General features: G+C 70.8%; 218 protein-coding genes and 3 pseudogenes (2 of these 221 running past the window's edge). 135 read left to right on the top strand and 86 right to left on the bottom strand.

Going from position 1 to position 224,823, the window contains the following annotated elements:
• The 3 genes from RPQ07_RS14595 to RPQ07_RS14585 form a co-directional block, all read left to right on the top strand.
• Positions 1-90, top strand: the end of a protein-coding gene (locus tag RPQ07_RS14595; RefSeq protein WP_313944578.1) for a glycine betaine/L-proline ABC transporter ATP-binding protein. Its footprint begins 954 nt before the window's first position; only the last 90 of its 1,044 coding nucleotides appear in the window; its start codon lies off the left edge, out of view; its stop codon occupies positions 88-90.
• A 229-nt stretch (positions 91-319) separates the two neighbouring features.
• A complete protein-coding gene (locus RPQ07_RS14590; RefSeq protein ID WP_313948899.1) occupies positions 320-2,197 on the top strand; it encodes an ABC transporter permease subunit in 1,878 nt (625 codons plus the stop codon).
• Position 2,198: 1 nt separating this feature from the next.
• Positions 2,199-3,167 (top strand): ABC transporter substrate-binding protein, encoded by a 969-nt coding sequence (locus RPQ07_RS14585; RefSeq protein ID WP_313944577.1) that lies wholly within the window; start codon positions 2,199-2,201, stop codon positions 3,165-3,167.
• Positions 3,168-3,287: 120 nt separating this feature from the next.
• On the opposite strand, the gene RPQ07_RS14580 is transcribed toward RPQ07_RS14585, so the two are convergent.
• Both RPQ07_RS14580 and RPQ07_RS14575 read right to left on the bottom strand, forming a co-directional pair.
• Entirely contained in the window at positions 3,288-4,007 is a 720-nt protein-coding gene (locus RPQ07_RS14580) for an isocitrate lyase/phosphoenolpyruvate mutase family protein (protein ID WP_313944576.1), read from the bottom strand.
• 12 nt (positions 4,008-4,019) lie between these two features.
• Complete coding sequence (locus tag RPQ07_RS14575; RefSeq protein WP_313944575.1) at positions 4,020-4,520, bottom strand: carboxymuconolactone decarboxylase family protein; 501 nt, start codon at positions 4,518-4,520, stop codon at positions 4,020-4,022.
• 47 nt (positions 4,521-4,567) lie between these two features.
• On the opposite strand from RPQ07_RS14575, the gene RPQ07_RS14570 reads away from it, so the two are divergent.
• On the top strand, positions 4,568-5,965 hold the full coding sequence (locus tag RPQ07_RS14570; RefSeq protein ID WP_313944574.1) for a PLP-dependent aminotransferase family protein: 1,398 nt from the start codon (positions 4,568-4,570) through the stop codon (positions 5,963-5,965).
• 243 nt (positions 5,966-6,208) lie between these two features.
• Here RPQ07_RS14570 and RPQ07_RS14565 read toward each other — a convergent pair whose 3' ends face one another.
• Positions 6,209-7,078 carry a hypothetical protein gene (locus RPQ07_RS14565; RefSeq protein ID WP_313948898.1) on the bottom strand — a complete coding sequence of 290 codons (870 nt, stop codon included), beginning with the start codon at positions 7,076-7,078 and terminating at the stop codon, positions 6,209-6,211.
• A gap of 154 nt (positions 7,079-7,232) precedes the next feature.
• On the opposite strand from RPQ07_RS14565, the gene RPQ07_RS14560 reads away from it, so the two are divergent.
• Complete coding sequence (locus RPQ07_RS14560; RefSeq protein WP_313944573.1) at positions 7,233-7,508, top strand: hypothetical protein; 276 nt, start codon at positions 7,233-7,235, stop codon at positions 7,506-7,508.
• A gap of 171 nt (positions 7,509-7,679) precedes the next feature.
• On the top strand, positions 7,680-8,861 hold the full coding sequence (locus tag RPQ07_RS14555; protein ID WP_313944572.1) for a glutathionylspermidine synthase family protein: 1,182 nt from the start codon (positions 7,680-7,682) through the stop codon (positions 8,859-8,861).
• A 9-nt stretch (positions 8,862-8,870) separates the two neighbouring features.
• Here RPQ07_RS14555 and rocD read toward each other — a convergent pair whose 3' ends face one another.
• Positions 8,871-10,064, bottom strand: coding sequence for an ornithine--oxo-acid transaminase (gene rocD / locus RPQ07_RS14550; RefSeq protein ID WP_413777835.1), 1,194 nt, complete (start codon positions 10,062-10,064; stop codon positions 8,871-8,873).
• Between the two features lie 393 nt (positions 10,065-10,457).
• Here rocD and glyA point away from each other — a divergent pair, with 393 nt between their 5' ends.
• Positions 10,458-11,720, top strand: coding sequence for a serine hydroxymethyltransferase (gene glyA, locus RPQ07_RS14545; protein WP_313944570.1), 1,263 nt, complete (start codon positions 10,458-10,460; stop codon positions 11,718-11,720).
• Between the two features lie 40 nt (positions 11,721-11,760).
• Here the strand turns inward: glyA and RPQ07_RS14540 are convergent, their stop codons facing one another.
• The 3 genes from RPQ07_RS14540 to RPQ07_RS14530 form a co-directional block, all read right to left on the bottom strand.
• Positions 11,761-12,498: a hypothetical protein gene (locus tag RPQ07_RS14540; protein ID WP_313944569.1), complete on the bottom strand. Its 738-nt coding sequence runs from the start codon at positions 12,496-12,498 to the stop codon at positions 11,761-11,763.
• A 257-nt stretch (positions 12,499-12,755) separates the two neighbouring features.
• Entirely contained in the window at positions 12,756-13,616 is an 861-nt protein-coding gene (locus RPQ07_RS14535) for a hypothetical protein (RefSeq protein WP_313944568.1), read from the bottom strand.
• Positions 13,609-14,223, bottom strand: coding sequence for a sigma-70 family RNA polymerase sigma factor (locus RPQ07_RS14530; RefSeq protein ID WP_313944567.1), 615 nt, complete (start codon positions 14,221-14,223; stop codon positions 13,609-13,611). The genes RPQ07_RS14535 and RPQ07_RS14530 overlap by 8 nt, the downstream gene beginning before the upstream one ends.
• Positions 14,224-14,269: 46 nt before the next feature.
• On the opposite strand from RPQ07_RS14530, the gene trpS reads away from it, so the two are divergent.
• Both trpS and RPQ07_RS14520 read left to right on the top strand, forming a co-directional pair.
• A complete protein-coding gene (gene trpS, locus RPQ07_RS14525; protein ID WP_313944566.1) occupies positions 14,270-15,283 on the top strand; it encodes a tryptophan--tRNA ligase in 1,014 nt (337 codons plus the stop codon).
• A gap of 149 nt (positions 15,284-15,432) precedes the next feature.
• Positions 15,433-16,029, top strand: a complete 597-nt coding sequence (locus tag RPQ07_RS14520) for a 2'-5' RNA ligase family protein (RefSeq protein WP_313944565.1) — start codon at positions 15,433-15,435, stop codon at positions 16,027-16,029.
• A 49-nt stretch (positions 16,030-16,078) separates the two neighbouring features.
• Here RPQ07_RS14520 and RPQ07_RS14515 read toward each other — a convergent pair whose 3' ends face one another.
• Together RPQ07_RS14515 and RPQ07_RS14510 are read right to left on the bottom strand one after the other, a co-directional pair.
• Positions 16,079-16,834 (bottom strand): decaprenylphospho-beta-D-erythro-pentofuranosid-2-ulose 2-reductase, encoded by a 756-nt coding sequence (locus tag RPQ07_RS14515; RefSeq protein WP_313944564.1) that lies wholly within the window; start codon positions 16,832-16,834, stop codon positions 16,079-16,081.
• Between the two features lie 97 nt (positions 16,835-16,931).
• Positions 16,932-18,314, bottom strand: coding sequence for an FAD-binding oxidoreductase (locus RPQ07_RS14510; protein ID WP_313944563.1), 1,383 nt, complete (start codon positions 18,312-18,314; stop codon positions 16,932-16,934).
• 151 nt (positions 18,315-18,465) lie between these two features.
• On the opposite strand from RPQ07_RS14510, the gene RPQ07_RS14505 reads away from it, so the two are divergent.
• The 4 genes from RPQ07_RS14505 to RPQ07_RS14490 are packed head-to-tail and all read left to right on the top strand — an operon-like array spanning position 18,466 to position 21,323.
• Positions 18,466-19,047, top strand: coding sequence for a phosphatase PAP2 family protein (locus RPQ07_RS14505; protein WP_313944562.1), 582 nt, complete (start codon positions 18,466-18,468; stop codon positions 19,045-19,047).
• On the top strand, positions 19,040-19,981 hold the full coding sequence (locus RPQ07_RS14500) for a decaprenyl-phosphate phosphoribosyltransferase (RefSeq protein WP_313944561.1): 942 nt from the start codon (positions 19,040-19,042) through the stop codon (positions 19,979-19,981). The genes RPQ07_RS14505 and RPQ07_RS14500 overlap by 8 nt, the downstream gene beginning before the upstream one ends.
• Positions 19,978-20,403, top strand: a complete 426-nt coding sequence (locus tag RPQ07_RS14495; RefSeq protein WP_313944560.1) for a GtrA family protein — start codon at positions 19,978-19,980, stop codon at positions 20,401-20,403. The genes RPQ07_RS14500 and RPQ07_RS14495 overlap by 4 nt, the downstream gene beginning before the upstream one ends.
• Complete coding sequence (locus RPQ07_RS14490; protein ID WP_313944559.1) at positions 20,391-21,323, top strand: YihY/virulence factor BrkB family protein; 933 nt, start codon at positions 20,391-20,393, stop codon at positions 21,321-21,323. The genes RPQ07_RS14495 and RPQ07_RS14490 overlap by 13 nt, the downstream gene beginning before the upstream one ends.
• Here the strand turns inward: RPQ07_RS14490 and RPQ07_RS14485 are convergent.
• Entirely contained in the window at positions 21,292-22,500 is a 1,209-nt protein-coding gene (locus tag RPQ07_RS14485; RefSeq protein WP_328861533.1) for a D-alanyl-D-alanine carboxypeptidase, read from the bottom strand. The two genes, RPQ07_RS14490 and RPQ07_RS14485, sit on opposite strands and share 32 nt — an antisense overlap.
• 121 nt (positions 22,501-22,621) lie before the next feature.
• On the opposite strand from RPQ07_RS14485, the gene RPQ07_RS14480 reads away from it, so the two are divergent.
• Together RPQ07_RS14480 and RPQ07_RS14475 are read left to right on the top strand one after the other, a co-directional pair.
• Positions 22,622-22,873, top strand: a complete 252-nt coding sequence (locus RPQ07_RS14480) for an SCO4848 family membrane protein (protein WP_313944557.1) — start codon at positions 22,622-22,624, stop codon at positions 22,871-22,873.
• A gap of 11 nt (positions 22,874-22,884) precedes the next feature.
• The gene (locus tag RPQ07_RS14475; RefSeq protein WP_313944556.1) at positions 22,885-24,207 is read left to right on the top strand and encodes a metallophosphoesterase; all 1,323 of its coding nucleotides are present in this window, start codon (positions 22,885-22,887) and stop codon (positions 24,205-24,207) included.
• A gap of 8 nt (positions 24,208-24,215) precedes the next feature.
• Here the strand turns inward: RPQ07_RS14475 and RPQ07_RS14470 are convergent, their stop codons facing one another.
• Positions 24,216-25,850, bottom strand: a complete 1,635-nt coding sequence (locus tag RPQ07_RS14470) for a HAMP domain-containing sensor histidine kinase (RefSeq protein ID WP_313944555.1) — start codon at positions 25,848-25,850, stop codon at positions 24,216-24,218.
• Positions 25,847-26,533: a response regulator transcription factor gene (locus tag RPQ07_RS14465; RefSeq protein WP_313944554.1), complete on the bottom strand. Its 687-nt coding sequence runs from the start codon at positions 26,531-26,533 to the stop codon at positions 25,847-25,849. Before RPQ07_RS14465 ends, RPQ07_RS14470 begins: the two co-directional genes overlap by 4 nt.
• A 159-nt stretch (positions 26,534-26,692) precedes the next feature.
• On the opposite strand from RPQ07_RS14465, the gene RPQ07_RS14460 reads away from it, so the two are divergent.
• Positions 26,693-29,164 (top strand): MMPL family transporter, encoded by a 2,472-nt coding sequence (locus RPQ07_RS14460; RefSeq protein ID WP_313948897.1) that lies wholly within the window; start codon positions 26,693-26,695, stop codon positions 29,162-29,164.
• A 71-nt stretch (positions 29,165-29,235) separates the two neighbouring features.
• Here RPQ07_RS14460 and RPQ07_RS14455 read toward each other — a convergent pair whose 3' ends face one another.
• The 3 genes from RPQ07_RS14455 to RPQ07_RS14445 are packed head-to-tail and all read right to left on the bottom strand — an operon-like array spanning position 29,236 to position 30,808.
• Positions 29,236-29,937: a TetR/AcrR family transcriptional regulator gene (locus RPQ07_RS14455; protein ID WP_313944553.1), complete on the bottom strand. Its 702-nt coding sequence runs from the start codon at positions 29,935-29,937 to the stop codon at positions 29,236-29,238.
• 11 nt (positions 29,938-29,948) lie between these two features.
• On the bottom strand, positions 29,949-30,359 hold the full coding sequence (locus RPQ07_RS14450) for a thiol-disulfide oxidoreductase DCC family protein (RefSeq protein WP_313944552.1): 411 nt from the start codon (positions 30,357-30,359) through the stop codon (positions 29,949-29,951).
• A 5-nt stretch (positions 30,360-30,364) separates the two neighbouring features.
• Positions 30,365-30,808, bottom strand: a complete 444-nt coding sequence (locus RPQ07_RS14445) for a hypothetical protein (RefSeq protein WP_313944551.1) — start codon at positions 30,806-30,808, stop codon at positions 30,365-30,367.
• Positions 30,809-30,959: 151 nt separating this feature from the next.
• Between RPQ07_RS14445 and RPQ07_RS14440 the strand changes: the two genes are divergently transcribed.
• Positions 30,960-32,405, top strand: a complete 1,446-nt coding sequence (locus RPQ07_RS14440) for a VWA domain-containing protein (RefSeq protein WP_313944550.1) — start codon at positions 30,960-30,962, stop codon at positions 32,403-32,405.
• On the top strand, positions 32,405-32,977 hold the full coding sequence (locus RPQ07_RS14435) for a GNAT family N-acetyltransferase (RefSeq protein WP_313944549.1): 573 nt from the start codon (positions 32,405-32,407) through the stop codon (positions 32,975-32,977). Before RPQ07_RS14440 ends, RPQ07_RS14435 begins: the two co-directional genes overlap by 1 nt.
• A gap of 66 nt (positions 32,978-33,043) precedes the next feature.
• Here the strand turns inward: RPQ07_RS14435 and RPQ07_RS14430 are convergent, their stop codons facing one another.
• The 6 genes from RPQ07_RS14430 to RPQ07_RS14405 form a co-directional block, all read right to left on the bottom strand.
• A complete protein-coding gene (locus tag RPQ07_RS14430) occupies positions 33,044-33,589 on the bottom strand; it encodes a hypothetical protein (protein WP_313944548.1) in 546 nt (181 codons plus the stop codon).
• Between the two features lie 165 nt (positions 33,590-33,754).
• A complete protein-coding gene (locus tag RPQ07_RS14425) occupies positions 33,755-34,522 on the bottom strand; it encodes a succinate dehydrogenase iron-sulfur subunit (protein ID WP_313944547.1) in 768 nt (255 codons plus the stop codon).
• Positions 34,522-36,282: a succinate dehydrogenase flavoprotein subunit gene (sdhA, locus tag RPQ07_RS14420; protein ID WP_313944546.1), complete on the bottom strand. Its 1,761-nt coding sequence runs from the start codon at positions 36,280-36,282 to the stop codon at positions 34,522-34,524. Before sdhA ends, RPQ07_RS14425 begins: the two co-directional genes overlap by 1 nt.
• A 20-nt stretch (positions 36,283-36,302) precedes the next feature.
• Positions 36,303-36,779, bottom strand: coding sequence for a succinate dehydrogenase hydrophobic membrane anchor subunit (locus tag RPQ07_RS14415; protein ID WP_313944545.1), 477 nt, complete (start codon positions 36,777-36,779; stop codon positions 36,303-36,305).
• An 8-nt stretch (positions 36,780-36,787) separates the two neighbouring features.
• Complete coding sequence (gene sdhC, locus RPQ07_RS14410; protein WP_313944544.1) at positions 36,788-37,168, bottom strand: succinate dehydrogenase, cytochrome b556 subunit; 381 nt, start codon at positions 37,166-37,168, stop codon at positions 36,788-36,790.
• 168 nt (positions 37,169-37,336) lie between these two features.
• Positions 37,337-37,942, bottom strand: a complete 606-nt coding sequence (locus RPQ07_RS14405; protein ID WP_391840807.1) for a 2-oxo-4-hydroxy-4-carboxy-5-ureidoimidazoline decarboxylase — start codon at positions 37,940-37,942, stop codon at positions 37,337-37,339.
• A gap of 176 nt (positions 37,943-38,118) precedes the next feature.
• On the opposite strand from RPQ07_RS14405, the gene RPQ07_RS14400 reads away from it, so the two are divergent.
• The 4 genes from RPQ07_RS14400 to RPQ07_RS14385 all read left to right on the top strand — a co-directional run bounded on the left by RPQ07_RS14400 (position 38,119) and on the right by RPQ07_RS14385 (position 42,817).
• The gene (locus RPQ07_RS14400) at positions 38,119-39,732 is read left to right on the top strand and encodes a beta-N-acetylhexosaminidase (protein ID WP_413777737.1); all 1,614 of its coding nucleotides are present in this window, start codon (positions 38,119-38,121) and stop codon (positions 39,730-39,732) included.
• A gap of 424 nt (positions 39,733-40,156) precedes the next feature.
• The gene (locus tag RPQ07_RS14395; protein WP_313944543.1) at positions 40,157-40,741 is read left to right on the top strand and encodes a hypothetical protein; all 585 of its coding nucleotides are present in this window, start codon (positions 40,157-40,159) and stop codon (positions 40,739-40,741) included.
• Positions 40,742-41,030: 289 nt separating this feature from the next.
• On the top strand, positions 41,031-41,807 hold the full coding sequence (locus RPQ07_RS14390; RefSeq protein ID WP_313944542.1) for an RNA polymerase sigma factor: 777 nt from the start codon (positions 41,031-41,033) through the stop codon (positions 41,805-41,807).
• Positions 41,807-42,817, top strand: coding sequence for a hypothetical protein (locus RPQ07_RS14385; protein WP_313944541.1), 1,011 nt, complete (start codon positions 41,807-41,809; stop codon positions 42,815-42,817). The genes RPQ07_RS14390 and RPQ07_RS14385 overlap by 1 nt, the downstream gene beginning before the upstream one ends.
• A gap of 197 nt (positions 42,818-43,014) precedes the next feature.
• Here RPQ07_RS14385 and RPQ07_RS14380 read toward each other — a convergent pair whose 3' ends face one another.
• The gene (locus tag RPQ07_RS14380; RefSeq protein ID WP_313944540.1) at positions 43,015-43,884 is read right to left on the bottom strand and encodes a L,D-transpeptidase family protein; all 870 of its coding nucleotides are present in this window, start codon (positions 43,882-43,884) and stop codon (positions 43,015-43,017) included.
• Positions 43,885-44,073: 189 nt separating this feature from the next.
• Here RPQ07_RS14380 and RPQ07_RS14375 point away from each other — a divergent pair, with 189 nt between their 5' ends.
• Both RPQ07_RS14375 and leuE read left to right on the top strand, forming a co-directional pair.
• Positions 44,074-45,654: a methylmalonyl-CoA mutase gene (locus RPQ07_RS14375; RefSeq protein ID WP_313944539.1), complete on the top strand. Its 1,581-nt coding sequence runs from the start codon at positions 44,074-44,076 to the stop codon at positions 45,652-45,654.
• A 57-nt stretch (positions 45,655-45,711) separates the two neighbouring features.
• On the top strand, positions 45,712-46,371 hold the full coding sequence (leuE, locus tag RPQ07_RS14370; protein WP_313944538.1) for a leucine efflux protein LeuE: 660 nt from the start codon (positions 45,712-45,714) through the stop codon (positions 46,369-46,371).
• A 16-nt stretch (positions 46,372-46,387) separates the two neighbouring features.
• Here the strand turns inward: leuE and RPQ07_RS14365 are convergent, their stop codons facing one another.
• Positions 46,388-46,846, bottom strand: a complete 459-nt coding sequence (locus tag RPQ07_RS14365; RefSeq protein ID WP_313944537.1) for a MarR family winged helix-turn-helix transcriptional regulator — start codon at positions 46,844-46,846, stop codon at positions 46,388-46,390.
• A 17-nt stretch (positions 46,847-46,863) separates the two neighbouring features.
• Positions 46,864-48,312 carry an FAD-dependent monooxygenase gene (locus RPQ07_RS14360; protein WP_313944536.1) on the bottom strand — a complete coding sequence of 483 codons (1,449 nt, stop codon included), beginning with the start codon at positions 48,310-48,312 and terminating at the stop codon, positions 46,864-46,866.
• A 58-nt stretch (positions 48,313-48,370) separates the two neighbouring features.
• On the opposite strand from RPQ07_RS14360, the gene RPQ07_RS14355 reads away from it, so the two are divergent.
• Positions 48,371-48,994 (top strand): TetR/AcrR family transcriptional regulator C-terminal domain-containing protein, encoded by a 624-nt coding sequence (locus RPQ07_RS14355; protein WP_313944535.1) that lies wholly within the window; start codon positions 48,371-48,373, stop codon positions 48,992-48,994.
• Positions 48,995-49,168: 174 nt separating this feature from the next.
• Here the strand turns inward: RPQ07_RS14355 and RPQ07_RS14350 are convergent, their stop codons facing one another.
• A complete protein-coding gene (locus RPQ07_RS14350; RefSeq protein ID WP_313944534.1) occupies positions 49,169-50,494 on the bottom strand; it encodes an alpha-2,8-polysialyltransferase family protein in 1,326 nt (441 codons plus the stop codon).
• Positions 50,494-51,477 (bottom strand): glycosyltransferase family 2 protein, encoded by a 984-nt coding sequence (locus RPQ07_RS14345; RefSeq protein WP_313944533.1) that lies wholly within the window; start codon positions 51,475-51,477, stop codon positions 50,494-50,496. The genes RPQ07_RS14350 and RPQ07_RS14345 overlap by 1 nt, the downstream gene beginning before the upstream one ends.
• A gap of 188 nt (positions 51,478-51,665) precedes the next feature.
• Here RPQ07_RS14345 and RPQ07_RS14340 point away from each other — a divergent pair, with 188 nt between their 5' ends.
• The 12 genes from RPQ07_RS14340 (at position 51,666) to RPQ07_RS14285 (ending at position 65,981) form a co-directional block, all read left to right on the top strand.
• Positions 51,666-52,991, top strand: a complete 1,326-nt coding sequence (locus RPQ07_RS14340; RefSeq protein ID WP_313944532.1) for a DUF6716 putative glycosyltransferase — start codon at positions 51,666-51,668, stop codon at positions 52,989-52,991.
• 50 nt (positions 52,992-53,041) lie between these two features.
• Positions 53,042-54,382 carry an acylneuraminate cytidylyltransferase gene (locus RPQ07_RS14335; RefSeq protein WP_313944531.1) on the top strand — a complete coding sequence of 447 codons (1,341 nt, stop codon included), beginning with the start codon at positions 53,042-53,044 and terminating at the stop codon, positions 54,380-54,382.
• Positions 54,383-54,395: 13 nt separating this feature from the next.
• Positions 54,396-55,319 (top strand): N-acetylneuraminate synthase family protein, encoded by a 924-nt coding sequence (locus RPQ07_RS14330; protein WP_313944530.1) that lies wholly within the window; start codon positions 54,396-54,398, stop codon positions 55,317-55,319.
• 414 nt (positions 55,320-55,733) lie between these two features.
• Positions 55,734-56,804, top strand: a complete 1,071-nt coding sequence (locus RPQ07_RS14325) for a hypothetical protein (protein WP_313944529.1) — start codon at positions 55,734-55,736, stop codon at positions 56,802-56,804.
• Between the two features lie 195 nt (positions 56,805-56,999).
• Complete coding sequence (locus RPQ07_RS14320) at positions 57,000-58,223, top strand: amidohydrolase (protein WP_313948894.1); 1,224 nt, start codon at positions 57,000-57,002, stop codon at positions 58,221-58,223.
• Between the two features lie 225 nt (positions 58,224-58,448).
• A complete protein-coding gene (locus tag RPQ07_RS14315; RefSeq protein ID WP_313944528.1) occupies positions 58,449-59,492 on the top strand; it encodes a BMP family ABC transporter substrate-binding protein in 1,044 nt (347 codons plus the stop codon).
• Positions 59,493-59,731: 239 nt separating this feature from the next.
• The gene (locus RPQ07_RS14310) at positions 59,732-61,270 is read left to right on the top strand and encodes an ABC transporter ATP-binding protein (protein ID WP_313948893.1); all 1,539 of its coding nucleotides are present in this window, start codon (positions 59,732-59,734) and stop codon (positions 61,268-61,270) included.
• Entirely contained in the window at positions 61,267-62,379 is a 1,113-nt protein-coding gene (locus RPQ07_RS14305; RefSeq protein ID WP_313944527.1) for an ABC transporter permease, read from the top strand. Before RPQ07_RS14310 ends, RPQ07_RS14305 begins: the two co-directional genes overlap by 4 nt.
• A 112-nt stretch (positions 62,380-62,491) precedes the next feature.
• Positions 62,492-63,736, top strand: coding sequence for an ABC transporter permease (locus tag RPQ07_RS14300; RefSeq protein WP_313948892.1), 1,245 nt, complete (start codon positions 62,492-62,494; stop codon positions 63,734-63,736).
• Complete coding sequence (locus tag RPQ07_RS14295; RefSeq protein WP_313944526.1) at positions 63,733-64,137, top strand: cytidine deaminase; 405 nt, start codon at positions 63,733-63,735, stop codon at positions 64,135-64,137. Before RPQ07_RS14300 ends, RPQ07_RS14295 begins: the two co-directional genes overlap by 4 nt.
• Positions 64,138-64,224: 87 nt before the next feature.
• Entirely contained in the window at positions 64,225-65,502 is a 1,278-nt protein-coding gene (locus RPQ07_RS14290) for a thymidine phosphorylase (RefSeq protein ID WP_313944525.1), read from the top strand.
• A gap of 197 nt (positions 65,503-65,699) precedes the next feature.
• Positions 65,700-65,981, top strand: coding sequence for an STAS domain-containing protein (locus tag RPQ07_RS14285; protein ID WP_313944524.1), 282 nt, complete (start codon positions 65,700-65,702; stop codon positions 65,979-65,981).
• 53 nt (positions 65,982-66,034) lie between these two features.
• Here RPQ07_RS14285 and RPQ07_RS14280 read toward each other — a convergent pair whose 3' ends face one another.
• From RPQ07_RS14280 to RPQ07_RS14270, 3 genes are all read right to left on the bottom strand, one after another.
• Positions 66,035-67,102: a sigma-70 family RNA polymerase sigma factor gene (locus tag RPQ07_RS14280; RefSeq protein WP_313944523.1), complete on the bottom strand. Its 1,068-nt coding sequence runs from the start codon at positions 67,100-67,102 to the stop codon at positions 66,035-66,037.
• A 69-nt stretch (positions 67,103-67,171) separates the two neighbouring features.
• Positions 67,172-67,894 (bottom strand): L,D-transpeptidase family protein, encoded by a 723-nt coding sequence (locus tag RPQ07_RS14275; RefSeq protein ID WP_313944522.1) that lies wholly within the window; start codon positions 67,892-67,894, stop codon positions 67,172-67,174.
• Positions 67,895-68,003: 109 nt separating this feature from the next.
• Entirely contained in the window at positions 68,004-69,275 is a 1,272-nt protein-coding gene (locus RPQ07_RS14270) for an MFS transporter (protein WP_313944521.1), read from the bottom strand.
• A 62-nt stretch (positions 69,276-69,337) separates the two neighbouring features.
• Here RPQ07_RS14270 and RPQ07_RS14265 point away from each other — a divergent pair, with 62 nt between their 5' ends.
• Positions 69,338-70,291, top strand: coding sequence for a LysR family transcriptional regulator (locus RPQ07_RS14265; protein ID WP_313944520.1), 954 nt, complete (start codon positions 69,338-69,340; stop codon positions 70,289-70,291).
• A gap of 51 nt (positions 70,292-70,342) precedes the next feature.
• Here RPQ07_RS14265 and RPQ07_RS14260 read toward each other — a convergent pair whose 3' ends face one another.
• Positions 70,343-71,203, bottom strand: a complete 861-nt coding sequence (locus RPQ07_RS14260) for an alpha/beta hydrolase (RefSeq protein ID WP_313944519.1) — start codon at positions 71,201-71,203, stop codon at positions 70,343-70,345.
• Positions 71,204-71,306: 103 nt separating this feature from the next.
• Here RPQ07_RS14260 and RPQ07_RS14255 point away from each other — a divergent pair, with 103 nt between their 5' ends.
• The 3 genes from RPQ07_RS14255 to RPQ07_RS14245 all read left to right on the top strand — a co-directional run bounded on the left by RPQ07_RS14255 (position 71,307) and on the right by RPQ07_RS14245 (position 73,935).
• Positions 71,307-72,461: an adenosine deaminase gene (locus RPQ07_RS14255; RefSeq protein ID WP_313944518.1), complete on the top strand. Its 1,155-nt coding sequence runs from the start codon at positions 71,307-71,309 to the stop codon at positions 72,459-72,461.
• A 122-nt stretch (positions 72,462-72,583) separates the two neighbouring features.
• A complete protein-coding gene (locus RPQ07_RS14250; RefSeq protein ID WP_313944517.1) occupies positions 72,584-72,976 on the top strand; it encodes an ATP-binding protein in 393 nt (130 codons plus the stop codon).
• Positions 72,977-73,095: 119 nt separating this feature from the next.
• Positions 73,096-73,935 carry a hypothetical protein gene (locus RPQ07_RS14245; protein WP_313944516.1) on the top strand — a complete coding sequence of 280 codons (840 nt, stop codon included), beginning with the start codon at positions 73,096-73,098 and terminating at the stop codon, positions 73,933-73,935.
• Between the two features lie 13 nt (positions 73,936-73,948).
• On the opposite strand, the gene RPQ07_RS14240 is transcribed toward RPQ07_RS14245, so the two are convergent.
• From RPQ07_RS14240 to afsQ1, 5 genes are all read right to left on the bottom strand, one after another.
• Positions 73,949-74,149 carry a PspC domain-containing protein gene (locus tag RPQ07_RS14240; RefSeq protein ID WP_313944515.1) on the bottom strand — a complete coding sequence of 67 codons (201 nt, stop codon included), beginning with the start codon at positions 74,147-74,149 and terminating at the stop codon, positions 73,949-73,951.
• Positions 74,150-74,251: 102 nt separating this feature from the next.
• The gene (locus RPQ07_RS14235; protein WP_313944514.1) at positions 74,252-74,821 is read right to left on the bottom strand and encodes a VanZ family protein; all 570 of its coding nucleotides are present in this window, start codon (positions 74,819-74,821) and stop codon (positions 74,252-74,254) included.
• 151 nt (positions 74,822-74,972) lie between these two features.
• A complete protein-coding gene (locus tag RPQ07_RS14230) occupies positions 74,973-75,608 on the bottom strand; it encodes a hypothetical protein (RefSeq protein WP_313944513.1) in 636 nt (211 codons plus the stop codon).
• Positions 75,605-77,182 (bottom strand): HAMP domain-containing sensor histidine kinase, encoded by a 1,578-nt coding sequence (locus RPQ07_RS14225; protein WP_328861556.1) that lies wholly within the window; start codon positions 77,180-77,182, stop codon positions 75,605-75,607. Before RPQ07_RS14225 ends, RPQ07_RS14230 begins: the two co-directional genes overlap by 4 nt.
• Before the next feature lie 40 nt (positions 77,183-77,222).
• Positions 77,223-77,900: a two-component system response regulator AfsQ1 gene (afsQ1, locus tag RPQ07_RS14220; RefSeq protein ID WP_175257369.1), complete on the bottom strand. Its 678-nt coding sequence runs from the start codon at positions 77,898-77,900 to the stop codon at positions 77,223-77,225.
• Between the two features lie 236 nt (positions 77,901-78,136).
• Between afsQ1 and RPQ07_RS14215 the strand changes: the two genes are divergently transcribed.
• Complete coding sequence (locus RPQ07_RS14215) at positions 78,137-78,871, top strand: SigE family RNA polymerase sigma factor (protein ID WP_313944512.1); 735 nt, start codon at positions 78,137-78,139, stop codon at positions 78,869-78,871.
• A gap of 207 nt (positions 78,872-79,078) precedes the next feature.
• Here RPQ07_RS14215 and RPQ07_RS14210 read toward each other — a convergent pair whose 3' ends face one another.
• Entirely contained in the window at positions 79,079-79,786 is a 708-nt protein-coding gene (locus RPQ07_RS14210; RefSeq protein ID WP_313944511.1) for a uridine kinase, read from the bottom strand.
• 60 nt (positions 79,787-79,846) lie between these two features.
• Here RPQ07_RS14210 and RPQ07_RS14205 point away from each other — a divergent pair, with 60 nt between their 5' ends.
• Positions 79,847-80,257, top strand: coding sequence for a hypothetical protein (locus RPQ07_RS14205; RefSeq protein WP_313944510.1), 411 nt, complete (start codon positions 79,847-79,849; stop codon positions 80,255-80,257).
• 120 nt (positions 80,258-80,377) lie between these two features.
• Here RPQ07_RS14205 and RPQ07_RS14200 read toward each other — a convergent pair whose 3' ends face one another.
• The 3 genes from RPQ07_RS14200 to deoC are packed head-to-tail and all read right to left on the bottom strand — an operon-like array spanning position 80,378 to position 83,678.
• A complete protein-coding gene (locus RPQ07_RS14200) occupies positions 80,378-81,292 on the bottom strand; it encodes an aldehyde dehydrogenase family protein (protein ID WP_313944509.1) in 915 nt (304 codons plus the stop codon).
• Positions 81,285-82,724 (bottom strand): aldehyde dehydrogenase family protein, encoded by a 1,440-nt coding sequence (locus RPQ07_RS14195; RefSeq protein ID WP_313944508.1) that lies wholly within the window; start codon positions 82,722-82,724, stop codon positions 81,285-81,287. Before RPQ07_RS14195 ends, RPQ07_RS14200 begins: the two co-directional genes overlap by 8 nt.
• 6 nt (positions 82,725-82,730) lie before the next feature.
• The gene (deoC, locus tag RPQ07_RS14190; protein WP_313948890.1) at positions 82,731-83,678 is read right to left on the bottom strand and encodes a deoxyribose-phosphate aldolase; all 948 of its coding nucleotides are present in this window, start codon (positions 83,676-83,678) and stop codon (positions 82,731-82,733) included.
• A 457-nt stretch (positions 83,679-84,135) separates the two neighbouring features.
• Here deoC and RPQ07_RS14185 point away from each other — a divergent pair, with 457 nt between their 5' ends.
• Positions 84,136-84,765, top strand: a complete 630-nt coding sequence (locus RPQ07_RS14185; protein WP_313944507.1) for a PH domain-containing protein — start codon at positions 84,136-84,138, stop codon at positions 84,763-84,765.
• Between the two features lie 137 nt (positions 84,766-84,902).
• Positions 84,903-85,283, top strand: a complete 381-nt coding sequence (locus tag RPQ07_RS14180) for a hypothetical protein (RefSeq protein WP_313944506.1) — start codon at positions 84,903-84,905, stop codon at positions 85,281-85,283.
• 4 nt (positions 85,284-85,287) lie between these two features.
• Here the strand turns inward: RPQ07_RS14180 and RPQ07_RS14175 are convergent, their stop codons facing one another.
• From RPQ07_RS14175 to RPQ07_RS14160, 4 genes are all read right to left on the bottom strand, one after another.
• Positions 85,288-86,493, bottom strand: a complete 1,206-nt coding sequence (locus tag RPQ07_RS14175; RefSeq protein WP_313944505.1) for a hypothetical protein — start codon at positions 86,491-86,493, stop codon at positions 85,288-85,290.
• 156 nt (positions 86,494-86,649) lie between these two features.
• On the bottom strand, positions 86,650-88,299 hold the full coding sequence (locus RPQ07_RS14170) for a phospho-sugar mutase (RefSeq protein ID WP_313944504.1): 1,650 nt from the start codon (positions 88,297-88,299) through the stop codon (positions 86,650-86,652).
• 107 nt (positions 88,300-88,406) lie between these two features.
• Positions 88,407-89,237 carry a purine-nucleoside phosphorylase gene (locus RPQ07_RS14165; RefSeq protein ID WP_313944503.1) on the bottom strand — a complete coding sequence of 277 codons (831 nt, stop codon included), beginning with the start codon at positions 89,235-89,237 and terminating at the stop codon, positions 88,407-88,409.
• A 122-nt stretch (positions 89,238-89,359) separates the two neighbouring features.
• Positions 89,360-89,797, bottom strand: a complete 438-nt coding sequence (locus tag RPQ07_RS14160) for a gamma-glutamylcyclotransferase (protein ID WP_313944502.1) — start codon at positions 89,795-89,797, stop codon at positions 89,360-89,362.
• 717 nt (positions 89,798-90,514) lie between these two features.
• Between RPQ07_RS14160 and RPQ07_RS14155 the strand changes: the two genes are divergently transcribed.
• Positions 90,515-91,954 carry an NAD(P)H-quinone dehydrogenase gene (locus tag RPQ07_RS14155; RefSeq protein ID WP_313944501.1) on the top strand — a complete coding sequence of 480 codons (1,440 nt, stop codon included), beginning with the start codon at positions 90,515-90,517 and terminating at the stop codon, positions 91,952-91,954.
• Between the two features lie 143 nt (positions 91,955-92,097).
• Positions 92,098-93,051, top strand: coding sequence for a DeoR/GlpR family DNA-binding transcription regulator (locus RPQ07_RS14150; protein WP_313944500.1), 954 nt, complete (start codon positions 92,098-92,100; stop codon positions 93,049-93,051).
• A gap of 43 nt (positions 93,052-93,094) precedes the next feature.
• Here RPQ07_RS14150 and RPQ07_RS14145 read toward each other — a convergent pair whose 3' ends face one another.
• Positions 93,095-93,685: a helix-turn-helix domain-containing protein gene (locus RPQ07_RS14145; RefSeq protein WP_313944499.1), complete on the bottom strand. Its 591-nt coding sequence runs from the start codon at positions 93,683-93,685 to the stop codon at positions 93,095-93,097.
• Positions 93,686-93,822: 137 nt separating this feature from the next.
• A complete protein-coding gene (locus RPQ07_RS14140; protein ID WP_313944498.1) occupies positions 93,823-95,577 on the bottom strand; it encodes a biotin carboxylase N-terminal domain-containing protein in 1,755 nt (584 codons plus the stop codon).
• Between the two features lie 359 nt (positions 95,578-95,936).
• Here RPQ07_RS14140 and RPQ07_RS14135 point away from each other — a divergent pair, with 359 nt between their 5' ends.
• Entirely contained in the window at positions 95,937-96,395 is a 459-nt protein-coding gene (locus RPQ07_RS14135; protein ID WP_313944497.1) for a hypothetical protein, read from the top strand.
• Between the two features lie 168 nt (positions 96,396-96,563).
• Here RPQ07_RS14135 and RPQ07_RS14130 read toward each other — a convergent pair whose 3' ends face one another.
• Positions 96,564-97,169, bottom strand: a complete 606-nt coding sequence (locus RPQ07_RS14130) for a nucleoside triphosphate pyrophosphatase (RefSeq protein ID WP_313944496.1) — start codon at positions 97,167-97,169, stop codon at positions 96,564-96,566.
• Positions 97,170-97,189: 20 nt separating this feature from the next.
• Positions 97,190-97,318 (bottom strand): morphogenic membrane protein MmpB, encoded by a 129-nt coding sequence (gene mmpB / locus RPQ07_RS14125; RefSeq protein ID WP_313944495.1) that lies wholly within the window; start codon positions 97,316-97,318, stop codon positions 97,190-97,192.
• A 214-nt stretch (positions 97,319-97,532) separates the two neighbouring features.
• Here mmpB and RPQ07_RS14120 point away from each other — a divergent pair, with 214 nt between their 5' ends.
• Positions 97,533-98,807, top strand: a complete 1,275-nt coding sequence (locus RPQ07_RS14120) for an SGNH/GDSL hydrolase family protein (protein WP_313944494.1) — start codon at positions 97,533-97,535, stop codon at positions 98,805-98,807.
• A gap of 13 nt (positions 98,808-98,820) precedes the next feature.
• On the opposite strand, the gene RPQ07_RS14115 is transcribed toward RPQ07_RS14120, so the two are convergent.
• Both RPQ07_RS14115 and RPQ07_RS14110 read right to left on the bottom strand, forming a co-directional pair.
• Positions 98,821-99,027 (bottom strand): acyl-CoA carboxylase epsilon subunit, encoded by a 207-nt coding sequence (locus RPQ07_RS14115; RefSeq protein ID WP_313944493.1) that lies wholly within the window; start codon positions 99,025-99,027, stop codon positions 98,821-98,823.
• A gap of 14 nt (positions 99,028-99,041) precedes the next feature.
• Positions 99,042-100,652, bottom strand: coding sequence for an acyl-CoA carboxylase subunit beta (locus RPQ07_RS14110; RefSeq protein WP_313944492.1), 1,611 nt, complete (start codon positions 100,650-100,652; stop codon positions 99,042-99,044).
• 109 nt (positions 100,653-100,761) lie between these two features.
• Between RPQ07_RS14110 and RPQ07_RS14105 the strand changes: the two genes are divergently transcribed.
• From RPQ07_RS14105 to hutH, 5 genes are all read left to right on the top strand, one after another.
• The gene (locus tag RPQ07_RS14105; protein WP_313944491.1) at positions 100,762-101,619 is read left to right on the top strand and encodes a biotin--[acetyl-CoA-carboxylase] ligase; all 858 of its coding nucleotides are present in this window, start codon (positions 100,762-100,764) and stop codon (positions 101,617-101,619) included.
• Positions 101,620-101,892: 273 nt separating this feature from the next.
• Positions 101,893-102,987: an adenylate/guanylate cyclase domain-containing protein gene (locus tag RPQ07_RS14100; RefSeq protein ID WP_313944490.1), complete on the top strand. Its 1,095-nt coding sequence runs from the start codon at positions 101,893-101,895 to the stop codon at positions 102,985-102,987.
• A 90-nt stretch (positions 102,988-103,077) separates the two neighbouring features.
• Positions 103,078-103,872, top strand: coding sequence for an enoyl-CoA hydratase/isomerase family protein (locus RPQ07_RS14095; RefSeq protein WP_313944489.1), 795 nt, complete (start codon positions 103,078-103,080; stop codon positions 103,870-103,872).
• A gap of 62 nt (positions 103,873-103,934) precedes the next feature.
• Positions 103,935-105,098, top strand: a complete 1,164-nt coding sequence (locus RPQ07_RS14090) for a diguanylate cyclase domain-containing protein (RefSeq protein ID WP_313944488.1) — start codon at positions 103,935-103,937, stop codon at positions 105,096-105,098.
• Positions 105,099-105,227: 129 nt separating this feature from the next.
• Positions 105,228-106,769, top strand: a complete 1,542-nt coding sequence (gene hutH, locus RPQ07_RS14085) for a histidine ammonia-lyase (protein ID WP_313948889.1) — start codon at positions 105,228-105,230, stop codon at positions 106,767-106,769.
• Between the two features lie 59 nt (positions 106,770-106,828).
• On the opposite strand, the gene RPQ07_RS14080 is transcribed toward hutH, so the two are convergent.
• Positions 106,829-107,119: a hypothetical protein gene (locus RPQ07_RS14080; protein ID WP_313944487.1), complete on the bottom strand. Its 291-nt coding sequence runs from the start codon at positions 107,117-107,119 to the stop codon at positions 106,829-106,831.
• A gap of 107 nt (positions 107,120-107,226) precedes the next feature.
• Between RPQ07_RS14080 and RPQ07_RS14075 the strand changes: the two genes are divergently transcribed.
• Both RPQ07_RS14075 and RPQ07_RS14070 read left to right on the top strand, forming a co-directional pair.
• Positions 107,227-107,613, top strand: a complete 387-nt coding sequence (locus RPQ07_RS14075) for a hypothetical protein (protein ID WP_313944486.1) — start codon at positions 107,227-107,229, stop codon at positions 107,611-107,613.
• A 207-nt stretch (positions 107,614-107,820) separates the two neighbouring features.
• Positions 107,821-109,086: a L,D-transpeptidase gene (locus RPQ07_RS14070; protein ID WP_313944485.1), complete on the top strand. Its 1,266-nt coding sequence runs from the start codon at positions 107,821-107,823 to the stop codon at positions 109,084-109,086.
• A 145-nt stretch (positions 109,087-109,231) separates the two neighbouring features.
• On the opposite strand, the gene RPQ07_RS14065 is transcribed toward RPQ07_RS14070, so the two are convergent.
• Positions 109,232-110,116, bottom strand: coding sequence for a helix-turn-helix transcriptional regulator (locus RPQ07_RS14065; protein WP_313944484.1), 885 nt, complete (start codon positions 110,114-110,116; stop codon positions 109,232-109,234).
• 118 nt (positions 110,117-110,234) lie between these two features.
• Here RPQ07_RS14065 and RPQ07_RS14060 point away from each other — a divergent pair, with 118 nt between their 5' ends.
• Together RPQ07_RS14060 and RPQ07_RS14055 are read left to right on the top strand one after the other, a co-directional pair.
• Positions 110,235-111,278: an NAD(P)-dependent alcohol dehydrogenase gene (locus tag RPQ07_RS14060; RefSeq protein ID WP_313944483.1), complete on the top strand. Its 1,044-nt coding sequence runs from the start codon at positions 110,235-110,237 to the stop codon at positions 111,276-111,278.
• Between the two features lie 151 nt (positions 111,279-111,429).
• On the top strand, positions 111,430-112,017 hold the full coding sequence (locus RPQ07_RS14055; protein WP_313944482.1) for a TetR family transcriptional regulator: 588 nt from the start codon (positions 111,430-111,432) through the stop codon (positions 112,015-112,017).
• A 10-nt stretch (positions 112,018-112,027) separates the two neighbouring features.
• On the opposite strand, the gene RPQ07_RS14050 is transcribed toward RPQ07_RS14055, so the two are convergent.
• The 3 genes from RPQ07_RS14050 to abc-f all read right to left on the bottom strand — a co-directional run bounded on the left by RPQ07_RS14050 (position 112,028) and on the right by abc-f (position 115,865).
• Positions 112,028-112,396 carry a VOC family protein gene (locus RPQ07_RS14050; protein WP_313944481.1) on the bottom strand — a complete coding sequence of 123 codons (369 nt, stop codon included), beginning with the start codon at positions 112,394-112,396 and terminating at the stop codon, positions 112,028-112,030.
• A gap of 80 nt (positions 112,397-112,476) precedes the next feature.
• Positions 112,477-114,105: a hypothetical protein gene (locus tag RPQ07_RS14045; RefSeq protein ID WP_313948888.1), complete on the bottom strand. Its 1,629-nt coding sequence runs from the start codon at positions 114,103-114,105 to the stop codon at positions 112,477-112,479.
• Positions 114,106-114,239: 134 nt separating this feature from the next.
• Positions 114,240-115,865 carry a ribosomal protection-like ABC-F family protein gene (gene abc-f / locus RPQ07_RS14040; RefSeq protein ID WP_313944480.1) on the bottom strand — a complete coding sequence of 542 codons (1,626 nt, stop codon included), beginning with the start codon at positions 115,863-115,865 and terminating at the stop codon, positions 114,240-114,242.
• 353 nt (positions 115,866-116,218) lie between these two features.
• Here abc-f and RPQ07_RS14035 point away from each other — a divergent pair.
• Positions 116,219-116,548, top strand: a pseudogene (locus tag RPQ07_RS14035) (helix-turn-helix domain-containing protein); the annotation flags it as partial.
• A 311-nt stretch (positions 116,549-116,859) separates the two neighbouring features.
• On the opposite strand, the gene RPQ07_RS14030 reads toward RPQ07_RS14035, so the two are convergent.
• The 8 genes from RPQ07_RS14030 to RPQ07_RS13995 form a co-directional block, all read right to left on the bottom strand.
• Entirely contained in the window at positions 116,860-117,462 is a 603-nt protein-coding gene (locus RPQ07_RS14030; RefSeq protein ID WP_313944479.1) for an ATP-dependent Clp protease proteolytic subunit, read from the bottom strand.
• A gap of 1 nt (position 117,463) precedes the next feature.
• Complete coding sequence (locus tag RPQ07_RS14025; RefSeq protein ID WP_313944478.1) at positions 117,464-118,117, bottom strand: ATP-dependent Clp protease proteolytic subunit; 654 nt, start codon at positions 118,115-118,117, stop codon at positions 117,464-117,466.
• A gap of 143 nt (positions 118,118-118,260) precedes the next feature.
• Complete coding sequence (locus tag RPQ07_RS14020) at positions 118,261-118,485, bottom strand: hypothetical protein (protein WP_313944477.1); 225 nt, start codon at positions 118,483-118,485, stop codon at positions 118,261-118,263.
• Between the two features lie 26 nt (positions 118,486-118,511).
• On the bottom strand, positions 118,512-118,838 hold the full coding sequence (locus RPQ07_RS14015) for a DUF6233 domain-containing protein (protein WP_313944476.1): 327 nt from the start codon (positions 118,836-118,838) through the stop codon (positions 118,512-118,514).
• A 95-nt stretch (positions 118,839-118,933) separates the two neighbouring features.
• A complete protein-coding gene (locus RPQ07_RS14010; protein ID WP_313944475.1) occupies positions 118,934-119,530 on the bottom strand; it encodes a hypothetical protein in 597 nt (198 codons plus the stop codon).
• Positions 119,527-120,192, bottom strand: coding sequence for a peptide-methionine (S)-S-oxide reductase MsrA (gene msrA / locus RPQ07_RS14005; RefSeq protein WP_313944474.1), 666 nt, complete (start codon positions 120,190-120,192; stop codon positions 119,527-119,529). The genes RPQ07_RS14010 and msrA overlap by 4 nt, the downstream gene beginning before the upstream one ends.
• A gap of 204 nt (positions 120,193-120,396) precedes the next feature.
• On the bottom strand, positions 120,397-120,549 hold the full coding sequence (locus RPQ07_RS14000) for a hypothetical protein (protein ID WP_313944473.1): 153 nt from the start codon (positions 120,547-120,549) through the stop codon (positions 120,397-120,399).
• Between the two features lie 26 nt (positions 120,550-120,575).
• Positions 120,576-121,679 (bottom strand): hypothetical protein, encoded by a 1,104-nt coding sequence (locus RPQ07_RS13995; RefSeq protein WP_313944472.1) that lies wholly within the window; start codon positions 121,677-121,679, stop codon positions 120,576-120,578.
• A 71-nt stretch (positions 121,680-121,750) separates the two neighbouring features.
• Here RPQ07_RS13995 and RPQ07_RS13990 point away from each other — a divergent pair, with 71 nt between their 5' ends.
• Entirely contained in the window at positions 121,751-122,905 is a 1,155-nt protein-coding gene (locus tag RPQ07_RS13990) for a cystathionine gamma-synthase (protein ID WP_313944471.1), read from the top strand.
• 217 nt (positions 122,906-123,122) lie between these two features.
• Here the strand turns inward: RPQ07_RS13990 and RPQ07_RS13985 are convergent, their stop codons facing one another.
• From RPQ07_RS13985 to RPQ07_RS13970, 4 genes are all read right to left on the bottom strand, one after another.
• The gene (locus RPQ07_RS13985; RefSeq protein WP_313944470.1) at positions 123,123-123,314 is read right to left on the bottom strand and encodes a DUF1059 domain-containing protein; all 192 of its coding nucleotides are present in this window, start codon (positions 123,312-123,314) and stop codon (positions 123,123-123,125) included.
• 98 nt (positions 123,315-123,412) lie between these two features.
• The gene (locus RPQ07_RS13980) at positions 123,413-123,664 is read right to left on the bottom strand and encodes a hypothetical protein (RefSeq protein WP_313944469.1); all 252 of its coding nucleotides are present in this window, start codon (positions 123,662-123,664) and stop codon (positions 123,413-123,415) included.
• Positions 123,661-124,134, bottom strand: a complete 474-nt coding sequence (locus tag RPQ07_RS13975; RefSeq protein ID WP_313944468.1) for a sigma factor-like helix-turn-helix DNA-binding protein — start codon at positions 124,132-124,134, stop codon at positions 123,661-123,663. The genes RPQ07_RS13980 and RPQ07_RS13975 overlap by 4 nt, the downstream gene beginning before the upstream one ends.
• A gap of 32 nt (positions 124,135-124,166) precedes the next feature.
• Positions 124,167-124,679, bottom strand: coding sequence for a MarR family transcriptional regulator (locus RPQ07_RS13970; protein WP_313944467.1), 513 nt, complete (start codon positions 124,677-124,679; stop codon positions 124,167-124,169).
• A gap of 145 nt (positions 124,680-124,824) precedes the next feature.
• Between RPQ07_RS13970 and ilvA the strand changes: the two genes are divergently transcribed.
• From ilvA to RPQ07_RS13955, 3 genes are all read left to right on the top strand, one after another.
• On the top strand, positions 124,825-126,054 hold the full coding sequence (gene ilvA / locus RPQ07_RS13965; protein ID WP_313944466.1) for a threonine ammonia-lyase: 1,230 nt from the start codon (positions 124,825-124,827) through the stop codon (positions 126,052-126,054).
• 256 nt (positions 126,055-126,310) lie between these two features.
• Positions 126,311-127,330 carry an ATP-binding cassette domain-containing protein gene (locus RPQ07_RS13960; protein ID WP_313944465.1) on the top strand — a complete coding sequence of 340 codons (1,020 nt, stop codon included), beginning with the start codon at positions 126,311-126,313 and terminating at the stop codon, positions 127,328-127,330.
• Positions 127,327-128,184: an ABC transporter permease gene (locus RPQ07_RS13955; RefSeq protein WP_313944464.1), complete on the top strand. Its 858-nt coding sequence runs from the start codon at positions 127,327-127,329 to the stop codon at positions 128,182-128,184. The genes RPQ07_RS13960 and RPQ07_RS13955 overlap by 4 nt, the downstream gene beginning before the upstream one ends.
• Positions 128,185-128,280: 96 nt before the next feature.
• Here RPQ07_RS13955 and greA read toward each other — a convergent pair whose 3' ends face one another.
• A complete protein-coding gene (greA, locus tag RPQ07_RS13950) occupies positions 128,281-128,778 on the bottom strand; it encodes a transcription elongation factor GreA (RefSeq protein ID WP_313944463.1) in 498 nt (165 codons plus the stop codon).
• Between the two features lie 186 nt (positions 128,779-128,964).
• Entirely contained in the window at positions 128,965-129,366 is a 402-nt protein-coding gene (locus RPQ07_RS13945) for a DUF4307 domain-containing protein (RefSeq protein WP_313944462.1), read from the bottom strand.
• A 97-nt stretch (positions 129,367-129,463) separates the two neighbouring features.
• Between RPQ07_RS13945 and mca the strand changes: the two genes are divergently transcribed.
• Entirely contained in the window at positions 129,464-130,345 is an 882-nt protein-coding gene (gene mca, locus RPQ07_RS13940) for a mycothiol conjugate amidase Mca (protein WP_313944461.1), read from the top strand.
• Positions 130,338-130,586, top strand: coding sequence for a hypothetical protein (locus RPQ07_RS13935; RefSeq protein WP_313944460.1), 249 nt, complete (start codon positions 130,338-130,340; stop codon positions 130,584-130,586). The genes mca and RPQ07_RS13935 overlap by 8 nt, the downstream gene beginning before the upstream one ends.
• A 241-nt stretch (positions 130,587-130,827) precedes the next feature.
• On the opposite strand, the gene RPQ07_RS13930 is transcribed toward RPQ07_RS13935, so the two are convergent.
• Entirely contained in the window at positions 130,828-134,034 is a 3,207-nt protein-coding gene (locus RPQ07_RS13930) for a tetratricopeptide repeat protein (RefSeq protein WP_313944459.1), read from the bottom strand.
• Between the two features lie 1,263 nt (positions 134,035-135,297).
• Here RPQ07_RS13930 and RPQ07_RS13925 point away from each other — a divergent pair.
• From RPQ07_RS13925 to RPQ07_RS13790, 28 genes are all read left to right on the top strand, one after another.
• Complete coding sequence (locus RPQ07_RS13925; RefSeq protein WP_313944458.1) at positions 135,298-136,647, top strand: TrpB-like pyridoxal phosphate-dependent enzyme; 1,350 nt, start codon at positions 135,298-135,300, stop codon at positions 136,645-136,647.
• Between the two features lie 26 nt (positions 136,648-136,673).
• A complete protein-coding gene (locus RPQ07_RS13920) occupies positions 136,674-137,711 on the top strand; it encodes a BtrH N-terminal domain-containing protein (protein WP_313944457.1) in 1,038 nt (345 codons plus the stop codon).
• Positions 137,708-139,849 carry a molybdopterin-dependent oxidoreductase gene (locus RPQ07_RS13915; protein WP_313944456.1) on the top strand — a complete coding sequence of 714 codons (2,142 nt, stop codon included), beginning with the start codon at positions 137,708-137,710 and terminating at the stop codon, positions 139,847-139,849. Before RPQ07_RS13920 ends, RPQ07_RS13915 begins: the two co-directional genes overlap by 4 nt.
• A complete protein-coding gene (locus RPQ07_RS13910; protein ID WP_313944455.1) occupies positions 139,827-140,513 on the top strand; it encodes a class I SAM-dependent methyltransferase in 687 nt (228 codons plus the stop codon). The genes RPQ07_RS13915 and RPQ07_RS13910 overlap by 23 nt, the downstream gene beginning before the upstream one ends.
• Positions 140,510-141,190: a hypothetical protein gene (locus RPQ07_RS13905; RefSeq protein ID WP_313944454.1), complete on the top strand. Its 681-nt coding sequence runs from the start codon at positions 140,510-140,512 to the stop codon at positions 141,188-141,190. The genes RPQ07_RS13910 and RPQ07_RS13905 overlap by 4 nt, the downstream gene beginning before the upstream one ends.
• A complete protein-coding gene (locus RPQ07_RS13900; protein WP_313944453.1) occupies positions 141,187-142,158 on the top strand; it encodes a BtrH N-terminal domain-containing protein in 972 nt (323 codons plus the stop codon). Before RPQ07_RS13905 ends, RPQ07_RS13900 begins: the two co-directional genes overlap by 4 nt.
• The gene (locus RPQ07_RS13895) at positions 142,155-143,528 is read left to right on the top strand and encodes a phenylacetate--CoA ligase family protein (protein ID WP_313944452.1); all 1,374 of its coding nucleotides are present in this window, start codon (positions 142,155-142,157) and stop codon (positions 143,526-143,528) included. Before RPQ07_RS13900 ends, RPQ07_RS13895 begins: the two co-directional genes overlap by 4 nt.
• Positions 143,525-143,770: a ferredoxin gene (locus RPQ07_RS13890; protein WP_313944451.1), complete on the top strand. Its 246-nt coding sequence runs from the start codon at positions 143,525-143,527 to the stop codon at positions 143,768-143,770. The genes RPQ07_RS13895 and RPQ07_RS13890 overlap by 4 nt, the downstream gene beginning before the upstream one ends.
• Positions 143,771-143,775: 5 nt before the next feature.
• The gene (locus RPQ07_RS13885) at positions 143,776-145,281 is read left to right on the top strand and encodes a hypothetical protein (RefSeq protein ID WP_313944450.1); all 1,506 of its coding nucleotides are present in this window, start codon (positions 143,776-143,778) and stop codon (positions 145,279-145,281) included.
• Positions 145,282-145,292: 11 nt separating this feature from the next.
• Positions 145,293-146,789, top strand: a complete 1,497-nt coding sequence (locus tag RPQ07_RS13880; protein WP_313944449.1) for a 4-hydroxyphenylacetate 3-hydroxylase N-terminal domain-containing protein — start codon at positions 145,293-145,295, stop codon at positions 146,787-146,789.
• Positions 146,786-149,797, top strand: coding sequence for a flavin reductase (locus tag RPQ07_RS13875; protein ID WP_313944448.1), 3,012 nt, complete (start codon positions 146,786-146,788; stop codon positions 149,795-149,797). Before RPQ07_RS13880 ends, RPQ07_RS13875 begins: the two co-directional genes overlap by 4 nt.
• On the top strand, positions 149,794-150,924 hold the full coding sequence (locus RPQ07_RS13870; RefSeq protein WP_313944447.1) for a hypothetical protein: 1,131 nt from the start codon (positions 149,794-149,796) through the stop codon (positions 150,922-150,924). Before RPQ07_RS13875 ends, RPQ07_RS13870 begins: the two co-directional genes overlap by 4 nt.
• Entirely contained in the window at positions 150,921-151,853 is a 933-nt protein-coding gene (locus RPQ07_RS13865) for a carbon-nitrogen hydrolase family protein (RefSeq protein WP_313944446.1), read from the top strand. Before RPQ07_RS13870 ends, RPQ07_RS13865 begins: the two co-directional genes overlap by 4 nt.
• Positions 151,854-151,855: 2 nt before the next feature.
• Positions 151,856-152,677, top strand: a complete 822-nt coding sequence (locus RPQ07_RS13860) for a carbon-nitrogen hydrolase family protein (protein WP_313944445.1) — start codon at positions 151,856-151,858, stop codon at positions 152,675-152,677.
• A 1-nt stretch (position 152,678) separates the two neighbouring features.
• The gene (gene mfnA, locus RPQ07_RS13855) at positions 152,679-153,848 is read left to right on the top strand and encodes a tyrosine decarboxylase MfnA (RefSeq protein WP_313944444.1); all 1,170 of its coding nucleotides are present in this window, start codon (positions 152,679-152,681) and stop codon (positions 153,846-153,848) included.
• Positions 153,849-153,897: 49 nt separating this feature from the next.
• Positions 153,898-154,749 (top strand): carbon-nitrogen hydrolase family protein, encoded by an 852-nt coding sequence (locus RPQ07_RS13850; protein ID WP_313944443.1) that lies wholly within the window; start codon positions 153,898-153,900, stop codon positions 154,747-154,749.
• Positions 154,746-155,564: an ABC transporter permease gene (locus tag RPQ07_RS13845; protein ID WP_313944442.1), complete on the top strand. Its 819-nt coding sequence runs from the start codon at positions 154,746-154,748 to the stop codon at positions 155,562-155,564. The genes RPQ07_RS13850 and RPQ07_RS13845 overlap by 4 nt, the downstream gene beginning before the upstream one ends.
• A complete protein-coding gene (locus RPQ07_RS13840; protein WP_313944441.1) occupies positions 155,557-156,528 on the top strand; it encodes an ABC transporter ATP-binding protein in 972 nt (323 codons plus the stop codon). The genes RPQ07_RS13845 and RPQ07_RS13840 overlap by 8 nt, the downstream gene beginning before the upstream one ends.
• A complete protein-coding gene (locus RPQ07_RS13835) occupies positions 156,528-157,901 on the top strand; it encodes a coproporphyrinogen-III oxidase family protein (RefSeq protein ID WP_313944440.1) in 1,374 nt (457 codons plus the stop codon). The genes RPQ07_RS13840 and RPQ07_RS13835 overlap by 1 nt, the downstream gene beginning before the upstream one ends.
• Complete coding sequence (locus RPQ07_RS13830) at positions 157,891-158,595, top strand: class I SAM-dependent methyltransferase (RefSeq protein WP_313944439.1); 705 nt, start codon at positions 157,891-157,893, stop codon at positions 158,593-158,595. The genes RPQ07_RS13835 and RPQ07_RS13830 overlap by 11 nt, the downstream gene beginning before the upstream one ends.
• Positions 158,595-159,479: a carbon-nitrogen hydrolase family protein gene (locus RPQ07_RS13825; RefSeq protein ID WP_313944438.1), complete on the top strand. Its 885-nt coding sequence runs from the start codon at positions 158,595-158,597 to the stop codon at positions 159,477-159,479. Before RPQ07_RS13830 ends, RPQ07_RS13825 begins: the two co-directional genes overlap by 1 nt.
• Before the next feature lie 9 nt (positions 159,480-159,488).
• On the top strand, positions 159,489-160,985 hold the full coding sequence (locus tag RPQ07_RS13820) for a B12-binding domain-containing radical SAM protein (RefSeq protein WP_313944437.1): 1,497 nt from the start codon (positions 159,489-159,491) through the stop codon (positions 160,983-160,985).
• Entirely contained in the window at positions 160,982-161,737 is a 756-nt protein-coding gene (locus RPQ07_RS13815) for a DNA alkylation repair protein (RefSeq protein ID WP_313944436.1), read from the top strand. Before RPQ07_RS13820 ends, RPQ07_RS13815 begins: the two co-directional genes overlap by 4 nt.
• Entirely contained in the window at positions 161,734-162,771 is a 1,038-nt protein-coding gene (locus RPQ07_RS13810; RefSeq protein ID WP_313944435.1) for a BtrH N-terminal domain-containing protein, read from the top strand. The genes RPQ07_RS13815 and RPQ07_RS13810 overlap by 4 nt, the downstream gene beginning before the upstream one ends.
• Positions 162,772-162,778: 7 nt before the next feature.
• Positions 162,779-163,171: a pentapeptide repeat-containing protein gene (locus RPQ07_RS13805; RefSeq protein WP_313944434.1), complete on the top strand. Its 393-nt coding sequence runs from the start codon at positions 162,779-162,781 to the stop codon at positions 163,169-163,171.
• A 49-nt stretch (positions 163,172-163,220) separates the two neighbouring features.
• Complete coding sequence (locus RPQ07_RS13800; protein ID WP_313944433.1) at positions 163,221-165,008, top strand: carbamoyltransferase; 1,788 nt, start codon at positions 163,221-163,223, stop codon at positions 165,006-165,008.
• 212 nt (positions 165,009-165,220) lie between these two features.
• Entirely contained in the window at positions 165,221-165,844 is a 624-nt protein-coding gene (locus tag RPQ07_RS13795; RefSeq protein ID WP_313944432.1) for a GyrI-like domain-containing protein, read from the top strand.
• 152 nt (positions 165,845-165,996) lie between these two features.
• Positions 165,997-168,012, top strand: coding sequence for a thioredoxin domain-containing protein (locus RPQ07_RS13790; RefSeq protein ID WP_313944431.1), 2,016 nt, complete (start codon positions 165,997-165,999; stop codon positions 168,010-168,012).
• A gap of 82 nt (positions 168,013-168,094) precedes the next feature.
• Here the strand turns inward: RPQ07_RS13790 and RPQ07_RS13785 are convergent, their stop codons facing one another.
• Positions 168,095-168,733, bottom strand: a complete 639-nt coding sequence (locus RPQ07_RS13785; protein ID WP_313944430.1) for a TetR/AcrR family transcriptional regulator — start codon at positions 168,731-168,733, stop codon at positions 168,095-168,097.
• Between the two features lie 95 nt (positions 168,734-168,828).
• The gene (gene trhA / locus RPQ07_RS13780; protein ID WP_313944429.1) at positions 168,829-169,503 is read right to left on the bottom strand and encodes a PAQR family membrane homeostasis protein TrhA; all 675 of its coding nucleotides are present in this window, start codon (positions 169,501-169,503) and stop codon (positions 168,829-168,831) included.
• Positions 169,504-169,748: 245 nt separating this feature from the next.
• Between trhA and RPQ07_RS13775 the strand changes: the two genes are divergently transcribed.
• Positions 169,749-171,572 (top strand): phosphoenolpyruvate carboxykinase (GTP), encoded by a 1,824-nt coding sequence (locus RPQ07_RS13775; RefSeq protein ID WP_313944428.1) that lies wholly within the window; start codon positions 169,749-169,751, stop codon positions 171,570-171,572.
• A gap of 95 nt (positions 171,573-171,667) precedes the next feature.
• On the opposite strand, the pseudogene RPQ07_RS13770 reads toward RPQ07_RS13775, so the two are convergent.
• Positions 171,668-171,907: pseudogene (locus RPQ07_RS13770) on the bottom strand (hypothetical protein); the annotation flags it as partial.
• Between the two features lie 127 nt (positions 171,908-172,034).
• Between RPQ07_RS13770 and RPQ07_RS13765 the strand changes: the two are divergent.
• Complete coding sequence (locus tag RPQ07_RS13765; protein ID WP_313949144.1) at positions 172,035-172,241, top strand: hypothetical protein; 207 nt, start codon at positions 172,035-172,037, stop codon at positions 172,239-172,241.
• Between the two features lie 120 nt (positions 172,242-172,361).
• On the opposite strand, the gene RPQ07_RS13760 is transcribed toward RPQ07_RS13765, so the two are convergent.
• The 6 genes from RPQ07_RS13760 to RPQ07_RS13735 form a co-directional block, all read right to left on the bottom strand.
• The gene (locus RPQ07_RS13760) at positions 172,362-172,751 is read right to left on the bottom strand and encodes a hypothetical protein (RefSeq protein WP_313944427.1); all 390 of its coding nucleotides are present in this window, start codon (positions 172,749-172,751) and stop codon (positions 172,362-172,364) included.
• A gap of 91 nt (positions 172,752-172,842) precedes the next feature.
• Positions 172,843-174,054, bottom strand: a complete 1,212-nt coding sequence (locus RPQ07_RS13755) for a pyridoxal phosphate-dependent aminotransferase (protein ID WP_313944426.1) — start codon at positions 174,052-174,054, stop codon at positions 172,843-172,845.
• Between the two features lie 298 nt (positions 174,055-174,352).
• A complete protein-coding gene (locus tag RPQ07_RS13750; RefSeq protein ID WP_313944425.1) occupies positions 174,353-174,997 on the bottom strand; it encodes a DUF4360 domain-containing protein in 645 nt (214 codons plus the stop codon).
• Between the two features lie 256 nt (positions 174,998-175,253).
• Positions 175,254-175,487, bottom strand: a complete 234-nt coding sequence (locus RPQ07_RS13745) for a chaplin (RefSeq protein ID WP_384443863.1) — start codon at positions 175,485-175,487, stop codon at positions 175,254-175,256.
• A gap of 236 nt (positions 175,488-175,723) precedes the next feature.
• Positions 175,724-176,128 carry a rodlin gene (locus RPQ07_RS13740; RefSeq protein WP_313944424.1) on the bottom strand — a complete coding sequence of 135 codons (405 nt, stop codon included), beginning with the start codon at positions 176,126-176,128 and terminating at the stop codon, positions 175,724-175,726.
• A 661-nt stretch (positions 176,129-176,789) separates the two neighbouring features.
• Positions 176,790-177,194: a rodlin gene (locus RPQ07_RS13735; RefSeq protein ID WP_313944423.1), complete on the bottom strand. Its 405-nt coding sequence runs from the start codon at positions 177,192-177,194 to the stop codon at positions 176,790-176,792.
• A 260-nt stretch (positions 177,195-177,454) separates the two neighbouring features.
• Between RPQ07_RS13735 and RPQ07_RS13730 the strand changes: the two genes are divergently transcribed.
• Entirely contained in the window at positions 177,455-177,694 is a 240-nt protein-coding gene (locus RPQ07_RS13730; RefSeq protein ID WP_313944422.1) for a chaplin, read from the top strand.
• A gap of 187 nt (positions 177,695-177,881) precedes the next feature.
• Here RPQ07_RS13730 and RPQ07_RS13725 read toward each other — a convergent pair whose 3' ends face one another.
• Positions 177,882-178,175, bottom strand: coding sequence for a hypothetical protein (locus tag RPQ07_RS13725; protein WP_313944421.1), 294 nt, complete (start codon positions 178,173-178,175; stop codon positions 177,882-177,884).
• Positions 178,176-178,196: 21 nt separating this feature from the next.
• On the opposite strand from RPQ07_RS13725, the gene RPQ07_RS13720 reads away from it, so the two are divergent.
• The 10 genes from RPQ07_RS13720 (at position 178,197) to RPQ07_RS13675 (ending at position 188,962) form a co-directional block, all read left to right on the top strand.
• Positions 178,197-178,352 (top strand): hypothetical protein, encoded by a 156-nt coding sequence (locus RPQ07_RS13720; protein WP_313944420.1) that lies wholly within the window; start codon positions 178,197-178,199, stop codon positions 178,350-178,352.
• Positions 178,353-178,419: 67 nt separating this feature from the next.
• On the top strand, positions 178,420-179,508 hold the full coding sequence (locus tag RPQ07_RS13715) for a DUF3344 domain-containing protein (RefSeq protein ID WP_313944419.1): 1,089 nt from the start codon (positions 178,420-178,422) through the stop codon (positions 179,506-179,508).
• A gap of 63 nt (positions 179,509-179,571) precedes the next feature.
• On the top strand, positions 179,572-180,774 hold the full coding sequence (locus RPQ07_RS13710; RefSeq protein ID WP_313944418.1) for a glycosyltransferase family 4 protein: 1,203 nt from the start codon (positions 179,572-179,574) through the stop codon (positions 180,772-180,774).
• The gene (locus RPQ07_RS13705) at positions 180,771-182,249 is read left to right on the top strand and encodes an exopolysaccharide biosynthesis polyprenyl glycosylphosphotransferase (RefSeq protein ID WP_313944417.1); all 1,479 of its coding nucleotides are present in this window, start codon (positions 180,771-180,773) and stop codon (positions 182,247-182,249) included. Before RPQ07_RS13710 ends, RPQ07_RS13705 begins: the two co-directional genes overlap by 4 nt.
• A gap of 2 nt (positions 182,250-182,251) precedes the next feature.
• Positions 182,252-183,637 carry an O-antigen ligase family protein gene (locus tag RPQ07_RS13700; RefSeq protein WP_313944416.1) on the top strand — a complete coding sequence of 462 codons (1,386 nt, stop codon included), beginning with the start codon at positions 182,252-182,254 and terminating at the stop codon, positions 183,635-183,637.
• The gene (murJ, locus tag RPQ07_RS13695; protein ID WP_313944415.1) at positions 183,634-185,259 is read left to right on the top strand and encodes a murein biosynthesis integral membrane protein MurJ; all 1,626 of its coding nucleotides are present in this window, start codon (positions 183,634-183,636) and stop codon (positions 185,257-185,259) included. Before RPQ07_RS13700 ends, murJ begins: the two co-directional genes overlap by 4 nt.
• Positions 185,249-185,995, top strand: coding sequence for a polysaccharide deacetylase family protein (locus RPQ07_RS13690; protein ID WP_313944414.1), 747 nt, complete (start codon positions 185,249-185,251; stop codon positions 185,993-185,995). Before murJ ends, RPQ07_RS13690 begins: the two co-directional genes overlap by 11 nt.
• A gap of 5 nt (positions 185,996-186,000) precedes the next feature.
• Positions 186,001-187,155, top strand: coding sequence for a glycosyltransferase (locus RPQ07_RS13685; RefSeq protein WP_313948886.1), 1,155 nt, complete (start codon positions 186,001-186,003; stop codon positions 187,153-187,155).
• On the top strand, positions 187,152-187,814 hold the full coding sequence (locus RPQ07_RS13680) for a lipopolysaccharide biosynthesis protein (protein WP_313944413.1): 663 nt from the start codon (positions 187,152-187,154) through the stop codon (positions 187,812-187,814). The genes RPQ07_RS13685 and RPQ07_RS13680 overlap by 4 nt, the downstream gene beginning before the upstream one ends.
• On the top strand, positions 187,814-188,962 hold the full coding sequence (locus tag RPQ07_RS13675; RefSeq protein ID WP_313944412.1) for a GNAT family N-acetyltransferase: 1,149 nt from the start codon (positions 187,814-187,816) through the stop codon (positions 188,960-188,962). The genes RPQ07_RS13680 and RPQ07_RS13675 overlap by 1 nt, the downstream gene beginning before the upstream one ends.
• Positions 188,963-188,972: 10 nt before the next feature.
• Here the strand turns inward: RPQ07_RS13675 and RPQ07_RS13670 are convergent, their stop codons facing one another.
• Positions 188,973-190,448 (bottom strand): glycoside hydrolase family 26 protein, encoded by a 1,476-nt coding sequence (locus RPQ07_RS13670; RefSeq protein WP_313944411.1) that lies wholly within the window; start codon positions 190,446-190,448, stop codon positions 188,973-188,975.
• 173 nt (positions 190,449-190,621) lie between these two features.
• Here RPQ07_RS13670 and RPQ07_RS13665 point away from each other — a divergent pair, with 173 nt between their 5' ends.
• The 4 genes from RPQ07_RS13665 to RPQ07_RS13650 all read left to right on the top strand — a co-directional run bounded on the left by RPQ07_RS13665 (position 190,622) and on the right by RPQ07_RS13650 (position 194,936).
• Positions 190,622-191,941, top strand: coding sequence for an ATP-grasp domain-containing protein (locus RPQ07_RS13665; protein WP_313948885.1), 1,320 nt, complete (start codon positions 190,622-190,624; stop codon positions 191,939-191,941).
• Positions 191,942-192,029: 88 nt separating this feature from the next.
• A complete protein-coding gene (locus RPQ07_RS13660) occupies positions 192,030-193,343 on the top strand; it encodes an FAD-dependent oxidoreductase (RefSeq protein ID WP_313944410.1) in 1,314 nt (437 codons plus the stop codon).
• Between the two features lie 447 nt (positions 193,344-193,790).
• On the top strand, positions 193,791-194,387 hold the full coding sequence (locus RPQ07_RS13655; RefSeq protein WP_313944409.1) for a DUF4352 domain-containing protein: 597 nt from the start codon (positions 193,791-193,793) through the stop codon (positions 194,385-194,387).
• Between the two features lie 45 nt (positions 194,388-194,432).
• A complete protein-coding gene (locus tag RPQ07_RS13650) occupies positions 194,433-194,936 on the top strand; it encodes a DUF5949 family protein (protein ID WP_313944408.1) in 504 nt (167 codons plus the stop codon).
• A gap of 5 nt (positions 194,937-194,941) precedes the next feature.
• Here RPQ07_RS13650 and RPQ07_RS13645 read toward each other — a convergent pair whose 3' ends face one another.
• Positions 194,942-196,189 (bottom strand): cytochrome P450, encoded by a 1,248-nt coding sequence (locus RPQ07_RS13645; RefSeq protein WP_313944407.1) that lies wholly within the window; start codon positions 196,187-196,189, stop codon positions 194,942-194,944.
• A 264-nt stretch (positions 196,190-196,453) separates the two neighbouring features.
• Here RPQ07_RS13645 and RPQ07_RS13640 point away from each other — a divergent pair, with 264 nt between their 5' ends.
• The 3 genes from RPQ07_RS13640 to RPQ07_RS13630 all read left to right on the top strand — a co-directional run bounded on the left by RPQ07_RS13640 (position 196,454) and on the right by RPQ07_RS13630 (position 198,379).
• On the top strand, positions 196,454-196,912 hold the full coding sequence (locus RPQ07_RS13640) for a hypothetical protein (RefSeq protein WP_313944406.1): 459 nt from the start codon (positions 196,454-196,456) through the stop codon (positions 196,910-196,912).
• A gap of 138 nt (positions 196,913-197,050) precedes the next feature.
• On the top strand, positions 197,051-197,500 hold the full coding sequence (locus RPQ07_RS13635) for a tyrosinase family oxidase copper chaperone (protein ID WP_313944405.1): 450 nt from the start codon (positions 197,051-197,053) through the stop codon (positions 197,498-197,500).
• Between the two features lie 18 nt (positions 197,501-197,518).
• Positions 197,519-198,379, top strand: a complete 861-nt coding sequence (locus RPQ07_RS13630) for a tyrosinase family protein (protein ID WP_313944404.1) — start codon at positions 197,519-197,521, stop codon at positions 198,377-198,379.
• Between the two features lie 114 nt (positions 198,380-198,493).
• Here RPQ07_RS13630 and RPQ07_RS13625 read toward each other — a convergent pair whose 3' ends face one another.
• On the bottom strand, positions 198,494-198,766 hold the full coding sequence (locus tag RPQ07_RS13625; protein ID WP_313944403.1) for a chaplin: 273 nt from the start codon (positions 198,764-198,766) through the stop codon (positions 198,494-198,496).
• 214 nt (positions 198,767-198,980) lie between these two features.
• On the opposite strand from RPQ07_RS13625, the gene RPQ07_RS13620 reads away from it, so the two are divergent.
• The 3 genes from RPQ07_RS13620 (at position 198,981) to RPQ07_RS13610 (ending at position 200,831) form a co-directional block, all read left to right on the top strand.
• Positions 198,981-199,856, top strand: a complete 876-nt coding sequence (locus RPQ07_RS13620; protein ID WP_313944402.1) for a serine protease — start codon at positions 198,981-198,983, stop codon at positions 199,854-199,856.
• Between the two features lie 91 nt (positions 199,857-199,947).
• The gene (locus tag RPQ07_RS13615; protein ID WP_313944401.1) at positions 199,948-200,154 is read left to right on the top strand and encodes a hypothetical protein; all 207 of its coding nucleotides are present in this window, start codon (positions 199,948-199,950) and stop codon (positions 200,152-200,154) included.
• 47 nt (positions 200,155-200,201) lie between these two features.
• Complete coding sequence (locus RPQ07_RS13610; protein ID WP_313944400.1) at positions 200,202-200,831, top strand: alpha-ketoglutarate-dependent dioxygenase AlkB; 630 nt, start codon at positions 200,202-200,204, stop codon at positions 200,829-200,831.
• Positions 200,832-200,888: 57 nt separating this feature from the next.
• On the opposite strand, the gene RPQ07_RS13605 is transcribed toward RPQ07_RS13610, so the two are convergent.
• Both RPQ07_RS13605 and RPQ07_RS13600 read right to left on the bottom strand, forming a co-directional pair.
• On the bottom strand, positions 200,889-202,499 hold the full coding sequence (locus tag RPQ07_RS13605; RefSeq protein ID WP_313944399.1) for a D-aminoacylase: 1,611 nt from the start codon (positions 202,497-202,499) through the stop codon (positions 200,889-200,891).
• 14 nt (positions 202,500-202,513) lie between these two features.
• Positions 202,514-203,818 (bottom strand): alanine racemase, encoded by a 1,305-nt coding sequence (locus RPQ07_RS13600; protein WP_313944398.1) that lies wholly within the window; start codon positions 203,816-203,818, stop codon positions 202,514-202,516.
• Between the two features lie 143 nt (positions 203,819-203,961).
• On the opposite strand from RPQ07_RS13600, the gene RPQ07_RS13595 reads away from it, so the two are divergent.
• The 4 genes from RPQ07_RS13595 to RPQ07_RS13580 all read left to right on the top strand — a co-directional run bounded on the left by RPQ07_RS13595 (position 203,962) and on the right by RPQ07_RS13580 (position 207,906).
• Positions 203,962-205,026, top strand: coding sequence for a sugar kinase (locus tag RPQ07_RS13595; RefSeq protein WP_313948884.1), 1,065 nt, complete (start codon positions 203,962-203,964; stop codon positions 205,024-205,026).
• The gene (locus RPQ07_RS13590) at positions 205,023-205,775 is read left to right on the top strand and encodes an IclR family transcriptional regulator (protein ID WP_313944397.1); all 753 of its coding nucleotides are present in this window, start codon (positions 205,023-205,025) and stop codon (positions 205,773-205,775) included. The genes RPQ07_RS13595 and RPQ07_RS13590 overlap by 4 nt, the downstream gene beginning before the upstream one ends.
• 123 nt (positions 205,776-205,898) lie before the next feature.
• Positions 205,899-206,309 carry a RidA family protein gene (locus RPQ07_RS13585; RefSeq protein WP_313944396.1) on the top strand — a complete coding sequence of 137 codons (411 nt, stop codon included), beginning with the start codon at positions 205,899-205,901 and terminating at the stop codon, positions 206,307-206,309.
• Between the two features lie 121 nt (positions 206,310-206,430).
• Positions 206,431-207,906, top strand: a complete 1,476-nt coding sequence (locus RPQ07_RS13580) for a gluconate:H+ symporter (protein ID WP_313944395.1) — start codon at positions 206,431-206,433, stop codon at positions 207,904-207,906.
• Positions 207,907-208,001: 95 nt separating this feature from the next.
• Here the strand turns inward: RPQ07_RS13580 and RPQ07_RS13575 are convergent, their stop codons facing one another.
• Positions 208,002-209,354 carry a M14 family metallopeptidase gene (locus tag RPQ07_RS13575; protein ID WP_313944394.1) on the bottom strand — a complete coding sequence of 451 codons (1,353 nt, stop codon included), beginning with the start codon at positions 209,352-209,354 and terminating at the stop codon, positions 208,002-208,004.
• 211 nt (positions 209,355-209,565) lie between these two features.
• Between RPQ07_RS13575 and RPQ07_RS13570 the strand changes: the two genes are divergently transcribed.
• Positions 209,566-210,885, top strand: coding sequence for an Nramp family divalent metal transporter (locus RPQ07_RS13570; protein WP_313944393.1), 1,320 nt, complete (start codon positions 209,566-209,568; stop codon positions 210,883-210,885).
• Between the two features lie 91 nt (positions 210,886-210,976).
• Here RPQ07_RS13570 and RPQ07_RS13565 read toward each other — a convergent pair whose 3' ends face one another.
• Entirely contained in the window at positions 210,977-212,677 is a 1,701-nt protein-coding gene (locus RPQ07_RS13565; protein WP_313944392.1) for a chitinase, read from the bottom strand.
• Positions 212,678-213,164: 487 nt separating this feature from the next.
• Between RPQ07_RS13565 and RPQ07_RS13560 the strand changes: the two genes are divergently transcribed.
• The 14 genes and pseudogenes from RPQ07_RS13560 to RPQ07_RS13495 form a co-directional block, all read left to right on the top strand.
• Positions 213,165-213,995, top strand: coding sequence for a hypothetical protein (locus RPQ07_RS13560; RefSeq protein ID WP_313948883.1), 831 nt, complete (start codon positions 213,165-213,167; stop codon positions 213,993-213,995).
• Between the two features lie 112 nt (positions 213,996-214,107).
• A complete protein-coding gene (gene cpaB, locus RPQ07_RS13555; RefSeq protein WP_313944391.1) occupies positions 214,108-214,821 on the top strand; it encodes a Flp pilus assembly protein CpaB in 714 nt (237 codons plus the stop codon).
• A gap of 7 nt (positions 214,822-214,828) precedes the next feature.
• Positions 214,829-216,076 carry an AAA family ATPase gene (locus RPQ07_RS13550; protein WP_313944390.1) on the top strand — a complete coding sequence of 416 codons (1,248 nt, stop codon included), beginning with the start codon at positions 214,829-214,831 and terminating at the stop codon, positions 216,074-216,076.
• A gap of 151 nt (positions 216,077-216,227) precedes the next feature.
• Positions 216,228-216,581 carry a TadE/TadG family type IV pilus assembly protein gene (locus RPQ07_RS13545; protein WP_313944389.1) on the top strand — a complete coding sequence of 118 codons (354 nt, stop codon included), beginning with the start codon at positions 216,228-216,230 and terminating at the stop codon, positions 216,579-216,581.
• A complete protein-coding gene (locus RPQ07_RS13540) occupies positions 216,578-217,063 on the top strand; it encodes a TadE/TadG family type IV pilus assembly protein (RefSeq protein ID WP_313944388.1) in 486 nt (161 codons plus the stop codon). Before RPQ07_RS13545 ends, RPQ07_RS13540 begins: the two co-directional genes overlap by 4 nt.
• Positions 217,064-217,103: 40 nt before the next feature.
• Positions 217,104-218,444 carry a CpaF family protein gene (locus tag RPQ07_RS13535; RefSeq protein WP_313944387.1) on the top strand — a complete coding sequence of 447 codons (1,341 nt, stop codon included), beginning with the start codon at positions 217,104-217,106 and terminating at the stop codon, positions 218,442-218,444.
• A gap of 117 nt (positions 218,445-218,561) precedes the next feature.
• The gene (locus RPQ07_RS13530; protein WP_313944386.1) at positions 218,562-219,503 is read left to right on the top strand and encodes a type II secretion system F family protein; all 942 of its coding nucleotides are present in this window, start codon (positions 218,562-218,564) and stop codon (positions 219,501-219,503) included.
• A gap of 17 nt (positions 219,504-219,520) precedes the next feature.
• Positions 219,521-220,408 (top strand): DUF5936 domain-containing protein, encoded by an 888-nt coding sequence (locus RPQ07_RS13525; RefSeq protein ID WP_313944385.1) that lies wholly within the window; start codon positions 219,521-219,523, stop codon positions 220,406-220,408.
• Positions 220,409-220,469: 61 nt separating this feature from the next.
• On the top strand, positions 220,470-221,852 hold the full coding sequence (locus RPQ07_RS13520) for a sensor histidine kinase (protein ID WP_313944384.1): 1,383 nt from the start codon (positions 220,470-220,472) through the stop codon (positions 221,850-221,852).
• 44 nt (positions 221,853-221,896) lie between these two features.
• Positions 221,897-222,733: a response regulator transcription factor gene (locus RPQ07_RS13515; RefSeq protein WP_313944383.1), complete on the top strand. Its 837-nt coding sequence runs from the start codon at positions 221,897-221,899 to the stop codon at positions 222,731-222,733.
• 123 nt (positions 222,734-222,856) lie between these two features.
• Entirely contained in the window at positions 222,857-223,102 is a 246-nt protein-coding gene (locus tag RPQ07_RS13510) for a hypothetical protein (RefSeq protein ID WP_313944382.1), read from the top strand.
• A gap of 44 nt (positions 223,103-223,146) precedes the next feature.
• Positions 223,147-223,761: pseudogene (locus RPQ07_RS13505) on the top strand (pilus assembly protein TadG-related protein); the annotation flags it as partial.
• Positions 223,762-223,790: 29 nt separating this feature from the next.
• Positions 223,791-224,384, top strand: coding sequence for a hypothetical protein (locus RPQ07_RS13500; RefSeq protein ID WP_313944381.1), 594 nt, complete (start codon positions 223,791-223,793; stop codon positions 224,382-224,384).
• Positions 224,384-224,823 carry the 5' portion of an OmpA family protein gene (locus RPQ07_RS13495; protein ID WP_313944380.1) on the top strand. 190 nt of this gene lie beyond the right edge of the window, so 440 of the gene's 630 nt are visible here — the first part of the coding sequence; its start codon is at positions 224,384-224,386; its stop codon lies off the right edge, out of view. The genes RPQ07_RS13500 and RPQ07_RS13495 overlap by 1 nt, the downstream gene beginning before the upstream one ends.

Raw genomic sequence — 224,823 nt, 5'->3', positions numbered from 1 at the left:
ATGCAGGACGGCCGCTGTCTGGGTGTTGTGGACCACGCGGCACTGCTCAATGTGGTGGCCGGTGTGCCCGCGGCGAAGGCGGCGGCGTGATGAGTCCCTGCGCTTTCGACGGGCGCACCCTGTCCTGCTCCTCGGCTTCCGGGGTCTTCCGGGCCTCGGTGGCCTGCCGGAACTCCCGGGCCTCCCGGTCCTCGGCGGTCTGCCGTAGCGCCGGCGGCCGTGGGCGGTGGTCGGCATGACCGCCGTCACCACCGGACAGGACGTCACCGCCGTCGCCGGCGGGCGCCGCTTGCTCGAAGGCCGCGGACGCCACCTGGCCATGGCAGCCGGCGTCGTCGTCCTGCTGATCGCCGGAGCCCTTCTGCTCGGCGGCGGCAGCTGGCCCGCGTCCCTCGCCGTCGACCTGTCCGGCCCGCTCGGCCGGGCCAGCGACTGGATCGTCGACAACCGCGACAGCCACCCGGTCTTCCTGTACTTCTTCGGGCACATCAGCAACGCCGTCGTCCTTTCCGTGCGCGCGGTCTATCTGCTGCTGCTCGCCGCCGGATGGGCGGGCGTCACCGCGGCGGCCGGCCTGATCGCCTGGCGGGTGGCCGGTCTGCGGCTCGCGCTGACCGCCGTCGCCGGCTTCGCTGTCTGCGGACTGCTCGGCATGTGGGTGCCGACCATGCAGACCCTCGCCCTGATGGTGGTCGCGGTCCTCGCGTCCGTCGTCGTCGGCGGGCTCATCGGCCTCGCCACCGGGCTGTCGGACCGGACGCACCGGGCGATGCGGCCGGTGCTCGACACCATGCAGGTGCTGCCGGCGTTCGCGTATCTGCTGCCGGTCGTGCTGGTCTTCGGTATCGGCGTGCCCGCGGCCGTCCTGGCGACCGTGGTCTACGCCGCTCCGCCGATGGCGCGTCTCACCGCGCTCGGGCTGCGCGGCGCCGACGCCGGCGTGCTGGAGGCGTCCGCCTCGATGGGCGCGACCGGACGGCAGCGGCTGCTGACCGCCCGGCTGCCGCTGGCCCGCAAGGAACTCCTCCTCGGCGTCAACCAGTCGATCATGATGGCGCTGTCGATGGCGGTCATCGCGTCCGTCATCGGCGCCGGCGGCCTAGGTGACCGCGTCTACCAGGCGCTGGCCTCCGTCGACGTCGGTGCCGCGCTCGCTGCCGGCATCCCGATCGTCCTGCTGGCCGTCGTGCTGGACCGTACGACCGCTGCCGCCGGTGCCCGGGTGGGCGCCGCTCCCGACACCTCGGCGCTGCGCGGATGGCGCGGCTGGACGGTGGCCGGCGTTCTGCTGCTCGCCGTCGCCGTGGCCGGGCGGCTTGTGGACCGGCTGTCCTGGCCGGAGAGCTGGGTCGTCGGTATCGCCGAGCCCGTCAACCGCGCGGTCGACTGGATGACCGCCCATCTGTACTCGGGCGTCCCCGTCGTCGGCGGCACCGCCGACTGGGCCGCGCGCTTCACCGGCTGGGTGCTCGACCCCCTGCGGGACGGTCTCCAGGCGCTGCCCTGGTGGTCCGTACTCCTGCTGGTCGGTGCGCTCGCGCTGCTGATCGGCACCTGGCGCACCGCGCTGACGGCGGTCCTCGCCATGGCCGCCATCGGCGTCCTCGGCGTGTGGGAGCCCTCCCTCGATACGCTCTCGCAGGTGCTCGCGGCCGTCGCCGTGACCCTGGTGCTGGGCTTCGCCGTCGCGATCGGCGCGGCACGCAGCGCACGGGTGGAGAGGCTGCTGCGGCCGGTGCTGGACGTGTTCCAGACCATGCCGCAGTTCGTCTATCTGATCCCGGTGGTCGCGCTGTTCGGTGTCGGCCGCGCCCCCGCGGCCGCGGCAGCCGTCGTATACGCCCTGCCGGCCGTCGTCCGCATCACCACGCAGGGGCTGCGGGGTGTCGACCCCGTGGCCATGGAATCCGCCCGCTCGCTGGGCGCGACCGGCTGGCAGCAGCTGCGGCAGGTCCAACTGCCGCTCGCCCGCCCGGCCCTGCTGCTCGCCGTCAACCAGGGCGTCGTGCTGGTCCTCGCCGTCGTCATCATCGGCGGCCTGGTCGGCGGTGGCGCACTCGGCTACGACGTGGTGTTCGGCCTCGCCCAGGGCGACCTGGCGACCGGTCTGGTCGCGGGCGCCGCGATCGTCTGCCTGGGCCTGATGCTCGACCGGGTCACGCAGCCGACCGCCCGCCGCGCCGGAAAGGGGGCCTGACATGGCCACTCGTCTACGCATCACCGCACTGGCCGCGGCGATCGGCCTGGTGGGCATCACCGGCTGCGGCGCGGCCGACATGACCAAGCAGGCGTCGCCGTACGCCGCCGCCCAGGGCGCGAAGACCGTCACGCTCTCCGTCCAGTCGTGGGTGGGCGCCCAGGCCAATGTGGCCGTGGCGTCGTATCTGCTCGAACACGAGCTGGGCTACCGCGTGGACACCGTCCAGGTGGACGAGGTGCCGGCCTGGGACGCGCTCAGCCAGGGCCGGGTCGACGCCATCCTGGAGGACTGGGGCCACCCGGAGCAGGAGGACCGGTACGTCAAGGACAAGAAGACGATCGAGCCGGGCGGCGGCCTCGGCGTCACCGGTCACATCGGCTGGTTCGTCCCGACGTACTTCGCGAAGGCGCACCCCGATGTCACCGACTGGCGGAACCTCGACAAGTACGCCGACCAGCTCCGCACGGCGGAGAGCGGCGGCAAGGGCCAGCTGCTGGACGGATCGCCGTCGTACGTCACCAACGACAAGGCCCTGGTGGAGAACCTGAAGCTGGACTACCAGGTCGTCTTCGCCGGGTCCGAGGCCGCGCAGATCACCCAGATCAAGCAGTTCGCGAAGCAGAAGAAGCCCTTCCTCAGCTACTGGTACAAGCCGCAGTGGCTGTTCGAGAAGGTGCCGATGACCGAGGTGAAGCTGCCCGCGTACAAGGAGGGGTGTGACGCCGACCCGAAGAAGGTGGCCTGCGCCTATCCGCACACGCCGTTGCAGAAGTTCCTCAACAGCACGTTCTCGAAGAAGGGCGGCGAGGCGGCGGACTTCCTGAAGAAGTTCAACTGGACCACCGATCAGCAGAACGATGTGGCGCTGATGATCGCGGAACAGAAGCTGTCGCCGGAGGAAGCGGCCAGGAAGTGGGTCGAGAAGAACGAGACGACCTGGCGGAAGTGGCTGCCGAAGAAGAAGTAGTGATGTGACGGCAGGACGGGCCCGCTCCGGCGGGCCCGTCCTGTTGTGTGTCGTGTCGTGGGGCCTGTCTTGGTGCTGCCGCGCCGCCCGTGCCGCCTGCGTGCCGTCGTCGCGTCCGTGTCAGCCCAGGAGCCGGTCGGCGATCTCCCTCACCTTCCGCATCGCCTCCTGCTGAAGCTGCGGGCCGAAGGTGATCCGGGTCGCGCCCAGGCGGCCCAGTTCCGCGATCGCGGGGCCACCCGGGATCGGCGAGGAATTGATGGGGAGCGCGGTCTCGGCCCGCAGCAGCGGAAGGTGCTCCGGCGGGACGCCCAGCGGATACACGCAGTCCGCGCCGGCCTCCTCGTAGAGCCGGATCCGGCCGATCGCCTCGTCCGGGTCGGCGACGCCCCGCAGGAACGTGTCCATCCGGGCGTTGATGAACAGCGCGCCCCCGGCTGCCGCGCGGACTTCGGCCAGCCAGTCGGCATGCGGCCGCGGGTCCTTCAGCGCCCCGGTGACCGGGTCGGAGTCCTCCAGGTTGCAGCCGACCGCGCCCGTGTCGAGCACCCGGGCGACGAGTTCCTTCGGCGGCAGGCCGTACCCGCCTTCGACGTCGACGGAGACCGGAACGCTCACCGAGCGGGCGATACGGGTGACGGCGGCGAACATCTCATCGGCCGGTGTGTGCCCGTCCTCGTAGCCGAGCGAGGCGGCGACGCCCGCGCTCGGGGTGGCGAGCGCGGGGAAGCCGGCGTCCGCGAAGACGCGGGCGGCGGCCGCGTCCCACGGGCCGGGGAGGACGAGCGGGTCGTCCGCCGCCCGGCCGTGGTGGAGTGCGCGGAAGGCCTCGACGGTCATCTCGGCAGCTCCTCAGTGCTGGTACTGGCCGGGTGTGTAGTGGCCCGGCACGAGCCGGCAGGTCACGCCGAAGCGGTTCCAGGCGTTGATGACGGTGATCGCCGCGATCAGCTGGGCCAGTTCGGTCTCGTCGAACTCCTTCGCCGCCTTCGCGAACACCTCGTCCGGCACGAAACCGTCGGTGATGACCGTCACCGCCTCGGTGAGCTCGATCGCCGCGATCTCCTTCGCCGTGTAGAAGTGCTGCGACTCCTCCCAGGCGCCGAGCTGGATGATCCGCTCCGGCGACTCGCCCGCGGCGAGCGCGTCCTTGGAGTGCATGTCCAGGCAGAAGGCACAGTGGTTGAGCTGCGAGGCACGGATCTTGACGAGCTCCAGGACCACCGGGTCGACGCCCCGACGGGCCGCCGCGTCCAGCGAGACCATCGCCTTGTAGACCTCGGGAGCGAGCTTCGCGAGATCGAGGCGGGGAGCGTGTTCGGGCAGACGCGTGGTGGTCGTTTCACTGTTCATGCCGTCGAATCTAGTCCGGCTGTGGCGCAGGAGTATGGTCCATTTACATGACGGATTCCTGGTCCACTTTCGGCGCCGACCTGCATCTGGAGCTGCGCGGTACGGGCCTGCGCGCGGGCCTGATGGACGCCCTGCGGGAGGCCGTCCGCAGCGGGCGGCTCACCCCCGGGACCCGGCTGCCGTCCTCGCGATCGCTCGCCGCCGATCTGGGCATCGCCCGGAACACGGTCGCCGACGCCTACGTCGAGCTGGTCGCCGAAGGCTGGCTCACCGCCCAGCAGGGCTCGGGGACACGGGTCGCACGGCGGGCGGCGCCCCGGCGGCCCGCCGGCGTGGCGAGAACGCGCCCGGCCAGGCCCACGGCCCGCTACTCCCTGCGGGCCGGCAGCCCCGACCTCGCGTCGTTCCCGCGTGCGGAGTGGCTCAAGGCGGCACGCCGTGCGATCACCGCCGCACCCCACGAGGCGTTCGGCTACGGCGATCCGCGAGGCCGGATCGAACTGCGGACCGTGCTCGCCGACTACCTGGCCCGGGCGCGTGGAGTCCGCGCCGATCCCGAACGGATCGTCATCTGCTCCGGTTTCGTGCACGGGCTGATGCTGATGGGGAAGGTGCTGCGCGCGCGGCGCGTACGCGAGGTCGCCGTCGAGTCCTACGGCCTCGACCTGCACTGGAACGTGCTGCGCGAGGCGGGGATGCGGACGCCCGCGCTGCCCTGCGACGAACTCGGCGCAGCCACCCCGCAGTTGGAGCGGATGCGGGGAGCGGGCGCGGTGCTGCTGACACCGGCGCACCAGTTCCCGCTCGGGGTACCGCTGCATCCCGACCGGCGCGCGGCCGTCGTCGACTGGGCCCGCGCGTCCGGCGGGGTGGTCCTCGAGGACGACTACGACGGTGAGTTCCGCTACGACCGCCAGCCGGTGGGTGCGCTCCAAGGGCTGGATCCCGACCGGGTGGTCTACATGGGCACGGCGAGCAAGTCCCTGGTGCCGGGACTGCGACTGGGCTGGATGGTGCTGCCCGAGGAACTGGTGGGGGAGGTGGCCGAGGGGAAGGGGGCGACCGACTGGATGTGCGGCGTGCTCGACCAGCTGACGCTCGCCGAGTTCATCGCCTCCGGCGCCTACGACCGGCATGTGCGCGGGATGCGGCTGCGCTACCGCAGACGGCGGGACCAGCTGGTGGCCGCGCTGGCCGAGCGTGCTCCGGACATCAGCGTCAGCGGGATCGCGGCGGGACTGCACGCGGTGCTCGAACTCCCGGACGGCACCGAGCCGTCGGTCGTCCCGGCGGCCGGCTGGCAGGGCCTCTCGGTGTCGGGGCTGTCCTCCTTCCGGCACGCGGAGGTGACGTCGGGCAGGGACGCCCTGGTGGTGGGCTACGCGACGCCGCCGGACAGCGCGTGGGCGAACTCGCTGGACGCGCTGTGCAGGGTGCTTCCTTAGGGCTGGGTTCCGGGCAGGGGGCGCCGTACGGGCGCGGGCGGGGTACGGATGCGGTGCGCACGACTGGTTCGGGCTCCCGGGTCGCGTGGACGGGACAGGACCGACGTACCGGGGCGGGGCGCACGACTGGTTCGGGCTCCCGGGCCGGGTGGACGGGACAGGACCGACGTAACGGCGCGGGGCGCACGGCTGGTTCGGGCTCTCGGACCGGTCGCCGTACAGGGCGCGGGGTGCGCCGCGCGTTCAGGCTCCGCGCCCGGGCGGTGACGCCGGCTGTTCCGCCTTCTCGTCGGTTTCCGCCGGGGGCTCGCCGAACCTCGCCAGGGCCAGCGCACCCGCCACCGCCACCGCGAAGCCCAGGATCGCCAGCCATGCGAGCCCTTCCCGCGTGCGGTCGCCCAGCCACACCACACCCACCAGCGCCGGACCGATCGTCTCCCCGATCACCATGCCCGCGGTCGCCGTCGTCACCGAGCCGCGCTGGAGGGCCGATGTCAGCAACAGGAACGCCGTGCCGCCGCCGACCAGCAGGGCGTAGAGGGCGGGATTGGTCAGCACCTCGGGCAGGGCGACGGTGTCGATCAGCCGGACCGAGACCTCGACGACGCCGAAGCCCGACCCGGCACCGAGTCCGAGCACCAGCGCGCGGGAGCGGTCCGGCAGCCGGCCGGCCAGCGCGCCGACGAGCAGGATGAGGACCGCGATGCCCAGCATCGCCCACTTCAGGGTCGTCGATCCGGTGCTCTCGCCCTCCGGACCGGAGGAGAGTCCCAGCATGGCGAGGCCCGCGACGACCACGCCCACCGCGGCCCATTCGGTGCCGCTCAGCCGGACGTGGAGCATCCGGGCCGCGACCACGGCGGTGACCGCGAGGCTCGCGGCGAGCGCCGCCCCCACCGCGTAGATGGGGAGGGAACGCAGGGCCAGGATCTGCAGGACGAAGCCGAGGCCGTCGAGCGCGAGACCGACGACGTACCGCCACTGCCGCAGGGCACGCAGCAGCAGCGCCGGGTCGACACCGGAGCCGGTTCCCGGCTCCGCCGCGCGGGCGGCGACTGCCTGGAAAACGGAGGCCGTGCCGAAGCAGACCGCTGAGGCGAGAGCGCAGATCATCCCAAAGAGCACAAAGTGACTGTAGATGAGGAGGGTTGGTGGACCGGTCGTGGCGACCCGCGAGGCGGCCACTAGTCTGTCCGCGGCCCCCTCCGTGGGGCCGGTGGTACGAGGGTTTTCCAGTGGTACGAGGGTGAACGGGGGCGAGCGTCCGATGGCGCGACGCAGGCTGAGGTCGAGCACGGTGGTGCTCGGTGGCATGGGAGTGCTCGCGGCGACGATCACGTCCTGCGGCTCGGACCCGGACAAGCGGTGTGTCGACCCGGTGACCCAGGAGAAGCTCCCCAGCTACGAGTGCGACGACAGCAACGGCACCGGTCGCTACTACTACGGCGGCAGCTACTCGTCCGGCAAGGCCGAGGGCGGCAGCTTCGACAAGGCGGCGGTCGACCGCGGCGGGTTCGGCTGCTCCGGCTCCGGCGGCGGCTGAACCCCGCCCGTAGCCGCCTCGGCTGCGGCGGCTGAGTCCCGCCCGAAGCTGCCCGCCGGCGGCTGAGTCCCGTCCGAGGTTGCTTTGCTCCGGCGGTTGCCGAACCCCGCCCGCAGCCGCCTCGGCTGCGGTGGCCGAGCCCCGCCCCCCGTACTCCAGGAAGGCCGCGGAATGCAGCGCCACACGATCGAACCCCGGCCCGGCTGGCAGGAGATCGTCGAGGAACAGGGTCTCGTCTACCCCCTCACCCGCTACCCCGACGGCTCGCTGCGCCCGTACTGGGACGAGAGCGCCTACTACGCGTTCTCCCTCCCCGAGGTCGAGGCGCTGGAGGAGGTCGTCGAGGAACTCCACACCATGTGCCTGGCGGCGGCCGCGCACATCGTCGAGCGTGACCGGTTCGCCGACCTCGGGATCACCGACGCCCGGCTGGCCTCCCTGATAGCCGAGTCCTGGCACAGGCGCGACGAACTCCCCTCCGTCTACGGCCGGTTCGATCTGCGCTACGACGGCACGGGCCCGGCGAAGATGCTGGAGTACAACGCCGATACGCCCACCTCACTGGTGGAGGCCGCGAGCCCGCAGTGGTTCTGGATGGAGGACCGCTTCCCCGGGGCCGACCAGTGGAACTCCCTCCACGAGCGCCTCGTCGACGCCTGGAAGCGTCAGGCCCCGCTTCTGCCGCCCGGCCCGCTGCACTTCGTCCACTCCGACGGGGACGAGCTCGGCGAGGACCTCATGACCGTGGCGTATCTGCGCGAGACGGCCGAGCAGGCGGGGCTCGCCACCGATGCGCTGTCCGTCGAACAGATCGGCTGGGACCGGCTGTCCGGCCGCTTCGTGGACGACCGGCTGCGCTTCATCCGCTCCTGCTTCAAGCTCTATCCCTGGGAGTGGCTGACCACCGACCGCTTCGGGCCCCAGGTCCTCGCGACCCTCGACAACGGTGGCGGCACCGGCACCACATGCTGGATAGAGCCCGCCTGGAAGATGCTTCTGTCGAACAAGGCGCTGCTCGCGATCCTCTGGGAGCTGTATCCCGGCCACCCGAACCTGCTGGCCGCCCATCTCGACGGCCCGCGCGAACTCGCGGACGGCCGCGGCTATGTCGCCAAGCCGCTGCTCGGCCGCGAGGGCGCGGGCGTCACGATCCACGAATCCGGCCTGGCTCCCGTCGTGCGGGACGAGCCGTGCTGCTACCAGGAGTTGGCCCCGCTGCCCGCCTTCGACGGCAACCGAGTGGTGCTCGGTGCCTGGGTCGTCGAGGGCGAGGCGGCGGGGCTCGGGATCCGGGAGTCCGCGGGGCTGGTCACGGACGAATACGCCCGCTTCCTGCCCCATGTGATCCTCTGACCCGGCGGGTCAGGCGCTCAGCACGGCCCGCAGCTGGTCGAGGCCCCAGTCCAGGTCCTCCTTGCTGATCACCAGGGGCGGGGCGATGCGGATGGTGGAGCCGTGGGTGTCCTTGACCAGCACCCCGCGGTCCATCAGCTTCTCGGAGATCTCCCGGCCGGTGCCGTGGGCGGGGACGATGTCGACGCCCGCCCACAGTCCGCGTCCACGGACGGCCTCCACCGCTCCGGAGCCCGTCAACAGGCCCAGCTCGTGGTGGAGATGATCGCCCAGCTCGGTGGCGCGCTGCTGGTACTCGCCGGTGCGCAGCATCGCGATCACCTCCAGGGCCACCGCGCACGCCAGCGGGTTGCCGCCGAACGTGGAGCCGTGCTCCCCGGGCCGGTACACGCCGAGGACGTCACGGGACGAGACGACCGCGGACACCGGCACCACACCGCCGCCCAGCGCCTTGCCGAGGACGTACATGTCCGGCACGACGCCCTCGTGCTCACAGGCGAAGGTCTTGCCGGTGCGGCCCAAGCCGGACTGGATCTCGTCGGCGATGAACAGGACGTTCCGCTCGGTGGTGAGCCGGCGGACACCGGCGAGGTAGCCGGGCGGCGGCACGAGCACGCCCGCCTCGCCCTGGATCGGCTCGAGCAGCACGGCCACGGTGTTGTCGGTGAGCGCCGCTTCCATCGCGGCGAGGTCGCCGTAGGGAACGATCTCGAAGCCGGGGGTGTACGGACCGAAGTCGGCCCGTGCCTCCGGGTCGGTCGAGAAACTGATCACCGTCGTCGTACGGCCGTGGAAGTTGTCGGCCGCGACGACGATCTTCGCCGTGTTGTCCGGCACGCCCTTGACCCGGTAGCCCCACTTGCGGGCGGTCTTCACGGCGGTCTCCACCGCCTCGGCGCCGGTGTTCATCGGCAGCACCATCTCCATGCCGCACAGCTCAGTGAGCTGCGTGCAGAAGTCGGCGAACCGGTCGTGGTGGAAGGCACGCGAGGTGAGGGTGACCCTCTCCAGCTGCGCCTTGGCCGCGTCGATCAGACGTCGGTTTCCGTGGCCGAAATTGAGCGCCGAATACCCGGCGAGCATGTCGAGATAACGGCGTCCCTCGACATCGGTCATCCACGCGCCGTCCGCCGAGGCGACGACGAGGGGAAGCGGGTGGTAGTTGTGCGCGCTGTGCGCCTCGGCGGAGGCAATGGCACTCATCGATACAGACACGGGATCTCCGTTCGGGTAGAGACAAGGCGTCCGGCCGGCGCGGGGTGCGGGCTGGCGGCCGGAGGGGCCGGGGGACCGACAGCGGTTGTTGTCCAGTGGTTGTTTTTCCGTGGGCGTCCGCGTGATGCCCCTGTTTCTATCGTCGCTCGCATCATGGACGAAGAAACCTTGCTGTGGCGAGCGAGCATTAAGGTTGGTGGTACGCACGGCGACTGGCGAGCGGGGAACCGACCCCGAGGGAGTCGTGCGCGCAGGAGCAGACGAGGTGCCGCCCGCCTGGGTACCCCGGCGACCCATTCCCCAGTGGGTGCCGCCCGCCCCTGCCTCCGGTGGGGGAGCCCGAGTCGCACCCCGGGACACCCAGTGACCCCGGAGGAAACCATGACCCTGCCCCACCCCGCACTCTCCGCCACCGACCCGGAACTCGCCGCGCTCGTCGGAGCGGAGGAGCAGCTCCAGGCCGAAACCCTGCGCCTCATCCCCAGTGAGAACTACGTCTCCGCCGCCGTGCTGGAGGCCTCGGGCACGGTGCTCCAGAACAAGTACAGCGAGGGCTACGCCGGCCGCCGCTACTACGAGGGCCAGCAGGTCATCGACCAGGTCGAGCGCCTCGCCGTCGCCCGCGCCAAGGCCCTCTTCGGCGTCGAACACGCCAACGTCCAGCCCTACTCCGGCTCCCCGGCCAACCTCGCGGTCTACCTCGCCTTCGCGGAGCCCGGGGACACCGTGATGGGCATGGCCCTGCCGATGGGCGGCCACCTCACCCACGGCTGGGGTGTCTCCGCGACCGGGAAGTGGTTCCGCGGTGTGCAGTACGGCGTACGCCAGGACACCGGCCTCATCGACTTCGACGAGGTGCGCGAACTCGCCCTGAAGGAACGCCCGAAGATCATCTTCTGTGGTGGCACCGCCCTGCCCCGCACGATCGACTTCCCGGCGTTCGCGGAGATCGCCCGCGAGTGCGGCGCCGTCCTGGTGGCCGATGTCGCCCATATCGCCGGCCTCATCGCGGGCGGCGCGCACCCCTCACCCGTGCCGCACGCCGACGTGATCTCCACGACCACCCACAAGACCCTGCGCGGGCCCCGCGGCGCCATGCTGATGTCCCGCGAGGAGCACGCCAAGGCCCTGGACAAGGCGGTCTTCCCCGGTCTCCAGGGCGGCCCGCACAACCAGACCACCGCCGCCATCGCGGTCGCCCTCCACGAGGCGTCCCAGCCCTCCTTCCGCACCTACGCGCAGTCCGTCGTCGCCAACGCCCGGGCACTCGCCGAAGCCCTGCTCGACCGCGGCTTCGACCTGGTCTCCGGCGGCACCGACAACCATCTGATCCTGATGGACCTCACGCCCAAGGAGGTGCCCGGCAAGGTGGCCGCCAAGGCCCTCGACCGGGCCGGGATCGTCGTCAACTACAACACCGTGCCGTACGACCCGAGGAAGCCGTTCGACCCCTCCGGCATCCGCATCGGCACCCCGTCCCTCACCTCGCGCGGTCTCGGCACCGAGCACATGGCGGCCGTCGCCGACTGGATCGACCGGGGCGTGACCGCGGCCGGCAAGGAGGACGAGCAAGCGCTGGCCACGATCCGCTCCGAGGTCGCCGAGCTGATGTCCGCCCACCCCGCACCCGGTCTGGCGGGCTGAGTCCGGCCCCGTGCCGGTCCCTTCGGCCGCGATGATCCCGTCAGCCGTCCAGTAGTTGCTGCCGCGGTCCGGTCTCCCGCGTCCCGTCGCCCCGCCCGAACGGCGGGCGCGGGAGGCGGGAGATCACCGGCCGCAGGACCAGCGCCAGCACCGCCCCGCCCACGAGCCCCGGTATCGCCCACCACCAGCCTTCGGTGCCGTCCGAGGTGCGCGCGGCGGCGGCCGGCGCCGCCGCCGACCCGGCGCCTGCCGCTTCCGCCGGCTCCTCCGCGGGCTCCGGCGCCGGCTGCTGTTCCCCGTCCCGGGCCGGCGGGAACTGGGCCACTCCCGCCCCGCTGGTCTTCTCGCCCATCAGGCCCAGCTTCGTGAACAGGGCGGTCAGTTCGGCCGGTTGCCGTGCCTGGTGCCAGTACCCCTGGCGCGTCTCCAGGTTCGTCGCCGTATGGATCCAGACCAGGCCCGCCCGGTCGCCCGGATAGACCTGGTCCACCCGCCACGGCTGCACGTCGTGGATCATCCAGGTCACAGTGATCTGCCGGGTCCCGAGCGCCATGTCCAGCGACGGCGGCCGGTCCGTCTGCCCCTTGGTCGGCCCCTCGCCCAGCAGCTTCAGCAGGCTGCCGTACTCCGCGTCGCTGTTGTAGAGCGAGGCGGTCTCGCCGCTCTCGGGCGAGGTGACCAGCACGCTCGTCGGGCCGCCCGCCACCGCGCTCGGAGCGAAGACCCAGCTCAGCGCCAGCACCGTCGCCAGCGCGGCAAGTCGTCGTAGCAGTCGCATACTTCCCCCAGCCGACACCGGATACGGCCCCTCCGCACCGTGTCACCTCTGGTACACCGCCCGGCCCCGCCAGGTTCCCGTTCGTGACCGGCCACTTTTCCCGGACCCCCGGACCCGCGGACCCAGGGGCCTCCGGACCCCCGGACCCGCGGACCCCCGGACCAGGGGGCCCCGGACACCCGGAACCCCGCGCCCCCGCAGCGCATGGCCCGGCCCGCCCAGGGCGCACCGGCCCCAACCCGCCCCGACTCTGACCGCTACCCCGACCCGGAAGGCTCCCGCGGCTCCGCCGACTCCCACGCCCCGGCCACCGACTCCGCGATCTCCTTCGCCCGTGCCAGTGCCGCCACGCCCTCCAGCCGCAGCGTCGTCCGCCCGCCCGCGGTCGTCCACAGCAGCGTCGGCCCCGCCGTCCGCTCGGCCTGTGTCCACTGCTCGCCGCGTGCGTCGGTCATCCCGAACCGCAGCAGATGCGGCTCCTCGAACCACAGCCCCGTGCCGTCGGCCAGCGTCACCCACTCGGGCATCAGCCGCGCCTGCTTGGCATAACCGAGGTCCAGCGCCGCCGGGAACTGATCCAGCCGGACCGTCCGCCCCCGCTCCCTCCAGCACATCGAGATCACCGAGCGGCCCGCCGGTCCCGCCACGACCGAGACGGCGTCCGGTGTGCCCAGCCCGGGCGGCACCAGCGCCCGGACACCCGCCCGCCGCTCGGCCTCGGCCTGCGGCACGGCCTCGGCGCACCAGGGCGGCTGCGCGTCCCCCAGCGGCGGTGCCGACGGGTCGTACCGCACGTCCACCCCGCCGAAGCCGAACCAGTCCGCGACCGCCGCCCGCACCGGTGGCGTGAGCACCAGGACCACCAGCACCCCGGAGAGCACCACGGTCAGCGCCCGCCACCGGCGGTGTGTCCAGCCGCGCAGCCGCGTCCCGAGGCCGGCGGGGGCGGGCGTCGGCACCGCCTCGGCGAGGAGCTGCGCCAGCACCCGCTCCGCCATCGTCTCGCCGGACACGTCAGGGACCCGGATCCCGCGACCGGCCTCGCGCAGCTCCTCCGCCAGGGACTCCCGCTCCGCCTCCCGGCCGCCGCCCGCTCTCCCGCGCCCGTCCTCACTCATGCTCCTCACCTCCCTTCCCGCCGATGAGCTTCCCGAGCCTGGCCAGCGCCCGGTTCAGCCGGGACTTCACCGTCCCCCGCGGCCAGCCCAGTGCCTGAGCCGTCTCCGCCTCGTCCATCTCCAGCAGATAGCGGCAGACCACGACCTGGCGCTGCTGTTCGCCCAGCTCGTCCAGCGCCGCCAGCAGCAGCGAGCGCCGCTCGTCCGCCACGGCCGCCAGCGCCGGGTCGGCCGACTCCGGTATCAGCGGTTCGGAACCCAGCAGCAGCGCCTCGCGCCCGGCGAGCGCCCGCAGCCGGACCGCCGTGCGCACGGTGTTCCTGGTCTCATTGACCACGATCCGCAGCAGCCACGGCCGGAACGCGGCGCCGTCCCGGAACCGCCCCAGCGCCTGGTACGCCTTGAGGAAGGCGCTCTGCACCACGTCCTCGGCGTCCGCGCCCGCGCCGAAGGCCACGGCGGCCCGGAGCGCGACCGCCGTGTGGGCGCGCACCAGCTCCGCGTACGCCTCCGGCTCTCCGGCGCGCACCCGCGCGATCACGGCCCCCTCGTCAACGACGATGCGGCCCCCCTCCAGGGTCCCCTCCCGCGTCCTCACACCTTTCATACACCGGCGGGCGGAGTTCGGTTCCGCACCTGAGAGAATGATGAACATGGCCTCACCCCGACCTCGCGCGCTCTCCGGCATTCAGCCGACCGCCGGTTCGTTCCACCTCGGGAACTACCTGGGAGCGATCCGCCAGTACGTGGCGCTGCAAGAGACCCACGACGCGTTCTACATGGTCGTCGACCTGCACGCGATCACCGTGCCGCAGGACCCGGCCGAGCTGCGGGCGAACACCCGCCTCGCCGCGGCCCAGCTGCTCGCCGCCGGTCTCGACCCCGAGCGCTGCACCCTGTTCATCCAGAGCCACGTGCCCGAGCACGCCCAGCTCGGCTGGATCATGAACTGCCTGACCGGCTTCGGTGAGGCCTCCCGGATGACGCAGTTCAAGGACAAGTCCGCCAAGCAGGGCGCCGACCGCGCCACCGTCGGCCTGTTCACGTACCCGATCCTCCAGGTCGCGGACATCCTGCTGTACCAGGCGGACGCCGTCCCGGTCGGCGAGGACCAGCGCCAGCACATCGAGCTCACCCGTGACCTCGCCGAGCGCTTCAACGGCCGCTTCGGCCAGACGTTCACCGTTCCGGCTCCGCACATCGTCAAGGAGGTCGCGAAGATCTACGACCTCCAGGACCCGACGATCAAGATGAGCAAGTCGGCGTCCACGCCCAAGGGCCTGATCAACCTGCTCGACGAGCCGAAGGCGACCGCCAAGAAGGTCCGCAGCGCGGTCACGGACACCGACACGGTGATCCGTTTCGACAGCGTGGAGAAGCCCGGCGTCAGCAATCTCCTCACCATCTACTCCACGCTCACCGGCACGACGGTGAGCGAGCTGGAGCGGAAGTACGAGGGCAAGGGGTACGGAGCGCTCAAGACCGACCTCGCCGACGTGATGGTGGAGTTCGTCACTCCGTTCCGCACCCGGACCCAGGAATATCTGGACGACCCCGAGACGCTGGACTCGATCCTGGCCAAGGGTGCGGAGAAGGCGCGGGCCGTGGCAGCAGAGACGCTGGCCGCGGCATTCGACCGGGTGGGCTTCCTGCCCGCGAAGCACTGAGACCGCCTCCCGCCACCGGCCGTCCGGTGGCGGGACCTCGTGCCCGTGGCCGAGTGTGTCCAAGGCCTCTGGCCACACATGCGGTGGAGCCGCCACACTGGCGAGTGCGGACACAAACGACAACTGAGACGACATGTGAGGAGAACGACGTGGGGACCGTAACGCTCGGCGTTTCGATCGCGGTCCCGGAGCCTTACGGCAGCCTGCTCCAGGAGCTGCGCGCGGGCTTCGGGGATCCCGCCGCGCACGGCATTCCCACGCACGTCACCCTGCTGCCGCCCACCGAGGCCGACCCGGCGACCCTGCCGGCGATCGAGGCGCACCTCACCGAGGTCGCGACGGCGAGCAGGCCGTTCCCGATGCGGCTGTCGGGCACGGGCACGTTCCGGCCGCTCTCGCCCGTCGTCTTCGTCCAGATCGCCGAGGGCGCCGCGGCCTGCTCCTGGCTCCAGAAGCGGGTGCGGGACGCCTCCGGTCCGCTGGTGCGCGAGCTCCAGTTCCCGTACCACCCGCACGTCACCGTCGCGCACGGCATCGCGGAAGAGGCGATGGACCGGGCGTACGCGGAGCTGGCCGACTTCGAGGCCGCCTGGACCTGTGCCTCCTTCGCGCTGTACGAGCAGGGCGAGGACGGCGTGTGGCGCAAGCTCCACGAGTACGCCTTCGGGGGCGGCATCGCCTCCGTGCCCGCCCAGTGCACTCCGGTGGACGAGCCGGCGACGGCTCCCTCGGCCGCCACGTCCTGACCCGGCCGACCCGCCGTCCCGCCCTGACGAAGCCCCGCAGGCGCTCCGCTCACAGCGGCAGTCGGCGGAACAGCGGGCGCGGCACATGCCGCAGCGCCGACATCACCAGCCGCAGCGCTCCGGGCACCCACACCGTCTCCGCCCTGCGCCGCAGCCCCTGCTCGACGGCCAGCGCGACGGCCTCGGGCGTGGTGGCCAGCGGCGCCTCGGGCAGCCCGGCCGTCATCCTCGTCCTGACGAAGCCGGGGCGGACGACCATCACATGGACCCCCGTCCCGTACATCGCGTCGCCCAGTCCCTGGGTGAAGACGTCCAGGCCGGCCTTGCTGGAGCCGTAGATGAAGTTGGCGCGCCGGGCGCGCTCGCCGGCCACCGAGGAGAGGACCACCAGGGAGCCGTGCCCCTGGTTCTGCAGGGCGGCCGCGCACACGAGGCCGGCCGAGACGGCGCCCGTGTAGTTGGTCTGCGCGACCCGGACCGCCGCCGGCGGGTCGGCCTCGTCGTTCGCCTGGTCGCCGAGGACGCCGAAGGCGAGCAGCACCATGTCGATGTCGCCCTCCGCGAAGACCTTGCCCAGCACCTGTTCGTGCAGGGCGGGGTCGAGGGCGTCGAAGGCGACGGTGCGGACGTCGGCGCCGAGCCGGCGCAGTCCGTCCGCGGCGGCTTCGAGGTCGGGGGAGGGGCGGCCCGCCAGCCAGACCGTACGGGTGCGCCGGGCGATCAGCCGGCGGGCCACGGCCTGGCCGATCTCCGAGGTGCCGCCGAGGACGAGCAGGGACTGCGGTGCGCCGAAGGCGTCCTTCATGAGCGGTGCTCCTTACGAGCGGTGGAGAGCCCCGGCTGGTGGACCGGGGGCGGGAGTCGGGGGGCGAGGCGGAGCCGGGCCGGGGGTGGGGGCAGGGTCAGAGCGTGAGGCGGCGTGAGAGGTCGGAGGCGAACACGCCGTGGGGGTCCAGCTGTGCGCGCAGCGCGCGGAAGTCGGCCAGCCGCGGGTACATGCCGGCCAGCAGCTCCGGCCGCAGCCGGGAGTCCTTGGCGAGATAGACCCGTCCGCCCGCCCCGGCGACCTCGTCGTCGAGTTCGTCCAGGAAGGCGCCGAGGCCGGGCAGATCCGCGGGGATGTCGAGCGCGAGCGTCCAGCCGGCCATCGGGAAGGACAGCCACCCGGCGTCCCCCTCGCCGAACCGTTTGAGCACCGCGAGGAACGAGGGGCAGCCGCGCCGTGCGATCCGCCGCACGATCCGGCGCAGCGTCTCCTCCTGCCCGTGCCCGACCACGAACTGGTACTGCACGAATCCGCCGCGGCCGTAGATCCGGTTCCAGTGCGGTACGCCGTCCAGCGGGTGGAAGAAGGAGGAGAGCTTCTGCAGCTCACCGAGGCGGAGCCGGGGCGCCCTGCGGTACCAGAGCTCGTTGAAGAGGCCGACCGTGGCGCGGGTGAGCAGGCCGGGCGGTACGAAGCGGGGCGGGCCGGGCAGCCGTCCGGGGCGGAACGCGAGCGGTGCGTGGCGGGCGCGCGCCGGCAGTGCGTCCAGCGGGGTGTGCTCGCCGCGGGTGAGCACGGAGCGTCCCAGTGCCCGGCCGCGGGCGAGCAGGTCGATCCAGGCGACCGAGTAGCGGTAGCGGTGGTCGGTGGCGGTGAGCCGGGCCATCAAGTCGTCCAGATCGGCGGCCCGTTCGGTGTCGACGGACATCAGCGACGTCTCGACGCGGTGCAGCCGGAGGGTCGCCGAGAGGATCACCCCCGTCAGGCCCATACCGCCCGCGGTCGCGTCGAAGAGTTCGGTGCCGGGCCGCACCGTGTGGACCGCGCCGTCCGCGGTGAGCAGGTCCGCCGCGTCGACATGGCGGGCGAAGGAGCCGCTGACGTGGTGGTTCTTGCCGTGGATATCGGCGCCGATCGCTCCGCCGACGGTGACCTGCCGGGTCCCCGGCGTCACCGGTACGAACCAGCCGAGCGGCAGCAGCACCTCCATCAGCCGGTGCAGGCTCACCCCCGCGTCGCACACCACGACACCCGTGTCGGCGTCGACGGAGCGGATGCGGTCCAGGGCGGTCATGTCGAGGACCGAGCCGCCCGCGTTCTGCGCCGCGTCGCCGTACGCCCTGCCGAGCCCGCGGGCGATCCCGCCGCGGGTGCCCCAGTCCCGTACGGCCGCGGCGGCCTCGTCGGCGGTGCGTGGCCGCAGCACGAACGCGGTCGTCGGGGCCGTACGCCCCCAGCCGGTGACGGACACGAAGGTGCCACCGGGACCGGCGGCGGAAGGACGGGTGTCGGCAGCCATACCCCGGACCGTATAGCCGTAAATGCCCTGTTTTCCGCAGACCTAACGGACGCGCCGAAATGGGTGATTAAACGAGTGTCATCAAAGATGAGCGTGAAACTCGGCCGGTCGCCAAGAAGAGTCCCCCCTGGCTCAGGAGAAGGGGTGGCGAATGAGATACGTCGACTGCGCGGCCGCCGACCGAAGGCTGTTGGCAGCGATGCGCGCGTACGGGGGACGACCGGGCGTCGCGGTCGCCGTACGCGCGCTCTCCCTAGCCGGGGAGCACGCCGCGCTGTGGCTCGCCGCCGGTCTCACCGGCGCGGCGGCCGACCCGGAACGGCGCGGGCGCTGGCTGCGCGCCACGGCCGTGGTCGGCGGGGCCCACCTGGCGAGCATGGGCGTCAAACACGTCGTCCGCAGGCCCCGCCCCGAACTCCCCTCGCACCGCCCCCTCGTGCACACCCTGGGCCGGCACTCCTTCCCCAGCTCGCACGCCGCGTCGGCCGCGGCCGCCGCCGTGGCCTTCGGCGCACTGCTCCCCGCGGCCCGCCGGCTGGCGCCACCGCTGGCCGCCGCGATGTGCGTCTCGCGCCTGGTCGCCGGCGTCCACTACCCGACGGACATCGCGGCGGGCGCGGTACTCGGCGGGCTGGCCGCGCGCGCCGGGGCCCGGTGGGCGGGCGGCGCCGCGTCGCCCGGCTTCACGGGGGCCCGCGCCGCCGGACGTCCGAGGGGCCGGTGCCATGTCTGAGCCCGGTACCGCGCTGCTGGAGCGGCCCCGGAAACCGTCGCCGCCGCGGGCCGTGAGCCTGCCGGTCGGACTGCTCAGGACCGCCCGGCCCCGGCAGTGGATCAAGAACGTGCTCGTGGTGGCCGCGCCCGCCGCCGCCGGCCAACTGGACTCCCCGCACGCGGCCGGACAACTGGCCGTCGTCTTCGTCCTGTTCACCGCCGCCGCGGCAGCTGTCTATCTGATCAACGACGCCCGGGACGCGGACGCCGACCGTGCCCATCCGGTGAAGTGCCGCCGCCCCGTCGCGGCGGGCGAGGTCCCGGTGCCCGTCGCGTACACCGTGGGCGCCGTGCTCGCCGGCACCGCCGTCGGCGGAGCCGCCGCCCTGTGCACCCCCATGACCGGCGCCCTGCTGACCGCGTATCTCTCGATGCAACTCGCCTACTGCATCTGGCTCAAGCACGTGCTCGTCGTCGACCTGGCCGTCGTCACCACCGGGTTCCTGATGCGCGCGATGATCGGCGGGGTCGCGCTCGGCATCCCGCTCTCGCGCTGGTTCCTGATCACCACCGGCTTCGGCGCCCTGTTCATGGTCGCGGCGAAGCGCTACTCCGAAGCCGTGCAGCTGGCCGACAGCAAGGGCGCGACCCGGGCGCTGCTCACCGAGTACACGACCGGCTATCTGCGCTTCGTCTGGCAGCTCGCCGCCGGTGTCGCCGTCCTCGCCTACTGCCTGTGGGCCCTGGAGAGCGGCGGTGTGGCCGCGTCGGCGCTGCTGCCCTGGCGGCAGCTGTCGATGATCGCCTTCATCATGGCGGTGCTGCGGTACGCGGTCTTCGCCGACCGCGGCACGGCCGGCGCACCCGAGGACGTGGTGCTGCGGGACCGGCCGCTGGCCGTCATCGGCCTGGTGTGGGCCGCGATGTACGGACTGGCGGTCGCCGACCTGTGAAACGCGTCCCCTGGCCGGAGGCGGCCTCGTTCATCCTCGTCGGAGGGGGTGCGTACGCGGCCGACGTGGCGCTCTTCACCCTGCTGCGCGGCCCCGGCGACTGGGGACCCCTGACCGCGAAGTCGGTCTCGTTCCTCGCCGGCTGCACGATCGCCTACCTCGGCAACGCCTTCGGGACCTACCGGCGCCGGAGCCTGCGCCTGCGGGAGTACGCCGCGTTCTTCGGCGTCAATGTCGCCGGCGCGGTCGTCCAACTGCTCTGCCTCGCGGTCTCGCACCACGGCCTAGGGCTGACCTCGGCGCGCGCGGACCTCGTCTCCGGGCTCGGTGTCGGGATGGTCCTGGCCACCTGCCTGCGATTCTGGGGGGCCCGGACGCTGGTGTTCCGCGTGGAGGGTAGGCGTACGCCATGGACTGGCTGACCAAGCTCCCCGTCATCGGGCCCCTGATGGCCCGGCTGATGCAGACCCACGCCTGGCGCTCGTACGAGACGCTCGACCGGGTGCACTGGGCCCGGCTGGCCGCCGCGATCACCTTCATCAGCTTTCTGGCCCTCTTCCCGCTGATCACCGTGGCCGCGGCGATCGGTGCCGCCCTGCTCAGCAAGGAGCAGCTGGGCAAGCTGGAGGACAAGATCGGTGACCAGGTCCCCGGCATCTCCGACCAGCTCGACATCAACGCGCTGGTCGACAACGCGGGCACGGTCGGACTGGTCGCGGGCGCGCTGCTGCTGCTCACCGGTATCGGCTGGGTCGGCTCGCTGCGGGACTGTCTGCGGGCCGTGTGGGAGGTGGACGACGAGGACGACGACAACCCCGTCGTCCGCAAGGTCAAGGACGGCGTCGTGCTCCTCGGCCTCGGCGCGACCGCCCTCGCCTCCTTCGCCGCGTCGGCGCTCGGTTCCACGACCGTCGGCTGGACGGCGAAGCAGATCGGTATCGAGGACGGCGGCGCCGAGGGCGTGCTGCTTCAGGTCGCCGCCATCGCCATCGCCGGCGTCGCCAACTTCCTGCTGCTGCTCTACCTGCTGACGCTGCTTCCGGGAGTGCACCCTCCGCGCCGTCGCCTGGTGGTCGCCGGGCTCATCGGCGCGATCGGCTTCGAACTGCTGAAGCTGCTGCTCAGCGGCTACATCCAGGGTGTCGCGTCGAGGAGTATGTACGGCGCCTTCGGCGTCCCCATCGCCCTGCTGCTGTGGATCAACTTCTCGGCGAAGCTGCTCCTGTTCTGCGCCGCGTGGACCGCGACGCCGAGCAAGGAGCAGTCACCTGCCGCCGAGTCGTCCTCCTCAGAGGGTCCCGGCGGCGCCGCTACCGACGGCGCAGCGGCCACTGGCGGTTGACCAGGAAGACCCCCGCCGCCAGCACCACGAGCAGACCGCCGACCACGGCGAGCGCCGTACCGACGCCGCCGGAGCCCTCGTCCGCAGCGGCGGACGCCTTCGCGGGTGCGCCGTTGCTCGCGGGCTCGACCTGGGGGGAGTCCTCGGGGGCGGCGGACCTCGGCGGGACCAGTTCACCGACGGGCCGGACCTTCCCGGCCGCCGCGAAGCCCCAGTCGAGCAGCCGTCCGGCCTCCTTGTAGACGGCCTGGCTCTCCTCGGAGTCCGGGTTCATGACGGTGACGAGCAGCACCTTGCCGTTGCGCTCGGCGACACCGGTGAACGTGGCGCCGGCGTGCGTGGTGTTGCCGTTCTTGACCCCCGCCATGCCCTGGTACGGGGAGACCCCGGACTCACCGGTGAGCAGCCGGTTGGTGTTCTGGATCTCGAAGTAGTCGCGCTTGCCCGCCGTGACCCCGCCGGGGAACTTGGCGCGTGCCGTGGAGCAGTACTCGCGGAAGTCCTTCTTCTGCATCCCGCTGCGGGCGATGAGCGTGAGGTCGTACGCGGACGAGACCTGGCCCTCGGCGTCGTAGCCGTCGGGCGAGACGACGTGGGTGTCGAGCGCCTGGAGCTCGTCGGCGTGCGCCTGCATGTCCTCGACGGTCTTGGGGACACCGCCGTTCATCGCGGACAGGACGTGCACCGCGTCGTTGCCGGAGCGCAGGAAGACGCCGAGCCACAGGTCGTGCACCGTGTACGCGTGCTCCTCCTTGACCCCGACGAGGCTGCTGCCCTCGCCGACGTCCGCGAGCTCGGCCTGGGTGACCTTGTGCGCCTCGGTCTTGGGGAGCTTCGGCAGCACGGTGTCGGCGAAGAGCATCTTGAGCGTGGACGCCGGGGGCAGCCGCCAGTGCGCGTTGTGCGAGGCGAGGACGTCGCCGCTCTCCGCGTCCGCGACGATCCAGGACCGGCCGGTGACCTCGTTCGGCAGCACGGGTGCGCCCGGTCCGAGGCTGACCTGGGTGCCCGCCCTGCCGAGCTGCGGGCCGCCGACGGTCGACATGGAGGCCGGCGGATTCGGCTGCTTCCTGGTGGCCTTGCCGTCGGTGGTGCCGGCCGAGGCGGGCACGGCGAGGAGCACGGGCAGCAACGAGGCGGCGGTGACCGTCAGCGCGGTCTTCTTCAGAGCGGACACAGACGAGAACGTACAGGGAGCTACAGAAAATATGCTTATCGTCCCGGAGGCGCGCCGGGAAGACCGCCAGGACAGCCCACCCCGGAGAACCCGGCCGGACCACGCCCGCGATACTGGGTGCATGAAGCTCAGCCGCCCCGTCTCCTGGTTCCTGCTCGCTTTCGGGGTGTGGAGCTGGTTCATCTGGGTCACCTTCGTCAAAAACCTGTGGGCGGACGGCAGCGGTCTCGCCTTCGACGACGCGGGTGACCCGACGGCTTACTTCTGGGTGCATCTGCTGCTCGCCTTGACGTCCTTGCTTCTGGGGACGGTCGTCGGAGTGATCGGGTTGCGTGCTGTCCGCGCTTTGCGGCGCGAGGCACACAAGGGATAGAGGAGCAGTCCGTGGTCGTGGTCTTCGTGCTGGTGGCGATCGCGGTGATCGCCCTGCTCGCGGGCGTGCACCGCTATGTGTGGAGCAGGCTCGTGCGCGACACGACCGCGGGCCGGGGCCGTGCACGCCGCATCGGCACCGTCGTGATGTGGGTGCTCCCGCTGCTGTCCCTGGGCGCGCTGATGTCCGGGCGCGCCGGGGCGCCGCTGTGGCTGGAGAGCGTCCTCGCGTGGCCGGGCTATCTGTGGCTGGCGGTGCTGCTGTACCTGGTGCTGGCGCTGCTGGTGGGTGAGGTCGTACGGGCCGTGTGGCTGCGCCGGGGCTCGCCGTCGCCGGCGGAGCCGGCCGTGGCCGCGCCCGAGCCGTCGCTGCACACCGTTCCCGCGGGAGCCGCCGACGCGCCGGCACCGGAGTCCGGAACCGCCGCGCCGAACGGCCCAGCGGCCGAGACGCCCGCAGCGCAGTCCACGAGCTCCGCGGACGAGCCCGCCGCGCCCGCGCAACGACAGGTGTCCCGGCGACTGTTCGTCTCGCGGGTCGTGGGCGGTGGAGCCGCCGCGGCCGCTCTCGGGACCGTCGGTTACGGGACGTACGGAGTGCTGCGCGGCCCGCGGGTCACCCGGGTGACCGTGCCGCTGGCCAAGCTGCCCCGCGGTGTCCACGGCTTCAGGATCGCCGTCGTCAGCGACATCCACCTCGGACCCGTCCTCGGACGGGCCCACACGCAGCGCATCGTCGACACCATCAACCGCACGTCACCCGATCTGGTCGCCGTCGTCGGCGACCTGGTGGACGGCAGCGTGGCCGACCTCGGCCCCGCCGCCGAACCGCTCGCGCAGCTCAAGGCCCGGCACGGCTCCTTCTTCGTGACCGGCAACCACGAGTACTTCTCCGGCGCCGGCGAATGGGTCGACCACGTCCGCGAACTCGGGCTGCGCCCCCTGGAGAACCAGCGCGTCGAGATCGCGGGCTTCGACCTCGCCGGGGTCAACGACGTCGCGGGCGAGAGCGAGGGCGACGGGCCGGACTTCGGCAAGGCGCTCGGCGACCGGGACCGCAGCCGCGCGTCCGTCCTCCTCGCGCACCAGCCGGTGGTCATCCACGACGCCGTCGAGCACGGCGTCGACCTCCAGCTCTCCGGCCACACCCACGGCGGTCAGCTCTGGCCCGGCAACTACCTGGCCGAGCTCGCCAATCCGACCGTCGCCGGGCTGGAGCGCTACGGCGACACGCAGCTGTACGTGACCCGGGGCGCGGGTGCCTGGGGCCCGCCGGTGCGGGTCGGGGCGCCCTCCGACATCACGGTCGTCCAGCTCGCGTCCCGGCAGGCGTAGCCTCCGGCTCAGCCGGCCCCGGCGCCCTGACCGGGTGCGCTGTCCCGGCCCGCTCCCGTCTTCTTCACACCGACGTCCTTCGTCTCCGCCCCGGTGTACGGCTCCACCGCCGAGCGGGGCGCGGGCGTGGCCGCCCCTGTCGCCGCCGCCGGGAGTTCGACGTTCACCGTCAGCCCCTCGCCCGGCGCGGTCAGCACCGTCACCGCGCCGCCGTGCGCGGTGACCACCGCCTGCACGATCGCCATGCCGAGACCGCTGCCCGGCGGCCGCCGCGACGACGCGTCGGCCTCGCCCGCGGCCCGGAAGAAGCGGTCGAAGACACGGTCCGCGTCCGCGGCCGCCATGCCCGGTCCCTCGTCCTCGACCCTCAGCCGCACGGCGCCCGGGCCGCGTCCGTCGTCCTCCTCCCGCCTCAGCTCCACCGTGACCGGCGCATCGTCCGGCGTATGGGCGCGCACATTGGCCAGCAGATTGCCGATGACCTGGCGCAGTCCCGCCTCGTCGCCCCGTACGGTCACCGACCCCTCGGCCCGCACGGTGAGCGGACGTTCCGGCTGCTGTGCCCGCAGGTCGTCCGCCGCGTCGCGCACCAGCCGGCTCATGTCGACCGTGCACATCCGCGGCCGCGGCTGCTGATCCAGCCGGGCCAGGGTGAGCAGCTCCTCGACGAGCCGGCCCATCCGGTCCGCCTCGGCCGTCATCCGGGCGAGCGCCCGGGTCCGGTCGGCGGGTTCGCGCAGCATCCCCTTGTCGTAGAGCTGGAGATAGCCGCGGATCGCGGCGAGCGGGGTCCGCAGCTCGTGCGAGGCGTCGGCGACGAACCGGCGCAGCTGGGCGGCGCTGTGCTCGCGGGTCTCGAAGGCCGATTCCACCTGGTGGAGCATGGAGTTGAGGGCGACCCGCAGCTGTTCCGTCTCGGTGACGGGATCGCGGCCCGCGGGCACCCGACGGGTCAGATCGCCCTCCGCGATCGCCGAGGCCGTCTCCACCATGTCCTCCAGCGGCCGCAGCCGGTGCTGCGCGCCGAGCATGGTCAGCAGCGCGAGCAGCACCAACAGGAAGGTGCCGAAGGCGAGATCGAGCTTCAGCGCCTTCTTGACGCCGGAGTGCACGGCGCCCGTGTCGGTGGCCATCAGGACGATGGTGCCGTCGGCGAGGCGGGACCCGACCGCGCGGTGCGGATCGCCGCCCACCCGCACGTCGTGCACCGCGGCGGAGTCGGCGTAGGCGACCGGATCGCGGACGGCATCGGCGAGTTCGACCTGCCGACGGGTCGGCGGGATCTTCGCCAGGGCGATGGGCCGGTGCTGTGCGTCGAGGGCGACGAAGACCGTCTCCGAGCCCGGGAGCGGGCTCCGCTCGCCGTTCCCCGGCGCGAACTCCTCCATGAGGGCGCTGATCGCGCTGAGCGAGTCGACCTCCTTCTGGGTGAATCCGGTGCGCTGGATGGCATTGCGGCTGCCGAGCAGTTCGTTGTCCACCCGGTCGAGCAGATAGTGCCGCATGCCCATGAGACTGACGGCGGTGGCGGCCGCTATGCCGAGGGCGAGCAGGGCGACGTTGACGATCGTGAGCTTGGCGCGCAGCGAGTGGATGCCGTGGCGCCGGGTGTGCCGGGCCCCCGCCCGCAGCAGGCGCCTCATGCGAGTCCGTATCCGATGCCTCGGCGGGTGGTGATCAGTGGCGGACCGAGCGGGTCGAGCTTGCGGCGCAGATAGCTGATGTACGTCTCCACCACCGTCGATTCCGCCTGGTGCTCGTACTGCCAGACGTGGCGCAGCAGTTGGTCCTTGGGGACGATGCGGCCCCCGTTGCGGACGAGGAAGCGCAGCAGCGCGTACTCGGTGGGGGTGAGCTGCACCGAGCGGCCGGCCCGGCGTACGGCGCAGGTCGCGTCGTCCAGTTCCAGGTCCCCGTAGCGCAGCGGCGGCCGTACCGGCAGCACGTCGGCGGGCCGGGTGCGGCGCAGGACGGCGCTGATCCGGGCCACCACCTCGTCGACGTTGAAGGGCTTGGTGATGTAGTCGTCGCCGTAGCCGAGGGCGCCCACGATCTCCGCCGGGGCGTCCCGCGCGGTGACGAAGACGACGGCCGTCTCGGGGTACCGCTCGCGCAACTCGCGTGCCAGCACCCGGCCGTCGCCGTCCGGAAGCATCACATCGAGCAGCGCCACATCGGGGCGCGTCTGTCCGGCCGACTGCCGCGCCTGCCGTACGCTTCCCGCCGTAATCACCTCAAAACGGTGGTAACGCAGTGCGATGGCGAGGACGTCGGCGATGCTCGGCTCGTCCTCGACGACCAGCACGGTCGCTCCCTCGTGGTCCATGACCTCAGTATCGGCGCGAACCCCGTGCGGGGGGCGGGCCGCTGTCTTGGAGTTCCTTGAGAGTCATGGCCGCGCCGCACCACGGACCGGGTCCGCGGTCGATTCTGAAGTCCGGCCCGGGGGAGACGGATCGACGAAGGGGCAGAGATCGTGGCGGCATTGGCGCGGTGGTGCTACCGGCACCGGCTGGTGGTCGTGGTGCTGTGGGTGGGGTTGCTGTTCGGCCTGGGGGCGGCCGGCAGCACGGCGGGCACCGACTACTCCGACAACTTCAGCCTCCCGGACACCGACTCCAAGCAGGCACTCGACCTGATGGTCGAGGCCTTCCCGCAGCGCTCAGGCGACCCCAACACCGTGGTGTGGCGGGTCTCCGAGGGTTCGGTGCGCGATGCGGCGGTACGGGAGCGGCTCGACCCCGCGCTCAAGGAGATCGCGGGTATGAAGGGGGTCGGCGAGGTCGCGAGCCCGTACACCGGGGCGGGCGCGGCTCAGATCAGCGAGGACGGGCGCACGGCCTACGCGCAGGTCACCTTCGCCGAACAGGCCAACGCCGTACCGAAGGAGCTGGTCCAGGACGTCGTCGACACCGCGGGCGAGGCCCGCCGGGACGGCCTCCAGGTCGAACTCGGCGGGCAGGCGATCACCCGGATCCAGGAACCGCCGACCGGCACGGCCGAACTCGTCGGCCTCGGCGCCGCGGCGATCGTCCTGTTCCTCGCTTTCGGCTCGCTGTTCGCGATGTCCCTCCCGCTGGTCGTGGCCGTGTTCGGCGTCGGCACCGGAATGCTGTCGACGACGCTGCTCAGCCATGTCACGGACGTACCCGAAGTGGCGCCGCTGCTCGGCTCGTTGATCGGCCTCGGGGTCGGCATCGACTACGCCCTGTTCATCGTCACGCGCCACCGCAAGGGTGTGCTGCGGGGTATGGACCCCGAGGAAGCGGCGGTCACCGCCCTCAATACCTCGGGCCGCGCGGTGCTGTTCGCGGGCGGCACGGTCTGCATCGCGCTCGCCGGCATGCTCGTGATGAACATGCGCTTCCTCGACGGTGTCGTGATCGCCACCTCGCTCACGGTCGTCCTCAGCGTGCTGGCGGCAGTGACGCTGCTGCCGGCCCTGCTCGGCGTGCTGGGCGAGCGGGTGCTGAGCCGGCGGCAGCGCCGGCGGCTCGCGGCCGAGGGTCCCGAGCCGGTCGAGGCCCGCGGCGCGGCCGCCCGCTGGTCCATGTCCGTGCAGAAGCGCCCGAAGTCCATCGCGCTGGTCGCGGTCGTCGTGATGGCCGCGCTCGCCGTTCCGGTGCTGTCGCTCCGCCTCGGCGCGACCGACCAGGGCAACCACCAGGAGGACACCACCACGCGCGAGGCGTACGACCTGCTGGCCGAGGGCTTCGGCCCCGGCTTCAACGGGCCGCTCCAACTGGTGGCCGAGGACGCCGGACCGGCCGCGGTCCAGGCGCTCGTGGAACGGGTGCGCGCCACGGAGGGGGTCGCCCAGGTGGCCGCGATGCCCTCGCCGCCCGGCTCCGACGTGACGGTGATCAACGTCGTACCGACGACCTCACCGCAGTCCGAGGCGACGGACCGGCTGATCGACACCTTGCGCGACGAGGTCGTCCCGCAGTCCGGCGAGACGGTCCATGTCGGCGGAGTCACCGCGGTCTTCAAGGACTTCGCGGCCGTGACCGGCGACCGGCTGCCCTACTTCATCGGGGCGATCATCGCGCTGGGCTTCCTGCTGCTGCTCATCGCTTTCCGCTCCCTGGTCGTCCCGCTCACCGCCGCCGTGATGAACCTGATCGCGGCCGCCGCGTCCTTCGGCGTCCTGGTCGCCGTCTTCCAGTGGGGCTGGGGAGCGGAGGCTCTCGGCGTCGGCAAGGAGGGCCCGATCACCGCGTTCCTGCCGGTCATCATGCTGTCCCTGCTCTTCGGCCTCTCGATGGACTACCAGGTGTTCCTGGTCAGCCGGATGCACGAGGAATGGGTGCACACGAAGGACAACGCACGGGCCGTCCGGGTCGGTCTCGCCGAGACCAGCCGGGTCATCAACTGCGCCGCCCTGATCATGATCTGCGTCTTCAGCGCCTTCGTCCTCAGCGGCGACATGGAGGGCGCCATGGCCGGCATCGGGCTGGCGGCGGCCGTGGCCCTGGACGCGTTCATCCTGCGCACCGCGCTGGTACCGGCCGCGATGCATCTGCTCGGGCGCTCCAACTGGTGGCTGCCCACGGGCCTGGAGAAGCGGCTGCCCCATCTCGCGGTGGAACCCAAGGAAGAGGCTCAGGAGCCCGGCCCGGTCCACGCGGACGGCCGGGAGACGGAATCCGCCGTGCCCGGTCCCCGAGTCGGGGCGCCGGTCGAGGAGTCCGGGTCGGTCGTGTACGGATTCGTCCGTGCACCGGACGGCGAAGCCGTCGCGGACGTGGTGCTCACCCTCGTCTCGACGGGAGGACGCCAGGTCGACCGGGTCACGTCCCTGGCCGACGGCTCGTACATCCTGTCCGCGCCGTCGGGCGGCGCGTATCTGCTGGCCGTGACCGCGGGTGCGCACGAACCCTGGGCGCGCCACATCATGATCGGCGGCGATGCGCTGGTCCACGACGTGGTGCTGACAGAGGTGGGCGCGAGCCGCTGAGGCGGGCCCCGGCTCCTCGCCCGGCGGTCGGGCGAACACCCCGGCTCCGGCCGGGGTGTTCGCCGTTCGCGCTACCGCTTGCGGGCGGCGACCGTCTCCGCCATCCCCGGCAGGAAGTCCGTGAACAGCTCGTGCACCTCCCGTACCAGGGGCCGCAGCACCCGGAAGCGGGCGAGCGCGACACCACGGGTGGTGAGCCGGGCCCCGCGCTCGGCCAGCCGTCTGCTGCGCTCGCGGCCCTCGGAACGGTCGAAGACCCAGTACAGGACCAGGCCCATCTGCGACAGCCACATCAACTCGGGCAGGATGTCGACCAGGTCGTCGGCCACCTTCGCCTTCGACCCGGCGAGCACCTCGCGGTGGACCGCGATGGCCGACTCCCGCGCATGCTCCGACTCGGGGGAGAAGGGGCTCAGCGGGCTCTCCGGGTCGGCGGCGTTCTTGAAGAACTGCGCGGCGAACTCGTGGTACGGCGCCGCGATGTCCAGCCAGGCGGTGAGCACCCCCGCGAGCCGGGCCTCCAGATCGGTCTCGTTGTCCAGCACGGGCCGGACCGCCGCCTGGTGCTCGGCCGCGATCCGGTCGTAGAACCCCTGGACGAGGTGCTCCTTGGAGGAGAAGTAGTAGTACGCGTTCCCCACGGAGACCCCGGCCTCCTTGGCGATGGCCCGCATGGTCGTCTTGTCGTAACCGCGCTCCTGGAAGAGCCGGAGCGCGGTTTCGAGGATGAGCGTGCGGGTCTGCTCGCTCTTGGGGGCCTTCACTTCAGTCACGGTGTCCGAGCCTAACCGGGGACGGAGCACCGGTCGTCGCAGGCCTGCGTACCGGCGGGTGTGCCCGAGGCGGTGGCCTCGCGGTACTTGGCCGCGGCGAGCATTGTGACGCGGACGAAGGGGGCGCCGGCCGGAGTGGCCAGCCAGTGGGCCTTCGGCCGGTGCTCGGCCAGTGCCCACAGGCACACGATCCAGGCCCCGGCCCCCGTGAAGACCTGCCCCCGGTCTCCCAGGACGGTGATCTCCCGGCGGGTGCGCTCGTGGTCGAGCCGCGGGTACCGGCGCCGGGCCTCGTGCGACCCGGCGGGCACCAGGTCCAGCGGTACGAGCTGGCGCTGGCGCTGGAGCCAGTGCCGCAGATGGACGCAGAGGGAGCACTGGGCGTCATACAGGACGGTCAGTCTCCGGACCGGGACCCCCATGGCACTCACGCTCCGGCGGGACCGGCGGCGGGTGCGGCCCACGGCCCCTTGTCGGCGGGACCGGTCCAGCCCTGCGGCGGCACCGGCGGCACCTGCTCGCGCTCCATGATCCCGCGCCGGCGGATCTTGTTGAGGACGTAGACGTTCCCGAGGTGCATCACGCCGAGGACGAGGAGGACGACGCCGATCTTCACCGAGAGCGCCTCGAAGAGTCCGCGGGCGTCGGCCACCGCGTCGGCGGCCTTGAGGTAGAGGGCGACGAAGCCCAGGTTCACCAGGTAGAAGCCGACCACCAGCAGGTGGTTCACGGCATCGGCGAGCTTCTCGTTCCCGTGCAGTACGTCGGCCAGGAAGATCCGTCCGTTCCGGCTCAGTGTGCGGGCCACCCAGACCGTGAGCGCGACGCTGATCAGCAGATAGACGATGTACGCGACAACAGTGAGGTCCATCCCCACCCCTCCTTGAACGTGTTCAAAAGGCTGGACAGGAAGGACTGTAGACCTGTTTTTGAACATGTTCAAGCGAGTTCGCGGTGCCGTCGGGGACGTACCTCCGGCGTAGGTGTCGCCCAGGCGCGGTCCGACCCGCCACACTGTCCGGATGGCATCCGTACCTCTCAGCAAGGGCGCCAACATCCCGGTCGCCGCTGCCGCTGTCCGCGCCGTGCTCAGCTGGACCCCGGGGGCCGGGACACCCGACGCAGACGCCTCCGCGCTGCTCCTCACCGAGGGCGGACGGGTGCGCGACGACGGGGACTTCGTCTTCTACAACCAGCCGCGGCACTCCTCCGGCGCCGTGCGGCACCAGGGCAAGCGGGACGGGACCGACACCGTCGAGGTCGATCTCTCGTCGCTCGAAGCCTGTGTCGACCGCGTCGTGCTCAGTGCGTCCGCCGACGGCGGCACCTTCGGCCAGTTGCGCGGACTGCGGCTGCTGCTGCTCGACGCGGCGAGCGGCACCGAGCTGGCGCGGTTCGACATCACGGCCGGGGCGGAGACCGCCCTGGTCGCCGGGGAGCTCTACCGGCGGGCGGGAGCGTGGAAGTTCCGGGCGGTGGGCCAGGGTTACGCGGCCGGACTGGCGGGTCTGGCCACCGACTACGGCATCACCGTGGACGACGCACCCTCGCCGGTCCCGCCCGCGCCGGTCCCGCAGCCGCCTGCGCGTATGCCGCACGCGCCCGTCCCGCAGGCTCCCGCCCCGCAGGCTCCCGCCCCGCAGGCGCCCGTCCCGCCCCCGCCTGTCGCCCCACCGGCCACCCTCGCCCAGACCGCCCGGTCGGACAGGGGCGAGGAGCAACTCCCCGTCGACATGCGCAAGCGGCTGTCCCTGCGCAAGCAGCAGGTCGCCGTCAGCCTGAGCAAGCACGGCGCCGCCGGCGCCACCGCGCGGGTGATCCTGGTGCTGGACGCCTCCGGCTCCATGGCGATGCTGTACTCCCGGGGCGTCGTCGCCGACGTGGTGGAGCGGATGGCCGCCGTCGCGGCTCAGCTCGACGACGACGGCGAGATGCAGGCATGGACCTTCGCCACCCACCCGGCCCGGCTCCCCGACCTGACCGTCGCCGGTCTGCCTCAGTGGCTCCAACTGCATGTCCGAGGCGGCGAGATGAGCCTGTTCGGCCGCCCGAAGAAGCCGAAGAAGGGCATGCGGCCGGGCCAGGTCGACATGCGGCTGGTCGGCATCCAGAACGAGGAGCAGAAGGTCATCGCCGAGGTCCGGGACTACGTGCGGGCCAATCCCGCCCAGGCTCCGACCCTCGTGCTGTTCTTCTCGGACGGCGGTGTCTACCGCAACGCCGAGATCGAGCGTGAGCTGCGGGCGGCCGTCGAGGAGCCCGTCTTCTGGCAGTTCGTCGGCCTCGGAAAATCCGACTACGGGGTCCTGGAACGGTTCGACACCCTCCCCGGCCGCCGCGTGGACAACGTCGGCTTCTTCGCCGTCGACGACATCGCGGTCGTCTCGGACCCCGAGCTGTACGACAGGCTGCTCACCGAGTTCCCCTCCTGGCTCGCGGCGGCCCGCCGGGCGGGCATCATCGGCTGATGAACCACACGATCACCGTCCGGCCCGTGACCATCGCCGAGTGGCCCGACGTGGAAGAACTCCTGAGCGCACGCGGCTCGGTCAAGGGCTGCTGGTGCATGTTCTTCCGGCAGACCCCGCAGGAGCGCCGTGAGACCGAGTGGGGCGAGGGCAACCGCCGTGCGCTGCGCGCCCTCGTCGACGACGGAGCCCGTCCGGGCCTGGTCGCCCGCCGGGACGGCACCCCCGTCGGCTGGGTCTCCGTCGCACCGCGTACGGAGTACTCCCGCCTCGACCGCTCCCAGGTCAGCAAACCGGTCGACGACGTCCCGGTGTGGGCGCTGGTCTGTCTGTACGTCGGCAGGGAGCACCGCGGTACGGGCGTGGCGCGCGAACTGGTCCGCGGGGCCGTCTCGTTCGCCCGCGACAACGGTGCACGGACGGTGGAGGCCTATCCCGTGGACGACACGATGGGCCCGGTGGGAGCCGACGAGGCGTTCCACGGCCTGGTCTCGCTGCTGACCGCCGAGGGATTCACCGAGGTGGCCCGGCGCGCCCCGAAGCGCCCGGTGATGCGGCGTCAACTGGCGTGACCCGCTCCGTCAAAGACCCGCCCGGTGGTCACCGGCCCCCGCCGATGACCACCCCGGTGCGGAGCACTACATGCTGCTCAGCGACCGCGCGTAGTTGATCTGGCCCATCACCTGCTGGAACGTGCCCGGGTGCTGCGCCGGGATCATCGTCGAGTGGTGCTTGCCCGCGCTCGTCACCGTGACCTGGATGAAGCCCGTCGTCGTCTTCTCCTTCATCAGGAGGAAGAGCAGACCCAGCAGACAGAAGATGAAGAACACGATCGCCAGCACGATCGCGTGCGTCGGCATCTTCTCCTCGGTGCGGGACATGTCCGTCGCGTTCCACACCGCACCCCGCAGCGGCAGCGTGCCCGCCGGGGTGACGATCGAGTCGCCCATCACCGTGATGTCACCGATCGAGACCAGCGGCGTGCCGCCCATCGGCACCGGGTTGACCGGCACCGGGACACCCGCGGGCTGCGTCTGCGAGTAGGCAGGGGTGTCGTTCGGGCCCGGATAGCCGTACCCGGGTGCGGCGTTGGGGTAGCCGTAGGCCGGCGTCCCCGGCGGCTGCGTCGGGCCCCACTTGTACTCGGGCTCTCCGTCCGCTGCGTACGGATTGGGCTCGGTCATAATTCTCGTCCCCGCTTTCGAGCTTCATGTCAGACGTCCCACGATCCTGCCAGGTATCGCCGCGCTCGGTGAAGCCCGTACGGCGAAGGGCCCCGCGTCCCGGGCGGGATGCGGGGCCCTTCGTACCGAATCGGTGCAACCGGCGTGACCGGTGCGACCCGTGGGTCAGAAGCGGCGCGTGATGAGCGCCCGCTTCACCTCCTGGATCGCCTTGGTGACCTCGATACCGCGCGGGCAGGCGTCCGTGCAGTTGAACGTGGTGCGGCAACGCCACACGCCGTCCTTGTCGTTGAGGATCTCCAGACGCTGCTCCCCGGCCTCGTCACGCGAGTCGAAGATGAAGCGGTGCGCGTTGACGATCGCCGCCGGGCCGAAGTACTGGCCGTCGTTCCAGAACACCGGGCACGAGGACGTGCACGCGGCGCACAGGATGCACTTGGTGGTGTCGTCGAAGCGCTCGCGGTCCTCGGCGGTCTGCAGACGCTCGCGCGTCGGCTCGTTGCCGCTGGTGATCAGGAACGGCATCACGTCGCGGTACGCCTGGAAGAACGGCTCCATGTCCACGACCAGGTCCTTGAGGACCGTCAGGCCCTTTATGGCCTCGACCGTGATGGGCTTCTCCGGGTTGATGTCCTTGATCAGCGTCTTGCAGGCGAGCCTGTTCTTGCCGTTGATCCGCATCGCGTCGGAGCCGCAGATACCGTGCGCGCAGGAGCGGCGGAAGGTCAGCGAACCGTCGACGTCCCACTTGATCTTGTGCAGCGCGTCGAGGACACGCTCCTTGGGATCGATGTCGATCCGGAAGTCCTGCCACTCCGCGTCCGCCGCCACCTCGGGGTTGAAGCGGCGGATCCGGAACGTGACGGAGATGAGGTGCGACGAGGCGGAGTCCGCCTCGAACGCCTCCAGCTTGTCCAATGTGGGGGTAGCCATCAGTACTTACGCTCCATCGGCTGGTAGCGGGTCTGGACGACCGGCTTGTAGTCGAGACGGACGGTCTCGGAGCCGTCGTCGCCGACCTCGCGGTACGCCATGGTGTGGCGCATGAAGTTGACGTCGTCGCGGTTCGGGTAGTCCTCGCGGTAGTGACCGCCGCGGGACTCCTTGCGGGCCAGCGCCGAGACGGCCATGACCTCGGCCAGGTCGAGCAGGTTGCCCAGCTCGACGGCTTCCAGCAGGTCCGTGTTGAAGCGCCGGCCCTTGTCCTGGATGGACACGTTCCGGTAGCGGGCCTGCAGCTCGCCGATCTTCTCGACCGCGGTCTTGATCGTCTGCTCGGTGCGGAACACCATGACGTTGGCGTCCATGGTCTCCTGCAGCTCGCGGCGGATGTCCGCCACCCGCTCGTTGCCGGTGGAGTTGCGCAGCCGCTCGACCTGGGCCTCGACGAGCGAGGCGGGGTTCTCCGGGAGCTCGACGAAGTCGTGCTTGGCGGAGTACTCCGCGGCGGCGATGCCCGAGCGCTTGCCGAAGACGTTGATGTCGAGCAGCGAGTTGGTGCCGAGGCGGTTGGCGCCGTGCACGGAGACGCAGGCCACCTCGCCGGCGGCGTACAGACCCGGCACGACCGTGGTGTTGTCCGCGAGGACCTCACCCTGGACGTTGGTCGGGATGCCGCCCATGGCGTAGTGCGCGGTCGGCTGGATCGGGATCGGGTCCGTGTAGGGCTCGATACCGAGGTAGGTCCGCGCGAACTCGGTGATGTCCGGGAGCTTGGCGTCCAGCTGCTCCGGCGGCAGGTGGGTCAGGTCCAGGTAGACGTGGTCGCCCTCGGGACCGCACCCGCGCCCTTCCCGGATCTCGGTGTAGATCGAGCGCGAGACGACGTCACGCGAGGCGAGGTCCTTCATGACGGGCGCGTACTTCTCCATGAAGCGCTCGCCGTCCTTGTTGCGGAGGATGCCGCCCTCACCACGGGCGCCCTCCGTCAGCAGGATGCCCATGCGCCAGATGCCCGTCGGGTGGAACTGGAAGAACTCCATGTCCTCCAGCGGCAGACCGCGCCGGTAGCAGGCCGCCTGGCCGTCACCGGTGAGGGTGTGCGCGTTGGAGGTCACCTTGAAGAACTTGCCGGTGCCGCCCGAGGCGTAGATCACGGCCTTCGCCTGGAAGATGTGGATCTCGCCGGTGGCCAGTTCGTAGGCGACCACACCGGCCGACTTCTTGAGACCGGTCTCAGGGTCCTCGGTGATCAGCTGGTCCAGGACGTAGAACTCGTTGAAGAACTCCACGCCCTCCTTGACGCAGTTCTGGTACAGCGTCTGGAGGATCATGTGACCGGTGCGGTCCGCGGCGTAGCAGGACCGGCGGACCGGGGCCTCGCCGTGGTTGCGCGAGTGGCCGCCGAAGCGCCGCTGGTCGATGGTGCCGTTCGGGGTCCGGTTGAACGGCAGGCCCATCTTCTCCAGGTCGAGGACCGCGTCGATGGCCTCCTTCGCCAGGATCTCGGCGGCGTCCTGGTCGACCAGGTAGTCACCACCCTTGACCGTGTCGAAGGTGTGCCACTCCCAGTTGTCCTCTTCCACGTTGGCGAGCGCGGCGGCCATGCCGCCCTGCGCGGCGCCCGTGTGGGAGCGGGTCGGGTAGAGCTTGGTCAGCACGGCGGTGCGGCTGCGCTTGGTCGACTCGATGGCCGCGCGCATTCCGGCGCCGCCGGCGCCGACGATGACGGTGTCGTACTTGTGGATCTTCATTGGTCTCGTCAGCCCCGGCTTTAGCGGATGTTCGGGTCGAAGGTGAAGATCACCAGCGTGCCCAGAAGGATGGTGAACACCGTGGCGGTGTACAGCAGGCCCTTGAGCCACAGACGCGTGTTCGGGCGTTCGGCGTAGTCATTGATGACAGTACGCAGACCGTTTGCGCCGTGCAGCATGGCGAGCCACAGCATCAGCAGATCCCAGACCTGCCAGAACGGGGACGCCCAGCGGCCGGCCACGAAGGCGAAGCCGATCTTGGAGACGCCGCCGTCCAGCACCAGCTGGATCAGGAGGTGGCCGATGACCAGGACGACCAGCACGACGCCGGACAGACGCATGAAGAGCCAGGCGGCCATCTCGAAGTTGCCGCGGGTGGAGCTGGGGGTGCGGCCCGTGCGCCGGCGCGGCGCCTCGATGTACGGCGCCGGGTTGTCGGCGCTGTAGAGGCTCTCGCCCTCGACGGGGCCGATCGTGGAAGAGGTGTCAGCGGACATGTCTGGCGTCAGCTCCCGAAGACTTCACGAACGGCGTGGCCGAGCACCGGGTACAGGGCACCCACCATCAGCACGAACCAGATGGCCATCACGCTCCAGAGCATCTGCTTCTGGTAGCGCGGGCCCTTGGACCAGAAGTCCACGGCGATGACACGCAGCCCGTTCAGCGCATGGAAGAGAATCGCGGCCACGAGGCCGTATTCGAGCAGCGCGACGATAGGCGTCTTGTACGTGGCAACCACGTCGTCGTACGCCTCGGGCGAGACGCGGACGAGAGCGGTGTCCAGCACGTGTACGAACAGGAAGAAGAAGATGAGGACGCCGGTGACTCGATGAGCCACCCATGACCACATTCCTTCCCGGCCGCGGTACAGCGTTCCAGCCGGCACGGAAGAACCCTCCGGGAGCGGGGATTGGGGCCTGCCGGCTTGGGGTTGTCGGTCTGGCCCGGCCGGGTACGGTCCACCGGCCCCGGCCATCGTAGCGACGACTTGTCGGTTCGTTCGCCCGGGGTCGGCCGGTGTGATCAAACAGGCAATCAAACAGCCTCGTACGGGCTACCGGGAAGCCCCTGCGACGTCTGATTCAGGATGGTTGGCCACTACATGTGTCAGTCGGGAGCGCGCGAGGCCGCGCAGCTCCTCGGCGGCGACGGCCCGCTCCTCGTCCGGTTCGTGCGTCAGACGGGTGCGGATCCCGGCCAGCAGGTGGTCCAGGTACTCGTCGGGACCGTAGGCGTCGAGACAGATCACGAAGGCGTGGCCGAAACGGCTCTCGTACGCGGCGTGGCCCGCGGCCAGCGCGGTGTGCGCGGCCTGGGGCGCCCCCGGGTGCAGCCCGGCGGAGCACTCGTCGGCGAGAGCTTCGGTGACGTCGGAGGGCCGCAGGTCGTAGCCGGCCTCGTCGGCCGCGGCGAGCAGGGACGCCAGGTCGGGGTAGGGGCGGTGGGCGGCCATCCGCTGGGCCCAGCGCCGACTGGCGCAGCAGGCGAGCAGGGTGGCGACGGCGGCGCTCTCGGGCGCGGTGTTGAAGTGCTCCAGGCCGGGTGTGCCGCTCCGCTGGCCGGGCAGCGGGGACCGTATGGCAGAAGGGGCGAGCGCGCCAAGAGTGTGGTGGAGTGTCGGCGGTCGCTTCGGGAGGCCGGCGTGGGATTCGCTGGACAGCGTGGGCTCCTCGAACAGAACAGCGGGACCGCTGGGAAGGGAGGGGTGGATGAGTCGTAACGCTATCGACGCGTGCGAGGAGCTGTCCGACGGATGCGCGATTTTCACCCGGACGGGAGAGTTTCAGCTCATGTGATGGACGATGCAGGGGGTGCTTCGCCGTGGTTACGCTGCATATGGGAGGTATCCGAGTGATAGTGCACCCTGGGCGCGCCCGGACCGCCGGCGTCATGGTCGCCGTGGCCGCGGCCCTGTCGATGACCGTGACCGGCTGTTCCAGTGACGACTCCGCCGATACGGGCGGTGACGGTGGTCCCCGGGCGAAACCCGCCGCGCCCACTCCCTCGCCGACCCGGTCGTACCCCCTCTCCACGGCGCCCGCGACCATCCCCTCCGTACGGCAGCACGACGCCGCCCGTGGTCCGGGCTGGAAGCCCGGACCCGCCGCCGGGATCGTCGTCGCGAAGGGCAGCGAGGCACTGGCCGACGAGGCCAGGCTGCTGGCCGGCGAGCTGAAGATCGCCTACCGGGGAGCCGTCGCCGCAGGTCCGGGCGATGTCGAACTGGTACTGGCCCCCTCGCAGACGGGCGGAGCGGAGTCGTACACCGTCCGGACCGGCGGCGGAAAGGTGCGCATATCCGGGCCGGACCAGTCCGGCGTCTTCTACGGCACCCGCACCCTCAAGCAGGCGGTGCGCTCCGGCGGCGTGATGCCGGAAGGGCTCGTCCAGGACCGCCCCGACCGGCCGCAGCGCGGACTGATGGTGGACATCGCCCGCAAGAGCTTCACCGCGGACTGGATCGAGGACCGGCTGCGGGAGATGGCCGACCTCAAGCTCAACCAGCTGGGCCTGCACTTCTCGGACGACCAGGGATTCCGTATCGAGTCGGACACCCACCCCGAGATCGTCTCGCAGGAGCACCTCACGAAGGACCAGGTCAGGAAGATCCTCGCGCTGGCGTCCTCGCTGCACATCCAGGTCGTGCCCGAGATCGACTCACCGGGGCATCTGGGCGCGGTGCTGGCGGCGTATCCCCAGCTCCAGCTGAGGGACGTGGGCGGCCGGACGGTGCGCGGAGCGATCGACATCGGGAACCCGGAGTCGGCGCGGCTCGTGGACGAGCTGCTGCGCGAGTACGCCGATCTCTTCGGCGGCAGGTTCTGGCATCTGGGCGGTGACGAGTACCAGGCCCTCGTGCGCGAGAACCCGGAGACGTCCTTCCCGCAGCTCGCGGCACTCGCCCGGGAGCAGTACGGCCCCGAGGGCCGGGTCCAGGACCTGGCGACGGACTGGGTGAACGACCGCGCGGCGGTCGTGCGGCCGCTCGGCCTCCGGCCCAAGGCCTGGAACGACGGCTTCTTCCGGGGCGGGTCCGTCTCCGTGGACAAGGATGTCGAGGTCGCGTACTGGACCGGCAAGGAGATCGGCGCGCGGCCGCCGGAGGAGTATCTGGCCGAGGGCCGCAAGCTCCTGAACCTCAACGACGAGTACATGTACTACGTGCTCGGCGAGCCCAATGACTTCACCTACCCGACGGGCAAGCGGATCTACGAGCAATGGACGCCGTTCGTGCTCCGCGGCACCGAGCCGGTGCCGGAGAAGTACTCGAAGCAGATCGTCGGCGGCCAGTTCGCCGTCTGGTGCGATCTCGCACAGGCGCAGACGCAGGCCCAGGTCGCGAGCGGTATCCGGATGCCCCTGCGGGCGACGGCCCAGAAGCTGTGGGTGCCGGGCGCTCCGACGGCGAGCTGGGCCGACTTCCAGAACCTGGCGAACCGGCTCGGCTGAGCCGGGCGGCGGCGCCGCGGGTCGCTTGCCGCGCTGTCCGTCGCGCTGTCCGTGATGGGGTCCGTCGCGGTGTGGGCCCGCCCGGGGTGTGCGGGCCCACACCACGGTCCCCGGCCTCCCCGCGGGCCCAACCGGGCGCCCTGCAAGCCGAGTTCCGGGTGCGCAGAATGTAACAGAGGTGTGGCGCAAATGTGTGCGAGTGGCGCGGAATTGATGGTGGGTCCGTCAGAGCCGCTCATGACCGCACAACCGTGGCGGCGGGACCACCGGACGGAGTACTTTGCGCCAAGCGGCCCGAACACGGCTTCGGGAGACTTCTCCTCCGATCCCTGGAAGGACGGGGTTTCCCGCTTCGTCGCAGTGACGCAATTGAGCCACGGGGCGCAGTAAGAGGAAGTACTGCGTCCGCGATGGGAGGCGTCCGGTGGCGTCGAAGTGCCTGAGAGAGCTGATCGCACAGGCCGATGAGAGAGGCCTGGCCGCGAGCGGGCTCGCATGCCTGGACCGCTGTCTGCCGCTGCTCGCGTCCGAGAGCGATGTACTGCGTCCTCTGTGGGCGGGTCTGGTGGACGGCGCGGAGGACTGGTCCGTACGGCTGGGCGCCGCCAGGGAAGCGATGGAGAGCGAGACCGTCAGCGACGAAGCGGCCGTTCTCGTACGCCAGATGCTCGGTGCCGCGCCGTCCGAGTGGGAGCGGGAGCCGCTGCGCGAATGGGCGGACGACTGTTCCGTCGCCGCGCTGGAGCTCCATCACCGCTTCGACGCATCGCCGGCCGAGGGGGAACCGGAGGCGGCCGATGTCGTCGAGGTGCTCAAGAGCTGCCGCGAAGGTGAGCCGACGAGCGCCGGGCCCCTGGTGGCCGGGGAAGTGCGCCGGCAGATCCAGATCCTGGAGATTCTCGCCGAGGGCGAGGGCGGCGTCGGACTGCGGCAGGCGCTGGACGTGTCGACCGAGGGGCAGCGGATCCTGCGTGCGGTCGTCTCCCGCCGTGCCCGTGTGCAGCGGTGAGAGCCGGGAACCAGCTGCTCTGAGCGTGGGCGGGACGGGTGCGGTGGAAGGACGACCGGGGCCGCCACCCCCCACAGGAGAGGCCCCGGTCGTCGTCCGCCGGGGTTGCATAGCCACCCCGTACTTCTCTCAGCGCCGGGCGGGCGTTTTCTGTCACACGGCGCCGGTCGGCAATTGTTGCAAGTTGTACAAGGCATGGACGCGACCCCCCGGAACGACGTAGCGTGCTGATTCGCGCACGGGGGCGCGGCAGTGATGACCAGCTGCGATTCGGAACAAGGTTGAGGTAGTGCTGGGGGACGACGCGGAGCTGACCGCCGCGGTGCTCGCGGCACAGGACGGGGACGAAGGCGCCTTCCGGACTGTGTACCGCGCCGTGCACCCGCGGCTGCTCGGCTATGTACGGACGCTCGTCGGCGAACCCGAGGCCGAGGACGTCGCATCCGAGGCGTGGCTCCAGATCGCCCGCGACCTGGACCGGTTCAGCGGCGACGCGGACCGGTTCCGTGGATGGGCCGCCCGAATAGCCCGCAACCGCGCGCTCGACCACATCCGGATGCGGGGCAGGCGCCCGGCCGTCGGCGGCGACGAGAGCGAACTGACCGGCAGGCCGGCGGAGTCGGACACCGCCGACGAGGCCATGGAAGCCCTGGCCACCGGGTCCACCATGGCCCTCATCGCGCAACTGCCCCAGGATCAGGCCGAGGCCGTCGTCCTGCGGGTGGTCGTCGGGCTGGACGCCAAGAGCGCCGCCAAGACGCTGGGCAAACGGCCCGGAGCCGTCCGCACCGCGGCGCACCGTGGGCTCAAGCGGCTGGCCGAGCTGCTCGGCGCGGAGAGCCTGGAGGGTCTGGGGGCAGCGGATTACGAGGACCCCGAGAGCGTGGGCGCCGTTGCGAACGCGTACGGTGCTGTCGCCGACGCGGACGCCGTGAACACGGTCGCGGGCCCCGCCGAACGCGCCGCGGATCTGAACGGCGTACCTCCGCAGCGCAGTCTCCGGCCCGGTGCCACGGCACCCGCCGGTGTGACGCATTCGCGGCCGCGGACGCAGAAGGACATGTGATGGCCGACGAGCGGTACGAGTGGCTTGACAGGAAAGCGGCGGAACAGCTGTTGCGCGGCGAGCCGGTCAGGACGTCGGACGAGCACGCCCGTGAACAGGCCGCGCAACTGTCCCGGGCCCTCTTCGCAGCGGGCAGGCCGGAGGTCCCCGTCCATCCCGAGGACGGTGAAATGCCGGGTGAGGCCGCCGCGCTGGCGGCCTTTCGCAAGAGCAGGGCGGACGCCGAGGCAGGCGACGCGCTCGGGACGGTACGCCTCGCCCCCTCGCCGTGCGCCGCGCTCGGCGTGCGGCTGCGCCGGCCCGTGCGGTTCGGTATCGCGGCGCTCGTCGCGGGCTGCGCGCTCGGCGGTGTCGCGGTCGCGGCCGGCACCGGTCTGCTGCCGACTCCCTTCGGCGGCGGGACCCCTCTCCCCGCGTCCTCCGTCTCGGCGGCGGAGACACCCGGACCGGTACTGAGCGAGTCGCCCGACGGCGCGGTGGGCTCGCCCATGCAGTCGCCCGATCCGGTGACCTCGCCCTCGGCCCCTCCGGCGGAGAGCGGCGGGCCCGTGAAGGACCCCGACCCGACGGGCACCACCACCGGACCGGGCGGCGAGACGTCCGGCCGGCCGGAGGACGGCAAGGAAGACGCCAAGAGCAAGCGGCGGGCCGAGCTGTACCGCAGGACGGTCGCGGCCTGCCTCGACTACCGCAAGGGCACGCTCCCGGCCGAGCACCGCAAGAAGCTGGAGATCGCGGCCAAGGGGCCGGGCGGGGTCGAGCGGTTCTGCGCCGAACTGCTGAACCGTGACGCGAAGAGCGGCGGCAGCGACCACGGCGGCAGCGACGGCGGCGGCGGGGACAACGACGACGACAAGGGCGACGGCGGCGGTGACGGCTCGGACTCCGACGGCCGGCCGCACGGATCCAAGCCGCCCGTCTCCTGGACACCGCCGCAGCAGGGCACCCCGCGCACCGCGTCCGAAAATGGCCCCCTGCCGTCCGTGGACACGCTCGGCTCTCTCTTCTGAACAGGCGTTTTCCGCCCGCGCCCACGCGGTGTGACATTTTTTGAGCCGTTGACGCAGTAGAGAGTGAGCCGACTGGTCATCGGCCGCGCCCGAGCCGGGGTTCCCCCCGTACCTACGGCTGGGCGCACATGGCGCGGGCGGGACACGTTCCCCGGTCCCGCCCGCGCCACTCACTCCTCCTGACGGCCCCGGCCGTCTCACCAGTGGATGACGACCTTGTCGCCGATGCGGACCTGCGCGAACAGCGAGGCGATCGCTCCCTTGTCCCGGACGTTGGCGCAGCCGTGGGACGCGCCGTTGTAGCCGCGGGCCGCGAAGTCCGCCGAGTAGTGCACCGCCTGGCCCCCGCTGAAGAACATCGCGTACGGCATCGGCGTGTGGTAGATCGTCGAGACGTGGTCCCTCGACTTGGCGAAGACACCGAAGGTGCCCTCGCGGGTCGGTGTGTACTGGGACCCGAAGCGCACGTCCATCGTGGACCGCACCGTGCCGTCGACCACCCAGGACAGCGTGCGGCTCGTCTTGCTGATGCACATCACGCGGCCGGTCAGACAGCGCGGGTCGAGCTTGGCCGAGGGCTTGTTGACCTTCCGGCCCGCCAACTCGTCGCTCGTCGGCTTCTTCGTCATCCCGAGCATCTTCTGCCAGGTCACGGTGTCCGTGTCACCGGTGACCGGCAGTCCGCGCTTGGTCTGGAAGCCCTTCACCGCATCGGCGGTGACCGAGCCGTACGTGCCGGTCGGGGTGTCGTCGAACCAGCCGATCTGGGCGAGCCTGGCCTGGAGCTCGCGCACCTTGGCGCCCTTGGAGCCGCGGGCCATCAGCACCTCGGCGGGCTCGGCGCTCGCGCTCGGAGAGGCGGGCTTCTGCGTCTGCTTCGGCTTCCCGGACGGCGTGGCCGGTGACGGGCGTGTCGGTGCGGGTGTCGCCTCCGGCGCGGGCGCCGAGCTGCCCGGCTTGCCGTCCGACCCGGGCCGGTCGGGCACGGCGGCCTGGGCGGTGCAGCCGACGGTCACCGCGAGTACGGCGGCCGCGGCGATGGTTCTGCCGATGGTGTTCCGAAGCATGTCGCCCCCCTGTGTCATCTGTGCATGCTGAGATGGATTCCCGCTCTGCTCGGTTGCGCAATCACACGCATCATGGGGAGAAGGCTGTGAGCAAGGTCCCACCGGACGGCTCTCGAACCGTCGCGGACCCGCCGCTACAGTCCGTCGCGAGTACGGTTACCGGCGAGTAGCTCCAGCGGAGGCACAGACATGGCGCGCGAGTCCGAGTCGGGACTGCCCATCGAACCGGTCTACGGACCGGCCGATCTGGAGGGGTTCGACCCGGCCGAGCAGCTGGGGGAGCCCGGGGCGTTCCCCTACACCCGCGGTGTCTATCCCTCGATGTACACCGGACGGCCCTGGACGATGCGTCAGTACGCGGGCTTCGGCACGGCCGTGGAGTCCAACGCCCGCTACCAGCAGCTCATCGCCAACGGCACGACGGGCCTCTCGGTCGCCTTCGACCTGCCCACCCAGATGGGCCACGACTCCGACGCCCCCATCGCGCACGGCGAGGTCGGCAAGGTCGGGGTCGCCATCGACTCGATCGACGACATGAGGGTGCTGCTCGGCGGAATTCCGCTGGACCAGGTCTCCACCTCGATGACCATCAACGCGCCGGCGGCCCTGCTGCTCCTGCTCTACCAGCTCGTCGGCGAGGAGCAGGGCGTCCCGGCCGACCGGCTCACCGGCACGATCCAGAACGACGTGCTCAAGGAGTACATCGCCCGCGGCACCTACATCTTCCCGCCCAAGCCGTCGCTGCGGCTGATCGCCGACATCTTCCGGTACTGCCGGGCCGAGATCCCGAAGTGGAACACCATTTCGATCTCCGGCTACCACATGGCCGAGGCGGGGGCCTCGCCCGCGCAGGAGATCGCATTCACCCTTGCGGACGGTATCGAGTACGTCCGAACGGCCGTAGCCGCCGGCATGGACGTCGACGACTTCGCGCCGCGCCTGTCGTTCTTCTTCGTCGCGCGGACGACGATCCTGGAGGAGGTCGCCAAGTTCCGTGCCGCGCGCCGGATCTGGGCGCGGCTGATGCGCGACGAGTTCGGGGCGAAGAACCCGAAGTCCCTCATGCTGCGCTTCCACACGCAGACCGCGGGGGTGCAGCTGACGGCGCAGCAGCCCGAGGTGAACCTGGTGCGGGTCGCCGTGCAGGGGCTCGCGGCCGTCCTCGGCGGCACCCAGTCGCTGCACACCAACTCCTTCGACGAGGCGATCGCGCTGCCGACGGACAAGTCCGCCCGGCTTGCGCTGCGGACCCAGCAGGTCCTGGCCTATGAGACGGACGTCACCGCCACCGTCGACCCGTTCGCCGGCTCCTACGTCGTGGAGAAGATGACGGACGACGTGGAGGCGGCGGCCCTGGCGCTGATGCAGCGGGTGGAGGACATGGGCGGCGCCGTCGCCGCCATCGAGCGCGGGTTCCAGAAGAACGAGATCGAGCGCAGCGCGTACCGCATCGCCCAGGAGACGGACAGCGGGGAGCGCGTGGTCGTCGGCCTCAACCGGTACACGCTCGACGCGGAGGAGCCGTACGAACCCCTGCGGGTGGATCCGGCGATCGAGGCGCAGCAGGCGGAGCGGCTGGCGAGACTGCGCGCCGAACGCGACCAGCCGGCGGTGGACGCCGCGCTCGCCGCGCTGCGGAAGGCCGCGGAGGGTACGGAGAACGTGCTCTACCCGATGAAGGACGCGCTCAAGGCGCGGGCCACGGTGGGTGAGGTGTGCGACGCGCTGCGCGCGGTCTGGGGCACCTATGTGCCGGCTGACGCCTTCTGATTCCGTGATGCGAAACGCCGAGGCGGAGTGTCGTACCCGTGTGCGAGACTCCGCCTCATGTTGGGTGTCACCGATCTGCCGACCTACCTCGCCGGCCTTGTCCTGATCATTCTGCTGCCGGGACCGAACTCGCTGTACGTGCTCTCCGTCGCCGCGCGCCGTGGTGTGCGGACGGGATACCGTGCCGCCGCCGGTGTGTGGTGCGGCGACACCGTACTGATGGTGCTGTCGGCAGCGGGCGTGGCCTCGCTGCTCCAGGCCAACGCCGTGCTGTTCGGCATCGTGAAGTTCGCCGGCGCCGGCTATCTGACGTGGCTCGCGATCGGAATGCTGCGCGCGGCCTGGTCGATGTGGCGTACGCGCCGTGAGCGGGCGGTGGAGCGCGAGGCGGCTTCCCCGGACGCGGCGGCCGACTCCGAGCGGCCCTTCCGCAGGGCGCTGGTGATCAGCCTGTTCAACCCGAAGGCGATCCTCTTCTTCATCGCCTTCTTCGTCCAGTTCGTCGACCCCGCGTACGCCTACCCCGCGCTGTCCTTCGTGGTCCTCGGCGCGCTCGCGCAGGTGGCGAGCTTCCTCTATCTGACCCTGCTGATCTTCACCGGCACCCATCTCGCGGAGGCCTTCCGCCGCCGCAAGCGGCTCTCCGCGGGAGCCACCTCGGCGGCGGGCGCCCTGTTCCTCGGCTTCGCGGTGAAGCTCTCGCTCAGCAGCAGCTGACAGCGGTACCGGGCGGTCAGTGGTGCCAGGCCTTTCCGTCCACGTTGTGGATCATCCGCTGGAGCACCTTGAGGGTGCGGACGTACTCCTCGTCCGTGATGCCGTCGTGGATCTTCGCCCGTACGCCCTGCTGACGCACGGCCGCCTTGGCCCGCAGCGCCTCGCCCTCGGGGGTGTTGTGCAGCAGCCCGTCCTCGCCGAGGGCGACGAGGCGGCGACTGATCAAGGCCTCGACCTCGTCGTCCATGCGGACGGTCCCCACCGCGAGATAGCCCTGGAGGAACGCGACCAGCTCGGTGCGGTCCCGTCCGGCGGGCGAATCGGCGAGCTGGTTGAGGACCCACCACTGGGGCTGAGTGAGCCCGAGCTCGCCGAGAACGCCGCGGATATGGCCCACCACCGCCTCGTGGGCGGCCCAGCTCCAGTAGCCGATCGGCTGGCGTACAAGTCCGGTGTCATCGTGTGAATAGCGCATACGGCGACCGTAGAAACTCAAGCGTGCTTGAGGTCAAGGCCTCCGTGGGCACCGGCCCGGCGCAGCCATGCGGCCAGTCCCGCCGTGTCCTCGCCGGCCCAGCCGATGTAGCCGTCGGGCCGGACCAGGAAGAGGCCCTTGCCGTACGGCTCGTACGCGTCGATCCGGTGGCAGCGCACCACATCGCCGTCCCCTGACGGGAGTCCGGCGTCCGTGCCGACGGCGAGCAGGGTGAAGTGCGGGCCGCGGAACAGGTCGAAGATCCGGCGGCCGTCCGGCAGCGGGCCGTCCGGCGCCCGGTCGCCCGCCTCCAGCGCGCCCGCGGACCCCGCGGCGAGCGGCCCGCCGCGATAGCCGAGCCCCAGTTGCATGGTGGCCTCACCGCGCCGGGCCTCGCCGCGGTGAATACGCGTCGACAGGCCGAGCATCTGCGCGGCCACGGGCAGTCGCTCCTCCTCGTAGCTGTCGAGCAGCTCCTCGGGTGCGCCGTGGAGCAGTACCTGGCCGAGCTTCCAGCCGAGGTTGTACGCGTCCTGGACGCTGGTGTTGAGGCCCTGCCCGCCGGCCGGTGAGTGCACATGGGCGGCGTCGCCCGCCAGGAAGACCCGCCCTTCGCGGAAGCGCTCCGCCAGGGCGGCGCGCGGCCGGAAGTCCGACGACCAGCGCACGTCGGTGACGTCGTCCGTGGTCAGATGGGTGCGGGCGGCGATCAACTCCCGTACGCCCGCGGGGGAGATGTCGGGCTCCGACTCCGAGAACCGGCCCGTGACCTGGAAGTCATCCGTCCCCGGCAGAGGGCAGACGGCGAGGAACGCGGCCCCGTCGCCCGGGAAGACATGCCAGTTGAGGCGGTCGAGCGCGGGGATGCGGACGTCAGCGACGAGCATCGGGGCGGGGTCGACGCTCTCGCCGGTCATCGGGATGCCGAGGATGCGGCGGACGAGACTGCGGCCCCCGTCGGCGGCGACCGCGTAGTCCGCCCGGACGGTGCCCGTCGTCAGCTCGGCCGTCACGCCGTCCTCGTCCTGGGTGAGGGCGGTGAGGGCTGCGCCGAAGGTGACCGTGCCGCCGAGTTCCGTGAGCCGGCTGTGCAGGATCTGCTGGGTGCGCCACTGGGGGAGCAGCCAGGGTTCGCCGTAGGGCGCGGCCTCCGTGGGCCCCGGACGCTCGAACATGTCGTGCTCGCCGCGCCGTTCACCGTTCTCCCAGAGCATTCCGACCGGCGCCCTGCCGCCCGCGTCGAGGACCGCGTCCACGACCCCGAGGTCGTCGAGGACCTCCAGGGTGCGGGGCTGGAGGCCCTTGCCGCGGGAGCCGGGGAAGAGGGTGTCGGACTGCTCCACGACGAGCGTGCGGACGCCGCGGCGTGCGAGGTCACAGGCGAGGGCGAGCCCGGTGGGGCCGGCGCCGACGACGAGCACCTGGGCGTCCGCGATTCCGCCGTCCTTAACGTTGTTAAGTTCCATGCATGCAGAGTGAACTTAACAGCGTTAAGTTGTCAAGGGGGTGTGGGAGGGTGGGCGCGTGGCTACGGAACGACTCGACCGGATCCGGGTGGCGCGCACCGCTCTGCGCCTGCTCAACGAGGTGGGCCTCGAAGGGCTGACCCTGCGCGGGATCGCCAAGGAGCTCGACGTCAAGGCCCCGGCGCTGTACTGGCACTTCAAGGACAAGCAGGCGCTGCTCGACGAGATGGCCACGGAGATGCTCCGCCGCATGACGGCCGACCTCGCCCAGGCGCCCTCGCCGGCGGACTGGCGCGAGGCGTACGCGGCGGCGATGCGGGGGCTGCGGTCACACCTCCTGCGCTACCGCGACGGCGCGCGCGTCTACAGCGGCACGCACTTCACGGACCTGAGCTACGCGGCTCCGATGGAGGCCCAGCTGCGGACGCTCACCGAGGCGGGATTCACGCCGGGGGCGGCGGCACGGGCGTGGCAGACCGGGTACAGCTACACGATCGGTTACGTGATCGAGGAACAGGCGACGGGGGAGGGGTACGACCTGGGCGCGCGGGAGGAGCGCCTGTCGGAGTACCCGCTGGCAGCGCAGGCGGGTGAGGAACTGTTCGGGTCCCGGGACGAGGGCTTCGAAAGCGGCCTGGCGGCGCTGGTGTCGGGGGTGGGCGCGGTGCTGGGCCCGGGGTGAACGGGCGCGGTCGAGCGGGCGTGGCATCGCGCGATGGTGGTGCCCGCCGGCAGCGGGCGGCCGGGCCGGCGGGTTTCGCCACCCGCGCGAGTCCGCGTGTCGGCGATGCTCACCCGCAGGGCGGCGGGCCGTGGACCCGGCCCGCCGGGTGACCGCGGGCTCCGCCCGCCCCCGTCACCCCAGCGCCAGCTTCTTCAGGCGGCGTGCCTTGCGCGCCACCCTCCGCACCGCCGCGTGCCGCGGCACCGGGATACCTCCCGGCAGGCCCAGCACCGTCAGGCGGCGGCGCTTGAAGTAGCGCCACGTCCGTCCGTTCAGGCTGCCGCCGAGGTACCGCTCCGCCGCCGGGCGCAGGTCGGACCTGATCTGCGGCTGCATCGCGAAACCGACCGCGCTCAGCAGCCCGGTCACCTCCTCATCCGCGGCCTTCGGTGTACCGGCCTCGCCCTCCGCCAGGTCCGGCACCAGCGCGTCGACGACCGTCAGCGGGATCCGGTTGCTGTTCTGGTACGGCGTGAGACGGTCCAGCAGCGGCTCCGTACCGACCCGGGCCACCGGAATGCCGTAGAACGTGCTCGCCGTGAACAGAGCAGTCGAGAAACAGCCCGCCACCAGCGCGGGGCGCAGCTGCCGGTAGAGCACCTCCGCCAGCACCGGCCGGTCCAGCACGGTGAGTTCCGCGTCCAGCGCCACCGCCTCCCGCTCCAGCGTCCGGGTCCAGGACGCCGGTGCCGTGGGGTGCGGTTTGAAGACGATCCGGCGGTGGCCGAGCGCGACCGCCCCCTGCACCATCCGCACGTGCAGGGCCTCTTCCTCCGCCGGTGTGATGATGCCGAGCGCCGCGAGGTACTGGCCGAGCAGCAGCGCCGCGCCCTCGCCGACCGCTGCCTGCGCCGGTGACTCCTCGACGCCGTCGGACAGTTCGGCGATGACCTTGACGAACGCCTCGGTCGCGACGACCAGCGGCTTCACCCCGAACTCCGAGAGCAGCAACGGCTTCAGACCCGGCACCAGGTCCAGGTGGAACAGGGTGCGCACCCGCTCGCCCACCAGCGGGTCGATCTTGCTGCGGGTGGGGCCGTAGCTCATCAGCCCGTCCGCGTAGACGTCCAGCGCCGCGTCGGGGAAGAGCTGGGCGATCGCGAGGGCCGGCGTGACCTGGATCGACTCGACCGCGAGCTCGATCCGGTCGTCGCCGAGGTCCCACAGCATGCGCAGATACCGCTCCCACAGCGGCCCGTCGTCCGGGCGCGGCGACCAGCCGCCGGGGTGGAAGGGCGAGATCGCCTCGTTCCAGGAGATCACCCCGTCGAAGCGCCCGCGCAGCCGCTCGAAGCCCGGCATGGTGTCGAGCGAGGGCGAAGTCTCCGGCGTCGTGGCGTTGTTGGCGACCAGCAGCAGCCGCCGGTCCGCGGCCGGGAAGCAGCCGCTGTCGATCGCCGCGCACAGCGTCGCCGCACCGTACAGCGAGGAGGCGTAGAAGATCTGGGTCGTGGGCATCAGGCCGCGGCCTCCGAGGAGAGGGGGGAGGGACGGCGACGGAGCCTGCGCAGACGCGAGGCGCGTTCGGTGTCCATCGAGTCGAGCGCTTCCTTCAAAATGTCCTGCGGCATCCGTTTCAGTGCGGCCGCGCTCATCGCACGCAATTTCCGTGCCACCGCGGGTTCGAACCTCTCCACCGATCCCAGGTGATGGGAAATGACCGCACAGTATGTCCGCACTGCTTTGGGAAGAAGTCGCGCGGAATCCGGATCCTGCGCCGTTTCTTCGAGTACCTGGTCGAATGCCCGGATGAAATCCAGCTGCCGAATGTCACCGATTTGTGTCAGGGACGATGCGACGCCGCGTCGGTAGAAGATGCCCAGGTGGCTGATCACCGCGAACGTCTCCGCCTCGCGGTGCAGCCGCCAGATCCACGGCCGGTCCTCTGCGGTGCGCAGACCGTGGGTGAAGTGCAGCAGCCCGCGGTCGGCCAGCCGGCGGTGGTACATCCCGGCCCACGCGAAGGGGTAGTCCACGCCGGTCGAGCGGTCGGCGGGCAGGATCGCGTCGCGCGGCCGCAGCATCTCGCCCCGCCGGCCGACGGGGACGCGGTGGACCGTACGGGCCCTGGCCGTGCACTGCACATGGTCGGTGCGCACGAAGTCGCAGCCCAGGTCCTCCATGGCGGTGAGCAGATGCTCGAAGTGGCCCGGGGCGAGCCAGTCGTCGCCGTCCAGGAAGGCCAGATACTCCCCGCGCGCCGCGTCGAGACCGGTGTTGCGGGCGGTGGCGAGACCGCCGTTCTGTTCGTGTCTGATCAGCCGCGCCCCGGGCACCTCCCGCTCCGCGCGCTCGAGGATCTCCGGAGTCCCGTCCTTCGAACAGTCGTCGACGAGGAGGAATTCGAAGTCCTCGCGGGCGTTCGCCTGCAGGCTTCTGAGGGTGTCGGGCGCGTATGTCTGCACGTTGTAGAACGGCACGATGACGGAGAGCTTGACCACCCCCGTGAGGCTAGGGGCGGAAACCGGCATTCGTTCTGTCCCCGGCAAGGATGAAAGGTGAACAGAAGGCGACGGTGCGGTTGATCCGCCTGTTTCCCGGGCGCTTTCGCCAACCGTAGACGCGCTGTTAACCATCTGTTGTGGTCGAGTTGGGCCGTCAAACGGAATGCCTTTCTAACGTCCTCGGCGTGCCATCAAGTACCAGTGAGGCCGTACGGGTCGCCGTACTCGCCGATTCCGACACCCGGTGGAAATGGGGCGCGCTCACCGCGCGCCGTACAACCCCGAACGACACCCCCGACTCCGTCGAGCTGAGCGGCTTTCTGCTGCGCGGCCGGGCCACTCCCACGGCCCGCCAGCTCGCCGAGGTCGGTGTGCAGGTGGACGAGTTGCGCGAGGTCACGGCGAACGAGTTCCTGCACGCCGTCGAGGACGACTCGTACGACGTGATCGTGCTCGCCCTCGTCGGCGGTGCCGTCCAGGCCCTGCTGCACGGGCTGGCCGCGCTGAAGATGCCGCTGCGCCCGGTCGTCGTCACCGGGTACGTGGGCGTCGTCTACGAGAAGCTCGCCGACGGACTGCTGCTGCGGCACGGCGCCGACGTCGTCCTCGCCAACTCCCGTCACGACGTGGACCGTTTCCGCGCGGTGTACGAGGGCGTGGGCGCCGACGCCTCGTCCGTCACCGAGGCCGCGCTGCCCTTCCTCGGCGGGACGCCCTACCGGCCCGAGGCGGGCCGCGACACGGTCGTCTTCGCCGCCCAGCCCTCCGTCCCGGAGTCCCGCGCCCATCGCACCCACCTGCTGCGACGGCTCGTCGAGCACGCCCGTCTCCACCCCGGCCGCGAAGTGCTGCTGAAGCTGCGCTCCCGTCCGGGCGAGCACACGACGCACCTCGAAGAGCTTCCGTACCAGAAGCTCGCCGAGAAGCTGCCCGGCGGTCTCCCGCCCAACTTCCGTCTGGTGTACGGGAACATGGGCGAGGTCCTGGACCGCACCGACCTGCTGGTGACCGTCTCCTCGACGGCCGCGCTGGAGTCGCTGCACCGCGGGATACCGACGGCGATCCTCACCGACCTCGGTGTGCGCGAAGCCCTCGGCAACCACCACTTCCTCGGCTCCGGCCTGCTCACCTCGTGGGACCGCCTCGACGGCGGCCACCGCCCCGTGCCCGATCCGGACTGGCTGTCCCGGCAGGGCGTCGCCGCCGACGGGACGTACGACTCCGCCTTCGACGCGGCCCGTGAACGCGTCGCCCTGCTGCTGGCGAAGCCCGAACTCCCGCCGATCACGCCGTACTACACCCCCGCGACGGCACCCGGATATCTGCCCGGCATCCTCGCCCGCCACCACCTCGGCGCCGACGGCACCCCGCTCCAGGGCGCGGCGAGGACCACCGAGATCAGCGGCGTCCGGCGTGTGGTGCGCGACGCCGTACGGGGGGTGGCGCGCGGCGCGTACCGCCACGGCGTGCAGCGCGTCGCCCCCGTACTCCGCCGGATGGGCCGGCTGTGACCCACGAGAGCAGCGGCGCACACCCGCAACCGACGTACCCGGGAGCCCAGATGACCGTTCTCGCCGTGATCCCCGCCCGAGGCGGCTCGAAGGGCGTACCGGCCAAGAATCTGGCGCCGGTGGGCGGAGTGCCGCTGGTGGCGCGGGCCGTGCGGGAGAGCCTCGCCGCCCGGCTGGTGACCGATGTCGTGGTCTCCACGGACGACCCGGACATCGCGGCGGCGGCCCGGAGCGCGGGCGCCGAGGTGGTGCTGCGGCCGGCCGCGATCGCCGGCGACACCGCCACCAGCGAGGGCGCCGTCCTGCACGCCATGGACGCCTTCGAGGCGATGAACGGTGTCCAGGTCGACGTGGTCCTGCTCGTCCAGTGCACCAGCCCCTTCCTGAGCCGCGAGGACGTCGAGGGCGTGGCCGCCGCGGTCGCCGAGCGCGGCGCGGACAGCGCGGTCACCGTGGCCCCCTTCCACGGCTTCGTCTGGCGCGAGGACGCCGAGGAGCCCGTCGGCACCACGGGTGAACAGGCCGGGAACGCGGGCGAGTACGGGGCCGTGCGCCCCGCCGTCGGCGCACAGCCCACCGGCGCCGCCACCGCACTGCTCGCCGGCACCGCCCCCGGCGGCCGCGGCGTCAACCACGACTCGTCCTTCCGCCCGCGCCGCCAGGACCGGCCTCAGGACTTCCTGGAGACGGGCGCCGCGTACGCCATGGCCGCCCCCGCCTTCCGCGAGGCCGGTCACCGCTTCTTCGGCCGCACCGCCCTCGTCCGCACCGACCCCGCCCGGGTCCTCGAAGTGGACGACCCCCACGATCTCGAGCGGGCCCGTGCGCTCGCCCCGCTCCTCGACACCCCCGCGCTGCCCACGCGCGAGGACGTCGACGCCGTCGTCCTCGACTTCGACGGCACCCAGACCGACGACCGGGTCCACATCGACGCGGAGGGCCGGGAGATCGTCTCGGTGCACCGCGGCGACGGCCTCGGCATCGCGCATCTGCGCAACGCCGGTCTGCCCCTGCTCATCCTGTCCACCGAGCAGAACCCGGTGGTCGCGGCGCGCGCCCGCAAGCTCAGGATCCCCGTCCTGCACGGCGTCGACCGCAAGGATCTCGCCCTCAAGCAGTGGTGCGAGGACCAGGGGATCGCGCCCGAGCGCGTGCTCTACGTCGGCAACGACGTCAACGATCTTCCGTGCTTCGACCTCGCCGGCTGGCCCGTTGCCGTCGCGAGCGCTCACGGATCCGTACGCGCCGCCGCGCGTGCCGTCACTACCACCCGCGGCGGTGAGGGGGCGATCCGTGAGATCGCCGCCTGGCTTCTCGGCCCGACCCTTCTCCACACCCCAGCAGGCAGTCCCCCAGCCCCTGCCACGTCCCACAACACCCCCGAGAGTTAAGGATCTACCCCCCATGAGCACGTCCCGTCTGCGTACCCTCGGCACCAGGACCGCCGGGCCGGGCCACCCCGTCTACGTCACGGGTGAGATCGGCATCAACCACAACGGCGACCTCGACAACGCGTTCGCGCTCATCGACGCCGCGGCAGACGCCGGCTGCGACGCGGTCAAGTTCCAGAAGCGCACGCCGGAGATCTGCACGCCGCGCGACCAGTGGGACATCGAGCGCGACACCCCCTGGGGCCGGATGACGTACATCGACTACCGCCACCGCGTGGAGTTCGGCGAGGACGAGTACCGCCGGATCGACGAGCACTGCAAGAAGCGCGGCATCGACTGGTTCGCCTCCCCGTGGGACACCGAGGCCGTCGCCTTCCTGGAGAAGTTCGACGTCCCGGCGCACAAGGTGGCCTCCGCGTCCCTCACCGACGACGAGCTGCTGCGCGCCCTGCGCGGCACCGGCAAGACGGTCATCCTCTCCACCGGCATGTCGACGCCGCGGCAGATCCGCCACGCGGTGGAGGTGCTCGGCAGCGACAACATCCTGCTCTGCCACGCCACGTCGACGTACCCGGCGAAGGCCGAGGAGCTCAACCTGCGCGTGATCAACACGCTCCAGGCGGAGTACCCGAACGTCCCGATCGGCTACTCCGGCCACGAGACGGGTCTTCAGACCACGCTCGCGGCGGTCGCGCTCGGCGCCGCGTTCGTCGAGCGCCACATCACGCTCGACCGCGCCATGTGGGGCTCCGACCAGGCGGCCTCCGTCGAGCCGGGCGGCCTCCAGCGCCTGGTCCGCGACATCCGCACGATCGAGACCGCGCTGGGCGACGGCGTCAAGAAGGTCTACGACTCCGAGCTCGCCCCGATGAAGAAGCTGCGCCGGGTCGCGGGCGTCGTCGCCGAGGGGGGCGACCGCGAGCCCGCGGCGGTCTGACGCCCGACCGCCGTCGCCCCGGGGGGCGCACGCGCCGCTCCTATCACCCGCACGACGGGGTGACCCGTGGTGCAGCCGACCCCGGGGGGCGCAGGCCCTTCGGCCGTGGGCCGGCGGCCGGGGCGCCCGGTCGCGGGGCCGGGCGCTCCTGGCCGTGACCCGCTGCACGGCCCGCCCGGGCCGCGGCCGTGACCCGCTCGACGGCCACCCCGGACCTGCGGTCGTGGCCGGCGGGCACCGGCCCGCCCGCCCGCCCCGCACTCCGTCCGACCCGCGCCCCCGGGAACTCCCGTCCGCCCCGCACTCCGCCCCCGGAAGCTCCCGCCCCGCACTCCGCCCACCCGGAACTTCCGTCCACCAGGTATCGCCGTCCGCCCGGAACTCCCGACCACCCGGATCACGAGGTGACCCACAGTGAATCTCGCCTTCGTCGAGAGTCCGGTCCAGCTCCTGAACGTCCTGGAGTGGGCCCACGCCCGGCCCGGTGCGCCGCCGGACGTGGTGCCGGAGGCCCTGGGGCGGCGGGGTGACCGCGGGGCCGAGCTGACCGTGGTCGTCCTCTCGCCCACCGATCCCATGTCGCGGGGCCAGCTGCGCCGGATGGCGGAGCTGGCCCGCGACGAGGGATTCACGGTGCGCTGGCAGGAGGCCCGCGGCGGGACCGGTGCGCCGCTGAAGACCGTGCGCCGGCTCGCCCCGATGCTGCACCGCGCGGAACGCATCGTCATAGGCGACCCCTTCTCGCGCTATGTGCAGCTGCTGCTCACCCTGGTCGGGGGCAAGGATCTGACCGTCGTCGACGACGGCACCGCCACGATGGAGTTCGTGGCCCAGCTCGCCAGCGGCGAGAAGCTCGTGCGCTGGCACCGTCGCGGCAGGCGCGGTCCGCGCGAGATGGTCCTCGCGCCCGTGACGTTCCTGGCCCGCCGCCGGCTCACCCCGTCCCGGTCCCGCCGGGTCGAGGTGTTCACCTCGATGCCGGTCGAGCCGCCGCCGGGGATCACCGTCACGCCCAACCTCTTCGGCTGGACCCGCGCCCGATTCGGCCCGCCGAAGATCACCCGCGGCGCCGACCTCGTCGGAACGTCGCTGGTGGAGACGGGGGTGGTCGACCCCGACCAGTACGTGGAGGCCGTCACCGCGCTGGCCCGCACCCACGGCGCCACGCGCTACTTCGCGCACCGGCGGGAGAGCTCCGACAAGCTGCACCGGCTCGCGGTGGAGACCGGCCTGGAGATCGTCCGGCCCGATCTGCCGCTGGAGCTGATCGCCCGCAGGGGCCCGATCGGCGCCACGGTCCTCAGTTTTCCCTCGACCGTGGTGCACACCCTTCCGCTGGCCCTCGCGGGCACCGGCATCCGGGTGGCGGTCTGCGACATCTCCCCGGAATGGCTCAGGGACAGCGCCTCGCCCCGCGCACAGGGATTCCTCGCCGGGGTCACGGGCACCGCACGGGATGTCCAGCGGCTGCCCGCACCGGCCTGACACCATGATCCTCCGCCGGAGGATCGCTTCAGGTCCGGTTGAGGTACGGTCGAAAAGGGTGCGTGAGCTTACCCACACACGTGGGCAACCATGCACCTCGGGGCCACCTTTCCTTCCCCTATCGGGTTGAACTTTTGTTGATCAGTGGTCAGTTGGCCCCCGCCTGGGCATACCCTTCAACAGGTGAACCAACTGATGTCCCGTGAGTCCGAAGCAGACCTGCCCGGGGGAGACGCACTGCCCGGCACGCTGTCCGAAGCGCTGCGTGCCGAGCTGATCGCCTTCCGCCGGGACATGCACATGCACCCGGAGCTCGGCAACCAGGAGTTCCGTACGACCGCCGCCATCAAGGCACGCCTGGAGAAGGCGGGCCTGAAGCCGCGCGTACTGGCCGTCGGCACCGGACTCATCTGTGACATCGGCACCGGGGACGAGACACGGCCGCTGCTGGGCATCCGCGCGGACATCGACGCTCTTCCCATCCCCGACACCAAGATCGGCGTGCCCTACCGCTCCACCGTCCCCGACCGCGCACACGCCTGCGGTCACGATGTGCACACCACCGCCGTTCTCGGCGCCGGCCTGGTGCTGGCCGACCTGGACCGGCAGGGGCTGCTGCCGCAGCCGGTGCGGCTGATCTTCCAGCCCGCCGAGGAAGTGCTGCCGGGCGGTGCGCCGGACGCCATCGAGTCGGGTGTCCTGGACGGCGTCGGGAAGATCATCGGCGTGCACTGCGACCCCAAGGTCGACGCGGGAGTCATCGGGCTGCGGCCCGGACCCATCACCTCCGCCTGCGACCGGCTGGAGGTCACGCTCGACGGCCCCGGCGGCCACACCGCCCGTCCGCATCTGACCACCGATCTCGTCACCGCGGCCGCGAAGGTCGTCACCGAGGTCCCGGCCCTGCTCGCCCGCAGGGTCGACGCGCGCTCCGGCCTCGCGGTCACCTGGGGCCGTATCGAGGCGGGCCACGCCTGCAACGTCATCCCGCAGCACGCCGAACTGTCCGGCACCGTCCGCTGCCTGGACCTGCCGGGCTGGCGCGCGGCCCCCGACCTGGTGCACGCGGCCATCGACGAGATCGCCACGCTCCACCGGGCCAAGTCCGAGATCAACTACATCCGCGGTGTGCCGCCGGTGGTCAACGACCCGGCGGTGACCGAACTGCTGCGGGACGCGCAGACCGCGCGCCGCGGATCGTATGCGATCGAGGACACCGAACAGAGCCTGGGCGGCGAGGACTTCTCCTGGTACCTGGAGCACGTCCCCGGCGCGATGGCCCGGCTCGGCGTGCGGACGCCCGGTGACACCACCCGGCGCGACCTGCACCGCGGTGACTTCGACGCCGACGAGTTGGCGATCGACGTCGGCGTCGAGCTGTTCACGGCGGCGGCTCTGCTCGACGTCGGACGGGAGTAGCGCCCGCCCGACGTCGCCGCCCGGCCGTGTGCGACGGCCGGGCGTACGCTGCACTGGAGTACGTCGCGTGTCGATCAATGCGGCGCGCACCAAGCCGATGGCCGGTTCGCGACGATCCGATAACGACTGATGAACAGGTCTTTAACTGACATCTACGCGCGTTACGATCGCCGCGAAACCAGCGCCGGAAGTGGCGCTTTCGGTCAGGTTTTAAGGAGCCCCCCAGTGCGCCGGATCACCAGGATCGCCACCGTGGGCCTTGCGTCCACGGCTCTCGCACTGTCCGTCACCGCATGTGGCGGCAAATCGTCCTCGGACGCTGCCGAGGACAGCAGCAGCGCCGCCATCGCGTACGACATCGGTGGCCGCGGCGACCAGTCGTTCAACGACGCCGCGTACGCCGGCCTCGCGAAGGCCGAGAAGGACCTCGACATCAAGGGGACCGAGGCCGAGCCGAGCGAGGGAGAGGGCGACCCGGACAAGGTCCAGCGCCTCACCGAGCTGGCCCGCGCCGGCAACAACCCCGTGATCGGTGTCGGCTTCGCGTACGCCCCGGCCATCGCCGAGGTCGCGCCGAAGTTCCCGAAGACCACCTTCGGCCTCATCGACGACACCTCGAAGACCGGCAAGAACATCGCCAACCTGGTCTTCAACGAGGAGCAGGGCTCCTACCTGGCCGGCGTCGCCGCCGCCAAGGTGACGAAGACCAACACCGTCGGCTTCATCGGTGGTGTCGAGACCCCGCTGATCAAGAAGTTCGAGGCGGGCTTCGTCCAGGGCGTCAAGGACACCAACAAGGGCGTCAACGTCAAGGTCCAGTACCTGACCCAGCCGCCGGACTTCGGTGGCTTCTCCAAGCCCGACCTCGGCAAGGCCGCCGCGCAGGGCCAGCTCGACGCGGGCGCCGACGTGATCTACGCCGCCGCCGGTCTCGCCGGCTCGGGCTCGATCGAGGCCACCGCCAAGGCGAAGAAGTGGGCCATCGGCGTCGACTCGGACCAGTACAACCAGAAGGGTCTCGCGCCCTACAAGAACTACATCCTCACCTCGGTGACCAAGGATGTCGCGGGCTCCGTCTACAACCTGATCAAGTCGGTCAAGGACGGCAAGCCGCAGTCCGGTGAGATCCGCTACGGCCTCGACAAGGACGGCGTCGGCCTGGCGAAGTCCAACCCGGCCTACACCAAGCTGACCGACGTGACGGCCGCGGTCGACAAGGCCCGCGCCGACATCATCGCCGGCACGGTCAAGGTCAAGACCGCGCCGTAATCGCCGGTCGGAAACCTTTCCGTCCGCGGGCCCGGAGGGGCGGTGCACACCGCCCCCCGGGCCCCGGGCCGGGTTCCGGCCACGGGTTTTCATCATTCGGCAGCGCTACGCGCGTAGAGCCCTCTCCGGCGCGATAACTTCGCCCCTGCCCCCGAACCCCCCTCCGCCCTGCCTCCCTGCTCCTTTCCCGCCAAGGAGAGTGCGTCATCAACGCGTCCAGCCCTCCTGCCGCCGTAGAACTGCGCGGCATCACCAAGCGCTTCCCGGGTGTCGTCGCCAACCACGACATCGACATCACCGTCCACAAGGGCACCGTGCACGCCCTTGTCGGTGAGAACGGCGCCGGTAAGTCGACCCTGATGAAGATCCTTTACGGCATGCAGAAGCCGGACGAGGGCACCATCACCATCGACGGCTCCCAGGCCACCTTCTCCAGCCCCGCCGACGCCATCGCGCGCGGAATCGGCATGGTGCACCAGCACTTCATGCTGGCCGACAACCTCACCGTGCTGGAGAACGTCGTTCTCGGGGGCGAGAAGCTCTACGGCATCGGCGCCAAGGCGCGCAAGAAGATCAAGGAGCTGTCGCAGGCGTACGGGCTCAACGTCCGCCCCGACGTCCTGGTCGAACAGCTCGGCGTCGCCGACCGGCAGCGCGTGGAGATCCTCAAGGTCCTCTACCGCGGGGCGCACACCCTCATCCTCGACGAGCCGACCGCCGTGCTCGTGCCGCAGGAGGTCGACGCGCTCTTCGCGAACCTGCGCGAGCTCAAGGCCGAGGGCCTGACCGTCATCTTCATCTCCCACAAGCTCGGCGAAGTCCTCTCCGTGGCCGACGAGATCACGGTCATCCGCCGCGGCACCACGGTCGGCACCGCCGACCCGAGGACCACCACGACCAAGCAGCTCGCCGAGCTGATGGTCGGCAGCGAACTTCCGTCGCCGGAGACCCGTGAGTCCACGGTGACCGATGTCCCGATGCTGACCGTGGACAGTCTGCGGCTCACCGCGACCGACCCCGACGGCGTCGTGCGCGAGGTCCTCGACGGCATCAACTTCACCATCCACCAAGGTGAGGTGATGGGCATCGCCGGCGTCGAGGGCAACGGGCAGACCGAGCTCATCGAGGCCCTGATGGGTATGCGCGACCCCGACGGCGGTGTGATCACGCTCGGCAAGAACGACATCTCGCACGCGCCCACGCGCAAGCGCCGCGAGGACGGCATCGGTTACATCCCCGAGGACCGCCACCGGCACGGGCTGCTGCTGGAGTCCCCGCTGTGGGAGAACCGCATCCTCGGCCATGTCACCGAGCGCCCCAACAGCAAGCGCGGCCTGCTCGACCTCAAGGCGGCCCGCAAGGACACCGAGCGGATCGTGCGCGAGTACGACGTGCGCACCCCCGGCATCGAGGTCACCGCGGCCTCCCTCTCCGGCGGCAACCAGCAGAAGCTGATCGTCGGCCGCGAGATGAGCCACGCGCCGAAGCTGCTCATCGCCGCCCACCCCACCCGTGGTGTGGACGTCGGCGCCCAGGCGGCGATCTGGGACCAGATCCGGGAGGCGCGCCGCGAGGGTCTCGCGGTGCTGCTGATCTCCGCGGACCTGGACGAGCTCATCGGGCTCTCCGACACCCTGCGGGTGATGTACCGGGGCCGGCTGGTCGCGGACGCCGACCCCGCCACCATCACCCCGGAGGAACTGGGCTCGGCCATGACCGGCGCCGCCACCGGCCACCTGGAAGCACCCGAGCAGCCCGAGAACGGTGAGGCCCGATGAAGAAGTTCGACAAGGACCGGCTGATCCTGGGCCTCGCCGGCCCGGCGCTCGCCCTGGTCGTGGCCTTCCTGCTCACCTCGGTGGTGCTGCTCGTCTCGGACCGTGATCCGATCGAGCCGTACACCCTGATGATCCAGAACGCCGAGTACACCGACGTCCAGGTGCTGATCGTCAACCAGGCCGGTACGTACTACCTCGCCGCCCTGGCCGTCGCCATCGGCTTCCGGATGAACCTGTTCAACATCGGTGTGGACGGCCAGTACCGCCTCGCGGCGATGCTGGCGGCGGTCGTCGGCGCCTCCGTGGAACTGCCCGGCCCGCTCCACGTCCTGCTGATCGTGCTCGTCGCCATGTTCGTCGGTGCCTTCTGGGCCGGCATCGCGGGCATCCTGAAGACCACCCGCGGCGTCAGCGAGGTCGTCTCGACGATCATGCTGAACGCGATCGCGACCAGCCTGATCGCCTGGATGATCCTGCCCAAGAACCTCGGTGTGCAGCCGGAGGGTTCCAACGACCTGACGACCGGCGAGATCGCCGAGTCCGGCTGGTTCCCCGGCCTGGACACCGGTGAGGGCGGAGTCGTCTACGGCTTCACCTTCATCGCGTTCGGACTGGGCATCGTCTACTGGTTCATCCTCAACCGCACCCGCTTCGGCTTCGACCTGCGCGCCACCGGCGCCAGCCAGTCCGCGGCCCAGGCGAGCGGCGTGGACGCCAAGAAGATGGTCCTCACCGCCATGCTGATCTCCGGTGCGGTCGCGGGCCTGTCCGGTCTGCCGCTGCTGCTGGGCCAGACCCACACGTACAGCCTGAGCTTCCCGGTCGGCGTCGGCTTCACCGGCATCACGATCGCCCTGCTCGGCCGCAACAACCCGATCGGCATCTTCTTCGCCGCACTGCTGATCGCCTTCCTGGAGAAGACCTCGGCCTCGCTGGACCAGCACGGCTACGAGAAGGAGATCGCCACGATCATGCAGGGCCTGATCGTGATCTCGGTCGTCGTGTCCTACGAACTCGTCCGCCAGTACGGGCTGCGCCGCCAGCAGCAGAAGGTCGGCGAGGAACTCGCCGCCCAGGCCCGTAAGTCCCGTGAGGAGGCTGTCCTGTGAGCGACGCACACGAGGCCGTCGGGCTTCGGACGACGAGGATGGCCGCGCCCCTGCGCCGAGTGGGCGGAGAAGCGAGTGAAGGCAGGACAGCGTGAGCACCAGCACCGTCTCGATGACGTCGACCGCACCCAAGAAGGGCGGCGGCCGCCGCAAGCTGTCCCTGCCGGTGATCATGCTGATCATCGCGGCGGGCCTCCTGCTGTTCTCCCTGGTCCGGGTGATCAGCGGCGCCAATGACCTCACCTCGGTGGGCCAGGTCGCCGGCGCACTCCAGCTGGCCGTGCCGATCGGCCTGGCCGGACTCGGCGGTCTGTGGGCCGAGCGGGCCGGTGTGGTCAACATCGGCCTCGAAGGCATGATGATCCTCGGCACCTGGTTCGGTGCCTGGGCCGGCTACCAGTGGGGTCCGTGGACCGGTGTCCTGCTGGGCATCGTCGGCGGCGCGCTCGGCGGTCTGCTGCACGCCGTGATCACCGTGACGTTCAACGTCAACCACATCGTCTCCGGTGTGGCCATCAACATCCTGGCCGTCGGTGTCACCCGCTACCTGTCGAACTTCACGTTCGCCGAGGCGGACGGCGGCTCCTCCAAGCAGTCCCCGCGCATCGACCAGATCACCGAGTTCACCATTCCGGGACTCTCCGACTGGATGATCGATCTCCAGGCCAAACACTGGTTCTTCATCTCCGACCTGGCCGGTGTGATCGGCGGGCTGGTGACCAACCTGTCCCTGCTGACCATCGTCGCCATCCTGCTGATCCCCGGCACCTGGTGGATCCTGTGGCGCACCGCCTTCGGTCTGCGGCTGCGCTCCTGCGGTGAGAACCCCGTCGCCGCCGAGTCCCTGGGCGTCAACGTCTACAAGTACAAGTACATCGCGGTCACCGTCTCCGGCGGTCTGGCCGGTCTCGGCGGCGCGTTCCTCGCCATCGTCGCGACCGGGATCTACCAGGAGGGCCAGACCGGCGGGCGCGGCTACATCGGTCTCGCGGCCATGATCTTCGGCAACTGGATGCCGGGCGGCATGGCGCTGGGCGCCGGGCTCTTCGGCTTCACCGACGGTCTGAAGCTGCGCGGCGGCGCGGAGAACGTCCACGCGATGCTGCTCCTGCTGGCGATCCTGCTCCTGCTCCTCGTGGGCTGGCAGCTCTACAAGCGCAAGCATCTGCAGGCCGCGATCGCCGCTGTCGTCTCCGCCGGACTGTTCGCCTGGTACGCGATGACGGACGCCCTGCCGAGCCAGTTCGTGGACGCGGCGCCGTACGTCACCACGCTGCTGGTCCTCGCCCTGTCCGCACAGCGCCTGCGGCCGCCGAAGGCCGACGGCCTGCCGTACCGCAAGGGCGAGGGCAAGTGACGACCCCGTCCGTCATCGACGTCGACTGGGAGCTCCTGCGGGAGCGGGCGCGTGAGGCGATGTCGCACGCGTACGCCCCCTACTCGGGCTACCCGGTCGGCGTGGCGGCGCTCGTCGACGACGGCCGCATCATCGTCGGCTGCAACGTCGAGAACGCCTCGTACGGTCTGTCGCTGTGCGCGGAGTGCGGCCTGGTGTCGCAGCTCCATGCCACCGGCGGTGGCCGGCTCACGCACTTCGCGTGCGTGGACGGCCGGGGCGAGGTGCTGGTGCCCTGCGGGCGGTGCCGGCAGCTGCTGTACGAATTCGGCGGCCCCGAGCTGCTGCTGGACACCCCGGAAGGGATCCTGACCCTGGACGAGATGCTCCCGCAGGCGTTCGGGCCGCAGCATCTCCCGTAGGAGTACGGCCGCGGCCCTTCCGCTCCGGCGGAGGGGCCGCGGTCCTACCCTCTTTCTATGCGCGTAGAGCAACTCTGGAGGAATCCCATGGACGTCATCTCCGTCATCCGCACCAAGCGGGACCGGGGTGAGCTGAGCCCCGAGCAGATCGACTGGGTCATCGACGCCTACACCCGGGGTGAGGTCGCCGACGAGCAGATGTCGGCGCTGGCGATGGCGATCCTGCTGAACGGCATGAACCGCACCGAGATCGCCCGCTGGACGGCGGCGATGATCGCCTCCGGCGAGCGCATGAACTTCGACGCACTCTCCCGCCCCACCGCCGACAAGCACTCCACGGGCGGCGTCGGCGACAAGATCACGCTGCCGCTCGCCCCGCTGGTCGCCGCGTGCGGCGCCGCCGTCCCGCAGCTCTCCGGCCGCGGTCTCGGCCACACCGGCGGCACGCTCGACAAGCTGGAGTCCATCCCCGGCTGGCGCGCGCTGCTGTCCAACGAGGAGATGCTGAACGTCCTCGACACCACCGGCGCGGTGATCTGCGCGGCCGGTGACGGGCTCGCCCCCGCCGACAAGAAGCTCTACGCGCTCCGCGATGTCACCGGCACGGTCGAGGCCATCCCGCTCATCGCCTCCTCGATCATGTCCAAGAAGATCGCCGAGGGCACCGGCTCGCTGGTCCTGGACGTCAAGGTCGGCACCGGCGCGTTCATGAAGACCATCGAGGACGCCCGCGAACTGGCCTCCACCATGGTCGCGTTGGGCACCGACAGCGGAGTGCGGACCGTCGCACTGCTCACCGACATGTCCACCCCGCTCGGCCTCACCGCGGGCAACGCGCTCGAGGTCCGCGAGTCCGTCGAGGTCCTCGCCGGCGGCGGTCCCTCCGATGTCGTCGAGCTGACCCTGGCGCTGGCCCGCGAAATGCTCGACGCGGCCGGCATCAAGGACGCCGACCCGGAGAAGGCGCTGGCCGACGGCTCGGCGATGGACGTCTGGAAGCGCATGATCGCTGCCCAGGGCGGCGACCCGGACGCGACGCTCCCGGTGGCCCGCGAGCAGCACGTCGTCACCGCCTCCGCCTCCGGCGTCCTGACCCGCCTGGACGCGTACGACGTCGGCATCGCCGCCTGGCGCCTCGGAGCGGGCCGGGCTCGCAAGGAGGACCCGGTGCAGGCGGGTGCGGGCGTCGAACTGCACGCCAAGCCCGGCGAGACGGTGACGGCGGGCCAGCCGCTGATGACCCTGCACACGGACACCCCGGAGAAGTTCGACTACGCGCTCCGGTCCCTGGGTTCGGCGTACGACATCGCCCCGGCGGGCACGGAGTTCACCCCGAACCCGATCGTGCTGGACCGCATCGCCTGACCGGCACACATCCGACGGACAGCGGGACCGGTGGATCTCCACCGGTCCCGCTCTCCGTCGTGGCACCGATGAGATCGGGCGCCCGCACCGGTCCCCAGAACAGGACGTATCCGTACGACGACGGGACGGGATCGTGAGCCATGCGCCGAAGTCTTCTGACAGCGATGAGTTACGGCCGCAGGGGCAGTCTGATACGTGTGGACGCCACACAGCCCGTCGTCATGCGCATTTCCGGGAGGCTGACCCCGGACGATGTGCCGCGCCTGTGCGAGGAGTTGCACGCGCGGCTCTCCGGCACAGGCGCCACCGAGGCGATCTGTGACGTCGGAGGGCTGACACACGCCAGTCTGACCGCCGTCAACGCCCTTGCGCGGATGCAGCTCACGGCCCGGCGGCTGGGGTGCCGGGTCCGGATGCGGGATGCGGGGCCGGAGCTGCGCGCACTGCTGGAACTGGTGGGCCTGGGCGAAGTCGCCTGACAGGGATGGCTCAGGACGCCGCCGGTGAGGCAGGCCGCCCGCAAGGGACGGTCCTAGCCGGCCGTCTTCGGGGCCCCCGCTCCCGCGTCCGTACCCTCACCCGCGGCGGCCTCCGGGGCCACCCCGGCGACCGGGGCGCCGTCCTTGTCGAGGGCCGGTGGCAGGTCGAACAGGGGGAACCACCTCTTGGTGTCCAGGAAGAAGTCCATCCCGCCGATCTTGCCGTCCGAGAGCTCCAGGACGATGAGCGCCCACGGCTCGAACCCCTCGCCGGACGGGCTCGGGTGGTAGTGCGCGAACGCCGGCGAGCCGTTCGCCACGGTCGGGACCAGCTTCGATCCCCGGCACACGTCGCCCACGCCGAGCATCCAGCCGACGATGTTGTCGTGGCCGCGCAGCCACAGGTCGTAAGGCGGCATGGACATCGTCGCGTCCTCGTGGAGGAGGGCGGTCAGCGCCTGCATGTCGTATCCCTCGAAGGCCGCCACATAGCGGGCGAGGAGCTTCTGCTGTTCTTCGTCGAGAGGGTCCGCGCCGTCCGAGGAGGCCGGCTCCGACTCGGCGAGGGTCGCCCGCGCCCGCTGGAGCGCGCTGTTCACCGAGGCGACCGTGGTGCCCAGCAGCTCGGCGACCTCGCTCGCCTTCCAGGCCAGCACCTCGCGCAGGATCAGGACGGCACGCTGCTTGGGCGGCAGATGCTGGAGCGCGGCGACGAACGCCAGCCTGATCGTCTCGCGCTCCACCGCGGTCTCCGCAGGGTCGGCCACCGAGGGCAGCACCCGCCCGTCGGGCACCGGCTCGAGCCAGGTGACCTCCGGGCGGCTGGTCAGCTGGGCCTGGGCGACGGGGGTCGCGGCCGTGAGGTCCATGGGGCGGGCGCGGCGGTTGCCTGCGTTCAGCATGTCGAGACAGACGTTCGTCGCGATGCGGTACAGCCACGACCGCAGCGACGAACGCCCTTCGAACTTCTCGAAATTCCGCCAGGCCCGGACCATGGTGTCCTGCACCGCGTCCTCCGCCTCGAAAGCGGAGCCGAGCATGCGATAGCAGTAACCGGTCAGCTCTCGCCGGTACTGCTCCAGTCTCGAATCCAGGTCCTGCGTCGTTGCCAGATCACTCATCGGGTCCACCCCTGTCGCCCATTCGGCACCAGCCCTTCGGAACCTACAGGAGGGGACTGACAGTGGGGGTCAGGTTCCCGGCTTGCGCCCGTATACGTGCACGTCGTCGCCGTTCTTCAACAGATTCCAGTATGCCTTTGCCTCCGCGGGCCGCATATTGACGCAGCCCCCCGAGCCCGGCGGGTTGTACATCGACTTCGTGACCGAGTGGAAGGCCTGGCCGCCGTCGAAGAACTGCGAATACGGCATCCGGACCTTGTAGATGGTGGAGAAGTGGTTGATGCTCCGCCAGTAGATCTTCTTGGCGCCGGTACGGGTCTCCGTGCCGTTCTTGCCGGTACGCACCGCGACCGGGCCGTAGACGAGCTTCTTGCCGTCCTGGATCCAGCTCAGCTGACGGGTCAGGTCGACACAGGCGATGCGGCCCTTGTTGGTCGGACACTTCCCGGCCGCGTTCGGGTTCTTCCCCGCCGCGCGCTGCGCCAGGATCGTGTTCATCGTCTGCCAGGTCAGCGGGCCGGCGTAACCGATGGTCGGCGTGATCCCGTGCCATCCCTGGAAGGTCCGGATCGCCTTGCAGTCGGCCGCCGACTGCTTGCCGTCCACCGGACGCCCCATGAACTTCTCGACCTGCTTCTGGTACGGCCCCGTCGCCGTCGTGCACGAGGCCGCGGCAGCAGGCGCGCTGCCTATCGCCATCGTGAGCGGGACCACCAGCCCGGTCAGGCCGAGCACCACTCCCGCCCGTCTCCGTATGCCCTGCGTCCCCCGTGTCCCCCCGGTGCGACCCATCGCCACCAACTCCCCTCCGTGGACCGCGCCGACGCGCGGGTCTGCCAGCTTTGACGCTCACGGAGGAGCCGCGGTTGTACGGGAGAGGGACCAATTTCGCGCGGGTTCGTCAGCGCTGTGCGCCGGCGAGCAGCATCCGGTGCTCGGCGCGGGCCACCCGGGTCCCGTACAGCGTGATCGACACGACGCCGAGCACGGCCAGCAGGCCCAGCAGGACCGTGCCCGCCCAGCCGCCGGAGTGGTAGGCGAGGGCGCCGAGCGCACCGCCCGCGCTGCTGCCGAGGTAGTACGCGGACTGGTACAGCGCGGACGCCTGGGCGCGGCCCGTCTTCGCCGTACGGCTCACCGAGGACGAGGCGACCGCGTGCCCGGCGAAGAACCCGGCGGTGATCAGCACCAGGCCCAGCAGCACCGCGGGCAGCGTGTCCGCCAGTGACAGCAGCAGGCCGGCGGCGGTCGTGGTGACCGCGAGGTACAGGGCTCCGCGACGGCCGAGACGGCCGACCAGCTTCCCGGCGGCGGCGGAGGAGACCGTACCGACGAGGTACACCAGGAAGATCGAGCCGACGATGCCCTGCGGCAGGCTGAAGGGGGCCTCGACCAGCCGGTAGCCGATCACCGTGTAGACCGCGCCGAACACCGTCATGAACAGGGCGCCGATCGCGTACAGCCGCAGCAGCAGCGGGTCGGCGAGATGACCGCGGACCGTCGCGACGAGGGCGCGCGGGTTCACCGAACCGGGCCTGAAGTGACGGGCCCTGGGGAGCATCGCGCGGAAGACCAGCGCGCACACCAGGGCCATCAGGCCGACCGCGGCGAGCGCCGCGCGCCAGCCCCAGAGCTGGGCCACCCAGCCGGTGACGATCCGCCCGCTCATCCCGCCGATGCTGTTGCCCGCCACGAACAGGCCGATCGCGGCCACCAGCGCCTTCGGCCGCACCTCCTCCGCGAGATACGCCATCGCCGAGGCCGGCAGCCCGGCCAGCGCCGCGCCCTGCACGGCGCGCAGCGCCACCAGCCACTCCAGGCTCGGCGCGAACGGCACCAGCAGTCCCACCGCCACGGCGACGGCCAGCGACGCCGTCATCACGGTGCGCCGACCGAAGCGCTCGGAGAGCGAGCTCATCGGCAGGACGAACAGGGCCAGCGCGGCGGTCGCCGCGGAGACGGTCCAGCTGGCGGCGGACGCGCTCACGCCGAAATCGGCGGAGACGGCGGGCAGCAGCGCCTGCGTGGAGTAGAGGAGGGCGAACGTGGCCATACCGGCGGCGAAGAGCGCGAAGCTCATGCGGCGGTAGCCGGGCTGCCCGGGGGAGAGGAGTTCGGGTGACGACGGGCCGGCGCCCACGGGAGTGGACGCCTTGGTACTGGCGGGAGACATGCTTCGAACGTAGGCGCCGGAACTTCATGCGTCCAATGCATGGATTGGCCATAATCGTTCCCATGGTGCATGACCACAGCTCACAGCCTCGGCTGTCACCGAGTAGTTACGAAGAAGACATTGCGCTGCTGCTCGCGCCGCGCCTCGCGTACTTCGCCGGAGTCGCCCGCCACGAGCATGTGACGCGCGCCGCACAGGAGATGGGGGTGCCGCAGTCGACCCTGTCACGGGCGATGGTGCGCCTGGAGAACGACCTCGGTCTGGCCCTGTTCGCGCGCAAGGGCCGCACCGTCTCGCTCACTCCGGCGGGGCGGACCTTCCTGGCCTCCGTGGAGCGGGCGCTGGGCGAGGTCGAGCGGGCGGCGGACTCGGTACGGGCGGACGCCGATCCCAGCGCGGGAAAGGTGGCGTTCGGCTTTCTGCACACCATGGGGTCGGAGACCGTGCCGGGGCTGTTGCGGGCCTTCCGCGCCGACCATCCGCGCGTCCGCTTCACCCTCGTGCAGAACTACGGCGAGGCGATGCTGGAGCGGCTGCGCGCGGGAGAGCTCGATCTGTGCCTGACATCACCGGTGCCGGACGCGCCGGACCTCGTCGCCCGGCGCCTGGACGAGCAGCGGCTGCGCCTGGTGGTGCCGGACGACCACCGGCTCGCCGGCCGCCGGCGCATCCGGCTGGCGGAAGCGGCCGACGAGGTCTTCGTGACCCTCGAACCCGGCTACGGTCTGCGCCGGATCACCGACGACCTGTGCGCGGAGGCCGGCTTCACCCCGCGGGTCGCCTTCGAGGGCGAGGAGGCGGAGACCCTGCGCGGGCTGGTGGCCGCGGGCCTGGGCGTGGCCCTCCTGCCGCCGCCGGCCGTCGCGCGGCCCGGCGTGGTCGAGCTGACGGTGACCGCCCCGCGCGCGGTCCGCGAGATCGGTCTCGCCTGGCTCGACGGACACCCGGACACCGCCCCCGTGGCCGCGTTCAAGAAGTTCCTGCTCTCCCGCCGGGGCAACCTGCTCCCGGACTGAGAAACCGGTCCGGGAGGCGTCCGGGCACGTGACTGCGTGGGCCGCCCGGCCCTACCGTCGCAGCGATCTGCCGAAGCCGGCCGCCAGCGGCATCCGCAGGCCGAGCGGGGGAGGGGCCGCGAGCGCGTCGGCCACCGGGCGGGCGTAGGGCCGGGTGAAGAGGGCGCCCAGGACGAAGTCGGCTGCCAGCGCCTGGACTTCACCGTGGTGCTGACGCAGCGCGTTGCCGTCCGTGTGGACCTCGAAGCGGCAGGTGTCGCGGTTCGTCTTCTTCGCCCGCTCGGCCAGCCGGTAGGACAACTCCGGGTCCGTACGGGCGTCGTTCGTGCCGTGCACGATCAGCACCTGCCGGCCGACGAGCTGCTTCACCGGTTCGGGTGTGGCCGCCATGTCGTCCTCGGGCAGCCACGGGGCGAGCGCCAGCACCGAGTTGACCGCCGTGTGGCCCGCGGCGTGCAGGGCCGCGCGGCCGCCGATGCCGTGGCCGACGAGACAGACGGGCACGTCCCCGTACCGCTGGAGCACGTCGTCCGCCGCCCGGGCCGCGTCCACGGCAGGCAGTGCGTCCGTCCCGTTCCAGCCCCGGTAGCGGTAGTGCACCGCGTGCACCACCAGTCCGTGCTCGCGCCCCGCGCGTGCCAGCGACCGGCCCATCGGCAGTGCCGCCGCGTACGACAGCGGTGAGGGTCTGCGGACGGACTCGGGCTCCCCGTCGGGCAGGAGCAGGACCACTCCGCCGACCGCCGGACCGGCTCCCGCCGCCCGGCCGCCCACCGCCCGGCCGAGCCGGGCCTCCCGCCCGCGCCCGTTCCCTCGCTCTCCCCTCGCCACGGTCGCCTCACGGCGGGTTCCCGTACCTCTGGCCTGGTCGCCCGGACGCCCCCACCACAGGGGCGATGCGTGGTGTGCCATGACAGAACAGTCTCAGAAGGGCGGGTGTACTCCACCCGTACGCACGGTCACTGTTACGTATCGACGCGGCTCCCTCTACGCGCGTAGGGGCTAGAGTGCGCAGATGACGAGCCAGACCCTCAACACGCCCACCGCGGACCAGATCCGCCGTGCTCCGAAGGTGCTCCTGCACGACCACCTCGACGGCGGGCTGCGTCCGGGCACGATCATCGAACTCGCCCAGGCACACGGCTACGAACAGCTCCCCGAGTCCGAGCCGGACAAGCTGGGCATCTGGTTCCGCGAGGCCGCCGACTCCGGCTCGCTGGAGCGCTATCTGGAGACCTTCGCGCACACCTGCGCCGTCATGCAGACCCGCGACGCCCTCTTCCGGGTCGCCGCCGAGTGCGCCGAGGACCTCGCCGAGGACGGTGTGGTCTACGCGGAGGTGCGGTACGCCCCCGAGCAGCACCTGGAGGCCGGCCTCACGCTCGAAGAGGTCGTCGAGGCCGTCAACGAGGGCTTCCGCGAGGGCGAGCGGCGTGCCCGGGAGAGCGGTCACCGCATCCGCGTCGGCGCGCTGCTCACCGCCATGCGGCACGCGGCCCGCGCCCTGGAGATCGCCGAACTGGCCAACCGCTACCGCGATCTGGGCGTCGTCGGCTTCGACATCGCCGGCGCCGAGGCGGGCTTCCCGCCCACCCGGCACCTGGACGCCTTCGAGTACCTGAAGCGCGAGAACAACCACTTCACCATCCACGCCGGTGAGGCCTTCGGTCTGCCGTCGATCTGGCAGGCGCTCCAGTGGTGCGGCGCCGACCGCCTCGGGCACGGCGTGCGCATCATCGACGACATCGAGGTGGCGGACGACGGCACGGTGCGGCTCGGCCGCCTCGCCGCGTACGTACGGGACAAGCGCATCCCGCTGGAGCTCTGCCCGACGTCGAACCTGCAGACCGGCGCCGCCGACTCGTACGCCGACCACCCCATCGGGCTGCTGCGGAAACTGCACTTCAGGGCCACCGTCAACACCGACAACCGGCTCATGAGCGGCACCAGCATGACCCGTGAATTCGAGTTGCTGACCGATACCTTCGGATACACGCTCGACGACATGCAGTGGTTCACCGTCAATGCGATGAAGTCGGCGTTCATTCCTTTCGATGAACGACTGGCGATGATCAATGACGTGATCAAGCCCGGATACGCCGAGTTGAAATCCGAATGGCTGTTCCGCCAGACCGCCGCGACCAGCGATTCTTCCTCCGGCGGAAAGTGATCGTACTTATCGGGAAGCGGCCGGGAACGTCAACACTCGGCCGCTTCGCGGTGTTTGCCACTCCTGTGGGGCGGGGCTAGCTTGCAGAGCCGCTCATATTCCCGTCCCAAGGAAAACCCCTGATGAAGCAGTCTGCTGTCAAGACTCTCGGTGCCGCCGCTCTCGGTGCCGCCTTCGCCGCTGCCGCCGCGGGCTCCGCCGCCGCTGCCCCGGCGACGCTCCCCGACACCGCCACCCCGCTCGACAGCGTCACGAGCGTGGCGCCCGTGCAGAACGCCGTCACCAAGCTCCCGGCGGGTGCACCCGAGTCGCTGGTCGGTGGCCGGCAGGCCCTGACCGAGGCCGTCAGCCCGGTGGCGGCCACGCTGGAGGGCGTCACGAACAAGGCGCTGCCCACCGACGGTGCTGCCGACCCGGTCGCGGGTCTGCTCGGCGGCCTCCCGATCGCCGGGGGCCTTCCGCTGAACGGTCTGCCGCTGAACGGCCTTCCGCTCGGCGGCCTCCCCCTCGGCTGAGACACGGACGGACGGCGATCTTCCGACGGGCGCAACCGACATCCGCCGGACGCCACTGAAGTGGGGCGCACATCCCGAATCGGATGTGGGCCCCACGTCTGTGTGCCAGGATCGCCGCCATGCGCCCGAAGACCGCCGGGACACGTGCCCGACCGACCCTGCTGACAGCCCTCTCCGCCTTCTCCGCCCTCCTGCTGGCCACGGCCTGCACGAGTGACGACGGCAAGGAGCCCGCAAAGGGCTCGGACACGCCCGCGAGTTCGGGCGCGACCACCGGTGCCGGACCGGCCGACGGGGGAAAGAGCGACGGCGGCAACGGCGACGGCGGTGACAGCGGCCAGGGGAACGGCGGCACCGCCGGCGGCGACACCTCGAAGCCGTTCACCGGCCCCCAGTTGGAGCGCTCCGCGCTGGCCACCGGAGATCTGCCCGGCTTCCAGGTGTCCAGCGGCAAGAGCGCCCTCGCCCCCGCGGGGCAGCCCACCGCCGACACCCCGACGTGCCAGCCGCTCGCCGATGCGATGGGTGACGCACCGAGCCCCCGGGCGAAGAGCACGGTCAACCGCGGGCTGGGCTCGGTCGAGAACGTCGGGCTCGCGGTGTCCGCCTCGGTCAGTGCCTACAGCGAGGCGGACGCGGTGAAGCTCATGGACGGCCTTCAGAAGGCTGTCGGCGCGTGCGGCAAGGGATTCACCGCCACCCTCCAGGGCCGCAGCGGCTCCTACCGTGAGGTGAAGGAGAGCCCCTTCACCGCCAAGGGCGCCGACGAGACCGTCAGCTGGACGGCGGTCGGGACCAACGAGGGCGTGGCCGCCCCGGTCCATCTGGTCGTGGTGCGCCAAGGCGCCACGGTGGCGCGGTTCATGGCGCTCGATCTCGCGCGGCGGGTACCGCCGCGCGTCCCCCAGGAGGTTGCCGACAAGCAGCTGGCGAAGGTCGGCCAGGTGCGGGCCGGCTGAGCCGGCAGGTGTACTACCAGGCCGTCGTGGCGGTCTTCTCGGCCGGCAGGAACAGCCACAGCGCCAGGTAGACCAGGAACTGCGGGCCGGGCAGCAGGCACGAGACGGCGAAGATGACCCGCATGGTGCCGGCGGATGTGCCGAAGCGCTGTGCCAGCGCGGCGCACACTCCACCGATCATGCGTCCCTCACGCGGGCGGACAAGTGCGGCCATGATGGGCTCCTTTACGAGAACCGTCTGCGGATGTTCAGGAGCGGTTCCCGGTAGCTCCTGATGTATCCATGGTGGCTCTCGACAGGGGTGCAAAGCGTCGCTCTACGGTGCGATCCCGACCCTGGGAATCGTCGGGGTCGCCCCCTGAGAGGGCTCCTCCCGAAGGACGGCACCGCGCGGACGCGAGGAGGACCCGGCATCCGCGCCCCGCTGCCTGCGGCGCAGCCGGGCCCGGCCGGCGGGGACGACCAGCAGATGGGCGATCGTCACCCCGGCGGTGTTCAGCAGCAGCGAGTCGACGTCGAGCACCCGTCCCGGTACGCCGGTCTGGAGCAGCTCTATGGCGATCGAGAGGAACGCGCCGGCCGCGACGGTGCGGGCCAGTGAGGCCAGCGGCGAGACCATGAGTCTGCCGCCGGCCATGGGCAGCAGGACGCCGAGCGGCGCGAGCAGCAGCAGTCCCTCACCTATCCGGCGGGCGGCCTCCACGGGGCCCAGCGCGAGGTCGGCCTTGATACCGGCGAAGGGCTCGAGATTCGCGGCCGTCACCCACAGCACGTCCAGCGGGCGCAGGGTCAGCCATGCCACGAGCAGCAGATGCGCGAGGAGGAGGGTGACCCCCGCCGCGCGGAAGCGGATGACGGCACTGCCGCCCTGACCTTGACGCTGCACGCCCCCCAAGACGCACGCTGCGCGCGAATCGGTTCCGGAAGCTTTCAAGTGGAAGCCGGACGGGTCGCGCCGCGCGGACCCTTCGGGGCCGTCACCGCACCCCACAGGGCCGTCGGCGCGACGCACGTGACGTACGTCCCAGGCCGTGGCGCTACTGAGACGCGGACGGGGACGGCAGCGCTCCGAGCGTCGGCACCGTCTCGTCCGGCCGCTCCTTGGCCGTCTGGGAGCACGAGTAGCTCCGGGGCGCGTACGCGCCCGGACCGCCGAGCACCACGGCGCCTCCCGGGGCCGCCGCCCGGCTCTCCGCGAACGTGCACACGATCTGAGTGAGAGCCGGCGCGGGCAGGTCCTCGGGCTGGCGGTTCAGCCGCAGCGTGCCCGCCGGGTCCCCCTTGCGCGGCCCCGCGGCCACGATCGGCCCGCGGACGTACGTGGCGAAGCCCGCCTCGCGCTCCGAGGACGACGGCTCCTTCTGCAACTCGTCGATCAGCGCCTGGGCCACCTGCACCCGGTCGGTCAGCGCCTTCTTCTCCGGCACTCCGGCCGTACGGTCCACGGACTCCAGCTGGGAGGCGCAGACGAGATAGACGCGCACCGGGACACCGCTCTCCGGCTGCGCCTGGGTGAGGTTGCCGCCCGACACCTCGCAGGGCACCCGCGACGGCGCCGCCCCGGCGTCGACGGGGACCTGGGTGGACCTGATGCCGCACCCGCCGATGGCGAGGGCGCCCAGGAGGGCGGCGAACGCCACCACGGCCCGCCTGCCCGCTGCGTTCGGCGTCACCGTGTGCCTTCCTCTCCCCGGTCACGGCTCTGTGCGTCCGTGCCCTCGTCCGGCCCCGCGTCCGCGTCGGTGTCGCCGTGCCCGTCGCAGTCCTTCGCGTCGGAGCTGTCGCGCGGCAGCCGCAGCACGAACACCGCGCCGTCGCCGTCCGGCGAGTTCGCCGCGGTGATGGTGCCGCCGTGGATGTGCGCGTTCTCCATCGCGATCGACAGGCCCAGACCGCTGCCCTCCGAACGCGGCCGTGACGCGCTCGCCTTGTAGAACCGGTCGAAGACATGCGGCAGGACGTCCTCGGGGATGCCGGGGCCGTGGTCCCGTACCTCGATCAGCAGTTCGCCGTCGACCGGGCGCACCGACACGCGAACCGGCGAGCCGCCGTGCTTGAGCGCGTTGCCGATCAGGTTCGCGAGGATCACGTCGAGCCGGCGCGGGTCGAGCCGCGCCATGATGCCGCGTTCGGCGTCCAGGTCCACGGCGTCCAGCCACGCACGGGCGTCGATGCACGCGGTGACCTGGTCGGCGACGTCGACGTTGTCCACGACGAGCTTCGCCGTGCCCGCGTCGAAGCGGGTGACCTCCATGAGGTTCTCCACCAGATCGCCGAGCCGCCGGGTCTCGCTCACCACCAGGTTCACCGCGGGCGCGATCATCGGGTCGAGGGTGTCGACCTCGTCCTCCAGCACTTCGGTGACGGCGGTCAGCGCGGTGAGCGGGGTGCGCAGTTCGTGCGACATGTCGGCGACGAAACGGCGGCTGGACTCCTCCCGCGCGCTCATGTCGTCGACCTTCTTCTCCAGCGACTCGGCCGTCTTGTTGAACGTCCGCGCCAGCTCGGCCAGTTCATCGGTTCCCGACACCCGCAGCCGGGTGTCGAGCTTGCCCTCGCCGAGCCGCCGGGCCGCCTCGCCGAGCCGGTGCACCGGCTTCAGCACGGTCGTGGCCGCGGCCTGGGCGAGCAGCGCCGAGCCGACGAGCGCCAGCGCGGTCGCGATCCCCAGCGACCAGGCCAGCGAATTGAGGTCCTGCCGTTCCTGGTCCAGCGACTTGAAGACGTAGCCCGTCGGGCCGCCGCCGACGATCCGGGTGCCGCCGACGAGGAAGGGCTCGCCGTTGCGCTCGGTGCGCAGCCAGTACAGGTGGTACGGGACCTGGTTGCCCGCACCTATGTCCTGACGCTTGTCCACCGCCTCGCGCAGCCGCCCGGGCACGTCGTCCAGCGTGAAGGTGTCCGGGTCGGAGGTGACGACCACCGGCTTGCCCTCGTCGCGCTGACCGATCAGGAGCACGCTGTAGTCGGCGTTGCCGTCGGCCATCTGCTCGGCGGCCTCCTGGAGTTCGGCCTGCGTCGGCTCCAGCGGGAGCGCCGCTGCCCGGTTCTGCATGTCCTGCCGGAAGTCCGCGAGGGCGGAGTCCTGCGTCCGGGTCAGGACGGCTTCCCGGTTCAGCCAGTACGCGATCCCCGAGGCGGTCACCGCCGCGGTCAGCGCGACCGCCGCGAAGACCACGACCAGCCGGAGCCTGAGGCTCGTCCAGCGCAGCGGGGCGAGTACGGCGCGCTTTGCGGCACTGCTCACCGAGGGGTTCCGTTCATGGGAATGACGGTGCAGACATGTGTCACTGCGGAACGTCCAGCCGGTAGCCCACGCCGCGCACGGTGCGGATCAGGGTGGGCGAGGACGGCACGTCCTCGACCTTCGCCCGCAGCCGCTGGACGCACGCGTCCACCAGTCGTGAGTCGCCGAGATAGTCGTGCTCCCACACAAGACGCAGCAGTTGCTGCCGGGAGAGCGCCTGCCCGGGCCTGCGGCTCAGTTCGAGCAGCAGCCGCAGCTCGGTGGGCGTGAGCTGGAGGTCCTCACCGTTCTTGGTGACCGTCATCGCCGAGCGGTCGATCACCAGGGAGCCGAAGGTCGCCGAGTCGGTGGACTCCCGCTCGCCGCGGCGCAGTACGGCCCGGATACGGGCGTCCAGCACACGGCCCTGCACGGGTTTGACGACATAGTCGTCCGCGCCCGACTCCAGACCGACCACCACATCGATGTCGTCGCTGCGTGCGGTCAGCAGAATGATCGGCAGCTGATCGGTGCGCCTGATGCGGCGGCACACCTCGAAACCGTCGATCCCGGGCAGCATCACATCCAGCACGATCAGGTCCGGTCGCTGCTCGCGCAGCAGTTTCAGACCGTCCTCTCCCGTCGCCGCGGTGGCCACTCGGTGGCCCTGGCGTGACAGCGAGAGTTCGAGGGCCGTGCGGATGGCGTCGTCGTCCTCGATCAGCAACAGGAAAGGCACGGTGGTCATTCTGGCCCATGTGTGTGCCGTAGTTCGACTGCTGGAGCGCTCTCACACGCTTCCTCCCCTTGTGAGAGGCGTAAAGAGAGCTTTGCGAACCGGTGGCGCAGCGGGGCCGTGACGGCCCGGCGGCCCCTGTGACAGGCCTGTGACAGTCGGCGGACACCGCCATGAAATCGCCTGGGCAAGCTTTTGGCACACGGACGGAAACAGACTCCACCGACGGGGGGCGCGAGATGAACGCACTGCACAGCACCAACTCAAGCGCAGTTGTCACGCGTCTCCATGACGTCGTGAGGGGACCGGAGAAGTCCGGCGCCGTGAACGGGCGGGGGTGCGTTCGCGGCGCCGGGCGTCAGCACAAGCCGTCGTACATGACGGTCGTTGACGTGCCCACGGGGGGCAGCGGAGCGGCGTACGGGGAGGGCTCGGGGGAGCAGGCAGGACTGTCGGAGGCGGAGTTCACCGCCTACGTGCAGGAGCGCCGCTCCTCCCTGTACGCCACCGCCTACCACCTCACCGGTGACCGGTTCGAGGCCGAGGACCTGCTGCAGAGCGCGCTGTTCTCGACCTACCGGGCCTGGGACCGGATCAGTGACAAGGCGGCGGTCGGGGGCTACCTCCGTCGCACCATGACCAATCTGCACATCAGCGCCTGGCGCCGGCGCAAGCTCAACGAGTACCCCACGGAGGAGCTGCCGGAGACGGCGAGCGACACCGACGCGATGCGGGGCACGGAGCTGCGTGCGGTGCTGTGGCAGGCGCTGGCCAGGCTGCCCGAACTCCAGCGGACGATGCTGGTCCTTCGCTACTACGAGGGCCGCACCGACCCGGAGATCGCGGAGATCCTGGACATCAGTGTCGGCACGGTGAAGTCGAGCATCTGGCGGTCGCTCCGCCGGCTGCGCGAGGACGAGGTCCTCAGCTTCGGCCGTGACGAGGAGGAGTCCTTCGGCGAGCTCGTGGCCTGAAGGTACTGGGGGGAAAGAGAAGGGGGCCGCCGTTTCGGGGGAGACGGCGGGAGTGGGGGATCACGGGGGTCACGGGGGACCCACGGGGGAAACGGAGCGGGACCGGACAGGCCGGGGGGTCTTGTCCGGCCCCGCTCCGTCGTATTGCGCGGGTGTGCGAACCGCTCCCGCCGTGGGGCGCGTTACGCGGCGTGCGGGGTGTGGGTGTTACGCGGGCGTACGGGTCGCGGGTGCCCGGCGGCAGCGGCCTGCCGCCGCGGCCGCGAACCGGCCGAGTGCCTCGTCCTTGCCGCACGGGTGGGCGCCCAGCTCCCGCTGCCGCGCCACGATGCCCCGCTCGGCCCGCATGAGCCGCCAGCCGCGGCGCACGAGGAAGCCCACCGACTTGCGGCCCTCGCGCAGATCCCGCAGCAGACGGCGCCGGAAGGTCGTGGACGGGCGCCCGCGCAGACAGAGCGCGTCCGCCAGCACACCGAGGTCCTGGCACCGCGCCACGATGTCCGCCGCGAAGATGCCCTCCGCCACGAACAGCGGTGTGCGCCCGATGTCGAGCGAACCCCGGTCCACCCGCGCGCTGGTGGCGAGGTCGTACACGGGAACGGTCGTCCGTCCCGTACGGCACAGCTCCACGACCGCTGCCACCGCGGCGTCCGCGTCCCACGACCCGGGGGAGTCCCAGTCGATGTCGGAGGTTCCCTCCACCAGCGGAAGCGTCGGGTCGTCGCCCTCCTTGTAGAAGTCGTCGAGGCGCAGCACGGGCAGGCCCGTGCGGGCGGCGAGGGACGACTTCCCGGATCCTGAGGGGCCCGAGAGCAGCACGACACGAGTCGGTATGGGGGATGAGCTCACGGGACACCAGTGTGACGCATTGACCCGTGAAGGGGACCCCTCGGGTCGAACGTTGGTATTCGGCATCACACGTCAACTACGCTGCGTGCTCAACCGATTACTCGTCTCGTCCAGTCAGGAAATCCCATGGCACGTCACACAGCCCCCCAGTCCCGGCGGCTCGCCCTCGGCGCAGGTCTGACCGTCGCGGCGGTGGCCGCGGCCCTCGGCGCGAGCGGTGCCGCCCATGCGGCACCGGCGGCGCCCGTGGGCCTCGATGCGCTCGGCGCCGCTCTGCCGGCCGGGCAGGACGCCGGCCCGGCCGCCGGGCTGACCGGTGTGGTCACCAACTCCGTCACCGGCATCGCCCAGCTCCGCAGCCTGCAGCTGAACCCGCTGGCGAACACCGGAGTCGACCCGCTGGCCAACGGAGTCGCCACCCAGGTCGCCGACTTCAAGCCGCTCTCCACCACCGCCGCCACCGGCCCGCTCGCGTCGGGCGCGGCGCTCGAGGACCTGCCGGTGGCCGGCGGCGTCGTGGGAGCACTTCCGCTCTGAGCGCCTCTCCCATGTCCGTCCCGATGTGCGTGACCGGACATGAGAGGAGCCCCCTGCCGCCGGACGGGACGGCAGGGGGCTCCTGATCGGGGAGGCTCCTGATCGTGGAGCCGGATCAGCTCAGTAGGCCGAGCCGGACGCGCCGAGCGAACCCGTCGGGTGCCAGACCGTCTTGGTCTCCAGGAACGCGGTCATACGGTGCGTGCCCGGGTCGGCCGCGTAATCCACAGCCTGGGGACGGAGAACCCGCTTCAGGTTGTCCGCGGCCGCGATCTCCAGCTCCCTCGCCAGCATCTCGTCGGCGCCGGTCAGGTCGATGGCGTTGACGTCCTGGTGCGAGGCGAGCGGGGTCGCGATCTCGGCCGTACGGCCCGAGAGCACGTTGACCACACCGCCGGGCAGGTCGGAGGTGGCCAGCACCTCGCCCAGCGAGAGCGCCGGCAGCGGTGCCTTCTCGCTCGCCACGACGATCACGGTGTTGCCCGTGGCGATGACCGGGGCGATCACCGAGACCAGGCCCAGGAACGACGACTCCTGCGGCGCGAGCACGGCGACGACACCGGTCGGCTCGGGCGTCGACAGGTTGAAGAACGGACCCGCGACCGGGTTCGCGCCGCCCACGACCTGGGCGATCTTGTCCGTCCAGCCCGCGTACCAGACCCAGCGGTCGATCGCCGCGTCCACGACGGCCGACGCCGCGGACTTGGACAGCCCCTCGGCGGCCGCGACCTCGTTGCTGAACTGCTTGTGCCGGCCCTCCAGCATCTCCGCGATGCGGTAGAGGATCTGACCGCGGTTGTACGCGGTCGCGCCCGACCAGCCGCCGAACGCCTTGCGTGCCGCGACGACCGCGTCACGGGCGTCCTTGCGGGAGGAGAGGGGCGCGTTGGCCAGCCAAGCGCCCTTGCCCGCCGCGTCAGCCGCTGATGTTTTCGCCGTCACCTCGTACACCCGGCCGCTCTCGGAGCGGGGGAACTTGCCCCCGACGTACAGCTTGTAGGTCTTGAAGACGCTCAGACGAGTCACGTCAGACATCGAGGTAGGCCTCCAGACCGTGGCGGCCGCCCTCGCGGCCGAAGCCCGACTCCTTGTAGCCGCCGAAGGGCGAGGTCGGGTCGAACTTGTTGAAGGTGTTGGCCCACACCACGCCCGCGCGGAGCTTGCCCGCGACCGCGAGGATGCGCGAGCCCTTCTCCGTCCAGATGCCGGCGGAGAGGCCGTACTGACTGTTGTTCGCCTTCGCGACCGCCTCGTCCGGCGTACGGAAGGTGAGCACCGACAGCACCGGCCCGAAGATCTCGTCACGGGCGACGGTGTGCGCCTGGGTGACGTTCGTGAACAGTGTCGGCGCGAACCAGTAGCCCGAGGAGGGCAGCTCGCAGGGGGCCGACCAGCGCTCGGCGCCCTCGGCCTCACCGGTCTCGGCGAGCGCGGTGATCCGCGCCAGCTGCTCCGCGGAGTTGATCGCGCCGATGTCGGTGTTCTTGTCCAGCGGGTCGCCCAGACGCAGCGTCGACAGCCGGCGCTTCAGCGAGTCCAGCACCTCGTCCTGGACCGACTCCTGGACGAGCAGCCGGGAGCCGGCGCAGCAGACCTGGCCCTGGTTGAAGAAGATGCCGGTGACGATGCCCTCGACGGCCTGGTCGATCGGGGCGTCGTCGAAGACGATGTTGGCGCCCTTGCCGCCGAGCTCCAGCGTGGCCTTCTTGCCGGTTCCCGCGATCTGCCGGGCGATCGCCTTGCCGACGCCGGTCGAGCCGGTGAAGGCGACCTTGTCGACGCCCGGGTGGTCGACGAGCGCGGCGCCGGTCTCGCCGTAGCCGGGAAGGATGTTGACGACACCCTTCGGCAGGCCCGCCTGACGGCAGATGTCGGCGAAGAACAGGGCGGAGAGCGGGGTCGTCTCGGCGGGCTTCAGCACCACCGTGTTGCCCGTGGCGAGCGCGGGCGCGATCTTCCACGCCAGCATCAGCAGCGGGAAGTTCCAGGGGATGACCTGGCCGGCGACGCCGAGCGGGCGGGGGTTCGCGCCGTAGCCGGCGTGGTCGAGCTTGTCGGCCCAGCCCGCGTAGTAGAAGAAGTGCGCCGCGACCAGGGGGAGGTCCGCGTCACGCGTCTCCCTGATCGGCTTGCCGTTGTCCAGCGTCTCGAGGACGGCGAGCTCGCGGCTGCGCTCCTGGATGATCCGCGCGATGCGGAACAGGTACTTGGCGCGCTCGGCGCCGGGCAGCGCGGACCACTTCTCGAACGCCTTGCGGGCGGCCTTCACGGCACGGTCCACGTCCTCGGTGCCGGCCTGGGCGACCTCGGCGAGGACCTCCTCGGTCGACGGCGAGACGGTCTTGAAGACCTTGCCGTCGGCGGCGTCGGTGAACTCGCCGTCGATGAACAGGCCGTACGACGGCGCGATGTCGACGACCGAACGCGACTCGGGGGCCGGCGCGTATGCGAATGTCTGCTTGTCCATGGGGTCTCAGTCCACCGTGACGTAGTCGGGGCCGGAGTAGCGGCCGGTGGCCAGCTTCTGGCGCTGCATCAGCAGGTCGTTGAGCAGGCTCGACGCACCGAAGCGGAACCAGTGGTTGTCCAGCCAGTCCTCGCCGACGGTCTCGTTGACGAGGACGAGGAACTTGATCGCGTCCTTGCTGGTGCGGATGCCGCCCGCGGGCTTCACGCCCACCTGTACCCCAGTCTGCTCCCGGAAGTCGCGAACGGCCTCGAGCATGAGCAGGGTGTTCGACGGGGTGGCGTTGACCGCGACCTTGCCCGTCGACGTCTTGATGAAGTCGGCGCCCGCGAGCATGCCGAGCCAGGAGGCGCGGCGGATGTTGTCGTACGTGGAGAGCTCGCCGGTCTCGAAGATGACCTTCAGGCGGGCGGCGCCGGAAGCCTCCTTCACGGCGAGGATCTCCTCGTACACCTTGAGGTACCGGCCGGCGAGGAACGCGCCGCGGTCGATGACCATGTCGATCTCGTCCGCACCCGCGGCGACGGCGTCGCGGACGTCCGCGAGCTTCACGTCGAGGGCGGCGCGGCCGGCGGGGAAGGCGGTGGCGACGGAGGCGACCTTGACGTCCGAACCCTGAAGGGCGGCCTTGGCGGTCGCGACCATGTCGGGGTAGACACAGACGGCGGCGGTCGTCGGGGTGCCGCGGTCGGTCGGATCAGGACGGACGGCCTTGGCGGCGAGCGCCCGGACCTTGCCCGGGGTGTCCGCGCCTTCGAGCGTCGTCAGGTCGATCATGGAGATGGCCAGGTCGATGGCGTAGGCCTTGGCCGTGGTCTTGATCGAACGGGTACCGAGGGACGCGGCGCGGGCTTCGAGGCCGACGGGGTCGACGCCGGGGAGCCCGTGCAGGAAGCGGCGCAGCGCAGTGTCGGACGCCGTCGCGTCGGCGAATGCAGGTGCAGTGGTGGGCATGGTCACCAGATGAGCATATCTACGCGCGTAGCGACCTGTACAGGGGGAGGGGGGTGGTTGTGCGGTGGGGGTGCGGGTTCTGCGGGTTCCTGTGGGGTGCGGGTCCTTCGGGCGGGGCCGGGTGCTTGGGCCTCGGGCGCTTGTGTGGTGCGGGTCCCGGGGGCCCTCCGGGCTCGACTCCTCGGGGTCGGCGGCGTACAGCTGTGTTGTGTTGGTCACCCGGGTGTTGCCGCCGATCCCCTGCGGGGACGACCCTGCACGCCCCCTGCCGGGGGGCGAGGACGCGACCCGTGGCGGTTGCAGGCACACGCGAACCCGAGCCCTGTTCGGCGGAAGCAGGGGTGTGGGCCCAGATCCTCTTTACCGGCCGGGGCCAGTCGGAACTCCGGCGAGGGCGGACACGGACGGTCAGGGGGTGCGGGAGGAGTGTCAGGCGGGGGTGCGGCAGAATCGGGGGATGAGCAGTTCGCCGACTCCCGCCGAGAACACCTACGCCGACCGCGTCTTCCGGTCGTCCGCCGGAATGGGCGGTGGAGTGTTGCTGCTCGCCCTCGTCGCATGGATCGCCGGGGACGCTCTCGTCCGGGGCGAGGGGCGCACCCCCTGGATCGCCCTCGCCGGGGCCCTCCTCGTCGTGCCCGTCGTCGTCGCGTTCACGATGCGGCCCGCCGTCTTCGCCAACGACGACCGGCTGCGGATCAGGAATCCGTTCCGGACGATCACCCTGCCCTGGGGGGACGTCGCCGATGTGCGCGCGTCCTTTTCGAGCGAGGTGTTCACGCAGGACGGGAAGAAGGTCCAGCTGTGGGCCGTGCCCGTGTCGTTGCGGCAGCGCAAGCGGGTCTCACGGCGGCAGATGCAGCGGGCGCAAGACGATCCGCACCGGCGGACGTCCGTGCACGCCGACGTGAGCGACAAGGCACGTCTGGCGCCGGCCGATCAGACCGTCGCCGATCTGCGGGAGATGGCCGAGCGCAACGCCTCCCGGCCCGAGGCGCAGGGTCGGATGCAGGTCCGCTGGGCGTACGAGCTGCTCGCGCCCACCCTCGCCGGGCTCGTCCTGCTCATCGCGCTGCTGGCCGTCTGAGCCGCTCCACCGGGCGATGGCCTGGGGGCGGCCGGGGGGCAACGCCCGGATGAAGGACGGCTCCACGTCCCCTGTTCGGCCCCGCCCCTCCCGTAGGCGTCCATAGATTGCCCCTGCCGACGCAGTGGGGGTGAGGCATGGTCGGGCGAACCGACGAAGGCAGCTGGACGGCGGCGTTGTCCGGGACGAGGTGCCGGATCGACGTCGACGGCGCAGGCCGGTACGGCTGGCGGCTGATCGCCCCGAACGGTCGCGTGGTGGCCGTGTCGGCGACCACGTTCGGCGATCACGGCTCGTGCGCCGCCGCGTTCGCGTCCTTGTGCGCCGGGCACGCCGAGATGACGGGCGGGGTGCAGCACACCCCCGGCGGCAACGGCTGGGTGTGGCTGCTCCGCGACGCCGACGGCCGGGCCGCGGCCGTCTCCGGGCGGGCGTACGAACGCCATTCGACCTGCCGTGCCGCCCAGCGGCGTTTCCGCTCGCTCCTCGCGGAGCCGGCCGTCGGGGGACCCGGCTGACGCGTCACGGCGGCCCCTTCCAGACCAGCAGCATGTACGCGCCCAGCCACGCGGACATGAGTGTCGACGTGCCCAGGACGACCGCGACCGTCGCCGTGCGCCGGGCCCGGGCCAGTGCCTGGGCCACCGGCAGCAGCAGCGGGAATCCGGGCAGCAGGAAGCGCGCCCGGGGGAAGTAGACGCCGCCGCTGCCCAGCACCACGAGCAGCAGTACGCCCGTGAACACCAGCAGGGGCAGCGGCTGCCGGTCCACCGCGCACAGCAGGTAGAGCACGACGGAGAGGATCAGCACCGCCGAGACGGCCAGGACGAACAGCTGGGGCCGGGTCATGTAGATCAGTTGCTGGCGCAGCTCCAGCAGGGTCGCCCGGCCGCCGTCCCAGTCGTTCTTCCACAGCCGCTGCACGGCGAAGTAGCCGTCCGCGCGGCCCACCCGCACCCCGACCCAGGCGACGAACCCCAGCCAGCCCAGCGGCGCGAGGCACGCGCCCGCCACGGCCGTCGCGCGGACGCCGGGGTCGCGCCGGGCGGCGAGCAGCGCGGCCAGGCAGACGGCCGCCGCCACCGCGATGCCCGTGGGCCGGGTCAGCCCCGCCAGGGACGCGAGTGAACCCGCCCACAGCCAGCGGCCGGTGAGCACCGCGTACAACGCCCAGGCCGCGAGGGCGGTGAACAGCGACTCCGTGTAGCCCATCCACTGCACCATCGCGACCGGCAGCGTGCCCCACAGGACCGTGAGCAGGGTGCCGACCCGCCGTCCGCGGAGCCGGTCGCCGACCGCGAAGACGCCCCACGCGGCGACGAACGAGCACGCGATCGCGAGCATCAGGCCGACCGAGGCGCGTGAGCCGGGCGTGACCGCGGCGACCGCCTTCACCAGCGCCGGATAGAGCGGGAAGAAGGCGAGGTTGTTCTCGTTGACCGCGGTGCCGAGCCGGTCGGTGTACCCGTGCTCGGCGATGCCGAGGTACCAGTCGGAGTCCCAGGACGTGGCCAGCGTCGGCCAGATGCCGTGGCCCTTGGCGTGGGCGAGATGGGCGACGGCCAGCAGCCCGCACAGCCGGACGGCGAGATAGGCGGTCAGCGCCGGGGCCGCGCGCCGCAGCGAGCGCAGCAGCCGGCTCCCCGCGCCGGGTGCGTCCCCGCGCCCCGGGGCCGGTGGCCGGCGGGAGGCGGGGACGAAAGCGTGGACGGTCGCGGCGGGAGACACGGCGGCTGCTCCTGGGACTCGGCGTGCGCTACCGGGTCACACCCTTGCCCGGACGGCCCCGGGGAGCGGGGCGGGCTGCCGCCACGCCGTACGAGATTCACCCGTACGGGCGGCCCCGCGCGGCACCCTGGGCCCAGCGCGGGACCATGGCCGCCGTCAGATGCCGGCGGCCGCCGAGAGGTCCCGCTTGACCGCCGTCAGCACCTCGGTGGCCCGCTCGCGCGCGGCGGGCAGCGCGGCCGCGTCCGCGACCGGGACGACGACCTCCAGGTAGCACTTGAGCTTGGGCTCGGTGCCGCTCGGGCGGACGATGACGCGGGCGGTGAACTCGCCGTCGAGGTGGTACCGCAGTCCGTCCGTCGGCGGCAGCGTCTCCGTACCCCGGGTCAGGTCCTCCGCGCCGGTGATCCGCAGCCCGGCCAGTTCGGCGGGCGGCTGCTCGCGGAGCCGGCGCATCGCGTCCGCGATGATGCTCAGGTCCTCGACCCGTACCGAGAGCTGGTCCGTGGCGTGCAGACCGTGTTCGACGGCCAGGTCGTCGAGCAGATCGGTCAGTCCGCGGCCCTGCTCCTTGAGCTCCGACGCAAGCTCGGCGACGAGCAGCGCGGCGGTGATGCCGTCCTTGTCGCGGACGCCCTCGGGGTCGACGCAGTAGCCGAGCGCCTCCTCGTAGCCGTAGCGCAGGCCTTCGGCGCGGGCGATCCACTTGAAGCCGGTGAGCGTCTCCACGAAGGGCAGCCCGGCCGCTTCCGCGATCCGGCCCAGCAGGGACGAGGACACGATCGACTCCGCGAAGGTGCCCGTCGCGCCCTTGCGGACGAGGTGTGCGGCGAGCAGCGCGCCGACCTCGTCGCCGCGCAGCATGCGCCACTCGCCGGGTGCGCTGTCGTCGGGCACGGCGACGGCGCAGCGGTCGGCGTCGGGGTCGTTGGCGATGACGATGTCCGGCCGGACGCGGCGCGCGGTCTCGAAGGCGAGATCCATCGCACCCGGCTCCTCGGGGTTCGGGAACGCGACGGTCGGGAACGCGGGGTCGGGCTCGGCCTGCTCCGCGACGAGGACCGGCTCCGGGAAGCCCGCCCGGGCGAAGGCGGCGGTGAACACCTCCGTGCCGACGCCGTGCAGGGCCGTGTGGACCACGCGGACCCCTCGCGGGGACCCGGCGGCCAGCACGGCGTCCGTACGGGCCAGATAGGCCTCCAGGACCTCCTCGCCGAGGACGTCCCAGCCGGACTCGGCGCGCGGCACGTCGTGCAGGCTGCGGATCGCGTCGATCTCGGCGGCGATCTCCGCGTCGGCGGGCGGCACGATCTGCGAGCCGTCGCCGAGATAGACCTTGTAGCCGTTGTCGCGCGGCGGGTTGTGGCTGGCGGTGACCTCGACGCCGGCGACGGCACCCAGCTGCCTTATGGCGAAGGCGAGTACGGGAGTCGGCAGCGGACGCGGCAGCACGGCCGCCCGGAGGCCGGCGGCGACCATGACCGCCGCGGTGTCGCGCGCGAAGTCGGCGGACTTGTAGCGGGCGTCGTATCCGATGACGACGAGGCCGCCCTCCTCGCCCTTGGCCCGCAGGTACGCGGCGAGGCCGGCGGCCGCGCGGATCACGACGGCGCGGTTCATCCGCATGGGCCCGGCGCCGAGCTCGCCGCGCAGACCGGCGGTGCCGAACTGGAGCGTGCCCGCGAACCGGGCCGCGAGCTCGTCGGTCTCCCGGGACTCGATGAGCTTGCGCAGCTCGTCCCGGGTCTCGCTGTCCGGGTCCTCGGCCAGCCAGGCCTCGGCCCGGGCGATGAGGTCCTGCGTCACGGTGTGTGCCTCTCGTGATGGGTCGGGGGAACTCCGGCCCGGCCGGCGATGAAGGACACGGCCGGAGGCCGTTCTCCGGGGACCCGGGTCCCCGGAGGCGACAGATGTCAGATCCGGTCCAGGACCCTCGTCAGCAGCGAACCCATGCGCGCCGCCGAGTCGCGGCCCGCCTGGAGCACCTCTTCGTGGTTGAGCGGCTCACCCGTCAGTCCGGCCGCCAGGTTGGTGACGAGGGAGATGCCCAGCACCTCCGCGCCGGCCTCGCGGGCCGCGATCGCCTCGAGCACCGTCGACATGCCGACCAGGTCGCCGCCCATGACGCGGACCATGTTGATCTCCGCCGGCGTCTCGTAGTGCGGGCCGGGGAACTGGACGTAGACGCCCTCCTCCAGCGAGGAGTCGACCTCCTTGCACAGCGCGCGCAGCCGCGGCGAGTACAGGTCGGTCAGGTCGACGAAGTTCGCGCCGATGATCGGGGAGGCCGCCGTCAGGTTGATGTGGTCGCTGATCAGCACCGGCTGACCGGGGCGCATGCCCTCGCGCAGACCGCCGCAGCCGTTCGTCAGGACGACGGTCTTGCAGCCCGCTGCCACCGCGGTGCGCACACCGTGTGCGACGGCGGCGACGCCGCGGCCCTCGTAGTAGTGCGTACGGCCCAGGAAGACGAGCGCGCGCTTGCCGCCGATGCGGTACGAGCGGATCTTGCCGCCGTGGCCCTCGACCGCCGGGGGCGGGAAACCGGGCAGTTCGGTGACCGGGAACTCGGCCTCGGGAGCACCGAGCGCGTCGACGGCGGGAGCCCAGCCGGAGCCCATCACCAGGGCTACGTCGTGTGTCTCGGCGCCGGTCAGCTCGCGCAGGCGGGCGGCGGCGGCGTCGGCCGCGGCGTGGGGGTCGGCGGAGACGCCGTTGAGATCCGGGTTCACTGATGCGTTCACGCGAATGAGGGTAGCCGGTCATTTCCTACGCGCGTAGATGACGCAGCGTACGGTCTTCGGATCGTTGTCTTGTCGTTTCCGACGAACACGCTCCGTGTCCGCGCCGGTGCCCGGCGCGGCCGTCAGCAGGGCCGCTTCCGCAGCTCCATCACATAGTCGTGAGGCGCCCCGGCCGAGTCGGCCGCGTCCGCGAGTTCGCCGAGATAGCGCGCCGACGGCAGGCCGCCCTCATAGCCGTTCAGGACGTACACCCAGGCCGGCTCCTCGCCGTCCAGGGTGTCCACGCGGACCCGCATCCGCCGGTAGATGTCCATGCCGACACCTTCCCAGCGGTCCATCGAGTCCTCGTCCATCGGGGCGATGTCGTACAGCGCGACGAAGACCTGGGAACGCGGCGCCTCCACGATCGTGGCCAGCGCTCCCTCCCAGCCCATCTGCTCGCCGCCGAACGTCAGCCGGTGGCCGTTCAGCCAGCCGGTGCCGCGCAGCGGGGAGTGCGGGGCGCGGCGGGACATCAGCCGCGCGTCGAGGTTGCCGGCGTACGCGGCGTAGAGCGACATGGGATTGAGGGTACGGGAGGGGCACGGGTGCGGGCTCGTGCGGGCGAGGTGGGGCGGGGGGTGTGGTGGGTTCTGTCCGGTGGGGGTCCTCCTGGCGGGCGCTTGAGCCTCGGGTCCTTGTCCGGCGTCGGGTCCGCGGGGCGAACGTTTGGGTCGTGCGGGTCCCTGGGGCGGGCGGGCGCTTGAGCCTCGGGTCCTTGTCCGGCGTCGGGTCCGCGGGGCGAAGGTTTGGGTCGTGCGGGTCCCTGGGGCGGGCGGGCGCTTGAGCCTCGGGTCCTTGTGCGGCGTCGGGTCCGCGGGGCGAAGGTTTGGGTCGTGCGGGTCCCTGGCGGGTTCCTGGGCTGCGGGTTCTTGTCCGGCGTCGGGTCCGGGGGCCCTCCGGGCTCGACTCCTCGGGGTCGGCGGCGTACAGGTCTGCTGTCTCGGTCACCCGGGTGTTGCCGCCGATCCCCTGCGGGGACGACCCTGCACGCCCCCTCCCAGGGGTCGAGGGACGAGACCGGTGGCCGTTGCGGGCACACGCGAACCCGAGCCGGTTCGGATGCAGGGCATGCGGGTGGGCGGTGGGGGGATCTTCCGGGACACTCGGGGTGGACGCCTTCCCGCATGGGAGGCCCCGGGAGTGAGCGGGTTGAAGCGTGCGGGACAATGGAGTACGTACTCCAGCCCAGCGGGACACCCCACCCGGCAGTAACGAGAGCGCGAGGCGTAACCCCTGTGACCCGGATCGTGATCATCGGCGGCGGACCCGGCGGATACGAGGCGGCCCTGGTGGGCGCCCAACTCGGCGCGGAGGTGACCGTCGTGGACTGCGACGGCCTCGGCGGCGCATCCGTACTGACGGACTGTGTGCCTTCCAAGACCCTCATCGCCACGGCCGAGGTGATGACCACCTTCGACTCCTCGTACGAGGAACTGGGCATCATCGTCGCCGACGACACCCCGCACATCGAGCAGGCCGCCCGGGTGGTCGGCGTGGACCTCGGCAAGGTCAACCGCCGTGTGAAGCGTCTCGCCCTCGCCCAGTCCCACGACATCACCGCCTCCGTCACCAGGGCGGGCGCTCGCGTCATGCGCGGCCGCGGCCGGCTGGAGGGCCAGCAGGCGATGGACGGTTCCCGCAAGGTGATCGTGCGCGCCGCCGACGGCAGCGAGGAGACGCTCACCGCCGACGCCGTGCTCATCGCGACCGGTGGCCATCCGCGGGAGATCCCGGACGCCCTCCCCGACGGAGAGCGCATTCTGAACTGGACGCAGGTGTACGACCTGGACGAGCTCCCCGAGGAGCTCATCGTGGTCGGCTCCGGTGTCACCGGTGCCGAGTTCGCCGGTGCCTACCAGGCGCTCGGCTCCCGGGTCACCCTCGTCTCCTCCCGCGACCGCGTGCTGCCCGGTGAGGACCCGGACGCCGCCGCGGTGCTCGAGGACGTCTTCCGCCGCCGCGGCATGAACGTCATGGCCCGCTCCCGCGCGGAGTCCGCGAAGCGCGTCGGCGACCGGGTCGAGGTCACGCTCTCCGACGGCCGGGTCATCTCCGGCTCGCACTGTCTGATGGCGGTCGGCGCGATCCCCAACTCCGCGGGCATGGGTCTGGAGGACGCGGGCGTACGGCTCAGGGACTCGGGCCACATCTGGACGGACAAGGTCTCGCGGACCAGCGCCCCGGGCGTGTACGCGGCCGGTGACGTCACCGGTGTCTTCGCGCTCGCCTCGGTCGCCGCCATGCAGGGCCGGATCGCGATGTACCACTTCCTCGGCGACGCGGTGCAGCCCCTCAACCTCAAGACGGTCTCGTCGAACGTCTTCACCGACCCGGAGATCGCGACCGTCGGCTACACCCAGGCCGACGTGGACGCGGGCAAGATCGACGCCCGTTCGGTGAAGCTGCCGCTGCTGCGCAACCCGCGCGCGAAGATGCAGGGCATCCGCGACGGTTTCGTCAAGATCTTCTGCCGGCCGGGCACGGGCATCGTCGTCGGCGGCTGTGTGGTCGCGCCGCGTGCGAGCGAGCTCATCCATCCCATCTCGATCGCGGTCGACAACAATCTGACGGTCGAACAGATCGCAAACGCTTTCACCGTGTACCCCTCTCTGTCGGGGTCGATCGCGGAGGTGGCACGCCAGTTGCACACCCGGAAGACGGCCGGCGAGGCGTAAATCCGAAGAACCCCGGGCACTTGGCGCACCGGCGGTCAACTTCGGCTCCGCCTATACCACTTGCCGAACTCCGATATGGGCAACTTCTGCTATTCGGCGCATAGTGCTGAAAACTATCGGCCGGTGGGGTTACTGTCAGTTTCGTGTTCGCTGCAGAACGTCGCCAATTGATCCTCGAAATGGTGCGCGCCAACGGAGCCGTGTCGCTCCGTGAGCTCGCCCGCGTCGTCCAGACCTCCGAAGTGACCGTACGTCGGGACGTGCGGGCACTGGAGGCAGAAGGACTCCTCGACCGCCGCCACGGCGGTGCGGTACTGCCGGGCGGATTCACGAGAGAGTCCGGCTTCCCGCAGAAATCCCTGTCCGCCACCGCGGAGAAGACGGCCATCGCCGACCTCGCCGCGGGCCTCGTCGAAGAAGGCGAGGCCATCGTCGTCGGCGCCGGTACGACCACGCAGGAGCTGGCCCGCCGGCTCGCGCGTGTTCCGGGGCTGACCGTCGTCACCAACTCCCTGCTGGTCGCCCAGGCGCTGGCCCATGCCAACCGTGTCGAGGTCGTCATGACCGGCGGGACCCTGCGTGGCTCGAACTACGCGCTGGTCGGCAGTGGCGCGGAGCAGTCGCTCCAGGGGCTGCGGGTCTCCCGTGCCTTCCTGTCCGGAAGCGGGCTCACCGCCGAGCGCGGTCTGTCCACCTCCAACATGCTCTCCGCGAGTGTCGACCGGGCGCTCGTGCAGGCCGCGGCCGAGGTGGTGGTCCTCGCGGACCACACCAAGCTGGGTACCGACACCATGTTCCAGACCGTGCCGACGGACGTGATCACCCGGCTGGTCACGGACGAGCCGCCGGCCCACGACGACCGTGCGGCCACCGAGCTCCAGGCGCTCGCCGACCAGGGGGTGCAGATCGCCGTGGCCGGTGCGGCAGGGGCCGCCGAGACGGCCCCCGGCCGCCCGCCCCGCCGTGATGTGCCGCTCCCGGGACAGCGCCGCACCCGCGGCGGGCCGGGGCATCAGCTGCGCAGCGCGGCCGGAGCGCTCGCGCCCGACCCCGGTGTGGAGCGGGCGGCGAGGGTGGCGGACCTCCGCCGCAGGTAGGTCTTCGTCGCGCAGGTGGTGTTCGGCGCCGGTCGTCGGTGCCTCACGGGCCGTCCGGCCGCAGGCCCTTCAGGGTGAGCAGCAGGAGCCGGTCCGCCAGTTCGGGGTCGTCGGGTGTCTGCTCCGCTGCCAGCGCGATCGCGTTGGTCAGCTGCATCAGATCCGCGATCGAGACGTCCGGGCGCACGGCGCCGCTCTCCTGCGCCCGTACCAACAGCTCGTTGCCCGCCTCGCGCAGCGGCTCACAAGACTGCGAGAGAGCCGAACTCCGGTCGTGGGACGCCGACATGAGCGCCCTGGACAGGCCCCGGTACTCACCCGCATGAGTGATGATGGCGCGCAGCCACTCCACCAGCGCCGTGCACGGCCGGTCCGCGCCGGCCAGTTCGCGGGAGCGCTCCAGCAGTGACGCGAGCGCGTCCTGGAAGACCGCGTTCATCATCGCGTGACGGTTGGGGAAGTGCCGGTACAGCGTGCCGATACCGACCCCCGACCGGCGGGCGATCTCCTCGAGCGAGGCGTCGGTGCCGTGCTCGGCGAAGGCGGCACGGGCCTCGACGAGCAGCCGTTCGTAGTTCCGGCGCGCATCCGCCCGCATCGGCCGTGCCGAGGCCGCTGTCGTACTCGTGGTCATCGTGCCGTCCTCCCTGGGCCGCACCGGTCTCCAGGATGCCACCGAGCCGCCGGCGGCTTCCCGGGTACGGATACGGGACCGCCCCGCCGGTCCGGGGACTCGGCGGGGCGGGATCCGCACCTGTGTACTACGGGACGTCAGTCCTTGATCTCGCAGATGGCCGCGCCGGACGAGACGGACGCTCCGACCTCGGCGGCGAGGCCCTTGATGGTGCCCGCGCGGTGCGCGTTCAGGGGCTGCTCCATCTTCATGGCCTCCAGGACGACGATCAGGTCGCCCTCCTTGACCTCCTGGCCCTCCTCGACCGCGATCTTGACGATCGTGCCCTGCATCGGGGATGCGAGGGTGTCGCCGGAGGCGGCGGACGCGGACTTCTTCGCGGCACGGCGCTTGGGCTTCGCACCCGCGGCCAGGCCGGTGCGGGCCAGCGACATGCCGAGGGAGACCGGCAGCGACACTTCGAGGCGCTTCCCGCCGACCTCGACGACAACCGTCTCGCGGCCCGGCTCGTCCTCGACCTCGGCCTCCGCCGGGGCGGCGAACGCGGGGATCTCGTTGACGAACTCGGTCTCGATCCAGCGGGTGTGGACGCGGAACGGGTCGCTGGTGAACGCCGGGTCGCGGACGACCGCACGGTGGAACGGGATGGCCGTGGCCATGCCCTCCACGGTGAACTCGTCCAGCGCACGCGCGGCACGCTGGAGCGCCTGCTCACGGCTGGCGCCGGAGACGATCAGCTTGGCCAGCAGGGAGTCCCACGCCGGGCCGATCACGCTGCCGGACTCCACGCCCGCGTCCAGGCGGACACCGGGGCCGGAGGGCGGGGCGAAGGTGGTCACCGTGCCGGGGGCGGGGAGGAAGCCGCGACCCGGGTCCTCGCCGTTGATGCGGAACTCGAAGGAGTGGCCGCGCACCTCCGGGTCGCCGTAGCCGAGCTCCTCGCCGTCGGCGACGCGGAACATCTCGCGCACCAGGTCGATGCCGGTGACCTCTTCGGTGACCGGGTGCTCGACCTGGAGACGGGTGTTGACCTCCAGGAAGGAGATCGTGCCGTCCACGCCGACCAGGAACTCCACCGTGCCGGCGCCGACGTAGCCGGCCTCCTTGAGGATGGCCTTCGACGCGGCGTACAGCTCGGCGTTCTGCTCGTCCGTCAGGAAGGGCGCGGGGGCCTCCTCCACCAGCTTCTGGTGGCGGCGCTGGAGCGAGCAGTCACGGGTCGAGACGACCACGACGTTGCCGTGCTGGTCGGCCAGGCACTGGGTCTCGACGTGGCGCGGCTTGTCCAGGTAGCGCTCGACGAAGCACTCGCCGCGACCGAAGGCGGCCACCGCCTCGCGAACCGCGGAGTCGTACAGCTCCGGCACCTCTTCCAGGGTGCGGGCGACCTTCAGACCGCGACCGCCGCCGCCGAAGGCGGCCTTGATCGCGATGGGCAGGCCGTGCTCCTTGGCGAACTCGACGACCTCGTCGGCGCCGGAGACCGGGTCGGGCGTGCCGGCCACCAGCGGAGCGCCGGCGCGCTGAGCGATGTGACGGGCGGCGACCTTGTCACCCAGATCGCGGATCGCCTGCGGCGGCGGGCCGATCCAGGTCAGCCCGGCGTCCAGCACGGCCTGCGCGAACTCGGCGTTCTCGGAGAGGAAGCCGTATCCAGGATGGATGGCGTCCGCACCGGAGTCCTTCGCGGCCTGAAGGACCTTGGCCATGTCCAGATAGCTGGCTGCCGGAGTGTCACCGCCCAGGGCGAACGCTTCGTCTGCCGCGCGGACGTGCAGAGCGTCCCGGTCCGGATCGGCGTAGACGGCTACGCTCGCGATCCCGGCGTCCCGGCAGGCCCGGGCAACACGGACAGCGATTTCGCCTCGGTTGGCGATGAGCACCTTGCGCACGATGGCTCCCTCCTTGAAACAAGCTGAGTTTAGGGACAGCCGACACGGCCTTTCGACCCGTCCCCAATGGTGAGCTTGCCCACACGGAGCGTGATTCGAGGCTCGCCCCAGTCGCGAAATCCCTTGTCGCACCACGGTACGACGGGTTTCCTCCTCGCACAGTAGCCCTCTTGTGTGGCGCAGGTCTCTGTTCGTGGAGCCAGCGGCCGAACGGGTTTCTTTGTGGAGTCCCTACGAATGGGCGAATGATTCTTTGCCGGACGACCGAGCGTGCCGAGACCCTTGTCCTGCCATTTACCCGTTAGTAGCGTTCGCGCTGTCGTACGTACTTCCGGTAACTGAGGGTTGGGGGCGCCGTGATGCGCAGAACGGTGGCCGTGGTGGCCGCGGCTGTACTGCTGATGGAGGCCGTGGGCTTCGTCGTCGTCAACGGCATCCTCGCCACGTTCGTGGACGGTCAGGACATGTCCCTCGCGGGGATGGACCCGGACGCGATGGTCACCGGCACCTGGGCGATGGGCATCGTGTTCGGCCTCTACCTGGCGGCCTGCGCCGTCGTCGCCCTGCTGGCCGGGGTGCGCGACCGGGCGCCGGGGCGCTTCGGCCGCATCCTGCTGATCACCGCGGCGGTGACGCACGGCGTGCTCGGTGCGCTGACCGTGGGTCTGGTGGGCTGGTCCGCCTTCGCGTTCATGATGGTCGTGCTCGCGCTGATCGTGATGGTGCTGGTCTTCTTCGGCAGGGAGCGCACCCCGCGTGACGCGAAGCCGGCGCCGCAGGCCGGGCCGGCGCCGACGAACGGTGCCGCGCCGGCCTGACACCGGCGGGCGGATGTGTCAGGCCCTTGCGCGATCCGTCAGCTCCGGCACGCCCCTGTCAGGGGGTGTCAGGTTCCTCGTCCGACGGCCGCCGTAGCCCCGCGGCCGCCGTCGGCGCGCCCGGGCGGTGCGGGTGCGGGGGTCTGCCGGTGAGGGCGCCGGGTCCGTTCAGACCCACAGGTCCGTGATCGAGTAGCCCAGTTCGGCCAGCAGCCCGCGCAGCAGTGGCAGGGACAGGCCGATGACGTTGCTGTGGTCGCCCTCGATCCCCTCGATGAACGGCGCCGAGCGGCCGTCGAGGGTGAAGGCGCCCGCCACGTGCAGGGGTTCGCCGCTCGCCACGTACGCGGCGACCTCGGCGTCCGTCGGTTCACCGAAGCGGACCGTGGTCGACGCGGTGGCCGACGCGATCCGGCCCGTCGTGGTGTCGGTGACGCAATGACCGGTCTGCAGCACGCCCGAGCGTCCGCGCATCGCCTTCCAGCGGGCCGTGGCCTCTTCCTCGTCGACGGGTTTGCCGAGGGCCTCGCCGCCGAGTTCCAGGACCGAGTCGCAGCCGATGACCAGGGCACCGGCGGCTTCGGGGCGAGCGGCGACGACGGCCGCCTTGGCCTCGGCGAGTACGAGGGCGAGTTCGGCGGGGGTCGGGGCGCTCAGGGCGTCCTCGTCGACACCGCTGACGATCACCTCGGGCGCGAGCCCGGCCTGGCGCAGCAGATTCAGCCGGGCGGGGGAGGCGGAGGCCAGAACAAGGCGGGGGGCTTGGACGGTCATGGCGCCATCGTAGGCGGCGCTCAGTGCAGGCCGACCACAAACATCGCAAGCACCATGGCCAACGCCAGCACCAGGCCGACGCGGCGCATCATCGCCTGGGTCTGGCGCAGTTCCTCGGGGGGTTCGTTCTTCGGGTCGGACCACAGCATGCTTCCGATCCTGCGGCCGGACGGCCCTTCGGCGCCTGAGTACAGGTACTCAACGCTCTGGGTACGGGCGGACCCCTTCACGATGACCCGGCCGGTCCGCGAGACCCTAAATGGGCTTGCTGTTCCATTAAAGCCCTCCGCGGTGCTACCGTTCCCGTATCGCTTAATGGAACTCTCGACCCATTAGGGCTCGGGACCGGGAAGGAGCACCGCCATGCACCGGTATCTGCACCGTGCCGTCACCCCGCTCGCCGCCGTCGCCGCGGGCCTCGGCCTCGTCGCCGGCACGGACGCACGGGCCGCGGCGCCCACACGCGACGACACCGGTCACCCTCACTGGACGGCGGCCTGGGCCGCCTCGCCGCAGGCCCCCAGCACCGGCTTCACACCGAACTGGTCCCAGGAGGGCTTCTCCCGGCAGACCGTCCGCCAGGTCGTCCGGGTCACGGAGGGCGGCGACCGGATCAGAATCCGGCTGTCCAACGCGTACGGCACCTCCCCGCTGCACCTCACGGGTGCCACCGTCGCCCGTGCCGGCGCGGGCGCGGCGGTGCGTCCCGGCTCCGTGCGTGCCCTCACCTTCGGCGGCAGCCGCTCGGTGTCGGTTCCCGCGCACGGCGAACTGCGCAGCGACGCGGCCCGGTTGCCGCTGACGTCGCTGGAGCCGGTGACCGTGACGCTGTACTTCGCCGGCACCACCGGGCCCGCGACCTTCCACGCCCAGGGCTGGACCGACACCTACCGCGCCGCCGGGGACCGCCGCGCGGACACCTCGGGCGCACGCTTCACCGAGGTCACGCAGTCCTGGTACTACCTCTCCGGCGTCGAGGTGGCGGGCAACGCGCGGCCCGCCCACGGCGGCGGCATCGTGCTCTTCGGCGACTCCATCACCGACGGCTTCGGGTCCACGCCGGGCGCCGACCGGCGCTGGTCCGACGCCCTCGCCGAACGCGTCGGCCGGCCCGTCCTCAACGCGGGTATCGGCGGCAATCTCGTCCTCAACGACTCCGCCTGGTACGGCGAGCGGGCCACCGCGCGCTTCCGCCGGGACGCCCTCGACCAGCCCGGCGTCTCCACCGTCGTCCTGCTCCAGGGCCTCAACGACATCGGCTTCAGCGAGGCGGAGGACCAGCCCACGTACAAGCCCGCCCCGGTCGTGCCGGCGGCCGAGCTGATCGCCGGGTATCGCGAGCTGATACGGCAGGCCCACGCCCGCGGGGTGGAGGTCGTGGGCGCGACGCTGCTGCCGCTGAAGGGCTCCGACCACTGGGGGCCGCACTCGGCCCGGGTCAGCGACGAGGTCAACCACTGGATCCGTACGTCGGGGGAGTTCGACGCCGTCGTCGATCTCGACCGGGCGCTGGCCGATCCGGCGGACCCGGACCGGCTCGCCCCTGCCTACGACCACGGGGACGCGCTGCACCCCAACGACGCCGGCTACCTCCGCATGGCGGCGGAGGCAGCCGGGGTGCTGTCACGGTCCCGGTGAGCCGGGAGCCCGGTCAGACCGGCCAGAAGGTGCGGGCCCACGCCCGCGGGCCGGGCAGCGGACGGCGACTGCGGGCGATCCTCGCCGGGTCCGACCACTGCTCGGCCGGCGCCACGGCACCCTCCGGCGCGGAGGCCGTCGCCGCGGCGCGGGCCCGGACCACCGCCAGGGCGGCGGCCAGTTCCTCGGGGGTCGGGTTTCCTCGTACGACCTTGATCATCGTCAGGTCCCTTCCTAGAGGGGGATGTTGCCGTGCTTCTTCGGCGGGAGGTTCTCCCGCTTGGTGCGCAGTTGACGCAGTCCCTTCACGATCTGCGACCGGGTGTCCGACGGCATGACCACGGCGTCGATATAGCCGCGCTCGGCCGCCGTGTACGGGTTGAGCAGCGCGTCCTCGTACTCCTCGATCAGCCGGGCGCGCGTGGCCTCCTGGGCCGACTCGTCGCCGGCGGCCGCGATGGTGCGGCGGTGCAGGATGTTCACCGCGCCCTGCGCGCCCATCACCGCGATCTGCGCGGTCGGCCAGGCGAGGTTCAGGTCGGCGCCCAGGTGCTTGGAGCCCATGACGTCGTACGCGCCGCCGAACGCCTTCCGCGTGATCACCGTGATCAGCGGGACGGTGGCCTCCGCGTACGCGTAGATCAGCTTGGCGCCGCGGCGGATGATGCCGCCGTACTCCTGGTCGACACCGGGCAGGAAGCCGGGGACGTCGACGAAGGTCAGCACCGGCACGTTGAACGCGTCGCAGGTGCGCACGAAGCGCGCGGCCTTCTCGGAGGCGTTGATGTCGAGGCAGCCGGCGAACTGCATCGGCTGGTTCGCCACGATGCCCACCGGGAAGCCCTCGACCCGGCCGAACCCGGTGAGGATGTTCGGCGCGAACATCGCCTGGGTCTCCAGGAACTCGCCCTCGTCCAGCACGTGTTCGATGACGGTGTGCATGTCGTACGGCTGGTTCGCCGAGTCCGGGATCAGGGTGTCGAGCTCGCGGTCCTCGTCGTTCGTCGCGAGGTCGGCCTCCTCGGGGAAGGCCGGCGGCTCGGAGAGGTTGTTGGACGGCAGGTACGACAGCAGGGACTTGACGTACTCGATGGCGTCCTTCTCGTCGCCCGCCATGTGATGGGCGACGCCGGAGGTGCTGTTGTGCGTACGGGCGCCGCCGAGCGCCTCGAAGCCGACGTCCTCACCGGTCACGGTCTTGATGACGTCCGGGCCCGTGATGAACATGTGCGAGGTCTGGTCGACCATCACCGTGAAGTCGGTGATCGCGGGGGAGTACACCGCACCGCCCGCGCACGGTCCGACGACCAGCGAGATCTGCGGGATCACGCCGGAGGCATGGGTGTTGCGGCGGAAGATCTCGCCGTACATGCCGAGCGCGCTGACGCCCTCCTGGATACGGGCGCCGCCGGAGTCGTTGATCCCGATGACCGGGCAGCCGGTCTTCAGGGCGAAGTCCATGACCTTGATGATCTTCTGGCCGTAGACCTCGCCGAGCGCACCGCCGAAGACGGTGAAGTCCTGCGAGAACACGGCGACCGGGCGGCCGTCGACCGTGCCGTAGCCGGTGACGACTCCGTCACCGTACGGACGGGTCTCCTCCAGGCCGAAACTGGTGGAGCGGTGCCGTGCGAACTCGTCGAACTCCACGAACGAATCCTCGTCCAGCAGCAGGTCGACCCGCTCGCGGGCCGTCAACTTGCCCTTGGCGTGCTGCTTTTCCACCGCGCGGGCGGAGCCGGCGTGCGTCGCCTCCTCGATGCGGCGCTGCAGATCCGCGATCTTGCCCGCGGTGGTGTGGCTGCTGGGACTGCTGGAGCTGGCGATCTGTTCCGGCTCGGACATCGGGATGCGGCTCCCTGGCTGATCACGGGGTCGTTGGCTACTGACTCGTAGCGTATCGGCGTGGATACCGTTCGGCAGTGCGTCGTTTACCACACCTAACCTGGCTTGCATGACGTTTGAGAATGCGCCCGGGAGCCGCTGGTCCGACCTGGACCGGCCGCCGCTGAACGCCTCCGCGCTGCGCCGCGCCCTGCTGCAGCCGGGCGGGCTGTGGACCTCGTTCGACATCGTGCCCGCCACCGGGTCGACCAACTCCGATCTCGCGGCGAAAGCGGGCTCCCTGGAGGAAGGGGCCGTACTCGTCGCCGAGGAGCAGACAGCCGGGCGGGGCCGTCTGGACCGCAGCTGGACCGCGCCCGCCCGCTCGGGGCTCTTCCTGTCCGTGCTGCTGCGCCCCGGCCCTCAGGTGCCCGTGGAGCACTACGGATGGCTCCCGCTGCTCACCGGAGTCGCCGTCGCGACGGGGCTCAGCCGGGCCGCGGGGGTGGACATGTCCCTCAAGTGGCCCAACGACCTCCTGGTGACTGTGGGTGGCGAGGAACGCAAGACCGGCGGGATCCTCGCGGAGCGTGCGGGCGACGGCGGCGTGGTGATCGGCATGGGTATCAATGTCACGCTCCGTGAGGACGAGCTGCCCGTGCCGTCGGCGGGCTCCCTCGCGCTGGCGAACGCCGTCTCCACCGACCGCGACCCGCTGCTGCGGGCCGTCCTGCGCTCCCTGGAGCAGTGGTACGGCAAGTGGCGCGAGGCGGGCGGCGACGCGGGACTCTCGGGGGTGCAGGAGGCGTACGCGGCGGGCTGCGCGACGCTGGGCCGCAGGGTCCGTGCCGAGCTGCCCGGAGACCGGTCGGTGACCGGCGAGGCCATCGCCCTGGACGGCGCCGGACGGCTTGTTCTGGCCACGGGCGACGGCACCCGGGAGACGGTCGGTGCGGGCGACATCGTGCACCTGCGGCCGGCCGGCTGAGCCGGTGCGTCGCGCCGCTGAACCAGCCGGGCCACTCGGACGTGAGCCAGGGCACACCTGCCGTATCGTTGAGGCGATCGAGCGACAGATCGGCAGGACAGTGCGCAGGGAACGGGCAGGAGGCGGCTGGTGACCGTCGACGACACCACTTCCGGCGCGGACGATTCCGGCTCCGGTTCCGAGTCCGGGGGGTCCGGACCGGGCGATTTCGAGTCAGGTTCTCCCGAGTCCGCAGCCGGGGCCGACAACGCGGCATCCGGCAGTTCCGGGGCAGTGCATCCCACGCCTCACCACGCCGTCGACCACACGGTCGAGCCGACCGACGACCCCCTCGCCATCCGGCTGGAACAGCTGATCCTCGGCGCCGAACGGCGCTACACCCCTTTCCAGGCGGCGCGTACCGCGGGCGTCTCGATGGAGCTCGCCTCCCGTTTCTGGCGGGCCATGGGGTTCGCGGACATCGGCCAGGCCAAGGCGCTCACCGAGGCGGACGTCCTCGCGTTGCGCCGGCTCGCCGGTCTCGTCGAGGCCGGCCTGCTGAGCGAGCCCATGGCGGTCCAGGTGGCCCGTTCCACCGGCCAGACCACCGCCCGGCTGGCCGAATGGCAGATCGATTCCTTTCTGGAGGGACTCACCGAGCCTCCCGAGCCCGGGATGACACGGACGGAAGTCACGTATCCCCTGGTGGAGCTGCTCCTGCCGGAGCTGGAGGAGTTCCTGATCTACGTCTGGCGACGACAGCTGGCCGCGGCCACCGGACGGGTCGTCCAGGCCGCGGACGACGAGGAGATGGTCGACCGCAGGCTCGCGGTCGGCTTCGCGGACCTCGTCGGCTTCACCCGGCTGACGCGACGGCTGGAGGAAGAGGAACTGGGCGAGCTGGTCGAGGCGTTCGAGACCACGTCCGCCGACCTGGTGGCCGCCCACGGCGGCCGGCTGATCAAGACGCTGGGTGACGAGGTCCTCTACGCGGCCGATGAAGCCGGCACGGCCGCGGAGATCGCCCTGCGGCTCATCGAGACGATGACCCACGACGAGTCGATGCCGGCGCTGCGCGTCGGCATCGCTTTCGGCACGGTCACCACGCGGATGGGCGATGTCTTCGGCACCACGGTCAATCTGGCGAGCCGCCTCACGTCGATAGCGCCGAAGGACGCCGTACTGGTGGACGGGGCGTTCGCGGAGGAGCTGGTGCGCACCGGCGAGGCGCCGGCGTCGGAGGCCGAGGCCGCGGAGGAGGCGACGAAGGCCGAGAAGGAGGGCCGGGAGCCGCCCACGTACCGTTTCGCGCTCCAGCCGATGTGGCAGCGGCCGGTCCGCGGTCTGGGCGTCGTCGAGCCCTGGCTGCTCTCCCGTCGCCCGCAGTGAGCCTCCCGGGCCCCCGGGACCCGGCCCCGCACGGCCGGGAACGCCGCGGGCCTATGATCCGGTGAACCGTCGTTAACCGGGAGGGTCCTCATGTCCGAGTCCGAGCAGCGGTTCGGAGAATTCGTCCTCGTCCGCACGCACCAGCACGTCGCCGAGCTCGTCCTCGACCGCCCCAAGGCGATGAACGCCGTCTCCACCGAGATGGCGCGTTCGCTCGCCGCCGCCTGTGACGCCCTCGCCGCCGACCGGGACGTCCGCGTCACCGTCGTCACCTCCTCGAACGACCGCGCCTTCTGCGTCGGCGCCGACCTCAAGGAGCGCAACTCCTTCTCGGACGCCGAGCTGGTTCGGCAGCGGCCGACCGCCCGTGCCGCCTACACGGGAGTGCTGGAACTGCCGATGCCCACGGTCGCCGCGGTGCACGGATACGCGCTCGGCGGAGGCTTCGAGCTGGCTCTGGCCTGCGATCTGATCGTCGCCGACGCGACCGCGGTCGTGGGCCTGCCCGAGGTGTCCGTGGGCGTCATCCCCGGCGGTGGCGGTACGCAGCTGCTGCCGCGCCGGGTGGGGGCCGCCCGCGCCGCCGAGCTGGTGTTCTCGGCGCGGCGTGTAGAGGCGGCGGAGGCCCGGGAGTTGGGCCTCGTCGACCAGCTCGCGGAGGACGCCCGCACCGAGGCGCTCGCCCTCGCAGACCGGATCGCCGCGAACTCGCCGGTGGGGCTGCGCGCCGCCAAGCGGGCCCTGCGTCTCGGGCAGGGGCTCGATCTGCGCGCCGGGCTGGAGGTCGAGGACGCGGCCTGGCGCTCGGTCGCCTTCTCCGGGGACCGGGCCGAGGGCGTCGCCGCCTTCAACGAGAAGCGGAAGCCGCAGTGGCCCGGCGAGTGACCCGGAGAACCTCGGCCCACTCCAACTGATCAAATCCTCACAAACCTCCCTAAGCTGGGGTGATGGCTGAGGATCGGCGGTTGCGAGCCGTGGTGGCGCTGGCGCAGGCGATGGCTGCCGCGCACACCCCGCGCGAGTCGTGGCGTGCGGCGGCGCTGGGCGCGTGTTCCGCGCTGGCGGGCTCCTTCGCGGCGCTGTCCGTGTGGGAGCGGGAGCTCGGGCGGCTCAAGGTGCTCGTGAACGCGGGTGAACGGGCCGTCGGCGAGGAGGAGTTCCCCGAGTCGGAGACCTATCCCGTCAACCGCTTCCCCGAGATCACGGAGTTCCTGCACGAGCAGTGGGCGGGCGGCGGTGAGCCGGACGCCTGGGTGGAGACCGTGGACGGCCCGGCGACGCCGGAGCACGGCTACTGCCACCAGAGGGTGGCGGCCCTGCGCCGGCGCCGCCGCGGCTGCTGTGTCGTGGCGCCGATAGTGCTGCACGGCCGGGCCTGGGGCGAGCTCTATGTCGCCCGTCCGCTCGGCGCCGCCGTCTTCGACCGCCACGACGCCGACTTCGCGACCGTCCTCGCCTCCGTGATCGCCGCAGGGATCGCCCAGACCGAGCGGCTCGAAGAGGTCCGCCGCCTCGCCTTCACCGACCCGCTGACCGGTCTCGCCAACCGCCGTGCCGTCGACACCCGCCTCGACGAGGCGCTGGAGCGCCACCGCGAGGACGAATCCGTCGTCAGCCTGGTGGTCTGCGACCTGAACGGCCTCAAGCGGGTCAACGACACGCACGGCCACGCGGTCGGCGACCGGCTGCTGGAGAGATTCGGCTCGGTCCTGTCGCTGTGCGGCGCCATGCTGCCGGGGGCGCTCGCGGCCCGGCTCGGCGGCGACGAGTTCTGCCTCGTCACGGTCGGCCCCTCGGCCGACGAGGTGGTCCGCGTGGCCGACGAACTCTGCGTCCGTGCGGCCGAGTTGGAGCTCGGCGAAGGGGTGGCGTGCGGGGTCGCGTCGACGGGTGACCCGATCGGGCACGTCCGCTCGGGCCGTCGGCTGTTCCGGCTGGCGGACGCGGCCCAGTACCGGGCGAAGGCGGCCCGCTCGCCGAAGCCGGTCGTGGCGGGCCGCGACGGCACGGTGCTGCGCCTGGCGGACGCCCCGCCGCGCTCGCACCAGGACCGCCGCCGTTTCCGGGGGGTGCGGCCGGAAGAGGTCGAGGAGCCCTGGAGCGAGCCGTAGGTCGTGGAGTCTGGCCGCGGAGGGGGCGTGCGGTTCGTGGGCGCCGGGGGGTGGCGGGGGAGTAAGGGGCCCACCCGCCCACCACTAGTGACAGGTTGCGATTCAATACGTACGCTGCTGAATATGGATATGCATACCGTCGTGGTGGGGACGTCCGGTACCACCGCCGATGACGTCGTCGCCGTGGCCCGCCTGGGCGCCCGTATCGAGATCTCCGCCGAGGCGCAGGCCGCCCTCGCCGCCGCCCGCGCCGTCGTCGACACCCTGGCCGCCAAGCCCGAGCCCGTCTACGGGGTCTCCACCGGCTTCGGCGCACTCGCCAGCCGGCACATCAGCCACGAACTCCGCGCCCAGCTCCAGCGCAACATCGTGCGCTCGCACGCCGCCGGCATGGGCCCGCGCGTCGAGCGCGAGGTCGTCCGCGCGCTGATGTTCCTGCGCCTGAAGACCGTCTGCTCCGGGCACACCGGCGTACGCCCCGAGGTCGCCCAGACCATGGCGGACGTGCTGAACGCCGGGATCACGCCCGTCGTGCACGAATACGGCTCCCTCGGCTGCTCCGGCGACCTCGCACCGCTGTCCCACTGCGCCCTGACCCTCATGGGCGAGGGCGACGCGGAGGGCCCCGACGGCGTGGTGCGCCCCGCGGGCGAGCTGCTCGCCGAGCACGGCATCGCACCCGTCGAACTCCGCGAGAAGGAGGGCCTCGCCCTCCTGAACGGCACCGACGGCATGCTCGGCATGCTGGTCATGGCGCTCGCCGACCTCCAGCGCCTCTACACCTCGGCGGACATCACCGCCGCGCTCTCGCTGGAGGCGCTCCTCGGCACCGACAAGGTGCTCGCCCCCGAGCTGCACGCCATCCGCCCGCACCCGGGCCAGGGCGTCTCCGCCGCCAATATGAGCGCCGTGCTCAAGGGCTCCGGGCTCGTCGGTCACTTCCAGCACGACGAGGCGCCCCGGGTCCAGGACGCCTACTCCGTGCGCTGCGCGCCGCAGGTCGCGGGCGCCGGGCGGGACACGCTCGCGCACGCCCGCCTGGTCGCCGAACGCGAACTCGCCTCCGCCGTCGACAACCCGGTCGTCCTGCCCGACGGCCGCGTGGAGTCCAACGGCAACTTCCATGGCGCGCCCGTGGCCTACGTCCTCGACTTCCTCGCCATCGTCGCCGCGGACCTCGGCTCCATCGCCGAGCGCCGCACCGACCGGCTGCTCGACAAGAACCGCAGCCACGGGCTGCCGCCCTTCCTCGCCGACGACGCCGGTGTGGACTCGGGTCTGATGATCGCCCAGTACACCCAGGCCGCCCTGGTCAGCGAGATGAAGCGGCTCGCGGTCCCCGCGTCCGCCGACTCGATCCCGTCCTCCGCGATGCAGGAGGACCATGTGTCCATGGGCTGGTCGGCGGCGCGCAAGCTGCGCACCACGGTCGGCAATCTGAACCGGATCATCGCCGTCGAGCTCTACGCGGCCACCCGCGGTATCGAGCTGCGGCACGGTCTGACCCCCGCGCCCGCCTCGCAGGCCGCCATCGAGGCGCTGCGCGCGGCGGGTGTGCAGGGGCCCGGGCCGGATCGTTTCCTCGCCCCCGACCTGGAGGCGGCGGACGTCTTCGTCCGCGAGGGCGGGCTCATCGCCGCCGTGGAACCGGTGACGGGGCCGCTGGCCTGACCACGAGCCCGGCACGAGGCTCACGATGACCCGGGGCGCCGCCCCGGGTCATCCGGCTTTCACAGCGCGGTTGTTGCGCCCGTCGCGCCGGTGGCGCTCCGGCGTATGGAGTAGGTCACGAAGCCCACGCCGAGCCCCAGGAACGTCGTGCCGCCGATGATGTACGGCGTGGTGTCGAAGGTGCCCGTGTCGGCGAGTTTCAGGTCCTGGGACGTCGCCGCCGCACCGGTCTGCTGTCTGTCCACGCCCTCCCGCTCGGCAGTGGCGTTCGCTGACGGAACGAACCACAGCGCACAGAGCAGAGTCCCAGCGGCAGTGGCGGTCAGAAGCGGTCGACGTGCGACGGACACGGACTCGATCCCCCTTGAGGCATCCTCGAATTGGCCGGTGCGCTGATGCTAGTGAAAGCAGCGGGTCGTGGGAAAGCCGGGCAGCCGGGAGCCCTACTCTCCGTCGTATGACCACTTCTGAGACATCACGGTATGTGCGCCTGCGGGTGGAATTGGTGCTGGAGATCGGGGAACCCGCATCACTGACCGGCGCCGCGCTGGAACGGATCGCCTCGGACGAGTACATGCCCGAGGAGGAGCGCGCCCACGCGGAGTCGGCGGTGCGCGAGGACGAGGCCGAGGCCGTCGCGTATCTCGTGGATCCGTTCGACCTGGTCGGCGACGTCCCCGGTGTCGAACTGGCGCAGGCGTCCTGGACCAGCGAGCAGATCGACTACGACCCCGATGCCGAGGAGTGGGACCTCGACGAGGAAGATGGAGAGTACGACGCCGCCGACGAGGAAGCCGACGCCGCGGAATCGGACGACGTGGACGCCGGCGGCGGACGCCCGTAGCCTGCTGGACCGGCAGTTTTCCGGACCGGCCGGTCAGGGCCCCGGTTCCACGGGCCGGGGCCCGGCGGAACGCATGCCGCGGGACTGCAACCGGCACCGCTGCGGCTGCGTCGATGAGTGGTGTTCACCACATCGGTTGGGGATGTGGAACCGGGTAACCCGGAATGGGTGTTTTCCCCAACAGTGCGATCAGGCGATTCGGCAACGATGGAGAAGCGTGTGATGACGGACAGCAAGCGGCGCAAGGCCCTCACGGTCGCGTCCGCGGTGCTCGGCGGCGTTCTGGTGCTGTCGGCCTGTAGCGGCGACGGCGACAAGGGCGGCAGCGCCGAGGGCTCGAAGAAGTCGCAGGCCCAGGTCGACGAGGCGGCCGCGAAGGACGCCTCCAAGGCCCGAATAGCCATCTCCCCGAAGAACGGTGCGACGAACGCCGGCATCAACGACGACGCCAAGGTGACCGTCAGCGACGGCAAGCTGACGCAGGTCACGATGACCACCGCCGACGGCGCCGCCGTGAAGGGCACGCTCGCCCCCGACGGCAAGAGCTGGAAGCCGGACGATCAGCTCGAGCGCTCCACCACGTACAAGATCTCCGCCTCCGCCAAGGACTCCGAGGGCCTGGAGGCCCACGAGAACTCCTCCTTCACCACGGTCTCGCCCGCCAACAGCTTCATCGGCAACTTCACGCCGGAGGACGGTTCCACCGTCGGCGTCGGCATGCCGGTGTCGATCAACTTCAACAAGGCGATCACCGACAAGAAGGCCGTGCAGGCCGGTATCACCGTGGAGTCGAGCAGCGGCCAGGAGGTGGTCGGTCACTGGTTCAACGGCCAGCGTCTGGACTTCCGGCCGGACCAGTACTGGCAGGAGGGCTCGACCGTCACGCTGAAGCTGAACCTCGACGGTGTCGAGGGCGCCGACGGAGTCTTCGGTGTCCAGCAGAAGACGGTCACCTTCAAGATCGGCCGCAACCAGGTCTCCACCGTCGACGCCGCGACGAAGACGATGACGATCACGCAGGACGGCAAGACCGTCAAGACGATCCCGATCTCCGCCGGTTCGACCGAGAACCCCACGTACAACGGTCAGATGGTGATCTCCGAGAAGTTCAAGGAGACCCGGATGAACGGTGCGACCGTCGGCTTCACGGACGACGACGGCAAGGGCGAGTACGACATCAAGAACGTCCCGCACGCCATGCGGCTGTCCACGTCGGGCACCTTCATCCACGGCAACTACTGGGGCGCCGACTCGATCTTCGGCAGCGCCAACACCAGCCACGGCTGCGTCGGCCTGAACGACGTCGAGGGCGCGGGCGACCCCAACCAGCCCGCCGCGTGGCTGTACGACAACTCGATCGTCGGTGACGTCGTGATCGTCAAGAACTCGAAGGACAAGACGATCAAGCCGGACAACGGCCTCAACGGCTGGAACATGAGCTGGGCGGAGTGGCAGGCCGGCTCCGCGGCCTGATCCGACCGGCCACCGGGCCGTACAGCGGAAGGCGGGTCACCCTTCGGGGGTGACCCGCCTTCGGCGTGTGCGGGGGCCGGAGCGACCGCGAGGACAGGCTCCAGGCGCCCGCCGCGGGGCCCCGGAGCGACCGCGAGAGCAGACCCTAGGCGCCCGCCGCGGGCCCCGGCCGCAGCCGCGCGTCGTCGTCCTCGCCGTCGACGCCCCAGCCCGCCAGCAGCCGCAGCGACTCGGCCGACCGCGTGCCCGGCTCCGCGTGGTAGGTGACCAGCGACAGATCGTGATCGTCCGGCAGTCGCAGCGTCTCGTACGACAGCGTCATCTCGCCGACCAGCGGATGGTGGATCCGCTTCACGCCGTGGCCCTTGTCCTGGACCGTGTGCGCGGCCCAGAGCCGCCGGAACTCCTCGCTCTTGACCGAGAGATCACCGATCAGCTCCGGCAGCTGCGGATCGTCCGCCGAGCACCCCGCGTACATCCGCAGCACGCTCACCACCTCGGTCGCCTTGCACTCCCAGTCCATGTAGAGATCCGTGGCGTTGGGGTCGAGGAAGACCATCCGGGCCATGTTGCGGTCCTTCGCGGACAGGGCCGCGAAGTCGCCGAACAACGCTCGGGCCGTGCGGTTCCAGCCCAGGATGTCCAGCCGCCGCCCCACCACGTAGGCGGGCACGCCCTCCATGGCATCCATCAGCTGCTGCACGGACGGGCGCAGGTGCTGCGGCCTGCCCATCCGCCGGTGCTTCTTCTGCTTCGGCTTCGCGAGATGGCTCAGGTGGTCGCGCTCGGCGTCCGACAGCCGCAGCGCCCGCCCGATCGCGTCCAGCACCTCGGTGGACACATTGCGCCCGTTGCCCTGTTCCAGGCGGGTGTAGTACGCCACCGACACCCCCGCGAGCTGCGCCAGCTCCTCGCGGCGCAGCCCCGGTACCCGCCGACGGCGGCCCAGCTGCGGCAGGCCGACGTCCTCGGGCTGCAGCCGGGCGCGGCGTGAGCGGAGGAATTCGCTGAGTTCGGCGCGCTGGTCCATGCTCACCAGTATCGCGCCACCCTTCCCACGCAGCCTGACCCTGCCAGTGGTACGCACGCCGGACGTAGGTACAACAGAGGGCTGGGTAGGTTCCGCGTACTTCGGCACAGTCGAGTGCATGACCACGACTGTTTCCGCATACGCCGCTCCCGCCGCCAAGGCGCCGCTGGAGCGGACCACCATCCCGCGCCGTCCGGTGGGCGAGCACGACGTGCTCATCGAGATCAAGTACGCGGGCATCTGCCACTCCGACATCCACCAGGCCCGTGACGGCTGGGGCGAGGGCATCTTCCCGATGGTCCCGGGACACGAGATCGCGGGGATCGTCACCGAGACCGGTCCCGGCGTCACCAAGTTCGCCGTCGGCGACCGGGTGGGCGTCGGCTGCATGGTCGACTCCTGCCGCGAGTGCGACAACTGCAAGGCCGGACTGGAGCAGTACTGCTCCGGCGGCAACGTCGGCACGTACAACGCCCTCGACAAGAACGGCGAGCCCACCTACGGCGGCTACTCCACCCACATCGTGGTGGACGAGGCCTTCACCCTGCGCATCCCCGACGGCCTGTCGCTCGATGTAGCCGCCCCGCTGCTGTGCGCCGGCATCACCCTCTACTCGCCGCTCGCGCACTGGAAGGCCGGCCCGGGCAAGAAGGTCGCCATCGTCGGCCTCGGCGGTCTCGGCCACATGGGCGTCAAGATCGCGCACGCGCTGGGCGCCGAAGTGACCGTTCTCAGCCAGTCGCTGCGCAAGAAGGACGACGGTCTGCGCCTCGGTGCCGACCACTACTACGCGACCAGTGACGAGGCGACCTTCGAGCAGCTGGCGGGCACGTTCGACCTCGTCGTCTCGACGGTGTCGGCCCCGCTGCCGCTGGACACCTATCTCGGTCTCCTGCGAACGGACGGAGCGCTGGTGAACGTGGGCGCTCCCGAGGAGCCGGTGTCCCTCAACCTCTTCTCCGTCATCGCCGGCCGCAAGACCCTCGCGGGCTCCGGTATCGGCGGTATCCGCGAGACCCAGGAGATGCTCGACTTCTGCGCCGAGCACGGCCTCGGCGCGGAGATCGAGGTGATCGGCGCCGACCGGATCAACGAGGCCTACGAGCGCGTGCTGTCGAGCGACGTGCGCTACCGCTTCGTGATCGACGCGGCCACCATCTGAGCGACCCGCGGCCCCCTTTCCGGGCCCCCTCCGGCACCCCGGCCCGCGGTGGATCAGGCCCCCTCCTGACCACCGCGGCCGGGGTTTCGTCGTACGGCACATCCGGCCAGTCCGACCCAACTGAACAGTTGGTGGGTCCTAGGCTCGGACCATGGCCTGGGACACCGCACGCACCCGCAGAGTCCTGCTCGCGGCGGCCGTCGACGAATTTGCCGAGTACGGCTTCGAAGGGGCGCGGATCGACCGCATCGGCGCCCGGGCGGGCGTCAACAAGGAGCGGATCTACCAGTACTTCGGCAACAAGCAACAGCTCTTCGACCATGTTCTGGACACCGAACGGGAGCGCATCGCGCGCACGGTCCCGGTCACCGGCGAACAGCTCGACGACCTCGGGGAGTACGCCGGCCGGCTGTACGACTACCACTGCGCGCGCCCGCAGTTCATCCGCCTCCTCCAGTGGGAGGGCCTCCAGGACACCGGCGGCCCCGCGTTGCGTGAGGCCGACCGTACGGCGGCTCACGGCGTGGCCGTGCGGGCGCTCGGTGACGCGCAGAAGAAGGGCATGCTCGACGCGCGGCTGGCCCCCGAGGCCCTGTTCTACGCCGTACTCGCCCTGGGCGCCTGGTGGTTCAGCGCCCCGCAGGCCGTCCGCATGATCTACGCGGAGGCACCGGGGGAGGAGACGGAACGCGCCACTCTGGTGGGGCTGGTGCGCCGGCTCGCGGGCCAGGAGCGCTGAGGACCGCACGTCACCCGGGCCGGTGGCAGACCGCCTCCACATTGTTGCCGTCCGGGTCCCGTACGAACGCCCCGTAGTACGACGGGTGGTACTCGGGCCACACCCGCGGCTCATGGAGCACCTCGGCGCCCCCGCCGACCGCCGCGTCGAAGAAGGCGTGCACCGCCGCACGGTCGGCCGCCTCGAAGGCGATGTGCGCCTCCCGCGCCGCACCCTCCGTCGTCACCGGGCCGATCCAGAACCGCGGCTGCGTCGTGCCCCAGCCGATCACCTGGCCGAAGTCGAGCAGGCGGGTGCTGCCCAGCGGCGCGAGCACCCGGTCGTAGAAGGCGGCGGAGACAGCCGGGTCCGCCACCTGGAGCGAGATGTGGTCGAGCATGGTCCGAGCGTGGCACACGGCACGGGCGGCGCCCCCGACGACGAGCCGTGGCCGGCCGGCGGGATCCCGGCCCGCCCGCCTCAGCAGTCGGATCCGGCCGAACGGGGCACCCGGTAGGGCGAGTCCAGCCGGTACTCCCCGGCCCGCGGCACGGTCAGCCGCGTCCACTCGCCCTCCTGCCGCAGACAGGCACCGCTCGCCCGCAGCCACGGTGAGTACGCCACCCTTACCGTCACCGAACCGGCGGCCGGCATCCGTACCGTCAGTGACGCGTCGTCCCCGCCCACCACCGTCGCCGGGGACGACACCAGCGGTACCGCGCCGCGCACCCGGTAGACCCTCCAGCCCTCGTCCTGCCACACCTGCTCCAGCCACGACGGCGCGCCGCGGACGATCGCGGCCTCGTCCTCCGCCGGCCCGTCCGGCCGCCCGTGCGGCAGCACCACATAGCCGACCGCCCAGCGGTCCAGCCACTTCCGGTACGTCGCCGGATTCAGCGAGCCGTCATAGAAGAGCCGCCCGCGCTCGACGTCGAGCTGACGGTTCCAGCCGCGTGCCAGGTTGATGTGCGGGGCGAGCGCGGTCGCCTCGCGGTGGTTGCGGGCGGGGACGACCTCGACCCGCGTACGGTCCGCGCCCAGCCGCTCCAGCTCACGGACGACACCGTCCGTGTGCGCCGCCCAGGACGGGACGTCGGTGGAGACGACCAGATCGTCCTCGGTCTTGTCGATCAGCCAGTACGTGCTGAAGAAGAGCGCGACCGCGAGCACGGCCCGTGCGGGGCGCACCAGGCCGCGGGCGAACTCCCCGGCCCACGCCGCAGGCCCCGGCCCGGTGCGCGAGCCCTCGCCGAAACGCGTGAGCAGCGCCGCGAGCAGCACCGGAGCCGCCGCGAGGCCGAGCAGCCGCTCGACGTTCGTGCCGATCGGCGAGGCGATGAGATACGTCAGCACGACACCGAGGCCGTACACCCCGGCGCCGAAGCGCACCACCCGCCACGCGCGGGGCGCGGCGAGAGCCACCGCGGCCGAGACGGCCAGCGGCATCCACAGTTTCTCCGTCGCCATGGGCTGCTCGCCCCGGAAGGGGAACAGCCATGTCACCACGCCCACCACCACGAACGGCGGCAGTATCAGCGCGAGCCCCTTGCGCCACTGCCGGTCCAGCAGCCAGGCCGCACCGGCCACCACGAGGAACAGCCCGGCGACGGGACTCGCCGTCGTGGCGAGCGCCGCGCACACCATCGCGATGCCCGTCCTGCGGACGTACAGCAGAGCGGGCAGACCGAGCGCGACGCCCAGCGCGAACGTGGTCCGCCCCGAGGCGATGTTGCACCACAGCGCCAGCGCCCCGACCACGGCGGGCGCGAGCGGCCACCGCACCCCGGCCCTCACGAACAGGCAGGCCAGCACCCACGTCCCGACGAGACCGGCCAGCACCGACACCGTCCGCACCCCGAGCACCGCCATCAACGGGGGTGCCAGCAGGCTGTAGTTGGCGGTGTGCGTGCCGCCGTACCAGGAGAAGTTGTACGCGGTGGCCGGGTGACGCTCCATGAACCCGGCCCACGCGAGCTGCGCGGCCAGATCCCCGCCACCGGTCGCGAGCCACACCGCCCACAGCGCGTACAGCGGCACGGCCACGGCGGTCGCGACGAGCGGGACGCGCCACCACGGCGGCGCGTCCCGCTCAACTGCCCGTGCCGGCAACGTCCGAGTCCGCTCACTGATCCCCACGGGCAAACCCTAATGGCGGGTCCTCGCCGGGCAGCGGGCCCCGACAAGGTCCTGCCGACAGCCCCCGGTCAGGCGCCCCTGTCAGGCGGCCCCGTTCAGGTGGCCGTTCAGGCGACCGCGCGGCCCGACCGCAACTCCAGCCGCTCGCCCGTGAATCCGCTCCGGAACCGCCGGTCGTGCGAGACGACGACCACCGCTCCCTCGTACGCCGCCAGCGCCTCCTCCAGCTCCTCCACCAGACTCGGCGCCACATGGTTCGTGGGCTCGTCCAGGACGAGCAGATCCGCGGGGGCCGCCAGCAGCCGGGCCAGTTCGAGACGCCGCTGCTGACCCACGGACAGCGCCGCGACCGGGACCGCCAGATCCTCCTCGCGGAACAGTCCGAGACCGAGCAGCTCGGCGGCGTACTCCTCGGGGAGACCGCGACGGCCCGCCGCGTACGCCGCCAGCAGCGTTCCGCGGGACGGTACGGCCGGCAGCTCCTGCGGCAGATACCCGACCCGGACCCGCTCCTGACGGCGCACCGTGCCCTCGTCGGGGCGCACGTCCCCGGCCAGCACCCGCAGCAGCGTGGTCTTGCCGGCCCCGTTCGGACCGGTCACCAGGAGCCGCTGCCCGGCCTCCACCCGCAGCGCGTCCACCCGCAGCCGGTCACCGACGGCGATGCCGGTCAGCTCGGTCAGCAGCCCCTCCCGGCCACCGCTGACCGGCCTGGCCACGAAGCGCAGCGGCTCCGGAGGCGGGGACACCGGCTCCCTGCGCAGCCGCTCCAACCGCACCCGCGCGGCCCTGACCTGCCCGGACAGCTTCGCCTCATGGGAACGCCGGTGCTTGCCGAACCCCTGGCGCGGGTCCTTCCCGGTCGTCGCCAGCCGCTGCCCGGCCGCCGCCACCAGTTCCTCCGTACGGGCCACGTCCGCCAGCCACTCCTGGTGGTCGAGCTCCCGGCGGCGGCGGGCGGCGGCCTTCGCGGCCCGGTAGCCGTGCCAGCCGTCGCCGTACCGGGTCACCGCACGGGTGTCGCGGTCGACCTCGAGGATCGTGGTCGCGACGCGTTCGAGGAAGGCACGGTCGTGCGTCACGGCGACGACCGTGCCCCGGTGCGCCCGCAGCCGGTCCTCCAGCCACTCGGTGGCCTGCCGGTCGAGATGGTTCGTCGGCTCGTCGAGGAGCAGCAGCTCGGGCGCGGCCGACAGCACACAGGCGAGCGCCAGCCGCGACTGTTCCCCGCCCGAGAGCGTGCCGATCGGACGCTCCCGGGTGACATGGGTCAGCCCGAGCCCGTGCAGGGCGGCATCGACGCGGGCGTCCGCCTCGTAACCGCCGCGCTCGTCGAAGGCGGTGAGGAGGTCCCCGTACGCGGCGAGCTCGTCCTCGTCGGCCTCCGCGAGACGTTCCTCGGCGTGCCGCAGCCGCCGCTCGATCTCCCGCAGCTCGGCGAGCGCGGCATCGACGGCCTGCTGCACGGTGTGCCCGGGCCCCAGGCCGAAGGTCTGCGCCAGGGTCTGCGCGAGATGCCCGGTGCCGCCGGGCGCGCCGACGGTGATCTCCCCGGCGTCGGGCGCCTCGGCCCCGGCGATCAGCCGCAGCAGGGTGGATTTGCCGGAGCCGTTCTCCCCGATGACACCGGCGCGTTCGCCGGGCCGGACGGTGAAGGACACCTGGTCGAGTACGGAGCGGTCCCCATAGGCCTTGGAGACGTCCTTCATGGTCAGTTGGGCGCGTTCGCGCATGGTCTTTCCCTGAAAATGACATGCCCGCGAAGGGGTGCGCGACGGCGCACCGCAGGGTAGGGGTGGGTTCTGCCGGACCGGGGGACGTCAGCGCGGTGCTACGACGAGCACGCGGCGTCCGCGGCCGGAATCAGAGAAAGAAGTAGTGCTTGTGCGAACCCATGCGTCCAGTCTAGCCAAGCCCCTTCCGCGGAGAGGAGTCATTTTCGCCGCCGACGTCCCTCCGGGAACGGGGCTGTCCTGCCGCGGTGCGAGCGGGCCGGGCGCGAACATGACCCGCCGGGGACGGGATTTCGCGTCGGGCGGAACGCTGCCGCACCCTCCGCGGCGCCCGTCGCTCCTACTCTGATGTGGTGAGCAGCCACGCGCCGAACCAAGCCCGCGTCCTTCCCCTGCGCCCACTGACGGCGGCGCCCGCAGCCCGGGAGCCGCTGTGGCGGAACATCGTCGGGGACGTCCTGCGCCGTGAACGGCGCGCCCAGCAGCGCACGCTCAAGGACGTGGCCGACGCGGCGCGTATCTCGATGCCGTATCTCTCCGAGCTCGAACGCGGCCGCAAGGAGGCCTCGTCGGAGGTCCTCGCCGCGGCCGCGCACGCCCTCGGCCTCGGACTGGCCGATCTTCTCGCCCTGGCCCACCGCGAACTGGCGCGGCCGGCGCGGACGCGGCACGGCAGGCCCGGGCCCGCCGCACCGGTCGTACCCGCCGCCCCCGCTGCTCCTGCCGCTCCCGGGCGGGTGGTCGCCGAAGGTGCCGAGGACGCGCGCGTTCAGGACGACGGCACGGCGACGACCGCGGTGGAGCCGAGCGCCCGAGCCGTACGGGTTACGGCGCTCACGCGCACGGCCCGCGCACGGCAGGCACCGCGCCAGGGCGACGTCCGCCTCGCCGCCTGACGGACGTACGCCCGGTACTGGCACCGGCACAGGCACCTGTGCCGGGCGGCCGCCGCCTGCACGGAGCCGGTGGCGGCGGCCGTCGGCGCCGCGGGGGCTCAGACCGTCACGAGCCGACGGCTGAGCACCTCGTCGGCGAGCCCGTACGCCACCGCCTCCTGCGCGGTGAAGAACTTGTCGCGGTCCATGTCCGCCCGCAGCGTCGCCGCGTCATGCGGGACATGGCGGGCGAGCACGTCCTCGACCTGCGACCGGATCCGGAGCACTTCCCTGGCCTGCAGGGCGAGGTCGGAGACCGTCCCCTGCCGGCCGCCACTGGTCGGCTGACCCAGCAGCACCCGCGCGTGTTCGAGCACGAACCGCCGGCCCGGATCCCCGCCCGCCAGCAGCACCGCCGCGGTCGAGGCCGCCTGCCCCACGCAGAACGTCGAGATCGGCGCGCGGACGAACGTCATCGTGTCGTAGATCGCCATGAGCGAAGTGAACGAGCCGCCCGGCGAGTTGATGTAGATCGCGATCTCGGTGTCCGGACTCGACGACTCGAGGTGGAGCAGCTGGGCGATCACGACGTTGGCCACGCCGTCGTCGATCTCGGTACCGAGGAAGATGATCCGCTCGGACAGCAGCCTGCTGAACACGTCGTAGGACCGCTCGCCCTGCGCGGTGCGCTCCACCACGTTCGGAATCGTGTACTGGCCCATGTCAGAGTCCCGCCCGTCGCCGTGAACCGGCCGGCCGCACGTCGTCGAGCGACTCGACGACCCGGTCGACCATGCCGTACTCCCGCGCCTGCTCGGCCGTGAACCAGCGGTCACGATCGCCGTCGCGGGAGATGGTCTCCTCGCTCTGGCCGGTGTGCTCCGCCGTGATCCGCTCGACCGCCTTCTTGGTGTACTCCAGGTTCTCCGCCTGGATCGCGATGTCGGCGGCGGTGCCGCCGATACCGGCGGACGGCTGGTGCATCATGATCCGCGCGTTCGGCAGGGCGAAACGCTTCCCCGCCGTGCCGACGGTGACCAGGAACTGCCCCATGCTGGCGGCGAATCCCATCGCGAGCGTGGAGACGTCGTTGGGGATCAGCCGCATCGTGTCGTAGATCGCCAGCCCGGCCGTCACCGAACCGCCCGGGCTGTTGATGTAGAGGCAGATGTCGGTCCGCGAGTCCTCCGCCGACAGGAGCAGCATCTGCGCGCAGACCCGGTTGGCCGAGACCTCGTCGACCTGGGTGCCGAGCAGGACGATGCGCTGGTTCAGGAGTTGCGCGGCCAGATGGTCGTCGAAGCGGGTGGGCGCGGTGTCACCCTCGGAGGCGCGTGGGCCGAAGGCCGGGTCACGGCCGGTGATGAGTGCTGACATCGGACCTCCTTGTGGTGGCGCGGCGACTGTCGCCGCGATCTCCACCATCGGTCCGCCCGGGCGGCCGGGTCAGGTTTCTCGGCCCGCAGCAGATTCGCCCTCGGCAGAGCGGAGACCGGTCGCCGGATCCGCGCCCCCACCGGTCACGGCAGGATCTCCAGCCGCTCGTACTCGTGCGGCCGGTCGCCGACCCAGTCCACCCACGTGGGGTCGTCGAGCATGAGCTCCGCGTCGGGCAGGCCGGCCCGCCTGAGGAACTCCAGAAGATCGCGGTCCGAGTGGGCGAGCCCCATGATCTGCTCGCGCACCGTGACCCGTCGTCCCCCGGACGGGCTGATGCGGTGCACGACGATCGGCGCGAGGCTCATGCCTCCAGGCTGCGTCGCATCACGGCTCACAGCACACCGAGCTCTCGGTCGGGACGGCAGATGGGGCAGGGATCGACCTGCTCGGCGAGCGCACGGAGCGCTTCTTCCCGGCCGACCGGCTTCGACCGGGCACCGCGCATCGCACAGCTCCCGACGTGCACATACGCGGGCGGCCGCCCCGCGCCGATGCCGTACTCGACGACCCAGTCGGGCGGAGGGGGCGCCACATGGGCATCCCGCTGGGCCCGGTCCTCCTCCTGGAGGAGCCACCGCCGCGTCTGGTCGAGCTGCTGAAGCTGCACGCGCTGGAGGAACCGGAGCAGCTCCAGGCGCGACGGCGGGCGATCGTTCACATGTTCGATTCTAGGCGCGATCGGTGCCGGTGTTCCACCGCGGGGTGGGGATGCGCGGGGTGTCCCCGCCCTCGGCCATCGCCGCCCGGCCGCTTTCAGAGGCCCGACTGGTGGCTGGAGAGCCAGGCGGTGTGCTCGCCGCGCAGCCGTTCCCGCTCCGCGGTCGTGGTGAGGATGACGTCGGCGCCGCCGTCGTACGGATGGTGGATGCGGCGAAGCTCCGTATCGGCGATGAACACATCGACGAGCGCCTCGTCCGCGACGGCGCGCAGCACTCCGTCGACGCAGCCGCGTTCCCACGGACGCCGGTCGGCGTAAAGGCGTGTGTAGGTGTGGAACTGCGGGTCGGGGTCGTCCCGGTCCGCCTCGGTCCACCAGTGGAGGCCGTCCCGGTGCAGAGTCTGTCGTGGTGAGGGCCGGCCGGCCGGCCCGGACGGCGTGCTGGACCAGTCCCTGGTCACCACGAACACGTCCGCGCCCGCGAACAGTTCGTCCAGGACCGTGTTGTACCGGTGCAGCACGATCGCGTACTCGTCCTCGGTCTCCGGGTAGCGCTTCGAGCCGGGGAGGCTGTGGAAGCGCACCCAGAGGTCCGCGTACGTACCGCGGAACCTATGGGCGACGGGCGGAACGGACGGCCGCCGTTCCTGCCACAGCCTCGCGAGCAGCTGGGGGGTGAAGCCCGGGCTCACCCCTCGACCTGGGCAACCCCGATCGGACAGGCAACGCCCGTCCCGCCGATCCCGCAGTACCCCGCCGGGTTCTTGTCGAGATACTGCTGGTGATATCCCTCGGCCGGATAGAACGGGCGGCCCTCCGACGGCAGCAGTTCCGTCGTGATCGTGCCGTACCCCGAGCCCGTCAGGACCTTCTGGTACGCCTGGCGCGAGGCCTCCGCCGCCTCCGACTGGGACGCGGAGTGGGTGTAGATCGCCGAGCGGTACTGGGTGCCGCGGTCGTTGCCCTGGCGGAAACCCTGGGTCGGGTTGTGGGACTCCCAGAAGACCTTCAGCAACTGCTCGTACGAGACGACCGACGGGTCGAAGACCACGCGGACCGCCTCGGTGTGGCCGGTCAGACCGGAGCAGGCCTCTTCGTACGTCGGGTTCGGAGTGTGACCGCCCTGGTAGCCGACCAGCGTCGTCCAGACACCGGGGATCCGCCAGAACGTGCGCTCGGCGCCCCAGAAACAGCCCATGCCGAAGTCCGCCACTTCGAGGCCCTCGGGGTACGGGCCGAGCAGCGGGTTGCCCAGGACCGTGTGGCGGTCGGGCACGGAGAACATCGGGTCCGGACGGCCCTTCAGGGCCTGCTCGGCGGTGGGGAGCTCGGGGACACGGCGGGACAGGAACATGCGGGGCTCCTCGTGGTCGCTGGCTTCGTTGTCAACACGAGGAGCCCCCGCAGCCATTCCCCTCACGCACCGGCGGCCCTGATCGCCACGTCACGGAGTGAGCAGTAGAGCTCGGCCGGGTCCTTTTGGCGTCCCGTGCCTGGAAGTCCTTGCCGGTCAGTTCCGTCGGCCTGTGCTCCCACCAGGCGGTGAGCCACAGGGACGTCAGCAGATTCCCGAACAGGCTGCGTCAGCAGCCCGTTCGGCGAAGGAGAAGGCCGGCTCGCGCGAGCCGTGCCACTTCTTGCACCAGTACCGCAGCGCGCTGCGGTGTGCCACGAAATGGGAGGGGTCGCGGGCGACGGTCTGCGCCCACACGGCGTCAGTGGATCACCGCAGCCGGCTCAGCGCAGCAGCGTCGCCGGACTCCCTCCGTTCGACTCGTAGCCCGCCACCGCCAGGTTCCGGTACACCGTGTACTCCGCCGCCGGGTCGCCGCTCAGCGTCCACGGGACCGCGCCCACGTGGCCGTCCACCCGCACCAGTTGGTTCATCGCCTCGGCCCACCGCTCGGACCGTACGAGGAAGAGCACCAGCAGATGGCGTACGTGCGCCAGCATCGGGTCGTCCGGGCGGGCCGCGTGGACCGCGAAGAGCGCGCCCTCGACCGCCTTGCTGACCACCGCGGTCCGGTGGAAGTCCTGCACCAGGACCACCTCCGGGATGTGCTCGAAGACCGCGAACAGCGGCAGCGCGGCCAGCAGCGAACCCTGGGGTGCGCGGGCCGCGGCCGTCGTCGCGAAGTGGTCGGCCTCCTCGCGGCTGCCGTGCCACTTCTCGCACCAGTAGTGCAGCGCCGCCAGATGCGCGCCCATGTGCTGCGGCGCCCGGTCGATGACCTTCAGCCACACCTGGTCGAACTGCTCGTGCGTGTAGTTCAGCCCGCGGGCGACGGCCAGTTCCGTGATGTACGGGACGGGGTCGCCCGGCGCGAGCAGGGCCGCGTCGCCGCAGACCGAACGGGCCTCCTCCAGGATGATCCGGAACTCGTCCGTCCCCGCGCTCGACGACCGCCAGGCCTGCTGGACCAGGAACTCCGCGTGCACCTGCGCCGCGCCCGCGTCCTTCGGTGACTCCGAACGCCAGGCGCGCAGCCACGCCCCGCCGACGCCCGGCTTCTGCTGGAGCTCCAGCGAGGCGGCGCCGGCGAAGGCCTGCACGCGCTGCCAGCGGACCTCGCCCTCCTTGGGGGTGCCGGCGAGCAGCTGCGCGGCGGCCCGCCAGTCCTGGGTCGCCTGGACGACATCGAGCACGTCGAGAAGGTCCTGGTCGGGTCCGGGGAGGCGGATGTCCAGCTCCTCCTGGCGCACGAATCCGTAGGTGTCGGGGTCGGCGGCGTCGGGCGAACCGGGCGCCACCTGGTGGATACCGACACGGCGGCGCCTGACGAACGGACCGATCACCGCGACCAGCAGGCCCACCGCGATCAGGAACCAGAGAATCTCCATGGGTCCATTGTCCCGGACGACGTTCGGGGCGAACCACGCGCTGCCCCTTCACAGGACTACGCTCGGGCCTCATGAGCGACCAGCACAGCTTCCACAGCCTCGAGACCCTCGCCATTCACGCGGGAAACACCGCCGATCCGCTGACCGGCGCGGTCGTCCCGCCGATCTATCAGGTGTCCACCTACAAGCAGGACGGTGTGGGCGGACTCCGCGGCGGCTACGAGTACAGCCGCAGTGCCAACCCGACGCGTACGGCGTTGGAGGAGAACCTCGCGGCGCTGGAGGGCGGCCGCCGTGGTCTCGCCTTCGCGTCCGGACTCGCGGCCGAGGACTGCCTGCTGCGCGCGCTGCTGGAGCCGGGTGACCACGTGGTCATTCCGAACGACGCCTACGGCGGCACCTTCCGGCTGTTCGCGAAGGTCGTCTCGCGGTGGGGCGTCTCCTGGTCGGTCGCCGACACCTCCGACGCGGCCGCGGTCCGCGCGGCGGTCACCGAGAACACGAAGCTGATCTGGGTCGAGACGCCGTCGAACCCGCTGCTCGGCATCACCGACATCGCCGCGGTGGCGGAGGTCGCGCGCAGCTCGAACGTCAAGCTGGTCGTGGACAACACCTTCGCCAGCCCGTATCTCCAGCAGCCGATCTCGCTCGGTGCCGACATCGTCGTGCACTCGCTGACCAAGTACATGGGCGGCCACTCGGACGTCGTGGGCGGTGCGCTGATCGCGGCGGACGCGTCGGTCGGCGAGGAGCTGGCGTACCACCAGAACGCGATGGGTGCCGTCGCGGGCCCGTTCGACGCGTGGCTGGTGCTGCGCGGCATCAAGACCCTCCCGGTCCGGATGGACCGGCACAGCGAGAACGCGGGCCGGGTGGTCGAGATGCTGACCCGCCACCCGAAGGTCACCGAGGTCCTCTACCCGGGGCTGCCGGAGCACCCGGGCCACGAGATCGCGGCCAAGCAGATGAAGTCCTTCGGCGGCATGGTCTCGTTCCGCGTCCAGGGCGGCGAAGAGGCGGCCGTCGAGGTCTGCAACCGTACGAAGCTGTTCACGCTCGGGGAGTCCCTCGGCGGTGTCGAGTCCTTGATCGAGCACCCGGGCCGTATGACGCACGCGTCGGTGGCGGGCTCCGCGCTGGAGGTCCCGGCGGACCTGGTGCGGGCGTCGGTGGGGATCGAGTCGGCGGACGACCTGATCGCGGACCTTCAGCAGGCGCTCGGCTAGGAATACGCCCTGGTCATGCAGGGCGCTACGCGCATCGGCCGGCGCCCGGTGGGGTCATTCCGGGCCCGGCCGGGCGCCGGCTCGTGTTCGCTGCCCGGTCCGTGCCGCGGCGGCGGCCGCGTTCTGACGCCGGGGTCCACGCGCGGCCCACGCGACGACCGTGACCCACGCGACGGCCGTGACCCACGCGACGACCGTTTTCTACGCGACTACGCGACTACGCGGGGACCTTCTCGTCCTCCAGCGACCCGCGGATCCCGTCCCGCAGCTCCGGGGTGTCGTCGTGCCCGTGCACGGAGACCGCGTGTTCGCTCGCGGCCCGTACGACTTCCTCTTCCTCACCGGAAATGGTGAGACTGCATCCCGACTCGCTCGGCATCTTGCGGCAGTCGGCGACTTTCCTGGTCATGACGGCCTCCTCGCGGCGTCGGTGCACTGCTCATTCCAGGATAGTTCCGCATGTACCGGGCGAACCCGTCGATGCACGCACCGTCCCGTACGCCGGCGCTACCAGCCTTCGAGCGGGGGCGTCATGTCCGACGGGGGAGCCACCCACGGCTCGGTGACCGACGCCCACACCGCGAACGCGACCGCCGCCGCCACCAGAAGCAGCCAGGTCAGCCGGCGGACCGCACGGTGTCGCCGCAGCAGCCGGCCGCCGTGCACGGCGGCACGCTCCGCCAGGTCCGCGGGCACCACCGGGTGCTGGGCCTCCAGCATGCGGCGGACCTCGTCCTCCTTGCGGTCCGCGCCGCTCATGACACCGCCTCCGCCGGGGCGCGCGGCGGTGCGGGCGGTGTGCTGCGCATGGTCGCCACGGCACGGGCGCAGATGGCGCGGACGCGTTCGACCGGGAGTCCGATCAGCGCCGCGGTCTGCTCCTCGGCCACCCCCTCGTACAGGCGCAGCACCAGGATCAGCCGCTCCTGCGGCGTGAGACGGTCCAGTACGCCGCCCCGCACCCGGTGGTGGCGCCAGGCGGTGCGGGCGAAGCGGGTGGCGAGTTCCTGCCGGGTGCGGTCGTACGGGTCCTCGCCGCGCAGCCGGTCCCATTCCGCGTAGGTGTGGGCCAGTGCGGAGGTCAGCAGCTGCTGCGCCTGCGGATTGCGCGGTGCGGGCTCGGCGGTGAGCAGGGTGGCGGCATGCAGCAACCGGCCGGCCGCGCCCGCGACGAACGCCTGGAACTCCCGGGCGCGGCGGCTCTCCAGTGCCGACCGCCGCTCACTCACGTCCTCATATAGGGGCAGATCCGCGGCCCGGGTCAAGAGGTCGGCGGCGTCTCCGTGTCCACGGGAGGAAGTCCGGCCTGGCGGGCGGAGAGAGCGGTGTTGAACCGGGTGAGCAGAGTGCAGAAGGATTCGCGCTCGGTCTCGGTCCAGCCGTCCGTCACCTGCGCCATGAGCTCGCGCCGCGAGGAGCGGACCTCTTCCAGCCGGGCCTGACCGCGCGGGGAGAGCTGGAGCACGACGGCACGGCCGTCCTCGGGGTGGGAGGTGCGCTTGACGAGACCGGTGTCGACGAGCGGGGCGACCTGGCGCGTGACGGTCGACGAGTCGATGCCCATCCCCGCGGCGAGGGCCTTGACGCCCATCGGGCCTTCCCGGTCGAGCCGGTTGAGCAGCAGATAGGCGGCGCGGTCCATGGAGTTGCGGACCTGGCCGACCCCGCCGAGCCGGGTCTGTTCCGCGCGGCGTGCGAAGACGGCGACCTGGTGCTGGAGAGCATCGAGGAGGCCGGGGTCGAGATGAGTCGTCATGTCCTGAGAGGTGGGCATGGCTAGGGGGCTCTCTCGTGCGGTGGTCGGTTGGTGGGGGACAGAGTACGCGGCCCACACGCGGTGCGTACCAGGCCTGCACAATCCCATGAGGAACGCTTGATCGGCTCTGCCGGGGACCGGTTGAGCTGCGAGACTTGGCGTCATGAGCTTCGGTACGTCTGACTCCTTGCGCCCCGTCATCCTCGACGACGTCCGCGGGGCGCAGAAGATGCTGTCCGGCGTCGCGAGGGTCACCGCCCTGGAGGGCAGCAGGTACCTGTCGCAGCTGGTGGGGGCGCCGGTCCACCTCAAGTGCGAGAACCTCCAGCGGACGGGTTCGTTCAAGCTGCGCGGCGCGTACGTACGGATCGCGGGGCTGCGGCCGGAGGAGCGGGCCGCGGGTGTCGTCGCCGCGTCCGCGGGCAACCACGCGCAGGGCGTGGCGCTCGCCTCGACGCTGCTCGGAGTGCACTCGACCGTGTTCATGCCGGTCGGCGCTCCGCTGCCGAAGGTCGCGGCGACGCGGGAGTACGGCGCCGAGGTGCGGATGCACGGTCAGGTCGTCGACGAGACCATGGAGGCCGCGCAGCAGTACGCACAGGAGACGGGTGCGGTCTTCATCCACCCCTTCGACCATCCCGACATCATCGCGGGGCAGGGCACGGTGGGTCTGGAGATCCTGGAGCAGTGCCCGGAGGTGCGCACGATCGTCGTCGGTGTGGGCGGCGGTGGTCTGGCCGCCGGCATCGCGGTCGCGGTGAAGGCGGTCCGTCCCGATGTCCGGCTGGTGGGGGTGCAGGCGGAGGGGGCGGCCGCGTATCCGCCCTCGCTCGCCCAGGGGCGCCCCGTCGCCATCGACGCCCCCTCCACCATGGCCGACGGGATCAAGGTGGGCTGCCCCGGCGAGGTCCCCTTCAAAATCATTGGCGATCTTCTCGACGAGGTCCGTACGGTTTCCGAGGACGCGCTCTCCAGCGCGCTGCTGCTCTGCCTGGAGCGGGCGAAGCTCGTCGTCGAGCCCGCCGGGGCGAGCCCGGTCGCGGCGCTGATGAGCGAGCCGCGGGCGTTCAAGGGACCGGTCGTCGCCCTGCTGTCGGGCGGCAATGTGGATCCGCTGCTGATGCAGCGCATTCTGCGGCACGGTATGGCGGCGGCCGGCCGTTATCTGTCGCTGCGGGTGCGGCTGACGGACCGCCCGGGAGCTCTTGCGGCACTTCTCGGGTCGTTGTCAGTGCTCGACGCTAACGTCCTCGACGTGAGTCACGTCAGGACCGATCCGCGACTCGGGCTCACGGAGGTGGAGGTGGAGCTGCAGCTGGAGACGAAGGGCCCGGAGCACTGCGACGAGGTCACCGCGGCGCTGCGCGGGGCGGGATACACCGTCCTGAGCTGAGCGCACCGGACCGTCACGCGGGCTTCCTGCCACGACGGCCACGACGGCCACGAATGCGTACGACCGTCGCGGCTGTCGCCGACGGCCGCCGCTGTCACCGCGGCCGTGACGTCACGACTATCGCGATACATCTTGAGTGACGCGATGTATCGCGTTAACGTGAGGCCCTGACGTGTTCCCGCCACGCACAGATCTCGCACCCGCCTGCTTTCTGCCCCGTAGCGACCCACCCACCTGCCACCTTGGGAGATCCCTCATGCCAGGCGCCATTTACGCCGAAGGTCTGGTGAAGACCTTCGGCGACGTAAGGGCTCTGGACGGCGTCGATCTCGACGTCCCCGAAGGCACGGTCCTCGGACTTCTCGGCCCCAACGGAGCCGGCAAGACCACCGCCGTGCGCGTACTGACCACCCTGCTCCAGCCCGACAGCGGCAAGGCCGTCGTCGCCGGTATCGACGTCCTGAAGAACCCGAACGAAGTCCGCCGGTGCATCGGTCTCTCCGGCCAGTTCGCCGCGGTCGACGAGTATCTGACCGGCCGTGAGAACCTCCAGATGGTCGGCCAGCTCTACCAGATGAGCTCGCGCGACGCGAAGAGCCGGGCGGTCGAGCTGCTCGACCGCTTCAACCTCGCGGACGCCGCCGACCGTCCCGCCAAGACCTACTCCGGCGGTATGCGCCGCCGCCTCGACCTGGCCGCCGCCCTGGTCGTCTCCCCGCCCGTGATGTTCATGGACGAGCCCACCACCGGACTCGACCCCCGCAACCGCATGCAGCTGTGGGAGGTCATCCAGGAACTGGTCAAGGGCGGTACGACACTGCTGCTCACCACGCAGTACCTGGAAGAGGCCGACCACCTGGCCGACGACATCTGCGTCATCGACCACGGCAAGGTCATCGCCCGCGGCACCGCCGACCAGCTCAAGGCCCAGACGGGCGGCGAGCGTGTCGAGGTCGTGGTCCACGAGCCCGACCAGATCCCGCCCGCCCAGGAGGTCCTGCGGGGCTTCGGCAAGGGTGACGTCGCCGTCGTCGAGCACACCCGCAAGCTGATCGTCCCCGTCACCGGCGGCGCGAAGCTGCTGGCCGAGGTCATCCGCGAACTGGACACCCGGGGCGTGGAGATCGACGACATCGGTCTGCGCCGGCCCACCCTGGACGACGTGTTCATCTCCCTCACCGGCCATCACGCCGAGATCGAGGACGAGGAGAACGGCGAGGCCGCGCAACCCAAGGACGCCAAGGGCAAGAAGTCCCGGAAGGAGAGCGCGAAGTGACCACCACAGCGGACGCCGTCAAGATCGCGGCGCCCCGTCCCCGCGGCGGGATCGTGCAGTCGGTCAACGACTCGCTCGTCGTCGCCAAGCGCAATCTGATCCGGATGCTGCGCATCCCGGAGATGATCATCTTCGGGCTGATCCAGCCCATCATGTTCGTCGTGCTCTTCAGCTACGTCTTCGGCGGCTCGATCTCGGTGGACGGCAGCACCTCGCCCGCCGCCTACCGCGAGTTCCTGATGGCGGGCATCTTCGCGCAGACCGTCACCTTCGCCACCGCGGGCGCCGGAGCGGGCATCGCCGACGACATGCACAAGGGCCTCATCGACCGGTTCCGCTCGCTGCCGATGGCACGCGGCGCGGTCCTCACCGGCCGTACGCTGGCCGACCTCGTCCAGACCGCGCTCACCCTCGTCGTGCTCGCGCTCGTCGCCCTCCTGGTCGGCTGGCGGACCCACGAGAACCTGGGCAAGGTACTGGCCGGCTTCGGTCTGCTGCTGCTCCTCGGCTACGCCTTCTCCTGGATCGGCGCGCTGATCGGCCTGTCCGTGCGGACACCCGAGGCGGCCACCTCCGGCGGGCTGATCTGGCTCTTCCCGCTGACGTTCATCTCGAACGCCTTCGTACCGTCTGACAACATGCCCACCTTCCTGCGGTACATCGCCGAGTGGAATCCGTTCAGCGCGACCGTGCAGGCGTCACGCGAGCTGTTCGGCAATCTGCCGGAGGGCTATGTCGCGCCCGACGCCTGGCCGATGCAGCACCCGGTCTGGGCCTCGTTGATCTGGTCCGTCCTGATCATCGTGTTCTTCCGGACGCTGGCGGTGCGCAAGTACCGCTCGGCCACCGCCTGACCCGGCGCCCGCAGGGCACGGGAACAGGCACCCGCACACGGCGAAGGGGCCGGACCGCATCACGCGGTCCGGCCCCTTCGGCGTTCGCCGTCCGGCTCAGCCGGTGTACGGCTTGGCCTCGAGGATCCTCACCGAAGCCTTCTTGCCGTTGGGCAGCTCGTACTCGGCGTCGTCACCGACCTTCTTGCCGTTCACTCCGGCGCCGAGCGGGGACTGCGGGGAGTACGTCTCGATGTCCGTGCTCGCGTACTCGCGGGACGCCATCAGGAACGTCAGGGTGTCGTCCTCGTCGCCATCGAAGGCGATCTTCACGACCATGCCGGGCTCGACCACACCGTTGTCCGCGGGGGCCTCGCCGACCTTCGCATTGTCCAGGAGCTGGGTCAGCTGGCGCACACGGAGCTCCTGCTTGCCCTGCTCCTCCTTGGCCGCGTGGTACCCGCCGTTCTCCCGCAGGTCGCCCTCCTCACGCGCCGCCTCGATCTTCTTGGCGATCTCCGTGCGCGCGGGACCAGACAGGTACTCCAGCTCGGCCTTGAGCTGGTTGTACGCCTCCTGGGTGAGCCAGGTGACGTTTTCGCTGGTCTGGGTCACAGGTGCTCCTCGTAGGTACTGGGAATACAAAGCATCGCCCTACCCAGAAGGATGTGCCTCCATGGATGGGCGAAACCACGAGCCTAACAATTTCGTGGCCGCAGGGGGAGGACGAAAGCCATCAGAAGTACGTCAACGCAGGTCAGCGCAGTGACCCGCCGTGATCATCCAGGTGATTCGTCCGCGTCAGCGGGCGGTGCACTGCACCAGTTCCGCGCTGGTGGCCCGGGCCGTCGTCCGGATCTCGGCGACCTGGTCGATCCGCTTCCCGCCGCTCTCCACCGGCACATCCAGCCTACCCACCTCGGCTCCGTCCTCGGAGCGCGAGCGCAGGGTGCAGCTGCCGGCGGCGTCCGCGTCCTTGCGCACCTCCAGATGCACCTGGACCGCGGAGTCCGAGATCACCGAGAACTTGATCACCTCGGCGCTGATCCTCTGCCCGGCGACGTAGTCGTAGCCGAACCAGCCGATCACCCCGAGCAGGGCCGCCCCCAGCACCGCGCCGACCAGCTTGAGCCTGCGGTCCGCGCGCTCGTCCGCCGAGCGGCCGTAGCGGCCCTCGGGAAGCTGTTCGCGCACGGCGGCCATGGTCATTCCTCTCGGGCAGGGGGCACCGGAATTTTCCGTCCCCCGATTCGGTCACTATAAGAGTTGCCCGACGCGACAAATCATTGAGGATCGAGTCTTGACTGAGCAGCTGCGACTGATGGCCGTTCACGCCCACCCCGACGACGAGTCGAGCAAGGGCGCGGCCACGATGGCCAAGTATGTGTCCGAGGGGGTGGACGTGCTGGTCGTGACCTGCACAGGAGGCGAACGCGGCTCCATCCTCAACCCCAAGCTCCAGGGGGACGCGTACATCGAGGAGAACATTCACGAGGTACGCAGAAAGGAGATGGACGAGGCCCGCGAGATCCTCGGCGTCGGCCAGGAATGGCTCGGCTTCGTCGACTCGGGCCTGCCCGAGGGGGACCCGCTGCCCCCGCTGCCGCAGGGCTGCTTCGCCCTGGAGGACGTGGAGAAGGCCGCCGGCCGGCTGGTGAAGTCGATCCGCACCTTCCGTCCGCAGGTCATCACCACCTACGACGAGAACGGCGGCTACCCGCACCCCGACCACATCATGACCCACAAGATCACGATGGTGGCCTTCGAGGGCGCGGCGGACGCCGAGCGCTACCCGGAGTCGGAGTTCGGGCCCGTCTACCAGCCGCAGAAGCTCTACTACAACCAGGGCTTCAACCGTCCCCGTACGGTCGCCCTGCACGAGGCCCTGCTGGCCCGGGGGATCGAGTCCCCCTACGGCGAGTGGCTGGAGCGCTGGAAGGAGTTCGAGCGCGTGGAGCGCACGCTCACCACCCACGTGCCGTGCGCCGAGTTCTTCGAGATCCGCGACAAGGCGCTGCTCGCGCACCGCACGCAGATCGACCCCGACGGCGGCTGGTTCCGCGTTCCGCTGGAGCTCCAGAAGGAGGTCTGGCCGACGGAGGAGTACGAGCTCGCGACGTCTCTCGTCGACACCTCCCTCCCCGAGGACGACCTCTTCGCGGGCATCCGGGACAATGCCTGATATGAGCGCAAGCGCAAACCTCGCCCTGACGCATCTCGTCCCCCTCGCGAAGGAGGTCGACGACAACAAGGTCACGCCCGGAGTCCTCGGCTTCCTCGTCTTCGCGGCCCTGGCCGTGGGCGTGTGGTTCCTGATGAAGTCGATGAACCGGCACATGGGCCGGGTGGACTTCGAGGAGGCGCCCGACCCGGGGGCCGAGTCGAAGGAAGCCGGCAGCAAGACGGGTCCCGCCTCGGCCTAGGTCCTCGTACCGGGCGTACTCGGGCGACTGGGACAACACAGCGTGGGGGGCACCTCCCGTGCCCGAAGGGCTACGGGGGAGTGCCGTAGCTGTCGTCACAGGCCCGACAAGATCGCCCGGACAGGGCCTAGCCCCGCCGGAGGGCGTTCGCGCCGCGGGCACGCACCACCGCCGTACGCACCGCCGCCGGGCCGGCCGCATCAGCGGCATGCCCGGCGGCGGAACGCCCGGCGTCCCCGGGCTACCGCGCGGAGACCACCGGGACGCCCATGACCTCCCGCGCATGGCGGTTCGGGACCATCCCCAGGTGCCACGCCTGCCAGCCGTCCTCCAGGCGCACGCCCCGCTGGAGCATCACCGTGAGCGCCTCCGCGCAGTCCTCCAGCTTTCCGTCGCGTGAGGCGTGCGACTTCTCCGTCAGGCGGGCCAGTTCCTCCTGGGCCACCACCGTGCCGACCTCGATGCCGCCCGGTGAGGCGTACGGCAGCAGGGTGCAGCGCAGGAAGCGTGCCCAGTCGGCGCCGCGGTCGTCCTGGTACGAGACGAACAGATCGACCGCCTCGTCGCACAGCCCGAGCGCCTGCGCCGCGCGGTTGTTGCCCGCGTCGATCAGCGCCAGCTCCAGACAGGTCCAGGCCTCGCCGTGGGCCACCCCGATCCGGCGGAAGTCGGCGCGCGCGTCCACCAGGAGCTGGCGGGCGAAGCCGGAGTTGCGCAGATTGCCGGTCTGGGCCGCGCGCTGGTCGCGCGTGACCCGTCCCGAGTGGTGGCGCGCGCAGGCCAGGCCGTACACGTCGCGCATCCGCGAGAACATCGTGCGGGCCCGCTCCAGCTCCCGTACCGCCTGGTCGCGGTCGCCGCGCTCCTCCAGCGCCTGGCCGAGGTAGTACAGCGTCCACGCCTCACCGCGCGCGTCCTCCTGCTCGCGGTGGCGCGACAGCGCCTGCCGCAGCTGGTCCACCGCCGGCGCCGGATCGCCGTCGACCAGCCGCGCCCGCGCCAGCTGGGTCAGCGCCCACGCCTCGCCCCGCTCGTCGTGCGTGCGCCCGTACAGATCGAGCGCCTCGCGCAGCTCGGACTCCGCCCGCGGTACGTCGCCCATCCGCAGACAGACCTGGCCCAGCTGGAAGTGCGTCCAGGCCTCGCCGTGCAGCGACTCGCCCTCACGGTGCAGGGTCAGCGCGGTGGCCAGCAGGGTGAGCGCCTGGGCCAGATCGGCCCGGTCACGCTCCACGGCCGCCAGCGCGTGCAGCGACCACGCCCGGTCCTCGGCCTGCTCGTCGGAGGCCTGAAGCTCGATCGCCTCGTGCAGCTTCGCCGCCGCCTCGGTGAGATTGCCCTGGTGGTGCAGCGTGATGCCGAGCGAGCAGAGCGCGAGCGCCGTACCGGAGTCGTTGTGCGCCTCGCGGTACAGCCCCACCACCGACGACAGCGTGGTGCGCGCCTTGTCCAGCTCGCCCAGCTGACGGGCCGCGATACCGGTGCGCCACCGTACGGAACGCTCCAGCAGCCCCTGGTCCACCGCCTGCGACAGCTCGCTGATCTCGCCCAGCCGGTACAGATCGCCGCGCAGCAGGCAGTAGTCGCACAGCGCGCCCAGCAGATTGAGCACGGTCTGCTGGTTCACCCCCTCCGCGTACCGCAGCGCCGAGGTGATGAAGCTCGACTCGTCGTCCAGCCAGCGCAGCGCCGCGTCCAGCGAGGTGAAGCCGTGTGCGCCGAACTGGCCCGCGCGCGTGGACATCTTGCCGTCCACCATGCGGATCACGGCCCCGGCCAGATCCGCGTAGTTCTGAATCAGCCGCTCCTGGGCGGCCGACCGTTCCGCGGCCTCCTCCTCGTCGAGCAGCCGGGCCCGGGCGAAGGAACGGACGACGTCGTGCAGCCGGTAGCGGCCGGCCCGTACATGATCGATGAACCCCGCCTGGGCGAGGTCCGACAGCAGCCGCTGCGACTCCTGCTCGTCCGTCGCCAGCAGAGCCGCCGCGGCCGCCGCCCCCAGCGAGGCCCGCCCGGCGAGCGCCAGCCGCCGCGCCAGCCGCCGCGCCTGCTCCGGCAGATCGGTGTAGCGCAGCCACAGGGCCCGCTCGACGGGATCCACGGGACCATAGGCCCGCAGATCGGCGGCCAGCTGCTGTGCGGTACGTGCACCGAGCGAGGAGCCCGCGACACGCAGCGCCAGCGGCAGGCCCCCGCACAACTCCCGTACCTCGTCGGCCGACTGGACGTCGTAGGGGCCGGTCGGCTGTTCCGAGGCCGACGCCCGCAGCAGCTCCTCGGCGCCCGCCTCGTCCAGCGCGTCCACCGGCAGATGGTGCACCCACGCCGGAATGTCCTCGGGCAGCTCCAGCGGCGTCCGCGCCGTCACCAGCACGAGACTGTCGGAACGCTCGGGCACCAGCGTCCGCACCTGCGCCGCGTCGCGGGCGTCGTCCAGCACCACCGTCACCGGCAGACCCGTCAGATGCTGGTGGTACAGCTCGCTCAGCCGCCGCACCTGCTGTTCCGCGGAGGACCGCTCACGGAACAGCAACTGCTCGCGCGGAGCGCCCAGCCGGTTCAGCAGATGCAGCAGCGCGTCCCTGGTGGACAGCGGGTGGGTGCTCTCGCCGCGCAGGTCGACCACGCATGCGCCCCGGAACTGGTCCTTGAGCTGCTGCGACGCCCGCACCGCGAGCGTGGTGCGCCCCGAACCCGCGTCACCGTGCAGCACCACGACCGTCGGCCGGGTCTCCGTCGAGGCACGGGCCGCGTGGACCCACTGGGCGATCTGCGTCATCTGCTGCTGCCGGCCCGCGAACGGACCTTCCGGTTCCGGCAGATGACCGAAGGACTGCTCCAGCACCGAACGCCGTCGAGCGGCCGCACTGCGGTCACCGCCCCGCAACTGCGGGGCGGCCGTCGTCTTCTTCGCCGGACGTGTGGTGGAGGTGAGCATCCGCTGCTGGTCCAGGAACGGCCGGATGCCCCGGACCTCCAGCGCGGTCAGCCACTGGAGCCGCAACTGCTCGGCGCCGCCCGGCTGTCCGAGGGCTCCCGCTCTGCGGTGCGCGGCCGGCCAGTGCGACGCGGTGACCTTGGCGACGGTGGTCGCCGCACCGGCCACGGCCACCACCACTCCGGCACCCAGCGCGGTACCGGTGGCGGTCCCGAGCGCGACATCCGCCCCGACGGCGGCGGCGGCGGCAACGGCCGTCACCAGCGCGGGAGTCGAGACGGTACGCCGGCTGAACCGCGCGGACAGCGGCTGCTGCACCGCCTCCGTCTCGGCGAGCGCCTGCTCGTACGCCGCGTACTCCTCGCCGGCGCTCGACGCCATCGCATCGAGTCCCGCCCGCCCGCGCGCCAGCAGCACCTGCGCATCCGCACGCCCGCCCGCCCGTCGCACCTCTTCCTCGACGGCGCGCACCAACAGCCGCTCGGCTTCCGCCCGATGGCTGTCCCGCATAGTGGATCCCCCTCCGAGTGCTCCGGTTCCGTTCCGGGTCAAGTGTCGTGCGTACGGGGCGTCAGCGCGAGGGAGTCCGTCGATCATTCGCCGCTCACAGGACGGGAGTTCGCCGAACCGTCCCGTCCATGAGTGGCCCGCTGCCGCATGCGGTGCCCTGGGGGACGGGGGCAGTGGGCGTGATGCCCGGCGGGTTCGGCCGTCGGCAGTCGCGGCTCGCCTCCCTCGGAACATTCGCGCGGAGTACCGGTGCGTATGCGTACGAGCGGCCGGCCGGGAACCCGGTGTCCCGTGGTCCTGTCGGCGCCGTCCGATCGTGCGTGTCCGGCATTGTGGGGAACGGGCCGCCGGATTTTGGAATATGACGAACAGTCAGAGGATTTTCTCCGGTATCGCCAACGCGCATGTGGACCGCGACCGATGTGAAGCGGCGCGTCCCTGGCGGACCCGAACCGTCGGCGACACGATCACGGACGCTCGGCTCGAAGGGCAGATGGCGGCCCCTGCCGAGTGGGCGTCCGAGTGCCGCCTCCGTGTCCGCCCGTGTGCGGAGGGCAGTCCTCCACTGCGGCGGCGCAATGAAGGGAAGCCGCCTGTCCAGAAGGCGTCGCGACATATTTCCGGTGCCTGTGGTCATCGGCGCGCCCTGACGCATTCGATGGGCCGGGACTCCACCGTCGAAACCCGCGGAGGAATTCCCCCGCGGCATTTTCTGCATGAAATAGCCGACGGCCGAATCCATTTCGCGACGGCCGTCGACGGCTGCGCCGAAGAATTCCTCGGGTGCGCCTTGGGTGACCGTTCGCAGGCCCTTCGCTTCCGCTCCGTTCCGTGTGATCACGAGTGGAACGGCCCGTCGGCGAAACGGGGGACCGTCACGGCGGAGGGACGGGCCGGCCTCATGAGTTCACCCGGACCGCTGGCGCCCCAAGGGCACCAACCTGCCGATCCACAGGGCCGGGAGCCACGTCTGCGTAGCCGCCGGAAGGCGACGGCGGCCCCCGGAAGATCCTCCGTCGCCCCCGCCGCGGAGATCTTCGGCACGCCGGTCGCGACACCGGAATGATCGAATTGCACAATGATCGATTGTGTGTGATCGACAGAATCCGGCATTCCGGTGTGGTGCGCGGAATCGCCATATCGATTGAGCACTCAACAACTTCGTCCGGCGTGCGGGAAGCGGTTTTCTGCCATCCTCTTGACTCCGGCCAAAGTGCTCTGTAATCGTGCTCTGCATTCCAGGGATGGGCACACGGGGGGCACATGTCGAGCAATGCACAGGTGCGTATCGATGCGGAATGCAGCGCTCAGTCGGCAGCCACCTCCATTCCACTTCCCACTCACTGGTACCACTTCCTGCCTGATCTCCCCGCAGCGTTACCGCCCGTCAAGGACGAGCTCACACCGTCGGCGGCCGAGGTCGCGCAGCGGGTGAGGCCGGCGGCGCTGCTGGCCCAGGACCGACCGGCCGACCAGTGGGTTCCCATACCCGAGCCGGTCGCCGACTGGTTACGGCACATCGGCCGCCCCACGCCGCTCCATCGGGCCAGGGCGCTGGAGTCCGCACTCGGCACCGGTGCCCGCATCTACCTCAAGCGGGAGGACGTCCTCCCGACGGGCAGCTTCAAACTCAACTCCGCGGTGGCGCAGGCGTACTACGCGGCCGAAGAGGGTCGCACGACCCTGATCAGCGAGACGGGCGCGGGGCAGTGGGGGATGAGCGTGGCGCTCGCGGCCTCCCTGCTCGGCCTCGACTCCGAAGTCTTCATGGTCCGGTGCTCGTTGGCCCAGAAGCCCTATCGGCGCCACTACATGGAGCTCCTGGGGACCACGGTTCACGCGTCCCCGTCCCCGGACACGAAGTTCGGTCAGCAGCTGCTCGCCCGGAACCCCGGACATCCGGGGAGCCTGGGGACGGCCATCAGCGACGCCATCCAGTTCGCACTCGACTTCGGGCCCGGGGCCGCCTACCTGTCGGGGAGCGGGGTGCCGCATGTGTATCTGCACCAGACCCTCCTCGGGCTCGAGGTCCAGGCGCAGCTGGCCGCGCTGGAGGAGCCGATCGGAGTCCCCGGCCGCGGCGACCATCTCATCGCCTGCTCCGGTGGCGGCAGCAATCTGTGCGGTCTCGTCGGCCCCTTCCTGAAGCAGGCCCGCGGGCAGGGTCGTGATCTGCGCCTGCTGGCCGCGGAATCCACGGCGGCGCCGCGACTGACCGCCGGCCGCTACCAGTACGGCCGGTCCGATCTCGCCGGACTCACCCCCGAGGTCCTCGGCTACTCCATGGGTCCCGACTTCGTTCCGCCGCCGGTGCACACCGCCGGGCTGCGCAACCACCACAGTTCCAGCACGGTCAGCCTGCTGCGTCACGAGGGCCTGCTCGACGCGGTGGCGATCGAGGAGAAGCGCGCCCTGGAGGCGGGGCGCCTGGTCCTTCGGACCGAGGGATTCCTGCTGGCCCCCGAGTCCACGCACGCGGTCGCGGCGGCGATCGAGGTGGCGACACGTGCCAAGGAGACCGACACGGACCCGGTGCTGGTGGTGCTCGCCAGCGGTTCGGGACTGCTCGATCTCCAGAGCTACGGCGAGGTGCTGCTGGGGGGCGTGCGATGAGCGCGGATGCCCGGCCGCGAGGAGCGATGCTCGAGGGCTTCCGGCCGGTGCCGGGCGTGCACTGCGAGACGACCATGCTCAACAACATGCTGCGGTACGCCGGCATCGACGTCTCGGAAGCCCTGGTCTTCGGCCTGGGCCGGGGGATCGACACCCAGTTCTTCCCGCCACCTCCGCACACGGGGATTCCCCCGATGCTCACGGGCCGCGTCGAGCCGGGACGCATCGCCGCGGACGCGTGCGCGGCCATGGGCCTGACCCTGGTGACCACGCAGGATGCCGACGACGCCGGCGCTCACGCGCGAGCCGTCGCGGCGTTGTCGGCGGGCAGCGTCGTGGGCGTCACGGTCGACATCTTCCACCTGGACTACTTCGCCTCACAGGCACACTTCTCGGCCCACTGCATCGCGCTGCACGGGCTCGACGACTCGACGGCGTACGTGGCCGACACCTCACAACAGGGCGGCGCCCAGCAGCTGCCGCTGGAGTCTTTCACCCGGGCACGGGCCTCCGACGAAGGCTTCATGCCGTCCCCCCGTCTCCACTGGCACCTCGACGACAGCCCCGGCCCGCTGCCGGGCGGAGCGGCAGCGCTCGCCCCCCAGGTGTGGCCGGCCGTCCTCGGCGCCGCCGGCCGTTGTCTGGATCGCGGTCGGGGTGACGACCGGGGGATCCTCGCCCTGCGCCGGGCGGCCGAGGAGTTACCCGGCTGGCAGCAGCTGTCCCGCAGCGACGTGGTGATCCCCGAGATCGCCAGGTTCTGGCGGTTCGCGGGCACCGGTGGCACCAACTTCCGGGGCCTGTACGGCGAGTTCCTCGCCGAGGCCCAGGCCATGACCGGTGACGCGGAGCTGCTGCCGAGCCTCACACGCTTCGAGGCGATCGTCTCGGCCTGGACGGGGCTCATCGATCACCTGACCGGCTACCCCGAGGCGTCGAGCCGCTCCGCGCACCTCAAGGACGCCGCAGCGCAGCTCCACGGCATCGCGGACGCCGAGGAAGCCGCCTTCGGGGAACTCGCGGAGCTGGCCCGGGACCGGGTCGGGGCGGAGCGGGTGACATGAGTGGTGAAACCACCACGGTGAAGTCCGTGTGCCGCATGTGCCACGGAGGGTGCGGCGCGCTCGTGGAGCTCACCGACGGGGTGCCGACCGGCATCTCCGGCGATCCGGAGAACCCGACCAGCCGCGGCTACTTCTGCATCAAGGGCAAGGCCTCCCTGGACCTCGTCAGCAGCCCGGACCGCCTTCGGACCCCCCTGGCCAGAACCGGACCTCGCGGGAGCGGCTCCTTCAAGCCGATCAGCTGGGACGAGGCGCTCGACGAGGTGGCCCGCAACCTCCGCCGAAGCATGGAGCGGTTCGGCTCCGAGTCGGTGGTCTTCGGCCAGGGCACCGACCGCAACTACCAGGAGTGGGTCTTCCGGCTCGCGAACGCCATCGGCACTCCCAACGTCGTGGGGCCGGCCCATGTGTGCTTCTACCCGCGCGTCATGGCGTCGATCCTCACCTACGGAGGCTTCACGTTCTGCGACTACCACGGGGACCCGGAGGTGGTCCTGCTGTGGGGCAGCAACAAGGTCAACACGCACTCCGACGGTGTCATCGGAGTCGACCTTCTCGGCGCCCTCGAACGGGGCAGCCGGCTGATCGTCGTCGATCCCCGCCGCACCCGCACCGCCGAGCGGGCCGACCTCCATCTGCAACTGAGGCCGGGTACCGACGCCGCGCTCGCGCTCGGCCTCCTCCATCTGCTGATTGCCCATGACTGGTACGACGAACAGTTCGTCGCGCGTCACACCTCCGGCTTCGAGGAACTGGAGCGTCACGTCCGCGCGTACGACCTCGCGACGGTGGCCGGTATCACCGGTCTCGAACCGGACCTCATCGAGACGGCGGCCAGGATGTATGCCCGGGCGTCCCGCGCGTGCGTCGAGGCCGGTACGGGTGTCTCGCAGTCCGACAACGCCTTCGACACCCACCGGGCGATCGCCATCCTCTCGGCACTCTCCGGCAATCTCGACGCTCCCGGCGGGGACGTCATCTGGGACCCCATGCCCATCGAGGGCCGTCGGGGCTTCCCCAGGACCGACCTGCTCTCCGAGGAGCAGGCGGCCAAACGCATCGGCGGCACCGCCCACAAGGTGCTCTCCATGTCCGGCTGGGTGGCCCCGGCCGACCTCCAGGAAGCGATCCTGAGCGACAGCCCGTACCGCATCAGCTCGATGGTGGTCTTCGGCTCCAACCCGCTGGTCTCGCACGAGAACGCGACGGCCACCGAGGCCGCGCTCACCAAGCTGGACTTCTTCGCCGTCGCGGACATGTTCCTGACGCCCACCGCGAGGCTGGCCGACATCGTCCTGCCGGCCTCCTCCTGGCTGGAGCGCGACCAGATCGTGGAGTTCAACTCCTACATCGCGGCACGGCAGCGGGTGGTGACCGTGGAGGGCGCCAGGTCCGACGAGGAGATGATCCTCGACCTGGCGCGGCGACTCGGCCTCGGGCACCACTTCTACCCCAGCCTCGAGGACGCCCTGGACGCCAAGTTGAGCGGCATCGATCTGACGTGGCAGCAGTTCAGGAAGATCGGTCACCTCCCCAACACCCGGCGGTACCGCACGTACGCGACAGACGGTTTCCGTACCCGCTCGGGGCGGGTGGAGCTGGCCCATCGGGGCCTCGAAGCCATGGGCTACGACGCCGTCCCGGTCTTCCGGCCGCCGGCCTCCACCACGCGGGAGCTGCCATTCGTCATGACCAGCGCCCACAACCTCCAGTTCTTCAATACCGAGTTCCGGCAACTTCCCACCACGTCCCGCCGCTACCGGGAACCGCAGGTGACGATCCACCCCCGTTCCGCCGCGGGTCTGGCGGTCGCCGACGGGGACCAGGTGGAGATCTACCGGGACCCGGAAGGGGCGGGCGTGGTGATGACGGTCAAGGTGTCCGACACGGTGGCCCCGGACGTGATCGTCGCCGATGCCGGGTGGTGGTACCCGGGCGAGGAGGACATCCACGCGGCCACCCGATCGTCGGTCAACCGGATCACGGACAGCGGGCGCCGCGACCCGTACATGGGCAGCTCGACGCTGCGCGGTGTACCCGTCGGGCTGCGACCGGTCGTGACGGCAGAGGCGAACGCAGAGGCAGACGCAGAAGCCGAAGGGGGAGGTGGCGCGCATGGCGCCCATTCGACGCACTGAACGGGTCCATGAGACCGAAGTAGGTCTGCAGGGCGACGAGCTGGCGCTCAAGTACGACGACATGCAGCGTCATATCCGGGACCGCGGATGGCTGCAGGAGAAGGTCGACAGCGTCCTGGAAGCCGGCATCGACTCCGGGCGCGTCCTGGAGGCCGGCTGCGGGCCCGGCCTGCTCGGTCTCGAATGGCTCACCCAGGCCGCGGGCGACTGCACCCTGGTCGGCGTCGACATCTCCCCGGCCATGCTCGACAGGGCGCGCGGCAACGCCCGCGCCTACGCGGTGTCGCACCGCACCGACTACACCATCGGCAACGTCCTGGAACTGCCGTTCCCGGACGCATCCTTCGACCACGCCTTCAGCGCGGCGTCACTGCACGAGTGGGCCGACCCGGTCACCGCACTGCGCGAGATCCACCGCCTCGTGCGCCCCGGTGGCGCGTTCTGCATCTCCGATCTGCGCCGGGACATCGACCGGACCACCTTCCAGTTCATGAAGGCGAACATCGCCGTCGACATGCGTCCCGGCTTCCGTACGTCAGTCCAGTCCGCGTACACGGTCTCCGAGGCCGCCGATCTGCTGAAGCAAGCCGGAATCCACGCCGACAGCGTGACGGCGGTGCAGATGGGGTTGGTGATCGCGGGACGGAAGGAGAAGGAATCATGACCGCAGCCACAGGCAGCCATCCGTCCGCCCACCGAGGTGAAGCAGGCACATTCCCCTCCGACACCGAGTTCCCGGTCGTATGGCGGGAACTGCTCGACGAGTCCGCGGCCTGGAACGAGGTCGACTGCGCTTCGTACCTGCGGTCCTGGTGCGGGCAGGCGCCGGAGGACGTCGCCGCACGGTTCGCGGGCGTCAACCACATCGGTGTCTATCTCGGCGACTATGCCTCCGACGACGAGGTGTTCCGCTGGCACGCGTATCTGGAGGGCCTCCAGCGCGCCGGCGAGCTCTCCGGCGTCGAGATGGGCCCCTCCTACATCTCGCCCCGGCAGTACGGAACACCCGGCTGGTGGCTCTCGCTGTCCCTGCCCGACGGCCGTGTCATCGAGACGTTCACCTGCCGGCACTTCGGCCCCTGGCTCAGCAAGCCCGTCTCGGAACGCCGGCGCCTGATGTCGCATGTCGCCCTGGAGGTGGCGGCCGCCGACGATGTCCGAGCGGTCCTCGACGGTCTGGAACGCGACATCGAGCACCTCGAGACGATCGCCTACACCGAAGCCGACGAGGTCGGCCACACTTACGGGCACCTGCGCAACAACACCACCCGGACCGTGCTGGAAGTCGTCTACGACGCCGCGAAGAAGGAGAGCGGCGCAGCCCCGGGGGAGGCGCGATGAACTGGAAGTCCGGCGAGCACTGCGAGTCGTCCACCCTGGCCAACATGCTGCTCAACCGCGGCATCGACCTCAGCGAACCGCTGCTCTTCGGCCTCGGACGCGGCATCTCCTTCCTGTACTGGCATTCCAAGCAGATGCCGGCCCCGTTCCTCGGAGGCCGCGTCAAGCCGGACCACCTCATCCGGAACGCCACCGCCGCCCTCGGTGTCGAGCTGTTCGAGAGCGAGACCACCTCCCAGGCCAAGGCCGAACGTGAGCTCATCGCCGCCCTGGACGCCGGGGAGGTCGTCGGCCTCAAGCTGGACCGCTTCCATCTCGACTACGCCCACGACAGTTTCCACTTCGCGGCCCACTACCTGGCGTGCGTCGGCTACACGCCCGAGACCTACACCGTCGTCGAGACCGCCGGGCTGGGCGTCCAGAGCACCAGCAGGGCCGGCCTCGCCCAGGCCCGGGCGGCGAAGGGACCGATGAGCTCGCGCAGCCTGTCGTTCCGTCTCGGCACATCCGATTTCGACCCGCGCGCCCTGGCCGGCGCATGCCGTGAAGCCATCGCGGCGACCGCGGACGACTTCCTCAACCCTCCCATCACCAACATGGGACACAAGGGGTTCCAGAAGGCCGCCAAGGCGATGCGCGGCTGGTGCGACGCGCTCGACGAACCGGCGGCCGCGTTCGGCTTCCTGGCTCACAGCATCGAGGACGGCGGCACCGGCGGTGGCTTCTTCCGCACCCTGTGGGCCGACTTCCTCGACGAGGCGGCCGAGCTGACCGGCGAACCGGCCTACGCGTCCGTGGCCGGCACCTATCGGGAACTCTCGACCCGGTGGACCCGTATCGCGCATCTGCTGCGTGATGAGTCCGAACCGGCCGCGATGCGCAAGGCCGCCGAGGAAGTGGCCGTCATCCTGGAGGACTTGGGCCGGGCCGAACATGACGCCATGTCGAAGCTGGCGGTCATGCCGTGACGACCTCACCGACGACCCGGAGGACGACGCGGACGGAAGAGCGGCTGCGCGGCGTGATCGCGTCGCGCCGCCGTGTGGCACGCAAGGTCGCGCACGTGGCGTCCCTGGACCGCGAGGAGCTCGGCCGGTGGGCATCGGCCGCGCTCGCCGAGACCGTGGCGCACGCCGCCGAGCACTCCGCCTTCTACGCCGGCCGCGTCCCCAGGTCGCTGGCGGACGCGGTGGCCAAGGACCCCGCGGCGTTCCAGTCGGTGCCCTTCACCACGCGGCAGGAACTCGCCGACGCCTACCCCCTGGGCATGCTGGCGGTCCCCCGGCGTGAGGTGACCCGGTTCGACGAAAGCTCCGGCACGGGCAACGGCCAGTCCATCGCCGCCTTCTTCTCCGCCGACGACTGGGTCGAGAACAACCTCGTCGTGGCCCACCTCCTCTCGGCGGTTCTCGACAGCACCGATGTGGTCGCGATCGCCGTCCCCTACGAGCTCGCCGGCGTCGGTCAGGACCTGGACCGTGCGCTGGAACTCCTCGGATGCACGATCGTTCCGCTCGGCGCGGCGTCCCCGTCGTGCTCACCGGAGCGTATGGTGCACGCCCTGCGACGCTCCGGGGCCACGGCACTGATCTGCTCGGGCACCCGCGCCCTCCTGCTGGGCGAGGTGGCGCGGCGCTCCGGAATCGACCCCGGCCGGGACCTCGCCGTCGACAAGCTCCTGATGGCCGGCGAAGGCGCCTCGCCGGCCAAGAAGGCGCGTCTCGCCGAGCAGTGGGGCGCCGCCACCTACTCGATGTTCGGCATGACCGAGACCAATACGCTCGCCATGTTCTGCGCCCGGCAGGACCTTCACCTCGTCGAGACGCGCACGTACTTCGAGATCGTCGACCCCCGCTCCGGGCAGCTCCTCCCCGACGGTGAGACCGGCGAACTCGCCGTGACGACTCTCGCCAGCCGGGCGATGCCCCTGCTGCGCTACCGCACCGGCGACACCTGCCAGATCGAGGCGGCGCCGTGCCCCTGCGGCTCACCGCTGCGCCGTCTGCGACACCGGGGCCGGCTGGGGGACCGGATCGCGGTGGGTCATGGCTGGGCCTCGCAGCTGGAGATCGAGGACGTCGTTCTGGGGGCCATGAGCCGGCCGCCGTACTTCTTCGCGTTCGATGTCGACGGGTCCGTGCTGGACGTCGCGTTGCCGCCCGGCAGCGCCGCCGATGAGCGAACCCGGGACGCGATCGCGGCGGAGGCTGCCCGACGGTTCGGAGCCACCACCAGAGTCGGCGTCCTGGACGTTCCGGCCTTCGAGCACGCGCTCCGCACCTCCGCCAAGCCGACCATGCGGAACTTCCTGCGCGCGACGGAGGAGCGAGGGTCATGACGGACACAGCGCCTCCCGGCCGCCTTCCGCTGGACGGCCGGTTCCACATCGACGACACGTGCATCGACTGTCACCTCTGCCGCGACCTGGCCCCGGACAACTTCGAGAGCGACGACGAGAACGAGATCCATTACGTCTGCAAGCAGCCCGAGGACGAGGCCGAACTCGAATGCGTCCTCGACGCCTACGAGTCGTGTCCCAGCAACTCGATCCGCTATCTGCGAATCTCCACCGAGGAGTGAGCGCGATGACTACACGGGAGTCGCAAGCGTGTCCGGTGCCCAGGGCCGGTGTGAGAGCCGAGCCACCGGACGCCTGCCCCGAATCCGGCCCGCCCAGGAATGAGCTGGGGCCCATCGCGCCCAGCTACGACCACCTCCACCGCATCGACCTGCTCGCGGCAGCGAGGGAGTCCTGCCCCGCCGAACCCGGCTCGTACGAGTCCACCGTCCGCGCCGTGTTCCAGGCGGCCGAGGTGTGCCTGCTCAATCTGTCCCGCCTGACCGACCGGAGCCGCAAGGCGGTCCAGGCCCGCGACTTCGCCACCGCCTCCCGCCTCATCCAGTGGAGCATGGGCTTCCACCGGCTCCTGCGTGGCCTCGGCAGGGTCAGCCAGGAGGTGCAGAGCCTCTGCGGGACAACTCCCCGTCCCGGGCTGCGTACGGTGGACATCGCCGAGACCGCCGGATGTCAGGCCTACATCGACGAACTGCGGGCCTTCGACGACGAGGTCCGGTGCTCGCTGCTGGTCAGCGACCCGCTCACGGTGCGGGCCACCATCGCGACCCGGAGCATCGACGACGACCTGTACCGGCTCCTTCACGGAGTCCGGATCTGCAGCCACGACGCCACCAAGTGGGAGAGCGACCTCTCCGGCGTGCCACTGCCGCTCGAAGGGGACCTGAACAAGCTCCTGGGCACGGGGCTGCTCGCCGACGCCGTCACCTGGACCGAACTCGACCCCAGCACCATGCACGGTGAGTTCGTCGCGCTGCATCAGGTCCCGGAGATCCTGACCGCGGAGTCGAACGACCACCTGGAGCTCGCGGTACGCGATGTGCGGTCGCGCTCGCTCAGCCGCGCCGCCTCGCATCTGGCGGTCTGCAACGCGGTCCTGGGTCCCATGGTCGAGGCGCAGCGGGTCATGGCGGAGCTGCTGGCCACCGGCGAGTACCACGGCTTCCGGAAGAACCTCGGTCCGGCCAGCGGCACCCATTCGCTGGCGATCAAGCAGCACATGTTCAAGGACCTCTTCAAGCACTTCTGGAACGACGTCTCGAAGTGGCTCGGCCCGGTCGGCGAGGGTTCCCTCGAAGGCACGATCCGGGCCATCGACGCCGACCGGCACCGGGATTCCGAGGCCTGGCTGTGTCATCAGGTCCTGCATCAGGCGTTCCGCCTTCACCACACGTACCAGGAATGGCGTCACGAGCATCTGCACATGCCACGGAACTGCCTGGGAAGCGGCGGCACCAAATCGATGATCGGCGTCTCCGACGGACCCCAGGCGGTCTACAAGATGCGTGACGCCGCCAACGCGCAGCCCTCGCTGAACGCCCTGCACCAGGCGCGCGGCATGAAGTTGACCAGCGTCGTCGACTGCTCCCCGCTCACCGCACTCCTCACCGATCCCACGTCGGTGGACGCGGAGCTGATGCGCGTCGTCGGTGAGGCGACCCGGGACTACTTCCCCGAGGTCCAGGAGCAGGGCTACCAGCAGTTCCACCTGGGCGCAGCCGAGCGAAGGCCGTAGGGAGGCGGGGAATGACGACACATGAGGGCGAGACCGTCGCGAGGACCGCGGCCCTCGCGAGCGACCTTCGTTCCCGGCCGCGTCCGGGGGCGCACGACGGCGCCTCGTTCGTCGACAGCCTGGCCGACGGACGCGAGGTGTGGGTGGAGGGCAAGCGGGTCGATGTGACCGCGCACCCCGACTTCCAGCCGATGCTGCGGACGCTCGCCGGCCTGTACGACCGTCAGCGCTCACCCGAGCTGGCCCACGAGATGACCTTCAAGTCCGACCTCAGCGGAAACCCGGTCAGCCTCTCCTACCTCGCCGCGGCCTCGCCCGAGGACCTGGACCGCAAGTGGCTGAACTCGCGGCACTGGGTCGAGGGCTCCCACGGCCAGATATCGCGGATCCCTGACTTCATGGCCAATGTGGTCGTCGGACTCTTCGACTTCCGTCATGCGCTGGGGGAGGTCGACTCCTCGTTCGCGGCCAACGCGGAGAACTACTACCTGCACTGCCGCGAGAACGACCTCGCGTTGACCCACGGACTCGGCGATCCCCAGGTCGACCGGTCCCTCACGCCCATGCAGCGGCCCGAACTGGGCCTGAAGGTCGTGCACCGCGACGACGCCGGCATCGTCGTCCGCGGGGCCAAGCAGATCGCCACCCTCGCGCCGTACGCGCACGACGTCCTCATCTACCTCTCGCCCGCCAACTACCTGCGGGAGGACCCGGCGTATGTCTGCTGGTTCGGCGCCCGCCTGGACACCCCCGGCCTCAAGATCCTCTGCCGCCGTTCCTACAACGGGCCGGCCAACACGCTGGGCTCCAGGTTCGACGAGCAGGACGCCATGCTCGTCTTCGACGATGCGTTCATCCCCAACGAGCGCATCTTCCTGCTCGACGACGCGGGCACCGCCGTCAAGGGATTCCGCGCTCTCAACCAATGGTCCCTGTACACCGGGCAGATCCGCTTCCACCATCGACTCCGCGTCATGCTCGGTGTCGCCTCCCTGCTCGCCAAGTCCATCGGGGTCGACAAGTTCCGCGAGGTCGGCGCCATGCTCGGCGAACTGGCCTCCTACGTATCGGTGGTCGACCTCGCGCTCAAGGCGATCACGCGGGATGCCACCGCGACACCGAGCGGCCTGCTCGCACCGGGATCGACCGCCGCCCTGGACTCCATCGCGGGCCGGTTCTCGGAGCGCGCCTCGGCGATCGTCCGGCAGATCGGCGCTTCCGGGCTGATCATGCAACCGGCCGAGGGCGACCTGGAATCGCAGGAGCTTCGCAGAGCGCTCGACCTGTACATGGGCGGCCGTGAGACGTCGGTCGAGGACAAGTCCCGGCTCTTCCGCCTCGCCGGCGATCTGGTCATCGACCGGTTCGGCATGCGGCAGGAACTGTACGAGGCCTGGAACCGCGGCGACCCCGTCCGGGTCCGCTCGGCGCTCTACAACACCTTCGCGGACCTGCCGGCCTGTGAAGCCGCGGCACGCACCCTGGCCGACCTTTTGGAGCACCCGTGAACCACGACAGCATCGTTCTCGAGGGCGTCACGACCCACAACCTCAAGTCCGTCGATGTGGCCCTGCCCAAGGGAAAGTTCATCGTCGCGGTCGGCGTCTCCGGGTCCGGCAAGTCCTCCCTCATCATCGACACCCTGTTCGAGCACTCCAAGTCGCTCTACCTCGGCGCGCTGTCGAGCCGGTCCCTCGACCTGGGCGACGGTGACTACCACGTCGACCGCATCGCCGGGACCCAGCCCCCCGTCGCTCTGCGCCAGCGTGACGGCGGCTACAGCAACCCCCGTTCGACCGTGGGCACGCTGACCGGAATCGACGGGCTCTACCGGCTGCTGTTCGGCGCCGCCTCCCACCCGGTGTGTCCCGCCTGCTTCGGCGACACCGGGCCCGACCTGCTCTGCCCCGACTGCGGCATCTACACCGAGCCGCACTCCGCCCAGCACTTCAGCCCGAACCGCCGCGAGGGCAAGTGTCTGCACTGCGACGGCGTCGGCGAGATGATCGGGTTCTCCCTCGACCGGATCGTTCCCGACACCTCGAAGACGCTGAAGGAGATCTGGGACGGCGCGGACCCGGGCACCTTCGCCGTGCCCAACTGCCGCAAGGTGTTCGAGGCCATGGCCGACGACACGGGCATCCCGCTCGACCGCCCCTTCGGCACGCTCACCGAGGAGCAGCGTGACCGGGTCCTCCACGGCTGCGAAACCGTCTACTCCATCAAGCTGAACAAGGTCACCAACGACTTCCGGTTCGAGGGAATCCTCGGCTTCCTGGAGCGGGCCTACAAGAACGCCAGCAGCGCCGCGAGGCGCAACGCCTTCTCGAACTACCTGGCCGCCGAGGTCTGCCCGTCCTGTGAGGGAGGGCGGCTGCGGACCGAGTCGCTGAAGGCCTCCGTCGCCGGGCTCACCTTCCCCCAGTTCCAGCGGGACGAACTCTCCACCTCGACCGAGCGGCTCCGGGAGGCGCTCTCCGCGGGGAAGCTGCCGGGGCAGGTGCGCGGACTGGCCGAGGAGATCGTCAAGAAGTCCACCAACATCGATCAGGTGGGTCTGGGACACCTCCAGCTCCGGCGTCCCATCGTCACCCTGTCGAGCGGCGAACTGCAGCGGCTGCTGCTCGCCCAGCATCTGGCGAGCGACCTGACCGGTGTCATGTATGTGCTGGACGAACCCACGGCCGGCCTGCACGACGCGGACACCGAGAACGTCCTCGCCTCGCTGCGGCGCCTGCGCGACCTGGGCAACACCGTCATCGCCATCGAGCACGACGAGACCGTGATCACCGCGGCGGACTGGGTGGTCGAGCTCGGGCCGGGGGCGGGCTCCCGGGGTGGAGAAGTGGTCTTCGAGGGCCCCGTGGCGGAGCTTCTCGACAAGCCCGACTCCCCGACGGCCGAGGCGCTGCGCTCCCGGCCCGCCGGCAGGGAGGGCGTCGACCTGGACGCGGCCGAGTGGCTCGACGTCCGCTCCCTCACCCGCAACAACGTCGAGGACCAGGCGGTGCGTCTGCCGCTCCGGGCGCTCACCTGCGTCACCGGCGTCTCCGGAGCCGGCAAGAGCTCACTGGTCGCGAGCCTCCACGACAAGCTCAGGGCCGGCCTCAAGGATGCGGTCACGGGCGACGTCGACGGCATCAACCACCTCGACGACGTGATCTACGTCGAGAAGCGGCCCATCGGCCGCTCCAGCCGCAGCACGCTGGCGACCTACATCGGGATCGGTGACCACATCCGTGACGCGTTCGCCGCAAGCGCGGACGCGGTCGAACGCGGCCTCGGCCGGGCCGAGTTCAGTGCCAATGTGGCCGGCGGACGCTGTACGGCGTGCAAGGGCCTCGGGCTGGCGGAAGTGGACATGTCCCTCTTCCGCAGCGAACACGTCGTGTGCTCCGAGTGCGACGGCCGGCGCTTCCAGGACCACGTGCTCGAAGTGCGGCTCGACGGCCGCAACATCCACGACGTGCTGTCGATGACGGTCGAGGACGCCCTGGCCTGGTTCGACGGCCTCGGCAACGCCAAGGTCGTGAAGGTACTGACCGTCCTCGACGAGTTCGGCCTCGGCTATCTGCTGCTCGGCTCCTCCACCACCACCCTCTCCGGCGGAGAGGCCCAGCGCCTCAACCTGGCCGGCGAGCTGATCAAGCAGCGGCGCAGCGGCACGCTGTTCATCTTCGACGAGCCCACGCGAGGGCTGCACCCGGCCGACACCCGCCACCTCCTGGCCCTCTTCGAACGCCTCGTCGCGTCCGGCAACACCATCGTCGCCATCGAACACACCCTGAGAGTCGTCGCCGTCGCCGACTGGGTCATCGACATCGGTCCGGGCGCCGGCCGCGCCGGCGGCAACGTCATCCACTGCGGGACCCCGGACGAGCTGCTCAAGTCCGAGAAGTCGACCACCGCGACCCATCTGCGCAGGGCACTGGAGGGCCGCTCCGCGGCCGAGATCCCGCCGACGCGGCCGGCGACGTCCGGTCGGGCGATGAGCCCGCTGGCGGGGGCGAACGACCTGCTGCCGACGTCGCTGGCCATCGTGACCGGCTGCGCCGGCGCCTCGGGGAACGGTGCCGCGGCGCCGCGAGGTCTCACCATCGCCTCCCTCACGGCGGTGTCCGAAGATCCCGGCCTCATCGGCTTCCTGGTGAAGGCGGAAAGCTCCAGCTGGGCGAGCATCGCCCCCGGGCTGCACTTCTGCGTCAACATCCTCAGCGACCGACAGGCGGACATCGCGAAGGTCTTCGCACGGACCAGGCCCGACCTGCGCTTCGACGGGCTGGAGTGGGCCGCGACCGCGAACGGATGCCCCCGCATCGGCGGCGCCTTCGGCTTCATCGACTGCCGGATGGCGGCCAGTTACCGGATGGGGGACCATCTGCTGATCCTCGGCAGGGTGCACGGCGCCGAGCTCGACCACACGCTCCAGCCGCTGCGACGCAACGGGCAAGGACGCGACGCCGACTACGGCTGGACCCTGGCGGGCGAGCCGGCCGAGGCGGGTGCCGACACATGAACCCGGTCGCCGATCAACTCGAAGCGCACTTCGCCCAATGGCTGCGCACCCTGGAGTCCGACGCGCGCCTCGGCTCTCCCGGTGACACCGGCGATCCGGCCGGGGCCCACGGACTCCCGCAGCCGTCCGCGCCGGTGCGGTACGGCGAATGGGAAGACTCCGACGGCAGCACGCGCGAGGTGCGGATGACCCGGCCGGAGTGGCTGCTGAACCAGCTCGACGCCGTTCTCGCCCTCGGCGACGTCATCACGCCCGACGACGTGACGGTCGTCGCCGTGCCGTACGAACTGTCCCTCGAAGGGGCCTCCATCGAGCGGGCCGTCGAGTTGCTGGGCGCCTCCCTCATCAGCGTCGGTACCAGCAACACGATCTGCCCGGTCCCGCGTCTTCTGGACCTGATCCACCGGTACCGGGTGACGACGCTGGCGTGCCCGCCCCAACTGGCCGCCGAGCTGGCCGCGCTCGACGAGGCGGCCGGACGGGACCCCGGGGCGTCCACCGTCCACACCCTCATCGCGACCCGGCCGGCCGCTCCCGAGCGCCTGCGCCGTATCGCCGCCGTGTGGGGCGCGTCAGCGTTCGAGATCTTCAGCACCCCGTCCAGACCCGCCACGGCCACGCCCTGCGGGGCCGGCCGGCTCCATCTGCCGGAGGACCGCTTCGAGGTGCAGCTCCGGTCACCTGCTCCGGGCCGTATCGACACCGACGGCACCCGTGGGGAACTCATGCTCGCCGCCCGCCACCCCGAGTCGTCCACGCCGGTGGCCGTGCCGACCGGAGAGCTCGTCGAGCTCCGCTCCTCGCGCACGGTATGCGCGTGCGGCGGTGACGGGCGGATCGTCATTCCGCTCGGACGGGTGGCCGACGCCGTCCCCACGCCGCAGGGCCCGGTGACGCAAGTGGACGTCGAGCACTGCCTGTTCACCTCCCCGGACCCAGGGGGGCGGGTCACGAGCACGGTCGAGAACGGCCGCCTGTCGGTCGCCTTCGCCGTACGCAGCGGTACCGACCGGAACCGGGCGGCACTTCATGAGCTCGTCCGGAGCCGGCTCGGTCCCGCGGTCGAGCTGGCGCCGTTCGCCGAAGAGATCGCCGAAGCCGACACCCGCGCGAGGAGCAGCAGATGAAGGTAGCGGTAGTCCAGACGCGCTGGGCCGACGACCCGGCCGACGGCCTGCGCAACGCCCACCAGGCCATCGAGGAAGCCACCGAGTCCGGGGACGTCGATGTGCTCTGCTTCCCGGAGTTCTTTCTCGGCCCGCCCTGGTACATGCCGGGCCAGGACCATCTGAGGGGTCGCACCGACACCCGCATACCCGGGCCGGTCATCGAGACCTTCCAGAAGCTGGCGCAGAGCACCAGTACCAACATGGTGCTGGGGGCGATCGTCGAGGAGCTCGACGACGGCAAGTACAGCAACACCTCACTGTTCCTCGACAGGGACGGCGAGATCGCCGGGCGGGCCTCGAAGGCCCACATGTTCGGCAACGAGATCGTGGTGTGCCGCGCGGCCGACTCGCTGGGCATCATCGAGACCGATGTCGGCCGGGTCGGACTGGCGGTCTGCTCCGATTTCTGGGTCCCCGAAGCCATCCGGGTCATGGCGCTGGCCGGGGTGCACACGGTCTTCGTACCGGGTGGAACCCTGCGCCAGAACCAGGCGCTCATGGTCAACGCGCTGCGCACCACGGCCTATCTCAACGGCGTCAACGTGGTGTACGCCAGCTCGGTCGGGCTGGTCGAAGGCACCAGGGGCGACCGCGTGGTCCAGATCCACTTCGCGGGCACCAGCCTCGTGGTGTCGCCGGAGGGAGTGATGGCGCAGGCCGGCAGCGCGCGACCGCAGATCCTGCACGCCGACCTGGCCCCGCCGCCCGCGCACAATGACGGCAGGAACTGGCTCGCCATGCGGCGTCCCGAGGCCTACGCGCCGCTGCTGGGGGAGTACGCGGGCATGAGCCGCGACCTCGCCGAGGAGCTGCGCAGCAACCTGGCCGAGGACGCCGGACAGCGGCAGCCGTCCGAAGCTCCCGCGACGTCGCGGACGGGGGTCTGAGGATGTCCAGGATCTTCGTGGCTCAGTACCGCCGCCGTGCCGACGCGCAGAGCACGCTGGACGGGGTGCTGGAGCACCTCGACGACAAGGTCACGGCACGTGCCGGGTTCGTCGTACTGCCGGAGAACGCCTTCGCCCCCGTGGACGCCGGTCCCTTGCCCACCGCCCTGCGGGACCAGGCGCTGGAACGGCTCGCCGAGCTGGCCCGGCGGCGCGGCACCTATCTGCTCACCGGCTCGTGGGCGGAGGAGGGAGGACCGGGCGGAGGACTTCACCAGGTCGCTCACCTCCTGGACCCCTCGGGCGATGTCCTGGCCGCCGTGCGGCGTCCCGTCGACGATCAGGGCCGTACCGTCACCGGCGACGACTTCCCCGTCGTGGACACCGAGCACGGGCGGGTCGGAGTGCTGCTCGGCCCGGACTTCTGGCTGGTCGAGCCGCCGCGGATCCAGTGCCTCGCGGGAGCAGAGCTCCTTCTCGTGGCCGGTTCCACCAGCGGGGCGGCGACCGACAGCCAGCATGCCGCGGTCTGGGGCATCTCCACGCTCAACACCGTGGGCGTGGCCATCGCCTGTGGGCTCGACGCACCCTCGGCGGGGGGATCGGGTGTCGCGGTTCCCGACGGCTTCCTGGCCTGGGCCGGTACCCAGGAGGCGGTGGTCAGCGCCGCCTGGGACCTGGACCATCTGCGGCACCTGCGCCAGCCGGACCTGCGCTTCCAGGAGACCCTGTGGTTCGGCCTGTGGGCTCGGCGACCGGACCTGTACACGAGTCTCGCCGACGGAGCATCCCCGTCCGGCGTCACCGTCGAGGCCGGGAGCTGACATGCGCGAAGCCGGACTGCCCGAATCCGCGGTGCGTACGGAGATCACCGCTGCCCTGTCCGAGGACATCCCCTGGACCCGGGTGCTCAACTCCATCTGCACCGAACCGCATCCGCTGGCCGTCGAGCTGTCCCACGCCGCGTCGCACACCAACCTCGGCGACGTGCGGATATTCCGCGGTACCAAGCGCATCGAACGCAAGGTCGTCGCCCTGCTTCTGGAGCTGCTCGGTCATCCTCGGGGGGCGGGGAGCCTGGTCTCCGGGGGAACCGAGGCCAATCTGCTCGCCATGCTCGCCGCCCGCCAGGAGGCCCGGGCCGCCGGCCGGCTGACGGAGCGCCCGGAAGTCATCGTCGGAAGCACCGTCCACTTCTCGTTCGACAAGATCTTCTCCGCCCTCGGCGTCACCGCCGTCCGCGTGCCCGTGGACGACAACCTGCGCCTAGCGCCCGGCTCCGTGGCGGCGGCGGTGAACGAGAACACCATCGCGGCGGTGGCCACCGCCGGGAGCAGTGAACTGGGTGTGGTGGACGCGGTGGACGACATCGCCACCGCGCTGGCGCGGCACAGGGTGTGGCTGCACGTGGACGCGGCCACCGGCGGCTTCATCATCCCGTTCGCGCGCGAACTCGGGCGTCCTCTCCCGCAGTTCGACTTCGAGGTCGGCGGCGTCCGGTCGATCACTATCGACCCGCACAAGTACGGCCTGGCGAACGTCCCCGCCGGGGCGATCCTCTTCCGTGACCAGGAGGCGTACCAGGCCGACTCGTTCTTCCTCGACACCCCCGCGCACACCACCCTCCTCGGCACCCGCCCGGGCAGCGCCGCGGTGGCGACCTACGCCGTCCTCGAACATCTCGGCAGGGAGGGGTTCGTCGAGATCACCCGCACCAACTTCGAGAACACCGCGTACCTGACGACACAGCTCGCCGAGGCCGGGTACGGCCTTCTCATTGAGCCCGACCTGAACATCGTGGTCGCCCGGGTCCCGCACGCCGCCGAGGTGTCACGCCGTCTCGACGCCGACGGCTGGATCGTCTCCACCTCCAAGCGCTTCGACGAGGGCCTGCGCCTCGTGGTGGCCCGGCACGTCACCCGGGACGTCATCGACGCGTTCATGCCCGCCCTGGTCAAGGCCGACCACGAAGTCCGGGCCGAGGTGGCCGGATGACGGCTCCAGTCACCACAACGACGATCACGACCCCCCGAGGAGTCCCACGTTGAGCTTGTTCCGCGGACAAGGCCTCACCCTTGCCGCCGTCCAGACGCAGATCGATCCGGGTCGACGCGAGGAGAACCAGGCCCGTGCGGCGGAGCTGCTCGCCTCCGCGGCCGGGCAGGGCGCCGACCTGGCGTGTCTGCCCGCGTGCTTCGCCACCGGAGTGAACTTCCCGTCGATACGCAAGGACGCGACTCCGCTGGACGGACCCGTCATGGACTTCCTCGCCGGCCAGGCGCAGCGGCACGGTATGCACATCGCGGCCGGTGTCCTGCTGTCGGAGGGCCGGGACATCTACGATGCCGCCGTCCTGGTCGGTCCCGCGGGTGATCTGCTCGGGCTCTATCGCCGGGCCTCCCTGTGGGCCGGTGAGCGGGACTACCTGGCGGCCGGGGAGCCCCTCGACGCCATCACCACCCCGCTCGGCCGCATCGGCCTCCAGGTCAGCTACGACCTGCGCTTCCCGGAAGCGAGCCGACGGTTCCTCGTCCAGGGCGTCGACGTCATCGTGTGTGTCGCGAACCTGTTCGCCGACTTCTCGCACCACGTCAGGTCGCTCGCGCGCGCCCGCGCGGCCGACAACGCGACCGCCCTCGTGTTCAGCAGCTGCACCGGGGAGAACCGGTTCGTGGGCATGCCGTACGTGGGCCGTAGCTGCATCGTCGACGGCCTGACCGAGGGTGTCACGGCGGACGACGCCGACGTGCTGGCGGAGGTTCCGGCCGGCAGCCGCGAAGGCGTCGCGACCGCCACGCTGTACCCGCGTCAGCGCAGAAAGGCGGGCGCCGCGCTTCCGTTCCGCGAGGACACCGTGGCGACCTGGCGCACCTCCTACATCTGGGAGGGGCCATGACGGCGCCCGCGTACCGCCGGCGCAACGCCCGTGCGTCCTCGCCCGGGCCCCGGTTCCGTGTGTCCGAGTGGCTGGGAGACGTGTTCCGGCTGGTGGCCCTGGACCTTCGCCAGTTCTTCGACAACAAGCTGTACGCCGTCTCCACCTTCCTCACGTCTGTGTCGATGGTGCTGGCGTTCGGCGCGGCCACGGACCAGATGGCCAGTCCCACCGCGGACGCGGCCAACTTCTTCGATTTCGTGTTCCCCGGAATCCTGGCCGCCGGCGTGATGTTCAGCTGCACCTACTCCGTCGGCTACACGATCATCGTCGACCGGAACCGGCGCACGATCGAGGACCTGATCCTCTCGCCCCTGTCGTACTCGGGGTTCCTCCTGGCGCGATTCGTCGGGGTCACGCTGAAGTGCCTGTTCCAGTTCGCCGCCGTGCTGGTGCTCGGCCTCGTGGTGTTCGACGCCGCCGTCGAGTCCGTACCCCTCGCGATCCTCGCCTTCGTCAGCGGGTGCCTGGCGTTCGCGGGCCTCGGCGTCGTCGTGGCCACCTTCTCGAACGAGATCTCGTTCCCCGCCGTCGTCAACATCATCGTCATCCCGCTCATGTACTTCGCCGGCGTCTTCTTCCCGCTGCAGAACCTGGGGTGGGTGGGTGACGTGATGGAACGGCTCCCGCTCTCCGTCAACGTCGAACTCTTCAGGGCGGCCACCGGCCAGGGGCCGTCGCCGTCGGTGGAGATCCTCACCCTGGCCGTCGCCTACGCCGTCGTGGCGGTGGGCGTATCGGCGTACGCCTTCAGACAAAGGATCGGCCGTGGCTAGCGCACACGACACCCCTACCCCGGTGCTCCAGGTCTCCGGCCTGGCCTACCGCGTCAGTCCGGAGTTCGGCCTGCGGGACATCGACTTCGACGTCGACGCCGGTGAGGGCGTCGCGATCATCGGATCCAACGGCGCGGGGAAGACCACCCTCATCAGGCTCGTCGCCGGCCTGCTCAAGCCCCGGGCCGGAGACGTGAGAGTGTGCGGCACCGACGCCCGGCGCTGGGGCAGGGTGAGCGGGCACCTCGGTTACGTCCAGCAGTCGAAGGAACTCCCCGACGGAGTGACGGTCGAAGCGTACGTACGCCATCAGCTGCGCCTCCACCGGGCCGAGCCGGCCCGGCTGGGCGAACTCCTCGCCCTGGCCGAGCTGGAGAGCTACGCCGGTCAATACGTGCGGACGCTGTCGGGCGGCAGCCAGCGCAAGCTCCACATCATCACGGCCGTCGCGCACCGGCCCGACCTGCTGATCCTCGACGAGCCGACCGCGGGCCTCGACGCCGCCGCACGGCAGACGCTGCTGCACATGCTGGCCGGCCTGAAGAAGGACGGTGTCGCGGTGCTCTACGCGAGCCACCACCGGCAGGAACTCGATGCCCTGGCCGACTCGGTCGTCGTCCTCCACCGAGGCCGACAGGCCAAGGACGCCTCGCTGGAGGACATCGCCCGCTCGGCAGGGAACCCGCGACTCGTCCTCGAATCCCATCCGGACGCCGATCCCGGGCCGCTCCAGGAGTGGTCCGAAGGGCTCCTCCTGAGCCATGAAGGCGTCCAGGCGGTCCACCCGACGCGCACGGGTGCGGCCATCGAACTGCACGACGGTGAGCACCCCGAGGCGCTCGGGGAGATCGTCGCACTCGCGCATGCCGGCGGCATCAGGCTCCGCGCCGCCTTCTACAACCGGGCCACTCTCGCGGAGATCGTCCGGACCATCGCCCAACACCAAGGATTGGGAGAGAGCTGATGAGCATCACCACGACGAGCATGCCGTTCTGGAAGGAATACCCGGAACGGGACAGCGAGTGGGTCCGGCAGTACCCCACCAAGCACGTCATGGTCACCGAGGAGGAGGTGTTCCCGCCCAAGCCGATGGGTGTGTACATGCACATCCCGTTCTGCAACCGGCTGTGCTTCAGCTGCCCGTACATCAAGTTCCAGACGGAGCGCGATCTCACCCTGGCCTACCTCGACGCGCTCAAGGCCGAGATCACCAACTACGCGAACCGGCCGTACATCCAGGACCACCGGATCACGCTCGGCTACATCGGCGGCGGCACGCCCACCTCGCTGACGGCCCAACAGCTCGACGACCTGCTCGGGCACCTGCACAACAGCTTCGACTTCGCGCCCGACGCCGACTTCTCCATCGAGACCACGCCGATCGACATCACCGAACGCAAGGCGAAGGTGCTGCTCGAACGGGGCGTTCGCCGCATCAGTCTCGGCGTGCAGACGTTCGTCGAGGAGGAGCTGAAGAACCTGGGCAGGCCCAGCGACCCGGAGATGCTCAAGGCCAGCATTCGCCTGCTGCAGGACGCCGGTTTCGAGAACATCAACATCGACCTCATGCACGGCATCAACGGGCAGACGATGGAGGGCTGGGAGCACAGCCTCGACGTGGCGATCGAACTCGGCGTCACCTGCGTGTCGTTCTACACCTACATGGAGTTCGCGCAGGTCTCCACCAAGCGCCGCAAGCTGCCGCCGGTCCCGGACCGCGAAACCGTCGACGACATGTTCTTCTTCGCCGCCGACAAGCTCACCAAGAACGGCTTCCTGGGCTACTACGGCGACTGTTTCGCCAAGCCCGGCTACCAGCCCAAGTACGGCGAGACGTCGTGGAGCGAGGACATCCCCATCATCCCGCTCGGACCCACCGCCACCGGCCACCTGCGGGAGCACTGGTACTTCAACGAACCCGACATCGGCAGGTACGTCCAGACCGTGCGGGAAGGACGCCTGCCCATCTCGATGGGGCGGCACATCCCCAAGCCGGAGGCCATCCGCAGGTCGATGGTGCTGGGCGTCAAGGCCGGCCGGGTCAACCGTGAGCGCTTCATGCGGCTGCACGGCGTGGACTTCATGGAGATGTTCGCCGACGAGATCTCCGACCTCGTCGAGAAGGGACTCGTCGAGGTCACGGACGACGGCATCGAGGTGACCGGCCCCAAGGGCTGGTACTACCTCGACAACATCTCCAAGGCGTTCTACTCGCCGGAGTTCCGCCGGTATCCGCAACACCTGGGGGCCGACATCACCGGGTTCATCTCCCCCCAGCGTTCCCTTCCTCTTGCCATCGTCAACGGTGATTCCCAGGGAGGCTGCCATGACTGTTGAGGCACCGCTGCTCGACCTCGCCGAGAGGGTTCCGCTGACCCAGCCCTTCACCGACATGGAGGCCGTTCGCGCCTACGACCTCGGCATGCGACGCTCCGCCCTGATGGCGTACAAGCGCCCGACGGAGCGCATCCTGGCGGCTCACCACGAGGGCATGACCGACTTCGTCGACATCGGGTTCAACACGGGGCTGCTGTCCCTGCACGTCTCCGGCCGCCTGCCCGAAGTCGCCGTGTCGGGCGTCGAGGAGCACAACAACCTCGTGGACGTCGCCGAGGACAATCTGACCCTCTGCGTCTGGTCCAACATGGCGGGCGATGTGGAGTTCGAGCACTCCAAACTCAGCCGGCTGCCCTTCGCCGACGACTCCGCGGACATCGTCTACTCGTTCTCCTCGTTGCACCGCTGGCGCCGCCCCGTGGAGACGCTCAAGGAGGCAGCGCGCATCTGCAAGCCGGGCGGGACGGTCCTCATTGAGGACGTGAACCGCCTGGCCGAAGAGGGGCACATCACGTTCATCCTCCAGTTCGTCAAGGAGGGAGGCGAGCAGTTCATGCGCTCGCTCAAGGCCGCCTACTCGCCGGAGCAGGCCCAGGAGCTGCTGCGCGAGGCCGGGCTCGACGACTGGCACGTCGTGGAGGAGGATCTCGGTCTCGTCATCTCCAACCGCCCCGTCACCCCGGTGAGCATGTGATGGGCCGCCTCAGGATCGCAGTCGTCCAGATGGAGTCGAAGCTGGGGCGGGAGCCGGCCAACCTGCGCCGGGCCGAGCGCTATGTCAGGCAGGCCGCAGGGGACGGCGCGGACCTCGTCTGTCTTCCGGAGGCGTTCCTCACCTCGGGCAACATCCTGGAAGTCGCCGATGTGGCGGTTCCCATCCCCGGCGACGCGACCGATCAGCTGTGCCGCGTCGCCGCCGAGCTGGGGGTCCACATCGTCGCGGGACTGCTCGAGCGGGGTGAGGACGCCTCGTACTACAGCACCTCGGTACTGATCGACCGGACCGGGGAACTCCGCGGCACCTACCGGCGCGTCCACCGCCACGAGCTGGAGAGCCGCTATCTCGCCGGGGGCACCGAGTACCCCACGTTCGATCTCGACATCGGCCGCGTCGGTCTCATGCAGGGATACGACGTGAACTTCCCCGAAGTGTCCCGGGAGTATCTGCGCCGGGGGGTGGACGTCCTCGTGTGCTCCGCGCTGGTGCCGGACATGTTCACGTACCTGGTCGACATGCGTCTGCCGGTGCGGGCGGTCGACGGCGAGTGTGTTCTCGCCTTCGCCTCCGGCGTCGGCAACAACCTCTACGCCGGCTTCGGCTACATGGGGCGCAGCCAGATCCTGGCCGACCCCCTCTTCCTCGAGTCGGAGCGCTTCGACTTCGAGGACGGGGACGAACGCATGGTGCTGCTCGCCGAGGGTGAGGGCGTGGGCATCGTCGAGGTCGACATCGACAGGATGCGCCGCTACCGGGACAAGGCGACGCTGCGCAACGACTCCCGGCCGGGCACCTACTGGCGGCCCGTCGCCGACGCTGTCACCGCAACCGGACCGGCCACGGCGGCCCTCCAGACGTAGGAGCGTTCCATGCGAGTCCTCCTGATATCCACCAACAAGATCCGAGTACCCCGGCCCGCCCTGCCGATCGGCATGGCCTACATCGGCGCCGCCATCAAGAAGTCCGGACACGAAGTCGACGTCCTGGACCTTCTGTGGGAGTCACGCGAGCTCAAGGCAGTCCGCGAGAAGCTGACGTCCACCACCTACGACGTGGTGGGGATTGCCGTCCGCAACCTCGACAACCTCACCTTCGTCGACCCGATCTTCTTCGGCCCCCTCACCGAGAAGATCGTGCGGTGCGTCCGCAAATACACCAAAGCCACCGTCGTGCTGGGCGGTTCCGGCTTCTCGGTCGAGCCCCTGGCGTTCTTCGAGTACGCCCAGCCCGACTTCGGTATCGCCGGCGAGGGCGAGGTCGGCATGGCGCAGTTGCTGCAGTATCTGGAGGTCGGCGGCTCGCTCGACACCATCTCCGGTCTCTGCTACGTCGACGACGAGGGCTGCTTCGTCCACAATCCGCCCAACACGGGGTTCGACATCGGCGCACTGGTGCCCGACCGGTCCCTCTACGATCCCCGGTACTTCGAGGAAGGAGTGTCGGCCGCGTCCGACCTCACGCGGGACACGCAGCCCGCGATCGAGACCCTCCAGACCAAGCGTGGCTGCAAGCTGTACTGCTCCTACTGCATCATCCGCAAGACCGAGGGCAAGGGGAACCGCTTCAAGGAACCGGCGGCGGTGGTGGACGAGATCCAACGGGCGATGTTCGAGAACCCGGAGGTCAAGGAGTTCGAGATCGTCGACGCCACCTTCAACTTCCCGCTCGACTACGCGGCGGACGTGTGCAACGAGATGGTCAAGGCCAAGCTCGACGTCCCCTGGTACTGCCAGTTGACGCCCAACGCGGTGACCCCGGAGTTCGTCGAGCTGCTGGCCGCGGCCGGCTGCATCCGTGTCGACCTCGGCACCGACGCGTTCACCGACGAGGCGCTCGCCGACCTGCTCAAGGGCTTCGATCTCGCCCGGGTCGTGGAAGTCGACCGCTGGTTCACCGCCAGCAGTATCGAGCACACGCACTGCGTCTTCCTGGGCGGCCCCGGCGAGACCTCCGCGGCACTGCGCGAGTCCATCGACTTCACCGAGCGCTACCTCAACCCCGCCCAGATCTACGCCAACCTCGGCATCCGCATCCTCAGCGGCACCAAGCTGCTGAAGCAGGCGGTGAAGGCCGGAATCATGGAGGAAGGCCAGGGCACCTTCGTCCCGGCCTACTACGTCGAGCCCGAGATCGTGCGGGACCGGGACACGCTCGACTTCGTGCGGAACGCCTACCTGAGCCACAAGAACTGGTACCTGTGGTGGGGGCTGAGCGGCCAGAGCCTGAGCGACCGTGCGCAGTACTCGGCCGAGACGGTCGCCGAGATGCAGCGCGAGTACACGTACGTGATGGCGGACAAGACGCGTCTGAAGCCCGCGCGGCCCAAGTCGAAGCCGGTGGCGCTCACGCTCGGGGCACCCGCATGACCCCCGATGCCGCGGCCACCGAACTGCGCGAGCTGCTCGCCCGCCACGCGGACCCCGTGTTCGCGGACGGGATGCAGCGCTACTTCCGCACCCATGTGCCGGCGCTCGGGGTGGGCAACCGCGCCGTCGCCGACCTGACGTACCGCTGGGTGGGCGAACATCCGGATCTCTCGCCCGCGGACCGGCTGGCGATCGCGGACACGCTCATCGGGCAGTCGAAGCACCACGAAGAGACGCTCGCCGCATTCGCCCTTCTGCACCGGGTGGCCAAGCGGCAGCTGGGCGGAGAGCTTCTCGACCACGCCCGCGTCTGGCTCGACCGCCAGGTGACCAACTGGGCCCAGTGCGACGACCTGTGCCTCAAACTGCTCTACCCCTACCTCCTCGGTCATCTCGACGAGATGTCCCGGACCCGGGCGTGGATCCACGGCGGCCCGTGGGCGAGGCGGGCGGCCAATGTGGCGGTGGTCAAGTTCGTGCGCCGGCAGGTGGGCAAGACCGTCTACGAGCTCCCGGTCAGCCACGTGTTCGACAACTGCACCGCGTTGATGTCCGACGAGGAGTTCTACGTCCAAAAAGGCGTGGGATGGCTGCTCAAGGTCACGGCCCAGGTGCATCCGGAGGCCGTGGCGGAGTATCTGCGCACGTGGCACACACAGATGGGGCGCGACACGTTCCGGTACGCGCTCGAAGGGATGAGCGCCGATGACCGGTCCGCACTCATGGCACTCGACGGAGGTGTGCGCGCGTGAGCGACCAGAACGGCTATGTGCACCGGCCGGGTATCCACAGCGAGAGTGCCTGTCAGCGCAACATCCTTGCCGCCGGCGGCCACGACGTCGATGAGCACGTCATCTTCGGCCTGGACGGCGGCTTCGGCTTCTCGTACTTCCCCACCCGGGGCAACACCCCCGACATCATCGTCGGGAAGCAGGTGGTCATGCCGCTCCGGGCGGCACGGCTCCTCGGCGTCGAGGTCCATGCGCACACCCCCAAGTCCACCGCGGGGCTCGCCGCGCTGCTGGAGGTGGTACCGGCCGTCACGACGCGGGTCGACATCGGCCTCATGCCCTACTGGGGACTGGAGGGCCGGGCCTCGTTCGGCGGGTACTTCGTCAATGTCGTCCGCGCGAGGGGAGAGGACGAGTTCGAGGTCTCCGACCCGGCGTTCGACAGCAGCGTGCTGGTCCGTGCCGAGGATCTCAACGCGGCGCGCTCCAGCCGGAGTTCGCCGCCGCTGAACCCGGACTGGCGGACCTACACCTTCGGCTCGCCACGCAACACCCCCCGGCTCGACCTGGTGGGGCCCGTCGCCGTGCGCACCCTGAGCCGAGAGGTGCTGAGGCCGGGGAGCCGAAGCCTGGGCATCCCCGCCATGAAGGTGCTGACGACCACCGCCCCCTCCTGGCCGGCGAACAAGCGCGGTGAGGTGGAGGACGTCGACCTCCAGGGCCACGTCATCACCACGAGCGCTCTGGCGCGGCAACTCCTGCACCTCGGGCGCCAGATCGAGTCCTTCGGCACGGGGGGCGGGATGTTCCGTCCCGTGATCGCGCGCTTCCTGAGCGCCGTCTCCGAGCACTGCGACAACCCCCGGTACGCCGAAGCGGCCGATCTCTTCGGCCAGAGCGCGGAGCACTGGACCGGGCTCGGGAAGGCGCTGCTGGCACGCAGCGCGTGCGCCGAGGAATCGGAACTGAAGGGTCTCGTCGACGAGGTCGTCACCTCCGTCCGCGCGTCCATGGATCTGGAGAAGCGGGCCCTGGCGGGCCTGACGACCGTGTAGGAGGGGCATGGACGCGGACGAAGCGGTCCTGAAGCAGGGACCCACGATATGGAATCAGTACGCACGACGTCAGAGAGCCGAGGGCCGCCGGGCGGATCTGCGTGACGCAAGCCTGTCGGGTGCCGATCTGAGCGGGACGGATCTCGCCCATGCCGATCTGCGCGGGGCCCAACTCAGCGCGTCGTATCTGATGTCCGCCGATCTCCGCGGCGCCGACCTCGACGGCGCCGACCTGAGCGAGGCCTATCTGATCCGCGCGGACCTGGTGAACTCCCGCCTCGTCGGAGCCAGCCTGGACGGCGCCGACCTCAGCGGCGCCGACCTCACGGGCGCGCACCTCGATCCATCGTTCACGCGGTCACAGGTCATCTCCGACTACCTCACCATCTGGCCGGAGTAATCGTGGGCGCCACCGTCTCGATCCGCCGTCAACAGGCAAGGAGTTCCCGATGATCGTCCTGGGCTACAACGGATTCGGCAAAGCCGCGGAGCTGTTCGCCCGCCTCTACCGGGCGACCGGAATCGACCGTCATCTGCTGTTCGGCCATGACTCCGCGGCGGCCCTGATCGTCGACGGCGAGCTGGTGGCGGCGGTCGAGGAGGAACGCCTCAACCGGGTGAAGAAGACATCGAAGTTCCCGGTGAACGCCATGAACTGGTGCCTGGAGACCGGTGGTGTCTCCTTCGACGACGTCGACGTGGTGGCCTTCTCCTGGCAGTTCTCCGACGACGTGATGGACCAGATGATCGCCGAGATCACCGAGGACCACTCGGCGAGCACGGCGGAGAAATTCTCGCGGCTCGACCGCCTCGCGGAGACCTACGCGGCCCTGTTCAGCAAGGAGGCGATCCTGGCCGACTTCTTCGAACACACCGGCCACCATCTCGACCCGGGGAAGCTCGAACTGGTGCCGCATCATCTCGCCCATCTCATGACCGGCTACCACCTGGCCGGTGGCGGCGACGCCGCCTTCGTGGTCAGTGACGGCCGCGCGGAGTGGCTGTCGGCGATCATGGGGGAGATACGTGACGGCCAGGTACGGGTTCTCGACGACGTGACCATCGACTCGCGGCACTCCCTGGCCATGCTCTTCTCGGTGGTGACCAGATACCTCGGCTTCGTGCCGAACAACGACGAGTACAAGGTGATGGGGCTGGCCGGCTACGCACCGCCGCCCGCGGACAACCCCTTCCTCGAGCATGTGGTCGAGCTACTGCCCGACGGCACCTATACGATCGCCTACCCCGCGAGCGCGGTCCCCGCCTACTACGCGCTGTTCGACCGCATCTTCGACGGCGATCCATCCCGGCGGGAGGACTTCGACTTCCGGGTGCGTGTCGCGAGCGCCGCCCAGCAGATGATCGAAGTGGTGACGGCCGCCCAACTCGAGGTGCTGGAGCGCCGGAGCGCGCTGCCCCGGCTGATCTTCGAGGGCGGCCTCGCACTGAACTGCGTGAACAACACGAAGCTCCTGGAGGGCTCTCGCTTCGCCGACATGGACGTGAGTTTCGGAGCGTCCGACGTCGGGGTGGCGCTGGGGGCCGCCTTGCACGCCAGCCGGGAGGCAGGTGACGCGCCCCGGCCCGGCCCGTCGCCCTACCTCGGTCCCGCGTTCGACCGCGAGGACATCCTGGCCGCACTCGACAAGTTCTCCCAGCAGGTCGAATGGCGCGAGGTCGCCCCCGAGCAGGTGCCCGCCGAGACAGCCGCGCTGCTGGAGGACGAGAGCATCATCGGATGGTTCCAGGGACGGATGGAGTACGGGCCGCGGGCCCTGGGCAACCGGAGCATTCTCGCGAACCCCCGCTTCCCCGGCATCAAGGACTCGATCAACGAGCGGATCAAACACCGGGAGCAGTTCAGGCCCTTCGCCCCCGTCGTCCTGGAGGAACGCGCCTCCGAGGTCTTCGAGACCGGCAGGAAGCACTCCTCGCCGTACATGACGTTCGTGTTCCCCGTGCGACCCGCATACCGGGAAGTGATCCAGGGCGCCTGCCATGTGGACGGCACGGCCCGCATCCAGACGATCACCGACGACTCCAACCCGCGGCTCGCGCAGGTCCTGCGCCGCTTCAACGAGCTGACCGGGGTGCCGTGCCTGATCAACACGTCCTTCAACGTGGCCGGCGAGCCGATCGTCTGCTCTCCCGTGGACGCGCTGGCCTGCTTCCTGAACACGGAGATGGACCACCTGGTACTCGACACCTTCTTCGTGCGGCGCTCCGTGCAGAGGTGAACCGGAAGAGCGGCGCGCGTACGGCAGTTCGAGCCCCTTCCGTGCCGAGTCCGCTCTATCGGGTCGTTCTCCCGGACATCCAGGGCACATCGCCGGTGGGCGTGACATCCTGAGGATTCTCCATACGGTAGGTAGCCGAGCCACGTGCACGGAGCGGTCATCCGCTCGGCATGCTCACTGCCGCTTGTCACCTCTCGGGACTGAGTCCATCCATGCTGAACTATGACGTGAAGAAGGACCTGCGCAGCCTGTTCACCGCGAAGAAGAGGTTCGAGGTCGTCGATGTGCCCGCCATGAAGTTCCTCATGGCGGACGGTGAGGGCAGCCCCAACACATCGCAGCTGTACGCGGACATCGTGCGCGCGCTGTACGCGACCGCGTACGCCGTCCGTGCTCTCGCCATCGACGAACTCGGCAGGAAACACACCGTCGGTCCGCTGGAAGGCTTGTGGTCGGCCGACGACCTCAAGGCCTTCACGTCGTCACGCGACGAGAACGAGTGGCAGTGGCGGCTCATGATCGTTCAGCCCGACTGGATCACCGACGAGATCGTCGGCGAAGGTCTGAAGCGAGCGATCGAGAAGAAGGATCTGGCCGCCGGCGACCGCGTCCGCTTCGGCGAGTTCCACGAGGGCAAGGCGGTCCAGGTCCTGCACATCGGCCCCTACAACCAGGAGGGGCCCACGATCGCGCGGATGCACGACGAGTACATGCCGCAGCAGGAACTCAAGCCCCGCGGGGACCACCACGAGATCTACCTCTCCGACGCACGGCGCACCGACCCGTCGCGGCTGCGCACCATCCTGCGCCAGCCTGTCGAATCCACCGGGAGCTGATTCCGGACCCGGCCGTTCGCGCTTTCCTGGAAGCGCGGAGGCGTGACGTACCCGTGCTGCTGTCGGTGCGCCGCGCATGAGGTTCGGCCGACCGAGGCGGGGCCCGTGCGGGCTTCGCCGGTGCCATAGGGCCTTGTGAGAGGCTGGGCCGTATGAATCGGCTGGCCGACGAGACCTCGCCCTATCTGCTTCAGCACGCCTCGAACCCCGTGGACTGGTGGCCCTGGGCGCCGGAGGCTTTCGAGGAAGCGCGAAAGCGCGGCGTACCCGTGCTGCTGTCGGTCGGCTACTCGGCCTGCCACTGGTGTCATGTCATGGCGCACGAGTCCTTCGAGGACGAGACGACCGCCTCGTACATGAACGAGCACTTCGTGAACGTCAAGGTCGACCGCGAGGAACGCCCCGACGTCGACGCCGTGTACATGGAGGCCGTGCAGGCCGCCACCGGTCAGGGCGGCTGGCCGATGACCGTCTTCCTCACCCCCGATGCCGAGCCCTTCTACTTCGGTACGTACTTCCCGCCGCAGCCCCGCCAGGGCATGCCCTCCTTCCTTCAGGTCCTCGACGGGGTCACGGTCGCCTGGCAGGACCGGCGCGAGGAAGTGGCCGAGGTGGCGCAGAACATCGTGCGCGATCTCGCCGGGCGGTCCCTCGCGGTCGGCGGTGCCGGAGTGCCCGGGGAGGAGGAGCCGGCCCAGGCGCTGCTCGGGCTCACCCGGGACTACGACGAGCGGCACGGCGGCTTCGGGGGCGCGCCCAAGTTCCCGCCGTCGATGGTGCTCGAGTTCCTGTTGCGGCACCACGCCCGCACCGGAGCCGAGGGCGCACTCCAGATGGCAGCGGACACCTGCGAGGCGATGGCCCGCGGCGGTATCTACGACCAGCTCGGCGGCGGGTTCGCGCGCTACTCGGTGGACCGGGAGTTCGTGGTGCCGCACTTCGAGAAGATGCTCTACGACAACGCCCTCCTGTGCCGCGTGTACGCCCACCTGTGGCGGGCCACGGGCAGCGACCTCGCCCGCAGGGTCGCCCTGGAGACCGCCGACTTCATGGTGCGTGAACTGCGCACCGCCGAGGGCGGGTTCGCCTCCGCGCTCGACGCCGACAGCGACGACGGCAGCGGCCGGCACGTCGAGGGCGCGTACTACGTGTGGACGCCGCGGCAGTTGCGCGAGGCCCTGGGCGACGACGAGGGGCAGCGGGCCGCCGAGGCCTTCGGGGTGACGGAGGAGGGGACCTTCGAGGAAGGCGCCTCCGTGCTGCAACTCCCGGACGGGGAAGCCGATCCGGGCATGCGGGAGCGGCTGCTCGCCGCGCGGGAGCTGCGGCCCCGGCCGGAGCGGGACGACAAGATCGTGGCCGCCTGGAACGGGCTCGCCATCGCCGCGCTCGCCGAGGTGGGCGCGTACTTCGAGCGCCCGGACCTGATCGAGCGCGCCACCGAGGCGGCGGATCTGCTCGTCCGTCTGCACATCGACTTCTCCGCCACCGGAGCGCGGCTCACGCGCACCTCCAAGGACGGCAAGGCCGGTCGGAACGCCGGTGTGCTGGAGGACTACGCCGATGTCGCCGAGGGCTTTCTCGCGCTCGCGGGCACGACCGGTGAGGGGGTCTGGCTGGAGTTCGCCGGGTTCCTGCTGGACATCGTCATCGACCGGTTCACCGGTGAGGGCGGCGCGCTCTACGACACGGCGCACGACGCCGAGCGGCTGATCCGCCGGCCGCAGGACCCGACGGACAACGCCGCTCCGTCCGGGTGGACCGCCGCGGCCGGTGCGCTGCTGACGTACGCGGCGCACACGGGCTCCCAGGCCCATCGCACGGCCGCCGAAGGTGCGCTCGGTGTGGTGAAGGCGCTCGGACCGCGGGCTCCGCGGTTCGTCGGCTGGGGGCTCGCGGTGGCCGAGGCGCTGCTCGACGGGCCGCGCGAGGTGGCGGTCGTCGGCCCGGAGGACGACCCGGCGACGAGCGAGCTGTTCCGTACGGCGCTGCTGAGCACCGCGCCGGGTGCGGTGGTGGCGGCGGGATCACCGGACAGCGAGGAGTTCCCGCTGCTGAGGGACCGTGCGCTGGTGGAGGGCCGCCCGGCGGCCTATGTGTGCCGCGACTTCACCTGTCGGATGCCCACCACGGATGCGGACGAGCTGGCCGGCCAACTCGGTGCATGAGACCACCGGGTGACCGACGCGCGAGGTGCTGGCGACACGCCGGTCCTGTCCCGGTAGGCGAACGAGGCGCGCGGCCCGGAGCTCACCGAAGGCGCAGGCCGCCCTGGAGGGTGTCCAGCGTCCGGTGGACGAGCGCGACCAGGTCGTCCTGCTGGCCGCGCTCGGCCCAGTGGATCAGGGCCTCCCGCAGCGCGCCCATGACGGCCGCCGTGAACACCCGCACGTCGAGGTCGTCGGGCTCCCGCCCGGCCCGGCCGGCGATCGCGCGGGCCAGCAGCAGGGCCGTCTCGGCCATGGTCCCGGTCATCCGCGCGCGGAGGGCCGGGACCTCGACGATGAGCCGGCTGCGCTGACGCATCTCCTCGGGCTCCTCCGCGAGCATGGCGGCGAACGCTTCGGTGAGGGCGGCCCGCAGGGACTCCAGCGGCGGTTCGGCGGCGGGACGGGCCCGCAGGAGGGTTTCCACGGCCCGGTCGTACTCGTCCGCGAGGACGATGTCCTCCTTGGTCGCGAAGTACCGGAAGACCGTGGACGGCGACACGTCCGCCGCCTCCGCGATCTGCTCGACCGTGGTCGCCTCGTACCCGTGCGCGGCGATCAGCCGGAAGGTCGCGCGGCGGATCGCGGTCCGGGTCCTGAGCTTCTTGCGTTCGCGCAGGCCCGGCCGCGGGGGTGCCGCGACGGGTGGGTCGCCGGACGGGCTGCGTGTGGTGGCCGCCATGGCGGTCATTGTGCGCCATCGGCCGGCTGCGGAGCCGCTTCGGCGGCCCGGGGAGCCGCTGTCGAATGACAGCGGCTCTCACATGCTGGTGGCCGTCAGTGCTCGTAGGCGACCAGGGAGATTCCCACGTAGTGCACGACGAAGGCGGCGAGGGTGAGCGAGTGGAAGACCTCGTGGAAGCCGAACCACCGGGGGGAGGGGTTGGGCCGCCGGAGGCCGTAGACCACGCCGCCCGCGCTGTAGAGCAGCCCTCCGACGACGACACAGACGAGCACCGCGATACCGCCGGTACGCAGGAAGTCGGGGAGGAAGAAGACCGCGGCCCAGCCCATCGCGATGTAGCAGGGCGTGTAGAGCCAGCGCGGCGCGCCCACCCAGAAGACGCGGAAGGCGATCCCCGCGACCGCCGCCGCCCAGATCGCCCACATGAGTGGCCGGGCGGTCGCGTCGGGGAGCAGCAGCATCGTCAGCGGCGTGTAGGTGCCGGCGATGATCAGGAAGATGTTGGCGTGATCGAGCCTGCGCAGCACGGCCTCACCGCGCGGACCCCAGTTTCCACGGTGGTAGATCGCGCTCACGCCGAACAGCAGGCAGGCGCTCAGCACATAGACCGCACACGCGATACGCGCCTCGGTGGAGCCCGCGGAAGCTGTCAGCACCAGCCCCGCGACCAGGACGGCCGGGAACATGCCGGCGTGCAGCCACCCGCGCAACCGGGGCTTGACCGGGGGCGGTTCTATCTCTGTCACGTCGGGCGCTGCAGGCGTCATGTCTGGATGGTACCTACGCAACCGTAGGTAACGGACGTCTCCGGGCAGCGTGAGCTCCGACTCCTTCGGGGTACCCGAGTGGCAATGCTCACGTGAGACGCCCTCTGGACATATGGGCGCACTCCACCGATGATCAGATGAGTGCGGTCGGCACCGGATGAGCGCCAGAAGAGTGAAGGGTCCGAAGCATCCGGGTCGCAGCCCCCACGGGGCACCAACCACCAAACCCTCTCTTAGGAGCGATCGTGGCGCGCGACATCGCGGCTCCCACCACCGTCCCCACCAGCCACCAGGAGCTCATCTCCTGGGTCGACGAGATCGCAGCAATCACGGAACCGGACAGCGTCGTCTGGTGTGACGGATCAGAAGCCGAGTACGAGCGCCTGTGCGGAGAGCTCGTCGCCAAGGGAACGTTCACGAAGCTTGACCCCATCAAGCGTCCGAACTCCTACTACGCCGCGTCCGACCCGACCGACGTCGCCCGTGTCGAGGACCGCACCTTCATCTGCTCCGAGAAGGAGGCGGACGCCGGCCCCACGAACCACTGGAAGGCCCCCGCGGAGATGAAGGAGATCTTCGCCGGCGAGAAGGGGATCTTCCGCGGCTCGATGCGCGGCCGCACGATGTACGTCGTGCCGTTCTGCATGGGCCCGCTGGGCTCGCCGCTGTCGGCCATCGGCGTCGAGATCACCGACTCCGCCTACGTCGCCGTCTCCATGCGCACCATGACCCGCATGGGGCAGCCCGTCCTCGACGAGCTCGGCTCCGACGGCTTCTTCGTCAAGGCCGTCCACACCCTCGGTGCGCCTCTCGCCGAGGGCGAGGAGGACGTGCCCTGGCCGTGCAACTCGACCAAGTACATCTCGCACTTCCCCGAGACCCGCGAGATCTGGTCGTACGGCTCCGGCTACGGCGGCAACGCCCTGCTCGGCAAGAAGTGCTACGCCCTGCGCATCGCGTCCGTCATGGCGCGCGACGAGGGCTGGCTCGCCGAGCACATGCTGATCCTCAAGCTCACGCCCCCACACGGTGAGTCCAAGTACGTGGCGGCGGCCTTCCCGTCCGCGTGCGGCAAGACGAACCTCGCCATGCTGGAGCCCACCATCTCCGGCTGGACCGTGGAGACCATCGGCGACGACATCGCGTGGATGCGGTTCGGCGAGGACGGCCGGCTGTACGCGATCAACCCCGAGGCGGGCTTCTTCGGTGTCGCGCCCGGCACCGGCGAGCACACCAACGCCAACGCCATGAAGACCCTGTGGGGCAACGCCGTCTTCACCAATGTCGCGCTCACCGACGACAACGACATCTGGTGGGAGGGAATGACCGAGGAGGCCCCGGCCCACCTCACGGACTGGAAGGGCAACGACTGGACGCCCGCGTCCGAGACGCCGGCCGCCCACCCCAACGCCCGCTTCACGGTGCCCGCCTCGCAGTGCCCGATCGCCGCGCCGGAGTGGGAGGACCCGAAGGGCGTGCCGATCTCGGCGATCCTCTTCGGCGGCCGCCGCGCCTCCGCCGTGCCGCTGGTCACCGAGTCCTTCACCTGGAACCACGGTGTCTTCCTCGGCGCGAACGTCGCCTCCGAGAAGACCGCCGCGGCCGAGGGCAAGGTCGGCGAGCTGCGCCGCGACCCGTTCGCGATGTTGCCGTTCTGCGGCTACAACATGGGCGACTACATGGCCCACTGGGTCAAGGTCGGCGCCGACAAGGACCAGGCCAAGCTCCCGAAGATCTACTACGTGAACTGGTTCCGCAAGAACGAGGCGGGCAAGTTCGTGTGGCCCGGCTTCGGCGAGAACAGCCGCGTCCTGAAGTGGATCGTCGAGCGCCTCGACGGCAAGGCCGAAGGCGTCGAGACCCCGATCGGCATCCTGCCGACGCGTGAGGCGCTGGACACCGACGGGCTCGACATGCCGGAGGAGGACCTCGACTACCTGCTCAAGGTCGACAAGGAGATCTGGCGCGAGGAGGCCGCACTGGTCCCCGAGCACCTGAACACCTTCGGCGACCACACGCCCAAGGAACTGTGGGACGAGTACCGGTCGCTGGTCGCCCGCTTGGGCTGACGCGCCCTCGGCGCTCGCGGCGGATCCGTCCGACAGCCGCCCTGACCTGTGGGGTCACCTCAGGTCCGCCGCGTTCCCGGCCCCCGGAAGCCCCCTCAGGCTTCCGGGGGCCGGACCCTTTCCGGCATCCGTGGGGCTCTTTCACACCGGGCCCCACCGGTCCTCCGGACAGCGGGTGTGGGTCTGCCGGCGGCGGGACTCGTCGCGGCGGTGAACTCGGCGGCGGCACCCTGTGGCCGGAAGCCGTGCCGTACGGCCGGTTCGCGCAGCCGCCGGTCGGAGCCGAGCAGTTCGCCGAGCGCCCGTCCGTCCTCGGTGAGCGGGACGAGCGTGTGCCGCCCGCCGTCGGCGACGTACGAGGCCGCGGCCGGATACAGCGCCCCGGAGTTGGAGGCGACCATGGTGAAGGCCCTTGCTGCCAAGGGATGTACCGTCGGGACAGAGACCTCGGGCTCCTGGGCCATGCAGGAACTGCCCCTGAAGGTGCAGGACTTCGCCTTCCCGTCGTCCAAGGCGCCGGCCGACGAACTGCGGCGCGGGTCGGGCGTCGGCGGCGGTCCGATCCGCCACACGGTCTTCGTCGGGTCCTGGCTCTCGCGGCCTGCGACGACGATTCCCACGATGCGCCTCACCGCACGGAGAGTGCTCGCATTACACATTCCGGGATGACTTCGGTGGGGTTCCCGGCCCCGAAATCCACTGCCGGCCGGGATTCCCCGAGGGGCGAGCCCCGCCCCGGGCTTGGTGGCACCCGGCCCACGCGCCTCCGCGGCCCGTGGACCGGGGCCGTCAGGGGGCGCCGACCAGGCGCGGTTCGGCCAGTGCGGCGGCGTGGGCGTCCATGCGCTCGGCGGAGAGGATGGCGACCGCGGTGTCCGCGCGGGACGCCGCGACGACGAGGGCACGGCCGGCCAGGTCGTGGGCGCGCCGGTGCAGGGCGGGGGCGTCGCTGCCGCGCCGCAGGCCCGCGTTCCGTACGGGGGGCGTGCCGCGCAGGCGGGCGATCTGGGACGCGATCTGCTCAGCGGCGTCGTCGATCCCGAGTTCGTCCGTGACGGCGAGCAGCGCGGAGAGATGGCCGGCGAGCTGGATGTCCAGCTCCTCCTCGCGACTGCGGTGCGGGTACGCGTCGTCGTCGGCCATCGAGTGGATGGACTTGGTGCGGATCGGCTCGTACATGGGGATGGCCTCCTGCTCACTGTCAGGAGACCATCCTACATTGGATACTGTCTAAAGTTGAGCCCGGTCGGAAATCTTGCGCGCGGACCGGTCAGGGCTGGCTGTAACCGTCCAGGAAGTTCCCGATCCGGGTCACCGCGTCCGCCAGCTCCTTCGCTGCGGGCAGCGTGACGATGCGGAAGTGATCGGGGTCGGGCCAGTTGAAGCCCGTCCCGTGGACGACCATGATCTTCTCGGCGCGCAGCAGGTCGAGCACCATCTGGCGGTCGTCCTTGAGCTTGTAGACCTGGGGGTCCAGCCGCGGGAAGAGGTACAGCGCCCCCTTCGGCTTCACGCAGGTCACCCCGGGGATCTGCGTGAGCAGGTCGTACGCCACGTCCCGCTGCTCCAGGATCCGTCCGCCGGGCAGCACCAGGTCCTCGATCGACTGCCGTCCGCCGAGCGCGGTCGCCACCGCGTGCTGCGAGGGCATGTTCGCGCACAGCCGCATATTGGCCAGGATCGTCAGGCCCTCGATGTAGGACGAGGCGTGGGACTTGGGGCCGCAGACCGCCATCCAGCCGGAGCGGTAGCCGGCGACGCGGTAGTTCTTGGAGAGCCCGTTGAAGGTGAGGACCATCAGATCGGGCGCCACGGCGGCGGTCGGGGTGTGGGTGGCACCGTCGTAGAGGATCTTGTCGTAGATCTCGTCGGAACAGACGATCAGACCGTGCCTGCGGGCGATCTCGGTGAGACCGCGCAGCATCTCGTCGTCGTACACCGCGCCGGTGGGGTTGTTCGGGTTGATGATCACGATCGCCTTGGTGCGGTCGGTGATCTTCCGTTCGATGTCGGTGAGGTCCGGCATCCAGTCGGACTGCTCGTCGCACCGGTAGTGCACGGCGGTGCCGCCGGCGAGTGAGACGGAGGCCGTCCACAGCGGATAGTCCGGAGCGGGTACGAGCACCTCGTCGCCGTCGTCCAGCAGCGCCTGCATGGACATCTGGATCAGCTCGGAGACGCCGTTGCCGAGGTAGACGTCCTCGACGTCCAGGTCGATGCCCTTGGTCTGGTAGTGCTGCATGACCGCGCGCCGGGCGGACAGCAGCCCCTTGGCGTCGCCGTACCCGTGGGCGTCACCGAGATTGCGGAGGATGTCCTCCAGGATCTCGGGCGGGCACTCGAACCCGAAGGCTGCGGGATTGCCGGTGTTGAGCTTGAGGATGCGGTGACCTGCTGCCTCCAGCCGCATCGCTTCCTCCAGGACCGGGCCCCGGATCTCGTAACAGACATTGGCGAGCTTCGTCGACTGGATCACCTGCATGTCCGTGAGCTTACGGGCGCGTAACGGCGATCGCTGCATGTTTTCGCCCACGACGGCCGGTGGGAATGTCCGCTTTTGGTGTGCGGCCTCGGTCGAGGAGGCCTCGGCCCTTCGAAACGTCAGCCGATCCGGGCCGGCTGCCTGCGATGTGCACGGCGCGGGCCCGGCGTGCCGACCGTGGATGTTGTGCTCGTCACGCATCGGACGGGGCCGCGGGGGAGCGGCCGACCAAACCGTCGTCCCGGCCACCGCACGGGTGACCGGGACGCCGTGCTTACTCAGGTCGGTTCAGAAGGGGCTACGGGCACTCCTTCCAGGCCATCCGGTAGACGGTGTTGATCGCTCCGTCCGTCGAGTCCATCGTCATGAAGCTCGTCGTCTTCTTCGGGTCGGAGGTGCCGGCGTTCACGCGCACCTCGGTGTTGATGTTGAAGTTGCGCTTCGCTCCGCACGCGGCCCAGACGAGCTGGCCCCACTCCGTGGTGTCGGTGGCCTGCCAGTTGTCCTGGACCGGCCCGCTGAAGGGGTGGGTTCTCGCCGCGGTGTCCGGCGATCCCTGGAAGTAGTACGAGGCCTTCTGGGTGGCGGTCGCCCCTCTCTCCAGGCTGGCGAAGCCGCGGTAGTCGGCGCTGGCGACCGCGTACGTGAAGCCGCTCGGCACGTGCACGATCAGGCTGAGCTGGCAGTTCTTACGGAAGTCGGTGGGCGAGGCTCCCACGCCGACCTTCGCGAGGTACTCGCTGTAGGTCACGGTGAAGGCCGTGTTGTCCGGGGCGACCGCCACCGCGGCGCTGCCCGGACGACATCCGGATCCGTTGACCGTCGCGACCTCGATCACGATTTTGTCCGGGGGCGCGACGATGGACGCGGATGCGTTCTGAGAGGCCAGCAGCGAACCCAGAATTGCGGCTGTCGCGCCGCCCGCTAAAAGTGCACGGGACATGATTCTCCCATCGGGGGAAATGTGAGGGGTCGATCCGGAAGAATGCATGGGCTAGCCATGGACATGTCAACCCTTCAATGATTTCCGGGTGTTTCTCGAAGAGCCGGATCGAGGGGAATGCTAGGTACCAACGCGGGGGCTGGCTAGGTGCGTTATCGGCCTACTCGGCCTGAACGGGCGCGCAGTAACCGCAGGGCTCCACGACAACGGCCCCGAGGGCACTTTCGTGCTCCTCGGGGCCGCTTTGTGCTGAATGTCAGTCGTTGGCGCAGGCGTTGCCGAAGGCCGGGTTCAGCAGCGCGATCACGTTCACCGTGTTGCCGCAGACGTTCACGGGCACGTGGACGGGAACCTGGACGAGGTTGCCGGACAGCACGCCGGGCGAACCGGCAGCGGCGCCCTCGGCACCCGAGTCGGCCATGGCGGGGGCAGCGGAACCCAGGGCCATGACGACGCCCGCGAAGACGACTGCAGCCTTCTTGCTCTTCATTTCTTTGATCCTTTCAGCAGTGGTGTCGTACGCAGGTGCGACCGTCGCGCTGCGCTGCCAGTTTCCTGTTCATGAACACCCCTGCAAAATGAGTAACGATTGAATTCCCGCAAGGAAACTTCCTGAGGGTCATGAGTTTGGAAATCATCTTCCCCGTGGCACCGGAAGAATTGACACCTCTCATGAATGCGCCCCCGAGCGCACAACGCTCAGGGGCGCACAGCCGACTGATGGAATCAGTCGTTGGCAGCGCCGTTGCCCGAGAGGACCGGGATCTGGCTGAGGATGTGCGACAGCGGGTCGTCACCCTTGACCTGGGTCGAGTTCTCGGTGCACTGCTGGTTCTGCTGGGTCGTCAGGATGTCCTGGACCGTGATCGGGATGAGGCCCGCGACGGAACCGATGTCACCCTTGATCGGCAGGCCGACACAGGGCTTGTTCAGCGAGCCCTGGATGAGGCCGATCTGCGGGCTCATGTCGCCGTCCGTGGCGAAGTTGCCGTAGGCCTGCGAGGCGCCGTTGCCGCTCAGCGCGGTGGTCTCGTTGCCGTCACCGACGGCCAGGGCCTGCGGGGCCATCGCAGCGCCGACGCCCACCATCGAAGCGGTGACCGCTGCGGTAGCCAGAATCTTCTTGATCACTTTTTGTCCCTTTTCGCTTTGAACGTTCGATCGTGGAGCAGGCTGATCAACTGCATTCGACGGGTTTGGTTCCGCGCCTTCACCCGAATGCCACAATCTGTTGGCGCCCGGCACGGTGCATCGGCGGAAGGCCGACACGCGGCCCTCCGCCGATGGGGCGGATCGCCATACCGGGTGCGTCATGCGAAAACACGCACGACCGCCCCACGGCGCAGTGCGCCGCCGGCTGGGGGCTTTCACCCGGAAGCAGATCCCATACGCGGCCTGCACGGCCATTCAAGCACCGGTGCGCGGCCGCACCGTTCCGATGTCACCCGTTTGCCGAATGAAATCCGGACTCCCGGGGTTTTTCGTGCCGGATGCGCAATGTCGCGGTCCGCACGGCAATCGAGTCGGTGAAATCAAATGACAATCGTGGCGACGGAATCCGCGTCCGTCGAAGAGCCCGGACGGCACCGGGAGCCGCGAAGGAGTCGGCGGCGGCCGGGCGTTCGCCCGGCTTCCGGTGATCACGGGTGCGGCGGGGTTGCCGGTTTCGTGGGTCACCACGATCCTCTGGACCGGCTGGGCGTGACCTCCGCGGGTGACCTCCCTCGTACGACAGCACCGGGCCCCCCGTGCCGATGGCGACGGGGGGCCCGGTGCTTGCCGGCAGGTGGGACTACTCGTTGCCCACGCCGTTGCCCGAGAGCACCGGGATCTGGCTGAGAAGGTGCGACAGGGTGTCGTCGCCCTTGACCTGCGTGGAGTTCTCGGCGCACTGCTGGTTCTGCTGGGTCGTCAGCAGGTCCTGGACGGTGATCGGCACGGCGCCGATGACGGAACCGACGTCGAGCTTCGCCGGCAGGCCGACGCAGGGCTTGTTGAGCGAGCCCTGGACGAGGCCGAGCTGGGTGCTCTGCTCACCGTCGGTGGCGAAGTTGCCGTAAGCCTGCGAGGCGCCGTTGCCGCTCAGCGCCGTCGTGTCATTGCCGTTGCCGACGGCCATAGCCTGCGGGGCCATCGACGCCCCCGCGGCCGCCACGGAAAGGGTGATCGCGGCAGTTGCCATAACCTTCTTGAGCATGTTCCGTCCTTCTGTCGCCTGGTTGCCCACTGCTGGAGCGCCCTGACAACCAGTGGCCCCGGGGAATGGTTCCGGCGGTTCACTCAAATGGTCTTGTCCGGCCCGCGCGGCAATACGGATCACGGAAGGCCCGGCGCGTATGCGCATTGGGCCGAATGGGGGGCAGCGGCGAGGCGTGCGTGTCATCTCTGTGCCTCATCCGTTTTGATCCGTGTGAGCCCGGACCCCGGGCAAACCGTCGAACAGAAGGTGCTGTTTCCATGAAGACTGCCAAGAAGGCCGCCCTGGTCCTCGCCACCGCTGGTCTCGCCGCCGGTTCCGCCGCCGGTTCCGCGTTCGCCGACTCCGGCGCCGAGGGTGGAGCCGCCCACTCGCCGGGTGTCCTGTCCGGCAACGTGGCCCAGGTCCCGGTCCACATCCCGGTGAACGTCTGCGGCAACAGCGTCAACGTGATCGGCGCCCTGAACCCGGCGTTCGGCAACGTCTGCGCGAACGACTGATCTCCGCTTGTGCGTTCCCAGGGTGGCGCCCCGGTCCTGATCGGGGCGCCACCCTTGTGTCCGGCCACCCGGCAACGACACGGCACGGCACGAGGGACACGAAACAAGGCGAGGGCGCGACAAAGGCGGGGTGCGGCCGTGTGGCTGCGCACCCCGCCCGGCTCGACGCCGTGCCGTGACGGCAGGCTCAGCCGCCGAGCTCGACCCCGCCCAGCATGGGGGTCAGCGAAGCCGCGGACTTGAGCACCTGCTGCGGGGCCTGGCCCTTGACGTTGTTGAGGTCGGTCACGGTCCGGGCGACGTCCGTCACGGCGGAGGTGTCCGCCTGGCCGAGATCCTGCGTCGAGGAGAGCGCCTTGGTCAGGCCGCCGTTGAGGCTCATCGGGGGCATGGCCGTCATGTCGGCGGCGAGTGCGGGGGAGGCCGACCCGATCGCGGCGACGGAGCCCACAACGAGCGCGGCAATCCTCGAGTGCTTCATCTTTTTCGCATCCCTTTCTCCGTGGCGTTCATCGCCATCGTCGGGTTGGCTAACGAGCCCTCGACGCCGGAGAAACCCCTGCTCGAATTCTCGTATCAACTGTTCATTGCGGTCGAACGTCTGCCCTGGTGCGGCCTTCTCGGCGGTCTGTTTCCGGGGCGAGCGAGCCATGCGTGATTTTCCGCCCGATCTCTGACAAAGTGCCTTCTGATTTGTCGCGTTGATCAAACATGGGGAGCCGTACATGTCGAAGTCGACGGGCTTCGCAGCGCGAGGCGCCCTGGGCGCCATGCTCTGCCTGGCGTTCTCGGCCGCTCCCCTTCCGGCCGGCGCCGCCCCGGGCGAGGAGTCGCCACGCCTTCCTTTCACCCAGCGGTATCAGGCCGTGCAGCACGGCGGTGTCGTCCGCACCGCCAATTCCGCGATCACCTGCCGCAGCCCGAAGTCCCCTTCGGCGGGCTCGTGTTCGGCGGTCCGCGCGGGTGGCAAAGGAGCCAACGACGACTGGGACATGTTCTACGTCGACGAGGACGACGACCCCAACACCTACAACTCCAGCCGTGCCGTGCTGGATCTGCCCGCGAACTCCCGTGTGACGTACGCCCGTCTGTACTGGGGCGGAAACCTGCGGGTCGGCGAGCAGAAGCCGCCCAAGGACAACGGCCGGATCCTGATCGCCGAACCCGGCGGCCGGTACAAGGCGGTCCTCGCCGACACCCGCGTCGCCCACCGTGACACGGCCGGCAGCGACGTCTACCAGGCTTCCGCCGACGTCACCCCGCTGGTGCGCCAGAGCGGCTCCGGCCTCTACACCGTGGCCCAGATCAATGTGGCCATGGGGCACTCCAAGGCCGGCGCCTGGGGCGGCTGGACGCTGGTCGTCGCGTACGAGAACAGTTCGGAGCCCCTGCGGCAGATCTCGCTCTGGGACGGTTTCGAGACGCTGGATGCCCGGCGCGCGACCCATGAGGTCCAGGTCGGCGGTCTGCGTATCCCCGCACGCGGAAACGGCCGCGCCGGGATCGTTTCGTACGACGGCGACCGTGGCCGGAAAGGCGACCGCGTGGACGTCCGTACGCCGGGCGGAAAAGCGTTCGGGATTTCCGATTCCGCGAATCCGGCGACCGATGTCATGAACTCCACGATCGCCGATCCGGCCGGTGCGATCAGCCGTCAGCCGCGCCATATGAACACGCTGGGATACGACTCCGACGTGTTCGACATCAGGCCCGCACTGGTGTCCGGTGGGACGAGTTTGATTTTCCGGTTCAACGCCGAAAACCTCGGATACTTCCTCGGCGTTCTCTTCGTGCAGGCAGACACCCGCCGCTGACATTCCGATGCGGCGCTGCTCGTTTGAGCCAGATCCACAGTCCACGTCCGAAGAGAGCCGCACGTGCCGCACAGCAGTCGGGCTGAGCCGAGCCAACTGACGATTTTTCACCTGGTCCAGCCGGTGGACGGGGGAGTCGCACGGGTCGTCACCGACCTTGTCCGGGCTCAGGTTGCCGAAGGGCTGCGGCCGGTCGTGGCCTGCCCCTCCGGCGGCGGACTCGCCGAGAGTGCCGCGGCGGCCGGCGCGCGGGTGCGGACCTGGTCCGCGGTCCGCGCCCCCGGTCCCGGACTGCCCAAGGAGGTTCTGACCGCGGCCCGGCTGATCCGCGGCACAGGTCCGCAGCTGATCCATGCGCACAGTGCCAAGGCGGGACTCGTCGCCCGGCTCGCCGTGCGCGGCCGGGTGCCGACCGTCTTCCAGCCGCACGCCTGGTCCTTCGACGCGGTGGAGGGGAGCGTGGCCGGGATGGCGCTGAAGTGGGAGCGCTACGGCACCCGTTGGAGCACCAGGACGCTCTGCGTCAGCGAGAGCGAACGGCGGGCGGGGGAGCGGGCCGGGATCGCCGCCCGCTGGGCCGTCATCCCCAACGGCATCGACCTCGGTCACTTCGGCTCGCCGGGCGATGCGCACGACGAAGACGAGGAGACCGGCCGCAAGCGGGCACGGCTCGCCCTGCCCGGGGCGGGTGACCTGCCCTCCGATGCGCCGCTGGTCCTGTGCGTCGGACGGCTGTGCCGGCAGAAGGGTCAGGACGTGCTGCTGCGCGCCTGGCCCCGGGTGCGTGAACTGGCCCCCGGCGCACGGCTGGTGCTGGCCGGGGACGGTCCCGACCGGGAGCAGCTCACCGGGGCCGCCCCGGGCAGCGTCCTGTTCGCCGGCGCGGTCCAGGACATCAGGCCGTGGCTGCGCGCCGCGGATCTCGTCGTCCTGCCCTCCCGCTGGGAAGGCATGGCACTCGCCCCGCTCGAAGCGATGGCCTGCGGACGGCCGGTCGTGCTGAGCGACGTCAGCGGGGCGCGGGAGAGTCTGCCGCCCGGCCACGAGGCCCACTGCCTCGTACCGCCGGACGATCCGCCGGCCCTCGCGGCCGCCCTCGGCCGGCTGCTCCAGGACGCGGAACTGCGCCGCACGCTGGGCCGCGAGGCGAAGGCCCATACGCGGGCGACCTGCGACGTACGGAAGACCGCCGCCGCCGTGTCCGGCCTCTACCAGGACCTCCTGAGCTCGCCCCGCCCCTCGACGAGGAAGCGCAACACACGATGACGACGGAGAGTGCCCCCGCGCCCCGAGCCGCCCATGCCAGGGCCGTCCAGCGCCCGGCCGCCACGATCCATCCGCCCCGCAGGGCCTCCGGCGGCGAGGCCGCGGCGCTCGGCCCCCGGAGCATCGACGGCCGCGGTCCGGTCCTGGCGCTGCTCGCCGCCGACGTGCTCGCCGTGGCGCTCGCCGCCGGTCTGCTGCTCCCCCGACTGCCCTGGCCGCCGGTCGTCCTCGGGCTCCTCGCGGTCCTCCAGCCGGCGGCCCAGGCCTGCCGCGGCCTCTACCGGCCGAGCCTGTCACCCTCGGCGCTCACCGAACTGCCCACGGTCGGCGCGCTGGCGCTGGTGCAGTGGATCGCCGTCGCCGAGGCGCTCTCGGCGTACAGCGGTTCTTACGCGACCGGCTGGACCACGCTGGCCGCTGCCGTCGTCGCGCAGACGGCGCTCTGCTGCGGTGCCCGCTCGCTCGTCTACCGCTTCCGGCGCTGGACGGCCGTCCGCCGGCCGCAGTCGGCACTGGTCATCGGCGGCGGGCCGCTCGTCCAGCAGGTCGTCCACGCGCTGTACGAGCACGCCGAGTACGGGATGCGGCCGGTCGGTCAGGTGGCCCCGCGAAGGGCACCGGCGCAGGGCGGGTCCGGGCCGCTGCCCGTGCTGGTCAGCCGGCAGGACGTCACCCGCGCGGTCATCCAGAACTCGGTGCGGCACGCCGTGTTCACCACGGAGCCGAACTGTGACGCCGAAACCAGCGGACTCGTCCCGCTGTTGACCGAACACGGCTGCCGCCTCTGGCTGGTGGACGGCGGGGCGGCCGCCGGGAGCCCCGCGTACCGGGCGTCCGGGCAGGACCATCTGTGGGGGTTCTCGGCGCAGCCCCTCGACGCCGGGCTGCACCGGCCCGTCGCCCGTGCGGTCAAGCGCGTCGTCGACATCGTCCTGGCCGCGGTCGCGCTGCTCGCGGCGGCTCCCGTGATGGCGGTGTGCGCGCTCGCCGTACGGTTCGCGGACGGGCCCGGGGTGATCTTCCGGCAGGAGCGCATCGGGCTGGACGGACGGCCGTTCGTACTGCTGAAGTTCCGCACGATCCGTCCGACCGACGAGCACGAGTCCGCGACCCGCTGGAGCGTCGCCCGCGACCGGCGCATGAGCCTCACCGGCACCGTGCTGCGCAAGTCGTCGCTCGACGAACTGCCGCAGCTGTGGAACGTGCTGCGCGGGGACATGAGCCTGGTCGGCCCGCGGCCCGAACGGCCGTACTTCGTCGCCACGTTCAGCCGGCTCCACCCCGGCTACCAGGCGCGCCACCGGATGCCCGTCGGCATCACCGGGCTCGCCCAGATCAACGGACTGCGCGGTGACACCTCCATCGAGGAGCGCGCCCGCTTCGACAACCACTACATCGACACCTGGACGCCCTGGCAGGACGTGTGCATCCTCGCGCGCACCGCCGTCTCGCTGTTCCGGCTCGGAGGCAGCTGAGCATGAGCGTCATGTGGGCCGCCGAGCCCGCCGTCCTGCCCGCCGGGCCCCCGGCGGGACCCACGCCGACGGCCGACCGTGTCCGCCGCGCCGCCGCCCACTGGTGGCCGCTGCTGCCGCTGATCATGACCGTCCTGCTGCTCGCCGCCCCGCTGGCCCCGCAGAGCCAGGCGGGCTCCGGCGGCCTCGCACCCGCCGACCTGGCCTCCGGTGCGCTGGTGCTGTTCGCGCTGGTGCGCGTGGCCTGGATGCGGGCCCGACCGCTGACCCCGGTGGCCGCGATCGTTCTCGGCATCCCCGCCGTGGGGTTCGCCGTGGCCACCGTCACCGCCGCCGACCCGCAGGCCGGCCTGCCGGGCCTCGTCCGCTACCTCCAGGTCTTCGTGCTGGTGCCCGCCGCCGTCGTGCTGCTGCTGCGCGACGCCCGCGACTTCCGCGTCGTCATCGGCTGCCTCACCGCTCTCGCCCTCGTGCAGGGCGCGATCGGCATCCACCAGTACGCCACCGGGACCGGCGCCTCGTACATGGGCGAGGACATCCGGGCCGTCGGCACCTTCGGACCGACCGACGTCATGGGTATGGCCACGGTCGTCGCGTACGGACTGCTGGCCGCCGCCGCCCTCGCGCTGCGCCCGCCCGCCGGGACGCCCCGCAAGGTCCGTCTTCTCGCCCCGGCCGCGGCCGGGGTGCTGATCGTGCCGCTGGCGCTGTCGTTCAGCCGGGGCTCCTGGATCGCGACCGCCGTCGGCGCCCTCGCCATGATCCTGCTGACGGGGCTGCGCCAGGCCGTACGGGCACTCGCCGTGCTCACCGCTCTCGGCGTCGTGCTGGTGGGTGGTTTCGGCGTCGGATCCGAGATGATCTCGCAGCGGCTCAGCAGCATCACCCAGGTGACCGCGGCACCCGACCGCTCCGTCACCGACCGGTACACCATGTGGGAGGCCGCGACGAGCATGTGGCGGGAGCAGCCCGCCGCGGGCGTCGGGCTCAAGGGCTTCCCCGCCCACCGTGACGGTCACGCCTCCATCGGCCTCTCCTCGGGCAGCGACACCGCGGGCGCCGGTCACGCCTTCCAGAAGCAGCCCCTGCTGTCGCCGCACAACATGTATCTGCTGGTCCTCAGCGAACAGGGCCTCATCGGCCTCACCGCCTTCGCCGGCAGCTGGGCGGCGGTCCTCGTCGGCGGAGTGCGCCGGCTGGTCCACGCCCGCCGGGTGCGCACCGCGGCGGCGGACTGCGGGCTGGCCGCCGTCGGACTGATGCTCTGGCAGACCGTCGACTTCCTGTACGCGGACATCGGAGGCCCCTCGACCGTCCTCACCGGCGTCGTGTTCGGCCTCGCCGCCTGGTGGGCGCTGGCCGCCCTCGACGAGAAGACCGCCGCGTGAACGACACCAGCACCGGACCGGCCGTACGGCCCGCACCGACCGGTACCGAGCCGCCGCGGCTCGGCACCTTTCTCGCCAGGGCCGCCGCCGTCACCGCCGGTCTGACCGCGGCCGGGGCGCTCCTCGGTCTCGTACGCGACCAGGCCATCGCCCAGATCTTCGGCGCGAGCACCGACAGCGACGCGTTCCTGATCGCCTGGACCGTGCCGGAGATGGCGTCCACGCTCCTCATCGAGGACGCCATGGCGCTGCTGATGGTGCCCGCCTTCAGCCACGCCCTGGCCCGGCGCGCCGCCGACCGCGCGCGCGACCCGGTGCGTGAACTGGTCTCGGCCACCCTGCCCCGGCTGTTCGCGCTGCTCGCCTGCGCGGCCGCCCTGCTGATCGTGTGCGCGCCGTTCGTCGTGGGAGTGCTCGCCCCCGGCTTCGACAATCCCCAACTGGCCGTCGACTGCACGCGGCTGACCGCGCTGACCGTCCTCACCTTCGGGATCGCGGGGTACTTCAGCGCGGCGCTGAGGGCACACGGCACCTTCGTGCCGCCCGCCGGTGTCTATCTCGCCTACAACGTCGGCATCATCGCCACCACACTGGCGCTGCACTCCCTGTGGGGCGTACGCGCCGCGGCGGCCGGGGTCGCGGTCGGCGGGCTGCTCATGGTGCTCGTGCAACTCCCGTCGTTCGTCCGGCGGGTGACCCGGACCCGGACCCGGACCCGGCCGCGGCGCGCCAGGCGCATCCCCCGGCAGCGCAGCGCCCCGCCGCTCATCGGGTTCGCCGTCCTCGCGCCGGTCGTCCTCTTCGCCGTCAGCCGGCAGTCGCAGGTCCTCGTCGAGCGGTTCCTCGCCTCGTCCCTGCCCGGCGGCGCGATCTCCCATCTCAACTACGCGCAGAAAGTCGCCCAGTTGCCGATGGTGCTGTCGCTGATGATTTGCACGGTCACCTTCCCGGTGGTCGCGAAGGCGATGGCGGACGGCGACCGGGAGCGGGCCCGCCGCCGGGTGGAGCACGATCTGGCGCTCGCCGGCATGGTCGTGCTGCTCGGCACCGCGCTCGTCCTCGGCTACGCGCCCCAGCTCATCGAAGTCCTGTTCCAGCGCGGTGCGTTCGACGCGCAGGACACCGAGACCACGGCCACCGTCATGCGCGTCTACGCCACCGGGCTCCTCGGCCACTGCCTGGTCGGCGCGCTCGGCCGGCCGTTCTTCTCCGCCGGGCGTCCCACCTGGTACCCGGCCGCCGCGATGGCCGGTGGTCTGCTGGTCACGATCGTCGCGGGCGCGGCGGCAGTCGGCCGCTTCGGTGTGTACGGCATCGCGGCGGCCAACGCCGCCGGCATCACCACCACCGCCGTGCTGCTGCTGTGCGGTCTCGGCTCCCGGGTGATCGCCATCGAGGTCCGCTCGATCGGCATCTCCCTCGGCCGCCTCGCCGTCGCCGCCGCCGTGGCCGCCGTCGTCGGCGGGCTGACGGCTCCGCTGGTGACCGGCCCCCTGCTCAGCACGGTCACCGGCTGCCTGCTGGTGCCCGCAGTCTTCCTCGTCACGGGGTTCGCCGTCAGAGCCCCGGAAGTCCTCCACCTGCTGACCCTGACCCGGCAAAGGATCCGTCATGTCCGCTGACACGGCGCAGACGCACCCCGTCGCACCGACCCGCACCGGCCGTTCCGTCCGGCCCTGGATCCTGATGTACCACTCGGTGGCCGATCCGACGGACGATCCGTACGGCATCACCGTCGCCCGTGACCGGCTCGACCTCCAGCTCGGGTGGCTGCGCCGCCGCGGGCTGACCGGTGTCGGTGTCGGCACCCTGATGCGGGCCCGCGCCCGTGGCGAGGACCGCGGCCTCGTCGGCCTCACCTTCGACGACGGGTACGCCGACTTCGTCGACGCGGCCCTGCCGGTGCTGGAGCGCCACGACTGCGCGGCCACCCTGTTCGTCCTGCCCGGGCGGCTCGGCGGCAGCAACGAATGGGACCCGGAGGGCCCCCGCAAACCGCTGCTGACGGAGGAGCAGATCCACGCCGCCGCCGCGGCCGGGACGGAGATCGCCTCCCACGGTCTCTACCACGTCGACCTGACGACGCTCGACGACGAGGTCCTGCGTCAGGAGACCCTGCGCAGCCGCGAATGGATCCACCAGCTCACCGGCGCGTTCCCGGAAGGCTTCTGCTATCCGTACGGCACGGTCGACGAACGGGCGATCGAAGCGGTGCGGGAAGCGGGCTACACCTACGGCTGCGCGATCCGGCCCGGTGCCCTGGCCGGACGGCACGCCCTGCCCCGTACGCACATCAGCCAGGCCGACCAGGGGCTGCGCCTGACGGTGAAGCGGCTGCGGCACCGGCTCGGGACGTGACCGCGGTGAAGGCGCTGCACATCATCACCGGCCTCGGCGCCGGCGGTGCCGAGCAGCAGCTGCGGGTGCTGCTGCGCCATCTTCCGGTGGACTGCGACGTGGTGACGCTGACGAACCCCGGTGCGGTCGCCGACGGGCTGCGGGCGGACGGCGTCGACGTGGTGCACCTCGGGATGCGAGGCAACCGGGATCTCCAGGCGCTGCCCCGGCTGACCCGGCTGATCCGGCGGGGCGCGTACGACCTCGTCCACACGCATCTGTACCGCGCCTGCGTCTACGGCCGGATCGCGGCGCGGCTCGCGGGCGTCCGTGCCACCGTTGCCACGGAGCACTCGCTCGGGCAGGCCGAGATCGAGGGCCGGCCGCTCACCCGCCCGACCCGTGCGCTGTACCTCGGCACCGAGCGGCTGGGCTCGGCGACCGTCGCCGTCTCCGACACGGTGGCGGCCCGGCTGTCCGACTGGGGCGTGCCCGCCGAACGGATCCATGTCGTCCCCAACGGCATCGACGCCGCCCGTTTCCGCTTCAGCGCCACCGAACGGCTCGCCACCCGGGCCCGCCTCGGCATTCCGCCGGACGCCTTCGTGGTGGGCGGGGTGGGCCGCCTCGTATCCGGCAAGCGCTTCGACGTCCTGGTCCGCGCGGTGGCGGCGCTGCCCGGCGCCCGGCTCCTGGTGGCGGGCGACGGCCCCGAACTGACCACGCTGAACACCCTGGCGGCCCGGCTCGACGCCGCCGACCGCATCCGCTTCCTCGGCGAGTGCGACGCCCACGCCGGTGTGGGCGCCCCCGCCGTCCCGGCGCTGCTGAGCGCCATGGACGTGTTCGTCTCGGCCTCCCGCGAGGAGGCCTTCGGACTCGCCGTGGTCGAGGCGCTGGCCGCCGGTCTGCCCGTACTGCACAGCACCTGCCCGGCCGTCGAGGACCTGCCGTCCCGTCAGGCGCCCGGCGCCCGCCGCATCGACGGCACCACGCAGGAGCTGACGGCCCTCCTGCTGGACCGGATGACGGCGGGAGCGCAGCGGTTCGATCCACCGCCCGCCGTCGCGCACTACGACATCGCACGCAGCAGTGAACGCCTCATGGACGTCTACGCGCACGCGCTCACCCCGAGCCCTTCCCGCATGCCCACCCCCTCGACCGAGAGAACACGCCGATGACCGAGTCGCCCCAGCAGGAACCCGCCACCCGACGAGGGCACGGCCGGCTGCGCGCCAGGAACTCGCTGCCCCTGTGGTGGCCGCTGCCCGCGTGCGTACTCGCCGGTGCGCTCTGCGGCACCGTGTACGGAGTGGCGGCGACACCGCAGTACGCGGCCACCAGCTATGTCATCGCCGTCTCCGACAAGGACGCGCAGCCCGGTGCCGCGCTCGGATTCGCGCAGGCGTACGGCCGGATCGCCACCAGCGACTCCACCCTCGCGGGCGCGCGCGTCGCCGCCGGGGTCTCCGCGAAGACCCTGCGCAGCCACGTGCGCACCGAGACCTCGCCCGACTCACCGATGATCGCGATCACCGGTACGTCGGAGCGGCCCGCCGAGGCGGCCGACTTCGCCAACGCGGTGGCCGACGCCGTCTTCGTCAGCAGCAACCAGGTGGCCAAGAACACCGGGGTGCGGCTGATGAGCTTCTCCCCGGCCATCCCGCCCGCCGAGCCCGTCTCCCCGTCGGCGCCCCTCGCCGCTGCCGTGGGCGGCTGCACCGGAGGGCTCCTGGGCGGGCTGTTCCTGCTCGTGCGCCCCCGGCGTGGCCGGCGGCCCTCGGCCATGACCGTTCCGGCTCCGGCCGGTTCCGTCGCGGCCGAGAGGGAGCTGGTCTGATGGACGGAGAACGGGAGGGCCTGGCCGTCACGCTGGTCCGGGACCAGCGGGACTTCGCACGGCTGCGGCCGGAGTGGGACAAGCTGCAACGCCGCTGCTCCACCGCCACACCGTTCCAGAGCCACGCCTGGCTGGAGTCCTGGTGGCTCTCCTACGGCATGGACGGGCGGCTGCGGATCGTGCTCGTACGCCTGGACGGGCGGTTGATCGCGGCCGCCCCCCTGATGCTCGTCCACCGTCCGATGCCGCTGCTCGTCTCCCTGGGCGGCCAGATCTCCGACTACGGCGACATCCTCGTCGACGACGAGCACGCGGACTGTGCGATCGAGGCCCTGGAGAGGGGACTCCAGCACGCGGCCCGCCACGCTGTCATCGATCTGCGCGAGGTACGGCCCGGGGCAGCGGCGGAGCGGCTGTACGAGAGCTGGACCGGGCCCCGGCGGCAACTCGCCGACTCCGTCTGTCTGGAGCTTCCCGCTCAGCCGATGGACGAACTGGTCAAGCGCATGCCGGCCAGCCGGGCCCAGCGCGTACGCGCGAAGCTGCGCAAGATCGACGCACTGAGGATCGAGGGCTACACCGTCACCGAGCACGAGGTGCCCGCCGCCATGGAGCACCTGCTGCGGCTGCACGAACTCCAGTGGCGGGGCCGCGGGGTGACGGTCGAGCATCTGCGTCCCAGGTTCGCGGAGCATCTGGTGCGGGCGACCCGCCGGCTGGTCCGCGACGGGAACGCGGCGCTCACCGAGTACCGGCTGGACGGCGAGGTCGTGGCCGCCAACGTGGCCCTGATGTCCGACGGGCTCACCGGCGGCTATCTCTACGGCGCCCACCCGGAGCTGCGCGAGAAGAAGGTCGACGTCGCGACGATGCTGCTGCGGCACGACGTCAACCTGGCGGCGGCGACCGGCCGCAGGGTGGTGAGCCTGCTGCGGGGCAAGGAGTCGTACAAGAACCACTGGCGTCCCGAGGCGGTCACCAACCAGCGGCTGATGATGGCGCCGTCCCGGCTCGGGCCGGCGCTCTCCCTGCACGCCGGGCGGGCCCAGTGGCGCGACCACGCCGCGGGGACCGTGAAGGCACGGTTCCCCGCCGCGCAGCAGTGGCGCGCCCGCCTGAACGACCTGCGGGCGGCCGGGCCCCGCTAGACCGTGCCCGCTAGAACCAGCTGCCGGGCAGCGGCACACGGATGCAGATCTGCCGGTCGTACACGCCCGCGCCCTGTCCGAGCCAGGCACCGAGCCTCACGGGGAAGCACCACTCGATGGAGTTCGTCTCCTTCGGCGGGGTGGTGGCTGTCGGCTTCGGCGCCGGCTTGACCGGTGTGGAGGAGGACGGGGTCGGCTGCGCAGCCGGCGTGGTCGGAGCGGCCGGGACGGGTGTCGTCTCGACCGGCTTCGGCGTCACCGGAGCGGTCGGTGTCGGAGTCGGTGTCGGAGTCGGTGTGGGAGTGGGCGTGGGCGGCGCGGGCGTGGGGACCGGCACCGGTGCCGACTCGTCGGGCTTCGGCGTCGGCTTGGGGACGGGCACCGGCACGACGGGCGGACTGGGCACCACCGGAGGAGTCGGGACGACCGGAGGAGTGGGCACGACGGGCGGAGTGGGCACGACCGGCGGTGTCGGAGGGACCGGCTTCGCGAACAGCATCGACCGAAAGACCATCGACGACTTGGGGTTGTCATCACACTGCCAGACACCGTGCGGACAGTAGTCTGTGATGGTCTGGTAGAGCGGTTTGTGCCGCTCGATCCATTCCAGCATTCCCCGCATGTACTCCGGGTTGTCGCCGTTCCGGAAGAGTCCCCATTCCGGGTACGAGATCGCCTTGTTGTGAGCCGCAGCGAATTCGACCTGCTTCTGCAGTCCGTACGGAGCCGTCGCCTGTTCCTGGAACGTCCGTCCGGGAGCCTGGTCGTACGAATCCATACCGATGATGTCCACGACGTCGTCGCCCGGATAGCACTCGGTCCAGGGAATCGCGTCCGTCCCCCGGTTCGGGGCGAAGTCGAAGCGGAACTTCTGCCCCGGCACCGAACGCATGGCCGTGACGATGCGATTCCAGTACGTCTTCCAGGACGCCGGATCCGGGCCGCAGCGGTGCGTGTAAGTGATGCCGTTCATCTCCCAGCCGAGCACGATCACCGTGTCCGGCGCCCCCAGGTCGACCAGACGGCCTGCCAGAGTCCGGAAGTGGTGATCGAACTGACCCTCGGCACCCGCCCTCAGCAGTCGGCGGACCTCGTGGTCGGGGACGCGCGCCTCGTTCCGTTCCAGCATGGGCACGTTGAGGACGAACAGCCGGTCCTCCGCGCCGCGCCGCCACCGGGCCCACTCGTCCAGGAACTGCGAGCCGCCCTCGATGTTGGTCCACAGGTCGCCCGGCAGATAGGTGTGACCGACCTTCAGTTCCGCGCCGCCGAGCCATCGCGAGAGTTCCGCCATGCGCCGGAGGCCGTCGGGGCCGTAGTGGAGATAGGCGCCCATGGCCACCGACGAGGCACTGATCGGGGCCGGCGTCGGGTCGTCGGCCGGGGCCGCGCCCGCCGGCAGTTCTCCGTAGACGCCCACGGAGATCAGGAGACTGGCGGCAACCGTCCCGATGCAGGTGCCGGTGAGCCGGCGCCGTTGGGTCATGGCTCCTCCTTGCGAGCTGGCGGCCTGTCAGACCTGTCCGTGCCGTCGCATGCACGACGTACACGACCGTAGGCAGAAAGTCTTACTAATGGGCTGTCTGAAAGCTCGTCAGTAGGCCATTTGCGATACGGGGCGCGTTATTCAGGACCATCCAGGTGAAAGTTGTGACGTTGATGCCACCGTTCGACGCCGGAGTTCCCGCTCTGGTGCTGCGACTCGACCGAAATCCCTTTCACCACGGCACACTCGGAGCGGTCAGATCACTGGGTCGCGCGGGTGTCGAAGTGCATGCCGTGGTGGAGGCGGCCCACAGTCCGGTCGCCCGCTCCCGCTTTCTGCACCGGGCGCATCCGGGGCTCCGGGGAGCCGTCACTCCCGAGGCCTTCGTGGAGATGCTGCTGCGCGTCTCGGACCGGATCGGCCGGCGGGCCGTCCTGGTCGCCATGGACGACGTGAGCGCGATCCTCGCCGCCGCGCAGGGGCCGCGGCTCGCCGAGCGCTACCTCTTTCCCGAGCAGCCGACCGGGCTGCCGGGGCGGCTCGCGGACAAGGCCGAGCTGGCGGGCCTGTGCGCCGCCGCGGGGATCGCCCATCCCGACACCGTCGTCCCCGACAGCCCCGGCGAGGCGGCCGGTGCCGCGGACCGGCTGGGTCTGCCGCTGGTGGCGAAGTGGAGCCGGCCCTGGCTGCTGACACCCGCCACCGGGCTGCGCAGCACGACACTCGTGCGTTCCGCGGGCGAGGCACGTGAACTCTTCGCCCGCAGCCCGCACGCCGGGAGCCGGCTGCTCCTCCAGCGCTTCCTGCCCGACGCGCCGGCGTCCGACTGGTTCTTCCACGGCTACTTCGGCCGAGACTTCACCTGTCTGCACGGGGGCAGCGGACGCAAGCAGCTGTCCTGGCCGGTCGGCACCGGCCTCACCGCGATGGGCCGGTGGCAGCCCAACCCCGAGGTGGAGGAGGCCGCTCGGCGGCTGGTCTCCCATGTCGGCTACCACGGCATCCTCGACCTCGACTTCCGGCGCGAGGAGTCCACCGGCAGCTATCAGCTGCTCGACGTCAATCCGAGGCCCGGCGCCCAGTTCCGGCTCTTCACGGACACGGGCGGACTGGACGTCGTGCGGTCCCTGTACCTCGACCTCACGGGCGGTCCCGTGCCGGGCCCGTCCGGCCGGCCGGGCCGCGTGTTCGTCGCGGAGAACTACGCCCTGCTCTCCGCCGCCGTGTCCGTACGCCGGGGGAGGCCCGCCGCCGGCCCGCGGCCGAAAAGCCCGGCGCAGGGCGTGGAGACCGCCTGGTTCGCACGGGACGACCCGCGGCCCTTCTTCTCCATGACCCGGGCCTGGTTCGGCCGCGGGCTGGGCAAGGGGGCCGGACGGCTGCGGGCCCTGCTGGGACCGCACCCCGCCGCCGCCTCCCACGGACCGCCCCGGCCGCGGGCGTCGGCCACCGACGGCTCCGCCGACCGGCCCGACGCCGCATCCCTGACCTGAGCCGTCGCGCGCCGCGCGCGGCCCCAACGTCACGGCCCCGAGGCCCTGACCCACCCGAGCCCCGATGGCAGAGAGCGAGAAGCGAACCATGTACGACGTGGCAGTGATCGGCGCGGGCCCGTACGGCCTGTCGGTGGCGGCCCATGCCGCCGCGGCCGGGATGAGTACGAAGGTCTTCGGCCGGACCATGGCCTCCTGGCGCGACCACATGCCGGAGGGCATGTTCCTGAAGTCAGAGCCGTGGTCGTCCAACCTCTCGGATCCGGGCGGCGACCGTACGCTCGAGCGCTTCGGTGCGGAACAGGGCTTCGCCACCCGGCACGGAGAGCCGCTTCCCATCGGGGCGTTCACCGACTACGGCCTCTGGTTCGCCGAGCACGCGGTCCCGGGCGTCGACGGGCGGACCGTCACGTCGGTGGCGCCGGCCGGGGGCGGATTCCATCTCGCGACGGCCGACGGAGAGCGGGTGCCCGCCCGTACCGTCGTCCTGGCCGTCGGGGTCATGCCCTTCGTCAACATCCCCGGGGCGCTGGCCGCTCTGCCGCCGCAGTACGTCTCGCACAGCAGCGGTCATCGGGACCTGGACCGCTTCCGCGGCCGGGACGTCGTGGTCGTCGGGGCGGGCCAGGCGGCGCTGGAGACGGCGACCCTGCTCGCCGAGCGCGGTGCTCGGCCGCACCTGGTGGCCCGCGCGGACCGGATCAACTGGAACACCGTGCCCGAGCCGCTGGAGCGTGGCCCGCTGCGGTCGCTCCGCAGCCCGCACAGCGGCCTCGGAACCGGCTGGACGAGCTGGGTCTGGTCACAGACGCCGTGGGCCGTACGGAAGTTGCCCGCATCTACGCGCGAGCGCATCGCGAGCACCGCGCTCGGCCCGGCCGGTGCCTGGTGGCTGCGGGAGCGCTACGAACGGCAGGTGCCCGCGCTGCTGGGACACCACCTGCACGGCGCCGGCGTCCAGGACGGCCGGGTACGGCTGGTCCTCGGCGCACCCGGCGGGGGTACGAGCGCCCTGGACGCCGACCATGTCGTCGCGGCGACCGGCTTCACCCCCGACCTCGACCGGCTGGGACTGCTCGACGCCTCCCTGCGGCGGGCGGTCGCCACTGTCGGCAGCAGCCGGGCACCGGAGTTGAGTGCGGGGTTCGAGTCCTCGTGCCCGGGCCTGTTCTTCGCCGGGCTGCTGGCGGCGCCGTCCTTCGGTCCGTCGATGCGCTTCGTCCACGGCGCGACCTTCACCGCGCACCGGCTCGTCGCCGGGGTGCGCCGACGGCTGCGCGACAGGACTCCGGCCCATGTGCCGCAGCCTGCCGCGCCGGTCGCCGCGGGGTCGGTGCCGGCGGTCAGGCCGGGTGGCGGTCGTCGTGGAGCCAGCCCCTGCGGGGCGGCGGAGGACCGTTGAAGGGGTCGGGGGGATTGGCCGCTGGTGTCGGGAAGTGGGAGAGGCGGTTCCACTCCAGGTCGGGCCTGCCGGGAAGGGCACGGCCTGCGGCTGCCCACTCCTTCGACAGCTGGTCGTAGATGGGGTTGCTGCCGGTGGGCGGGCCCGCCGGGCGGGGACTCGGATCCGGCGTGGAGAGCGTCTGGACGCGCTGCCATCGGGCAGGCGCAGTTGTCCTTGCCATAAGTCGGCAAACGCCTGCCCGCAGCCGAAGTCACTGCCGGGGGGTGAATACGGGGTACGGCAGGAACGGTTTTTCGAGCCCGGGTGGTGCGCCGGGCATGTGCGCCCCCCTCGCGCGCCCTCGAACCACCGCGGGAGACACGGACGGCGACACGCCTCCGGATGGCGGCTTTCCGGCGGAAAGGCCGTGATGATGCGGAAAACGGCTCGCACCAAAGGGGTCCGATGCGTCAGGTAGTTTCCGCGCTGCTCCTCTCGGCGCTCGTGATGGGCGCCACCGCCTGTCAGAGCGCCTCCGACGGCGACCGGACACCGCCGTCGGGCGCCGCCCACAAGACGGCGCCGCCCGACGCCAAGGCGTCCGGGACAGGACGGACGGGCGCCCGCGGCCCGGCCGCCCGGGGTCCGGCCCTCATCGGTGACACGGTCGATCTCGGCGGCCGGGCGTTTGGCGAGCACCTGCGGGTGTCCGCCCTCGGATACGTCGACCCCGCCCGTAGCGTCCGCACCGCGCAGCGGCCCGCGGCCGGCAAGCGGTGGATCGGTGTCGACCTCTCCGCGGTCAATGTCGGCGGGACGTCCTACGACGCGCGCATCACGAAGGCATGGGTCACCGACGAAAAGGGCCGCCGCCATCCGGCGATCAAGACGGGCGAGATCACCACGGGATTCCCGGCGGCATGGAACACCCTTGCGGCCGGTGAACATGCCGAGGGCTGGCTGGTATTCGAAGTCCCGGAAAACGCCCGGATCACGCGGTTCCACAGCACCGTCGGGGATTCGCCCGTCACCTGGCAGCTTCAGCCTCCCCCATCCAGGTGAATGTGTGGAGGGGCGGGGCCCGGCAGGGCACTAGGGTGCCGAGCCATGACCACTGCGAACACCGCGAAAAACCCTGCTCAGCGCCGCGAGTTGGGAACGCTCTCCGTTCTCGCCTGGACCGGCGACCCCGAAGCCGGCCACGACATGCCGTATCTGCTGGCGTATTCGCTGGGCGACGGTGCGGAGGGCCCCGAGGCCGGTGAAAAGGCCGCCCTGGAAATGATCGGCGAATTGGGGCTGAAGACCGGTGGCGGTATGACCGACGCCACCCAGGCCTCCGTCAACTCCCCGATCCGGCTGCTCGTCGAGGGTGGCCAGGCCGTCCTCACCCTGCCGGGGCTGAACGCCCAGTGCACCGTCCCGAAGGAGTGGCTCACGGCCGCCGAGGGGCGGGGCCATGTCCACTTCATGATCGCGAGCCGGCCGTGGGCCGAGGCGGCCCCGGGCCGGCCCGTCACCGAGGAGATGATGCAGGCCTTCCTCGGCGACGAGCAGACGCTGCTCACCGCGGCCCATGTCCTGCTGCCGGTGGGCCAGTTGCGGGCCTGATCCACTCAGCGCGGCTCGAAGGCGAACGGCAGGGCGCGGACCCGGTTGTCGAAGCTGGAATCGACCAGCTCGGCCGCGCCCACGGCTCGCAGGTCACGAGGCCGGGTGAACAGCTCGTGGAAGAGCGCCTTCATCTCCTGCCGCGCCAGATGGGCCCCCAGGCAGTAGTGCGGCCCGCCGCCGCCGTACCCCAGATGGGGGTTGGGGTCGCGGGTGATGTCGAAGACGTCGGGATTCTCGAAGACCGCCTCGTCGCGGTTGGCCGACGCGTAGAAGAGCACCACTTTCTCGCCGGGGTGGAAAGCACGGCCACCGAGCTCGCACGGGGCGGCGACGGTACGGCGGAATTGGATGATCGGCGTCGAATGGCGCACGATCTCGTCCACCGCGCCGTCGGCACGGCGGTCGAAATCGGCCATCAACAGGGCGCGCTGATCGGGATGTCCGGACAGCAGCGCCAGTCCGTGGGCGATCGCGTTGCGCGTGGTTTCCACCCCGGCGACGAGCAACAGGGAAAAGAAGGCACCCAGTTGGCGTGAGGTGAGGGACTGGCCGTCGATATCGGCGGTCACCAGTGCCGAAATGAGGTCACCGGTCGGGCGGCTGCGCCGCTCCCGGGCCAGTTTCGCCATCACCAGCTGCATATGGGCCAGCGCACGCAGTCCGCGCCCGGGCATGCGCAGTCCGCGTTTCACCCCGACGTTCTCCGACGCCTGGTCGATCCGTTCGGCGATCTCCCTGCGGTACCGCTCGGGGATGCCCATCAGATTGCAGATGATCTCGAACGGCATACGGGAGGCGACGGACGCCACGAAGTCGCGCGGGCGTTCGGCGATCATCTCGTCCACGATGCGCCGGGCGACCTCGCGCACATCGTCCTCCGCGTCGGCGAGCAGCTTCGGGGTGAAGGCCCGCGAGACGATCCTGCGCATCCGGGCGTGCTCGGGACCGTCCATGTTGACCATCGAGTTGCCGAAGACCGCCTTGGCCCAGGCGGCAGGCTCCGGTGTGGTGACCCCGGGCGCACTGGCGAACTCCTTCGGCCGGCGGCTCGCCTCCATCACATCGGCGTGGCGGACCAGCGCGTGGAAGCCGGGCGACGTGCCGAAGTGCGCGGGCGCGGGGAGGCCACGCAGCAGCGCGAAGGACTCCAGGCGGGCGGAGCGCGGCAGCCGCCAGAACGACGGATCGGCGAGATCGACGTCCTCAACACGCAGCGGGGGCGGTGCGGACGACTGCTTCGGGACCTTCATGACCACTACCTCCTGGGGCTCGGGCGGCCATGCTGGCCCACGCACGGGGGCCGGATGACCGCCTGGAACCCGAGAGTGGACGAATTCCCACGGACGCGTGACGCCGCGCGTCAAGGGACGCGTTGCTGCGGACAGGGGAACTTTGCACTGGTTCAGCCATCCGGCTCGTTGGAGCAGGGCGACACAGAGTCTGTTGAGCCAGAGGGGACGTACGTAGCAATGAAGTTGACCACCCGAGGGTCTCTTGCGGCAGTCATCGCGTGCATGGCGTCGGCGGTGGCGGCCGCGCCCGCCGTGGCCGGTACGTCGGTGCCGGTCACGCTGCCGCTGGAGAGCCTGGAGACGGTTGTCCCGCTGGAGGCCCCCGCGCTGAGCACCGGCGTCCCGGTGCTGGTGCCCGGTGCGCCCGAGGCACCGCGTCATGTCACGGGGCGGCTGCTGCCGGAAGGCACGGTGCCGCAGGTGCCGTTCTCCGGCGAGGTGCCGAAGACCCTGCTCGAACTGCCGGTGGAGAACGTGCTGGGCGAGGGCAATCTCGGAGTCGCGACCGCCGGTTCCGAGGCCTCCGACCTAGAGCTGAGCAGCCCGGGGGCGTCCGTCGGCGCGCCGCTGTCGGCGCCGCGCCCCGACCACTTCGGGCAGCCCGAGCCGGTGCTGCCCGAGCTCGCCGTGCTCACGCCCTCGGTGGTGGGTGACCCCGTCGCCCATCTGCTGCTGAGCTGACGCACCGTGCCCGGGTGGCCGGCGGCGCCCGTACGGCAGTGAAGTGACAGTCGTACATCCGGCCACCCGGACGAGGAACCCTTTCGCGGCCGCCTCGTTGACAACTCCGAAGCACGGCCACGTCGAAAGAGCGGACCCATGCGCATCCTCACCCGTCGCGTCGCACTGCGCGCGTTGTTCACGATCGGCGTGGTCGCGGGCACGGCCGGGGTACTCGCGCCGGTCGTCTCCCGCAGGCCCGGCACCGGCTCACCGGGCACCGACGCCGCCTCGGGCTCCGAGCTGGAGCGGTTCACGGAGATGTACCGGGGCCGCCGTATCGAGGGCGCCGCGACCTATATGGTCCCCGCCGATTCCGGCGGTGAGCTCTCCGCGGCGGCCAAGGGCCTGCCGAGTGTCGAAGTCCGCATCGACGGACGTCCGTTGCACGTCATGCGGCGCGCCGACGGCAGCTATCTGAGCCTCGTCAACCACTACGAATCGTTCCCGACGCTGCGTGACGTGGCCCGCGCCGCGGTCGATGAACTGGGCGCCGAACAGCTGGCGCTGTCCCCGGCGCACTCCCCGCTTTCCTCGTCCAGCACCTGAACCGGGAGGGGCCCACCGGTGCACACCCGCAAGAACCAGCGGAACCTCAGCCGCAGCGAGAAGCGGCGGCTGGTCGACGCGCTGCTCGCGCTCAAGCGCTCGGGACGCTACGACGAGTTCGTCCGGATGCACGGCGAGTACTACGTCCCCGATGCCGAGAAGGGCCCGCGTGCGGCCCATATGACGCCGTCGTTCTTTCCCTGGCACCGCAGGTTCCTGCTGGAGTTCGAGCGCGCGCTCCAGAAGGTCGACCCCGGGGTGTCCGTTCCCTACTGGGACTGGACGACCGACAACACGCCCGCGGCCTCCCTGTGGGCCGAGGACTTCCTCGGCGGCAACGGCAGGACCGGTGACCGGCAGGTGATGACCGGCCCGTTCGCGTACTCGAACGGGAACTGGAGGATCAACGCCCGCGTCACCGAGGGGAAGTTCCTGACCCGGAACTTCGGCCGCCCCTCGGACCCCGTGTCGCTGCCCACCAAGAACGATGTCGCCAAGGCCCTCAGGGAACCCGCCTACGACGCGGCCCCCTGGGACTCCACCGCGAAGACCGGCTTCCGCAACGCCATCGAGGGCTGGAGCGCCGGCGGCCCCGCACGGTGGCGCAACCACAACCGGGTGCACCGCTGGGTCGGCGGTCTGATGCTGGGCGCGACCTCGCCCAACGACCCGGTGTTCTGGCTCCATCACGCGTTCATGGATCTGCTCTGGATCCGCTGGCAGCAGGCGCACCCGCGCTCCGGCTATCTGCCGCGCACCCGCCTCGCCGCGTCGGATCCGCAAGCCGGACGCGTGTTCGCCCTCGACGAGCCGATGCCGCCGTGGAACGTACGGCCGTCGGCGCTGCTCGATCACAGCCGTCTCTACCGCTACGCATAGCGAACCGGCCGCCCCCTGTTCATGGCGGGAGGCGGCCGGCCCGGTGCCCGGTGAACGACCGAGGCCTCTCCCTTCCGACCGGAAGGGAGAGGCCTCGGTGCTGTGGGGTTGGGCTCAGCCGCCGTAGGCCTCGTCCGTGTCGTTCCCGCCGTTGTTCACGCACTGGTTGCCGAAAGCCGGGTTCAGCAGCGCGATCACGTTGACGGTGTTGCCGCAGACGTTGACCGGGATGTTCACGGGCACCTGGACGACATTGCCCGAGGCGACACCGGGGGAGTGGGCAGCGGCGCCCTCCGCTCCGGCGTCGGCGGCGGCCAGACCGGCACCGCCGGCCAGGATGGCGCCCGATCCGGCGACGACGGCCACAGCCTTCGCGATACGCGACATCAGTTCTCCTTGCAGATGAGAGCCAGGCCACATCGTGTGACCTTCACGTTCTTCAACGCGCCGACCCGGAGGCGGTAACGGTGGCGCACGAAGTTGTCGTCATATGCGGCTGACCGGAATCCGTCCCTTGTCGGCTTGTCGCGGGACCCCAACAATGCGCATGACAAACCGAAGGACCCCTTCGGTCACAGAAGTCGCAAGAGGGGACCCCCACATGAAGAAGCCTCTCGTCGGCGCTTTTCTCGCTCTGACACTCCTCGGGGCGGGCGCGGCACCCGCCGTCGCGGTCGCCGCACCGGACGCGGCGCCCGCCGCCACGAGCGCCGAACCCCGCGCCAAGGCCCCGGTCGACGTCAAAGCCGTCGATTTCGCCGGGACCGTGGCGCTCAGCAACTGCTCGGGATCGGTGGTGCGCATGCCGGCCTCCGAGCCCGACGACCCCTCCCTCGTACTCTCCAACGGACACTGCATCGAGAGCGGCTTCCCGGCCGCGGGCGAGGTCATCGTCGACCAGCCGTCCAGCCGTAGTTTCAGCCTGCTCAACTCGGCGGGCAGTAGAGTCGCGACGCTCCGCGCGAGCAAGATCGCGTACGCGACGATGACGGACACCGACGTCTCGCTCTACCAGCTCACCCGCACCTACGCGCAGATCGAGAGCAGCTACGGAATCAAGGCGCTGGAGGTGAACGCGGCCCACCCGGTCAAGGGCACGGCCATCAAGGTCGTCTCCGGGTACTGGAAGCGCATCTACAGCTGCTCGATCGACGGCTTCGCCTACCGGCTGAAGGAGGGGGAGTGGACCTGGAAGGACTCGGTCCGCTACACCTCCAGCTGCAACACCATCGGTGGCACCTCGGGCTCACCGGTCGTCGACAACGCCACGGGCAAGGTCGTCGCCGTCAACAACACCGGTAACGAGTCCGGCGGACGGTGCACGGACAACAACCCCTGCGAGGTGGACGAGAGCGGCAACGTCACCGTTCGCCGGGGCATCAACTACGGCCAGCAGACGTACCAGATAGTCCCGTGCGTCGGCCTGGACAACAAGATCGACCTCGGCCGGCCGGGCTGCACGCTGCCCAAGCCGTAGGTCCTGGCCCGGGGCGCACGCTGGCCCGGTCGTAGGGGTGCACGACGGCCGGACCCGTGACCCGTCGCGCGGTCCGGCCGTTGCACCGGGCGTGATCAGCCACAAGTACGCCGCCGCTGCCGCGGCCGCCGCATGCGCCCTCGCCGTCACGTCCTTCGGGACCGCCCACGCCGCCGCTCCCGACCCGGGCGGCAGGGCCGGTGCCTCGAACGAGATCGACCGGAACCTCATCAAGCCCCCGCCGGGCGGTGTCCTCGCGCCCGTCGCCGACGCCGCCGGCAAGATCCTCCCTCGCTGACGCTGCTCGTTCGATCGCTTGTTCGGTTTTATGGTTACCCTGGAAGCATGGCCGCACATCTCCAGGGCTCGCTCTTCGACCAGACCGACGAGATCCGACTCGGTCCGCTGGACGGCGTCCGGCGGACCGTGCTCGGCGACGGCGCCTGGATCGACGTCCTGCCCGGCTGGCTCCACGGGGCGGACGCCCTCTTCGAGGAGCTCCGCTCCGGTGTTCCCTGGCGCGCCGAACGGCGGCAGATGTACGAGCGCGAGGTGGCCGTGCCCCGGCTGCTGGCCCACTACCGGGAGAGCGACCCGCTGCCGCACTCCGTGCTGGACGAGGCCCGCGACGCGCTCGACGCGCACTACGCCGAGGAACTCGGTGAGCCCTTCACCACGGCGGGGCTGTGCTATTACCGCGACGGCCGGGACAGCGTCGCGTGGCACGGCGACACCGGAGGGCGGGCGTCCCGGCAGGACACCATGGTCGCCATCCTCTCGGTCGGCGCGCCCCGCGATCTGCTGCTGCGCCCCCGCCGGGGCGGCGGCCCGTCCGTGCGCCGGGCGCTCGGGCACGGCGACCTCATCGTGATGGGCGGGTCCTGCCAGCGGACCTGGGAGCACGCCGTGCCGAAGACGACCCGCGCCACGGGGCCGCGCATCAGTATCCAGTTCCGGCCGCAGGGCGTGCACTGAGCCGCCCGACGGGGACGGCGGGACGCCGGCCGGCCGTGCGCCCCCACGCCGGGGCTGTCAGGCGCGCGGTGTCCTGCGCACCGAACGGCCCGCGAGTACATCCGTCCGTACGCCGTCCTCGATGACGAACCGGCCGTCGATCAGGACGTGCGGGATACCGGTCGGCAAGGTGCGCGGCTCCTCGAAGGTGGAGCCCGCGGCGACCGTCTCCGGGTCGAACAGCACCAGATCGGCGCGGTAGCCCTCGCGGATCAGGCCCCGGTCCGGCAGGCGCAGCCGGGCCGCCGGGCGTGAGGTGAGGTGGGCGACGGTCTCCTCCAGGGAGAGGATGCCGAGCTCCCGGGCGTAGCGGCCGAGATAGTGCGGGAAGGTGCCGTACGCGCGCGGGTGCGGCTTGGCGCCCTGGAGGATGCCGTCGCTGCCGCCCGTGTGGACCCGGTGGCGCATGATCGCGCGGACGTTCTCCTCATGTCCGACGTGCTGGAGGATCGTCGAGCCGAGACCGTCCTCGATCAGCAGCCGGCGGGCGGTGGCCCAGGGGGCCTCGCCCCTCGTCCGCGCGGTCTGCTCGATCGTCCGGCCGACATGGGAGGCGAGCGCCGGGTCGGTGACGCCCGAGATCTCGATGGTGTCCCACTCGATGGGCACGCCGTGGCAGCCGTCCGAACCGATCTCCTCCAGATGGTGGCGGATCCTCTCGGCCGCGGCCTCGTCCCGGAGGCGGGCGAGCACCGCGTCCGGACCGCCCTCGCTCGCCCAGCTGGGCAGCACGGCGACGAGCGTGGTGCAGCCGGGGGTGTAGGGGTAGGTGTCGAGGGAGATGTCCGCCCCCTCGTCGAGCGCCTTGTCGAGCAGGGCGAGGAGATCGGGTGCCTTGCCCTTGTTCACCCCGAAGTTCATGGTGGCGTGGGCGAGATGGAGCGCGCAGCCGGCATCCCGGGAGACCTCGACCATCTCCTCGTAGGCCTGGAGGGCGCCGGCGCCGTAGGAGCGGTGGTGGGGGCAGTAGTAGCAGTCGTAGCGGGCCACCACCCGGCACAGCTCGGTCAGTTCGGCGTCCTTCGCGTACATCCCCGGCGTGTAGGTCAGACCGGAGGACATGCCCACCGCGCCCTGTTCCAGGCCCTCGGCCACCAGGCGCTTCATGTGGTCCAGCTCGGCCCCGGTCGCCGGGCGGTCGTCCCAGCCCACCGCGTACATCCGCACGGTGCCCTGCGGGATCAGATACGCGGCGTTGACCGCGACACCCCGGTCGAGGCGGTCCAGGTACTCGCCGACCGTGCGCCAGTCGAAGTCGACGGAGGAGTCCGAGGGGCCGCCGCCGTTCCAGCCGGTGATCGCCTGGCGGACCGCGTCGAGGGTGCGGTCGTCGACCGGGGCGTATGACAGACCGTCCTGGCCGAGCACTTCGAGCGTCACGCCCTGTGCGGCCTTCGCCTCGTGTGCGGGGTCGCGCAGCAGGGCGAGGTCGCTGTGGGCGTGCATGTCGATGAAGCCGGGGGACAGGGCGAGCCCGGCCGCGTCCACGGTGCGCGCCGCGGCCGGGCGGGGACCGTCGCCCTCGCGGTGGATCGCGGCGATGCGGCCGCCGTCGACGGTGACGTCCGCACGGTAGGAGGGGGCGCCGGAGCCGTCGATGACGTGGGCGTCGCGGATGACGAGGTCCATGGGACGACCGCCTCTCAGAAGAAGGTGCGGATGTAGTCGGTGACCGTGCCGTCGGCCTCGACCAGCGGGATCAGCTGCCACTTGTCGAAGGAGGTGCACGGGTGGGACAGGCCAAGGCCGACCCAGTCGCCGACCTCCAGCTCGGCCTCCGGGGCGGTGCGCACCCAGCCGTGCTGGTCGGACAGACCGCTGACGGTGATGCCGGTGGCCGGGCGGATCTCGCCGGTGCGGCCGTCCCGGACGACCTGCGCCTCGGGGAGGTCGAGGTCGTAGGCGGCGTCCCGCTTGCCCGCGTTGACGAAGGCCTGCTCGCCGTTCGGGCGGGAGATGACCTGGGCCCAGAGGCGGAACGCGGGCTGGAGGGTGCCCTCGTCGGGGACGCGGTTGAACGGGGTGAGGTGGCGGTAGTGGCCGTCGTCGTGCGAGACGTATGCGCCGGACCGCAGCAACTTGCAGACCGGCAGCGAGAGTTCGGGGATGTCGGCGAACACGTCGGCCACCGCGTCGAACCACGCGCTGCCGCCCGCGCTGATGATGATCTCGTCCGCGGCCGCGAAGCGCCCCGCCTTGTCGAAGTCCGCGGCGAGCGCGGTCAACCGGCGGAGCCACGCGCGGACCCGGTCGCCGTCCGCCTGCGGAACCTCGCCCTCGTACCCCGCGACACCGACGAGGCGCAGCGTGGGGGCGTCGGCGACGGCGTCGGCGATCGCCGCGCAGTCGGCCTCGGTGCGGGCGCCGGTGCGGGCGCCGTCGCCGGCGCCGAGTTCGACGACGACATCGAGCGGGCGGGAGGCCCCGGCCTCCCGCAGGGCCTCGTTCATCAGCTCGGCGCCGCGCACCGAGTCGACATAACAGACAAAGCGGAAGTCCGGATCGGCGTCCAACTCGCCGGCCAGCCAGCGCAGGGCGACGGCGTCGACGACCTCATTGGCGAGGAAGATGTGCCGGATGCCGTGCGCGCGGTAGACGCGGACCTGGTGGGGCACGGCGGCGGTGATGCCCCACGCGCCGCGCTCCAGCTGGCGTACGAAGAGCTGCGGCGCCATGGAGGTCTTGCCGTGCGGGGCGAAGGCCAGACCGTGGCGCTCGGCGTACGTCTCGAGGAGCGCGAGGTTGTGCTCGACCGACTCGGCGGACAGCGCGAGGACGGGCGTGGTGAAGCCGCCGTCGAAGAGATTGCGCCGCTCGGCGGCCAGTTGGGCGACCGTGAGGCCCTCGGCGTCCGGCGGGAGCGCCTTGAAGCGGTGGTCGACACGCTCGTCACCGAGCTGGTCCACGCGCTCGTTCCCGAACTCGTCGGTGGGCCGGTCGGCGGCCATGGGAGCCTCCTCGAAAGGTCTCATTGCAACATCTGCAACAGTCATTGCGTATAACGCTTAATGGTGTCTAACATCCGGCGCAACGCCGGGTCAATGGATCCGGCTGCCCCAGAAACCCGCGAGGAGGCCCCAGGGTGAGCAGCGTGACCGGCACCGCAGCCGCGGACCCGACCGAGGTGATCTGCCTCGGCGAGTCCATGGTCACGTTCATGCCCTCACGGCCCGGGCGCCTCGCCGACGTCCCCTCCTTCGCCCGCACCATCGGCGGTGCCGAGTCCAATGTCGCCTGTGCGCTCGCCGCGGCGGGGCACCGGGTGAAATGGGTCAGCCGCGTCGGTGCCGACGGGTTCGGCGACCACCTCGTCGAGGCGATCGGCGCGTACGGGGTCGACACCTCGGCCGTCGGCCGTGATCCGGACCGGCCCACCGGCATCTACTTCCGCACCGCGACCGACCGGTCAACCGACGCGCACGAAGTCGCGTACTACCGCGCCGGTTCGGCGGCGTCGGCGATGTCCCCGATGACCCTGCCGTACGCCGAACTCACCGGCGCGCGGGTCCTGCACCTGTCCGGCATCACCGCCGCGCTCTCCGCGGACTGCCTGGCGCTGATGCTCGAACTCACCGAACGGCGCGAGGGGCGGCCGCTGGTCTCCTTCGACGTCAACCACCGGCCGGGGCTGTGGCGCGACGCCTCGGGACCGGAGGTGCTGCTGGAGCTGGCCCGTGGAGCCGACCTCGTCTTCGTCGGCGAGGACGAGGCGGCGGACGCGTGGGGACTGCACGGCGGGGCGGCGATCCGCGCGGCGCTCCCGGAGCCCGGTGTCGTCGTCGTGAAGCACGGCGCCCGGGGTGCCACCGCCTACACCGGGCCCGTGCCCGATACGGCCGCGGGGCCCGAGGACGTCGCGCCGGGCGCGGTCTTCGCCCCCGCTCCCCATGTCGATGTCGTCGCCCCGGTCGGGGCCGGCGACGCCTTCGCGGCCGGTTTCCTCTCCGGGACGCTGCGCGAACTCCCGCTGCGGGACCGGCTGCGGCACGGACACCTCATGGCCGCCGCCGCCCTGACCGTCCCCGGCGACCTCGGCGCCCCGCCCTCCACCGCACACGCCGACCGCCTCGCGGAACTGGACGACGCGGCCTGGGGGAGACTTCGACTCGGCCCCGGCTGGACCTCAGCCGTGGATGAGGAGGTACGTACGTCATGAGCCAGACCGTCGACCGCGCGCTGAGCATCCTTCCGTTGCTCGCCCAGGGACCCGCCGACCTCGGACAGGTCGCCGAACGCCTCGGCGTTCACAAGTCCACCGCGCTGCGGCTGCTGCGTACGCTCCACGAGCACGGACTGGTCTACCGCCAGCAGGACCAGCGCTACCGGCTCGGGGCCCGGCTGTTCGCCCTGGCACAGGAGGCCGTCGAGAACCTCGACGTACGCGAGATCGCCCACCCCCATCTCGTCACCCTCAACGAGCAGATCGGGCACACCATCCATCTCGCCGTGTACGAGGAGAGCGAAGTCCTCTACATCGACAAGGTCGAGAGCCGCTACCCGGTACGGATGTACTCGCGGATCGGCAAGCCCGTCGCGATCACCGTCGCGGCGGTGGCGAAGCTGCTGCTCGCCGACCTGCCCGAGCCCGAGCGGCGCGCGGTCGCCGAGAAGCTCGACTACCCCATGTACACATCCCGTTCGACGCCGAACGCCGGTGCGTTCCTCAGAGAACTCACCGTCGTACGCGAACAGGGATGGGCCACCGACCTCGGCGGCCACGAGGAGTCCATCAACTGCATCGGCGCACCCATCCGGGGCGCCGACGGCCGGGTCGTCGCCGCGATGTCGGTGTCCGCGCCGAACGTCGTCGTCACCGGCGAGGAACTCCTCACCCTGCTCCCGCTGGTGCGCCGCACCGCCGACGCCATCAGCCGGGAGTACTCCGGTTCCGTGACTCCGCACTGATGACGGCCGACCATCGAGCTCGCGCTCGACCGCGTACGACCGACCCATCGAGCTCGACCGAGTACGACCGAGCACACCGCCGGTACGACACACCCCAGCACGACACCGCCCGAAGGAAGCTCCATGACCGAGAAGACCGCGATCACCCCCGCCACCCACACCGAGCCGCCCGCCAAGTTCTCCCACGGCGTCAAGAAGGGCAACATCCTTCAGGTCGCCGGGCAGGTCGGATTCCTTCCGGCCGTCGAGGGCCAGGCCCCCACCCCCGCGGGCCCCACACTGCGCGAGCAGACCCTCCAGACGCTCGCCAACGTCAAGGCGGTCCTCGAAGAGGGCGGTGCGAGCTGGGACGACGTGATGATGATGCGCGTCTACCTCACCGACGTCGGCCACTTCGCCGAGATGAACGAGATCTACAACGCGTACTTCGCGGAGCAGAACCTGAAGGCCCCCGCCTCCGCGCGCACCACGGTCTACGTCGGACTGCCCGCCGGGCTCCTCGTCGAGATCGACGCGCTGGCGGTTCTCGGCTGATCGTCCGCTGACCTTGCCCGACCACACCCCCCAGCACACACCCCACGGCCCGGCGCCCGTCCCCGGGGCGCCGTGCCGCGGTCCCCCCTACCCGAAAACACCTCGAACGACAGGTTCCGCCATGCTCCTCGCCGCTGACGCGCCGCCACCGGCCCCGCCGCACACCGGTGGACTGCTCCTCCTCATCGACGGCACCGCCGGTCTGCTGACCGTCGCCGCCCTCGGTATCGCGCTGCTTCTCGTGCTGATCATCAAGCTGAGGCTCCAGCCGTTCGTCGCGCTGCTCGCCGTCTCCATCGCGGTGGGTCTTGCCGCCGGCCTCTCCGTCACCGAACTCTTCGGCACCGTGCAGAAGTCCGCGGCCGTCTCCGTCATCGAGACCGGTATGGGCGGCATCCTCGGCCATGTCGCGATCATCATCGGACTCGGCACCATGCTGGGCGCGATACTCGAAGTGTCCGGCGGCGCCGAGGTGCTGAGCTCGCGTCTGCTGGGCCTGTTCGGTGAGAAGCGCGCCCCGCTGGCCATGGGACTGACCGGTCTGATCTTCGGTATCCCGGTCTTCTTCGACGTCGGCATCTTCGTCCTCGCGCCGATCGTCTACGCGGCGGCCAAACGCTCCGGCAAGTCGATCATCCTCTACGCGATGCCGCTGCTGGCCGGCCTGTCGATGACCCACGCCTTCCTCCCGCCGCACCCCGGTCCGGTCGCCGCCGCCGGTCTGTTCAAGGTCTCGCTGGGCTGGGTCATCCTGATGGGCCTGGTGGTCGGCATACCCGCGGTCCTCGCCGCCTGGGCGTACGCCGCGTGGATCGGCAAGCGGCTGTTCGTCGAGGTGCCGCAGGACATGCTGGAGGCCGCCGAGGACGCCAAGGCCGCGATAGCCGCCGAGCGCAAGGACCGGCTGGGCGACGGCGCCACCGAGGGGCCCGTGTCGCTCGCCACCGTGCTGCTCATCATCGGTACGCCGCTGGTGCTGATCCTGGCGGCGACGTTCTCCTCCATCGCGCTGGACGAGTCCACGCTCCGGTCGGTCGTCGAGTTCTTCGGCAACCCGTTCGTGGCGCTGACGATCGCGCTCTTCCTCGCCTACTACCTGCTCGGCATCCGGCGCGGCTGGTCCCGCAAGTCCCTGGAGCAGGTGTCGACCTCGTCGCTCAAGCCGGTCGGCAACATCCTGCTGGTCGTCGGCGCCGGCGGGGTGTTCGGCGCCGTCCTCAAGGCCAGCGGCGTGGCCCAGGCGCTCTCCGACACCTTCAACGACGTCGGCCTGCCGGTCATCGTCCTCGCCTATCTGATCTCGCTGGTGCTGCGGGTGGCGCAGGGTTCGGCGACCGTCGCGATCGTCACCACGGCAGGCATCGTGCTGCCGCTCGTGGAGAACGGCGGTCACTCGCAGGCCTTCCTGGCCCTGGTCATCATGGCCATCTCGGCCGGTTCGATCTTCGCCTCGCACGTCAACGACGGCGGCTTCTGGATCGTCTCCAAGTACTTCGGCATATCCGAGCGCGACACCCTGAAGTCGTGGACGGTGCTGGAGTCGGTGCTGTCGGTCGCCGGCTTCGCGGTCGCGGCGGCGCTCAGTCTCGTCGTCTAGGCGTCCGTACGGGGGTGCTCCCTACGGACGAAGGCGCCCGGGACGGTATCCGTCCCGGGCGCCTCGGTCTGCCCGCGCGTGTCAGCTCGCGCAGGTCAGCTCGCGCAGTACTGCTGTTCCTTGCCGATCGAGCGGTACATGCAGTCCGAGTTCTCCAGCAGTTGCAGCACGGCGTCCCGGTTGCGGCTGGTCTCGCGCTCGATCACCTCGTCGGGCGGGTAGAAGCCGCCGCCGCCGAAGCCCGTCGGGTACATCTCGAAGGTGTACGCGAAGATCTTCTGATTGCCCCACAGCCAGTCGTCGATCGAGCCGTCCGTGATGTAGAGGTCGCTCGACTGCTCGGGTGTGTAGCCGTTGCTGGCCGCCATCTTCCTGCCGACCGCGGCGAACGCGTCACGGTCGTCCTTCGTCAGCCCCGGCGCGGTGTCCGCGGTGGTGTACCCGTACGGCCACAGCACCAGTTCGCTGTAGGTGTGGAAGTCGATGCCGGTCCTGATCTGCTGCTTGCCGCCGACCACGCGGCTGCGGGCGAAGTCGGCGACGACCTTGACCTCGGGCCCGGACTCGGCGGCACGGCCGCGGTAGGTCTCGGAGCTCGGGGAGCCCGACGAGCCGTTGCAGCAGCCCCACTTGAAGTTCCAGTTGCGGTTGAGGTCGGTGCCGACGGCCGACGAACCGGTGTTGGGCTGCCGGTTCTTGCGCCAGCTGCGGTACGAGCCGGAGGCGATGTCGTACTCGCCGCCGTCCGGATTGATGTCCGGGATGATCCAGATCTCCCGGCCGTTGACGGCGTTGGTGACCCGCGAGTCGGTGCCGTAGTCGTCACCGAGCTCGCGCAGCAGATACAGCGCCATCTCCACCGTCAGATGCTCGCGCGCGTGCTGGTGGTGGGTGAAGAGCACCTCGGGCTCGGCCTCGTCGGTCGCGACGTTGTCGCTGATCTTGACGGCGACGATGTCCCGGCCCTGATAGCTCTTGCCGATGACCCGCTTGCTCATGATGGCCGGGTGGGCGGCGATGCGCTGGTCGATCTCCGCGGTCATCTCGGCGTAGTTGTGATAGCGCGAGTCGGCCGACGGGAAGTCGAACGGCTCCACGGCCGCGCCACCGGTACGGGCCGGCGGGCCGGGCAGCGCCGTCAGTTCGTAGCCGAGTGCGCGAAGCCGTTTCGCCTGGGCGTCGTTCGCGCTGACCACGGCCGAGCGGGCGTCGGTCTCGTCGATCGAGACGCCGGTGGCGGCGATCGCGGTACGGGCCGCGACTCCGGCCGCGCCCTTGATCTCGTACTGAAGGGTCCGTTCCTCCGCGGCGGCCGCGGGGGTGGTGGCGGGGGCCCGGGAATCGTCCGGGGGTGCGGCGTTGGCGGTGAGCGGTGCTGCCACCGCGAGCGCCAGCAGGGCGGCGAACGTGACCGTCCTCCGGCCGCTGCCGCGTATGCGAAGTCGCATGCTGTTCTCCTGGGTGTGGAGGTGGGGGGTTGCGCAGGTGCGACACGTCGTGCGGGTGTGTGCGCACATGGTGCGACTCTGGCATGACCCGGTCAAGAGGGAACCTTCGGCCATCCCGTCCCCGATTCGTACGGACCCCTTGCGCGATCACTCCTCCACCGCTTACGTGACCTGAGCCACACGCCGGTACGAGTGAGAAGGCGGCCCGCACATGTCAGGCACCACCGAGAGCAGCACCGACGAGTCCGTGTCCCGACCCCGCAAGTCCAGTTGGAAGTACATCGGCCCCGGCATCGTCGTGGCGGCGACCGGTGTCGGCGCCGGCGACCTCGTCGCCACGCTCATCGCCGGCAGCAACTTCGGCTACACCCTTCTGTGGGCCGCCGTTCTCGGCTGCGTGGTCAAGATCTCGCTCGCGGAGGCGGCCGGCCGCTGGCATCTGTCCACCGGGCGCACGCTCTTCGACGGCTGGGCCGACCTCGGCCGCTGGACCACCTGGTTCTTCGTCGTCTACGTGGTGATCTGGGGCTTCGTCTACGGCGCGGCCGCCATGTCCTCCAGCGGCCTTCCCCTCCAGGCGCTGTTCCCGGGCGTGATGGACCTCGAATGGTGGTCCATTCTCACGGGCGTCGTCGGTCTGGTCTTCGTCTGGTTCAACAAGTACAGCGTCTTCGAGAAGGTCATGACCGTTCTCGTGGGCGTGATGTTCGTGGTCACCGTCTATCTGGCGATCCGTGTCACCCCGAACCTCGGCGACGCCTTCGCCGGTCTGCTGCCCGTCCTGCCGGACGAGAAGGACTCGATCCTCAACACCCTGGGCCTCATCGGCGGCGTCGGCGGCACGATCACGATCGCCGCGTACGGCTACTGGGTCAACGCCAAGGGCTGGACCAACACCGGCTGGATGAAGGTGATGCGGCTCGACAACCGCGTCGCGTACATCACCACCGGCATCTTCGTGGTCGCGATGCTCTTCGTCGGCGCCGAGCTGCTGCACTCGGCCAACGTGGCCATCGCGAGCGGTGACAAGGGGCTGATCCAGCTCGGCGACATCCTGGAGAAGGAGTACGGCCAGGCCACCGCCACGTTCTTCCTCATCGGCTTCTTCGCCACGTCGTTCACCTCGCTCATCGGTGTCTGGCACGGCGTGAGCCTGATGTTCGCCGACTTCGTCGCGCGCTACCGCAAGGACCGCGCCGACGCCGGCGGGGTCACGGGCGAGGAAGTGGCCTCCGGGGCGCGCGAGCGGTCGCTGCCGTTCCGGCTCTATCTGCTGTGGCTGACCTTCCCGCCGATGGTGCTGCTCTTCCAGGGCCAGCCGTTCCGCCTGGTGATCATCTACGGCGTCCTCGGCGCGGCCTTCATGCCGTTCCTGGCCCTGACCCTGGTGTGGCTGCTCAACTCCGCCCGTACTCCGCGGGAATGGCGCAACGGCAAGCTCAGTAACTCGATGCTGGTGGTCTCCGGACTGCTGTTCCTGGTGCTGGCGACCAAGCAGATCGTCGACCAGCCGTGGGCGGACTTCTTCTGACCCCTCCCGTCGCTTCCGGAGAGGCCGGACACGGACAGGGCCCGTCCCCGCCGGGGGAGCGGCGGGGACGGGCCCTGTCATCGGCCGGGGGTTACGGCAGGCCGTGCACGTGCGGGCCCACCGCGTTCGACCAGGCGTTGCCGGCCGTCGCGTCCCAGTTCGTGGACCAGGTCATCGCGCCCCGCAGACCCGGGTAGGTCTTCGAGGGCTTGAAGGAACCGCAGTTCGTGCCCCGGGCGAGGCAGTCCAGCGCGTTCTTCACGATCGACGGGTCGACATAGCCGCTGCCCGCGCCCCGCGTGGAGGCCGGCACACCCAGTCCCACCTGGGAGGGGTCGAGACCGTTCTCCAGCTGGATGCAGGCGAGTGCCGTGAGGAAGTCCACGGAGCCCTGCGAGTAGACCTTGCCGTCGCAGCCGAGCATCGAACCGCTGTTGTAGTACTGCATGTTGACGACCGTGAGGATGTCCTTCACGGCCAGCGCGGTCTTGAAGTACTCCGAGCCGGTGTTCTGCATGTCGATGGTCTGCGGCGCCATCGTCAGCACCAGCGAGGTGCCCGCCTTCTGCGACAGCTGGCGCAGCGCCTTTGTCAGATAGGTGGAGTTGATGCCGTGCTCCAGGTCGATGTCGACGCCGCTGAAGCCGTACTCCTGCATCAGCGCGTAGGCGCTGTTGGCGAAGGCCGTGGCGGAGGCGTCACTGTTGACGGTGACGTTGCCCTTCTCACCGCCGACCGAGATGATCACCGACTTGCCCGCGGCCTTCTTCGCCGCGACGTCGGCCTTGAAGTCGGCGACCGAGGCGTAGCCGACCGCCGGGTCGAGGTTGAAGACGATCTGGCCCGGTGTGGCGGTGGAGTCCGCGAAGGAGACGGCGATGATGTCGTACTGGGACTGCACATCGCGGAGCTTCTGCACGGTCGCGCCGTTGTTGAAGTTCTGCCAGTAGCCGGTCAGGGCGTGCTTCGGCACGGCCGGGTTGCCCGGGTTCCCGGTGCCCTGGCTCGTCCTGCCGGTGACCGCGGCCGACTTCGGGGACTCGCCCGCGGAGTTCGTCGCCGTCACCTGGAACTGGTACGAGGTGTTCGCCGCGAGCCCGGAGACCGTCGCCGAGGTGCCGCTCGCCGACTGGACCCTGGTCCCGTCGCGGTAGACGTTGTAGCCGGCCGCGCCCGACACCGCGCCCCAGTTCAGGGAGACGGAGGAGGAGGTCACCGAGCCGACCGACACCCCGGCCGGTGCGGAGGGGATGCCGGGCTCGGGGTCCGTGCCGCCGCCTCCGTCGGGACCGAAGACATTGACGTCGTCCGCGATGTAGGCGGCCTGGCCGTACCACCCGTGCGTGTAGACGGTCACCGAGGTGGTGCTCGCGCCGGTGCGGAAGCTGGTCGACAGCTGGGTCCAGCTGCTGCTGCCGGGCGTCCAGGTGGAGACGTCGGTGGTGCCGGTGCCGGTCGCGCCGAGGTAGGCGTACCCGCCCTGCACCCAGGCGGCCAAGGTGTAGGTCGAGTTGGGCTTCACGGAGACGGTCTGGGTGCACCTGGCGTTGTCCTGGCCGGCCGGTGTCGCCTTCAGCGCGGAGGAGCCGGTGCGGACGGGGGAGGAGGTGTTCGCACCACTGCCGCCGGAACAGGTCCAGTTGGAGAGTCCGGACTCGAAGCCGGCGTTCTTGGCGACGTTGATGTCGGCCGCCTGAGCGGTGCCTGTGCTGCCCACGATGGAGATACCGGCTCCGACGGCGAGCGCCAGGGCTCCGCCGAGCCATCTCCGCGAGCGTGTGGTGCGGTCCACTTTGCAGCCTCCGGTGGGGGAGTTGGGGGTGTGGAGGGGGTCTCGGAACGGTGGCCACCGCTGGGCGTACAAACTGGTCCAGACCAATAAGGTTGTCAAGACCTCTGACACCGATTCGTATACGGACGCTCTTCGTCGGTTTTCGGCCAAAGGTGGAGGGTGCGGGTCCCGTTTTCCCGCCACCCGGGCCCAGTTGCCCGGCGACGGCCGATTCGACCGGGCGTTCGGCATTCCGCATTCACTCACGCGTTACGGGAGTCAACTCCTGACCCCTAAGTCCGGTTTGGCCTGTGCGGAGAGTGCGCGTGTTGAGGCTCTCGGTTCTGAAAGGTGTTCTCTGCCTCCGAACTCGTGGATAAAGTGCTGAGGCAGGAGCGATGAGCAGTAGGTAACTGCGGTCACGGGTCCCCCGGCGGCCGGAGCTGAACGGGGAACCAGCGTGCCGACCGCAATAGCTGTCACCAGCGCAGATCTGGTGCTACCGCCGATGGACCACCACACGCCCACGGCGGCTCTGCTGCAGGCGCCGGACGTTCAGCCGCTGGATGCCGCTCTCTCGGACATGACGGTTCTGCTGGAACAGCACGGCTATGTGATCGCCCTCTATCCGGCCTCGATTCCGCTCGCCCACGAACGCAGGCTGCACACGGTCCGGTCCGTACTGGAGAGCAGTCGCATCGCCCTCCTGAAAGTGGATCTTCCACCCCTGGCGACGGCCGTCCTGGTGCGCCAGCTGCGGCAGTTGTCGATCTGCGACTTCAGCGCCGGAATCGTCGCGTCCGCGGCCCGGCTGCTCTCCCACTACATCTACGCCGGAGCGCTGCTCAATTCCGTCACCCGGCTCGACCGGGTGCCGGTGAGCCTCAAATCCCATGCGAAATCGTGGGTTCCGGGTTCGCAGTTCGGCGTCCTCGCCAATCCCGACCCCGAGCTGATCAGGATCGGCACCGGCCTGCTCACCGGCCCCGAGTTCGTCACCCGGCTCGCGGTGGCCAAGGGGCAGCTCCAGTCCGACTGGGTGACCGCGACCCTGGCCCCGGCATGGCAGACGCAGAGCCTGGAGGAGGCCCGGCTGCCCGCCGACTCGCCGGTCTGGTGGGGCACCGGCCGACTGATCGAATTCGCGGCCTTCCTGCCCGACATCTCGGTTCTCTACCAGCTGGTTTCATCCGTACGGCGAGAGGTGTGCACCTGGTGCGGAATCGAACTCATCGGTGACCGCTGCGGCTTCTGTTCCGCACCTCTCGCGGCGGCCGAGAACCGCACTCATGAGCCCCGTGCGCTGAGCCGGGGAACGTCCTCGTACCACGGACCGTGAACCGCCGGCCGGGCCGCCCGTGTCGAACGGCCTGCCGAAAGCGCGTCCCCCACCGCACTTCTCGCTCTGTCCGCTCCGCCAGTCCACGTCTGCGAACGAGGTTGTCCAGCCCATGAATTCACGCCAACGCCGCGGCATCATACTTCTGCTCCTCTCGGTGCTGTGCGCCCTCGCGGCGTTCGCCGGCGTGATTTCCGTGATCAGCGACGTGAATTCGAAGGTCGGTCCCGAGGTTTCCGCCTATCGGCTCAAGGCCGATGTCTCTCCCTATACGCCTTTGCGGCGGGACCAGTTCGAGAAGATCTCGATGCCCCGGCGCTGGCTCTCCGACAGCGCGGTGACCGACCTGTCCGTGGTGAACGGAAAGATCGCCGTGACGCAGCTGCGCAAAGGGTCGCTGCTCCAGGACGACATGATCGTCAAGCGGCCGGTGCTCGCCTCCGGTGAGCAGGAGATCGCCATCATGATCGACGCCGCCACCGGAGTGGCCGGAAAGATCACCCCGGGGGATCTGGTCAACATCTTCGCGACCTTCGCCGGTAAGGACGAAGGCGACCCGGACCAGTCCCGGATCATCGTCCCCAACGCCAAGGTGATCGACGTCGGCCGGCTCACGCCGCTCGAACCCAAGGACGACAAGCGCTCCAGCGGCCCGCGCGAGGCCGTGCCGATCACCTTCGCGCTCAACACCACCGACGCCCAGCGCGTCGCGTACGCCGAGTCCTTCGCCGAGCATGTGCGCCTCGCGCTTCTCGCCAAGGGCAGCCCGGCCACATTGCGCCCCGGTGACAGCACCTACACCCTCGACGAAGACAAGAACAGGTGAGGGCTGTATGACCACACGCATCCTCCCGGCCGTCGGCGAACCCGATGCGGCCCGGTCCATCACCACCCTGCTGAGCCAGCTCCCGGACGCGGAGCCGGCCGCGCCGGTCGCCGACTCGACCTCGCTGCTCGACATGCTGGCCCGGCTGGCGTCCGAGTCGCTCGACGAACTGCCCGAGGTCGTGCTGGTCCACGAACGCATCGGCCCGGTCCCCGCACTCGAACTGATCCGGGAAGTGGCCCTGCGCTTCCCCGCGGTCGGCGTGGTCCTGGTGTCGGGCGACGCGAGCCCCGTCCTCTACTCGGCCGCCATGGACTCCGGCGCCCGCGGACTGGTCGGACTGCCGCTGTCGTACGAGGAACTGGCCCAGCGGGTCCAGGCCGCCGCCGGCTGGTCCGTCGGCGTGCGGCGCCACCTCGGCCACGGCGGCGACGTGTTCAGCGGGCCCGGCGGCACGGTGGTCACCGTCAGCGGCGCCAAGGGCGGTGTGGGCGCCACCGTCATCGCGGTCCAACTCGCGCTCGCTGCCCAGGCGTCGGGCCGTCCGGTGGCCCTCGCCGACCTCGACCTCCAGGCCGGGGACATCGCCTCGTACCTCGATGTCCAGTTCCGCCGCTCGATCGTCGACCTCGCCGGGATCCAGGACATATCGCCGCGCGTCCTCCAGGACGCGCTGTTCGCCCACCAGACGGGGATGGGGCTGCTGCTCGCCCCCGCCGAGGGCGAACGCGGCGAGGAGGTCAACGACCGGGCCGTGCGCCAGATCGTCAGCGCGTTGCGCAACCGCCACGAGGTGGTGATCATCGACTGCGGCACCCAGATGAACAGCGCCAACGCGGCCGCGATCGAGATGGCCGACATCACGCTGCTGGTGACCACCCCGGACGTGGTCGCCGTCCGCGCTGCCAAACGCATGGTGCGGATGTGGGACCGGCTCCAGATCCGCAAGGCGGAGGAGACGGTCGCCGTGGTGAACAGGCACACCCGCGGCACCGAGATCCAGCCCCCGCTGATCGAGAAGATCACCGGCACCCGGGTCTCGCGGATCGCCGTCCCCGCGAACTTCAAGGAGCTTCAGCCCGTCGTCGACGCGGGTCGGATGCAGGACCTGGAGTCCCGGTCGACCGTGAAGCAGGCCGTGTGGGGGCTGGCGGGCGAACTCGGCCTCGTACGCGCACCGTCAGGTGACCAGAAACAGGGCAGGTTACGCGGCGACAGGGGATCGATCGGTGTCCGGCGGGCACGGTCGAGGTGACTGCGGTGAGGGGGCACGTCGAGCGATGAGATCTCCAGCGACAGCGACAGCGATATGCGCGGTGGTGGCGCGGATGCGTGGCGACCGGGGCGAGGCGCCCGCGGCGGCGCGGTCCCGAGTTGACCGGGGTCGGGCATCGGTGGCGGCGCGGATGCGTGGCGACCGGGGTCAGGCCGCGATCGAGTTCACCGGCACGGTCCCGGTCATCCTCGCCACGCTGGTCCTGCTGTGGCAGGCCGCGCTGCTCGGCTACACGTTCTCGCTCGCCGGGAACGCCGCGGACGCGGCGGCCCGGGCGGGGGCGGTGGACGGCGACTGCTCGGCCGCCGGTACGGAGGACCTGCCGGGTGCCTGGCAGGGCGGTGCGAGCGTGAGCTGCGGTGACGCCGGTGACCTGGTGACGGCCACGGTCAGCCTCGACGTGCCCGTCCTCTTCCCCGGCAGCGTGAACTTCCCCTTCCGCTTCGATGCCGATGCCTCCGCGGCCCGAGAGGACAGGCCGTGAGGCGCCGCCGGGACGACCGCGGCCAGGCCGTGAGGCGCCGCCGGGACGACCGCGGCCAGGCCGTGAGGCGCCGTCGGGACGACCGCGGCCAGGCCGTGAGGCGCCGTCGGGACGACCGCGGCCAGGCCGTGAGGCGCCGCCGGGACGACCGCGGCCAAGCCGCCCTCGAATACGCGGGCGTCATCACCCTGCTGCTCTTCGTCGCCCTGGCCGCGATCCAGCTCGGCATCGTCGCCTACACCGCCCAGCAGGCCGGCACCGCGGCCCGCGCGGCCGCCCGCGTCGCCTCGCACGGCGAGGGCGGCGGCGAGGCAGCCGGTTACGCGGCCATGAGCGACTGGCTCGCGGACGGGGCCCAGGTGAGCGCCCCCACCGAGGGCGGCGAGGTCACGGCGACCGTCACGATCCAGGTCCCCGCCCTGCTGCCGGTCTTCGACTTCGGCTCCGCCCGACGGTCCGTCACCATGCCGGTCGACGAATGACCCCGCCACACCGTCGCGGACGGCGAGAGGAGATGACGTCATGAGCCTGCGGTCACGCATCAGCAGTCCGGAGCCGGTCAACGGCCACAGCGAGGAGAACCGCCTCGTCGGGGTCTACCGCGCCAAGCTCCTGGAGGAGATCGACCTCGCGGAGATGTCCTCGCTCGCCGCCGCCGAACGGCGGGCCCGGCTGGAGCGCGTACTCGGCCACATCATCAGCCGCGAGGGCCCGGTGCTGTCCACCGTCGAGCGCTCGCAGCTCATCCGCCGCGTCGTCGACGAGGCGCTCGGCCTCGGCATCCTGGAACCGCTGCTCGAGGACGCGTCCATCAGCGAGATCATGGTCAACGGCCATGAGCAGGTCTTCGTCGAGCGCGGCGGCCGGCTGGAGATGCTCCCGCTGCGTTTCTCGTCCAACGAGCAGCTGATGCAGACGATCGAGCGCATCGTCTCCACCGTCAACCGCCGTGTGGACGAGGCCAATCCGATGGTCGACGCGCGACTGCCCTCCGGGGAACGTGTCAACGTCATCATCCCCCCGCTGTCCCTGACCGGCCCCATCCTCACCATCCGGCGCTTCCCCCGGGCGTTCACACTCGCGGAGATGATCGCGATCGGCTCGCTCGACGAGCAGATGACGCTGCTGCTGGCGGGACTGGTGCGGGCCAAGTTCAACGTCATCGTCTCCGGGGCGACCGGCACCGGGAAGACGACGCTCCTCAACTCCCTGTCCGCCCTGATCCCCGAGGGCGAACGCATCGTCACCATCGAGGACTCCGCCGAGCTCCAGCTCCAGCAGGCGCATGTGATCACCCTGGAGAGCCGGCCGCCCAACGTCGAGGGCAAGGGCCGCGTCACCATCCGCGACCTCGTCCGCAACTCCCTGCGTATGCGCCCCGACCGCATCATCGTCGGTGAGGTCCGCGGAGGAGAGACGCTCGACATGCTCCAGGCGATGTCGACCGGTCACGACGGATCGCTCGCCACCGTCCACGCCAACAGCGCCGAGGACGCGCTGATGCGCCTCCAGACACTGGCGTCCATGTCCGAGGTCGAGATCCCGTTCGTGGCGATCAAGGACCAGATCAACAGCGCCGTCGATGTGATCGTCCAGCTCACCCGCCACGCCGACGGCTCCCGCCGGGTCACCGAGATCGCCGTCGTCGACTCCTACGGCCGTGAGGAGTACCGCATCGTCTCCGTCTGCCGCTTCAACGCCCAGCCGATGTCCGCCGACGGGCGGATCCACGGGCGGTTCGAGTACTACCCGGTGCCGCGGCGGGTCGCGGAACGCCTCTACATGAAGAACGAACCGCTGCCACCCGCCTTCGGCATCGCCGCCTCCGAGGCCCAGCTCGCGGTCCGCAGGTCCCTCCTGTGACACGGCCACGACCCGGGCGGCCGCCCCTGCCCCGCCGGCCACCCTGAGGCCGCCGACGACTCCGATGACACGCCCACGCCCACGCCCCCGACCGCACCCCGAGAAGGTCCCGCCGCCATGGACAACCTCCCGCTCCTGACGATCGGAGTCACACTGCTCGCCTGTGTGCTCTGCGTCGTCGGCGTGCACGCGTACTCCTCCGGCAGGGCCCAGCGCCAGGCACTCGTCGAGCGCATGTCGCAGACGGGCCCGCTCGCCCTTCCCTCCGGCAGGCGACGGCGGTTCGGCGGTGTCGACCGACGGCTGCGCGGGACACGGCTCGGCAACCGCATCGAGCGGAAGATCGCGGTCACGGGCCTCGACCTGACGCCCGGCGAGTACGTCGTCTACGTGGTCGCGGCCCTGCTCACCGTGTACGTCGTCGTCGGCGCGATCTTCGCCCCCTTCTTCGGTGTGCTGGCCGCCGTCGCGAGCCTGTGGGGCGCCAACGCCTTCCTCAACTGGCAGCGCGTCAAGCGCACCGAGGCGTTCATCGCCCAGCTCCCCGAGTTCACGCGCGTCCTCGCCAACGCCACCCAGGCCGGGCTGGCGCTGCGCACCGCGCTCGCGATGGCCGCCGAGGAGCTCGACGACCCGGCGGGCCACGAACTGGGCATGGTCGCCGACCAGTTGGCGCTCGGCCAGTCGCTGGACGACGCGCTCGGCGAACTCGCCGAACGGCTGCCCTCCCGCGAGCTCATCGTCCTGGTCACCACCCTCATCCTCGCCAACCGCGCCGGCGGCCAGGTCGTCACCTCGCTGCGGAACCTGACCGAGACGCTGGAGGAACGGAAGGAGACCCGCCGGGAGGTCACCACGATGCTCTCCCAGATCAAGGTCACCGCCCTGGCCGTGCCCCTCCTCGGGCTCGGCTTCCTCCTGATGATCAACGCGATGACCCCCGGCGCCCTCGACAAGATGACGGGTTCGGTGGTCGGCCAGTCCGCCACGCTCATCGCCTTCGGCCTGTACGCCCTGGGCGCCTTCCTCATCCGCCGTATGTCCAGGATCCAGGTCTGAGAGAGGGCGACGACACCATGGGACTTCTGCTCGCCGCGCTCCTCGCGGCCTCCGTGTACGGGATCTTCCACGGCATCCGGATGTACCGCGCCGACGCCCGGCTCCCCGGCGACCTCGCGCTCGCGCTGGAGGTGGGCTCCACCCGGACCACCGCCGTCGGCTCGGGCATCGACCGCCTCGGCATGCGGTACGCCCCCGCCGTGCTGCGCGCCATGGGCCCCAAGCGGGTCGACGCCGTCCGCAGACGGCTCGACATGGCGGGCAACCCCTCCGGGATGACCGTCGACCGCTACGCCGCCCGCCGCGCGGTCTACGGATTCCTGGGCGTGCTGGCGGCCTTCTCCATGCTGCTGCGGGGCCAGTTCGTCATCGCCGTCCTCGCCCTGCTGTTCGGGCTCTTCTGGACCGACGTCATCATCCGCGCGGCGATCCGCAAACGCCGCGAGGACATCGAACGCACGCTGCCCGACTTCCTCGACGTCCTCGCCGTGGTCGTCTCCGCCGGGCTCGGCTTCCGCCAGGCGCTGGAACGCGTCGCGGAGAAGTACCAGGGCCCCTGGTCCGACGAACTGCGCATCACCCTGCGGCAGATGGACATGGGCGTCAGCCGGCGCGATGCCTTCGACCAGCTCCGCCGGCGCAACGACTCCGAGCAGGTGTCGATGTTCGTCACCGCTCTCCAGCAGGGCGAGGAGCTCGGTGCGCCGATCGTCGACACCCTGATCCAGATCGCCACCGACATGCGCCGCACGGACGCCCAGAACGCCCGGCGGAACGCCGCGAAGGCCGTACCCAAGTCGACGCTGGTGGTCACGCTGGTCATGCTCCCGGCCACCATGATCCTCATCGTCATGAGTTTCTACTACGGCTCCGGGGTCGACCTCGGAGACGTCCTGGGCGGCTGACCACCGGACAGGCCGCACACACGGCGCACACAGACGAACGACCGAAGGGGAGGTGGACACCATGGCACCGGGCAAAGCCGTACTCAGCGGCGGAAACGCGGGCGAGACACCGGCCGACGTGGCCTCCACGGGCCCCGCACGCCTGCCGTCGCTGCCCATCCAGGTCAACGCCCTCCAGGCGCTGTGCCGTCAGGTCTTCGGATTCCGGCTGGCGATGATCGCCCTGGCCGCGCCGTTCGCCCTCGACGGCACCCGCCCCGGCCCGGCGACCTGGCTGGTGGGAGCGGCGGTGCTGGTCACCTTCATGACCTCCTACGTCCTCCTGCGGGACTGGGAACGCTTCGGGCCCGTCCTGCTGCGCCACCCGTGGCTCCTCGGCGCCGACATGACGTTCGGCGCGCTGCTGCTGATCACCGCGTCGCCCGACTCCACCCTCGCCTACGTCACCATGTGCACCCCGCTGCTGGCCGGGCTGATCTCCGGATGGCGCGGAGCCGCGGTGTTCGCGATCCTCCAGTCGCTCATCATCGCGGGCGCGTACGCGGTCAATGTCGAGGCCGAGGCCCGCTTCACCGCCCTGCTGCTGCCCGGCCTGTGCGTCCTGGCCGGAGCCATCGGCAGCACCCTGCGCAATCTGATGCTCGGCTTCGGAGCGGCCAGCCAGGCGCTGACCGAGGCGCGCGCCCGGCTCGCGGTCAGCGGCGCGGTCGAACAGGAACGGGCCCGGCTCGCCCGGGAGATGCACGACTCCGTGGCCAAGACCCTGCACGGCCTGGCGCTCGCCGCCGACGGCCTCGCGAGCTCCGCCGACCGGATGGACCCGCTCACCGTCAAGCACCAGGCGGACCTGGTGGCCCGCTCGGCCCGCCGGGCCGCGGCCGAGTCCCGGGAGCTCCTGTCGGACCTGCGCCGGGAATCCGGCCTCGACGGCGGCGTCGACCTGCTGGCCGAACTGGCGGCGCGTACCGACGACTTCGCCCGCCGCAACGGCGTACGCGCCACCTTCAGCCCGCTCGGCGACGGACCACCGCCGAACGTGCCGCCCGCCGTCGCCCGTCAGGCCCTGACCATCGCCGCCGAGGCCATGGACAACGCCCACCGCCACGGCCGGCCGAGCTATCTCGCCGTATCGGCCGGGGTCACCGGCGACGTGCTGCGGATCAGCGTGTACGACGACGGCCGGGGCCTGCCGCCCGGCACCTCCCTCGAAGGGCTGCGCCAGGCAGGCCACTTCGGTCTGGTGGGCATGGTGGAGAGGGCGGCGTCCATCGGCGCGAGGATCCGGATCGGCCGGGGGCGGGCGGCGAAGGGCACGGAGGTACGCCTGGAACTTCCGGTGGTCGCGCTGGGGATGGTCGGGGGCATACCCCGGCAGCCGGCCGGACCGTCCCGCAGCCGGACGCCGTACACCCCCGAGGCACAGCGCACACGAACGGTCACCTGACAACGCCACCCCCTGTCCCCGCCTTTCGAGAGGAGGCTGCAGCCATGCCGGACGAACACTCCCGCACCTCGGGACAGCACTGGAGCCATCAGTCGCATGCCTCGCAGCACACGTCCTCGCACACCTCCGACGAACTTCCCGCGCTGCCCGAGCAGCTGCCGGCGGCCATCTCACCCCTGCGGGTGGTCGTGGCCGACGACAACCCCGTCGTGCGAGCCGGGCTGACGGTCCTGCTTCAGGGGCGGGACGACCTCGACGTCGTGGCCGAGGCGGCGGACGGCCGCGAGGCCTGCGAGGCCGCGGTCCGGCACCGGCCCGACGTGATCCTGCTGGACGTCCGGATGCCGGGGGTCGACGGCCTCGCCGCGCTGCCGCATCTGGTCCGCCTCGCGCCGGTGCTGATGATGACCTACAGCCGGGAGAGCGAGATCGTGCACGAGGCGCTTCGGCTGGGCGCCGGAGGTTATCTGGTCCACGGCGAGTTCACGGCGGACCAACTGGTGGCGGCCGTACGGGACATCAAGGCGGGCCGTGCGACCTTCACCCATTCCGCCTCCGGGGCGCTGCTCGCAGGGGTGCGGAGGGGTCGGCAATTTGCTCAACCGTCTTCGCTTACGCAAGCGAATGTGGCACATTCGTCTTCGGACCCCGATGTAGCCGGTGAACTGCGGGGAGTGATCACCGAGTTGAGTCAGCGGGAGGTGGAGGTGATGGACCTGATCGCGTCGGGCATGACCAATCAGCAGATCGCCGCCTCCTGCTTCATCAGCCAGAAGACGGTGAAGAACCACATCAACCGCATCTTCGCCAAGTTGAACGCGGGCAGCCGGGGCGAGGCCATCGCCGTCTGGCGCAGCCTCGCACGAGGGGGGTCGGTGTGAGGCCGTTACGCACACCCCGCTGCCCCGATTGGGCCCACCCTTGGGCCCACAGACCCATGTCCGCCGTCCCGCCCCGGGCGTACGGTGCACGCGCTGTCAGCCGGACCGGCCTGGAGGAAGTCGATGTCGAACGTGACGCTGAAGGCGATCGTGAACACCCGTGTGTACGTGGCCGCCTGGGTGGCCGCGACGGCACTGGCGATGAAGGAACGCCGCGACGAGGGCCAGGGCGCGGTCGAGTACGTGGGCGTGATCGTGCTGGTGGCGCTGATCATCGCGGCGCTGGTGGGGTCGGGGGTGGCGAACGACATCGCCACGGGCCTCACGACCAAGGTCAACGAGATTCTGGGCGGAGGCGGTGGGGAGTAGTTCCTCCCACCGCAGGTAGTACCCGTGAGGCAGGGCAGGCCGCACCCATCTACATCGCGATGGTGGCGGGCCTGCTCTTTCTCGCGCTCGCCTTCTTTGCGGTGGGTCAGGCGGGAGCCACCCGCAACGGCGCTCAGTCCGGAGCCGATGCCGCCGCCCTCGCCGCCGCCATGGAGTCCCGGGACCGGGTCCTCGGCGACGGTGAACTCGACCTCGACTTCCTGGGCGATCTCCTCGACGGCGATGTGATCGGAGACCCCGGTGGTGGGTGCGCGGCAGCCGGCCGATTTGCGGGTGAGAACGAGGCGACGGTCACGGGGTGCGACTTTCTGGGCCCCGGCCGCTGGGGTTTCCGGGTGACCGTCGATTCGCAGCCGCTCGGGGAGACGATCCTCCCGGGAACAGCCGATCGACGTGCCGAGGCGAAGGCCACCGCTGTCGTGGAGCCCTTGTGCACCTTCGAGCCCCCGGAGAACGAGCCCTCGCCGGGCGATGAGGGCAACGAGCCCGAGGAGCCCAGCCCGTCACCCTCCGAGGAGCCGGAGTCCCTGGGAACACTGCACTGCCCCGACGGCGGCGACATCGACATCGATCCCGATGACCCGGATCCCCTTCCCGACCTGTCCGAGCTCTTCACCGTCCGGCTGGTCGAGGACTGACCCCGACAGAACGCAAAGGAACACCACTCATGAGTATTCGGCACGGAGCGATGACCCGCAGGGCAGTGACCGCCGTCCTTGCGGCAGCGGCGCTGTCGCTGTCGACGGCGTGCGGCGGCGGTGACAGCGGCTCCGACGACAAGAAGAGCAGCAGCAGCGCTTCGACGGAATCGGGAAAGCCGGAAGAGTCCGGCGACGGCGGTGGCAACACCGTGCCGGACAAGAGCAAGACCTTGGCCACCATCAACGGCAGCAACGGCTTCGAGTTCACGATCCACAGCGCTGTTCGGGACGGCGGTGGCTTTCTGACGATCTCCGGAGCGGTGAAGAACACGACCGAGAAGCGGCAGATTCCCCCGATTCAGTGGAACGGCGAAGAGACCCTGGTCAAGCGCACAGGCAGGTCATTCGCCGGGGTGACCCTGGTCGACAAGGTGGGGAAGAAGCGCTACTACGTCCTGCGCGACACCGACGGCTTTCCCCTGACGACAACCGGCCTCACGGCATTCGAAGGCGGCCAGAGCGTCGACTTCTTCGCCCAGTTCCCCGCACCCCCCAACGAGACCACCACCCTCGATCTCCAGATCCCCCTCATGCCCACAGCCACGATTGAGATCTCCTGATGCGTGCGGCACCCGTCTCCCTCGCCGCCCTGCTCCTCTTCACCAGCATCCAGCTGACCACCGCCCCCGCCGCGTCCGGTGCCCCCGTCGACGACGACCCGAGCGTCCCGCCCGGGACCGAGTCGACGTACACCCCGCCCGAGATCGACGGCAGCAACCCCGGTCTGAAGATGCGCGACGGTGCCACCCTCGCCCAGCCGCGTGTGCTGGACATCGTCTCCATCGTGGAGACCGAGGGCGGCGAGGAGCGCCGTGAAGAGACCACGTCCTCACTGAAGTTCGCCCTCCAGGCCGAGGTCCTGTTCGGCAAGGACAGCGCCAAGCTCACCCCCCAGGCCAACGGCCGTATCTCCGCCATCGTCGCCGAGATCAAGAAGCACAACGCCCAGAAGGTCCGAGTCTTCGGGTTCACCGACAACCTCGGTACGTACGAGCACGG

This window comes from Streptomyces sp. AM8-1-1, from assembly GCF_032229325.1.
GTDB lineage: Bacteria > Actinomycetota > Actinomycetes > Streptomycetales > Streptomycetaceae > Streptomyces > Streptomyces achmelvichensis.
The sequence above is the reverse complement of the archived record's forward strand: the minus strand, read 5'-3'. Positions and strand labels throughout refer to the sequence as shown.

Coding starts and splice junctions, on each gene's coding strand:
- RPQ07_RS13590 (WP_313944397.1), top strand. CDS start 205,023: ATGAGCCAGACCGTCGACCGCGCGCTGAGCATCCTTCCGTTGCTCGCC.
- RPQ07_RS14280 (WP_313944523.1), bottom strand. CDS start 67,102: ATGAGTGATCTGGCAACGACGCAGGACCTGGATTCGAGACTGGAGCAG.
- RPQ07_RS14110 (WP_313944492.1), bottom strand. CDS start 100,652: ATGTCCGAGCCGGAACAGATCGCCAGCTCCAGCAGTCCCAGCAGCCAC.
- RPQ07_RS13985 (WP_313944470.1), bottom strand. CDS start 123,314: ATGACCAGGAAAGTCGCCGACTGCCGCAAGATGCCGAGCGAGTCGGGA.
- RPQ07_RS13675 (WP_313944412.1), top strand. CDS start 187,814: ATGGACGGAGAACGGGAGGGCCTGGCCGTCACGCTGGTCCGGGACCAG.
- RPQ07_RS13905 (WP_313944454.1), top strand. CDS start 140,510: ATGACCGCAGCCACAGGCAGCCATCCGTCCGCCCACCGAGGTGAAGCA.
- RPQ07_RS13790 (WP_313944431.1), top strand. CDS start 165,997: ATGAATCGGCTGGCCGACGAGACCTCGCCCTATCTGCTTCAGCACGCC.
- RPQ07_RS14075 (WP_313944486.1), top strand. CDS start 107,227: ATGACCACTTCTGAGACATCACGGTATGTGCGCCTGCGGGTGGAATTG.
- RPQ07_RS14360 (WP_313944536.1), bottom strand. CDS start 48,312: ATGGAACTTAACAACGTTAAGGACGGCGGAATCGCGGACGCCCAGGTG.
- RPQ07_RS13870 (WP_313944447.1), top strand. CDS start 149,794: ATGAACCCGGTCGCCGATCAACTCGAAGCGCACTTCGCCCAATGGCTG.
- RPQ07_RS13700 (WP_313944416.1), top strand. CDS start 182,252: ATGAGCGTCATGTGGGCCGCCGAGCCCGCCGTCCTGCCCGCCGGGCCC.
- RPQ07_RS13680 (WP_313944413.1), top strand. CDS start 187,152: ATGACCGAGTCGCCCCAGCAGGAACCCGCCACCCGACGAGGGCACGGC.
- RPQ07_RS13765 (WP_313949144.1), top strand. CDS start 172,035: ATGCAGGAACTGCCCCTGAAGGTGCAGGACTTCGCCTTCCCGTCGTCC.
- RPQ07_RS13525 (WP_313944385.1), top strand. CDS start 219,521: ATGGGACTTCTGCTCGCCGCGCTCCTCGCGGCCTCCGTGTACGGGATC.
- RPQ07_RS13635 (WP_313944405.1), top strand. CDS start 197,051: ATGCGCATCCTCACCCGTCGCGTCGCACTGCGCGCGTTGTTCACGATC.
- RPQ07_RS14350 (WP_313944534.1), bottom strand. CDS start 50,494: ATGCCCACGACCCAGATCTTCTACGCCTCCTCGCTGTACGGTGCGGCG.
- RPQ07_RS14210 (WP_313944511.1), bottom strand. CDS start 79,786: ATGCCGAATACCAACGTTCGACCCGAGGGGTCCCCTTCACGGGTCAAT.
- RPQ07_RS14105 (WP_313944491.1), top strand. CDS start 100,762: ATGACGTTTGAGAATGCGCCCGGGAGCCGCTGGTCCGACCTGGACCGG.
- RPQ07_RS14275 (WP_313944522.1), bottom strand. CDS start 67,894: ATGGGTCGCACCGGGGGGACACGGGGGACGCAGGGCATACGGAGACGG.
- RPQ07_RS14115 (WP_313944493.1), bottom strand. CDS start 99,027: ATGATCAAGGTCGTACGAGGAAACCCGACCCCCGAGGAACTGGCCGCC.
- RPQ07_RS13815 (WP_313944436.1), top strand. CDS start 160,982: ATGACCCCCGATGCCGCGGCCACCGAACTGCGCGAGCTGCTCGCCCGC.
- trpS (WP_313944566.1), top strand. CDS start 14,270: ATGGCCTCACCCCGACCTCGCGCGCTCTCCGGCATTCAGCCGACCGCC.
- RPQ07_RS14120 (WP_313944494.1), top strand. CDS start 97,533: ATGCACCGGTATCTGCACCGTGCCGTCACCCCGCTCGCCGCCGTCGCC.
- RPQ07_RS14570 (WP_313944574.1), top strand. CDS start 4,568: ATGACGGATTCCTGGTCCACTTTCGGCGCCGACCTGCATCTGGAGCTG.
- RPQ07_RS13725 (WP_313944421.1), bottom strand. CDS start 178,175: ATGAAGCACTCGAGGATTGCCGCGCTCGTTGTGGGCTCCGTCGCCGCG.
- RPQ07_RS14450 (WP_313944552.1), bottom strand. CDS start 30,359: ATGGGGGTCCCGGTCCGGAGACTGACCGTCCTGTATGACGCCCAGTGC.
- RPQ07_RS13880 (WP_313944449.1), top strand. CDS start 145,293: ATGACGACACATGAGGGCGAGACCGTCGCGAGGACCGCGGCCCTCGCG.
- RPQ07_RS13510 (WP_313944382.1), top strand. CDS start 222,857: ATGTCGAACGTGACGCTGAAGGCGATCGTGAACACCCGTGTGTACGTG.
- RPQ07_RS14025 (WP_313944478.1), bottom strand. CDS start 118,117: ATGTCAGCACTCATCACCGGCCGTGACCCGGCCTTCGGCCCACGCGCC.
- RPQ07_RS14300 (WP_313948892.1), top strand. CDS start 62,492: ATGACGTCGACCGCACCCAAGAAGGGCGGCGGCCGCCGCAAGCTGTCC.
- cpaB (WP_313944391.1), top strand. CDS start 214,108: ATGAATTCACGCCAACGCCGCGGCATCATACTTCTGCTCCTCTCGGTG.
- RPQ07_RS13910 (WP_313944455.1), top strand. CDS start 139,827: ATGGCGCCCATTCGACGCACTGAACGGGTCCATGAGACCGAAGTAGGT.
- RPQ07_RS13885 (WP_313944450.1), top strand. CDS start 143,776: ATGACTACACGGGAGTCGCAAGCGTGTCCGGTGCCCAGGGCCGGTGTG.
- msrA (WP_313944474.1), bottom strand. CDS start 120,192: ATGTTCCTGTCCCGCCGTGTCCCCGAGCTCCCCACCGCCGAGCAGGCC.
- RPQ07_RS13795 (WP_313944432.1), top strand. CDS start 165,221: ATGCTGAACTATGACGTGAAGAAGGACCTGCGCAGCCTGTTCACCGCG.
- RPQ07_RS14195 (WP_313944508.1), bottom strand. CDS start 82,724: ATGGACAAGCAGACATTCGCATACGCGCCGGCCCCCGAGTCGCGTTCG.
- RPQ07_RS13825 (WP_313944438.1), top strand. CDS start 158,595: ATGGGCCGCCTCAGGATCGCAGTCGTCCAGATGGAGTCGAAGCTGGGG.
- RPQ07_RS13570 (WP_313944393.1), top strand. CDS start 209,566: ATGTCAGGCACCACCGAGAGCAGCACCGACGAGTCCGTGTCCCGACCC.
- RPQ07_RS14510 (WP_313944563.1), bottom strand. CDS start 18,314: ATGGCTGCCGACACCCGTCCTTCCGCCGCCGGTCCCGGTGGCACCTTC.
- RPQ07_RS13945 (WP_313944462.1), bottom strand. CDS start 129,366: ATGGCCGCCGTGCGCGAACAGCTTCCCGAGGGCCGCTACGGCCGCTCG.
- RPQ07_RS13805 (WP_313944434.1), top strand. CDS start 162,779: ATGGACGCGGACGAAGCGGTCCTGAAGCAGGGACCCACGATATGGAAT.
- RPQ07_RS14555 (WP_313944572.1), top strand. CDS start 7,680: ATGCAGCGCCACACGATCGAACCCCGGCCCGGCTGGCAGGAGATCGTC.
- RPQ07_RS14070 (WP_313944485.1), top strand. CDS start 107,821: ATGGAGAAGCGTGTGATGACGGACAGCAAGCGGCGCAAGGCCCTCACG.
- RPQ07_RS14290 (WP_313944525.1), top strand. CDS start 64,225: ATGGACGTCATCTCCGTCATCCGCACCAAGCGGGACCGGGGTGAGCTG.
- mfnA (WP_313944444.1), top strand. CDS start 152,679: ATGCGCGAAGCCGGACTGCCCGAATCCGCGGTGCGTACGGAGATCACC.
- RPQ07_RS14480 (WP_313944557.1), top strand. CDS start 22,622: ATGAAGCTCAGCCGCCCCGTCTCCTGGTTCCTGCTCGCTTTCGGGGTG.
- ilvA (WP_313944466.1), top strand. CDS start 124,825: ATGAGCTTCGGTACGTCTGACTCCTTGCGCCCCGTCATCCTCGACGAC.
- RPQ07_RS14470 (WP_313944555.1), bottom strand. CDS start 25,850: ATGAGGCGCCTGCTGCGGGCGGGGGCCCGGCACACCCGGCGCCACGGC.
- RPQ07_RS14335 (WP_313944531.1), top strand. CDS start 53,042: ATGACCGTTCTCGCCGTGATCCCCGCCCGAGGCGGCTCGAAGGGCGTA.
- RPQ07_RS13575 (WP_313944394.1), bottom strand. CDS start 209,354: ATGCGACTTCGCATACGCGGCAGCGGCCGGAGGACGGTCACGTTCGCC.
- RPQ07_RS13715 (WP_313944419.1), top strand. CDS start 178,420: ATGTCGAAGTCGACGGGCTTCGCAGCGCGAGGCGCCCTGGGCGCCATG.
- hutH (WP_313948889.1), top strand. CDS start 105,228: ATGCATACCGTCGTGGTGGGGACGTCCGGTACCACCGCCGATGACGTC.
- RPQ07_RS13580 (WP_313944395.1), top strand. CDS start 206,431: ATGCTCCTCGCCGCTGACGCGCCGCCACCGGCCCCGCCGCACACCGGT.
- RPQ07_RS13925 (WP_313944458.1), top strand. CDS start 135,298: ATGTCGAGCAATGCACAGGTGCGTATCGATGCGGAATGCAGCGCTCAG.
- leuE (WP_313944538.1), top strand. CDS start 45,712: ATGTTGGGTGTCACCGATCTGCCGACCTACCTCGCCGGCCTTGTCCTG.
- RPQ07_RS14500 (WP_313944561.1), top strand. CDS start 19,040: ATGTCTGAGCCCGGTACCGCGCTGCTGGAGCGGCCCCGGAAACCGTCG.
- RPQ07_RS14515 (WP_313944564.1), bottom strand. CDS start 16,834: ATGAAGGACGCCTTCGGCGCACCGCAGTCCCTGCTCGTCCTCGGCGGC.
- RPQ07_RS14365 (WP_313944537.1), bottom strand. CDS start 46,846: ATGCGCTATTCACACGATGACACCGGACTTGTACGCCAGCCGATCGGC.
- RPQ07_RS13620 (WP_313944402.1), top strand. CDS start 198,981: ATGAAGAAGCCTCTCGTCGGCGCTTTTCTCGCTCTGACACTCCTCGGG.
- RPQ07_RS13900 (WP_313944453.1), top strand. CDS start 141,187: ATGAACTGGAAGTCCGGCGAGCACTGCGAGTCGTCCACCCTGGCCAAC.
- RPQ07_RS14095 (WP_313944489.1), top strand. CDS start 103,078: ATGTCCGAGTCCGAGCAGCGGTTCGGAGAATTCGTCCTCGTCCGCACG.
- RPQ07_RS13645 (WP_313944407.1), bottom strand. CDS start 196,189: ATGAAGGTCCCGAAGCAGTCGTCCGCACCGCCCCCGCTGCGTGTTGAG.
- RPQ07_RS14205 (WP_313944510.1), top strand. CDS start 79,847: ATGGCACGTCACACAGCCCCCCAGTCCCGGCGGCTCGCCCTCGGCGCA.
- RPQ07_RS14380 (WP_313944540.1), bottom strand. CDS start 43,884: ATGCTTCGGAACACCATCGGCAGAACCATCGCCGCGGCCGCCGTACTC.
- RPQ07_RS14435 (WP_313944549.1), top strand. CDS start 32,405: ATGAACCACACGATCACCGTCCGGCCCGTGACCATCGCCGAGTGGCCC.
- RPQ07_RS13755 (WP_313944426.1), bottom strand. CDS start 174,054: ATGCAGGTGATCCAGTCGACGAAGCTCGCCAATGTCTGTTACGAGATC.
- RPQ07_RS14270 (WP_313944521.1), bottom strand. CDS start 69,275: ATGTCTCCCGCCAGTACCAAGGCGTCCACTCCCGTGGGCGCCGGCCCG.
- RPQ07_RS13890 (WP_313944451.1), top strand. CDS start 143,525: ATGACGGACACAGCGCCTCCCGGCCGCCTTCCGCTGGACGGCCGGTTC.
- RPQ07_RS13500 (WP_313944381.1), top strand. CDS start 223,791: ATGAGTATTCGGCACGGAGCGATGACCCGCAGGGCAGTGACCGCCGTC.
- RPQ07_RS13625 (WP_313944403.1), bottom strand. CDS start 198,766: ATGTCGCGTATCGCGAAGGCTGTGGCCGTCGTCGCCGGATCGGGCGCC.
- abc-f (WP_313944480.1), bottom strand. CDS start 115,865: ATGCGCGAACGCGCCCAACTGACCATGAAGGACGTCTCCAAGGCCTAT.
- RPQ07_RS14330 (WP_313944530.1), top strand. CDS start 54,396: ATGAGCACGTCCCGTCTGCGTACCCTCGGCACCAGGACCGCCGGGCCG.
- RPQ07_RS13995 (WP_313944472.1), bottom strand. CDS start 121,679: ATGGAGATTCTCTGGTTCCTGATCGCGGTGGGCCTGCTGGTCGCGGTG.
- RPQ07_RS14400 (WP_413777737.1), top strand. CDS start 38,119: ATGGGAGGTATCCGAGTGATAGTGCACCCTGGGCGCGCCCGGACCGCC.
- sdhA (WP_313944546.1), bottom strand. CDS start 36,282: ATGAAGATCCACAAGTACGACACCGTCATCGTCGGCGCCGGCGGCGCC.
- RPQ07_RS13735 (WP_313944423.1), bottom strand. CDS start 177,194: ATGCTCAAGAAGGTTATGGCAACTGCCGCGATCACCCTTTCCGTGGCG.
- RPQ07_RS14415 (WP_313944545.1), bottom strand. CDS start 36,779: ATGTCCGCTGACACCTCTTCCACGATCGGCCCCGTCGAGGGCGAGAGC.
- RPQ07_RS13705 (WP_313944417.1), top strand. CDS start 180,771: ATGACGACGGAGAGTGCCCCCGCGCCCCGAGCCGCCCATGCCAGGGCC.
- RPQ07_RS14440 (WP_313944550.1), top strand. CDS start 30,960: ATGGCATCCGTACCTCTCAGCAAGGGCGCCAACATCCCGGTCGCCGCT.
- RPQ07_RS14215 (WP_313944512.1), top strand. CDS start 78,137: ATGAACGCACTGCACAGCACCAACTCAAGCGCAGTTGTCACGCGTCTC.
- RPQ07_RS13835 (WP_313944440.1), top strand. CDS start 156,528: ATGAGCATCACCACGACGAGCATGCCGTTCTGGAAGGAATACCCGGAA.
- RPQ07_RS13670 (WP_313944411.1), bottom strand. CDS start 190,448: ATGACCCAACGGCGCCGGCTCACCGGCACCTGCATCGGGACGGTTGCC.
- RPQ07_RS13660 (WP_313944410.1), top strand. CDS start 192,030: ATGTACGACGTGGCAGTGATCGGCGCGGGCCCGTACGGCCTGTCGGTG.
- RPQ07_RS13860 (WP_313944445.1), top strand. CDS start 151,856: ATGTCCAGGATCTTCGTGGCTCAGTACCGCCGCCGTGCCGACGCGCAG.
- RPQ07_RS14050 (WP_313944481.1), bottom strand. CDS start 112,396: ATGCTCGACCACATCTCGCTCCAGGTGGCGGACCCGGCTGTCTCCGCC.
- RPQ07_RS13830 (WP_313944439.1), top strand. CDS start 157,891: ATGACTGTTGAGGCACCGCTGCTCGACCTCGCCGAGAGGGTTCCGCTG.
- RPQ07_RS13585 (WP_313944396.1), top strand. CDS start 205,899: ATGACCGAGAAGACCGCGATCACCCCCGCCACCCACACCGAGCCGCCC.
- glyA (WP_313944570.1), top strand. CDS start 10,458: ATGACCCTGCCCCACCCCGCACTCTCCGCCACCGACCCGGAACTCGCC.
- RPQ07_RS14130 (WP_313944496.1), bottom strand. CDS start 97,169: ATGACCGTCCAAGCCCCCCGCCTTGTTCTGGCCTCCGCCTCCCCCGCC.
- RPQ07_RS13520 (WP_313944384.1), top strand. CDS start 220,470: ATGGCACCGGGCAAAGCCGTACTCAGCGGCGGAAACGCGGGCGAGACA.
- RPQ07_RS14305 (WP_313944527.1), top strand. CDS start 61,267: ATGAAGAAGTTCGACAAGGACCGGCTGATCCTGGGCCTCGCCGGCCCG.
- RPQ07_RS13640 (WP_313944406.1), top strand. CDS start 196,454: ATGGCGTCGGCGGTGGCGGCCGCGCCCGCCGTGGCCGGTACGTCGGTG.
- RPQ07_RS13960 (WP_313944465.1), top strand. CDS start 126,311: ATGCCAGGCGCCATTTACGCCGAAGGTCTGGTGAAGACCTTCGGCGAC.
- RPQ07_RS14055 (WP_313944482.1), top strand. CDS start 111,430: ATGGCCTGGGACACCGCACGCACCCGCAGAGTCCTGCTCGCGGCGGCC.
- RPQ07_RS14090 (WP_313944488.1), top strand. CDS start 103,935: ATGGCTGAGGATCGGCGGTTGCGAGCCGTGGTGGCGCTGGCGCAGGCG.
- RPQ07_RS14245 (WP_313944516.1), top strand. CDS start 73,096: ATGCGCCCGAAGACCGCCGGGACACGTGCCCGACCGACCCTGCTGACA.
- RPQ07_RS14565 (WP_313948898.1), bottom strand. CDS start 7,078: ATGATCTGCGCTCTCGCCTCAGCGGTCTGCTTCGGCACGGCCTCCGTT.
- RPQ07_RS14530 (WP_313944567.1), bottom strand. CDS start 14,223: ATGAAAGGTGTGAGGACGCGGGAGGGGACCCTGGAGGGGGGCCGCATC.
- RPQ07_RS14445 (WP_313944551.1), bottom strand. CDS start 30,808: ATGGACCTCACTGTTGTCGCGTACATCGTCTATCTGCTGATCAGCGTC.
- RPQ07_RS13915 (WP_313944456.1), top strand. CDS start 137,708: ATGAGTGGTGAAACCACCACGGTGAAGTCCGTGTGCCGCATGTGCCAC.
- RPQ07_RS13785 (WP_313944430.1), bottom strand. CDS start 168,733: ATGGCGGCCACCACACGCAGCCCGTCCGGCGACCCACCCGTCGCGGCA.
- RPQ07_RS14200 (WP_313944509.1), bottom strand. CDS start 81,292: ATGTCTGACGTGACTCGTCTGAGCGTCTTCAAGACCTACAAGCTGTAC.
- RPQ07_RS14030 (WP_313944479.1), bottom strand. CDS start 117,462: ATGGGCCAGTACACGATTCCGAACGTGGTGGAGCGCACCGCGCAGGGC.
- RPQ07_RS13930 (WP_313944459.1), bottom strand. CDS start 134,034: ATGCGGGACAGCCATCGGGCGGAAGCCGAGCGGCTGTTGGTGCGCGCC.
- RPQ07_RS13545 (WP_313944389.1), top strand. CDS start 216,228: ATGCGTGGCGACCGGGGTCAGGCCGCGATCGAGTTCACCGGCACGGTC.
- RPQ07_RS13610 (WP_313944400.1), top strand. CDS start 200,202: ATGGCCGCACATCTCCAGGGCTCGCTCTTCGACCAGACCGACGAGATC.
- RPQ07_RS13530 (WP_313944386.1), top strand. CDS start 218,562: ATGGACAACCTCCCGCTCCTGACGATCGGAGTCACACTGCTCGCCTGT.
- RPQ07_RS14250 (WP_313944517.1), top strand. CDS start 72,584: ATGAAGCAGTCTGCTGTCAAGACTCTCGGTGCCGCCGCTCTCGGTGCC.
- RPQ07_RS13920 (WP_313944457.1), top strand. CDS start 136,674: ATGCTCGAGGGCTTCCGGCCGGTGCCGGGCGTGCACTGCGAGACGACC.
- RPQ07_RS13730 (WP_313944422.1), top strand. CDS start 177,455: ATGAAGACTGCCAAGAAGGCCGCCCTGGTCCTCGCCACCGCTGGTCTC.
- RPQ07_RS14385 (WP_313944541.1), top strand. CDS start 41,807: ATGGCCGACGAGCGGTACGAGTGGCTTGACAGGAAAGCGGCGGAACAG.
- RPQ07_RS14560 (WP_313944573.1), top strand. CDS start 7,233: ATGGCGCGACGCAGGCTGAGGTCGAGCACGGTGGTGCTCGGTGGCATG.
- rocD (WP_413777835.1), bottom strand. CDS start 10,064: ATGAGTGCCATTGCCTCCGCCGAGGCGCACAGCGCGCACAACTACCAC.
- RPQ07_RS14585 (WP_313944577.1), top strand. CDS start 2,199: ATGGCCACTCGTCTACGCATCACCGCACTGGCCGCGGCGATCGGCCTG.
- RPQ07_RS14145 (WP_313944499.1), bottom strand. CDS start 93,685: ATGACCACGAGTACGACAGCGGCCTCGGCACGGCCGATGCGGGCGGAT.
- RPQ07_RS14060 (WP_313944483.1), top strand. CDS start 110,235: ATGACCACGACTGTTTCCGCATACGCCGCTCCCGCCGCCAAGGCGCCG.
- RPQ07_RS13800 (WP_313944433.1), top strand. CDS start 163,221: ATGATCGTCCTGGGCTACAACGGATTCGGCAAAGCCGCGGAGCTGTTC.
- RPQ07_RS14265 (WP_313944520.1), top strand. CDS start 69,338: ATGGTGCATGACCACAGCTCACAGCCTCGGCTGTCACCGAGTAGTTAC.
- RPQ07_RS13550 (WP_313944390.1), top strand. CDS start 214,829: ATGACCACACGCATCCTCCCGGCCGTCGGCGAACCCGATGCGGCCCGG.
- RPQ07_RS13605 (WP_313944399.1), bottom strand. CDS start 202,499: ATGGACCTCGTCATCCGCGACGCCCACGTCATCGACGGCTCCGGCGCC.
- RPQ07_RS13935 (WP_313944460.1), top strand. CDS start 130,338: ATGCCTGATATGAGCGCAAGCGCAAACCTCGCCCTGACGCATCTCGTC.
- deoC (WP_313948890.1), bottom strand. CDS start 83,678: ATGCCCACCACTGCACCTGCATTCGCCGACGCGACGGCGTCCGACACT.
- RPQ07_RS14465 (WP_313944554.1), bottom strand. CDS start 26,533: ATGGACCACGAGGGAGCGACCGTGCTGGTCGTCGAGGACGAGCCGAGC.
- RPQ07_RS14590 (WP_313948899.1), top strand. CDS start 320: ATGGCAGCCGGCGTCGTCGTCCTGCTGATCGCCGGAGCCCTTCTGCTC.
- RPQ07_RS14255 (WP_313944518.1), top strand. CDS start 71,307: ATGACGAGCCAGACCCTCAACACGCCCACCGCGGACCAGATCCGCCGT.
- RPQ07_RS14020 (WP_313944477.1), bottom strand. CDS start 118,485: ATGAGCCTCGCGCCGATCGTCGTGCACCGCATCAGCCCGTCCGGGGGA.
- RPQ07_RS14425 (WP_313944547.1), bottom strand. CDS start 34,522: ATGGCTACCCCCACATTGGACAAGCTGGAGGCGTTCGAGGCGGACTCC.
- mmpB (WP_313944495.1), bottom strand. CDS start 97,318: ATGCTGTGGTCCGACCCGAAGAACGAACCCCCCGAGGAACTGCGCCAG.
- RPQ07_RS14580 (WP_313944576.1), bottom strand. CDS start 4,007: ATGACCGTCGAGGCCTTCCGCGCACTCCACCACGGCCGGGCGGCGGAC.
- RPQ07_RS14535 (WP_313944568.1), bottom strand. CDS start 13,616: ATGAGTGAGGACGGGCGCGGGAGAGCGGGCGGCGGCCGGGAGGCGGAG.
- RPQ07_RS14135 (WP_313944497.1), top strand. CDS start 95,937: ATGCGCAGAACGGTGGCCGTGGTGGCCGCGGCTGTACTGCTGATGGAG.
- RPQ07_RS14375 (WP_313944539.1), top strand. CDS start 44,074: ATGGCGCGCGAGTCCGAGTCGGGACTGCCCATCGAACCGGTCTACGGA.
- RPQ07_RS14575 (WP_313944575.1), bottom strand. CDS start 4,520: ATGAACAGTGAAACGACCACCACGCGTCTGCCCGAACACGCTCCCCGC.
- RPQ07_RS13515 (WP_313944383.1), top strand. CDS start 221,897: ATGCCGGACGAACACTCCCGCACCTCGGGACAGCACTGGAGCCATCAG.
- RPQ07_RS13865 (WP_313944446.1), top strand. CDS start 150,921: ATGAAGGTAGCGGTAGTCCAGACGCGCTGGGCCGACGACCCGGCCGAC.
- RPQ07_RS13690 (WP_313944414.1), top strand. CDS start 185,249: ATGTCCGCTGACACGGCGCAGACGCACCCCGTCGCACCGACCCGCACC.
- RPQ07_RS14540 (WP_313944569.1), bottom strand. CDS start 12,498: ATGCGACTGCTACGACGACTTGCCGCGCTGGCGACGGTGCTGGCGCTG.
- RPQ07_RS14490 (WP_313944559.1), top strand. CDS start 20,391: ATGGACTGGCTGACCAAGCTCCCCGTCATCGGGCCCCTGATGGCCCGG.
- RPQ07_RS13650 (WP_313944408.1), top strand. CDS start 194,433: ATGACCACTGCGAACACCGCGAAAAACCCTGCTCAGCGCCGCGAGTTG.
- RPQ07_RS13665 (WP_313948885.1), top strand. CDS start 190,622: ATGCCACCGTTCGACGCCGGAGTTCCCGCTCTGGTGCTGCGACTCGAC.
- RPQ07_RS14505 (WP_313944562.1), top strand. CDS start 18,466: ATGAGATACGTCGACTGCGCGGCCGCCGACCGAAGGCTGTTGGCAGCG.
- RPQ07_RS13560 (WP_313948883.1), top strand. CDS start 213,165: ATGGACCACCACACGCCCACGGCGGCTCTGCTGCAGGCGCCGGACGTT.
- RPQ07_RS14065 (WP_313944484.1), bottom strand. CDS start 110,116: ATGGACCAGCGCGCCGAACTCAGCGAATTCCTCCGCTCACGCCGCGCC.
- RPQ07_RS13655 (WP_313944409.1), top strand. CDS start 193,791: ATGCGTCAGGTAGTTTCCGCGCTGCTCCTCTCGGCGCTCGTGATGGGC.
- RPQ07_RS13990 (WP_313944471.1), top strand. CDS start 121,751: ATGAGCGACCAGCACAGCTTCCACAGCCTCGAGACCCTCGCCATTCAC.
- RPQ07_RS14240 (WP_313944515.1), bottom strand. CDS start 74,149: ATGGCCGCACTTGTCCGCCCGCGTGAGGGACGCATGATCGGTGGAGTG.
- RPQ07_RS13760 (WP_313944427.1), bottom strand. CDS start 172,751: ATGTACGAGCCGATCCGCACCAAGTCCATCCACTCGATGGCCGACGAC.
- RPQ07_RS14320 (WP_313948894.1), top strand. CDS start 57,000: ATGTCCCGTGAGTCCGAAGCAGACCTGCCCGGGGGAGACGCACTGCCC.
- RPQ07_RS14180 (WP_313944506.1), top strand. CDS start 84,903: ATGGTCGGGCGAACCGACGAAGGCAGCTGGACGGCGGCGTTGTCCGGG.
- trhA (WP_313944429.1), bottom strand. CDS start 169,503: ATGACGCCTGCAGCGCCCGACGTGACAGAGATAGAACCGCCCCCGGTC.
- RPQ07_RS13845 (WP_313944442.1), top strand. CDS start 154,746: ATGACGGCGCCCGCGTACCGCCGGCGCAACGCCCGTGCGTCCTCGCCC.
- RPQ07_RS13970 (WP_313944467.1), bottom strand. CDS start 124,679: ATGCCCACCTCTCAGGACATGACGACTCATCTCGACCCCGGCCTCCTC.
- RPQ07_RS13535 (WP_313944387.1), top strand. CDS start 217,104: ATGAGCCTGCGGTCACGCATCAGCAGTCCGGAGCCGGTCAACGGCCAC.
- RPQ07_RS13750 (WP_313944425.1), bottom strand. CDS start 174,997: ATGTCCCGTGCACTTTTAGCGGGCGGCGCGACAGCCGCAATTCTGGGT.
- RPQ07_RS14185 (WP_313944507.1), top strand. CDS start 84,136: ATGAGCAGTTCGCCGACTCCCGCCGAGAACACCTACGCCGACCGCGTC.
- RPQ07_RS13745 (WP_384443863.1), bottom strand. CDS start 175,487: ATGAAGAGCAAGAAGGCTGCAGTCGTCTTCGCGGGCGTCGTCATGGCC.
- RPQ07_RS14260 (WP_313944519.1), bottom strand. CDS start 71,203: ATGGCACACCACGCATCGCCCCTGTGGTGGGGGCGTCCGGGCGACCAG.
- RPQ07_RS13600 (WP_313944398.1), bottom strand. CDS start 203,818: ATGGCCGCCGACCGGCCCACCGACGAGTTCGGGAACGAGCGCGTGGAC.
- RPQ07_RS14160 (WP_313944502.1), bottom strand. CDS start 89,797: ATGTCGCTCTACGCCGCGTACGCCGGCAACCTCGACGCGCGGCTGATG.
- RPQ07_RS14430 (WP_313944548.1), bottom strand. CDS start 33,589: ATGACCGAGCCCAATCCGTACGCAGCGGACGGAGAGCCCGAGTACAAG.
- RPQ07_RS13820 (WP_313944437.1), top strand. CDS start 159,489: ATGCGAGTCCTCCTGATATCCACCAACAAGATCCGAGTACCCCGGCCC.
- RPQ07_RS13980 (WP_313944469.1), bottom strand. CDS start 123,664: ATGAGCGGCGCGGACCGCAAGGAGGACGAGGTCCGCCGCATGCTGGAG.